The organism is Pontibacter sp. LHS2, assembly GCF_058932845.1.
In genome coordinates, this window is the sequence record NZ_JBZYWG010000001.1 from 749,728 (window position 1) to 980,413 (window position 230,686).

At 47.3% G+C, this 230,686-nt stretch carries 199 protein-coding genes, 3 tRNA genes and 1 pseudogene (2 of these 203 running past the window's edge); 88 read left to right on the plus strand and 115 right to left on the minus strand.

Going from position 1 to position 230,686, the window contains the following annotated elements:
- The 3 genes in view from AC5FX6_RS03235 to AC5FX6_RS03245 are tightly spaced (each overlapping or abutting the next) and all read right to left on the minus strand, a layout consistent with a single transcriptional unit that may run on beyond the window.
- On the minus strand, nt 1–666 hold the 5' portion of the coding sequence (locus AC5FX6_RS03235) for a vWA domain-containing protein (RefSeq protein ID WP_493595590.1). Its footprint begins 387 nt before the window's first position; only the first 666 of its 1,053 coding nucleotides appear in the window; the start codon lies at nt 664–666; the stop codon falls past the left edge of the window.
- Nucleotides 647–1,558 (minus strand): hypothetical protein, encoded by a 912-nt coding sequence (locus AC5FX6_RS03240; RefSeq protein ID WP_493595591.1) that lies wholly within the window; start codon nt 1,556–1,558, stop codon nt 647–649. The genes AC5FX6_RS03235 and AC5FX6_RS03240 overlap by 20 nt, the downstream gene beginning before the upstream one ends.
- On the minus strand, nt 1,551–2,432 hold the full coding sequence (locus tag AC5FX6_RS03245) for a DUF58 domain-containing protein (protein ID WP_493595592.1): 882 nt from the start codon (nt 2,430–2,432) through the stop codon (nt 1,551–1,553). Before AC5FX6_RS03245 ends, AC5FX6_RS03240 begins: the two co-directional genes overlap by 8 nt.
- Nucleotides 2,433–2,492: 60 nt before the next feature.
- Here AC5FX6_RS03245 and AC5FX6_RS03250 point away from each other — a divergent pair, with 60 nt between their 5' ends.
- The gene (locus AC5FX6_RS03250) at nt 2,493–2,897 is read left to right on the plus strand and encodes a DUF4296 domain-containing protein (RefSeq protein ID WP_493595593.1); all 405 of its coding nucleotides are present in this window, start codon (nt 2,493–2,495) and stop codon (nt 2,895–2,897) included.
- Nucleotide 2,898: 1 nt separating this feature from the next.
- On the opposite strand, the gene AC5FX6_RS03255 is transcribed toward AC5FX6_RS03250, so the two are convergent.
- Nucleotides 2,899–3,255, minus strand: coding sequence for a tRNA-binding protein (locus AC5FX6_RS03255; protein WP_493595594.1), 357 nt, complete (start codon nt 3,253–3,255; stop codon nt 2,899–2,901).
- A 181-nt stretch (nt 3,256–3,436) separates the two neighbouring features.
- Here AC5FX6_RS03255 and AC5FX6_RS03260 point away from each other — a divergent pair, with 181 nt between their 5' ends.
- Complete coding sequence (locus AC5FX6_RS03260; RefSeq protein WP_493595595.1) at nt 3,437–4,978, plus strand: FAD-dependent oxidoreductase; 1,542 nt, start codon at nt 3,437–3,439, stop codon at nt 4,976–4,978.
- Nucleotides 4,979–5,047: 69 nt separating this feature from the next.
- On the opposite strand, the gene AC5FX6_RS03265 is transcribed toward AC5FX6_RS03260, so the two are convergent.
- From AC5FX6_RS03265 to egtB, 4 genes are all read right to left on the minus strand, one after another.
- The gene (locus AC5FX6_RS03265; protein WP_493595596.1) at nt 5,048–5,605 is read right to left on the minus strand and encodes a DUF922 domain-containing protein; all 558 of its coding nucleotides are present in this window, start codon (nt 5,603–5,605) and stop codon (nt 5,048–5,050) included.
- Nucleotides 5,606–5,707: 102 nt separating this feature from the next.
- Entirely contained in the window at nt 5,708–7,048 is a 1,341-nt protein-coding gene (locus AC5FX6_RS03270; protein WP_493595597.1) for an MATE family efflux transporter, read from the minus strand.
- A 216-nt stretch (nt 7,049–7,264) separates the two neighbouring features.
- Complete coding sequence (gene egtD, locus AC5FX6_RS03275; protein WP_493595598.1) at nt 7,265–8,272, minus strand: L-histidine N(alpha)-methyltransferase; 1,008 nt, start codon at nt 8,270–8,272, stop codon at nt 7,265–7,267.
- A 4-nt stretch (nt 8,273–8,276) separates the two neighbouring features.
- A complete protein-coding gene (egtB, locus tag AC5FX6_RS03280) occupies nt 8,277–9,542 on the minus strand; it encodes an ergothioneine biosynthesis protein EgtB (RefSeq protein WP_493595599.1) in 1,266 nt (421 codons plus the stop codon).
- 146 nt (nt 9,543–9,688) lie between these two features.
- Here egtB and AC5FX6_RS03285 point away from each other — a divergent pair, with 146 nt between their 5' ends.
- The gene (locus tag AC5FX6_RS03285) at nt 9,689–10,768 is read left to right on the plus strand and encodes an o-succinylbenzoate synthase (protein ID WP_493595600.1); all 1,080 of its coding nucleotides are present in this window, start codon (nt 9,689–9,691) and stop codon (nt 10,766–10,768) included.
- 105 nt (nt 10,769–10,873) lie between these two features.
- Here AC5FX6_RS03285 and AC5FX6_RS03290 read toward each other — a convergent pair whose 3' ends face one another.
- The 3 genes from AC5FX6_RS03290 to topA all read right to left on the minus strand — a co-directional run bounded on the left by AC5FX6_RS03290 (nt 10,874) and on the right by topA (nt 17,252).
- On the minus strand, nt 10,874–13,654 hold the full coding sequence (locus tag AC5FX6_RS03290) for an outer membrane beta-barrel protein (RefSeq protein WP_493595601.1): 2,781 nt from the start codon (nt 13,652–13,654) through the stop codon (nt 10,874–10,876).
- A gap of 320 nt (nt 13,655–13,974) precedes the next feature.
- Nucleotides 13,975–14,673, minus strand: a complete 699-nt coding sequence (locus AC5FX6_RS03295; protein WP_493595602.1) for an SIR2 family NAD-dependent protein deacylase — start codon at nt 14,671–14,673, stop codon at nt 13,975–13,977.
- 146 nt (nt 14,674–14,819) lie between these two features.
- Nucleotides 14,820–17,252 carry a type I DNA topoisomerase gene (gene topA / locus AC5FX6_RS03300; protein ID WP_493595603.1) on the minus strand — a complete coding sequence of 811 codons (2,433 nt, stop codon included), beginning with the start codon at nt 17,250–17,252 and terminating at the stop codon, nt 14,820–14,822.
- 166 nt (nt 17,253–17,418) lie between these two features.
- Here topA and AC5FX6_RS03305 point away from each other — a divergent pair, with 166 nt between their 5' ends.
- The 11 genes from AC5FX6_RS03305 to AC5FX6_RS03355 all read left to right on the plus strand — a co-directional run bounded on the left by AC5FX6_RS03305 (nt 17,419) and on the right by AC5FX6_RS03355 (nt 30,943).
- Nucleotides 17,419–17,907 carry a SixA phosphatase family protein gene (locus tag AC5FX6_RS03305; RefSeq protein WP_493595604.1) on the plus strand — a complete coding sequence of 163 codons (489 nt, stop codon included), beginning with the start codon at nt 17,419–17,421 and terminating at the stop codon, nt 17,905–17,907.
- A 96-nt stretch (nt 17,908–18,003) separates the two neighbouring features.
- A complete protein-coding gene (locus tag AC5FX6_RS03310) occupies nt 18,004–18,750 on the plus strand; it encodes a ParA family protein (protein ID WP_493595605.1) in 747 nt (248 codons plus the stop codon).
- Between the two features lie 133 nt (nt 18,751–18,883).
- On the plus strand, nt 18,884–23,452 hold the full coding sequence (locus tag AC5FX6_RS03315; RefSeq protein ID WP_493595606.1) for a HAMP domain-containing protein: 4,569 nt from the start codon (nt 18,884–18,886) through the stop codon (nt 23,450–23,452).
- Nucleotides 23,453–23,466: 14 nt separating this feature from the next.
- A complete protein-coding gene (locus AC5FX6_RS03320) occupies nt 23,467–24,048 on the plus strand; it encodes a chemotaxis protein CheW (RefSeq protein ID WP_493595607.1) in 582 nt (193 codons plus the stop codon).
- Between the two features lie 35 nt (nt 24,049–24,083).
- Nucleotides 24,084–24,446, plus strand: a complete 363-nt coding sequence (locus AC5FX6_RS03325) for a response regulator (protein ID WP_493595608.1) — start codon at nt 24,084–24,086, stop codon at nt 24,444–24,446.
- Nucleotides 24,447–24,500: 54 nt separating this feature from the next.
- Complete coding sequence (locus AC5FX6_RS03330) at nt 24,501–25,625, plus strand: chemotaxis protein CheB (RefSeq protein WP_493595609.1); 1,125 nt, start codon at nt 24,501–24,503, stop codon at nt 25,623–25,625.
- Nucleotides 25,622–27,256 carry a chemotaxis protein CheA gene (locus AC5FX6_RS03335; protein ID WP_493595610.1) on the plus strand — a complete coding sequence of 545 codons (1,635 nt, stop codon included), beginning with the start codon at nt 25,622–25,624 and terminating at the stop codon, nt 27,254–27,256. Before AC5FX6_RS03330 ends, AC5FX6_RS03335 begins: the two co-directional genes overlap by 4 nt.
- A 12-nt stretch (nt 27,257–27,268) precedes the next feature.
- Nucleotides 27,269–27,916 (plus strand): chemotaxis protein CheC, encoded by a 648-nt coding sequence (locus AC5FX6_RS03340; protein WP_493595611.1) that lies wholly within the window; start codon nt 27,269–27,271, stop codon nt 27,914–27,916.
- 231 nt (nt 27,917–28,147) lie between these two features.
- Complete coding sequence (gene speE, locus AC5FX6_RS03345) at nt 28,148–29,476, plus strand: polyamine aminopropyltransferase (RefSeq protein ID WP_493595612.1); 1,329 nt, start codon at nt 28,148–28,150, stop codon at nt 29,474–29,476.
- Nucleotides 29,448–30,539 carry an agmatinase family protein gene (locus AC5FX6_RS03350; protein WP_493595613.1) on the plus strand — a complete coding sequence of 364 codons (1,092 nt, stop codon included), beginning with the start codon at nt 29,448–29,450 and terminating at the stop codon, nt 30,537–30,539. The genes speE and AC5FX6_RS03350 overlap by 29 nt, the downstream gene beginning before the upstream one ends.
- Before the next feature lie 71 nt (nt 30,540–30,610).
- Nucleotides 30,611–30,943, plus strand: coding sequence for a phage holin family protein (locus tag AC5FX6_RS03355; protein ID WP_493595614.1), 333 nt, complete (start codon nt 30,611–30,613; stop codon nt 30,941–30,943).
- Between the two features lie 72 nt (nt 30,944–31,015).
- Here AC5FX6_RS03355 and AC5FX6_RS03360 read toward each other — a convergent pair whose 3' ends face one another.
- On the minus strand, nt 31,016–31,348 hold the full coding sequence (locus tag AC5FX6_RS03360) for a four-helix bundle copper-binding protein (RefSeq protein ID WP_493595615.1): 333 nt from the start codon (nt 31,346–31,348) through the stop codon (nt 31,016–31,018).
- Between the two features lie 170 nt (nt 31,349–31,518).
- Between AC5FX6_RS03360 and recQ the strand changes: the two genes are divergently transcribed.
- A complete protein-coding gene (gene recQ, locus AC5FX6_RS03365; protein WP_493595616.1) occupies nt 31,519–33,654 on the plus strand; it encodes a DNA helicase RecQ in 2,136 nt (711 codons plus the stop codon).
- Between the two features lie 78 nt (nt 33,655–33,732).
- Here the strand turns inward: recQ and AC5FX6_RS03370 are convergent, their stop codons facing one another.
- Nucleotides 33,733–35,190 (minus strand): S8 family serine peptidase, encoded by a 1,458-nt coding sequence (locus tag AC5FX6_RS03370; protein WP_493595617.1) that lies wholly within the window; start codon nt 35,188–35,190, stop codon nt 33,733–33,735.
- 529 nt (nt 35,191–35,719) lie between these two features.
- On the opposite strand from AC5FX6_RS03370, the gene AC5FX6_RS03375 reads away from it, so the two are divergent.
- Complete coding sequence (locus AC5FX6_RS03375) at nt 35,720–36,496, plus strand: XRE family transcriptional regulator (RefSeq protein WP_493595618.1); 777 nt, start codon at nt 35,720–35,722, stop codon at nt 36,494–36,496.
- Nucleotides 36,497–36,639: 143 nt separating this feature from the next.
- Nucleotides 36,640–37,359 (plus strand): pirin family protein, encoded by a 720-nt coding sequence (locus tag AC5FX6_RS03380; RefSeq protein WP_493595619.1) that lies wholly within the window; start codon nt 36,640–36,642, stop codon nt 37,357–37,359.
- 80 nt (nt 37,360–37,439) lie between these two features.
- Here AC5FX6_RS03380 and AC5FX6_RS03385 read toward each other — a convergent pair whose 3' ends face one another.
- The 3 genes from AC5FX6_RS03385 to AC5FX6_RS03395 are packed head-to-tail and all read right to left on the minus strand — an operon-like array spanning nt 37,440 to nt 40,028.
- Entirely contained in the window at nt 37,440–38,771 is a 1,332-nt protein-coding gene (locus AC5FX6_RS03385) for a DNA recombination protein RmuC (protein WP_493595620.1), read from the minus strand.
- A gap of 48 nt (nt 38,772–38,819) precedes the next feature.
- Complete coding sequence (locus AC5FX6_RS03390; RefSeq protein WP_493595621.1) at nt 38,820–39,497, minus strand: HD domain-containing protein; 678 nt, start codon at nt 39,495–39,497, stop codon at nt 38,820–38,822.
- Nucleotides 39,498–39,554: 57 nt separating this feature from the next.
- Nucleotides 39,555–40,028, minus strand: coding sequence for a hypothetical protein (locus AC5FX6_RS03395; protein WP_493595622.1), 474 nt, complete (start codon nt 40,026–40,028; stop codon nt 39,555–39,557).
- Nucleotides 40,029–40,191: 163 nt separating this feature from the next.
- Between AC5FX6_RS03395 and AC5FX6_RS03400 the strand changes: the two genes are divergently transcribed.
- From AC5FX6_RS03400 to gmd, 3 genes are all read left to right on the plus strand, one after another.
- The gene (locus AC5FX6_RS03400) at nt 40,192–41,019 is read left to right on the plus strand and encodes a DUF481 domain-containing protein (RefSeq protein WP_493595623.1); all 828 of its coding nucleotides are present in this window, start codon (nt 40,192–40,194) and stop codon (nt 41,017–41,019) included.
- 254 nt (nt 41,020–41,273) lie between these two features.
- Nucleotides 41,274–42,227, plus strand: a complete 954-nt coding sequence (gene fcl, locus AC5FX6_RS03405) for a GDP-L-fucose synthase (RefSeq protein WP_493596637.1) — start codon at nt 41,274–41,276, stop codon at nt 42,225–42,227.
- A 53-nt stretch (nt 42,228–42,280) separates the two neighbouring features.
- A complete protein-coding gene (gene gmd, locus AC5FX6_RS03410) occupies nt 42,281–43,393 on the plus strand; it encodes a GDP-mannose 4,6-dehydratase (protein WP_196115001.1) in 1,113 nt (370 codons plus the stop codon).
- Between the two features lie 183 nt (nt 43,394–43,576).
- Here gmd and AC5FX6_RS03415 read toward each other — a convergent pair whose 3' ends face one another.
- The 4 genes from AC5FX6_RS03415 to AC5FX6_RS03430 all read right to left on the minus strand — a co-directional run bounded on the left by AC5FX6_RS03415 (nt 43,577) and on the right by AC5FX6_RS03430 (nt 44,074).
- On the minus strand, nt 43,577–43,702 hold the full coding sequence (locus tag AC5FX6_RS03415; RefSeq protein ID WP_493595624.1) for a hypothetical protein: 126 nt from the start codon (nt 43,700–43,702) through the stop codon (nt 43,577–43,579).
- 30 nt (nt 43,703–43,732) lie between these two features.
- A tRNA-Asp gene (locus AC5FX6_RS03420) sits at nt 43,733–43,806 on the minus strand.
- Nucleotides 43,807–43,863: 57 nt separating this feature from the next.
- A tRNA-Asp gene (locus AC5FX6_RS03425) sits at nt 43,864–43,937 on the minus strand.
- Between the two features lie 63 nt (nt 43,938–44,000).
- Nucleotides 44,001–44,074, minus strand: a tRNA-Asp gene (locus tag AC5FX6_RS03430).
- Nucleotides 44,075–44,297: 223 nt separating this feature from the next.
- Between AC5FX6_RS03430 and AC5FX6_RS03435 the strand changes: the two genes are divergently transcribed.
- From AC5FX6_RS03435 to AC5FX6_RS03460, 6 genes are all read left to right on the plus strand, one after another.
- Nucleotides 44,298–45,248, plus strand: coding sequence for an acetyl-CoA carboxylase carboxyltransferase subunit alpha (locus AC5FX6_RS03435; protein WP_493595625.1), 951 nt, complete (start codon nt 44,298–44,300; stop codon nt 45,246–45,248).
- 222 nt (nt 45,249–45,470) lie between these two features.
- The gene (locus AC5FX6_RS03440; RefSeq protein WP_493595626.1) at nt 45,471–46,313 is read left to right on the plus strand and encodes an MBL fold metallo-hydrolase; all 843 of its coding nucleotides are present in this window, start codon (nt 45,471–45,473) and stop codon (nt 46,311–46,313) included.
- Complete coding sequence (locus tag AC5FX6_RS03445) at nt 46,314–47,084, plus strand: patatin-like phospholipase family protein (protein ID WP_493595627.1); 771 nt, start codon at nt 46,314–46,316, stop codon at nt 47,082–47,084.
- 231 nt (nt 47,085–47,315) lie between these two features.
- On the plus strand, nt 47,316–47,849 hold the full coding sequence (locus AC5FX6_RS03450) for a hypothetical protein (RefSeq protein WP_493595628.1): 534 nt from the start codon (nt 47,316–47,318) through the stop codon (nt 47,847–47,849).
- Nucleotides 47,850–47,942: 93 nt separating this feature from the next.
- Nucleotides 47,943–48,494 (plus strand): 1-acyl-sn-glycerol-3-phosphate acyltransferase, encoded by a 552-nt coding sequence (locus tag AC5FX6_RS03455; protein ID WP_493595629.1) that lies wholly within the window; start codon nt 47,943–47,945, stop codon nt 48,492–48,494.
- A gap of 156 nt (nt 48,495–48,650) precedes the next feature.
- A complete protein-coding gene (locus tag AC5FX6_RS03460) occupies nt 48,651–48,995 on the plus strand; it encodes an MmcQ/YjbR family DNA-binding protein (RefSeq protein ID WP_493595630.1) in 345 nt (114 codons plus the stop codon).
- A gap of 83 nt (nt 48,996–49,078) precedes the next feature.
- On the opposite strand, the gene smc is transcribed toward AC5FX6_RS03460, so the two are convergent.
- Complete coding sequence (gene smc / locus AC5FX6_RS03465) at nt 49,079–52,621, minus strand: chromosome segregation protein SMC (protein WP_493595631.1); 3,543 nt, start codon at nt 52,619–52,621, stop codon at nt 49,079–49,081.
- A gap of 141 nt (nt 52,622–52,762) precedes the next feature.
- Between smc and AC5FX6_RS03470 the strand changes: the two genes are divergently transcribed.
- Nucleotides 52,763–53,311, plus strand: a complete 549-nt coding sequence (locus AC5FX6_RS03470) for a hypothetical protein (RefSeq protein ID WP_493595632.1) — start codon at nt 52,763–52,765, stop codon at nt 53,309–53,311.
- 148 nt (nt 53,312–53,459) lie between these two features.
- Here AC5FX6_RS03470 and AC5FX6_RS03475 read toward each other — a convergent pair whose 3' ends face one another.
- From AC5FX6_RS03475 to pckA, 3 genes are all read right to left on the minus strand, one after another.
- Nucleotides 53,460–54,125, minus strand: coding sequence for a DUF4159 domain-containing protein (locus AC5FX6_RS03475; protein WP_493595633.1), 666 nt, complete (start codon nt 54,123–54,125; stop codon nt 53,460–53,462).
- 20 nt (nt 54,126–54,145) lie between these two features.
- A complete protein-coding gene (locus AC5FX6_RS03480) occupies nt 54,146–54,862 on the minus strand; it encodes a 16S rRNA (uracil(1498)-N(3))-methyltransferase (protein ID WP_493595634.1) in 717 nt (238 codons plus the stop codon).
- A gap of 137 nt (nt 54,863–54,999) precedes the next feature.
- Nucleotides 55,000–56,616: a phosphoenolpyruvate carboxykinase (ATP) gene (gene pckA / locus AC5FX6_RS03485; RefSeq protein WP_493595635.1), complete on the minus strand. Its 1,617-nt coding sequence runs from the start codon at nt 56,614–56,616 to the stop codon at nt 55,000–55,002.
- 213 nt (nt 56,617–56,829) lie between these two features.
- Between pckA and AC5FX6_RS03490 the strand changes: the two genes are divergently transcribed.
- Nucleotides 56,830–58,416, plus strand: coding sequence for a peptide MFS transporter (locus AC5FX6_RS03490; protein WP_493595636.1), 1,587 nt, complete (start codon nt 56,830–56,832; stop codon nt 58,414–58,416).
- 171 nt (nt 58,417–58,587) lie between these two features.
- Nucleotides 58,588–59,184 (plus strand): hypothetical protein, encoded by a 597-nt coding sequence (locus tag AC5FX6_RS03495; RefSeq protein WP_493595637.1) that lies wholly within the window; start codon nt 58,588–58,590, stop codon nt 59,182–59,184.
- 134 nt (nt 59,185–59,318) lie between these two features.
- Here AC5FX6_RS03495 and groL read toward each other — a convergent pair whose 3' ends face one another.
- From groL to AC5FX6_RS03555, 12 genes are all read right to left on the minus strand, one after another.
- Complete coding sequence (gene groL, locus AC5FX6_RS03500; RefSeq protein WP_493595638.1) at nt 59,319–60,956, minus strand: chaperonin GroEL; 1,638 nt, start codon at nt 60,954–60,956, stop codon at nt 59,319–59,321.
- Nucleotides 60,957–60,991: 35 nt separating this feature from the next.
- Nucleotides 60,992–61,282: a co-chaperone GroES gene (gene groES / locus AC5FX6_RS03505; protein WP_493595639.1), complete on the minus strand. Its 291-nt coding sequence runs from the start codon at nt 61,280–61,282 to the stop codon at nt 60,992–60,994.
- Nucleotides 61,283–61,536: 254 nt separating this feature from the next.
- The gene (secG, locus tag AC5FX6_RS03510; RefSeq protein ID WP_493595640.1) at nt 61,537–61,923 is read right to left on the minus strand and encodes a preprotein translocase subunit SecG; all 387 of its coding nucleotides are present in this window, start codon (nt 61,921–61,923) and stop codon (nt 61,537–61,539) included.
- 1 nt (nt 61,924) lies between these two features.
- A complete protein-coding gene (locus AC5FX6_RS03515) occupies nt 61,925–63,298 on the minus strand; it encodes a DUF8458 domain-containing protein (protein ID WP_493595641.1) in 1,374 nt (457 codons plus the stop codon).
- Between the two features lie 26 nt (nt 63,299–63,324).
- Nucleotides 63,325–63,849 carry an LPS assembly lipoprotein LptE gene (lptE, locus tag AC5FX6_RS03520; RefSeq protein ID WP_493595642.1) on the minus strand — a complete coding sequence of 175 codons (525 nt, stop codon included), beginning with the start codon at nt 63,847–63,849 and terminating at the stop codon, nt 63,325–63,327.
- Nucleotides 63,833–65,110, minus strand: a complete 1,278-nt coding sequence (locus AC5FX6_RS03525) for a sigma-54 interaction domain-containing protein (protein ID WP_493595643.1) — start codon at nt 65,108–65,110, stop codon at nt 63,833–63,835. Before AC5FX6_RS03525 ends, lptE begins: the two co-directional genes overlap by 17 nt.
- 93 nt (nt 65,111–65,203) lie before the next feature.
- Entirely contained in the window at nt 65,204–66,643 is a 1,440-nt protein-coding gene (gene miaB, locus AC5FX6_RS03530) for a tRNA (N6-isopentenyl adenosine(37)-C2)-methylthiotransferase MiaB (protein WP_493595644.1), read from the minus strand.
- 91 nt (nt 66,644–66,734) lie between these two features.
- A complete protein-coding gene (locus tag AC5FX6_RS03535) occupies nt 66,735–68,030 on the minus strand; it encodes an anthranilate synthase component I family protein (protein WP_493595645.1) in 1,296 nt (431 codons plus the stop codon).
- Nucleotides 68,031–68,034: 4 nt separating this feature from the next.
- Nucleotides 68,035–69,510, minus strand: coding sequence for a tetratricopeptide repeat protein (locus AC5FX6_RS03540; RefSeq protein WP_493595646.1), 1,476 nt, complete (start codon nt 69,508–69,510; stop codon nt 68,035–68,037).
- Nucleotides 69,511–69,557: 47 nt separating this feature from the next.
- Entirely contained in the window at nt 69,558–70,289 is a 732-nt protein-coding gene (locus AC5FX6_RS03545; protein WP_493595647.1) for a zinc ribbon domain-containing protein, read from the minus strand.
- A 4-nt stretch (nt 70,290–70,293) separates the two neighbouring features.
- The gene (locus tag AC5FX6_RS03550) at nt 70,294–71,403 is read right to left on the minus strand and encodes a Nif3-like dinuclear metal center hexameric protein (RefSeq protein ID WP_493595648.1); all 1,110 of its coding nucleotides are present in this window, start codon (nt 71,401–71,403) and stop codon (nt 70,294–70,296) included.
- A 56-nt stretch (nt 71,404–71,459) separates the two neighbouring features.
- A complete protein-coding gene (locus AC5FX6_RS03555) occupies nt 71,460–71,918 on the minus strand; it encodes a hypothetical protein (protein WP_493595649.1) in 459 nt (152 codons plus the stop codon).
- Between the two features lie 121 nt (nt 71,919–72,039).
- Between AC5FX6_RS03555 and lpxK the strand changes: the two genes are divergently transcribed.
- From lpxK to AC5FX6_RS03575, 4 genes are all read left to right on the plus strand, one after another.
- Nucleotides 72,040–73,113 (plus strand): tetraacyldisaccharide 4'-kinase, encoded by a 1,074-nt coding sequence (gene lpxK / locus AC5FX6_RS03560; RefSeq protein ID WP_493595650.1) that lies wholly within the window; start codon nt 72,040–72,042, stop codon nt 73,111–73,113.
- 66 nt (nt 73,114–73,179) lie between these two features.
- Nucleotides 73,180–75,054: a putative porin gene (locus AC5FX6_RS03565; RefSeq protein WP_493595651.1), complete on the plus strand. Its 1,875-nt coding sequence runs from the start codon at nt 73,180–73,182 to the stop codon at nt 75,052–75,054.
- Between the two features lie 14 nt (nt 75,055–75,068).
- On the plus strand, nt 75,069–75,674 hold the full coding sequence (locus tag AC5FX6_RS03570) for a MiaE family protein (RefSeq protein WP_493595652.1): 606 nt from the start codon (nt 75,069–75,071) through the stop codon (nt 75,672–75,674).
- A 146-nt stretch (nt 75,675–75,820) separates the two neighbouring features.
- Entirely contained in the window at nt 75,821–78,049 is a 2,229-nt protein-coding gene (locus AC5FX6_RS03575) for an Ig-like domain-containing protein (protein ID WP_493595653.1), read from the plus strand.
- Nucleotides 78,050–78,140: 91 nt separating this feature from the next.
- Here the strand turns inward: AC5FX6_RS03575 and AC5FX6_RS03580 are convergent, their stop codons facing one another.
- Nucleotides 78,141–79,409, minus strand: coding sequence for an asparagine synthetase B (locus tag AC5FX6_RS03580; protein ID WP_493595654.1), 1,269 nt, complete (start codon nt 79,407–79,409; stop codon nt 78,141–78,143).
- Nucleotides 79,410–79,538: 129 nt separating this feature from the next.
- Between AC5FX6_RS03580 and AC5FX6_RS03585 the strand changes: the two genes are divergently transcribed.
- On the plus strand, nt 79,539–80,786 hold the full coding sequence (locus AC5FX6_RS03585; RefSeq protein WP_493595655.1) for an ABC transporter permease: 1,248 nt from the start codon (nt 79,539–79,541) through the stop codon (nt 80,784–80,786).
- A 3-nt stretch (nt 80,787–80,789) separates the two neighbouring features.
- Complete coding sequence (locus AC5FX6_RS03590) at nt 80,790–81,176, plus strand: DUF6678 family protein (RefSeq protein ID WP_493595656.1); 387 nt, start codon at nt 80,790–80,792, stop codon at nt 81,174–81,176.
- Between the two features lie 68 nt (nt 81,177–81,244).
- Here the strand turns inward: AC5FX6_RS03590 and AC5FX6_RS03595 are convergent, their stop codons facing one another.
- The 3 genes from AC5FX6_RS03595 to AC5FX6_RS03605 all read right to left on the minus strand — a co-directional run bounded on the left by AC5FX6_RS03595 (nt 81,245) and on the right by AC5FX6_RS03605 (nt 85,156).
- The gene (locus AC5FX6_RS03595; protein WP_493595657.1) at nt 81,245–81,883 is read right to left on the minus strand and encodes an OmpH/Skp family outer membrane protein; all 639 of its coding nucleotides are present in this window, start codon (nt 81,881–81,883) and stop codon (nt 81,245–81,247) included.
- Between the two features lie 73 nt (nt 81,884–81,956).
- A complete protein-coding gene (gene mtaB, locus AC5FX6_RS03600; RefSeq protein WP_493595658.1) occupies nt 81,957–83,276 on the minus strand; it encodes a tRNA (N(6)-L-threonylcarbamoyladenosine(37)-C(2))-methylthiotransferase MtaB in 1,320 nt (439 codons plus the stop codon).
- Nucleotides 83,277–83,362: 86 nt separating this feature from the next.
- Nucleotides 83,363–85,156 carry an LTA synthase family protein gene (locus tag AC5FX6_RS03605; protein ID WP_493595659.1) on the minus strand — a complete coding sequence of 598 codons (1,794 nt, stop codon included), beginning with the start codon at nt 85,154–85,156 and terminating at the stop codon, nt 83,363–83,365.
- Between the two features lie 452 nt (nt 85,157–85,608).
- Between AC5FX6_RS03605 and AC5FX6_RS03610 the strand changes: the two genes are divergently transcribed.
- Nucleotides 85,609–87,801: a glutamine synthetase III family protein gene (locus tag AC5FX6_RS03610; protein ID WP_493595660.1), complete on the plus strand. Its 2,193-nt coding sequence runs from the start codon at nt 85,609–85,611 to the stop codon at nt 87,799–87,801.
- Nucleotides 87,802–87,852: 51 nt separating this feature from the next.
- Here AC5FX6_RS03610 and AC5FX6_RS03615 read toward each other — a convergent pair whose 3' ends face one another.
- Both AC5FX6_RS03615 and AC5FX6_RS03620 read right to left on the minus strand, forming a co-directional pair.
- Nucleotides 87,853–88,215 carry a hypothetical protein gene (locus AC5FX6_RS03615; protein WP_493595661.1) on the minus strand — a complete coding sequence of 121 codons (363 nt, stop codon included), beginning with the start codon at nt 88,213–88,215 and terminating at the stop codon, nt 87,853–87,855.
- A gap of 12 nt (nt 88,216–88,227) precedes the next feature.
- On the minus strand, nt 88,228–88,746 hold the full coding sequence (locus tag AC5FX6_RS03620; protein ID WP_493595662.1) for a flavodoxin family protein: 519 nt from the start codon (nt 88,744–88,746) through the stop codon (nt 88,228–88,230).
- A gap of 192 nt (nt 88,747–88,938) precedes the next feature.
- On the opposite strand from AC5FX6_RS03620, the gene ispG reads away from it, so the two are divergent.
- The 4 genes from ispG to AC5FX6_RS03640 all read left to right on the plus strand — a co-directional run bounded on the left by ispG (nt 88,939) and on the right by AC5FX6_RS03640 (nt 92,301).
- The gene (gene ispG / locus AC5FX6_RS03625; RefSeq protein WP_493595663.1) at nt 88,939–90,912 is read left to right on the plus strand and encodes a (E)-4-hydroxy-3-methylbut-2-enyl-diphosphate synthase; all 1,974 of its coding nucleotides are present in this window, start codon (nt 88,939–88,941) and stop codon (nt 90,910–90,912) included.
- 94 nt (nt 90,913–91,006) lie between these two features.
- Complete coding sequence (locus AC5FX6_RS03630) at nt 91,007–91,171, plus strand: DUF6728 family protein (RefSeq protein WP_493595664.1); 165 nt, start codon at nt 91,007–91,009, stop codon at nt 91,169–91,171.
- 9 nt (nt 91,172–91,180) lie between these two features.
- Nucleotides 91,181–91,525, plus strand: a complete 345-nt coding sequence (locus AC5FX6_RS03635) for an MmcQ/YjbR family DNA-binding protein (protein ID WP_493595665.1) — start codon at nt 91,181–91,183, stop codon at nt 91,523–91,525.
- A 269-nt stretch (nt 91,526–91,794) separates the two neighbouring features.
- Nucleotides 91,795–92,301 (plus strand): MarR family winged helix-turn-helix transcriptional regulator, encoded by a 507-nt coding sequence (locus tag AC5FX6_RS03640; protein ID WP_493595666.1) that lies wholly within the window; start codon nt 91,795–91,797, stop codon nt 92,299–92,301.
- A gap of 199 nt (nt 92,302–92,500) precedes the next feature.
- Here AC5FX6_RS03640 and AC5FX6_RS03645 read toward each other — a convergent pair whose 3' ends face one another.
- Both AC5FX6_RS03645 and leuS read right to left on the minus strand, forming a co-directional pair.
- Nucleotides 92,501–93,349, minus strand: a complete 849-nt coding sequence (locus tag AC5FX6_RS03645; protein ID WP_493595667.1) for a universal stress protein — start codon at nt 93,347–93,349, stop codon at nt 92,501–92,503.
- 122 nt (nt 93,350–93,471) lie between these two features.
- The gene (gene leuS, locus AC5FX6_RS03650) at nt 93,472–96,243 is read right to left on the minus strand and encodes a leucine--tRNA ligase (protein WP_493595668.1); all 2,772 of its coding nucleotides are present in this window, start codon (nt 96,241–96,243) and stop codon (nt 93,472–93,474) included.
- Between the two features lie 155 nt (nt 96,244–96,398).
- On the opposite strand from leuS, the gene AC5FX6_RS03655 reads away from it, so the two are divergent.
- Both AC5FX6_RS03655 and AC5FX6_RS03660 read left to right on the plus strand, forming a co-directional pair.
- Nucleotides 96,399–97,049 carry a DsbA family protein gene (locus AC5FX6_RS03655; RefSeq protein WP_493595669.1) on the plus strand — a complete coding sequence of 217 codons (651 nt, stop codon included), beginning with the start codon at nt 96,399–96,401 and terminating at the stop codon, nt 97,047–97,049.
- A 117-nt stretch (nt 97,050–97,166) separates the two neighbouring features.
- Nucleotides 97,167–97,862: a DUF1003 domain-containing protein gene (locus tag AC5FX6_RS03660; protein WP_493595670.1), complete on the plus strand. Its 696-nt coding sequence runs from the start codon at nt 97,167–97,169 to the stop codon at nt 97,860–97,862.
- 284 nt (nt 97,863–98,146) lie between these two features.
- Here AC5FX6_RS03660 and AC5FX6_RS03665 read toward each other — a convergent pair whose 3' ends face one another.
- A complete protein-coding gene (locus AC5FX6_RS03665; protein WP_493595671.1) occupies nt 98,147–98,884 on the minus strand; it encodes a spheroidene monooxygenase in 738 nt (245 codons plus the stop codon).
- Nucleotides 98,885–99,029: 145 nt separating this feature from the next.
- Complete coding sequence (locus AC5FX6_RS03670) at nt 99,030–99,524, minus strand: pyridoxamine 5'-phosphate oxidase family protein (RefSeq protein ID WP_493595672.1); 495 nt, start codon at nt 99,522–99,524, stop codon at nt 99,030–99,032.
- 131 nt (nt 99,525–99,655) lie between these two features.
- On the opposite strand from AC5FX6_RS03670, the gene AC5FX6_RS03675 reads away from it, so the two are divergent.
- Nucleotides 99,656–100,243 (plus strand): acyl carrier protein phosphodiesterase, encoded by a 588-nt coding sequence (locus AC5FX6_RS03675; protein ID WP_493595673.1) that lies wholly within the window; start codon nt 99,656–99,658, stop codon nt 100,241–100,243.
- Between the two features lie 77 nt (nt 100,244–100,320).
- Here AC5FX6_RS03675 and AC5FX6_RS03680 read toward each other — a convergent pair whose 3' ends face one another.
- From AC5FX6_RS03680 to AC5FX6_RS03695, 4 genes are all read right to left on the minus strand, one after another.
- Complete coding sequence (locus AC5FX6_RS03680) at nt 100,321–100,836, minus strand: FKBP-type peptidyl-prolyl cis-trans isomerase (RefSeq protein ID WP_493595674.1); 516 nt, start codon at nt 100,834–100,836, stop codon at nt 100,321–100,323.
- Between the two features lie 122 nt (nt 100,837–100,958).
- Nucleotides 100,959–102,899 carry an AAA domain-containing protein gene (locus tag AC5FX6_RS03685; RefSeq protein ID WP_493595675.1) on the minus strand — a complete coding sequence of 647 codons (1,941 nt, stop codon included), beginning with the start codon at nt 102,897–102,899 and terminating at the stop codon, nt 100,959–100,961.
- A 329-nt stretch (nt 102,900–103,228) separates the two neighbouring features.
- Nucleotides 103,229–103,813, minus strand: a complete 585-nt coding sequence (locus tag AC5FX6_RS03690; RefSeq protein WP_493595676.1) for a hypothetical protein — start codon at nt 103,811–103,813, stop codon at nt 103,229–103,231.
- 59 nt (nt 103,814–103,872) lie between these two features.
- A complete protein-coding gene (locus AC5FX6_RS03695; RefSeq protein ID WP_493595677.1) occupies nt 103,873–106,128 on the minus strand; it encodes an efflux RND transporter permease subunit in 2,256 nt (751 codons plus the stop codon).
- Nucleotides 106,129–106,238: 110 nt separating this feature from the next.
- Between AC5FX6_RS03695 and AC5FX6_RS03700 the strand changes: the two genes are divergently transcribed.
- Entirely contained in the window at nt 106,239–106,523 is a 285-nt protein-coding gene (locus AC5FX6_RS03700; RefSeq protein ID WP_493595678.1) for a hypothetical protein, read from the plus strand.
- Between the two features lie 317 nt (nt 106,524–106,840).
- On the opposite strand, the gene AC5FX6_RS03705 is transcribed toward AC5FX6_RS03700, so the two are convergent.
- The gene (locus AC5FX6_RS03705; RefSeq protein WP_493595679.1) at nt 106,841–108,220 is read right to left on the minus strand and encodes a DEAD/DEAH box helicase; all 1,380 of its coding nucleotides are present in this window, start codon (nt 108,218–108,220) and stop codon (nt 106,841–106,843) included.
- Between the two features lie 73 nt (nt 108,221–108,293).
- Between AC5FX6_RS03705 and AC5FX6_RS03710 the strand changes: the two genes are divergently transcribed.
- A complete protein-coding gene (locus tag AC5FX6_RS03710) occupies nt 108,294–109,397 on the plus strand; it encodes an AI-2E family transporter (protein WP_493595680.1) in 1,104 nt (367 codons plus the stop codon).
- A 202-nt stretch (nt 109,398–109,599) separates the two neighbouring features.
- Nucleotides 109,600–110,151, plus strand: a complete 552-nt coding sequence (locus AC5FX6_RS03715) for a DUF2062 domain-containing protein (RefSeq protein WP_493595681.1) — start codon at nt 109,600–109,602, stop codon at nt 110,149–110,151.
- Nucleotides 110,152–110,261: 110 nt separating this feature from the next.
- Here AC5FX6_RS03715 and AC5FX6_RS03720 read toward each other — a convergent pair whose 3' ends face one another.
- From AC5FX6_RS03720 to AC5FX6_RS03730, 3 genes are all read right to left on the minus strand, one after another.
- Nucleotides 110,262–111,140: an OmpA/MotB family protein gene (locus AC5FX6_RS03720; RefSeq protein ID WP_493595682.1), complete on the minus strand. Its 879-nt coding sequence runs from the start codon at nt 111,138–111,140 to the stop codon at nt 110,262–110,264.
- 44 nt (nt 111,141–111,184) lie between these two features.
- Nucleotides 111,185–111,895, minus strand: a complete 711-nt coding sequence (locus AC5FX6_RS03725; protein ID WP_493595683.1) for a tetratricopeptide repeat protein — start codon at nt 111,893–111,895, stop codon at nt 111,185–111,187.
- Between the two features lie 85 nt (nt 111,896–111,980).
- A complete protein-coding gene (locus AC5FX6_RS03730) occupies nt 111,981–112,694 on the minus strand; it encodes a tetratricopeptide repeat protein (RefSeq protein WP_493595684.1) in 714 nt (237 codons plus the stop codon).
- A gap of 234 nt (nt 112,695–112,928) precedes the next feature.
- Between AC5FX6_RS03730 and AC5FX6_RS03735 the strand changes: the two genes are divergently transcribed.
- Both AC5FX6_RS03735 and AC5FX6_RS03740 read left to right on the plus strand, forming a co-directional pair.
- Nucleotides 112,929–113,357, plus strand: coding sequence for an Xre family toxin-antitoxin system antitoxin (locus AC5FX6_RS03735; protein ID WP_493595685.1), 429 nt, complete (start codon nt 112,929–112,931; stop codon nt 113,355–113,357).
- On the plus strand, nt 113,354–113,815 hold the full coding sequence (locus tag AC5FX6_RS03740) for an RES family NAD+ phosphorylase (RefSeq protein WP_493595686.1): 462 nt from the start codon (nt 113,354–113,356) through the stop codon (nt 113,813–113,815). Before AC5FX6_RS03735 ends, AC5FX6_RS03740 begins: the two co-directional genes overlap by 4 nt.
- Before the next feature lie 7 nt (nt 113,816–113,822).
- Here the strand turns inward: AC5FX6_RS03740 and AC5FX6_RS03745 are convergent, their stop codons facing one another.
- Nucleotides 113,823–115,202, minus strand: coding sequence for an MBL fold metallo-hydrolase RNA specificity domain-containing protein (locus AC5FX6_RS03745; RefSeq protein ID WP_493595687.1), 1,380 nt, complete (start codon nt 115,200–115,202; stop codon nt 113,823–113,825).
- 165 nt (nt 115,203–115,367) lie between these two features.
- On the opposite strand from AC5FX6_RS03745, the gene AC5FX6_RS03750 reads away from it, so the two are divergent.
- The gene (locus tag AC5FX6_RS03750) at nt 115,368–116,627 is read left to right on the plus strand and encodes an alkaline phosphatase family protein (protein WP_493595688.1); all 1,260 of its coding nucleotides are present in this window, start codon (nt 115,368–115,370) and stop codon (nt 116,625–116,627) included.
- A 78-nt stretch (nt 116,628–116,705) separates the two neighbouring features.
- Here the strand turns inward: AC5FX6_RS03750 and AC5FX6_RS03755 are convergent, their stop codons facing one another.
- A complete protein-coding gene (locus AC5FX6_RS03755; protein WP_493595689.1) occupies nt 116,706–117,302 on the minus strand; it encodes a hypothetical protein in 597 nt (198 codons plus the stop codon).
- Nucleotides 117,303–117,586: 284 nt separating this feature from the next.
- On the minus strand, nt 117,587–117,709 hold the full coding sequence (locus tag AC5FX6_RS03760; RefSeq protein WP_493595690.1) for a hypothetical protein: 123 nt from the start codon (nt 117,707–117,709) through the stop codon (nt 117,587–117,589).
- Nucleotides 117,710–117,788: 79 nt separating this feature from the next.
- Here AC5FX6_RS03760 and AC5FX6_RS03765 point away from each other — a divergent pair, with 79 nt between their 5' ends.
- Complete coding sequence (locus tag AC5FX6_RS03765) at nt 117,789–118,187, plus strand: hypothetical protein (RefSeq protein ID WP_493595691.1); 399 nt, start codon at nt 117,789–117,791, stop codon at nt 118,185–118,187.
- Between the two features lie 47 nt (nt 118,188–118,234).
- Here the strand turns inward: AC5FX6_RS03765 and AC5FX6_RS03770 are convergent, their stop codons facing one another.
- From AC5FX6_RS03770 to AC5FX6_RS03800, 7 genes are all read right to left on the minus strand, one after another.
- Nucleotides 118,235–119,332 carry an N-acetylmuramoyl-L-alanine amidase family protein gene (locus tag AC5FX6_RS03770; protein ID WP_493595692.1) on the minus strand — a complete coding sequence of 366 codons (1,098 nt, stop codon included), beginning with the start codon at nt 119,330–119,332 and terminating at the stop codon, nt 118,235–118,237.
- Between the two features lie 149 nt (nt 119,333–119,481).
- The gene (locus AC5FX6_RS03775) at nt 119,482–120,099 is read right to left on the minus strand and encodes a hypothetical protein (RefSeq protein ID WP_493595693.1); all 618 of its coding nucleotides are present in this window, start codon (nt 120,097–120,099) and stop codon (nt 119,482–119,484) included.
- A 97-nt stretch (nt 120,100–120,196) separates the two neighbouring features.
- Nucleotides 120,197–123,097, minus strand: a complete 2,901-nt coding sequence (locus tag AC5FX6_RS03780; protein WP_493595694.1) for a PD-(D/E)XK nuclease family protein — start codon at nt 123,095–123,097, stop codon at nt 120,197–120,199.
- A 111-nt stretch (nt 123,098–123,208) separates the two neighbouring features.
- A complete protein-coding gene (locus tag AC5FX6_RS03785; RefSeq protein ID WP_493595695.1) occupies nt 123,209–123,631 on the minus strand; it encodes a VOC family protein in 423 nt (140 codons plus the stop codon).
- Nucleotides 123,632–123,688: 57 nt separating this feature from the next.
- On the minus strand, nt 123,689–124,243 hold the full coding sequence (locus tag AC5FX6_RS03790) for a DUF4287 domain-containing protein (protein WP_493595696.1): 555 nt from the start codon (nt 124,241–124,243) through the stop codon (nt 123,689–123,691).
- Nucleotides 124,244–124,301: 58 nt separating this feature from the next.
- Nucleotides 124,302–127,700, minus strand: coding sequence for a UvrD-helicase domain-containing protein (locus tag AC5FX6_RS03795; protein ID WP_493595697.1), 3,399 nt, complete (start codon nt 127,698–127,700; stop codon nt 124,302–124,304).
- A gap of 176 nt (nt 127,701–127,876) precedes the next feature.
- Entirely contained in the window at nt 127,877–128,413 is a 537-nt protein-coding gene (locus tag AC5FX6_RS03800; protein ID WP_493595698.1) for a hypothetical protein, read from the minus strand.
- 661 nt (nt 128,414–129,074) lie between these two features.
- On the opposite strand from AC5FX6_RS03800, the gene AC5FX6_RS03805 reads away from it, so the two are divergent.
- Complete coding sequence (locus AC5FX6_RS03805) at nt 129,075–130,925, plus strand: DEAD/DEAH box helicase (protein ID WP_493595699.1); 1,851 nt, start codon at nt 129,075–129,077, stop codon at nt 130,923–130,925.
- 347 nt (nt 130,926–131,272) lie between these two features.
- Here AC5FX6_RS03805 and AC5FX6_RS03810 read toward each other — a convergent pair whose 3' ends face one another.
- From AC5FX6_RS03810 to AC5FX6_RS03820, 3 genes are all read right to left on the minus strand, one after another.
- On the minus strand, nt 131,273–131,716 hold the full coding sequence (locus tag AC5FX6_RS03810) for a ferritin-like domain-containing protein (RefSeq protein WP_493595700.1): 444 nt from the start codon (nt 131,714–131,716) through the stop codon (nt 131,273–131,275).
- Nucleotides 131,717–131,796: 80 nt separating this feature from the next.
- Entirely contained in the window at nt 131,797–133,029 is a 1,233-nt protein-coding gene (locus AC5FX6_RS03815) for a BaiN/RdsA family NAD(P)/FAD-dependent oxidoreductase (RefSeq protein ID WP_493595701.1), read from the minus strand.
- A 91-nt stretch (nt 133,030–133,120) separates the two neighbouring features.
- Complete coding sequence (locus AC5FX6_RS03820) at nt 133,121–133,948, minus strand: SDR family oxidoreductase (RefSeq protein WP_493595702.1); 828 nt, start codon at nt 133,946–133,948, stop codon at nt 133,121–133,123.
- A gap of 81 nt (nt 133,949–134,029) precedes the next feature.
- Between AC5FX6_RS03820 and AC5FX6_RS03825 the strand changes: the two genes are divergently transcribed.
- Together AC5FX6_RS03825 and AC5FX6_RS03830 are read left to right on the plus strand one after the other, a co-directional pair.
- The gene (locus AC5FX6_RS03825; RefSeq protein WP_493595703.1) at nt 134,030–135,484 is read left to right on the plus strand and encodes a phytoene desaturase family protein; all 1,455 of its coding nucleotides are present in this window, start codon (nt 134,030–134,032) and stop codon (nt 135,482–135,484) included.
- Nucleotides 135,485–135,692: 208 nt separating this feature from the next.
- On the plus strand, nt 135,693–136,580 hold the full coding sequence (locus tag AC5FX6_RS03830) for a DNA/RNA non-specific endonuclease (RefSeq protein WP_493595704.1): 888 nt from the start codon (nt 135,693–135,695) through the stop codon (nt 136,578–136,580).
- A 66-nt stretch (nt 136,581–136,646) separates the two neighbouring features.
- Here AC5FX6_RS03830 and AC5FX6_RS03835 read toward each other — a convergent pair whose 3' ends face one another.
- A complete protein-coding gene (locus tag AC5FX6_RS03835; RefSeq protein WP_493595705.1) occupies nt 136,647–137,051 on the minus strand; it encodes a nuclease A inhibitor family protein in 405 nt (134 codons plus the stop codon).
- Between the two features lie 121 nt (nt 137,052–137,172).
- Here AC5FX6_RS03835 and AC5FX6_RS03840 point away from each other — a divergent pair, with 121 nt between their 5' ends.
- A complete protein-coding gene (locus AC5FX6_RS03840) occupies nt 137,173–138,051 on the plus strand; it encodes an SDR family oxidoreductase (RefSeq protein ID WP_493595706.1) in 879 nt (292 codons plus the stop codon).
- An 86-nt stretch (nt 138,052–138,137) separates the two neighbouring features.
- Here AC5FX6_RS03840 and gnd read toward each other — a convergent pair whose 3' ends face one another.
- Complete coding sequence (gnd, locus tag AC5FX6_RS03845; RefSeq protein WP_493595707.1) at nt 138,138–140,033, minus strand: NADP-dependent phosphogluconate dehydrogenase; 1,896 nt, start codon at nt 140,031–140,033, stop codon at nt 138,138–138,140.
- A gap of 141 nt (nt 140,034–140,174) precedes the next feature.
- On the opposite strand from gnd, the gene AC5FX6_RS03850 reads away from it, so the two are divergent.
- Complete coding sequence (locus AC5FX6_RS03850) at nt 140,175–141,161, plus strand: SDR family oxidoreductase (protein ID WP_493595708.1); 987 nt, start codon at nt 140,175–140,177, stop codon at nt 141,159–141,161.
- The gene (locus AC5FX6_RS03855) at nt 141,158–142,012 is read left to right on the plus strand and encodes an SDR family NAD(P)-dependent oxidoreductase (RefSeq protein WP_493595709.1); all 855 of its coding nucleotides are present in this window, start codon (nt 141,158–141,160) and stop codon (nt 142,010–142,012) included. Before AC5FX6_RS03850 ends, AC5FX6_RS03855 begins: the two co-directional genes overlap by 4 nt.
- Before the next feature lie 4 nt (nt 142,013–142,016).
- On the opposite strand, the gene AC5FX6_RS03860 is transcribed toward AC5FX6_RS03855, so the two are convergent.
- The 19 genes and pseudogenes from AC5FX6_RS03860 to AC5FX6_RS03950 all read right to left on the minus strand — a co-directional run bounded on the left by AC5FX6_RS03860 (nt 142,017) and on the right by AC5FX6_RS03950 (nt 157,360).
- On the minus strand, nt 142,017–143,510 hold the full coding sequence (locus AC5FX6_RS03860) for a S41 family peptidase (RefSeq protein WP_493595710.1): 1,494 nt from the start codon (nt 143,508–143,510) through the stop codon (nt 142,017–142,019).
- A 109-nt stretch (nt 143,511–143,619) separates the two neighbouring features.
- Nucleotides 143,620–145,947 carry an ABC transporter permease gene (locus AC5FX6_RS03865; protein WP_493595711.1) on the minus strand — a complete coding sequence of 776 codons (2,328 nt, stop codon included), beginning with the start codon at nt 145,945–145,947 and terminating at the stop codon, nt 143,620–143,622.
- A gap of 425 nt (nt 145,948–146,372) precedes the next feature.
- Nucleotides 146,373–146,705 carry a hypothetical protein gene (locus AC5FX6_RS03870; protein WP_493595712.1) on the minus strand — a complete coding sequence of 111 codons (333 nt, stop codon included), beginning with the start codon at nt 146,703–146,705 and terminating at the stop codon, nt 146,373–146,375.
- 93 nt (nt 146,706–146,798) lie between these two features.
- Nucleotides 146,799–147,386 (minus strand): outer membrane beta-barrel protein, encoded by a 588-nt coding sequence (locus tag AC5FX6_RS03875; RefSeq protein WP_493595713.1) that lies wholly within the window; start codon nt 147,384–147,386, stop codon nt 146,799–146,801.
- Between the two features lie 102 nt (nt 147,387–147,488).
- Nucleotides 147,489–147,965, minus strand: coding sequence for a hypothetical protein (locus AC5FX6_RS03880; protein ID WP_493595714.1), 477 nt, complete (start codon nt 147,963–147,965; stop codon nt 147,489–147,491).
- A 60-nt stretch (nt 147,966–148,025) separates the two neighbouring features.
- Nucleotides 148,026–148,373, minus strand: coding sequence for a hypothetical protein (locus tag AC5FX6_RS03885; protein WP_493595715.1), 348 nt, complete (start codon nt 148,371–148,373; stop codon nt 148,026–148,028).
- A gap of 88 nt (nt 148,374–148,461) precedes the next feature.
- A pseudogene (locus AC5FX6_RS03890) lies at nt 148,462–148,737 on the minus strand (contact-dependent growth inhibition system immunity protein); the annotation flags it as partial.
- A 151-nt stretch (nt 148,738–148,888) separates the two neighbouring features.
- Nucleotides 148,889–149,446, minus strand: coding sequence for a hypothetical protein (locus tag AC5FX6_RS03895; RefSeq protein ID WP_493595716.1), 558 nt, complete (start codon nt 149,444–149,446; stop codon nt 148,889–148,891).
- A gap of 117 nt (nt 149,447–149,563) precedes the next feature.
- On the minus strand, nt 149,564–150,649 hold the full coding sequence (locus AC5FX6_RS03900; protein ID WP_493595717.1) for a WD40/YVTN/BNR-like repeat-containing protein: 1,086 nt from the start codon (nt 150,647–150,649) through the stop codon (nt 149,564–149,566).
- 118 nt (nt 150,650–150,767) lie between these two features.
- On the minus strand, nt 150,768–151,208 hold the full coding sequence (locus tag AC5FX6_RS03905) for a hypothetical protein (protein ID WP_493595718.1): 441 nt from the start codon (nt 151,206–151,208) through the stop codon (nt 150,768–150,770).
- Between the two features lie 68 nt (nt 151,209–151,276).
- Entirely contained in the window at nt 151,277–151,639 is a 363-nt protein-coding gene (locus AC5FX6_RS03910; protein ID WP_493595719.1) for a hypothetical protein, read from the minus strand.
- Between the two features lie 120 nt (nt 151,640–151,759).
- Nucleotides 151,760–152,131, minus strand: a complete 372-nt coding sequence (locus AC5FX6_RS03915; protein ID WP_493595720.1) for a hypothetical protein — start codon at nt 152,129–152,131, stop codon at nt 151,760–151,762.
- A 92-nt stretch (nt 152,132–152,223) separates the two neighbouring features.
- Nucleotides 152,224–152,667, minus strand: coding sequence for a hypothetical protein (locus AC5FX6_RS03920; RefSeq protein WP_493595721.1), 444 nt, complete (start codon nt 152,665–152,667; stop codon nt 152,224–152,226).
- Nucleotides 152,668–152,750: 83 nt separating this feature from the next.
- The gene (locus AC5FX6_RS03925) at nt 152,751–153,296 is read right to left on the minus strand and encodes a hypothetical protein (RefSeq protein ID WP_493595722.1); all 546 of its coding nucleotides are present in this window, start codon (nt 153,294–153,296) and stop codon (nt 152,751–152,753) included.
- A gap of 63 nt (nt 153,297–153,359) precedes the next feature.
- Entirely contained in the window at nt 153,360–154,166 is an 807-nt protein-coding gene (locus AC5FX6_RS03930) for a CPBP family intramembrane glutamic endopeptidase (protein WP_493595723.1), read from the minus strand.
- Between the two features lie 71 nt (nt 154,167–154,237).
- On the minus strand, nt 154,238–154,663 hold the full coding sequence (locus tag AC5FX6_RS03935; protein WP_493595724.1) for a hypothetical protein: 426 nt from the start codon (nt 154,661–154,663) through the stop codon (nt 154,238–154,240).
- 79 nt (nt 154,664–154,742) lie between these two features.
- Entirely contained in the window at nt 154,743–155,201 is a 459-nt protein-coding gene (locus AC5FX6_RS03940) for an RDD family protein (protein WP_493595725.1), read from the minus strand.
- Between the two features lie 103 nt (nt 155,202–155,304).
- On the minus strand, nt 155,305–155,748 hold the full coding sequence (locus AC5FX6_RS03945; protein WP_493595721.1) for a hypothetical protein: 444 nt from the start codon (nt 155,746–155,748) through the stop codon (nt 155,305–155,307).
- A 154-nt stretch (nt 155,749–155,902) separates the two neighbouring features.
- The gene (locus tag AC5FX6_RS03950) at nt 155,903–157,360 is read right to left on the minus strand and encodes a tyrosine-type recombinase/integrase (protein WP_493595726.1); all 1,458 of its coding nucleotides are present in this window, start codon (nt 157,358–157,360) and stop codon (nt 155,903–155,905) included.
- Between the two features lie 125 nt (nt 157,361–157,485).
- Here AC5FX6_RS03950 and AC5FX6_RS03955 point away from each other — a divergent pair, with 125 nt between their 5' ends.
- Nucleotides 157,486–157,866, plus strand: coding sequence for a hypothetical protein (locus AC5FX6_RS03955; protein WP_493595727.1), 381 nt, complete (start codon nt 157,486–157,488; stop codon nt 157,864–157,866).
- Nucleotides 157,867–157,953: 87 nt separating this feature from the next.
- Here the strand turns inward: AC5FX6_RS03955 and AC5FX6_RS03960 are convergent, their stop codons facing one another.
- Both AC5FX6_RS03960 and AC5FX6_RS03965 read right to left on the minus strand, forming a co-directional pair.
- Nucleotides 157,954–160,281 (minus strand): S46 family peptidase, encoded by a 2,328-nt coding sequence (locus AC5FX6_RS03960; RefSeq protein ID WP_493595728.1) that lies wholly within the window; start codon nt 160,279–160,281, stop codon nt 157,954–157,956.
- Between the two features lie 351 nt (nt 160,282–160,632).
- Complete coding sequence (locus AC5FX6_RS03965; RefSeq protein WP_493595729.1) at nt 160,633–161,082, minus strand: YkvA family protein; 450 nt, start codon at nt 161,080–161,082, stop codon at nt 160,633–160,635.
- Nucleotides 161,083–161,280: 198 nt separating this feature from the next.
- Between AC5FX6_RS03965 and AC5FX6_RS03970 the strand changes: the two genes are divergently transcribed.
- Nucleotides 161,281–161,862 carry an SRPBCC family protein gene (locus tag AC5FX6_RS03970; protein WP_493595730.1) on the plus strand — a complete coding sequence of 194 codons (582 nt, stop codon included), beginning with the start codon at nt 161,281–161,283 and terminating at the stop codon, nt 161,860–161,862.
- 36 nt (nt 161,863–161,898) lie between these two features.
- On the opposite strand, the gene AC5FX6_RS03975 is transcribed toward AC5FX6_RS03970, so the two are convergent.
- Nucleotides 161,899–163,314, minus strand: coding sequence for a PhoH family protein (locus AC5FX6_RS03975; RefSeq protein WP_493595731.1), 1,416 nt, complete (start codon nt 163,312–163,314; stop codon nt 161,899–161,901).
- 268 nt (nt 163,315–163,582) lie between these two features.
- Here AC5FX6_RS03975 and AC5FX6_RS03980 point away from each other — a divergent pair, with 268 nt between their 5' ends.
- Nucleotides 163,583–164,056 (plus strand): toxin-antitoxin system YwqK family antitoxin, encoded by a 474-nt coding sequence (locus AC5FX6_RS03980; protein ID WP_493595732.1) that lies wholly within the window; start codon nt 163,583–163,585, stop codon nt 164,054–164,056.
- A gap of 2 nt (nt 164,057–164,058) precedes the next feature.
- Here AC5FX6_RS03980 and AC5FX6_RS03985 read toward each other — a convergent pair whose 3' ends face one another.
- Together AC5FX6_RS03985 and AC5FX6_RS03990 are read right to left on the minus strand one after the other, a co-directional pair.
- On the minus strand, nt 164,059–164,679 hold the full coding sequence (locus AC5FX6_RS03985; protein ID WP_493595733.1) for an AlbA family DNA-binding domain-containing protein: 621 nt from the start codon (nt 164,677–164,679) through the stop codon (nt 164,059–164,061).
- Nucleotides 164,680–164,822: 143 nt separating this feature from the next.
- A complete protein-coding gene (locus tag AC5FX6_RS03990) occupies nt 164,823–165,200 on the minus strand; it encodes a DUF3127 domain-containing protein (protein ID WP_007660095.1) in 378 nt (125 codons plus the stop codon).
- Between the two features lie 168 nt (nt 165,201–165,368).
- Between AC5FX6_RS03990 and AC5FX6_RS03995 the strand changes: the two genes are divergently transcribed.
- Nucleotides 165,369–166,298 carry an isoaspartyl peptidase/L-asparaginase family protein gene (locus AC5FX6_RS03995; RefSeq protein WP_493595734.1) on the plus strand — a complete coding sequence of 310 codons (930 nt, stop codon included), beginning with the start codon at nt 165,369–165,371 and terminating at the stop codon, nt 166,296–166,298.
- Here AC5FX6_RS03995 and AC5FX6_RS04000 read toward each other — a convergent pair.
- Nucleotides 166,295–167,194: a cyanophycinase gene (locus AC5FX6_RS04000; protein ID WP_493595735.1), complete on the minus strand. Its 900-nt coding sequence runs from the start codon at nt 167,192–167,194 to the stop codon at nt 166,295–166,297. The genes AC5FX6_RS03995 and AC5FX6_RS04000 overlap by 4 nt on opposite strands.
- Nucleotides 167,195–167,545: 351 nt before the next feature.
- On the opposite strand from AC5FX6_RS04000, the gene AC5FX6_RS04005 reads away from it, so the two are divergent.
- Nucleotides 167,546–168,049 (plus strand): YciE/YciF ferroxidase family protein, encoded by a 504-nt coding sequence (locus AC5FX6_RS04005; RefSeq protein WP_007660101.1) that lies wholly within the window; start codon nt 167,546–167,548, stop codon nt 168,047–168,049.
- A gap of 148 nt (nt 168,050–168,197) precedes the next feature.
- On the opposite strand, the gene AC5FX6_RS04010 is transcribed toward AC5FX6_RS04005, so the two are convergent.
- Nucleotides 168,198–170,105, minus strand: a complete 1,908-nt coding sequence (locus tag AC5FX6_RS04010; RefSeq protein WP_493595736.1) for a M1 family metallopeptidase — start codon at nt 170,103–170,105, stop codon at nt 168,198–168,200.
- Nucleotides 170,106–170,417: 312 nt separating this feature from the next.
- Here AC5FX6_RS04010 and AC5FX6_RS04015 point away from each other — a divergent pair, with 312 nt between their 5' ends.
- The 16 genes from AC5FX6_RS04015 (at nt 170,418) to AC5FX6_RS04090 (ending at nt 188,454) form a co-directional block, all read left to right on the plus strand.
- Entirely contained in the window at nt 170,418–172,163 is a 1,746-nt protein-coding gene (locus tag AC5FX6_RS04015) for a L,D-transpeptidase family protein (protein ID WP_493595737.1), read from the plus strand.
- A gap of 37 nt (nt 172,164–172,200) precedes the next feature.
- Entirely contained in the window at nt 172,201–172,731 is a 531-nt protein-coding gene (locus AC5FX6_RS04020; RefSeq protein ID WP_493595738.1) for a plastocyanin/azurin family copper-binding protein, read from the plus strand.
- Nucleotides 172,732–172,906: 175 nt separating this feature from the next.
- Nucleotides 172,907–173,611, plus strand: a complete 705-nt coding sequence (locus AC5FX6_RS04025; protein ID WP_493595739.1) for a Crp/Fnr family transcriptional regulator — start codon at nt 172,907–172,909, stop codon at nt 173,609–173,611.
- Nucleotides 173,612–173,934: 323 nt separating this feature from the next.
- On the plus strand, nt 173,935–176,343 hold the full coding sequence (locus AC5FX6_RS04030) for a heavy metal translocating P-type ATPase (RefSeq protein ID WP_493595740.1): 2,409 nt from the start codon (nt 173,935–173,937) through the stop codon (nt 176,341–176,343).
- Nucleotides 176,344–176,456: 113 nt separating this feature from the next.
- The gene (gene ccoS, locus AC5FX6_RS04035; protein WP_493595741.1) at nt 176,457–176,642 is read left to right on the plus strand and encodes a cbb3-type cytochrome oxidase assembly protein CcoS; all 186 of its coding nucleotides are present in this window, start codon (nt 176,457–176,459) and stop codon (nt 176,640–176,642) included.
- A 144-nt stretch (nt 176,643–176,786) separates the two neighbouring features.
- The gene (gene ccoN / locus AC5FX6_RS04040) at nt 176,787–178,973 is read left to right on the plus strand and encodes a cytochrome-c oxidase, cbb3-type subunit I (protein WP_493595742.1); all 2,187 of its coding nucleotides are present in this window, start codon (nt 176,787–176,789) and stop codon (nt 178,971–178,973) included.
- 90 nt (nt 178,974–179,063) lie between these two features.
- Nucleotides 179,064–179,258 (plus strand): hypothetical protein, encoded by a 195-nt coding sequence (locus AC5FX6_RS04045; RefSeq protein ID WP_493595743.1) that lies wholly within the window; start codon nt 179,064–179,066, stop codon nt 179,256–179,258.
- Between the two features lie 8 nt (nt 179,259–179,266).
- Nucleotides 179,267–180,451 (plus strand): c-type cytochrome, encoded by a 1,185-nt coding sequence (locus AC5FX6_RS04050; RefSeq protein ID WP_493595744.1) that lies wholly within the window; start codon nt 179,267–179,269, stop codon nt 180,449–180,451.
- A 220-nt stretch (nt 180,452–180,671) separates the two neighbouring features.
- Nucleotides 180,672–182,078 carry a cytochrome c oxidase accessory protein CcoG gene (gene ccoG, locus AC5FX6_RS04055; protein ID WP_493595745.1) on the plus strand — a complete coding sequence of 469 codons (1,407 nt, stop codon included), beginning with the start codon at nt 180,672–180,674 and terminating at the stop codon, nt 182,076–182,078.
- 40 nt (nt 182,079–182,118) lie between these two features.
- Nucleotides 182,119–182,586, plus strand: coding sequence for a FixH family protein (locus AC5FX6_RS04060; RefSeq protein WP_493595746.1), 468 nt, complete (start codon nt 182,119–182,121; stop codon nt 182,584–182,586).
- 4 nt (nt 182,587–182,590) lie between these two features.
- Complete coding sequence (locus AC5FX6_RS04065) at nt 182,591–183,307, plus strand: sulfite exporter TauE/SafE family protein (protein ID WP_493595747.1); 717 nt, start codon at nt 182,591–182,593, stop codon at nt 183,305–183,307.
- 38 nt (nt 183,308–183,345) lie between these two features.
- Nucleotides 183,346–184,320, plus strand: coding sequence for a universal stress protein (locus AC5FX6_RS04070; protein WP_493596638.1), 975 nt, complete (start codon nt 183,346–183,348; stop codon nt 184,318–184,320).
- Between the two features lie 10 nt (nt 184,321–184,330).
- Nucleotides 184,331–184,705 carry a Crp/Fnr family transcriptional regulator gene (locus tag AC5FX6_RS04075; RefSeq protein WP_493595748.1) on the plus strand — a complete coding sequence of 125 codons (375 nt, stop codon included), beginning with the start codon at nt 184,331–184,333 and terminating at the stop codon, nt 184,703–184,705.
- 114 nt (nt 184,706–184,819) lie between these two features.
- On the plus strand, nt 184,820–186,154 hold the full coding sequence (locus tag AC5FX6_RS04080) for a DUF2254 domain-containing protein (RefSeq protein ID WP_493595749.1): 1,335 nt from the start codon (nt 184,820–184,822) through the stop codon (nt 186,152–186,154).
- A gap of 54 nt (nt 186,155–186,208) precedes the next feature.
- Complete coding sequence (locus AC5FX6_RS04085) at nt 186,209–187,597, plus strand: TIGR00341 family protein (protein WP_493595750.1); 1,389 nt, start codon at nt 186,209–186,211, stop codon at nt 187,595–187,597.
- Between the two features lie 8 nt (nt 187,598–187,605).
- Nucleotides 187,606–188,454, plus strand: coding sequence for an ion transporter (locus AC5FX6_RS04090; RefSeq protein WP_493595751.1), 849 nt, complete (start codon nt 187,606–187,608; stop codon nt 188,452–188,454).
- Here the strand turns inward: AC5FX6_RS04090 and alr are convergent.
- The 3 genes from alr to AC5FX6_RS04105 form a co-directional block, all read right to left on the minus strand.
- Nucleotides 188,451–189,602, minus strand: a complete 1,152-nt coding sequence (alr, locus tag AC5FX6_RS04095; RefSeq protein ID WP_493595752.1) for an alanine racemase — start codon at nt 189,600–189,602, stop codon at nt 188,451–188,453. The two genes, AC5FX6_RS04090 and alr, sit on opposite strands and share 4 nt — an antisense overlap.
- A 7-nt stretch (nt 189,603–189,609) precedes the next feature.
- Nucleotides 189,610–190,785, minus strand: a complete 1,176-nt coding sequence (locus AC5FX6_RS04100; RefSeq protein ID WP_493595753.1) for an amidohydrolase — start codon at nt 190,783–190,785, stop codon at nt 189,610–189,612.
- Between the two features lie 119 nt (nt 190,786–190,904).
- Nucleotides 190,905–194,864 carry a PAS domain S-box protein gene (locus AC5FX6_RS04105; protein ID WP_493595754.1) on the minus strand — a complete coding sequence of 1,320 codons (3,960 nt, stop codon included), beginning with the start codon at nt 194,862–194,864 and terminating at the stop codon, nt 190,905–190,907.
- Nucleotides 194,865–195,336: 472 nt separating this feature from the next.
- On the opposite strand from AC5FX6_RS04105, the gene AC5FX6_RS04110 reads away from it, so the two are divergent.
- From AC5FX6_RS04110 to AC5FX6_RS04120, 3 genes are read left to right on the plus strand one after another with little or no spacing between them, the layout of a single operon-like run.
- Nucleotides 195,337–197,526: a PAS domain-containing sensor histidine kinase gene (locus AC5FX6_RS04110; RefSeq protein ID WP_493595755.1), complete on the plus strand. Its 2,190-nt coding sequence runs from the start codon at nt 195,337–195,339 to the stop codon at nt 197,524–197,526.
- Nucleotides 197,519–197,935: a response regulator gene (locus tag AC5FX6_RS04115; protein WP_493595756.1), complete on the plus strand. Its 417-nt coding sequence runs from the start codon at nt 197,519–197,521 to the stop codon at nt 197,933–197,935. Before AC5FX6_RS04110 ends, AC5FX6_RS04115 begins: the two co-directional genes overlap by 8 nt.
- Before the next feature lie 41 nt (nt 197,936–197,976).
- The gene (locus AC5FX6_RS04120; protein ID WP_493595757.1) at nt 197,977–199,074 is read left to right on the plus strand and encodes a sensor histidine kinase; all 1,098 of its coding nucleotides are present in this window, start codon (nt 197,977–197,979) and stop codon (nt 199,072–199,074) included.
- Nucleotides 199,075–199,130: 56 nt separating this feature from the next.
- Here AC5FX6_RS04120 and AC5FX6_RS04125 read toward each other — a convergent pair whose 3' ends face one another.
- Entirely contained in the window at nt 199,131–200,489 is a 1,359-nt protein-coding gene (locus AC5FX6_RS04125; RefSeq protein WP_493596639.1) for a sigma-54-dependent transcriptional regulator, read from the minus strand.
- 232 nt (nt 200,490–200,721) lie between these two features.
- Here AC5FX6_RS04125 and AC5FX6_RS04130 point away from each other — a divergent pair, with 232 nt between their 5' ends.
- Nucleotides 200,722–201,567: a mechanosensitive ion channel family protein gene (locus AC5FX6_RS04130; RefSeq protein WP_493595758.1), complete on the plus strand. Its 846-nt coding sequence runs from the start codon at nt 200,722–200,724 to the stop codon at nt 201,565–201,567.
- Between the two features lie 6 nt (nt 201,568–201,573).
- On the opposite strand, the gene AC5FX6_RS04135 is transcribed toward AC5FX6_RS04130, so the two are convergent.
- Both AC5FX6_RS04135 and AC5FX6_RS04140 read right to left on the minus strand, forming a co-directional pair.
- Complete coding sequence (locus tag AC5FX6_RS04135; RefSeq protein ID WP_493595759.1) at nt 201,574–202,416, minus strand: DUF1206 domain-containing protein; 843 nt, start codon at nt 202,414–202,416, stop codon at nt 201,574–201,576.
- 60 nt (nt 202,417–202,476) lie between these two features.
- Nucleotides 202,477–203,766 carry an acetyl-CoA hydrolase/transferase family protein gene (locus AC5FX6_RS04140; RefSeq protein WP_493595760.1) on the minus strand — a complete coding sequence of 430 codons (1,290 nt, stop codon included), beginning with the start codon at nt 203,764–203,766 and terminating at the stop codon, nt 202,477–202,479.
- Nucleotides 203,767–204,002: 236 nt separating this feature from the next.
- Between AC5FX6_RS04140 and AC5FX6_RS04145 the strand changes: the two genes are divergently transcribed.
- Nucleotides 204,003–204,602, plus strand: coding sequence for a DUF4136 domain-containing protein (locus AC5FX6_RS04145; RefSeq protein ID WP_493595761.1), 600 nt, complete (start codon nt 204,003–204,005; stop codon nt 204,600–204,602).
- A gap of 43 nt (nt 204,603–204,645) precedes the next feature.
- On the opposite strand, the gene AC5FX6_RS04150 is transcribed toward AC5FX6_RS04145, so the two are convergent.
- On the minus strand, nt 204,646–206,640 hold the full coding sequence (locus tag AC5FX6_RS04150; RefSeq protein ID WP_493595762.1) for a monovalent cation:proton antiporter family protein: 1,995 nt from the start codon (nt 206,638–206,640) through the stop codon (nt 204,646–204,648).
- Nucleotides 206,641–206,856: 216 nt separating this feature from the next.
- On the opposite strand from AC5FX6_RS04150, the gene AC5FX6_RS04155 reads away from it, so the two are divergent.
- The gene (locus AC5FX6_RS04155) at nt 206,857–207,651 is read left to right on the plus strand and encodes a thymidylate synthase (protein WP_493595763.1); all 795 of its coding nucleotides are present in this window, start codon (nt 206,857–206,859) and stop codon (nt 207,649–207,651) included.
- Between the two features lie 60 nt (nt 207,652–207,711).
- Here AC5FX6_RS04155 and AC5FX6_RS04160 read toward each other — a convergent pair whose 3' ends face one another.
- The 5 genes from AC5FX6_RS04160 to AC5FX6_RS04180 form a co-directional block, all read right to left on the minus strand.
- Nucleotides 207,712–208,428: a 3-ketoacyl-ACP reductase gene (locus tag AC5FX6_RS04160; RefSeq protein WP_493595764.1), complete on the minus strand. Its 717-nt coding sequence runs from the start codon at nt 208,426–208,428 to the stop codon at nt 207,712–207,714.
- Between the two features lie 88 nt (nt 208,429–208,516).
- The gene (locus AC5FX6_RS04165; protein ID WP_493595765.1) at nt 208,517–209,584 is read right to left on the minus strand and encodes an oxidoreductase; all 1,068 of its coding nucleotides are present in this window, start codon (nt 209,582–209,584) and stop codon (nt 208,517–208,519) included.
- Between the two features lie 472 nt (nt 209,585–210,056).
- A complete protein-coding gene (locus tag AC5FX6_RS04170; protein WP_493595766.1) occupies nt 210,057–210,872 on the minus strand; it encodes an aminotransferase class IV in 816 nt (271 codons plus the stop codon).
- Nucleotides 210,873–210,995: 123 nt separating this feature from the next.
- Entirely contained in the window at nt 210,996–212,117 is a 1,122-nt protein-coding gene (gene dprA / locus AC5FX6_RS04175; protein ID WP_493595767.1) for a DNA-processing protein DprA, read from the minus strand.
- An 18-nt stretch (nt 212,118–212,135) separates the two neighbouring features.
- A complete protein-coding gene (locus AC5FX6_RS04180; protein ID WP_493595768.1) occupies nt 212,136–212,483 on the minus strand; it encodes a MerR family transcriptional regulator in 348 nt (115 codons plus the stop codon).
- Nucleotides 212,484–212,687: 204 nt separating this feature from the next.
- Between AC5FX6_RS04180 and alaS the strand changes: the two genes are divergently transcribed.
- The 3 genes from alaS (at nt 212,688) to AC5FX6_RS04195 (ending at nt 218,097) form a co-directional block, all read left to right on the plus strand.
- Nucleotides 212,688–215,324, plus strand: coding sequence for an alanine--tRNA ligase (alaS, locus tag AC5FX6_RS04185; RefSeq protein WP_493595769.1), 2,637 nt, complete (start codon nt 212,688–212,690; stop codon nt 215,322–215,324).
- Nucleotides 215,325–215,389: 65 nt separating this feature from the next.
- Entirely contained in the window at nt 215,390–216,847 is a 1,458-nt protein-coding gene (gene gatB / locus AC5FX6_RS04190) for an Asp-tRNA(Asn)/Glu-tRNA(Gln) amidotransferase subunit GatB (RefSeq protein ID WP_493595770.1), read from the plus strand.
- Nucleotides 216,848–216,987: 140 nt separating this feature from the next.
- Entirely contained in the window at nt 216,988–218,097 is a 1,110-nt protein-coding gene (locus tag AC5FX6_RS04195) for a redoxin domain-containing protein (RefSeq protein ID WP_493595771.1), read from the plus strand.
- 87 nt (nt 218,098–218,184) lie between these two features.
- Here the strand turns inward: AC5FX6_RS04195 and AC5FX6_RS04200 are convergent, their stop codons facing one another.
- From AC5FX6_RS04200 to AC5FX6_RS04210, 3 genes are all read right to left on the minus strand, one after another.
- Nucleotides 218,185–218,838 carry a hypothetical protein gene (locus tag AC5FX6_RS04200; protein WP_493595772.1) on the minus strand — a complete coding sequence of 218 codons (654 nt, stop codon included), beginning with the start codon at nt 218,836–218,838 and terminating at the stop codon, nt 218,185–218,187.
- Nucleotides 218,839–218,863: 25 nt separating this feature from the next.
- On the minus strand, nt 218,864–219,394 hold the full coding sequence (locus AC5FX6_RS04205; protein WP_493595773.1) for an acyl-CoA thioesterase: 531 nt from the start codon (nt 219,392–219,394) through the stop codon (nt 218,864–218,866).
- A gap of 84 nt (nt 219,395–219,478) precedes the next feature.
- The gene (locus AC5FX6_RS04210) at nt 219,479–220,141 is read right to left on the minus strand and encodes a protein-L-isoaspartate(D-aspartate) O-methyltransferase (protein WP_493596640.1); all 663 of its coding nucleotides are present in this window, start codon (nt 220,139–220,141) and stop codon (nt 219,479–219,481) included.
- Nucleotides 220,142–220,382: 241 nt separating this feature from the next.
- Here AC5FX6_RS04210 and AC5FX6_RS04215 point away from each other — a divergent pair, with 241 nt between their 5' ends.
- Nucleotides 220,383–220,970 (plus strand): riboflavin synthase, encoded by a 588-nt coding sequence (locus AC5FX6_RS04215; protein ID WP_493595774.1) that lies wholly within the window; start codon nt 220,383–220,385, stop codon nt 220,968–220,970.
- Nucleotides 220,971–220,973: 3 nt separating this feature from the next.
- Here AC5FX6_RS04215 and AC5FX6_RS04220 read toward each other — a convergent pair whose 3' ends face one another.
- From AC5FX6_RS04220 to hemF, 4 genes are all read right to left on the minus strand, one after another.
- On the minus strand, nt 220,974–221,906 hold the full coding sequence (locus AC5FX6_RS04220; protein ID WP_493595775.1) for a DUF4249 family protein: 933 nt from the start codon (nt 221,904–221,906) through the stop codon (nt 220,974–220,976).
- A 4-nt stretch (nt 221,907–221,910) separates the two neighbouring features.
- Nucleotides 221,911–224,232: a TonB-dependent receptor gene (locus AC5FX6_RS04225; protein ID WP_493595776.1), complete on the minus strand. Its 2,322-nt coding sequence runs from the start codon at nt 224,230–224,232 to the stop codon at nt 221,911–221,913.
- Nucleotides 224,233–224,319: 87 nt separating this feature from the next.
- Nucleotides 224,320–224,907 (minus strand): phosphatase PAP2 family protein, encoded by a 588-nt coding sequence (locus tag AC5FX6_RS04230; protein WP_493595777.1) that lies wholly within the window; start codon nt 224,905–224,907, stop codon nt 224,320–224,322.
- Between the two features lie 2 nt (nt 224,908–224,909).
- Nucleotides 224,910–225,809: an oxygen-dependent coproporphyrinogen oxidase gene (gene hemF / locus AC5FX6_RS04235; protein WP_493595778.1), complete on the minus strand. Its 900-nt coding sequence runs from the start codon at nt 225,807–225,809 to the stop codon at nt 224,910–224,912.
- Between the two features lie 192 nt (nt 225,810–226,001).
- On the opposite strand from hemF, the gene AC5FX6_RS04240 reads away from it, so the two are divergent.
- Nucleotides 226,002–228,080: an alpha-ketoacid dehydrogenase subunit alpha/beta gene (locus AC5FX6_RS04240; protein ID WP_493595779.1), complete on the plus strand. Its 2,079-nt coding sequence runs from the start codon at nt 226,002–226,004 to the stop codon at nt 228,078–228,080.
- Nucleotides 228,081–228,165: 85 nt separating this feature from the next.
- Here the strand turns inward: AC5FX6_RS04240 and AC5FX6_RS04245 are convergent, their stop codons facing one another.
- Nucleotides 228,166–230,686, minus strand: the 3' portion of a protein-coding gene (locus AC5FX6_RS04245) for a T9SS type A sorting domain-containing protein (protein WP_493595780.1). The gene runs 3,887 nt beyond the window's last position; only the last 2,521 of its 6,408 coding nucleotides appear in the window; its start codon lies beyond the right edge, outside the window — the gene reads right to left on this strand; its stop codon occupies nt 228,166–228,168.

Genomic DNA, 230,686 nt, shown 5'->3' on the forward strand with positions numbered 1-230,686 from the left:
CGTATTCTCTCCGTCGCTGATCAGGATGGCGACTTTACTTTTCGCATTGGAATCACGCATGCGATTAATGGCGACGGCAAGAGCGCTTCCGATGGCGGTACCATCATTTGCAATCATCCCGTTTTCGATGGTCATGATGCTTTCCCGGAGCAGTTCATAATCAGTGGTGAGCGGAGCCAGGGAGTAAGCGTCACCGGCAAATACTACCACACCAATACGGTCAGCCACACGACCGTTTATAAAGTTGATGGCAACGTCTTTGGCAGCTTCCAGGCGACTAGGCTTGATATCCTGCAGCTCCATAGAGCCTGACACATCCAGCACCAGCACGATGTCTATCCCTTCCGCTGTTTGCTCTACCTGCTCATTGATACGCTGCGGTCGGGCCAGTGCCAGCAGCACCAGCATCACGAAGAGCATGTAGATCACATCCGGTATAAAACGAAGCAAACTCGTCCATTGCCAGCGTACAGTGCCTTCGAACATAGCCATGTCCAGCTTGCTGCGTGACTTAAAACGAAGCAGACCTTTGATGATGAAAATGAGCGGCACCAAGGGCAAGGTATACAGCACCAGCGGGTATACCCAGTCAAAAGAGCGCATGGTGCTCAGGCTAAACCATTCCAGACTCAGCCAATCCAGCATGTCATTGCTTATTCCTAGCATTTCCGGTTATTTCGCGGTGTGTTTTATAACGGCTTCGGGCAAAGCGGCGCAGCATACCCAAAGCCTGGTTAGTTTCCTGATCAGGCTCAGCCGTCACGTTGCCGTAAATGGCTTTGTCACATAGGCGCAATGCCACGTTTACCTGTTCATCGTCATTGTAGTACTCTACAATCTCTTTTGTGGTGAATGAGTTGATCGCACTGCGTTCTAATTTAGTCAGGTAGTTCTTCCAAAGTGCCACTGCTTTCTCCATACTGGAAGGCACACCTGTTTTCACAAAGCGGTCCACGTGGGAGTTATACCTCGAGTTGAAATACAAATGGTCTTTACGTAAGCGGTACAGCTGATATTTGGTCTTGATCGTTTGTCCGAAAACCAGCCAAACGAGCGTAGTTAAGGCCACGATCGTCACAACCCAGAGCAAGAGAACAGGCCAGTCAAAGCGCTCCTCCACCTGCGCGAGTGTGGTTTGGGTACGAAGTTGCAGTGGTGTTGCAACTTCCTGTACCAATTGTCGCAATACCACTGATTGCTTCTTTGACAAAACCTGCAGCGTATCGGTGCCCTGCAACACAATGGCCGGAAGCTCAAGCGACTGCACCGGAGCTGTTTCAAAGGTGCGCAAGGTATACACGGTACTGTCCGTACTAATGCCTGCTCGTGTGGTAGTCGGGTAAAATTCCTGCCTCACCAGCTCGAAAGGAGCAAAATTGTAGCTTGAATCTGGCAGTATAATTTCCTGCGCGGCCGGGTGCCGGTGAACCAGGGTATAGCGCACAAGCTCACCGATGTACACAGAGTCTTTGCTGAAGCTACCTGCCGGAGGTAGCAATTGCTGCGCCTGAGTGCCAATAGTGATGAACCAGAAAAATAGAAGCAGAGTATTACGCACTTTTTTTGGTTGTTCGGTTACGGAGGCGGAAAAGGTTCACCAACTGCATCACATAGTCTTCGTTGGCCTGTATGGCCAGGTAGTTGGCCTGGTATTTCTGGCAGATTCTGATCACCCGGTCCTGGTTCTGTTTGTACTGCGCAAAATAATGTTCTTTAAATTCAGCCCCGGAGGTGTTGAGCCAAACCGTTTTGCCTGTCTCTTTGTCAACGACCGGCACGATGCCCAGACTCGGCATGTTACGTTCCCGCAGATCGAGCAATTGAATCACGATCAGGTCGTGCCGTTTTGCAAGCATAGCCAGTTCCTTTTCATAATTGACATCGATGAAATCTGAAATCAGCAGAATGATACTTCGTCGCTTAACAATATCGAGCGTTAGTTTGATACCGGCTGCAAGGTTTGTCTTAACTGATTTGGGTTTCAGTTCGTGCAGTGCCTTGATTAAGGTATAGGCCTGCTCGATGCCTTTGGCTGGTTTAATATACTTTTCTTTTTGATCACTGAAGCAGATAATGCCAATCTGGCTTTGCTGCCTGGCGGCTGCAAGGGCAAGCACCCCGCATATTTCTTTGCCCACATCCAGCTTGTGCTGGCGGCCCGTCCCCACTGTTTGGGAGGCGCTTACATCCAGCATCAGAAAAACAGATTGCTCTTTCTCCTCCCGGTAGGTTTTCACAAAGGTGCCATGCCCTTTGGCCGATACGTGCCAGTCGATCGAGCGCACGTCGTCGCCGTACTGATAGGCGCGCACGTCATCAAACTCCAGCCCCGTTCCTTTAAAAACGGAGTGGAAGTCGCCCTGCATCTGAGTGTTGATGGCTTTGCGAATGCGTATCTCGTACTTGCGCAACTTTTGAACAAGTTCCTTCATTGGGTAGGGGGCTTTGCCACAGATTTTAAAATTAGGACATATTCCCGTAATATTACATTCGTGAAACGAATTTTATACCTACTTTCCTTTGTCGTGCTGGCTGGTTGTGGCCAGAGCACCGAAAAACGACCTGCTGACTTATTGCCAGAACAGAAGATGGTGCAGATATTGGCGGATGTCCATATCGCAGAAGCCCGCATCGAAAACCATGTCCTATACCCGGATACTGCTCTGATGGTCTTTAACAAAGAGCAGATAGAGATACTCAATGAGCATGGGGTAGAAGAAGAAGAGTTCCGGAAAACCTACAGCTACTACCTGAACAACCTCGCACAGATGGACCGCCTCTACGAGATCATTCTGGACACCTTGAGCGTTCGTGAAGCTAAGCTGCGTGCTACTGACACCACTGGTGCTGAGCCCGGTCGTAGACCAAAGCTAGATGGTATGCAAGAGGCCTATTGATTTAAATCAGTTTACTTCCGTTGGGCACTGGTCCAGCGGGTTGCGCCAGTATAATATCACCGCTTTCGTCCGCAAAGCCTGTCACCAGCACCTCTGACATGTATTTGCCGATCTGTTTGTTCCCCAGATTGGCTACGCATAACACCTGCTTCCCAGGCAGGTCTTCTAAAGAATAGTGCTTCGTAATTTGAGCGCTGGATTTTTTCATGCCCAGTGGGCCCAGGTCTATCAATAACTTATAGGCGGGTTTGCGTGCTTCCGGAAAGTCCGAAGCCTCTACAATTGTGCCCACACGGATATCCGTCTGTTCGAAATGCTGCCATGAAATAGTCGGCATAGCCTGTTCGGGTGTATGCATCTTTTGGTCTGTTTTTCTCCCCAAGTTAATAAAACTACTTTAAAATATGGTGCTTACACGCTGCTGAGGGGCCGTTCAGTAACATTAGGCCTATACCCGCGTATCCTATGCAACTGGCTTTCTTACTGTTAAAAAAGCTAAAAGTATAAGTCAGACGAAGCTATTGCAAAACCATAAAACTATGAAAAGAGAATCCGGAGCTAGCTATCCTGTATGGGTGGAAAACATAACGATGCCTAAGACCAATCCCCTCCATGACAACATAAAATGTGATGTGTGTGTGGTCGGAGGAGGTATAGCAGGTATAACGACTGCTTACCTACTGGCCAAAGAGGGACGTGACGTTGTACTGCTGGAGGCCAAGGAAATCGGGGGTGGTGAAACCAGCCGCACGACAGCTCACCTGTCCAATGCACTGGACGAACGCTTTGACGAACTAATCCGACTGTTTGGCGAGGACGGGGCCCGTCTCGCCGCCCAAAGCCATGGACAGGCAATTGATAAGATCGAACAGATCATAAAAGATGAAAACATAGATTGTGACTTTGCCCGGGTAGACGGTTATCTTTTTGCCACTGACAATCAGCAGCAGGATGATCTGATGCGTGAGTTGGAGGCCGTTCAAAAAATTGGCTGGCTGGATGTGGTGCTCCGCAAACACAGTCCGGTCAGTACACTCACAGAGTATCCTTGTCTGCAATACCCAAACCAGGCGCACTTCCATGTTTTGAAATACCTGTCTGCCGTAGCAGGCGCTTTTATCAACGCTGGTGGGCGCATTTTTACGAAAACGAAGGTCGAGCGTTTTGATACCGGCCCTGTGGTATCTGTGGTGTCTGATATCGGTCATGCTGTTGCGGCAAACCACCTCGTAGTGGCGACCAATACGCCGATCAATGACATGGTGACGATGCATACAAAGCAGGCCCCATACCGGACCTACGCGATCGGAGTTACTGTACGGGAAGGCGATGTGCCTGATGCACTTTACTGGGATATGGAAGACCCTTATCATTATGTGCGTTTGCTCAAAGGGAAGACAGGTAGTGAAGAAGGAGAAGGCCTGGACCTGTTGATCGTAGGCGGCGAGGACCATAAAACGGGACAGGGAGATCACCTGAGCCAGCGCTTCGATGCACTTGAGCGCTGGACTCGCAAGCACTTCCCAATGGCAAAGGATGTAATGTATCGCTGGTCGGGCCAGGTATTTGAGCCAGTGGATGGATTAGGGTTCATCGGCCGCAATCCGGGAGATAGTGACAATGTCTACATTGCTACAGGCGATTCAGGCCATGGCATGACACACGGGACCATAGCCGGCATGCTGATCACTGATCTGATCCAGGGAAGGCCTAACCCATGGGAAAACCTCTATGATCCAGGCCGAAAAAATACAAAGTCGGTGGGAGAGTTTTTGAAAGAAAACCTCAATGTAGCCGCACAATTTAAGGATTACGTAACGCCCGGTGAAGTTGAGGATCCATCAGAAGTGTTACCGGGCACTGGCAAAATAATGCGCAAGGGGATGAGCAAAGTGGCTGTTTACTGCGACCAGGACGGTGTCAGACATCAATGCTCCGCTGTATGTACACACCTGGGTTGCGTAGTGCACTGGAATGAGGTTGAAAGCTCCTGGGACTGTCCATGCCACGGTTCCCGCTTCGACCCGTTCGGTAAAGTAATCACAGGTCCGGCCTCCAAAGACCTTGGTCCGGCGGAATAATAGCTAGCAACAGCAAAACAAGAAGCCCTGCTTTACTCTAGAATAAAGCAGGGCTTCTTGTTTTAAAATCTATTTCCAGGCGTCTAATTCCTGCAATCGTCTCGAAATATTGTCAGCCCATTCCTGCTGTAGCTGTGCATCCAGACCATGGCGTGACACTTTGTCGAACTGGTCCTGCTCCGCTTTCCAAGCCTTGAAGGCCGATCCAACGGTTGTGTTCAGATTCGTTTTGAGGTTGCCGCAAGATATACCCAGTTCTTTCAGTTCTTTGCGAAGCATACGGGCGTGTACTTCCGTCAGGTCAAAATGAAGCTGCTCATGTGCCAGCAATTTGTCAGACTGCTTGTTCTTGGACCACGACTCACCCGGAAGAAACACACACTTTACTTCATAGTAAAACTTGTTGTCTTTGCAGCGGGCGTCTACTGCCAGGTTGGCTGCAGTGAGCGCATGATGGGGGTTACTTGATTCCGGTGTACCCCTGAAGTCTTCCCAGTTCAACTTACGGGAAGCTGACCAGGCCAGGTGCTCGTTGTTAGAAACGCTGAGACCGGCAGGGTTCAGAACATAAATCACAGACGCCGGTGAACCGGCTGGGGTAGGATACGGCATAAGTAGGCCTACCATAAGGCTAAGGAGTAGAGTGATAATAAACATCGGCTAAAAGTTTAAAAAGTCTCTATCGGGGCAACAATGGGTTTTTTAAATAGGTGCCACTATTGCATTATTTTATTTGCTAAGCCTGCTGCTTAGCATTTTAAAGCGCCAGAATAGTAATATAGCAGCAACAGATAAGCCAACTAACAAACCGGTCCAGACACCATTGACGCCAAAGTCGAGTTTGAAGCAGAGTATATACCCAACCGGCAGACCGATTACCCAATAAGCGATAAGGGAAATTACCCCAGGTATACGCACGTCTTCCAGACCTCTAAGGGCCCCAAGCCCCACTACCTGCACACCGTCCGAAATCTGGAACAGTGCGGCTATAATCAATAGGGTAGAGGCTATCTCGATCACAACCGGATCGTCAATGTAAAGGGAAGGTATGAAATTTTTGCCAGCAATCATAAGAAGTCCACTGGTCATCATGAAAAGAACGCCCATGGCAAAGCTACTGATCCCTGCTACTTGCATGGCCCTGTAGTTGCGTAGTCCCTTCTGATTGCCCACCCTAATGGTCGCTGCAGCTGCGATGCCGCTTGCCATCATGTAGGTAACCGAAGCAATATTGATGGCGATCTGGTGTGCCGCCAGCTCGCGTGCACCGAGCCACCCGATCATGATAGCTGAAAAACTAAAGGCTCCCATTTCAAATACCATTTGACCGGAGATAGGCAGACCTAATCGGAATATATGGTACATGTGCACAAATGACAGATGCCGGAACGTGAGGAAGCGGTGAAATGCGACAAATCGCTTCGCGTAAAGCACATAGCCGCCCATCATCAGGGCCATGATAATGCGTGAGATCAGCGTAGCCCATCCTGCGCCAACTAAGCCCATTGGCTCAAAACCCAGCTTACCGAATATAAGAATGTAATTGAGCACTACGTTGAGACCATTGGCAATTATGGAAATATACATCGCCTGTTTGGTGAGCGAAAGCCCTTCCGCAAACTGCCGGAAAGCCTGAAACACCATCAACGGGACCATTGATAGGAACAGAATATTGATATAAGGGATTGCCATCCTGACCACTTCCTCCGGCTGGTCGAGCCAGGTGATATAGGGAGAAAGAAAATAGCCGGCAATGAAGAGGATGATGCCCAGCAGGAGGTTAGAAAACAGACCATTGAGCAGGAGCAGAGAGATACGGGTGTAATTGCGTCGCCCATCTGCTGCGGCAATCAGCGGTGTAATGCTGTAAGAAACCCCCAGACCGAAAACCAGCGTAATCGTGAATATACTGTTACCCAGGGAGGCGGCGGCCAAAGGTATAGTACCGATCTGCCCCACCATCAGGCTGTCAAACACACTTACCATAATGTGCCCCAACTGACTTAGCACAACAGGGTAAGCCAGCAGGAAATTTTTACGGAAGTGTTCTCTGTATTCTTCTGATCTCATAGGGGTACGGGGAAAAGGAGTGCAAAATTAGTTTTTTTTCCCGTGCCCAGCACCAGTACAATAGCATTAGTGCGCTTTAAGATTTGGTTAAGAGCCTTTGCGGAGGCTCCGAAGCTTTTCTAAAATTGCTTTCGCCGGTATCGGAAGCAATAAAAGCGCTGCAGTTAAAATTTTTTTTTTGGTAGTCATACTGTTTGATTCATGCAATTAAGACATTCAGACAGCTTTAAAAAGCATATCTGCAAAGCCGCCTTGTTCATCTAGATAGGAAGTCACTAACTCAAACCCGGCCTGACGCCCCATTTCAGTAGCCAGTTGCAGGGTATACTTATGTGAGTTTTCAGTGTGAATTGCTTCCCAGGCTTCGAAAGTGTAGTGCTCATCTGTCGCTTCCAGGTATACCTGCTGATCGCACTGGCTTACCAGATAGCTCTTCATGACCCCTAACTGTGGATCGAACAGGGCAAAATGTCGGAAGTTATTTAAATCGAAATTGCCTCCTAATTCCCGGTTGATACGCTCTAACAGGTTCATGTTAAAGGCGGCTGTAATCCCGCTGTCATCATTGTAAGCGGCCAGTATCGTATAAGGGTCTTTGAGCAAATCTACGCCCAAAAGAAACAGATCCCCTAATCTGACATGCTGCCTGATCTGGTTTAAAAAATCTAATCCTTCTTCACGTTCAAAATTGCCAATGTTAGAACCCAGAAACAACACAACCTTTCGTTCAGTCAGATGCTCCTCAAGCCATTTCAGGCCGGTTATATACTCTGCCACTACGGCTTGCACTTGCATCTGCGGGTGTGCTTGTTTCAGGTCCTTGCTCAGTTCCTGCATGGCCGAGCCAGAAATGTCCATGGGGACATAATCAAAGGCCTTCTCCTGTGCGACGAGTTCTTCTAACATTAGCTTGGTTTTCATAGCGTCTCCAGCACCCAGATCGACCAGGTGAAAGAAACCATCTTCCGCAAAAGCACTGGCCATAGCTGATCGGTGCTGTTCCAGTAAACTATATTCGGCACGTGTCAGATAATACTCCGGCAATGCCATGATCTGCTGGAAAAGCCTGCTTCCCTTGGCATCGTAGAAATAACGCGATGACATTTTCTTGGGATTTTGGCGCAGGCCATCGGCTACGTCTTTGGCAAACTCAGCTCGGTCCTGGCTGCCATCGGTTTTGCGCGAAAGGTCAATCAAAGTATTTGGTGTTGTTTGTAGTAGCATAGTGTTAGTGTGCCAGCCTTATTCCGGTGAACTGCCAGCGTTTGTCAGGGTGAAAGAAATTGCGGTAGGTTGTTCTGATGTGACGCTCTGGTGTGGCACAGGATCCACCTCGCAGCACCATCTGGTTGATCATAAACTTACCATTGTACTCGCCTAGTGCCCCGGCGGCAGTTGTAAACCCAGGGTAAGGATGATAGGCACTATAGGTCCATTCCCAGGCATCTCCATAAAGTTGCTGCATGCCTGAATCGTGTGCAGCAGCCTTGGGTTCATACAGGCCGGATTCCTGAAAGTTGCCAGTGGTGGGTGAGTACACCTGAGAGGCAGCTTCCCACTCAAACTCTGTCAGAAGTCGCTTGCCTGACCAGGAGGCGTAAGCCTGCGCTTCATAAAAACTGATATGACTCACTGGTTTGTTCAAGTCCAGTTTTTCGAGGCCGTGCATGGAATACTGATACCAGTCACCATCCTGTTCCACCCAGTAAAGCGGTGACTTCAGACCGGTGCTTCGCACAAGGGCCAGGCCTTCGTCCAGCCAGAAACGGAAATCGCTATAACCGCCATCCTGCATAAACTCCAGGTACTCCCTGTTTGTCACAAGGCGGTTCATGACGCTAAAGTCGGCTAGCAGCACCTCGTGTACACCCAGTTCATTATCGAAGCTAAAGCCATCTCCCTGAAAACCGATACGGTATATTCCACCCAGAACTTCCAGGAACTCAGGTTTTCCATGTTCTGAAGATGATGAGACTGTATTGGACTTGGCATAAGCCGGGAGGAGTGGATTAGTGCTAAGGATGTATTTAATATCAGTCAGAAGCAGTTCCTGGTGTTGCTGTTCATGTTGCAAGCCTAGCTCTAGTACGGGTAGTAGCTTTTCTAACTGGTCCTCTCTAACGTTTTGCAGCAGTTCACCCATGTGCTCATTTACATGGCGTCGGTACGCATACACATCCCGCAAAGGCGGCCTGGTGAGCGTACTTCGCTCGGCCCGCTGCACGCGATTGCCAACTGAGTTGTAGTATGAATTGAACAGAAAGGCATAATTTGGGTGAAATACCTTGTAGTTTTTGAGGGAAGTACCCAGCACAAATTGCTCAAAAAACCAGGTCGTATGAGCCATATGCCATTTAGGAGGACTTACGTCTACCATGGGCTGCACCACGGTATCTTCAGGTTCCAGTGGAGAACAGATTTTCTCAGTCTGCGCCCGAATCTGGTCAAATCGCTCACGAGTGATCTGGCTGAGGGAGGCAGTTGTAGTTGTCATAGGCATCTGGCTTTGCGAAGAGGTATAGAGGCAGCGTAATACAGCGCTTGAAATGTATTAAAGTGCTTCTAACTGTCGTGTTAACTCATTTTCTACGTACTTTGTTTTCGATAAGCCGATATTGGAAAGACTAATTTATTGCAACGATGTCCTTACAACTGACAATCAGACCGCACCAGCTTCAGTTCAAGTTCGATGCCCGCACCTCCCGCGGGGCTATGCGCACGCATCAGGTATACTATGTGGTGCTACGCGACTCAGACCAGCCAGAGCAGGCTGGTATAGGGGAGTGTGCACCGCTACCTGGTTTAAGCATCGATGCCCGACCGGAGTTAGAGGACAAGCTCAGTGAACTGGAGAAGGAGTTCGGGGAGCGTCGATATTCAGTAAATGATGTGAAAGAATTGGTCAGAAATGAAAAGCTGCAGGACTGGCCGGCCATCCGGTTTGCACTTGAAACAGCTTTGCTGGACCTGGAGCAGGGAGGAAGAAAACAGCTATACCTGAATGATTTTAGTAAGGGCAAGGCATGTATACCTATCAACGGCTTGATCTGGATGGGAGAGAAGGACTTTATGCAGCAGCAGATCAGAGCGAAACTTTCGGAGGGCTATACTTGTCTGAAGCTTAAAATTGGCAGTCTGGATTTTGCCACAGAGCTTGAGATACTGCACCAGATACGGGAAGTGGCCGGGCCCGAGGACCTGACCATACGGGTGGATGCCAACGGTGCTTTTGCGCCTGATGATGCCTTTCGAAAGCTGGAGCGACTGGCTAGGTATAGCCTGCATTCCATTGAACAACCCATCCGGCAGGGGCAGCTTGAGCAGATGCAACAGCTTTGCGCGTATACGCCTATACCTATTGCGCTCGACGAAGAGCTGATCGGCGTGCAGGTGACAGCTAAACAAGTCGAACTGCTGGAATTTGTAAAGCCACAGTACATCATTCTGAAACCAACTCTGGTAGGAGGGCTCAGAGCAAGCTCAGACTGGATAGAACTGGCAGAAAAACGAAATATAGGCTGGTGGATGACTTCTGCTCTGGAATCGAATATTGGGCTCAATGCGATCAGCCAGTTCACGGCCAATTACGGGATCAACTTACCCCAAGGGCTCGGCACCGGACAACTCTATCATAATAACATCTCTTCGCCGCTCCAGATAAACAAGGGTTGGCTCTGGTATAGTGACGAAGCTTGGGACGAATTACCTGAACAGGCTTAAGACTATACCTATATCTATGCCTATACCTATACCTGCGCAATCGTATAAAACAGAAGAGGCCTGCAAAATTTGCAGGCCTCTTCTGTTATCAGGAATGGGTATGACCTAGTTCGATCCTGGACGACCGCCACGCATACCCGGGCCACGCTGCATGTTCTCATCAGTAGCCGGAGCACCTTTATAGCTGCGGATGTTGTAAGAGAAAGTCAACATGAAGAAGCGCTGCAATACTGTAGACTGCACGTCTTCTACATAAGATTCAGTGATGTTGCGGCGAACGCTTACATTCTGGTTCATCAGGTCATTCACGCTCAGGCTGATCTCACCCTGCTTGTCTTTGAATATTTTCTTACCCAAACTCATGTTCCAAAGCAGTACGTTTTTGTCCACGCCGGCAGAAAGTCCTCCGTTGTACTGGTGGTTTAACTCGGTGCGGTACACCAGGTCTTTCCAAAGAATCCAGTTGTATCGCACATTGGTGTTCTGGTTGAAGAAGTTATTATTCTGTGTAGTGCGCAGCGTGTTCGATACGATATTGTAGCTAGAGAAAGTTGATACGGTGAAGTCAATCTTCTCACTGATGTTACTGCTGATGTTGAAGCCGGCACCCAGGTTGGTATTGTTAGCATAATTGATCTGCTCATCAATCATACCCGGTATTCTGGAATAACCTACCGAGCCATTCAGGTTAAAGTTAGAGCTGATGAAGTTAAGTGGCTGTCCATAATTGAAGAATGAACGCACGTTGTAATAACCATCCAGGTTAACAGGGCGGCTTAATCGAGCACCCGGGCGCAGTTCATAGCCCTCAGCTATACCTTCGGGCACATTGGTCGTGTACACGCTGTTAGCAACATAGTTGTTGGTCAAGGTACCAAACATGCCGATGAAGAACACGCGGTTGGTTTCAGCATTAAAGTTACGGTAGCGCATGTTAAAACGAGTCTGGTAATCCTGGTCCAGATTGGCATTACCAATACGGGCTTGCAAAGGGTTCGAAATATCAAGCACTTCCTGCAGCTGCTCCACCGAAGGGACGTTGGTATTGGTTCTCAGGTTGAGTGTCAGGTTCTGTGACTGTGAAAACTTGTACTCGTACTCTGCAGAAGGCAGGAAGTTGTTGAATCTGCGCTCCATTGGCTCCAGGTCAACAGGGAATTGGCTGTCGGTATTGAGTGTGGCGTACTGATAACGGGCATTCACCTGCAATCTGGCCTTGTCATCACGGTACTGATAGCTTGGTCCAATACTCTGCGAAAGGTAATCACTCTTGAAAGTGCTGCTCAACGGCATGTTGAACTCAGTATAGTCAGACTCGGCAAAATCAAATGTTCTGCGATCTGAGTCACGCATCTGGTTGCCAATGCTATACTCTAACTGCCAGCGTGATTTCTCACCCAGGCGCTGCGAGTAATTGGTGCTGCCTGACCAGCTTAGGTTTTTGCGATCGAGTCGGATATACTGGTCACGCAGTACGTCACGGTTGGGGTCTTCAAAGTTCTGGGTCTGCTCAAACTGGTAACCATCTCCTTCCACATTGTTGATGCTGGTGTTGAAGTTGGTCGTCAGGATGCGGCCTGAATCACCGAATCGCTTCGAATAAAGGATGTTGTTGCTGAAGTTAAATGAGGCATTGTCAGAGCTGGAGCGGTTAAGCGACTCTGACAAGGTACCTTCCAGATCGAAGGTGCGGGCAACTCTCGCCGTAAAGTTATTGTCGTTCTGGATACGCAGGCTCGGTGTTACAAGCAGGCGATTATTCTCGTTGATGTTATACTGCAGGCGCATGTTCAGACGATGTCCGTCCTCACGGTCTCTGTTGTTGGCGTCTTCCGTGTATTGCAATCCGGCTTCGTCAGACACAAAATCACGGAAACGGTACTGGTCGTTGACGATGTCACGGTTGGTATAGTTGTAATTGGCACTTACGTCCACTTTCTTACCCCATTTGTCCTGGTAGTTGATACCGAAATTGTTGGTATTGATGATACCGATAGGGGAGCCACCGCCCCAACCCCCTCTACGACCGCGCATGCCACCACCAGGTGTTTCGCCAATCGAGAAGTCGAACATATTAATGTTGTTCGTCAGTCCGGTTAAAGTGATGCGACGGTCATCTTTAAAGAAGTTGATGGCTGCACCGGCCATGTAGCGGTCATCAGTGCCGTAGCCTGCTGATATCTTGCCGGTATAGCCCTCACGACGGTCTTTGCGCGTAATAAAATTGATCGTTTTGAGTCGGTTGCCATCTTCAAAACCACTGAAGGAAGCCTGGTCACTCTGCGCGTCGAAAATCTGCACGTTCTCGATCATGTCAGATGAAATGTTACGCATGGCAGATGTTACATCCTCGCCGGTATAGCGTTTGCCATCGATCATCACCTGTCGAACTTCTTCGCCCTGCGCCTGAATACGGCCATCCTGTACCTGCACACCAGGCATTTTGGTTACCAGATCCTCAGCACTGGCGTCCGGAGCTGTTTTGAAGGCCTTGGCATTAAACTGAGACGTATCTCCCTTCATTTCGCCGAGAGGGGCACGTCCGATGATCTGTACTTCGCCGAGGCGCGTGTTTTGCTCCTGCATACTCAGCGCACCCAGGTTGACAGGCGCCTGTGCTACCTGTACCTGTTTTGAAAGCATATCGTATCCCAGGAAGCGCACCTCCAGGGTATAGTTTCCGGATGGAACCCGCTCAAAGCGGAATGCACCTTGGCCGTCTGTCATAGTGGTCAGAATCGCTTCGCTGGCGGCGCGTTTCATCACCACACTCGCGCCCGGCAGCCCACTTTTGTCTGTAGCGCTCTGGATTGTTCCGGATACAGTCTGTGCGTATACCTGTGTAAAGCCGATCAGCAAGATCAGCAGAGAGAATAACTTTCTCATTCTAGATGTAGTGTAGATTTTTAGGACTCTTGTGTAAAGCTTATTGGGAAATACTTGCGAAAGGAGTCTTCAGCAGATCGCCTTCAACCCCTCTTTTAAAACACTTAGAGCAAGTGGAGACTGTGAAGGTTTAACCATTAATTAAAAATATTTTCAGGGAATATTACGATGCGCGCAAGACAGGACTTTCTCTTAGAAAGTCATTCATAAAAGCAGGGCTCTAGCCATTGACTGCCAGCATATTTTAAGAAGAAGACAGGTTGAATGAGATCTGCCAGGTATACCTGTGATCTTTAGGATGGGGTTGTGGTCAGGTAGCGCTAGAGGTGTTTTTCAAGTAGCAGCTCTTTCACTTTTACCATACCTGTGCTGGCCTTTTCTTCAAAAAGTTGGAGGTTAGGGCGTGGTCGTACATAGGGCAGGTTGGGGTCCACCACCATAATAGGCGCTTCATCTGGTACTAAGTCTACCAGACCGGCTGCAGGGTATACGACCAGAGAGGTCCCTACCACCAGGAATATGTCCGCTTGCAGCGTTTCTGCCATCGCCTGCTCCATCATCGGGACGGGCTCACCAAACCACACGATATTAGGACGCAATTGTGAACCGCGTTCGCACTTATCACCCAGATTAATTTGCCATCCCTCCATTTTGTAGATCAGTTTTGGGTCGAGGGTGCTACGGCTTTCAAACAATTTGCCGTGCAGGTGAATCACGTTGGAGGAACCTGCCCGTTCATGCAGATCGTCTACATTTTGAGTGATGATGCGCACATCGAACGCCTTTTCCAGTTCAACTAAAGCTATATGGCCGGCATTAGGCTTCACGCTATGCGCGTTCTTGCGACGCTGGTTATAAAAGTCCAGTACCAGTTCAGGATTCTTTCGCCAGCCTTGTGGCGAAGCTACTTCCATCACATCATGCCCTTCCCAAAGACCGTTAGCGTCCCGGAAGGTTGCTATACCGCTCTCTGCACTTATACCTGCACCTGTAAGAACCACAAGTCTCTTTTTAGCCATAACATGTGTCATTTGAACTGATCTTAATACTTCATGAAAGCAAACCAGGTTTGGCGGTCATAGTGGCTCCACTAAAAAATATCAAGTGCTTATACCTGGATATGTAGCAAAAAGAAGCCGCTCGGATTGGAGCGGCTTCTTTTTGCTTATTTTTTCTTAGGGGCGGTAGCTTTCTTGGCCGCCGGCTTTTTAGCAGCGGGTTTCTTGGCTGCGGCCTTTTTCGCAGCTGGCTTCTTTTCTGCTGCTGGTGCCTCGGCTTTTTTCTTAAATCCTCCGCGCCCTTTCTTTTCAGGGGTTTGCTCTGCTAAGTCCAGGCACTCCTGAAGCGTGAGCTCTGTTGGTTCTTTGCCTTTCGGAATCTTCACATTCTTCTTGCCTACTACGATGTAAGGGCCATACCTGCCATTAAGCACCTGTACTTCCGGATTTTCATCGAACGTTTTGATCAGCTTTTCGGCATCGGCTTTGCGCTTGGCCTCAATCAGCGTAATGGCTTCCTCGGCTGTTACCGTCATGGGATCCATCGTTTTAGGTAGCGAGTAGAACTTGCTGGCATGGCTGATGTAAGGACCAAACCGGCCAATCGCCGCCTTCATTTCTTTGTCTTCATACACACCTACAATGCGTGGCAGTTTAAACAGATCCAGTGCATCGTCCAGTGTCAGGCTTTCAATGAACTGCCCTTTGCGTAGGCTGGCATACACAGGTTTATCACCCGTATCTGGATTTTCCTCACCGAGCTGCACATAAGGACCAAAGCGGCCCAGTTTGGCAATTATTTTCTGACCGGATACCGGGTCTATACCTACCTCACGGGCTCCTGAAACGTCAGCACGGTTGATGCTCTCGCTGTTTTCGATGCGTTTGTGGAACTTGGCATAGAAGTTCTCCAGCATCTGTTCCCATTCCTGCTGACCGTGCGCGATCTCGTCAAACTCAGCCTCAACACGGGCTGTGAAAGAGTAATCAATTACGTTCGGGAAATGCTCTACCAGAAAGTCATTTACCACCATAGCCGTATCGGTTGGAAACAGCTTGCTCTTCTCGGCGCCCGTGATTTCGGTTTTAGTCTGAGCGCTGAGTTGATCCCCTTTCAGGGTCAGCACATTGAATTTACGCTCTTTCCCCTCGCGGTTGTCTTTTTCTACATAGCCACGTTTCTGGATGGTCGAGATAGTAGGGGCATAAGTAGATGGTCGACCTATACCCATTTCCTCCAGCTTCTTCACCAGGCTGGCTTCCGTATACCTTGGGGCAGGGCGGGAGTAGCGCTGAGTAGCCTGCATCTGACGCAGCGCCAGGTCCTGACCGATGCTCAACGGAGGCAACATGCCTTTCACATCATCGTCTCCACCTTCTTCATCATCCTTGGATTCAATGTATACCTTCAGGAATCCCTCGAACTTGATCACCTCACCCGTGGCAACCAGCTTTTCAGGTTGCGTAGAGATGTCGATGGTGGCCGTTGTCTTTTCAATTTCGGCATCAGCCATCTGTGAGGCGATGGCGCGCTTCCAGATCAACTCATACAAGCGCTGCTCGTTGCGGTCGCTACTGGCAGTCAGCTGCGAAAAATCAGTTGGTCGGATGGCTTCGTGCGCTTCCTGTGCGCCAGACGACTTGGTCTTAAAGCGTCGGGTCTTTACAAATTTCTCTCCGAAAGAATTGCGAATGGCGTTGGAGGCTCCCTGTATCGCCTCATCTGACAGGTTGAGGGAGTCAGTACGCATGTATGAGATCTTACCGGCTTCGTACAGGCGTTGCGCCACTGTCATGGTTTGGGCTACAGAGAAATACAGCTTTCGGCTGGCTTCCTGCTGAAGGGTAGAAGTGGTAAACGGAGGAGCAGGGCTGCGCTTGAGCGGTTTGGTTTCGAGGTTGCCAATGGTATAGGTTGCCCCGATGCAACGCTGTAAAAAGTCCTGCGCTTCCTGTTCTGTTTTAAACTTAGCTGGCAGTTCGGCTTCCAGTGTTTTCCCCTGCACATCAAACTGAGCCGTAATCCGGAAGCTTGATTCTGCGTTGAATTTTTCGATTTCACGCTCCCGCTCCACCACAAGGCGTACCGCAACGGACTGCACACGTCCCGCCGAGAGCCCTGTTTTAATCTTCTTCCAAAGCACAGGAGAGAGTTCGAAGCCTACCAGGCGGTCCAGCACGCGGCGTGCCTGCTGTGCGTTTACCAGGTCCATATCAATGCCACGTGGTGAGCTGATGGCATTAAGGATGGCATTTTTGGTGATCTCCCGGAATACGATGCGGCGAGTTTTGGCTTCAGTCAGGTTGAGGGCTTCGGTCAGGTGCCATGATATAGCTTCTCCTTCCCGGTCGTCGTCCGACGCTAGCCATACCATTTCAGCTTCTTTGGCCAGCTTTTTCAGCTGGGCAACCACTTCCTTCTTATCGTTGGAAATGACATACGTCGGCTTGAAGTTATTTTTAACATCGATGGCATTATTGTCTTTAGGCAGGTCCCGCACATGGCCGAAGCTCGATTTCACTACAAAATCTTTTCCCAGGTATCCCTCAATCGTTTTGGCCTTGGCCGGTGACTCGACTATGACTAGATTTTTTATCATCCTATATATTTAGGGGCGATTCATTTTAATTTTGCCCAAAGTTCAAATTTTTTTTCAAACATATACAACCTGAAATTGATAACATAGGTTTAACATGCCATCATAGTTTGCTGAACAGGCTGTTTTTATTAGCTTAACTATCTATACGGACCTCTTTTATATTTATATGCAACGATTGTTAGTCATTTGCCGCCACGCAGAGTCAAATGATCCTTTTCCGCTTCAACCAGACTTTGAGCGGGAACTTACAAAAAATGGGCAACATCAGGCGCGCATCACAGGCCAATGGCTCCGGGATACGTTCCGGAAGTTCGATGTCATTCTGAGCAGTCCGGCACCCAGAGCTGGTTTGACAGCGAGACTTTTGGCTGAAAAGCTCTATTTTGATGAAGATCAGATCAAGTACGAGCCCGATTTTTACAATGCGCGTGATAGTGTGTTACTCCGTGTACTCGGCCAATTGCCTGACCATGTAACGCGTGTGCTGCTCGTGGGGCACAACCCTGGTATAACGAGTCTGGTCCGTACGCTGACGGAACAGCATGTGGGGTATCTTGATCCCGCAGGTGCCTTTGCCATAAAATTTGAACTGGACACGTGGCAGGAGATTCACCTGAAAAGCGGACAACTCGAAACCCAGTTTACACAGCCATAACGCCGGATACTCTAGCTGGTGGCATCGATTGTCATTTTTTTTTGATAGCTTTATAAAACTTTCATTGCACCCTATACCTGATCATCAAGAAGCTGGATGAAAACTAAAATAGTAGCTGTGATTAACCAAAAAGGTGGCACAGGCAAAACTACAACCACTATCAACCTGGGCAGCGCACTAAGCAAACAAGGGCATAAAGTCCTCCTGGTTGACCTGGATCCGCAAAGCAACCTGTCGTACAGCCTGGCTGTTTCATCTCCTGACCATACGTTAGCCGAGGCCTTTCTGGGTACAAAATCTATAAAAGATATTATAGTTGAGAAAGACGGGCTTTGGGTGGCTCCCGGGTCCAATGAACTGGTAGACGTGGAAATATCGCTGGTGACGCAGCCAGAACGTGAGAAATTCCTGAAAACGATGCTCTCGCAGCTCAAAGGTTTTGATTATGTGCTGATTGACTGTCCGCCGTCACTCTCGGTCTTAACACTAAACGCCCTGACTGCCGCCCATGAAGTGCTGATACCTTTGCAGATGGAGGTGCTTACGCTACAGGGTTTAGATCAGATCATGAACACCATTGCGAAAGTAAAAAAAGCGTTTAACCCGAAACTAAAAATTAAAGGGATCGTAGTGGTCATGTTTGATGTGCGGCGCAAGCTCAGTTTGGAGGTGCTGGCTTACTTGCGCGAAAATGTGCAGGAGAAAATATTTGATAGCCACATAAGACTTAACGTGAAACTGGCCGAAGCACCATCATTTGGCAGGAGTGTGCTGGATTACGACGGCTCTTCTAACGGGGCGAAAGATTATCAGGCATTGGCTGAAGAGTTTCACGCGAGCTAATCTTCAGCTTGCATACATTGGTTGAAATTGATTAAATTGCACTACATTTCCTTTTGTTCTGTTCGGTCGGGCATGTTTACCCAATGCCGATGTGAGCTGAACAGAAAACAAAAACCCATACAACCCTAAACATATGGCATTAGGTAAAAATTTGAAGCTGAGCAAAGAAAAGCTCATCAGTGACGCAGAAACCAGCCAACAAGAGAAGCCAGAGAAGAACACCTCGTCTCGGACAAAAGCAAAGGAGCAAGCACCTGCTACCGCTACGACTACCGTAGAGGAGAAGGAGCCAGCAACGACTATAGCTCCCAAAGCTACGGCTACAAACGGTGACACAAGCTCTAATCCAGCTGGTGCGAAGATGGGACCAACTACCACTATACCTGTGAAAAACGGACCGAATGGCAAGCAGAACCGCAAGCAGGTGTTGCCGTCCAGCCCTGAATACATTGGCGAACAACTCAACAAGGTGCTTTACGCTCTTGATGCCTTTAAGAAAGGGGATATCTCGGTACGTCTTACCAAGCAGAACGACGACATTTTCGCGGAAATAGCCGAAGCCTATAACTCGATGGTGGAAATGATTGGTGGTGTAGGTGGTGAGGTGTCTCGTATCTCCAAAGTAGCCGGTGTGGAGGGTAACCTAAAGGCCCGTGCCTCAGCTGAGAATGCCTCCGGTTTCTGGAAGGACATGATCAATAACATCAACGGTCTGGTGGATTCCATCGCGGTTCCGGTACTTGAAGTGGGTAAAGTACTGAAGAACATATCGCGTGGTAATCTGGATGAAACTTTCCAGATCCCGGTATCAGGTGACTTTAAGGTCATGGCCGAGACGATCAACCGTACGATTGACAACCTGAACCTGTTTGCAGGTGAGGTAACGCGTGTGGCCCTGGAGGTGGGTACCGAGGGTAAACTGGGTGGACAGGCATCGGTGCCAAATGTGGCCGGTGTGTGGAAGGACCTGACAGATAATGTAAATACGATGGCCAGCAACCTGACCTCTCAAGTACGTGACATCTCGAATGTAGCGACTGCGGTGGCGAAAGGTAATCTGGCCCAAAAAGTATCCGTGGATGTGCGCGGTGAGTTTGCCCAGCTGAAGGACAACATGAACCAGATGGTGGACTCGCTCAACATCTTCGCTGACGAGGTAACGCGTGTGGCACGTGAGGTAGGTACGGAAGGTCGCCTTGGCGGCCAGGCCAAAGTGCCAAATGTTGGTGGTGTTTGGAAGGACCTTACCGATAACGTGAACACGATGGCGAGCAACCTGACCTCGCAGATGCGTGACATAGCAAACGTGTCTACAGCAGTTGCGAAAGGTGACCTGACCCAGAAGATCACGGTAAACGTTCGCGGTGAGATGGCTGAGTTGAAGGACATCATCAACCAGATGGTGGATTCACTTAACATCTTTGCCGGTGAGGTAACCAGAGTGGCCCGTGAAGTGGGAACAGAAGGTAAACTAGGTGGTCAGGCAGCAGTACCGAATGTAGAAGGTACCTGGAAAGAACTGACCGACAATGTGAACCTGATGGCAGGCAACCTAACCCTGCAAGTGCGTGACATTGCTGAAGTTGCAACCGCGGTGGCGAAAGGTGACCTGACACAGAAAGTGTCTGTGGACGTGAAAGGTGAGTTGGGTGACCTGAAAGACATCTTGAATGAAATGGTGGACCGACTGAATGTGTTTGCCGCGGAAGTAACCCGTGTGGCACGTGAGGTAGGTACAGAAGGTATACTGGGTGGTCAGGCGAACGTTCCAAACGTAGCCGGTATCTGGAAAGAATTGACCGACAACGTAAACTACATGGCGTCTAACCTGACCTCTCAGGTACGCGACATTGCCAATGTAGCAACAGCGGTGGCGAAGGGTGACCTAAGCCAGAAAATCACGGTGAACGTGAAAGGCGAACTAGCCGACCTGAAGGAGAACTTAAACCAGATGGTGGACTCTCTTAACATCTTCGCCGACGAAGTTACAAGAGTGGCTCGCGAAGTGGGTACGGAAGGTCGCCTTGGCGGTCAGGCATCAGTTCCGAATGTAGGTGGTGTTTGGAAAGACCTTACGGACAACGTGAACACCATGGCCTCCAACCTGACCCTGCAGGTGCGTGACATCGCCAACGTAGCGACTGCGGTTGCGAAAGGTGATCTGGCGCAGAAAGTGTCTGTGGATGTGAAAGGTGAGCTGGGCGAGTTGAAGGAAAACATCAACCGCATGGTGGACTCCCTGAACATCTTCGCCGGTGAGGTAACCCGTGTAGCCCTTGAAGTGGGTACAGAAGGTAAACTGGGCGGACAGGCCAACGTGCCAAACGTGGCGGGTGTATGGAAAGACCTGACAGATAATGTAAATACGATGGCCTCCAACCTGACAACGCAGGTACGAGGTATAGCAAAAGTGGCCACCGCGGTAGCGAAAGGTGACTTGAGCCAGAAAATCACGGTTGAGGCAAGAGGAGAAATCCTGGATCTGAAAGAAAACCTTAACCAGATGGTGGACTCACTCAACATCTTCGGTGACGAGGTAACAAGAGTGGCCCGTGAAGTAGGTACGGAGGGTAAACTAGGCGGTCAGGCGAATGTTCCGAACGTAGCCGGAACCTGGAAAGACCTTACAGATAACGTAAACTACATGGCGTCTAACCTGACTTCTCAGGTACGTGACATTGCCAAGGTTGCAACAGCAGTAGCAAAAGGTGACCTGAGCCAGAAGATCACAGTGGAAGCCCGCGGTGAGATTTTGGACCTGAAGGAGAACCTGAACCAGATGGTGGACTCACTCAACATCTTCGCCGACGAAGTTACAAGAGTGGCCCGTGAAGTGGGTACGGAAGGACGTCTCGGTGGCCAGGCCAATGTACCGAAAGTACGTGGTACCTGGAAAGAGCTCACAGATAATGTGAACACCATGGCATCCAACCTGACGCTGCAGGTACGTGACATCGCTAAAGTAGCGACTGCGGTTGCGAAAGGTGACTTGACCCAGAAAGTGTCTGTGGATGTGAAAGGTGAGCTCGGTGAGTTGAAGGAAAACATCAACCGCATGGTGGACTCCCTGAACATCTTCGCCGGTGAGGTAACCCGTGTAGCCCTTGAAGTGGGTACGGAAGGTAAGCTGGGCGGACAGGCCAACGTTCCAAACGTGGGCGGAACCTGGAAAGACCTGACAGATAATGTAAATACGATGGCCTCTAACCTGACAACACAGGTACGAGGTATAGTACGCGTAGTAACCGCGGTATCGAAAGGTGACCTGACCCAAAAACTAACCCTGGAAGCAAGAGGCGAGGTGGCGGAGCTGGCCGATACGATCAACACCATGGTGGTCGACCTGAACCGTCTGGCGGGTGAGGTTAGCCGTGTGGCAAGAGTAGCAGGTGTAGAAGGAAAACTGACCGAGCGTGCGACACTGCAAGGTGTAGGCGGTAGCTGGAAAGAACTGGTAGATACACTCAATGACCTATTGGAGTCGATTGTAACACCAGTACTGGAAGTGTCTCGCGTTGTGCGTGCGATCTCTGAAGGTGACTTGACCCAGAAGGTAGAGGCCCATACCGCGGGTGATATCCTGGATATGGCCAATGCCTTGAATCTGGCGGTTGATAACCTGAATGCCCTGCTTGGAGAAATCAACGATTCTTCACTGGTAGTAGGAAGCTCTTCTGAAGAGATGGCAGACAAAGGTCTTGAAATGAACCGCGTAACGCTGGATGTGGCGCTTGCCATGCAGCAAATGGCAGAAGGTGCACAGAATCAGGCACTCAAGACAGACCAAGCCTTCAAACTAATAGAAGAAATCATGAAAACCACCAAAGACACGGCCAACCGTGCGGAAGTGGTAAACAAATCAGCTTTACTGGGTGAGGAAACCTCCCAGCTGGGTCTGAAGACAGTGGCAGAAGTGGTGAAGAACATGGAGGAAATCTCCAGCTCAGCATCACTCACCTCTAAAACGATTGAAGTACTGAGCGCCCGCTCGCAGGAAATATCCAAGTCACTTGGTGTGATCACTGATATTGCCGCGCAGACTAACTTGCTGGCCCTGAATGCTGCCATTGAGGCGGCTCGTGCAGGTGAAGCAGGACGAGGTTTCGCAGTTGTAGCCGAAGAGATCCGCAAACTGGCCGAAGGCTCACGCAAATCAGCCAGCGAAATTGCGACACTGGTAGATGACGTGAAAAAAGATACAGCCTCTGCTGCGATGGCGATCTCAACCATGGAAGGTCGTGTATTGAAAGGAAAGAATGCTACATTCGAAGCATCTGGCGCCTTCAAAAATATTGCCGCTTCCAGTGGTGAAACACTTCGCACGGCACAGGATATCCTGACTGCGACTGAAGTACAGAAGTCATCGATCGGAGATGTAGTGAAGTACGTGGAAGAAGTGGTAGCCATTGCCGAGCAGACAGCCTCTGGTACGCAGCAGGTAGCGAGTACGGCTAAGCAACTGTCCGCTTCGATGCAGGAACTTACATCGTCTTCTCAGAACCTGAACGATATTGCGGCTGATCTGCAAATCAGTATCTCTGCCTTTAAGCTGGTGGACGGCAACCTGGTGTTTAACCATACTCCGAATAATCGACGTTTGGCTTCTATGCCAGCGAAACCAAAGCAGAAGCAGTTGACGGGGAACTCACGCTTAAGTTCAGTAAGCTCCAGAAACAAGAACACTGACGAAAGCAGCAAATAAACCGTTCCGGACAAATGAAAGAAAAGACAACAAAGAAGGAGGGACAGTCTGGAGCTGCTGCTGAAACTGATAAAGTAGAGGTGGCTGAAAAGGCAGAAACTCCTGCTAAGCCAGAAGTGGTGAAGCAGGAGATGATTCACCTGATCGTCTTCAAGCTTGGAGCGGAAGAATACGGGATTAAGATTGACCAGGTAAAGGAGGTAACTGTTACACCAAATGTAACACGTATGCCGCGCACCCCGGATTTTATTAAAGGTGTGGCTAATATCCGTGGTGATATTATCGCCATCATGGATCTGGAAGAGCGTTTTGGTATTCGGCCTGTTCCTTTGGCTGGCGATCTTAATCCACATATTACCTATACCTTGGTGATAGAGGCAAAGGAGTACAGCATTGGTGTTATCGTGCGCGAAGTACCACAGTCGCTTAATCTCTCTATGGCCAAGATCGACAAAGCTCCTTCGTTCTTGCAGGACATTAACATCCATGAAAATTACATCGAAGGCATCGCCAAGGTGAATAATCGTCTGATCATTGTGCTGGACATGTACAAGATCCTGACACAGGACGAGATTAGAGAGCTAAAGAATAATTAAAGCAATTCATTCAAATTGAAGCTATACTTTAAAGTATGAAAAGAATACTGATTGTAGATGATTCCTTCTACATGCGCACAATGCTCAAGAACATGCTCACAGATGCAGGTTACGAGATAGTAGGTGAAGCTCCTAACGGACAAACTGCTTTAGAATTGGCCAAGGAAACGAACCCTGACCTGATCACGCTGGATGTTATCTTGCCAGATAACACTGGTCTTGACGTGCTGAAAGGTATAAAAGCTGATCAACCTGACATGAAAATCGTGATTGTGAGTGCTGTAGGGCAGGAAGTGATCGTGAATGAGGCACTGGAATATGGCGCACTCTCTTACATTGTCAAGCCTTTCTCTGAAGAGAAGGTGCTGGAGGTTGTCAAGAAAGCGCTGGAAGAGTAGCACTACGCTGACTTAAAAAGTACTCATCGTTGGTAGAAGGAAAGGAGTCGTACTTTGAAAGGACAGACAAGCAAGCTGAAAGTGCTGGTTGCTGATGGCTCAAGTCACGCTCGTCTGGTGTTGGAAAGCATTCTTAGCAGTTCACCTGAAGTAGAAGTGACAGGCCTTGCCTCGAATGGAACGCAGGTAATGGAATCGTTGCGACAGCAGAAGGCTGATGTAATTGTTGCTTCCATAGATTTGAGAAAAGGTGAGCAATTGCTCGTCTTCAAACAGGTTTTCAGCGAATGCCCTACACCGATTGTAATGCTGGTTGAAAAGGATCAGCTCAGTTTGGAGCTTCTCCGGGACGCCATAGATTTGGGTGTTTATAGTGTCGTCCTGAAGCCGTGTCCGAAAACAAGACCAGCTTATAGAACAATAGCGGACGAGATTTGCAGTAAGGTCAAAGCGGTAAGAAACTCAGAATACTGGGATCCTCAGAAACGCTTGAGCATGTTGGGTGCAGAGGCGCAGTTAGTTGCGCAGGACGAGCCGAAAGAGCCTCGGAATGCCACTGCTGATACTATTATTGTGATTGGAGCCTCTACAGGAGGTACTCAGGCAGTAGAACACATAATTCGTCAACTAGACCCGAAGCTGAAAGCCTCTGTTTTAGTTGCCATTCATCTGCCGCCGAAATTTACACATAGCTACTCCCGCAGACTGAAAGGGATGACAGATTTGACAGTGATCGAAGGTCGCACAGGTTTGATCCCCAAGTCAGGCAAAGTAATTATAGCCCCCGGAGGCCGGAATATGATCGTTCAGACAGTGATGGGAAGTTCCTCCAGTCTGAAGATTGGCTTCGAAGATGATGGTGAAGTTGGGCACGACCTGCCATCTGTGGACCAGTTGATGATAGCAGTAGCTCAGACTGGTGTGCGGCGAGTGGTCGGTGTGATCCTGACAGGTATGGGGAAAGACGGCACTGCAGGTGCCAGAGCCATATCACAACGAAAAGGAGGACACGTCATCGCACAGGACGAGGCATCTTCCGCCATTTTTGGAATGGCAAAATCCGCTATAGAAAGCGGCAATACCGACAAAGTGCTGCCTTTGTCAAAAATAGCCAACTACTTAAACCGGTATGTGGCAGCAGAACAGCAGCAAGTCAGTACAACTGACGTGAATCCATGAAATCGAGAGAGCAGGAGTATAAAGAGATATTTATAGCAGAAGCGCTGGAGTACTTCGACGCCCTTAACAGGCTCATCAGCGAACTGGAAAAAAGACCGCAGGACGACCGGGTGCTGGCGGAGATATTCCGTATGCTGCATAACCTGAAGGCCAACGCGAAAGCGATCGGCTATCTCCAAATCTCGGATGTATCCCACAAGCTTGAAACAGCCTTTGGGCTAATTCGCAACAAGGAACTAAGCTTCAGTGATGAAGTGGTAGGCGTTCTTTTCGACGGCATTGACTTGTTGGGCGAACTGATCAAAAGTATTGACAGTGAACGACAGGTAGAAATCGATCCGGTACTGATCCGCAATCTGGACATTATCGTCGACAGTCTTTCGGATAGTACTGTAGAGCTTGCCAAGGTGCAGAAATTTAGCACGTCACGAAACCTGACGCTTTCTGACCTCATTTATATCCAGGTAAAGAAACTCGACCACCTGATGAACCTGGTAGGCGAGCTGATTATTGATCGGGACCGTATTCTGTCTTTAAGCCGGGAGTTGGATAGCGATGAACTGAAGTCCGTGAGTTCGCATTTATACCGCATTACAGAAGACCTGCAGTATAGTGTGATGGATGCACGCTTGGTAAGCATTGGAACCCTCTTCAATAAATTCCCGCGTGTTGTGCGTGATATCTCGACAGCCGAGAAAAAAGAAATTGACCTGGAACTGAGTGGTCAGGATATTCAGATAGACAGGAATATTCTTCAGATCATGACGGACTCATTGCTGCATTTGATGCGCAATGCGATCACACACGGGATAGAAAAGCCGGAGCAGCGTGCCAAGGCAGGCAAGCCACGGGCGGGATTACTGAAGCTTTCCGCCCGCAGCGACCGCGAAAGCGTGATTATAACCCTGACGGATGACGGAAAAGGGATCGACATCGAGAAAGTGAAAAGGGCAGCCGTTGCGCAGCAACTGGTACCAGGTGATGTAGCCGAAGGCCTTCCTGATTCAGAGGTATACTCGTTCCTGTTTGAGCCTGGCTTTTCATTGGCAAAGGAAGTAACAGAGTTCTCTGGCCGGGGCGTTGGCCTGGATGTAGTAAAGAATGCAATCGACTCCATTGGAGGACGCATACGTATAGAGTCAAAGAAAGGCAAGGGGACAAGCTTTATATTACAACTGCCAACATCAATTGCAGTTAAAGGAGCCCTCTTGTTTGAAATAGACAGTATTTTCTATGCCATTCCACTGATTCACACTGATTCGGTAGTGGCCCTGGATAAAGATGAACTTCACGAAGTAGGTGACATGTTGGTTGCCGATATCAAGGGAGAGACAGTGACAGTCGTATACCTGGATGAACTCCTGAATGTGGAGGAAAGCCAAATGCGACTGGGCGATAAGGCCAGATTGAAAGGACAGGTACAGAACATCATTATCGTTTCGTACAACAACCGCAAGCTGGGCCTGGTCGTGGACAAACTCTATCGCCAGCAAGACATAGTGGTAAAACCGCTAAGCAAGCCGCTGGATAGCATAGATATATATGGTGGTGTCACACTGCTTGGTACAGGTAAAGTTTGCCTGGTGCTAGATGTGCCTGCCATAACCAGATATTTTGTGAATAGAAGATGAGGAAATGAGGCGATGGATAACAGAACTAATAACACGATGAACATGATGGACACGCATGTAACCGAGTTGGAAAAGGATATTATCAAGGAGATCCTGAATATAGGACTGGCTCGCGCTGCCGATTCTTTCGCTGTGATCGCCAAAGACAAAGTCATGCTTAAGGTGCCTGATGTGCAGCTGATTGAAGTCAAAGACCTTATTTCGCTCATCGCCCGATATGAAGACACGCATTTTATAATACAGTCTGACATAAAAGGTGATCTGAACGGAGCCACATTAATGCTCTTCTCAGAAGACCACATCAGCCTGCTCTCCAGCGTTTGCCTGAGTATGCTTAACGTACAGAAGGGTGAACTGAATGTAATGCAGGAGTCGCTTCTGTTGGAAATCAGCAACATCATAACCGGGGCGCTTGTGACTCAACTAGCCAATATTCTGAAGAGTAATATCTACGGATCGCCGCCCAAAGCGCCTAAAAACCACATAGCCAACTCGCTTAAGGATATTCTGGTACAGCACCCGCTCTTTCAACCGCTAGTGTTTACTGTTATCACTAAATTTCAGCACAACTCAAAAGACGTCGAACTGCCTCTTCTGTTGTTTTTCGATACAAGCACCCTGATCAAAATGCTTGAAATTATCAGGACCTTCAAAGTCTAAGTTGTTGTTTCTATACCTTCAATAAGTTTTTTTAGAGTGCTTACGTAACGAGCTATACCTGTTAGGATCAGTCCTGCAGGTATAGCTCGTTTACTTTTTGCATTACCTGTGCTTTAATTTGAGCCAGAAGCCGCCCTGTTTCGTACGTTCTAATTGACAGGTCTATTTTGGATATAGCGTCAGTTTTCGTTTTTTTGCATTTTAATTTACAAAAAACCACACAGTCAATTAATGAACGCCTTAGGAAGACACATTTTAGTTGAATTTTACGATTGCTCTCCTGAACTGATGAACGATGTGATGCACATCGAAAACAGCATGGTCGCTGCTGCTGAAACAGCAGGCGCTACTGTCATCAACAGCACTTTCCATCACTTTTCGCCTTACGGTGTATCGGGAGTGGTGGTAATTCAGGAAAGCCACCTGGCCATCCATACCTGGCCTGAGTATGGCTATGCAGCCGTAGACCTGTTCACCTGTGGCGACTCGGTTGACCCATGGGTATCTTATACTTATCTGAAAGAGGCATTCCAGTCCGGTCATGGCTCCTCTATGGAATTGCGCCGTGGGCAGCTGAGCCTGCTGAAGCGCAACGACTTCAACCTCGAGACACTCCGTGACGCAACAGCGAAGACAATTGAAGCCGATGGCTCAATTACAAGAGATGTCTGGTTCACAGAGCGAGACGAGAACATCGCCCTCTCTTTGAAGCACTCAGGCAATCAGCTTTATAAGAAAGACTCAGACTACCAACGCGTAGAGATTTACGAAACACTGGCTTACGGTAACATGCTGACGCTGGACGGAATGGTCATGTGTACCCAGAAAGACGAGTATGTATACCATGAGATGATCACGCACGTACCGATGTTCAGCAACCGCTCTGCAAAGCGTGCTCTGGTAATTGGCGGTGGTGATGGCGGTACCGTACGGGAGTTGTTGCGTCATGAGCAGCTTGAAGAAGTTACGCTTGTTGAGATCGACGAATTAGTGATCGAAGCCTGTAAACTTCATTTACCTGAAACAGCCGTTGCATTTGACAACCCACGCCTTAACCTGCTGGTAGAGGATGGCATCAAGTATATCAAAGAATGCGCTGACGAACACTATGACCTGATCATAGTAGATTCAGCTGATCCGGTTGGTCCAGGGGAAGGGCTGTTTACAGCGGAGTTCTACCAAGAGGTATACCGTTGTTTGACTAAAGACGGTGTGATGATCACGCAAAGCGAATCGCCTCGCTTTAACTCTGCTGTTTTCGTAGAGATCTACGATACTTATAAGAAGATATTCGGTCAGGAGAAAGTACATTGCTACCTGGCTGCTATACCTACCTACCCGACTGGCACCTGGAGCTTCTCCTACTCAGCAAAGGGCAATGCAAACCCATTGCAATTTGATCATGAAGCAGCCGAAGCCTTTTCAAAGAAAGAGGGTCTCAAATATTATAATGAAGCCATTCATACAGCTGCCTTTGCACTTCCTAACTTTGTGAAGGAGCTTTTAAACTCAAATCCAGATAACGTAACTGATGAGTACTCAGCAGAACCAACCAACTAATAGCAAGCAAGAGAAGATTGCATCATTCGACCCAAACGGTGTGGGTGACATAAATGGTGGCCTTTTCGGGTTGCCTTTTAGTGTAGATGAGTCTGAGGTTGTGCTTATACCTGTTCCTTGGGAAGTAACGGTATCATACAGTGCCGGTACGGCTGCTGGCCCACAGGCTATTATGGATGCTTCTCCACAGCTCGACTTATTTGACCCTGCCATCAAAGATGCCTGGAAACTAGGTATAGCAATGGAAGAGGTGTCTGAAGAATGGGCTGCTGTGAGTGACAACCTGCGCCAGCGTGCAGAAAACTACATTAACTGGCTCGAAGAGGGAAGTCCTGAAGCAGATAAATCAGAATTTGAGAAACTGCCGTCAGAAGTTACTGAAAAAGGAGAGGAATTGCTGCAGTGGTTGAAAGCCAAAGCCAATAACTACCTGGAGCAGGGTAAACTGGTTGGTGTAGTTGGTGGAGACCACAGCACGCCGCTAGGCCTGATGCATGCGCTGGCAGACCGTCACGAGGAGTACGGCATTTTGCAGGTCGATGCGCACGCAGACTTACGGGATGCTTACGAAGACTTTAAGTACTCGCATGCTTCTATCATGTTCAATGCGCTGCAACTGCCGCAGGTCAAAAAACTGGTACAGGTAGGTATACGCGATATATGCCAGGCTGAAGCTGAGTTGGCCAATCAGTCCAATGGGCGTGTGACTATTTTCTATGACAGTGTATTGAAAGAAAATATGTACGAGGGGGACAGCTGGAAGAAGGAGTGTAAGAAAATCATCGCCCAACTGCCTCAAAAGGTATACATCAGCTTTGATATTGACGGTCTCGATCCTAAACTGTGTCCTGCTACCGGTACGCCGGTTCCTGGCGGTTTGGAGTTTGAAGAAGCTGTATACCTCATCAAAGCCCTTGTGAAGTCAGGTCGTGAGATCATCGGTTTCGACTTATGCGAAGTATCTCCTGGTGACAGCGAGTGGAATGGCAATGTAGGAGCCCGACTACTATACAAATTGTGCAACTGGATGGCTGTTTCCCAGAAACGCCTGGAACTGCAATAGTTTTACCTTTATTCCCGCTTTAACGTATAGCGTGATAAGAATAATATACTTTCACTATATATCGAAATGAAATGGGAATAATTATTAAGATTCTACTCACTGGTGTAGCAGCGCTTCTGGCAGCCTATATACTTCCGGGAGTTCAGATAGCGGGATTTGGTTCAGCCTTGATTCTGGCAGTAGTACTTGCCTTACTCAATGCAGTTGTTCGACCGATCCTGGTCATTTTGACAATTCCGGTAACGGTATTAACGCTCGGACTGTTTTTACTGGTCATCAATGCACTGATCATTCTATTGGCTGACTCACTGGTAGGAGGTTTCGATGTGGATGGTTTTCTGTGGGCGTTGATCTTCAGTTTAGTGCTCTCCCTGATCGAAGCATTGCTGGACATGATTTTTTAGCAATACAAAATGTTTTAAATAAAAGGCCCCTGATTTTGATCAGGGGCCTTTTTGTTATCAAGCTGTTTTATCTTAACGAGTCATCCAAGCCTCACAGGCTTCCGCACACTCACGGCAGGCGTCAGCGCATTTCTGGCAGTGCTCGTGTTCATGCTTGCGACATTCCTCTTCGCATAGACGACATATTTCAATACATTCTTTCATGACATGCTTGGCATGCGCTGAGTCGCGGGCTACAAAACGAGCTGTGATCGTGCAAATATCCGCACAGTCCCGGTCCAACATAATGCAGCGTACCATCATTTTTACATCGTCTTCCTGCAGGCAGGCTGTGGCGCAAGCCTCACAGGCAGTGATGCATTTGATAAGCACATGCTCTAATTCATTTGTTCTTTCAGATTTCATAGTTTATACTTTAATAAGGTTCATACACTCTCTAAGGTACGGCCTCATTGAATCATTGTTTTTTTATCTGACCCGAGCCCCTAAAACAGGAACCTATTTCACGGCGATTATGGTTAACTTTGGGTTTAGTAAAGCAATTTCATTTCGTATCGTTACACTTTCTATCAGGCATGAGTTTAGGTATAAGAGAAGCACGTGAGGCACTAAAACTGTATTTTGGGTATGAGCAGTTCAGACCGATGCAGGAGCAGATCATCACGGATATTCTGCAGCAGAAAGACGTAGTGGTGCTTATGCCAACCGGTGGCGGAAAGTCTGTCTGTTTTCAGGTACCAGCTGTGGTAATGCCCGGGCTTTGTGTCGTCGTATCTCCATTGATTGCTCTTATGAAAGACCAGGTAGAGGCGCTTTTGGCCAACGGTATACCTGCAGCCTACCTGAACAGTTCTCAAACTGCTGATGAGCAGTACCAAATTGAAGAGAAGTGTCTGGCAGGAAAAATTAAGTTGCTTTACGCTTCTCCTGAAAAATTACTTTCGGCAGGTTTCTTCTCATTCCTAAAGCGGCTTCAAGTTTCCCTTTTCGCAGTAGACGAAGCACATTGTATTTCATCCTGGGGACATGATTTCCGACCAGAGTATACCCAGCTTCGGGCTCTCAAGCAGCAATTCCCAGCCGTACCAGTAGTGGCACTGACTGCTACTGCAGACAGACTTACTCAAAAAGACATACAAGAACAACTACAGTTGCGCCAGCCGCAAGTGTTTGTTGCCTCATTTGACCGCCCAAACATCAACCTGACAGTACTGCCGGGTCAGAATCGTTTCAATAAGATCACAGACTTCCTCTCTCGCCATCATGGTCAGCCGGGAATCATATACTGCCTTAGTCGCAAAGCAACGGAAAGCCTATGCGGTAAGCTGCGCGAAAACGGGTATAACGCAACATTTTACCATGCTGGTATGAGTGCCCAGCAGCGATCCAAAGCACAAGAGGCATTCCTGCGTGATGATGTGCAGATCGTTTGCGCGACGATCGCTTTTGGAATGGGTATAGACAAATCGAATGTGCGCTGGGTCATTCACTACAACCTGCCTAAAAATGTTGAAGGCTATTACCAGGAGATAGGCCGCGCCGGGCGTGATGGTGCAAAATCTGATGCATTGTTATTTTACAGCTTCGCAGATGTGATGAATTTGCGTACGATGCTGTCTGATAATGATAAGTCGCAAAATGAATTGCAACTGGTTAAGCTGGAGCGTATGCAGCAGTTTGCGGAGGCCACATTCTGCAGACGCCGCATACTATTGCAGTACTTTGGCGAGCAAATGACCAAAGACTGTGGCAACTGTGATATCTGCCGAAATCCTCCAAGTCGTTTTGACGGTACACTGATTGCCCAGAAAGCGCTGTCAGCTATTGCCCGATCACAGGAAAAGCTGAACATGAGCCTATTAGTGGATGTGCTACGCGGCTCTCGTAACAGCCAGGTTTTGGCAGGAGGATATGACCGTATCAAAACCTATGGCGCTGGCCGTGATATCGGCACCCTGGATTGGCACCGCTATCTGCACCAAATGCTAAACGCTGGATTAGTTGATTTGGCTTACGACCAGAATTATACCCTGAAGTTAACTGAGCAGAGCAAGCAGGTGCTCTTTGAAGGCAGAAAGATAGAGCTTGTGAAGTTCGAGGATGCCAAACAGCAAACCGAAACACTACAAAGAGAAAAGCCGAAGCGCGAGATTATTCGTGATGCCCTGTTTGAGCGGCTACGTGCTCTGCGAAAGCGACTGGCAGATAATCAAAACGTACCGCCCTATGTTGTCTTCACAGATAGCACCCTGCAGGAAATGGCGGCTGAAAAGCCAGCCAATCGCATCGCGATGCTCGCCATCAGTGGGGTAGGCGCTCAGAAGTTTGAGCGTTACGGCCATGATTTTATAAATGAGATAATTGCCTTTTTAACGGAGGAACAAGCAAAAGGTAGCGCTATTAAGGGTGCCACGCATTTGGTCACCTGGGAAGCTTATAAGCAGGGATTGAGTCCAGAAGCTATTGCGAAACAACGTAACCTTAACCCGGTGACCATCTACTCACATTTAGCCACGCTTCTGGAGCAGGGCTATGATGTGCCGGTGCATGATTTCGTAACCAAGCGTGAGTACGAAGCTATAGTAGATGCAATTGAAAGCCTGGGCAATGACGCTAAATTGAAGGATCTATTCGAACACTTGGAAGAGCGGTACGAGTATTTCAAGATCAGACTGTCTATGGCTATGTACAAGATGCAATACGCCTGGTAGTTTATTGTTTATAAACTTCATAACAAAAGAAGGCCGTCCTATACAGGGCGGCCTTCTTTTGTTTATTAGGCAAGTTTATTATTCCATTGAGGCAATTGGATCTGGCCAGCTGTCTTTGTCGCCATTCACGATGCCTTGTGAGAAGACTTCACCACGCAGCAGTAGGATACCTGCCACGTGTGGAGCTGCTAAGGAAGTGCCACTTCCAGCGCTGCCAATTCCACCGCCAATGCGGGTAGATGTTACGCTTACACCTGGCGCTGTATAATCAACGGGCGCACCGTAGTTGGAGCTTGACCAGAAGTTCTGATAGCGATCCATTGCAGACACAGTGTATACACCAGTTGCGTTAACGCGGGCCGGAGAGTTTACAGAGCAATCTGTCGCGCTGTTGCCGGCTGCAATGGCGAACAGAATGCCTTTGCTAGCTGCAGTCATCACGGCATTGTCCAGTGTGCTGGAGATACCGCTACCAAGGCTCATATTTACCACATCACCAGGCTTTGCCATGTTGGTAACATAGTTAACCGCGCTGATCGCACGAGATACCGTACCATAACCAGTGTTATCAAACACACGAAGTGCTACTACATTGGCATTTGCTGCTACACCTATCATACCGGTTCCATTGTTTTTCGCGGCAATAACACCTGCAACCATGGTACCGTGTCCGAATCCATCTTCAATAGACGCATCGCCATAGATAAGTGAAGTGCTGCGCTGGAAGTCAACATTCAGATCCGGGTGATCTGTATCGATACCAGAGTCGATAACCCATACAGTTTTACCAGTACCATCGCCATAACCGTTCATGGCAATGTGCCAAGGAATCGTTTCGCCAGCCATGGCAGTTAATTTATTATAAGGGCTGATGACAGGCTGCTCAGGTTCTGGTTCCGGACTTGGCTCGGTAGGAGTAGGCTCCGTTGGGCTTGGTTCTGTAGGAGTAGGCTCACTCGGAGTCGGTTCAGTCGGGGCAGGTTCAGTAGGAGCTGGCTCAGATGGAGTTGGCTCAGTCGTGGTTTTCTTTCCACCACCTTTTGTTGTGGAGTTTCCTCCACCGTCTTGGGTTTTGCCACCGTTTCCTTTAGTAGTAGTATTATCAGTGCCAGGCTTGGCAAGCATGATGATACGGTCTTGTTCTACATAAGCTACTTCCGGATTCTTACGGATTTGATCCAGCTGTTCCTTGGTCAGTCTTGCAGCAAATCCGTTAACGTTGCCTTCGAAAGTCTGCTGAATTGCTTCTCGCTCAATGCCAGAGGCCATTATCAGTCGCTCACGCAGGGCCACTGTAGCGGCACGACCCGCCATTGTCATGGCACTCACGCCTGTAGCGCTCAAGTTGTTTGTGCCGTTTTTAAGTACCACAATATACTGACCAGGTATAGCCTGGCCATGCTGGGTATCTATCTGGATAGTATCAGTTTGAAACTGCTCTTCCATGAAGTCCTCTTTCTGGCAGCTTGTGAGGGTGAATACAGATGCCAGTGCTAAACCTGACAACGCCTTGAATAGTGTAGAATTGTTCATCATATAAGTTAGGTTGGATAGTGGTGTTAATTATTGCATTGAAATTTTCACAAAGTCCCGTAACAAAACGAACTTTTGAAAAGTTTGCAGTCAAGCTAAAATTGTAAAAAAAGAATGACCGACTAAGATTTATTAGACTATAGGATTCCTGTCTACATTTTAAAATGTGGATTCTTTAAGATAGTTCTCTTTGTGAGAGAAGGGCAGGATGTAGTGGTTTAGTAGATTTTTATCATATAATGTGTGTTTTAGGTTACTTTTCACGAAAGATAATTGGATAAAAAGGAAGATTGCAACAATTTGGTAAAAAAAATTTTAATTGTATTATGAATGGAAGGCGTATAACTGGTTAAGATGAATATGTATCAGTATAATTGTACTTTTACAAGTAATATATATTTTTATAAATATAACTAAAAATCACTACAATTTTTTGCTAATAAAATTAGTATAATACGTATGATTTTAGTATGTTTACATGCCAGCACCAAGAGTGCTCTGTTAATTGTCAGGACACGAACAAAGAATAATAGTGGAAAAGGTAACATCGAATATAAGACACCTTCGCAAGCATGCCGGTTATACCCAGGCGCAGCTTGCTGAAAAATTAGAAATCAAGCGTTCGTTAGTTGGAGCGTATGAAGAGGGCAGAGCAGAGCCTAAGCTAAGCACTCTGGTTAATGTTGCACGCTTGTTCGAGGTTTCGCTTGATGAGCTAATCACAGCGGATCTCTCAGATCCTAATTTCAAGTCAGAAGCCAGCCAGACGGGGGGCGGTAAACTTCGTGTATTAGCTATTACAGTTGACCAGAATGATCGTGAGAATATTGAACTCGTTCCTCACAAAGCGAGTGCCGGTTATTTAAATGGATACGCAGACCCTGAGTTCATTGAGGATTTGCCTCGATTCCGGCTACCAACGCTTGGCAGCGGAGGCACTTACCGTGCTTTCGAGATCAGTGGAGACTCCATGTTGCCATTAGCTTCAGGTACTGTTATAGTAGGGCGATTTGTAGAAGACTGGGCAACTATTAAAGATGGTACTCCTTGTATTATTGTAAGTGGCAAAGAAGGTGTTGTTTTCAAGCGTGTTTACAATAAGATGAAAGAGGCATCCACGCTTCGCCTTCATTCTGACAACCCGCTTTACGTGCCTTACGAGTTGCCTGTAGAGGATGTAGTGGAAATATGGGAAGCAAAGTCTTATATCAGCTCTACTTTCCCTATTGCGGATATCTCGCTTGATAAGCTTTCATCTATTGTACTTGACCTTCAGAAAGAGATGCTTAAACTGAAAAAAGTTGACTAGTGCGACTTTAGTATAAGGTATAGTATAAACAGCGCATCCTGCCTCAAATGGGGCAGGATGCGCTGTTTAAGCCCTGTTTTATGAAGGTAGTTAACTACAAATGGCTTTATGCGTAAAGGCATAGCATAAAACAAAAGCGCGATATGATACGATTAATTACCGCTTCCCAAAGATATGAGGCCCAGGTGGATGAATGGCTCCGTTCCCACTATCTCTTCTCGTTTGCAGATTACTATGATCCTGAAAACATGGAATTCGGACCGCTCCGTGTCTTTAATGATGATTATGTGGGAGCCCATTCAGGCTTCCCGGCACATCCTCACTCTGATTTAGAGATAATCACGATTGTGCTTTCAGGAGAGCTGACCCACAAAGATAACATCGGAAACCAGTCAACTATCTCGCCAGGTCAGGTGCAGCGCATGACGGCAGGTACAGGTATAACTCATTCTGAATCGAATGACACTGACGAGGAAATTCACCTGCTGCAGCTTTGGTTTTTGCCGAATAAGCGTGGTCTGGCTCCATCTTATGAAGTGATGGACGTCGGCTTCCTTAAAGCAAAAGATGAGCTTATACCCCTTGTAACCGGTCAGAAGGTGCTCGAGGATGTCGCTTATATCAATTCCAATTCCACGGTTTACTACGGTAGTGTGTCGCAAGGCGAGGAAATCAATTTCAGAACATTTAAGATCCGTAGGACGCTGATCTATGTGCTGACGGGCAGTTTGCTAATAAACAATGCTGAAGCTGATATGCACGACCAAATCAGGCTGGATGAGCAGGAACTAGTAGCCATACGAGGGGTGGCAAATGCTACTTTTATACTGGTAGATGTTCCGGCTCTTGAAGCAAATTATTAAGTAAGGTATAGACTATAAACAGAACAGCGGGTAATCCCTGAGAGGAATTGCCCGCTGTTCTGTTTATTATAGCGTAATTTTTATTCGTCGTCTTCACCGGGAGCGGCTATCGCTTCCTGCAGCAGGTGTTCATCTAAGTGCTTGCTTGTTTTAGCTCCGAGTTCGCGCAGTATCTCCACTCTGCGTATCAGGTTTCCTTTTCCATCAGTGAGTTTATTCATGGCTCCGTTGTAAGCGCTCTGGCTCTGCTCAAGGTGTCGGCCTACAGTCTTGAGGTCTTCTACAAAACCCACAAACTTGTCGTAGAGCTTTCCGCTTTCCTCTGCAATCTTCAGTACATTTCGTTTTTGATCCTCCTGGCGCCACACCCCGGCGACGGTACGCAGGGTGGCCAGCAGGGTAGAGGTAGTCACCAACACAATGTTTTTGTCAAAGGCATCGGTAAAGATGTTTTGGTCGTGCTGCAAAGCCAGGTTGAAGGCAGGCTCGATCGGGATGTACATCAACACGAAGTCAGGAGAGTTAATGCCGCTCAGACGGTGATAGTTCTTTCGCCCCAAGTCAGTATAATGCGTTCGGATAGAACTAATGTGGCTGCGCAAATAAGCCTCGAGCTGTCCGTCATCCTCGCAGCTGCAATAGGCTTCATACGCAACCAGCGAGAGTTTGGAGTCGATCACCAGGTGCTTGGAGTCGGGAAGGCGAATGATTACGTCTGGCCGGTATACCTTTTGTTCGTCGTTCTGTCTGACTTCTTCACGCTCATAATGCACGCCTTTCCGTAGGCCTGATTTTTCAAGCAGACTTTCGAGGAGGTATTCACCCCAGTTACCCTGCGTCTTGTTCTCACCTTTCAGGGCTTTGGTCAGGTTAAGGGCATCCTGGCTCATCTGCTGGTTCAGGGCTGACAATTGATTGATCTGCTCCTTCAGTGAAATACTATCTTTCAGTGTTTTCTCGTAAGTTAGGTCTACCTTAGCCTCAAACTCGCGGATTCTTTCTTTCAAAGGTGTCAGAATCCGCTCCAGGTTTTCGGAAGAGGCCTTATTGAAGTGCTCAGCATTTGTCATGAGCACTTGATTGGAAATATGCTGAAATTGCTGAAGAAATTTCTCGCGGAGTTGTTCTAGTTCTTTAGCCTGCTCATGCATGCGCTGGCTGAGGTGTTCGTAATCTGTTTCTGTTTTAGTAAGCGCATTGGTTAGCTCCAGGGTTTCTGTTTGTGCTTCCCGCAGTTGCTTTTTAAGGGCTTCGGCCTCCTGTGCGCTATGTTTTGCCTGCCCTTCCAGCACACCCTGTGCCACTACTGCCTGATTGGCTTTGTCTTGCAGCGCACTTATTTTTCCTCTCATTGCCAAATACGCCACCACAAGCCCCGTTAAAAATGCCGCTATACCTACCATTATCTCCATTCAGTAAAGGTATGTTTTTTTAGCATTTCAAACCAGATGCTAAACTATTTAGTTTTTGGGCAAGTCTTCAAAGTCAGTTGCATTCCACTCTGCGTAAAACTGAGCCAGAAAATCTTCCATGTAATGATGTCTTTTCTCAGCCATGGCACGCGCTGTCGGAGTATGCATGCGTTCTTTCAGAAGAAGCAGCTTTTCATAGAAGTGGTTGATGGTAGGGGCAGTGCTGGACTTGTAGGCTTCAAAATTATCGTGTAGCACGGGAGCAGTGGACGGGTTATATAATTCACGTCCTTTGTGACCTCCGTAAGCAAACGTGCGGGCAATGCCAATCGCGCCGATCGCATCGAGCCGGTCAGCGTCCTGTACGATACGCCCCTCCAGGGTGGGCATGGCAGAAGAGGTGCCGGCTCCTTTGTAAGACAGGTCGCTGACAATGGCACATATAGCTGTGATGAGTTCTTCGTTCAGCCCCATCTTTTCCAGCCAATCCCGCACCATGCGTGGGCCAACCGTTTCATCACCATCATGGAATTTGTGGTCGCCAATATCATGCAGCAGAGCGGCAAGCTCTACCTGAAAAATGTCGGCGCCCTGTTCTAGTGATGCGATGTGCAGAGCATTCTTCCAGACTCTGTAGATATGCCACCAATCGTGACCGGAACCTTCGCCTTCGAGTTGTTCTCTCACATAGGTTGCCGTAGCGTCGATAATAGTCTGATGTTGCATGCTTAGGAATATTTTTGCCAAAACTGCAAAATATACCTGTAAGCTACAATCCATAAATTATACCGCTATACCTGTCACAGCTTTAGCTTTAACACCTTCTCTATTGAGTGGTGGCACTAATTCCAACTCCAGCAAATCGGCCCAGGTATGTAGGTATAGCACTACATCATCACGAAGATTATGTTTCAAATAGCGTCTGTTCTTCGGAAGCGCGGCTTTCACATTTGCATCTGAAAGCCGCTCTAAGTGTGCTAAATCATCTTTTGTTAATCCCCAGGAAATCATCTGGTCTATAATCTCGTCCATAGGTAAGCCACTCTGTGGACAGTAGTCGCGAAGCTGCTCTCCCCAGTCGCCGTGTCGCCACATGGCGGCTCCGTGTATGTAGCCTTTATCAAGTTGTGTGATGGTCTGGGCCAGGTGACCGCAATTGCAGCTGCCCATATGCCCCCATTGATAATTGGCGCCTTGTGCCAGTCGGTCGGCTGTTTGACGGATAGCCGCAACCAGTTGTGCTGAACTTCTTGCCATAAAATAGTTTGTTAGGTATAAGATATAGAAATGAGGTATTAACTTCTCTAATACTATAAAACGACAACTCCTTCAAATGTTATGAATTAGCACCCGATTTTCATTGCTCCCCCTGGCTTTATACCTTTGCAGGTATACCTGCTCATCTGAAAAGCCACATATTATGCGTGTATTAGCTGTTATCGTTTCCTTCCTTTTGATCTCCCTTGTCTATGCTGTCCCTCATGCGGAAGCCCAGATTCTGAACATTGAGAGGGCAAGGGTGCAACGCGACACGGCTGATTTCCTGACCGGTAAGGCGGGGCTTAATTTTTCGATGTTCAACCGCAATGCGGGGCGTAACAACCCCAATAATTTTCTGCAGTTGACTTTTAACGGTGATCTGGCCTATATATCCAAGCAGCATACCTACCTGTTTCTGAACTACTATAATTACCTGTTAGTGAATTATGACTCCCGGGAGTTGCGCAATACTGTGGCAAGTAATGGATACTCACACTTTCGGACGAATTTGTTCAGCCGACGCAAAGTTTCCTACGAACTCTTTACACAATACCAGGCAGACATGGCCCGCGGATTGGAGCGAAGAATTCTGACGGGTGGGGGAGTGCGCTGGCTGCTTTATCGCACTGATAACACCTCATGGTTTGCAGGCACCGGCTTAATGCATGAGCACGAGAGCTGGGATGATCCGGAGCAGGAGGATGTCACACGCAGGGCAGATTTGCTTAAGTCTACCAATTACATCAGTTTGCGCTCTAAACTATCCGAGCACGTCGAGACAAATAACATAGCCTACTACCAGACAGGATATGATCAGCAAATCAGCCGATTTCGCAACCGCATCAGCGGTGACCTGGGCCTGACAGTCAAGCTGATCGGACATGTGTCAATGCGCACTAATTTCAGCTTCACCTACGAAGACAGACCCATTGTACCCGTGACCCGATTCATCTATGCGATTACCAACGGATTGCAGGTAGATTTTTAGCGAAACACCCTTTTCATAACAGCCAACACATTAATTGTACTGAGCTTACGCACTTTTATATCAAACTTTTTTAATATTATTTGCATTGAGCCAAACAATGCAGTCAAGTTTGGCGTAAGCTGCGTCATAGGATTTATGTTACAAGGTGCTGTTTATACCGCATCACTGTAACTATCCTGTGACCGGAACACTCAATCCTGGTAATTGACGTTTAATTAAATAACTGGTAAGTCCAGCGTGCTATAACTGCGCACATTTGTACTTTTTATTCGATGGAAAAAACTTCTAAAATTTATATTGCCGGCCATAGGGGAATGGTGGGGTCCGCCATCCTGCGCAAACTTGAGGCAAATGGCCATAACCAGATCATCACCCGCACTTCTTCTGAACTGGATTTGAGAAACCAGCAGGCTGTACAGGAATTCTTTGAAACAGAGAAACCCGATTATGTATTTCTGGCAGCTGCCAAAGTAGGAGGTATACACGCCAACAACACTTTCCGCGCAGAATTTCTTTACGATAACCTTATGATTGAGGCCAACATCATTCAGGCCGCACATCAATATGGTGTGAAGAAACTGATGTTCCTGGGTTCTTCGTGCATCTATCCTAAAATGGCGCCTCAACCCTTGAAGGAGGAATACCTGCTGACTGGGCCGCTGGAGCAGACGAACGAGCCTTATGCCATTGCTAAAATTGCAGGTATAAAACTTTGTGAGTCCTACCGTGATCAGTATGGCAGCAACTTTATCAGCGTGATGCCAACGAACCTCTACGGCTATAACGATAACTATGATCTTCAGAACTCGCACGTGCTTCCTGCCTTGATTCGAAAAATACATGAGGCGAAAGACAACGGCGCACCTGCTGTTACCGTATGGGGCACAGGGAGTCCGAAGCGCGAGTTCCTTTTCGCAGATGACCTGGCTGCTGCCTGTGTATACCTGATGGAAAATTATGACGGCCGTGAACTGGTCAATATCGGAACAGGGGAGGATATATCGATCAAAGAGCTTGCCCTGTTGATCAAAGATGTGATTGGCTATGAAGGCGAACTGGAGTTTGATACTTCGAAGCCCGACGGCACACCACGCAAACTGATGGATGTAAGCAAACTGCACAGCCTTGGTTTCCGACACCAAATTGATTTACGCGAAGGTATAGCACTTGCTTATGCCGATTTCAAAGAAAAATACGTGACTGCTTAGTCATACATTCTATACAACCATAAAAAGAGAATTACATTAAAGAAGTATATCACATGAAAACAGCCCTTATCACTGGCGTTACCGGACAGGACGGCGCATACTTAGCGGAGCTATTATTAAGCAAAGGATATAAAGTACACGGTGTGAAGCGCCGTAGCTCGATGTTCAACACAGAGCGCATCGATCACCTCTACCAGGATCCGCACGAGAAGAACATCAACTTCAAGCTGCACTATGGTGACCTGACCGACTCTACCAACCTGATCCGTATTATTCAGGAAACGCAGCCAGATGAGATTTACAACCTGGCAGCGATGAGCCACGTGAAGGTGAGCTTTGACACGCCCGAATATACCGCCAACGCTGACGGTCTGGGCACGCTGCGTATCCTGGAAGCTATCCGCATCCTGGGGCTGACGAAGAAAACGAAGGTATACCAGGCTTCTACTTCTGAGTTGTACGGTCTGGTGCAGGCTGTACCGCAGACAGAGACTACGCCATTCTACCCGCGCTCCCCTTATGCAGTGGCTAAACTTTACGCTTACTGGATCACGGTGAACTACCGCGAAGCTTATGGCATGTTTGCTTGCAACGGTATCCTCTTCAACCACGAATCACCGCTGAGAGGTGAAACTTTTGTGACGCGTAAGATCACACGTGCTGCGGCCCGTATCGCAATGGGTCTACAGGACGGTCTGTACCTGGGTAACCTGGACGCCAAACGTGACTGGGGTCATGCCAAGGACTACGTAGAGGCTATGTGGCGTATCCTGCAGCAGGACGAACCGGAGGACTTTGTTATCGCTACTGGTGTAACCACTACGGTACGTGACTTTGTGAAGATGTCATTTGCCGAGGTGGGCATTGAGATTGAGTTCAAGGGAGAAGGTGTGGACGAAAAAGGCTACGTGGCTGCCTGCAACAATCCGGAGTACCAGATTGAAATTGGCAAAGAAGTGGTATGTGTAGATCCGAACTACTTCCGTCCGACAGAGGTGGAACTGTTGATCGGTGATGCAACCAAGTCAAAAGAAAAACTGGGCTGGACTCCTAAATACGATTTGCCAGCACTGGTAAAAGACATGATGCAAAATGACATCGAACTGTTCAAGCGTGACACTTACCTGATGGAAGGTGGTCACCGCATCCTGAACTACCACGAATAATCTGCTTTATCTTTAGTAAGGTATAGCTTTATAAAAATGGCAGCTTCACTTAGTGGAGCTGCCATTTTTGTTTCTAGTATACTTCGTACCTCACACTGACAGAATGTGGAGGGATAGAAGGTAGAGAAGTGAATAGGACAGGAGAGCTTTGTTGTCTTGCTGGTCGATTACACATATCTGTTGCTACCTTGTAGGGACAGGCCGCGACCCTTCCAATCGTGCACGGGTATAGGTATAGGTATAGGTATAGGTATAGGTATAGGTATAGGTATAGGTATAGAATGGAAGAGGGGAGGTCTTTAAACGCAAAAAGCCCTTACTTTCGCAAGAGCTTTTAAGCGGTCTGGACGGGACTCGAACCCGCGACCTCCGCCGTGACAGGGCGGCATTCTAACCAACTGAACTACCAGACCAATACTTTAAATAAATCAGAGTCATCTACTCTGAGCAAAAACCGCAGTTTAAATCTGCGGTCTGGACGGGACTCGAACCCGCGACCTCCGCCGTGACAGGGCGGCATTCTAACCAACTGAACTACCAGACCAAAATCTTGAAACGTGCAGAGCCTGTTGCTCTACTTGTAAATTAACCGCAGGGGTTTAAGCTGCGGTCTGGACGGGACTCGAACCCGCGACCTCCGCCGTGACAGGGCGGCATTCTAACCAACTGAACTACCAGACCAAATGTATTTCGATAACGCTATCCGTTAAAGTGTCACAAATGTAGAGGGTAAATTTTGATTCTGCAAGTGTCACGCTACATTTTGGCCCTATATTTTCGCCTTAAAAACGTAACTAGCTCAAAACCAAATATTCTTTTTTTGTAATAGACGATAATTTTTGAAGATTGGCAATTCCGTAACTGTAAACTGTTAAATTTGTGCTTCAATCAGCAATGAGGAATTATGCTTTTGGATTTTGAACAACCTATAGCGGCCCTGGAGGGCAAATTGCAGGAAATGAAAAAACTGGCCAGCGAAAGCCAGGTAGACGTTTCTGAAGCAGTCAAAGCGCTTGAAGAAAAAATAAAGACGCTAAAGAAAGAGACCTACGCCAACCTCACCCGTTGGCAGCGCGTTCAACTCTCCCGTCATCCTGATAGACCCTATACCCTGGACTACATCGCCGGACTCACTTCCAAGTTTGTGGAGTTGCATGGCGACCGCACTGTAAGCGACGACAAGGCGATGGTGGGTGGTTTTGGCGAAGTAGATGGCCGCAGCGTGATGTTCATTGGTCAGCAGAAGGGGCGAAACACCAAGCAGCGTCAGATGCGCAACTTTGGTATGGCTAACCCGGAAGGTTACCGCAAAGCGCTTCGCCTGATGAAAATGGCGGAGAAGTTTGGTCGTCCTATTGTGACGTTTATTGATACGCCAGGCGCTTTTCCTGGACTGGAGGCTGAGGAGCGTGGACAAGGTGAGGCAATTGCCCGCAACCTGAAAGAAATGTTCATGCTGAAAGTACCGGTGATCTGTATCATCATAGGAGAGGGTGCTTCCGGTGGTGCGCTAGGTATAGCAATCGGTGATCGTGTGATGATGCTTGAAAATACCTGGTATTCTGTTATCTCGCCTGAATCTTGCTCATCTATCTTATGGCGCAGCTGGAATTATAAAGAGCAGGCTGCTGAAGCGCTCAAGCTCACAGCTACCGACATGCTGCAGAACAAGTTGATTGACGGTATTATCAAGGAGCCGCTAGGCGGGGCCCATACGGAGCCAGATAAAATGATGCGCACGCTTAAGAAAGAGATCTGTAAAATGCTGGATGAGTTGGAAGGTATAGCTCCCGAAGACCGCATCATGCAGCGCATCGAGAAATTCTCTGCCATGGGCGTGGTAGTAGAAGGTTAACCTAGAGTAGAACATCGTGAAATTTTAAGTAGGCGTAAATCCGGCACTTTAAAGTTTTACTCCCTAAAATATATAAGAGGTGGCGGCCATACTGGTTTTGCCACCTCTTTTTGATTTGGTAACTTTAAGGGGAAAGCTATAAGTATAGTCTGGACATCGAGTAAAAGGAAATGATCAATACATTTCTCTTGAATTACCCTTAATTCCTAACACTATAAAATTATGAAACTACACGTAATCGATACAGGATTCTTTAAGTTGGATGGTGGCGCCATGTTCGGGGTCGTGCCCAAATCACTGTGGCAGCGCACAAACCCAGCCGATGAAAATAATTTGTGTACCTGGGCGATGCGCTGTATGTTGATTGAAGACGGCGATCGACTTATCCTCATCGATAATGGAATAGGTGATAAACAGGACGCAAAGTTTTACAGTCATTATTACCTTCATGGAGATGCTACGCTTGAGAAATCCTTACACGCTGCCGGATTCTCGCACCAGGATATCACGGATGTTTTTCTGACACACCTGCATTTTGATCACTGTGGCGGCGGTGTCAGGTATAAGAACAGTGATGGGGCTATAGAACTTGTTTTCCCGAATGCAACCTACTGGTCAAATGCTGACCACTGGAAATGGGCTACGGAGCCAAATGCGCGTGAAAAAGCGTCTTTCCTGAAAGAAAACATCCTGCCGATGCAGGAAAGTGGCCACCTGCAGTTTGTTGACCCTGCCAAGCCTTCTCCTTTCCCGCAGTTTGACATCTTTTACGCTGATGGACATACAGACAAGATGATGGTGCCCATCATCACCTATAAGAATCGCCAAGTAGCTTTCATGGCTGATTTGCTGCCTTCTACAGGGCATATACCATTGCCATACGTCATGGGTTATGATACACGTCCTTTGCTGACACTTGACGAGAAAGCCCGCTTTCTAAACATGGCGGCGGAAGAGAACTTAGTGCTATACCTGGAGCATGATGCTGTGAATGAATGCTGTACCGTGCAGCACACTGAAAAGGGTGTTCGCTTAGCCTCCACATTTTCACTCAGCGAACTTTAGATGAAGCAAATAGGGCTGGCACTATCAGGAGGCGCTGCCAGAGGTATCGCACACTTGGGCGTACTCAAAGCCTTTGACGAACTAGGGATCAAGCCAGCTATTCTTTCCGGGGTAAGTTCAGGCGCTATTGTAGCCGTGTTTTACGCAGCGGGTTTTAGTCCAGACGATATACTGCGCCTCATCAAGGAATTGCGTATCTACCGTATCATGCGATTGGCCATCGGTCAAGTAGGTATACTCCATCTAGACGAAGTAGAAAAACTCTACTGCCGCCATCTCGGGGAGAATGCCACTTTTGAAGACTTGCAGCTGCCTGTTATTATCGGTGCTACTGATATGCATGCCGGCGTGACTGTTAACTTTTCCAGTGGTAACCTGATCAAGCCATTGATTGCTTCCTCCGCAGTTCCCGTTTTATACAGGCCAGTGCAATATGAGGGCATGCTGTTAAATGACGGTGGTTTGCTGGACAATCTGCCAACAGCGGCTTTGGAGGGAAAATGTGATATAAAGATAGGGGTGCATAGTAATCCCTTGAACCATGATGTGCGTATCACCAGCTTGCGAAGTATGATCGAGCGAACTGCACATTTGGCAATAAACAACAATGTGCAATTGCGCCGCCACCTCTGTGATTTTTTTGTGGAACCACCCGAATTGAAGCACTACAGGCTCATGAGCTTTAGCAAAGCTGATGAACTTTTTCAAATTGGTTACAACTATACAATAAGTATTAAAAATGAATTAATCGGGGCAACTCAATCAGCTTAGCAGAGTAAGCTTTAAAAAAATATTTATCTTTTAAGATTATTAATATTAAAAGATAAAATTTAATCTTACTTTTCATATTAATCGTAAATACTGCATATACAATCTAACTCTGCCATGCTACATCGTATCTTTACCCTTATTGTAGCCCTAATTTTTATTAACATTTGTTCTCTTAGGGCCCAGGAAAATGAGAGTTCGCTGATTAGAGCCAAAATCAAACACGGTTCTCTGATGCTAGGTGGTAATCTTCAGGGGAGTTACCTGATTACCTCCAATGAACTGAACAGAGCCGGTCAGGAAGTAACTGGCCGACGGATCGACTTTAATTTACGCAGCAAAAACGGTTATTTTGTGCGTGAGGACTTTGCCGTGGGGCTTGACCTCAGTGTGCTGCACCGGAGTAGTAAGATAACCGATGCTTCAGACAATGTGCGGGAACCCAGCAGAGAAACTTTTGTAATGGCAGGACCTTTTCTTCGCTATTATATGCTCAATGGTGTTTTCGGTGAACTGACCTTATTGGCCGGACTCCAAAATTTCAATGATGTTGATCGGAAGTATAAAGCTTTGGAAGGTGGCGTTGGTTTAGGTTATGCGCTGTTCCTGAACAAGCAGTTTTCACTTGAGCCAGTTATCTCATTACGTTACTTCCGCAAAGTGGACCGCGACGGCAGGGCCTACACTGAACTTGGGCCAATGATTGGCTTCGGATTGCAGGCCTATCTTTTGCGTCAGAAGTCGCACGTGATCAAACGCGCCCTATAAGATTCTGTTTTTGCAGAGAATATACTATATTTGAAATGCTAATCCATTCTCCCTTGTAGAGTCGTGGATTAGCATTTTTTTATAGCCTATTATATGTTAGCAAAAGCGATCTCTAAACTTCTTTTCAAAATTGCAGGCTGGAAATTAAATGGCAATCTGGCACCAGATCAGCGCCGTTGCGTCATGGTGGCCGCACCACATACCAGTAACTGGGATTTCATATTCGCCCGGGCCGCCTTTTACATGATGGAGGCTCCAATTCGATTTACCATCAAGAAAGAATTCATGAAATTCCCTTTTGGTGGTCTTCTCAAATCAATGGGTGCCTTACCGATTGACCGTTCTAAAAACACAAGAATGGTTGATGCTATGATCAAGATCATCAAAGAAACGCCAGGCGATATGTGTGTGCTCGTAACACCAGAAGGTACCCGCAAATACCAGCCACGCTGGCGTATGGGTTTCTACCATGTAGCCATTGGTGCAGGCGTACCAATTGTGCTAGGCTATGTAGACTATGCTAAAAAGGAGGCAGGTATAGGACCATCTATTTACCCATCAGGGGACATAGAAGCCGATTTGGAAAAGATCATGGCTTTCTATCGTACGAAAACTGGCAAGTATCCTGAGCAAGGGGTTAGATAAGTTTTATTGGTGCTGATGCCATTCTTCTTGTACCTGTTAACATAAGGCAAAGCAATTCAAATTGCTTTGTAAGCGCTAAGCTCTTTACTATATTCTTTCATTAACCTCTGCTGCAGGTTTTTTTTGACTGCATCTATCCTTTAATCCCTATTTCAAATGAACATAGAAGTTTTAAGAGAGTATTGCCTTAACCTGAAAGGGGTAACAGAAGATGTGAAATGGGGAAATGATCTTTGTTTTCTTATCGGGGGTAAAATGTTTTGCGTGACCAGTCTTCAGGGAGATCCAAGTGTTTCATTTAAAGTAATCGACGCTGAGTTTGACGAACTCTCAAATACCGCGGCAATCATACCTGCTCCATACATGGCTCGTAACAAATGGGTGCAGGTGCAAGCATGGGACCGGCTAACTATACAAGAGTGGGAAAGTTATGTTAAACAGTCTTATGAGCTGGTAAAGTCTAAACTGACTAAAAAGCTACAAAAAGAGATCGATGCTTAAGCTGGGATTATGTATCATAGTTTCAAAACAGAAGAGCCGCTGATTTATTCAGCGGCTCTTCTGTTTTGAGGGTAAGTCGGATCCTAAGCGATCTGTCTTAAATCGACTGGTATAACTCTGGATATACCTGCTTCGATCATGGTAATGCCATACATCACGTCAGTTGAGGCCATTGTGCGCTTGTTATGCGTCACGACAATAAACTGCGACTCGTTTGAGAAGGTACGGATGATGTTGTTAAACTTGTCAATGTTCGCATCATCCAGTGGTGCGTCTACCTCGTCAAAAATACAGAACGGTGCTGGCTTAAGCAGGTAGATAGCAAACAGGAGAGAGATCGCCGTTAAGGTTTTCTCACCACCTGACAACTGATTGATAGTCAGCGGTCGCTTGCCTTTCGGTTGCGCCATAATTTCGATGCGGGAGTCCAACGGGTTCTTCGGGTCAGTGAGTACCAGGTCGCAGTTATCTTCTTCTGTGAATAGGCTACGGAACACACGGATAAAGTTCTGCTTGATCTCGTTGAACGAAGACAAGAACTTCTCTTTAGCTACAGTGTCGATCTCATTGATCGTGTCAATGAGGGCATTTTTAGCGTTCACCAGGTCATCACGCTGCTCTGTTATGAACTTGTTGCGTTCTTCAATCTCAACATAGGCCTCCGCTGCCATGGCATTCACAGGGCCCATTCGGTCCAGTGATGACTTAACCTCGGAAATATTCTTGTTCAGTTCTTCATTACTCAACTGGAAGAGTCCATCATGAGCAAGTTCAGGTATAGGTTGCTCCAGTTCTTCCGTAGCAATGTTGAACTCTGCTCCAAGACGCTCCTGCACTGACACCAGTTTGATACGCGTGTCATTTATGGTCTGCTGCATACGCATCAGGAGTTCATCTGCGTTCTGGCGCTTGCGTTGCAGCTCCCGGATTGTCTTGTCTTTCTCGTCCAGTTCACCTCGCAGGCTGAAGTATTTCTTTTCTACCGCATCCAGTTCATAACCAAACTCCCGGCGGGCCTCCACCATGGTCTGCACCAAAGCCTCGTTCTCTTCTATAAAGTCCGTCGCCTCTAAGGTTTCTTCTTCAGATTTTTGGAGTTCCTGACGCAATCCGGCAATGCGCTCCTGGTTTGTCTCTACTGTCTTCTGTTTATAGCTGATCTCCTGTTGTAGTGAGCCAAAGCGATTTTTGAGCTGGTGGAACTGTATGTTCTCCTGGTTATACATACCAGAGATTACACTGATCTGCTCTTGTTGCTGGTTGATTTGCGAAGTAAGCACGGCTAACTGCTCTTCCAGCTGCTTCAATTCCTGCATGTCTTCCTCTGCTTGAGGCGACACTTGCTGACTTTGAATGTAAAGGTCATCCAGGCGTTTCTGCAACTCCTGTTGCTTCTGATCGAAGTTTTTGCGATTCTGCTGGTGCTGCTCGTTTTTGATGCGTACCGTGAGCAGGTCCTGCTGCAGCTTGGCCACTTCTTTTTCAAGCTGTTTGATCGCTTCTTTCTGCGATTCGCTGCGGTAGTTGATCAGAATTTGCTGCTGCGCGTTGATACGGCTTTGCATCAATTCTACTTCCTGCTGAAGCTGCTCTAGCTCTTCGGCCAACTGCTCCAGATTTTGCTTACGGCCCAGACGGCTGCCGTCAAACAGACCTACCGAACCACCAGACAGGCTCAGCGGCTTCTTGATAGCAGAGCCATCTTTCAGGATGATCGTGCGGTAGTCCTCTGCGGAGAAGTCTTCCTCGGTCTCGTCGCTGATGTACACATTGCGCAGCATGTACTTAAGTAAACTACTGTATTTTTTATCAGCTTTTACCACCTCAAAGGCAGCTTTCAGAGCACCATCGCTAAAAGTAGCTGTCGGCTCCAATTCTTCAATCTCAGAAAGAATGATAAAGTTAGCGCGTCCCTTATTGTGTTGCTTGAGTAAGGCGATTGCTTCCACGGCATCTTGCAATTCTTCCACAACGAAGAAGTTCATGTAGGGCTCAAGGTAGCTTTCGATAAGTGACTTGTATTCAGGCTCGCATGCGATGATATCAGATAGGAGAGGAGCTGGATTGCTCCAATTGTCTGACTGCGCCAGGTACTTGATCGCCTCCGGAAAACCTTCCATATTTTCCACCAACGATTTGGTCAGGTTATACTGGTTCTGACGGGCGTCACGCTTTCTGTTCAGCGCTACCAACTGCTCTTTCAGTCCTTCAATGTCGGTTTCTGTTTTCTCGACGTTCTGCAACAGCGACTCTTCTTTGGCCTGCAGACTCACCAGTGCAGAGGTCTTTTCTTCCAGTTCTGCTTGTGCTTCCTGTAGTTGTTCCTGCAGTACAGCGGCGTCTTCATCGGCTGTTAGTTGTTGCTGGCGAAGTTGCTCCAGGTCCTGCGTCAGGTTTTGAATCTGCACCTGGCTTATCTCAAGTGATTTGTTCAGTTGGAAAACAGCATTTTGCTTGCTGCGTTGCTCCTGTGATAACTCCTGAAATTCCTCCTGCAGACCCAGCTTCTGCTCGTTGGCCTCTTGCAGTTGCTCTTTCAAAGCGTTTACCTGCTCTTCGGCACCAGCAAAGCTGTCCTGCACTTGAATTAGCTCATCGCGGAGTTCCACAATGCTCTCCTGTGTATGCTCGAGGTTGGCAGTATCCTGACTGATCTGTTGACGCAATTGTGTCATGCGCTCTTTCAGGAAGTTGCTGCGCTCAGACTTGAGCTTAATGTCGTTTTCCAGCTGACGCAATTTTGCAGTCTGTACCTGCATAGTTTTCTGCATCTCAGTTAGCTGCTCCTGCGTCAGGTTCAGTTCCGCTTTCTGGTCTGCTATAGCATCTTCAGCTTCTGTTACAGCCACTACATAACCTTCCTTCAGAGCGGTTTCCTGCTGCACATCCTGTTCAAGACGCTCCAATGTTTGCTGGTACTGGTTGATGTTACGACGGGCATACTCCAGGCTGAATTTCTTGTAGTCATCCTTTAACTGGAAGTACTTAATTGCCTGTTTTGCCTGACGTTCCAGCGTTTTCATATTCTTGCCAATCTCAAAGAGCACGTCTTCGACACGCTCCAGGTCGGCATCAGTCTCTTCCAGTTTTTTGAGCGTTTGCTTCTTGCGTACCCTGAACTTAGATATACCGGCAGCCTCCTCAAACAACAGTCGGCGGGAATTTTCCTTGTCATTCAGGATCTCGTCCACCATTTTGAGCTCAATGATGGCATAGCTGTCAGAGCCTATACCTGTGTCGAGGAAGAGTTCATTGATGTCTTTGAGGCGGCAGGTTACGCCGTTGAGCATGTATTCACTGTCGCCATTTCGGTAGTACTTGCGGGTGACAGTGACTTGGGAATACTCGGTTGGGAGAATACCTTTGTTGTTGTCGAAGGTAATGGATACCTCTGCCATCTGCACCGGCTTGCGGGTTTTGGAGCCGTTGAAAATCACGTTCTCCATTTTGTCGGATCGCAGGTTACGCGTCTTTTGCTCCCCTAATACCCAGCGTATGGCATCCACGATGTTGGATTTACCACATCCATTGGGGCCTACTATACCTGTGATACCCTCATCAAAATTAATGACAACGCGGTCGCCAAAACTCTTGAATCCTTTAATTTCTAATCTTGATACTTGCATTCGCGTCAGCGGAATCTATTCAAACCAAACTCAAAAATAAGACTAATTTGTTTACCATAGCGCAAGGGAGCAGTATAAATATACAGGAACTATGCAGCTGAAATACATTAATTCTGCTATATTTGATAAGAGACTGAGAGCATGGAAGATTTTAAACTGATCCTATACATTCTGGCCATTGTGGCATACTTCATCTACACGGCCTGGCGCAAAGCCTTTAAAACGCCTGAAGATGACGGACGTCCTTTGGCTCCGCAGGAGCGACCACCTCAGGAACGCCCGACACCACGACCCATACCTACCGCCCAGCCACAGGCCCGACAGCAAAGGCCATCGGCTCCAGCTACATCATTTGAGGATATTCTGCGTGAAATGCAGTCGAAAATGGAAAGGGCTAACGAGCAGAATAGAGCCCCAGTAGAGAAGCCAAAGCCAGTATTAAAGCCTATCACGCAACCTGTTGCTAAGGAACGGGAGCCTATGCGGGCACTCTCCCTGGAAAACCCAGAACAGGCCAGACTCTACAACCAGCAAAGAAAAGAGCGCATTGCTGCAGCAGATGCCCTGTATGAAATCAAAAAGCAGGAGAGAAAGGAAGTCCCGAACATCTATGCCCAGTTGCTGCAAAATCCTCAAACTGTTCGACAAGCCTTTATTCTAACTGAGATCTTCAACAGAAAGCAGTATTAAATCTGCTATACCTTGATCTTATAACAAAAACTAAGGTATCCAGCCTTTGAATTCTGTTAGTTGAATTTTTTATAGTTTGGGTTTGCTTTTGAGAATTGATATCCCAGGTATATAATGCCTTTCAGAAACGTAATCTTATTTTATCTGATTATAGATACTGCGTGAGCGCATAAGCAAGTATATTTGCACCCATTTGAAGTGCTTCCCGTCTTTTGTTTTCAGGATCATTGTGCACCTCGGCATCCTCCCAGCCATTGCCTAAATCTGTTTCATAGCTATAAAAGCAAACTAATCTGCCTTTGTGGATGATGCCAAAGCCTTGAGGCGGCTTGTTGTCATGCTCGTGAATCTTGGGTAAGCCGTTCTTGAAGGTATACTTCTGGCTATAAATCGGGTGGTCAAAAGGCAGTTCCACAAATTCGTATTCCGGAAAAACTTTCTTCATCTCTTTCCGAATGTACTGGTCCAATCCGTAGTTGTCGTCAATGTGCAGAAAACCGCCACTGATCAGGTAGTTCCGAAGGTTTTGCGCTTCGGCATCCGAAAATACCACATTGCCATGCCCTGTCATATGCACGAAAGGATAGCTGAAAAGCTCCGGACTCCCAACTTCGACCACACCTTCTTCAGGTGCGATGTTCATGTTCAGGTTTTGATTGCAGAATCTGATCAGGTTTGGCAATGAAGTTTTATTCGCATACCAGTCTCCGCCGCCGTTATACTTCAGCTTAGCAATTCTGAAGCTATACTTCTGTTGTGCAGCCAGTACGCCACAAAATAAGATCAGACATAAAAACAGGAGGGAGCGCTTCATAGATAAATCTTTAGAATAGATTATAACGGGGAATAGATATCATGTAGTACGTGCAAGGTATGGCAGGCGACTAAAGCGGCCGTTTCAGTACGCAATCTACTCTGTCCTAGTGTAACAGGTTTTATACCTAGTTCATAGGCTGCTGCTATTTCATTTGTAGAAAAATCACCTTCCGGACCGATCAGGATACAATGCTGCCGGTTTACCTTATAATAATCCCGGATCGATTTAGTGGCATCATCTTCCAGATGCGCAATAAAGGTATCTTCCGGGATACAGGTTTTCAGGAACCGCTCATAGGGCATCATCTCGTTTAACAAGGGCAGATAGCCTTTCTGAGACTGTTTCATGGCACTGACAGCAATCTTCTCGATGCGATCAATCCGAAGCTGTTTGCGTTCAGAGTGCTCGCATTCCAGAAAAGTGATCGCACTGACACCGATCTCAACCGCTTTCTCCACGAACCACTCTATCCGGTCAATGTTCTTGGTAGGAGCCACGGCAATGTGCACATAATAGGGGAGTTTGCCATACTCCAGCTGCTTGTCGATCACCTGCAACTGACAGCGTTTTTGATGAGCATCCTGTATAATGGCTGTATACCTGTTGCCGCGTCCGTCTACCAGGTATACCGTGTCTCCCTGATGTAGGCGCAGCACACGGGTGCAGTGCTTCGATTCGTCTTCGGCCAGCGTATATATCTCTGAATTGATGTCGGGGGTGTAGAATAAGTGCACGGTAATAGCGGTTGGTTCACAAAGCCTGATTCAGGTATACGAAAGTAGTCATTTTTGTAACATGGAAACAGACTGTCTTTCATAAAAAAAGCCCTCCCACTTTAGCAGGAAGGCTTTTTTTATTTATTCAGTAGAACTTAGTCTATAGACACTTCTACTTGTGGAGCACCAGCCATGATATCTTCGCTTGCGAAATCAGCATATTTGCTGAAGTTCTTCACAAACTTAGTTGCAAGGTCAGTGGCCTTTGCGTCGTACTCTTCCTTGTTAGACCATGTGTTACGTGGATTCAGGATCTCATCCGGCACATTCGGGCAAGAGTTTGGCATCTCAACACCGAATATTGGATGTTTCGTGAACGATACATTGTCAAGCTCACCGTTGAGGGCAGCCGTGATCATGGCACGGGTATAAGGAAGCTTCATGCGAGAGCCTACACCGTAAGGACCACCTGTCCAGCCGGTGTTTACCAGCCACACATTCACATTGTTTTCGTTCATTTTCTGGCCCAGCATCTCTGCATACTTGGTTGGGTGGAGCGGCAGGAATGCAGCACCAAAGCAGGCTGAGAACGTTGTTTGTGGCTCTGTCACACCAACTTCAGTACCGGCTACCTTCGCAGTATAACCAGAAATGAAGTGATACATCGCCTGGCTCGTGTTCAGCTTGGAGATTGGAGGAAGTACACCAAAAGCATCTGCTGTCAGGAAGAAGATGTTTTTTGGAATGTCAGCTCTGGATGGCTCTATCGCATTGTCGATGTGATGGATAGGATAAGCTGTACGCGTGTTTTCTGTTACAGACTTATTCTCGTAATCAACGGTGCGTGTACCTTCTACAAAGCGAGTGTTTTCCACGATAGCGCCAAATTTAATGGCATCCCAGATCTGTGGTTCTTTTTCGCGGGTCAGGTCAATTACCTTGGCGTAGCAACCACCTTCGAAGTTAAACACGCTGTCTGCTGTCCAGCCATGCTCGTCATCACCGATCAGGCCACGGTTAGGGTCAGCCGATAAAGTAGTTTTACCAGTACCTGACAGGCCGAAGAAGATTGCCGTATCACCGTCATTGCCCACGTTAGCAGAGCAATGCATGGATAACGTGTTTTTCTCTTCTGGCAGGATATAGTTCAGCACGCCGAATATACCTTTCTTCATCTCGCCTGCATAGCCGGTACCACCGATCAGGATGATGTTACGGGTGAAGTTGATGATGGCGAAGTTGGCTTGACGCGTGCCGTCTACTTCCGGATCAGCCTCAAACTCAGGCGCGCAAATGATCGTGAAGGCAGGATTGTGGTCTTTAAGCTCTTCTTTCTCCAGACGCAGGAACATGTTGTTGCAGAAAAGGTTATGCCATGCCTGCGTGTTAACGATGCGTAAGTCAAGACGGTAGTCAGGATGAGCACCGGCATAAGCGTCACGCACGTACAGTCGACGATCCTTCAGGAAGTCGATCATTTTGTCGTAGAGTTTGTCGAACTTTTCGGGATCGAACGCAATGTTAATGTCGCCCCACCATACGGTGTTTTCGGTTTTGGCGTCTTTCACTACAAAGCGGTCTTTCGGAGAACGACCCGTGAATTTGCCTGTGTCACACATCAGGGCGCCAGTGTCAGTGAGTACGCCTTCACCATTTTTAAGGGCCTCTTCCACTAGTTCGGCAGGGGTGAGGTTCCAAAGCACTTCTTTCGCTTCTTTAATGCCCAGGCTCTCAAGACCTACTGTACCTGATTTAATACCAGATTCTTTCATTTGAAAATAAAGGGTTTTAAGTGAACTGTTTGTTTCACAACGGTGATACAAAAATATAAAATATTAGATATTAAAATAAGATTAGTCGCTTTAATTAAAAATGGGGTTGGTCGGTGGCATTCCTCCAAAAAATATTTGTCTGTGTGCGTCCAAACCAATATATTTACCTTCTTTGTATGCTCAACTAAACTAAACAATCAATCTACAAAACCTATGTCTTATAAAGAACATACGCTTACTGACCAGGTAAGTGAGCAAAATGCACCAATTGGCGCAGACCCGACTAGCCCTGAGATGTTCGGGCATCCGAAGGGACTGTTCTATCTTTTCTTCGCCGAACTTTGGGAGCGCTTTAGCTTTTACGGTATGCGCGCCCTCCTGGTGCTATACATGGTAAACAACTTGTTTGAGTCCTTCGCTAATCGCGATGAGATTGCAATTGGTATCTACGCAGCATACGGCGCCTTAGTTTATGCGACTCCTGTAATTGGTGGTATGATTGCCGATAAACTGTTGGGATACCGCAAAGCCATTATGCTGGGTGCCGTATTGATGGCGCTGGGCCACTTTGCCCTAGCCATTGAGCATCCTGTTTTCTTCTACGGTTCTCTTGCCCTTTTGATTGTTGGTAACGGTTTTTTCAAACCAAATATTTCAACACTGGTAGGTACCCTTTACAGAGAGGGTGATACACGTCGCGATGCCGGTTTCACTATTTTCTACATGGGCATCAACATCGGTGCGATGGTGGCTCCGCTTGTATGCGGTTGGTTAGGTATGGAATATGGCTGGCATTACGGTTTCGGCGCTGCCGGTGTAGGTATGTTGCTTGGCCTGGTGATGTTCTGGCAGGGTGGCCGCAGTGGCGTATTCGGTAACAACGGTCTTCCGCCGGAGCCGGCTGTTATCAAGGAGCGTGTTGCTGGTGTCACGAAAGAGGCCTGGGTAACGATCCTGAGCTTCCTGTCGCTTCCTGTGTTTGGCCTGCTGCTGTTCAACGGTACGCTTGATCTGCCAGGTTTTGGTGAGACAGTGTTTGACGGTTCCATCATGCACATCGTGATGAACTACATTTTGCTGCCTGTCATCTCCCTCGTGTTGATCTACAACCTCGTAAAAGTGGATAGCGTAGAGCGTCAGCGTCTCTTTGTAGTGATTCTGCTTACATTCTTTATTACTGTATTCTGGTCATTCTTTGAGCAGGCAGGCTCTTCTCTTACGCTTTTTGCAGAGCGTAACGTGAACCTGACGTTCATGAACGCGGCACAGACTAACTCGATCAACCCATTCTTCATCATCCTGTTTGCTTTGCCATTCTCGGCGATGTGGGTTTTCCTGTCAAAGCGTCGTGTGAACCCATTCACCCCTGTTAAGTTTGCACTAGGTATAGCACAGCTTGGCCTGGGCTTTCTGATCTTTGCCTGGAGTGCTAACTATGCTGATGCAGACGGTCGGGTATCGATCTGGTTCCTAATCCTGGGTTATATGTTCATCACAACAGGTGAGTTGTTCATCTCGCCGGTAGGTCTCTCTAAGGTAACAGAGCTTTCTCCTAAGAAGATTGTAGCCTTCATCATGGGTATCTGGTTCCTGTCATCTTCTTTTGCACACTATATTGCTGGCCTAATAGCTCAACTTACTGCCGTTAGTGGTAGTGAAGGTGAAGCTGCAACGGGCATGGATTCCCTGTTGGTATACACGGGTGTATTTGAACAGATTGGTTATGTAGCCTTTGCTTTTGCTGCATTAGCCCTGTTGCTGACACCGATCATGCGTAAATGGATGCACGGTATCCATTAAGCTGCATATTTTAACATAGCAAAGAGCCCGCACTTTAACAGGTGCGGGCTCTTTGTTTTTATAGTACAATTTGAGATATTGCGGAAATTTTAAAAAACACATCAAATAACCTGATAGATAGCACTTTGATATATTTTTAAGATTTCAACTTTTAGCCATTTTACTATTTTTATGTATCATTCAATTAAGCGCTTCTTTATTGCTGCTGCGCTAGTGCTTTTTACTGCCTCTTGTGAGGTAGAAACTACTGCCACCACGGAAACTGATTCCCCTGTACCTGAGCCTGCCACCACTACCTATGTTATCCAAAAAGGAGCGCACTCAGTTCAGAGCCAGTTTAAATTTGTCGACACTTCATTTATCCGCTTTGAAGCGATATTTGACAGTTCAGCTATCTATACCACGGTGTTGCCAGGCAATCAGGCAGACATCAATAAGCTCTATGGCTTGTCTGATTGTGAGACAGACCACCATACCAACAGTGCGCGTTTCGGTTGGCGCTGGTACAAAGGGCGACTGGAAATACACGCGTATACCTACAATAACAAGAAGCGTAACACAGCCTATATTGCAGCTGTCCAACCAGGTCAGGTGAACCGCTACGAGCTGATGCTAGGAGAGAAGGAATATACCTTCAAAGTAAATGACGCACTGGTGACCTTGCCCCGTTATTGTGCTTCCGCAAGTAGCCACTATCAGCTGTACCCATATTTTGGAGGTGATGAAACGGCTCCACATGATATTACAATCAAGATTAGAGAGCTGTAAGTCAAACTTTTGGCAGGTATAAAATCCATTTATCTGGTCAAGCATAAGGAGGTCAGCCATTCCCCATACCTATAAAAGCACAAAGCCCCGGACCATCAGGCCCGGGGCTTTGTTATTCAGACTATGGGAGTCGATTACATCATGCCGCCCATACCGCCCATGCCACCTGGCATGCCAGCAGGAGCACCACCTTCTTCAGAAGGCTCTTCTGATACTACACACTCTGTAGTAAGCAGCAGACCTGCGATAGAAGCAGCGTTCTCAAGTGCAAGACGCGTTACTTTCGTTGGGTCGATAATACCGGCCGCAAACATGTTCTCGTACTTGTCGTCGCGAGCGTTGTAACCGTAGTCAGCTTTGCCTTCGCGAACAGCCTGTACTACTACAGAACCTTCACCACCAGCGTTTGAAACGATCGTACGAAGCGGAGACTCCAGTGCAGTTTTAATAATGCTTACACCAGTCTGCTCGTCAGCGTTGTATACATCCACGTTGTTCAAGGCATCCAGCGCACGGATCAGGGCAACGCCACCACCAGCTACTATACCTTCTTCAACGGCAGCTCTTGTAGCGTGCAAGGCATCGTCTACACGGTCTTTCTTCTCTTTCATCTCCACTTCAGTAGAAGCACCGATGTAAAGGATGGCAACACCACCAGAAAGCTTAGCCAAACGCTCCTGAAGTTTCTCTTTGTCATAGTCAGATGTAGTTGTCTCCATCTGCGCTTTGATCTGGTTAACACGAGCCACGATATCATCTTTCTGACCAGCACCATTTACAAGTGTTGTGTTGTCTTTATCGATGATAACTTTCTCAGCAGTACCAAGGTACTCCAGTGTTGCGTTCTCCAGCTTGTAACCTCTTTCTTCAGAAATCACAGTACCACCTGTCAGGATAGCAATATCCTCCAGCATCGCTTTTCTTCTGTCACCGAAGCCAGGAGCTTTCACAGCAGCGATCTTCAGAGAGCCACGCAGCTTGTTTACTACCAAAGTAGCAAGAGCTTCGCCGTCTACATCTTCAGAAATGATCACAAGACCTTTACCAGTCTGAACAACCTGCTCCAATACAGGAAGCAGCTCCTTCATCGTAGAAACTTTCTTGTCATAGATCAGGATGAAAGGGTTGTCAAACTCAGCTTCCATCTTCTCGGCGTTGGTTACGAAGTAAGGAGACAGGTAACCGCGGTCAAACTGCATACCTTCAACAGTTTTTACTTCAGTTTCTGTACCTTTTGCTTCCTCTACAGTGATTACACCATCTTTACCAACTTTGTCCATGGCATCTGCGATCATTTTGCCGATCTCAGAGTCATTGTTGGCAGAAATAGTACCTACCTGAGCGATCTCAGAAGAGTTTTCGATCTTTTTAGACTGCGTGCGCAGGTTTTCTACTACAGCGTGAACCGCCTTGTCGATACCGCGCTTCAAGTCCATTGGGTTAGCGCCTGCCGCTACGTTCTTGATACCAGCCGTGTAGATAGCCTGAGCCAATACAGTGGCAGTAGTCGTACCGTCACCAGCCTGGTCAGCAGTTTTAGAAGCTACTTCTTTTACCAGTTGAGCGCCCATGTTCTCGATAGGATCTTTCAGCTCGATTTCTTTCGCTACTGAAACACCATCCTTAGTGATGGTAGGGGCACCGAATTTCTTATCGATGATTACGTTGCGGCCTTTTGGACCCAAGGTAACTTTTACAGCATTAGCCAGTTTGTCTACGCCAGACTTAATCTTGTGGCGAGCGTCAGCATCAAATGTGATGTTCTTAGCCATAGTTATATTGCTTTGGTTTGGTTAATTGGAATAGATTAAAGAATAGCCAGAAGATCTGACTCACGCATGATCAGGTAGTCGTTACCGTCGATTGAGATTTCGGTACCTGCATACTTGCCATACAACACTTGGTCGCCAACGGCTACCTGCGGCTTCATCAGAGCGCCTTGCTCAGATACTTTGCCTTCGCCTACAGCTACGATTTCGCCGCGCTGTGGCTTTTCTTTAGCAGTGTCCGGAATGATGATACCAGACTTAGTTTTTTCTTCTGCTGCAGCAGGAGCTACAATTACTCTGTCTGCTAATGGTTTAATGCTGATTGACATAGTTTGTTATGTTTTTAGTTTTTGTGGTTAATGATTTAACGTTGAAACCATACAGTCCCTATCATTTCCTGTGCCAAGGCTGTTTTTCTGCCAATTTGAGCCATTTTTACTGTTTTGGTCAGGCTCGTGACTGACAGTTTTGGCAGACTGTGACAGGTAATCTTGTTTTGTCAGTATAAAGTGACAGACAGAGTAGGCTGTAAATGAAAAAAGCCAGCGGTAAAGCTGGCTTTTAACTATGTTGGTGTTGTTGATTAATCGTTGTTGGCAGTGTCTACCATCGCAGGAATGTCAGCCGCGTCAGGAATTGACATGTCTTCTTCTCCTTCAGCGCCTGGCAGAGCGGGAACAGCTGGAGTACCCATCTGGCGGGCACGCTCTTCATTTACGCTACGGATTGTTGTATCAGTACTGGTATCGATCATCATGTGTGTACCAAGTGTCAATACTACTAATGCGATAGCAAATCCCCAAGTCAGTTTTTCAAGTAAATCGCCTGTGCGCTTTACGCCCATCAACTGGCTGGCACCACCGCCACCAAACTGGCTTGAAAGTCCGCCTCCCTTAGGATTTTGAGCTAGTACGACTAATATAAGAAGTACGCAAATGAAAAGAATGATACTGATTAGGGCGATATACATATTATGTTATGTTTTGTAATTTCTCGATCTGTTCGGCAAAGTAAGACTTTTTTTCCGGATATTTCAAAATAAGCTGTTCATAAATTTTAACAGCCTTCTTGGGTTTTCCTTGATTAATAAAGATGTTAGCCAGGCTTTCAGAAGCCATACCTTTCTTTATTTTAGAGCTCTTGAGCGATAAATCCTCCTGTGGCTCAGGCTTTAGCTTGAGGTTGGCCATCGTCTTTAGTCTCGGATTGAGCTTGAGAAACTGGTCAATAATGTCAAGTTGCTTGCTCAGCACATGTGTGGCAGGTTGAATCGCTTTTTCGAGTTCGTGTGTTTTGCTATACTCTAAAATGAGCTCCGGGTGGAAACTTTGAGGCCGTACCCGGGTGTAGTCATCCTTCAGCTGTAATACTTCCCCCATACGACTGGAGCCCATCCAATAACCCAATGCATCCTCGGCATAAAGGCGATCTATCTCATCAAAGGAGTAATTGATCTCTGCATCTTCCGGGCTTGCTGGGGCTGACTCTTCTGCTTCTTCAGCAAATAATTTATTATCTGATTCCGGTGCTTCAACTAGCGTAGATACTTCAGCGAAATTTACCGACTGGTCCAATGCCGCCTGCTGATCAGGTATAGCCTCAGCCTCAGCCTCTGATATATTCAGCTGATCTTCTTCAAAAACATCCTGCTCGATTTGCGGTGCTTCTTCAAGGTCATGCAGCGCCTCAGCCGTTTCAGAAAGGTGCGTGTGTTCCGTCTGTTGCGCTGTTTCCTCGAAGCTCTCTTCCTCTTCACGCGGACTCAGCAAGTCGGTGGAAGAGGAGCTGATGCTGTTAAAGGTAAATAGCAAAGCCAGCTCTGAATCGATTTCAGTATCAGGGGTTTCTGTTGCTGGTTCAGTTAATTCATCAGCTGGATATGGGCTTTCCTCTATTGCCGCAGGACTGTACACTTCATCCAGTGACTCCTCAGTAAGTGTAGCCTCCGTTTCAGGTATAGCTTCTGTCACTTCGCTATCCTCTGTTATGGATGGCTCTGCCTCAATGACGGGTGCTGCTTCATCAAAAGGCTCTGTAATTACCTGTACCGTTTCAGTTTCCTCTACTGCAGCACTTTCTTCCGCTTCTTCTACATAGGCAGGTTCGAGCACCGGAGAGGTATAGATGATGCGCTTCAGCAACTGGCGGTCCGTGGCATAGGCTGATGCCCGACGCAAACGCTGCGTAGAAAGCATGCTACCTCGATCATAAGCTGACTTTGCCAGCAGCAAATGGGCCGTCTGGCAATAAGGGAAGGTAGCCGCCACCTGCTCCAGCTCATTTTGCTGCTGGTCAGAAATGTCGGATACCTGCTTGATCAGTTTAAGAAAGGCAGATTTGTTCATGTAACGGTAATGAGACTATGTAATGACTACCAGTTGGCAACCGTCTTGTTAAATACATCGGCTACAAGTCGGTCAGTCATGCGGTCAATGGCTGCCGGCGGAATATTGGTAATATCTACGGTCGGAGGGAATTCCTCTGTGATCGTGAACTGCTGATCAAAATCCTGTTCCGGGTCCTTAGTGTTTGTAAAGCGAATCTGGATGCCCAGGGTAAGTCGGTTCAACGTAGCCTGGTCAATGTTTCCTTCGCGCACCACAGCGTTTGGCGTAAGTGTAAAAGTAATGATCTGTCCTTCTAATTGCAAATCGCCGTCACGCTGCAAAACAGTTAAATTTGTGTTTCGCTGGTAATAGTTTCGGAAACCGTTGGTAACCACCTGGGTTAGGTTGGAGGGACCTTCACCGGCGCTGTTTTCCATGTTCTGTATAGAAATGGTCTTGATGTCAGGCGAGATGGAAGTACCCGTGAAAGAGTATACCCCGCAAGCGTTGCAGCACAAAGCTACCAGCACTGTCAGGCAAAGGACAAGGCTCTTAGTTCTCGATATCATATTGTTTCAGTTTGCGGTAAAGCGTTCTTTCAGAAATTCCCAGATCGTTGGCTGCGTATTTACGTTTGTTATTATGCTTTTTGAGCGCTTTCAGGATCATTTCCTTCTCCATCGACTCCAGCGAAAGGCCTTCTTCTTCAGTCTCGTGTGAGATGTCTTCCACTCTATCATCGTACTCTTCCTCATGACGAGACTGCTGCACTGGTAAGTAATAAGGCTCAGATTGCTCTGTGTTCTTATAAGGGCGCACATGATGACCAACCTGCTCTATGTTTTCAAAAAGGTGACTATGCTCTTTTAGCAGTTCGTTGTCGGCTGGCTGTTGCGTCATCAGCTCAAATACCAGTTTTTTGAGCTCTGAGACATCGCGTCGCATATCAAAAAGCACTTTGTAAAGCAGGTCACGCTCTGAGAAAGACTGATCTGCGCCTGGTTCCTTTGCCAAAAGCGCCGGTACCTGGCTACCACCTTTTTCGCGGGGCAGGTAGTGGCGAAGTTTGTTGGCGTCCAATTCCCGGTCGTACTCCAGCACCGATATCTGCTCCACAATATTCTTTAATTGACGGATGTTACCCGGGAAACGGAAGCTCAGTAATTCTTCTACCGCTTCAGGCGTTAGTGTGATGGGTTTTACACGGTAGCGCTCTGCATAATCAGAAGCAAACTTTCTGAATAGCAAGTAGATATCCTCGCCGCGTTCACGCAAAGATGGAACCGTGATCGGAACCGTGTTCAGGCGATAGTACAAGTCTTCACGGAAACGACCCTTCTCTACGGCATTGATCAGATTCACGTTGGTAGCTGCTACTACACGCACATCGGTCTTCTGTACTTTAGAAGAACCCACTTTGATGAACTCACCATTTTCCAGTACACGCAGCAAACGGGCCTGCGTACCCAATGGCATTTCCCCGATTTCATCCAGGAAGATCGTGCCGCCATCTGTTACCTCAAAATAACCTTTCCGTGTATCCGTGGCGCCAGTAAAAGAGCCTTTCTCGTGGCCGAACAGTTCTGAGTCAATAGTACCTTCAGGTATAGCACCGCAGTTGATGGCAATAAACTGTCCATGCTTGCGCGGACTTAACTGGTGGATGATCTTAGAGAATGACTCCTTGCCACTACCACTTTCACCTGTGATCAGCACGGTCATATCAGTAGGGGCCACCTGTGCCGCCACCTGTATGGCATGGTTTAGCAAAGGGGAATTGCCTATGATGCCAAAGCGCTGTTTAATACTCTGTATATCGATATTGCGCATGTTCTTAATGTGCTAATGGTTAATGTGCCGATGTGATAATTGCCAACTGTGCCAAGGGAATATGGCGCACTGTCAAACTAAAAGATCAGCAAATTAATCTACTGCTTCACCGAAGAGCGTACCAACGGAGCAGTCGTTCACGAATACGTTCACGTAGTCGCCTTTCTTGTAATGCTTCTTATCAAAGATCACCACCTTGTTCTGGTCATTGCGTCCGCTCAGTTGCTGGTCAGACTTCTTTGAAAAACCTTCCACTAGTACTTTGTGAACACGGCCTATATCGCGCTTATTACGGTTGAGGGAACATTCACGCTGCTTTTCGATGATTTCTGCCAAACGACGCTTCTTCACCTCCAGTGGAATGTCATCTTCCAGCTTGCGGGCTGCCAGCGTACCTGGGCGCTCAGAGTAGAAGAACATGTAAGAATAGTCGTACTGTACATAGTCCATCAACGAAAGCGTATCCTGGTGCTCTTCCTCGGTTTCAGTGCAGAAACCTGCGATCATGTCGGAAGAGATACCGCAATCTTCGCCCAGGATAGTGCGAATTGCATCCACTCGGTTCAGGTACCAGGAACGGTCGTACGTACGGTTCATCAGTTCCAGTACACGCGAATTACCGCTCTGAGCGGGCAGGTGTATGTATTTGCAGATGTTGTCGTACTTCTTCATGGTGTACAACACCTCATCTGTAATGTCCTTCGGGTGGGAGGTAGAGAAGCGAACACGCAGCGCAGGGCTGAGCTTAGCCACCATCTCTAGTAGTTGGGCAAAGTTGACACTCTCGGAACCATCCTCTGACGCCCATTTATAGGAGTCCACGTTCTGACCGAGCAGTGTTACTTCTTTGTAGCCCTGTGCTACCAGCGCCTCGGCTTCACGCACAATGGAATGTGCGTCACGGGAGCGTTCGCGACCGCGGGTGAATGGTACCACGCAGAAAGAGCACATGTTGTCACAACCGCGCATGATGGAGATAAAAGCGCTTACCCCGTTGCTGTTCAGGCGAATTGGATTAATGTCGGCATAGGTTTCTTCACGGGAAAGCAGCACGTTGACAGCTTTTTGGCCGCCATCCACTTCGTTGATCAGATTAGGCAGGTCACGGTAAGCGTCAGGTCCAACTACCAGATCCACGATCTTTTCTTCCTCCAGCAATGATTTCTTCAGACGCTCAGCCATACAGCCGAGTACGCCGATCACCATGGAAGGCTTTTTCTTTTTGAAATAATTGATCTGACCTAATCGATTGCGCACTGTTGTCTCCGCTTTCTCACGGATAGAGCAGGTATTCAGGAAGACAACGTCAGCATGTTCGATCTGTGCCGTAGTATCAAAGCCCTGCTCGAACATAATAGACGACACGATCTCGCTGTCTGAGAAGTTCATCTGACAGCCGTAGCTCTCGATGTACAGTTTGCGGGACTTGCCTGTATTAGTCTCAGCCGTCACTTTGGTATCGCAGGAAGCGGCAGCTGTTGCCTGTTCAGGAGTGCGGTTATCTATAAAATCTAAATCAATGATTGGATCCATGCTTCAAAAAATCTCTTAGGAGGTGCAAATATACTATAATCCGCTGTAAAACGTGACAGAATGGCAGAGGATTTCTTTAAATCTAATGTGCTTACTCGAGCCCCAGGGCTTTCCGTATACCTTGTGCTTTGAGCAGACACTCTTCATACTCCTGCTCAGGTATAGAGTCATAGGTGATGGCACTGCCTACCATAAACGATAAATATCCAGTCGCTGCATTGTATTGCAAGCTTCGGATCACCACATTGAAATCAAAGTCTTGGTTAGGCTTTACATAGCCGAAAGCACCCGAGTAAAGCCCACGCTTAGTCACTTCCAATTCTTCTATCAGCTCCATGGCCCGAATTTTAGGCGCGCCCGTCATGCTACCCATCGGGAAAGCACCTCTCAATGCATCGTCCATACCGCATTCCGGTCGCAATTCGCCAGTTATAGTCGATATCATTTGTGAAACCTGCCGAAAACCGTAAATGCCGAACAATTCTTCAACGTGAATGGTGCCCGTAGCACATGAGCGACGCAAGTCGTTTCGTACCAAGTCCACAATCATCATATTTTCGGCGAGTTCTTTCTCGTCGTGCCGCAATTGCTGCTGCAACTGACGGTCCTCTTCAGAAGACGCCCCCCGTCTGATAGTGCCTTTAATAGGCTGGGAGATCAATTTTCGGCCTTCTTTCTTAAGGAAGCGCTCCGGTGAGGCGCACAGCAGGTATAGGTCACCATATTTTACAAAACCTGAGAATGGAGTAGGAGATAGGGTGTTGAGCTGCAGGTATAACGGCAGTGGAGACAACTTTACTTGCTCAGCGAAAAACTCCATACAGTAATTCAGCTCGTATACTTCCCCATCCCGGATATAATCCCGCACCCGCTCCACATTCCGGATGTAGTCCTCTTTTTGTACACGCTGTTGCAGTTGTATCGGAGCTGTTTTAAATTCTTCAGGTATAGGTGTTAAGTGAATTTCTTGTAAGCTGTTCCCAATATTATCGTCTTTGCTATAAATACTTATGCTTGATTTATGAAAGTATAGGTATAGCTCAGGCTCAAAGAAAAAGATGTCTGGGAATCCAATCGCATCCTTATTCTGACTTACTAATTTCTCAATTTGGTTTTTAAGGTCATAGCCCAGATAGCCACACCACATTGGCCGCTCGACAGTCAGCTTCTGTTGCATTTCACCGAGGGCGTTTTCCTGCACCCACTTGACCGGCTGTCCGGCAGAAACCGCAATTAATTCATCAAAACCATGGTATGGGTACGGGATGCCATTGGAGGTATAACTGGCCACTAAATTGAATCGCTGTGCCCAGGCAAGGACCTTCTTCCTAAAGACGTCGAGTGTTTCAGGTATATCAGATATGAGTATGGTCTGGGTATAAGCCATGATATTATAGCTTTTTAAGTGATTGGAGCGCTAATTTGGCTTTTCCGTCAATACTATTTTTGTAATCATGCCCTTTATATGCCAAGGCACGGTTGTACCATGCTCTGGCCTGCTCGGGTTGCTGCTCTTCCTCGTAAATATAACCTAACTGAAGCGCAGCATAAGGAGCAAAGTAAAGCGTGGTGTTTCGGCTTGCTTCGATCGCCTGTTCATAATACTGCTTCGCTTGCGGCAATTTGTCCAGGCCGTGGTAGATACGGGCTTTGCGGTAGTGATACTCCGCTCGATCGGTGGGCGGTGTGTCTTTTCTTAAAGGCATTTGGTTGATTATGCCAAGGGCTTCCTGGTAGTAACCTCCGTCAGATTGAAGTCGTGCCAGCATGAGGTAGCGGTTTGGTTTAAGCTGTTCATTCGCAAATCTGGCGGCATAAGCATCTTCTTCCATCTCGCTGCGCCCTTGCGCTGAGATTTGGGTCAGATGTTTCTCTGCCTGTTGTGTCTGTCCGCTTAGCCAGTTTGCCAGGTATAGCTTGAAGTGAGCTGCTTTCAGATAATGCTCCCCTTTGTGCTGAGCCAAAAACAGCTTGTTTGATTTGATAGAGCTGTTAAAATTACCCTTATACAGGTAAAGGTCTGCCGCCATATGGTGCAGGTAGGGGAATGACAGGTATCCTGGCTGGTGTGGTCTTCGCAGGTATACCTGCAAAGCGGCATCGCTCTGCTTGGTCTTTTTAAGTATGTGCATGGCTACAAAACTGAACACCAGGTTGTCAGGTGCTTGCCTGATGAGATGTAGCACTGCTTCGGCAGCTTTTTCATCGGCCTCCGGATCAACAAGGTGCTGCAGCAGGACTTGCAGGAGTTGCGCCTCTTCCCTGAAAGGGTTTTCTTTCGATGCAGCCGCGTTCAGATTGGCCATACCTGTTTGGATGCTTCCCTGTATCCCGATGATATTAAGCAGTACACGGTAAGAATCGGGCACAGAGCCGATCAAAACCTGGAGGGCACCAAGTGTCTTGCGGTTTGGCAAAAAATTAGGGTATTGCCGGGCGTTGATAGTGTACTGCACATAAGCCTGACGCAAATCCCAGGCTGCACCAAGTTTGTTGCCCTGCAGTAATTTGCTCAGAGCGATCTGCAACCGGACCTCGGCCAGGGCATAACCTACCCAAACGGATCTCTCTTTCAAGCCACTGAGTTGCTGCAGTCTTTTTTCCTGGCGTGACAGTATACCTGGGTATACCTCCGGATTTTGTTGAATGGCCCAGGAGAGAAAATCCTGCTGGTTGGCAATCAGTATAGCGGCGGCATTATCAGGGTTGTGCAACAGCTCCTGCTGCACAAGTTGTCGGCCTTCCGGTATCCGCAAACTGATCGTAGCCTCATAAGCCTGGCGTACCGTGTGACTGTACACGGAAGCCGCCTGAGCGTTATAAGAAAAGAGCAGGGATAGCAAAAAAAAAGGATGGTCAAATGCCATCCTTTTTAAATATGTATGCAAGCGCATAACGCTCAACATGTTTTCATTTAGTATACGCGCTGCTCTACACCGGCCATTACTCGGCCACAGTGCTCGCACACGATCACTTTTTTCTGGGCTGCAATGTCAGCCTGGCGCTGAGGAGGCACCGTGTTAAAGCAACCGCCACAGGCATCACGCTTCACCAATACTACTGCCAGGCCGTTGCGCACATTCTTACGGATGCGGGTATAGGCGCTGAGCAGACGGTCTTCGATCTGCTGTGCAGCATTTTCACGATCCTTCTCCAGGTTCTTTTCCTCTTCTTCGCTTTCAGCTACGATTTGGTCAAGCTCGTGTTTTTTGTTGTCAAGGTCTTTGCGACGCTCTTCCAGACGGTTTTTCGTGCCTTCGATCTCGTTGATCTTCTGCTCGATCTGGTAGTGAGCTTCTTTGATTTTCTTCTCAGCGATCTGGATCTCCAGTTTCTGAAGTTCGATCTCCTTGGTGATGGCGTCGTACTCGCGGTTGTTGCGTACGTTTGTCTGCTGGTCTTCGTACTTGCGAATCAGTCCTTCGGCGTCTTTGATAGACTGCTTGCGCTGGGCAATGCTGTCGTTCAGGGCGGCCACTTCATCGTCAAACTTACGAACCCTTACTTCATAGCCCTCAATTTCGTCTTCCAGGTCCTGAACCTCTTCTGGGAGGTCGCCTCTTACACGTCTAATTTCATCAAGCTGTGAATCGATACTCTGAAGCTTTAGCAGTGCTTCTAATTTGCTGGCTACCGTACTTTCCATGTAGTTAATAGGTGTATCTGATAGGGTTTGTGTTTACTTCCGATAAATAGACTGCAAAATTAGCAAAGTTTTTGGAAATTGTATCATAAAAAATTTCCTTCGTAAATACCTCACTTTCATAGTGCCCGATGTCGGCGATAAGCAGACGGCCTTCCGCATCAAAGAATTCATGGTATTTCACGTCGGCCGTAACATAGGCATCTGCCCCCTGGCGCAGCGCATCTTTGATCAGGAAACTACCCGATCCGCCACAGACTGCTACCCGCTTGATCTTTCTGTCATTAACAGGGGTATAGCGCACCCCTGGCAATTGCATGTGCTTCTTGAGGTATTCCAGGAATTCCTGCTCTGACATGGACGTTTCCAGTTCTCCAATCATCCCTATGCCTACTTCCTGATTGCTGTTTTCCAACAGATTCAGAAAATGTGCCACCTCCTCGTAAGGATGCGCCTCCAGCAGAGCCTGCATAATGCGCTGCTGCTTAAAAGCCGGAAAGATCACTTCCACCCGGTTTTCCTGTACCTGCTCTGGCTTTCCGGACTCGCCTATGGTTGGGTCTGCCTGCTCAGAAGGGAGAAAACGTCCTGTGCCCTGTACCTGAAAGCTGCAATCGCTGTACTCCCCGATCTGGCCAGCACCGGCTTTATGGATGGCAGCCAATACCTCGTCTGTATTTTCAACAGGCACAAAAAAGGCCAGCTGCATTAAAGTATGCGGTTTTGAAGAGAGCATACGGGTGTTTTGCAGCTTCAGCTTCTCCGCTATTTTAGCATTCACACCATTGTGCACGCTGTCCAGGTTGGTGTGACAGGCATAGATGGCAATGTTGTTTTGAATAGCCTTGATGATAGTGCGCTCCACGTAACTGCGACCTGTCAGGCTTTTGAGTCCTTTAAAGATAACAGGATGATGCGCCACAATAAGATTGCATCCTCTGGCAACTGCCTCTTCCACTACTGCTTCGGTGCAGTCCAGTGTGAGCAGTACGCCTTTTACTTCATCACCTGCACTGCCTGTCTGCAAGCCGGAGTTGTCATAGCTTTCCTGATAGGGGATAGGAGCATATTGTTCAAGTACTTTTATAATATCGCCAATAGTGCATTTCTCTTTCATAGTTGGGGTCTGATTTGAAAACCCAAAATTACTAATATCAGAACAGCCCTGAAAGTTTACAGCACCTGTAATTGCAGATAACCGGTGTCAGGCTGGCGCTTCAGTTCTTTACCATTAAAGTAAAATGCGGAGTAGGTATAGTCGGTGTAGCACTTGCCCCGGTTTACAGTATAGGCTATATCCAACGTGTCGGTGTTGAGGCTGTTAAGGCGCAGCAGCATGCGCACTCTCGACTTAGTATACAAGACAGGGTATGTTTCGAATATGAGGTTGTTGACAGTTTCATCTGTGCCGGTAAACAAATAGTTAAAAGGCTCCCCATCAAGTATCAGTTGAATCGAGTCTGGGTGCAGGGCAGCATCCGGTTTTGTGAATGGGCTTGTGCCTGAGGCATCCACCAGGTAAAACGAAACGGGAGCTGGCGGATCGGAACGCATGGTGGCACAAGGGGTACAAGCCACTGAGCTAAGCAGCAGAAAAATTGAAATACAGTTGATTGTAAGCTTTGTTTTCATGTGAAGAGGATGAGGTCGGGTATAGTCAATACTAAATATAGTGTATTCAAGGTATACAAATCAAGTACAGGCGCAGCCTTTACTCATATTTCTCTACCTTTGTAAGGTATAGCTGCCTTCTATGACTGTATTGCGTTATTTGTTATGGCCTTTTTCTGTCCTTTACGGTGGCATTCTGCTGCTGCGGAATCTGCTGTATGACAAAGGCTGGCTGTCATCCAGGCGGTTTGATCTGCCGGTTATCTCAGTGGGCAACCTGACAGTAGGAGGTACCGGCAAAACGCCACATGTTGAATACCTGTTGCGACTAATATCGGACAAACAGACGGCTGTGCTCAGCAGAGGCTATCGGCGCAAGAGCAAAGGATTTGTGTTAGCTGACAATCAGGCTACTGCTGAGACACTCGGAGACGAACCCTACCAGTACCATCGTGATTTTCCTGACGTACAGGTGGCAGTATGTGAAAGCAGACCAGCAGGTATAGCGCAGCTCCTGCAACTTCCTCAACCTCCAGAGGTGCTTGTATTGGACGACGCGATGCAACACCGGCCAGTTAATCCGTCTCTTAACCTGATGCTGACCGATTATGGTCGTCCATTCTACAAAGACCATGTCTTACCAACCGGTTTGCTGCGTGAGCCCCGCCAAGGCGCCCGACGCGCAGATGTTATTATTGTCAGCAAGTGTCCCGCTGATCTCACTGTGAAAGACCAGGAAGATATAAGCAAACAAGTACGCAGGTATAGTCGGCTCGAAACACCTTTATTTTTTAGTTCTTTCCGTTATGGTAATCCCGTAGGTATAGGCAAAGCGAAGCAACGAACGAATCGTGTCGTGTTACTGACAGGTATAGCCAATGCTAAACCGCTGCTAGCCTATTTAGAGCAGCAAGCGATGGAGGTAGTTCTGCATCTGGAATATCCGGATCACTATAGCTATACCTTACAAGACCTTGAAAAATTGAAAGCCATTATAGAACATGAACATGGTAAAGGTCTGAGCATCATAACAACTCGAAAGGATGCCGTGAAATTAGCTGATGGCGAGTTGGCAACCCTGACTAGTCAGCTACCGATATTTTATATACCCATTGAAGTCTTTTTTCTGCAGCAGGGTGAAGTATTTGATGCACTGATAAGACGGCACATTCGTAATTTTAAGCCGGAAAGCTCGTTGGCAGGAGACAATATTTAAACTAAAACACCTGATACTTGATGCTAACACGTATACGGGTTGCACGAAAATCACTAATTTTGGCTTGTGAAAAGTAAGCTCTTCGTAGTAATATGGTTCCTGGTGGGTCTGGCAGGTGTCGCGCAGGCACAGTCTCAGATCATTGATGACACAACAAAAGTGCTCTTCAGCCCGCGTACAACGCTTCAGTTGTATGAAAATGATGTGCTGGAGGGGCGATACATCCTGCAGCGTATCGATACCAGCATCAATAATATGCATAATGAGCGCTACTGGTACCATGACACAGCGTATTTTCAGCATCTGGGTAATGTGGGCACAGCCTCCAAGCCAATTCTATTCCGAGTGCAGAATAAAATTGGGGCACGGCTGGGCAAGAACGTATTTGATCGTTACGCCTATGATCCGCATCGCATTAATTACTACGATACCCGATCTCCGTATTCGCATATCTTTTACATCCAGGGCCAAAGAGGAGAGCAGGTGTTTGAAGCGACGCATGCCCGGAACATCACACCGCGCTGGAATGCCGGTGTAGCTTATCAGATCATTTCTGGAAACAGGCAAATAGGTGTCTCTAATCTGCGTCGTGATGGTTACTTAAGTAGTCAGGCGGTAAAAGTCTTTACCCATTACCACTCAGAAAACGAAAAGTATAATCTCTTTGCCAACTATACACACCTCAATCACGAGCAGATTGAATTTGGGGGTATAGCACCTGGCGTAGCAAACCGTTTTCTTTTCCAACAGGCGCTCACCAACTTAAACCAGGCATCAACGCGCGAGTTGCGGAGCAACTATCACCTGATGCAGATCTATAAGTTGGCAGGAGAAGACCTGAAGCTCTTCCACAGTTTTGACTGGGGCCGACAGCGCGATATTTTCCAGGATGATGCTATACCTCCTCTCGTTAATGGTGAGCGATTTTATCCGGAAGTGCTATATCCATCTCTCAACCGAACGGATGATCGCACTGCCTACCGCGAAATGGAAAATGTGGCTGGTGTAACAGGCAATAACAGACTGTCCTTTTATAAAGCATACGCCAAACTGCGTAATTCCAAACTTGACTACAGAGTGCTAAGTACAGCAGAGCAAGATAGCACTGAGTTTTATACGGAAAGTACTGAGAGGCTGAACCAGTTGTTTGTTGGCGGTGAATTACGACTTATGTATGGCCAGGCGCTGCTTTCGTTTGACGGAGAGTTCCAGATGACAAACGATTACAAAGTGGGAGCTACAGCTAAATTAGGTCCACTACAGGGGCGTGTCAGCCGTGTGCTGCGTTCGCCATCGTTGATAGAGCAGCGCATCATTAGCAATCACTTCGATTGGAATAACAACTTCAATAATTCAGTAACTGATCGCCTGGAGGCAACTTTTGCTAGTAAACTCGGAGAGCGACAGTTTGTGCGACTGACGGGGCACTTCAACCACATCAAGCGTCATATTTACTTTGACCTGAATGCAAAACCAGCTCAGTATGCTGACAACCAGCAAGTTTTCGGGGCCGAGCTTCAGCATCACATACGTTTCGGTAAAATTCATTTCGAAAACTTCATAGCCTATACCAATACCAATGAAGCACCTGTAATTCGTATTCCCGAGTGGCTGTTTGACTCTAAACTATACTTTGAGGGTGCCATTTTCAGGAGAGCGCTGGTTGGTCAGTTCGGTGTTCAGGTATATTCTCCTACTGCGTACATGGCTGATGCCTACATGCCTGTCACACAGCAATTCCATCTGCAAAACATATTTACGATACAGCCTTATCCGATAACGGATGTGTTCATTACAGCGGATATCAAAAGCCTAAACGTGTTTTTGAAAATGTCTAACATCGCTTCCAGTCTCACAGCACCAGGATATTTTACCACGCCCTACTATCCAGGTATGCAGACGAGCTTTGTTTTCGGCATTAAATGGATGTTCTTCGACTAACTCATTTTCCTCGTATGTCTTCCCAGTTTACCAAAACCATACTGCGCCTTCAACTCCCATCAGATCCTCGTTGGGTTAACATTGCCGAGAAAAATATTGAGGAGATACTGGTAGACCATGCTTACTGCGAACAGAAAGCAGCTACCTCGGGTATATCGCTCATTGTGAAGTATCCGGACAAAACCCGCCTAGTCGAGGAAATGACAGATCTGGTGGCCGAAGAGTGGAGCCACTTTGAACGTGTGCTGGCAGAGCTTAAGAAGCGTGGTTGGGGACTTGGACGTAACCGGCCAGACGAATACGTGGTGGAATTGACCAAGCACATCCGCAAAGGAGGCTTGCGTGAAAGACAGCTGATGGACCACTTGTTGGTGAATGCTTTGATTGAAGCCCGCAGTTGTGAACGCTTTAAATTACTCTGGAAGAACATACAGGACGAGGACCTGCAGAAATTTTACTACGAATTGATGGTTTCTGAAGCGGGGCACTATGTCAGTTTTGTAAAGCTTGCTAAAGAGTACATGCCAGCAGATGTAGTTGACGCTCGTCTGAAAGAATTACTCGATATTGAAGCCGAGATAATTCGAAACCTGGAACCCCGCCCTGACAGGATGCACTAAGATGCGCTAACATCACTTTTAAGGATGTTTAACCTCCGATTAATACTTGTTTGCTTTATTAATTTAAATTAAATATAATTTAATTCATACTTATTTACTTGATAACAGTATAATTTCAATATGTACTATCACTCAAGTTAATATTTATGAAACAAACTTACTGTATTCTGTTGGCTCTGCTTATGTTATGCCTAAGTGGAGGACAAGCCATTGCGCAAGGTAAAAGCCGTATTGGGAAAGCTGCTGAGGTTGCTCAACTCTACAAGAGCAAAGCAAAACCGCAACAAGCAAAGAAAAACACTTCTCCGGAGATTCGCCATCAACTTCCCGGCAACAAATCCATTACCCTCTCAATTCGCAGCTATAAAAGTAAAAAGGACGGAGAGTTTTATTATGGTTCGGTCACAAATGCTCCCAAAAGCAAGTTTTTCCTTAAAGTATCGGACAATCGGGTAACTGGCGATGTGGTAGTACCTGAACAGAAACGCTATTATCGCTTTAAGACCGATTCGAAAGGGGATGTTTATTTACACGAAGAAGATATTGATGAAGTGCTCTGTATTGGTTTGATGAAACAATATGAAGCTGGAGCGGATGGGGGTGATAACATAACTGGGGCAGCATCCCTGACAGTACCTGCTCTGGAAAGTTTGCCTGGTGCTACGGCAGTAATATTGCTCGATTATGACGGGCATTATGTGGATGGCACACTTTGGAATCAAGTCTTCAATGGCGGTAATCCTATTGATGCGCAGCCGACGAATTACAGCGAGTCGGAGATAAAAGAGATGTGGGCGTTGATTAGTGCTGACTTTAGCGCGTTCGATATAAATATTACCACTAGCGAAGAGGTATTTAACCGAGCCCCGGTTAACAGACGAGGCAGAGTCATTTTCACGCCGACAAATTATTTTTCTCCTGGTGATGGTGGGCGTGCTTACATCGGTTCTTTTACTTTTGGCGGTGATATATGGGGAGAGACACCCAGTTTCGTCTGGAACACGGGTGTGGTGAATGGAGGCAATACGGCCTCCCACGAGATCGGTCACATGTTACACTTGGTGCATGATGGCAGAATATATCCGGCAGAAGAATACTACTACGGCAATGGTTATTGGGCGCCAATTATGGGAGCCGCATTTATTCCATTTGCACAGTGGAGCAAAGGCGATTATCCTTTTGCAAACAATCAGGAAGATGACTTGGCTATTATGGCTTCTAGAAATGGGTTTGGCTACAGAGCTGATGATCACGGCAATACTCATCAAGCCGCCTCAACTCTGGTTATTGACGGGGGAGGAGTTGTCTCTTCAAGTGCCAATAGCGGTAATATCAGCATTTCGAATGATGTGGATGTATTTTCATTTGCAACTTCGGGCGGTTTAGTCAGCTTGCGTGTACAGCCTAATGCTGAGTTTTCGAACTTAAACCCGCTACTCACTCTCCGTAACGAGAGTGGTCAAACGATCCGCTCAACTGATGTAGGGAAACCATATGTAGCCATAGAGGAAGAATTAAAGGCTGGTAAATACTATCTGTCCGTGGAAGGGGGGGCATCAGTCTATGGAGCATACTCTAATTACGGATCGCTTGGTGAATACACAATTAGTGGATACATCCCGGTTGTCGCCCCTGTGATAGCGATTGATTTGATTTCTCCCGCATCCGGCACCTACTTCAAGGCTGATGCATCTGTTGATTTAGTCGTATCTCTGGACTTGCCAGAAAATGGGACAATTGAAAAGGTGGTCTTTTATAATGGAGATAAGCAAATAGGTTCCTCCAAAAAAGCTCCCTATACCTTTAACTGGAATGGTGTAAAGAAGGGTAACTACGAGATATACGCTGTAGCGGTAAATGATCAGGGTGATACGTTTGCCACTGATCCTATTAGCATAACAGTTGTAAATGGGTACGGTGGAGGAAACAGAAATACCTGCGAGCTACCGGATTGGCGACCAGACGTGGCTTGTGTAGCAGGAGCTCTTGTCTCCTTGAATGGTAATGCATATGAATCGCAGCGTACAAATACAGGCAGCAATCCTACGCTTAGCAGTAGTGCAAAGGGTGACTGGAAGTACAGGGGGCCGTGCCGTGGCACAGTGTCTAGTGCTTCATTTGCTGCCGATGATATTCGCATATATCCAAACCCAGCCAGAAATAAAGGGGTCTTGCAGGTAGAGTTGCCGGTCATGCTGAGCTCTGCCCAGGTTACACTGCAGGAAGTCGGCACGGGAGCCAAACTGATGGAGCAAAATTATAGCAATGTGTCAAAGCTGCCGATTCAGTTGAATAAACTTCCGCATGGATACTACGTCCTCAAAATTGTGTCGGATGAACAGGTATGGACCAGAAAAATAATCATTAATCCATAGCACATAATGGGCTAAACCATAAAAACAGGAGACCCTGTGCTTGTCGGATTGTTATAAGGTCCGTAAGTGCAGGGTCTCTACGTTTTGTAAATCATGTCTTCTGCTTCTTCTTTTTGGCGGCAGGGAATAGAATGTTGTTTAGGATAAGTCTATACCCTGGTGAATTAGGGTGAAGGGCCAGGTCAGTTGGGTCTTCGCCTACCAGGTGCTGGTAGTCTTCCGGGTCATGGCCGCCATAAAAGGTCCAGGTGCCGCGAGCGAAGGTACCATGCATGTACCGTATTTCGCCTACTTCTTTGTTTTCACCCATCACAATTACCTCAGGTTTCACCAGACTCTTGCGGAAAGCTGTCGTCTGGCCCATAAACCCTTTGATCGTTTTGGCGTGGTTTTGTGTCAGCATAGTAGGTATAGGATCCCACTTAGCTGAGAATGTGAAGAGCTGAAAAAAGTCATTTGGCTCAGTAAGTCCGCGTTCCTGTGGCTGCATATCGATGTTGGAGTATTCGTACTCGAGCGGATTACGAACTAAGGTGAAATCTTTAAAAGCAAAGGTTTTGCTAAAATCAAGTTTACTCTGCGCATTAGGATCAGCACCGTCTCCGTCGTACATCGCTTCTATAAAGTCTAGCCCTTCGGCAGCCAGGGCAATGTCATAAGTGTCAGTGGCGGAGCACATGGCAAACAGAAAGCCTCCTCCTGCACAAAAATCACGGATGGTGCGAACGACAGCGCCTTTGAGTTCAGACACTTTCTTAAAACCGAGCGACTTGGCAGATGCTTCGGCTTCACGTTGCTGCTCCTGGTACCAAGGGTAGTGACGATAGCTAGAGTAAAACTTTCCGTATTGACCCGTAAAGTCTTCATGATGAAGATGTAACCAATCATATTTTGGTAAGTCGCCCCGCATAATTTCCTCATCATAAATCTTATCGTAGGGGATCTCGGCATAAGTTAGAACCAATGTCACGGCGTCATCCCACGGCATTTTAGACTTAGGGGTATAGACTGCGATCTTTGGCACCTTCTCCAGTTTCATCACATCCATGTTGGCTTCCGGGTCACTGATCTGCGTGAGGATCGTGTTGTATTGCGCATCCGAAATAACCTGGTAGCTGATGCCCCGCACGATCAGTTCATTTTCAAGCTGGGGCGCGTGCTGAAAGGCGAAGCTCCCGCCTCTGAAATTAAGTAGCCAATCGACCGAAACACTTTTGGAAAGCACCCAGTAAGCTGCCCCATAAGACTTGAGATGGTCCTTTTGTGTTTCATCCATGGGTATCAGCACTGTAGAACTGAACACTTGAAATGGAAGTGCCAGGTATACCAGGAGTATTAAAATAACGCGGATTGGCTTCATGGGCTTAACATATGGTAACAAATGTATTGAAATTGGTTCTTTTTTCAGATATTGGAGGTAAATTAGACACCAGGGATTCCTTCTTATACTTAACGCAAGGGGGAACGTTTCGCATATAAGACCTAAGCTATGGACCTGTTCGAAAATATACGGGAAAGTATTCGAGCCATCAAAAGTAACTTACTCCGTACCATCCTCACCGGTTTGATCATCTCGATCGGCATCATGTCACTGGTAGGTATACTAACGGCTGTGGATGGCATGAAAAACTCCCTGAATCAAACCTTCTCGAGTCTGGGTGCCAATTCTTTTGACATCCGAAAGAAGTTTAACAGCGGCAGGGGGAACAATGGGCAAGGCAGTTCTGACAAGGTATATCCGGCCATAACTTACGATCAGGCGCTTAAATATAAAGAGTTGATGGGATCAAAGTCTCAGGTCAGCCTCTCTGCAAATATTTCAGGTGCGACAGTGGTCAAGAGCACCACAGATAAGACCAATCCAAACATTAATGTTATAGCCGGTGACGAATTTTATCTGCAAGGCCAAAACCTGAGTTTGGAAAGAGGCCGTTCTTTCTCCAACTATGAGCTGGAGCTTGGGTCCAATGTCGCCATTATTGGCAAAGAGATTTCAGATAAGCTTTTCCCAAAAACGGATCCGATCAATCAATACATCACCTTTTTGGGACGTCGCTTCAAAATTGTAGGGGAACTGGAGAAGCGCGGCAGCAGCATGGGTGGGAGCGGTGGTGACCGTATGATCCTGATCCCGCTTGAAACCGGTCGTCAGATTCCACAGTCAGGCAATGGTACGCTGACTTACAACATCAAAACTTCGATCAGCAAACCTGAAGAGCTCACTTATGTCATGGGGGAAGCAACGGGTGTGATGCGCAATGTGCGTCAGGATAGACTGGGACAGGAAGAATCTTTTGAGATCAGAAGAAGCGACTCCCTCATTCAGAGCTTGAACGAAATATCAGGCTACCTTAAAGTGGGTGGTTTTATTATCGGCTTTATTACCCTCTTGGGTGCCTCTGTTGGATTGATGAACATCATGATGGTATCTGTGAACGAGCGTACCCGCGAAATAGGTGTTCGGAAAGCGCTGGGAGCAACGGCCAAGCAGATTCAACAGCAGTTTTTGATCGAGGCAATTGTTATCTGTATCCTGGGAGGTATGGTTGGTATATTCTTAGGTATACTGATGGGGAATGGCATTGCGTCGCTGATCGGAGAGGGGGGCTTTATTGTCCCTTGGATCTGGGTGTTCGTGGGCCTGACGATATGTGTAGTGGTGGGTGTTATGTCAGGTTTCTATCCGGCTCTACGTGCCTCTAAACTTGATCCAATAGATGCTCTGCGATACGAATAGTCTATGGTGAAGTCACCTGAAGGGCTTGACAGGCTTTTGGAAGAAAAGCGACTGGTCCCGATCCTGAATCAAACGAAATGGAACGAGCTTGCATACGCTATGTCGAGCCTTCCCCATCTGGAGCCTCCTGTTCGCATTAAGTACATTCACGACGAAAATCTGCCAGCTGATTTTGCCCCAATATGGTGGGAACAACTGGAGCAAACAGACTATAAGCGGATTGAATGGCTTGAAATAAAAGCAGTAAGAGAAACAAGCGCCGGTCTGCTTGTCCCGACCATGCAGTCTGACTATACCGATCTGATTCAAGCTGTCCTGGACAGGTATAGCATCCCACATGTAATCGACGGCAATGTCTTTCGGATAGATGGATACCAGCAACTAAGCTAAATCAGAATAAGTAATAGAAAAAAAGGCGGGTGATATGCCCGCCTTTTGCTTTTTATACCTGTGTAAGGTTATTTCTTTTTGGTAGCCGTTTCTTTAGTCGTGGCTGCTGTTTTCTCCTGATCGTACTCACTGTTCAGGCCGGCCAACACCTCTTGTGTTATATCAAGCGAGTTGTCACCATAAAGTATAGCACTTTGGCCTCTTGAGTAGGTTAGTACCATTTTATAGCCTTTTTCCTGGCTAAGTTTCTGCAGGTATGCTTCTACGCGGTCATAGATCTTTTTCATTTCTTCCGCTTCTTCAGTTGCCAGCTGGTTGCCAGTAGACTGACTCTGCTGCTGCAATTGCTGCTGGCGCTGCGCCAGTTTCTGCTCAGTAGAGGCACGCTGCTCCACCGTCATGTTGCCACCTGTACGCTGGTAGTTTTGTACTTCCTTTTCGAAAGCAGAGGCTTTCGCCTGAAGATCCTTCTCAGCTTTCTGCGTTTTGGACTGGAAGCGTGTACGAGCATCTTTAAAATACTCATAATTGCTCAGAAGTGAGTCAGAGTTGATGTACACAATGTCAGCAACGCTAGCGGTAGCCAGGGTGTCAGAGCTGTTTGCTGATGTAGTAGAAGTAACAGTAGCCTGAGGCTTCTGATCTGTGTTACAAGCAGTTACTAGAGCGCCCAAAGCAACTCCCAAAACGATTCTAGATAGGTTCACAATTAGATAATTAAGCTGTTATTGATTGTTTCAGACTGAAAATATAGGGCTAATTTTTAAAAATTCAGAATTTTTAATGTTTCAATACCTCTATATATGTTTCTTCGGCCTCCATTAGCCCTTGTTCATTGATGCCAGTCAGTCGCACATGCTTGGTTTCGTTCACCAGCACAGGGTCGTATTTGGCAGCTACGCGCACATAATTTTCCGTCCAGCCTTCCATCACGCCTTCTTTCACGTCATCCTCAAACAGCACTGTAAATTCCTGCCCTACATTCTGCTCGTAGAAATAGCGTTTCTTCTTTTCAGAAAGAATGCGCAGCATATCTGCTCTGCGATTGCGGTCTTTGATGCTTACCTTGCCTGGCATGTCAGGAGCCATGGTGTTTTCGCGCTCCGAGTACGGGAACACATGTAGGTAACTCACATCAAGGCCATTGATGAAGTTATAAGTTTCCAGAAAGTCCTCTTCCGTCTCACCCGGGAAGCCCACAATTACATCCACACCAATACAGCAATGCGGCATTAAGGATTTGATTGTAGCAACGCGGTCAGCGTACAGCTCTCGCAGGTAGCGGCGGCGCATCAGCTTCAGAATCTTGTTTGAGCCTGACTGCAATGGGATGTGAAAGTGCGGCATAAAGCGTTTGCTTTGGCTCACAAATTCGATAATCTCATCTTTGAGTAGATTCGGCTCAATGGAAGAGATGCGGAACCGGTCTATACCTGCAACTTTGTCAAGTTCCTGTACCAGTTCGTAAAATGACTCCACACGTTCGCCGTTCTGCAACCCGAAATCCCCTGTATTCACACCTGTCAGTACGATCTCCTTTACACCAGACTCTGCAATTTCATTGGCGGAGCGAACCACATTAACGATACTATCAGAACGGCTGCTGCCGCGAGCTAGTGGTATGGTGCAGAAAGTACAGGAATAGTCACAGCCGTCCTGCACCTTCAGAAAGGTACGCGTTCGGTCACCAAACGAGTAAGAATTATGGAATGTATTGGCTTCGATGATGGCACTGGCATGCACCTGCGGCTGCTCTTTCTTCTCAAAGGTCTCCAGGATGTCCACCAACTGAAACTTTTCTGCGGCACCCAGCACGGCATCAACGCCAGGTATTTCGCTGATCTCTTTTGGCTTGAGCTGCGCATAGCAGCCTACAATCGTTATAAATGCGTTAGGAGAGTGCTTGAGCGCTTCCTTAACGATCTTACGACATTTCTTATCTGCATTGTCTGTGACAGAGCAGGTATTGATCACGTATATGTCAGGCGTATCCGTAAACTCCACCTTTTCAAACCCGCGCTCCTGAAAGATTCTTCCGATCGTGCTGGTTTCAGAGTAATTTAGCTTACAGCCCAGTGTATAAAATGCTACCTTTTTCATAATCAGGGTGCAAAGATACGAATTTAAATTTTGAATATGAGTTGGCTTGCAGTAAGTAGAAACGTTTACAGTATACCTGCTTCTACCTATTTTCTCACAAAGTCTTCAAAAGAATACTGCATGTAGGCTTTCCCAAGCTCGAGCTGCTCTGGTGTTACTCCACTGCCTCTGATGATTGGTTTCTTTGCTACATTGTCATAGGAGAGTACACTGCCCGGTGTGATAAAGCCAAAGCCATCTCGGAATACATAAAAGGCAAAAGGATAATTAGTTGGCGCCAATAGGTTACGGCCCCACTTAAAGTCCTGATGGGGTAGACCTAACTGGTAAAGCAAGGTAGTAGCGATGTCGGTCTGGCTACCAATGGTAGACACCATACTACCTTTTTTTGCCACGGCACCACCAGTTAGTACAAAGGGAATTCGGAATTTTGTGCTGCGGTAATTAGGATCGTCGTAGGGCAACGGATGTCCATGATCTGCCACTAGTACGATCAAAGTAGAGTCCCACCAGGTTTGCTGGCGTGCCTTTTCTACGAATTTCCCCAAAGCCCAATCTGTATAATAGACGGAGTTCTTAAATTTAACACTTGTCTTGTTTCCTTTAAATTTGGCAGGTATCGGTATTTCAAATGGCTCGTGGCTGCTCAAGGTATAGACAGTGCTAAAAAAGGGCTGTTGCTGCTCTGAAAGGTCTTCCAATACACGCTCAAACAGCACATGGTCATGGGCACCCCATTTGGAATTATAGCTCTCCTCCGGAAAATCATGCTTGTCGATTAACTTATCGTACTTTCCGTTCTGCAGGTACGAGCGAATATTGGCAAATTCAAGCTCTCCTCCATAATAAAAGGAAGTACTATAGCCCGCTTCTTCAAACACATGACTCAAATAGGGTAGTTTTTCAGTCTTCTTGGGGTTCTTGATGATCGAAGTTGTAGTCTGTACCGGGTAACCGCTCAGGAGGGCCACCATACCTTTTTCGCTTCGATCGCCGCTGGCGTATAGTTTCGTAAAGCTTATGCCATCCGCTGCCAGTTTATCCAGGTTGGGGGTAACGCCCGGCTCACCTCCCAAATGTTCTACATATTTGGCAGTGTAGCTTTCCAGGATGATGAAAAGTACATTAGGTCGATCCACCCGAAGTACCTTTTGGGATGAATCAGCCGTAGCACTGTAAAGGGCTGCAACCTTGGCCGCGGCGTCTTCCCGGCTCATATACTTATAAGGGTTGCGGGATTCCTGATTATACTTCAGCATCGTATCCATCAGGTTCCAGGGCATATTGAGACCGGCGTGGTTGGCGTACGGGTTTTCGGAAAAATAGACAATGCTCTGATTAATCGGAATTTGCTGCCAGCCACCTCGCATCGGTAGTATTAATAGTGCTGCAAACAGCAAGGCCATACCTGCATATTTAAGCTTCGAGAAATTGAGGTGATAGTTTCTGAAATCGAAGGTATAGCGGAATAACAATGCAAACACCAGACTGGAAGCAAGTGCAATGATACTCAACAACAGAATGGGGGCCATGCCTGCTGAAGCGGCCATCTCACCTGGTGTGTTCAGGTATAGGAGGGGTGTGGAGTCAAGTCGGAAGCCCCAATAGGTATAGAGTTCCAGGTCCACAGCCATCAGGACCGATAGCAGCACCAATATAGTATAGGTATAGTAGCGGATAAACTTGCGAACCTGCAATCCTGGGAATAAGGCAGTGGCCAAGATCGCCAGGAAAGGGATGGCACTTATATAGGAACTGAAAGACAGATCAAGACGCAGACCCTTAGAGAAGATGGTCATCAGGTCCGTCTTCGATAATTCCTGGGTCCGGTTATCGTGGTAAAGTAGAAAAATACCTCTGGCTGTAATAAAATACAGCACCCAAAACAAAAAGTAGAGAGGCTGATATAAAAGGCTTCGTTTCACGGATGCAAATATACAACTTATGTGTCCTCTCCTTAACGCCTTAAGATTGATTAAAATTCAGGGCAGGCAATAAGCCTTGATGTTATCCGTGGTAAACTTAGTTATCGTCTTAGTTTAAAGCCGTCTAACGTCATCATAAGCATATCTCTGAATAATGTTTCCTTGTACCGACTTTCTTATATTATATACCCTTCTCTTAACTGGAGGGCGTCATTGATGAACGTACTCCTGAAATTTTTCTTCAAATTTCAGTGTTTGTAAAAACACCCCTGTTTAAAATAGGGGGTGTTTTGAGATTTGAATTAAAATTTAATTAGTACCCCCTAAAATTTTATACCCTTATTGATACAAGGTATACATTTAGTCCATACCTTTGGTTTGAATTTATACCCTAACCTCTTTAACCCATGGCAATTCTTCGATTTAAGGCGCTTGAACTGGTAAGTCAGCGCAAACCGGCAGAGGTATCGCTGCCATCCAGCAAAATTTCAGAGTACTTTGGCGAAAATGTGTTCGGCTTTTCAGCACTCCGTGCCACGATGTCCGCTGAAAACTTTAAAAGACTTGGCGCAACAATTGAAGCAGGTGAAAAAGTAGACCGTAATCTGGCGGATGCCGTGGCTGCTGCCATGAAAACCTGGGCCATGAGCAAAGGGGCTACACACTACACGCACTGGTTTCAGCCACTGACGGGTGCCACAGCTGAGAAACACGACTCATTCTTTGACCTGACCGGTGATGGAGATCCTATTGAAAGCTTTAAGGGCAGCGCCCTTGTACAGCAGGAGCCGGATGCGTCTTCTTTCCCTAGCGGCGGCATACGCAATACTTTCGAAGCCCGTGGTTACAGTGCCTGGGATCCATCTTCGCCTGCCTTCCTGATCGAAAATGCCGGTACCCGTACGCTCTGTATACCTACCATTTTCGTTTCCTACACCGGTGAGGCACTTGACTACAAGACTCCTTTGCTGAAATCGCTACACCTGCTTAACCAGGCAGCAGTACCGGTTTGCCAGTATTTTGATAAGGATGTGGTAAAAGTGAGCACCACTCTAGGTATAGAGCAGGAGTACTTCCTGGTGGATCGCGCCCTCTATGAAGCTCGTCCTGACCTGGTAATGACAGGCCGTACCTTGTTTGGCCATGCGCCAGCTAAAGGGCAGCAGCTTGAAGACCATTACTTTGGTTCGATCCCTAGTCGCGTACACTCTTTCATGGTTGACTTCGAGAAGTCAGCTCTGAAACTGGGTATTCCTTTGCGTACACGCCACAACGAAGTGGCTCCCAACCAGTTTGAGTGTGCCCCAACTTTTGAGGACGCAAACCTGGCCGTGGACCATAATCAGCTACTGATGGACATCATGGACCGTGTGGCAGAGCGTCATGGTTTTAAAGTATTGCTTCATGAAAAGCCATATAAAGGTGTAAACGGCAGCGGAAAGCATAATAACTGGGCCATGAGCACCAATACTGGTGTGAACTTGCTCGCACCGGGCAAAAGACCAAAAGAGAATCTTCAGTTCCTGACTTTCTTTGTGAACACGATCATGGCCGTGCATAAGCACGCTGACCTGCTGCGTGCCAGCATCGCCTCTGCCAGCAACGATCATCGACTGGGTGCTAACGAAGCCCCTCCGGCTATCATGTCGGTTTTCGTGGGCCAGCAACTGACCGCTGTGCTGGAAGAGCTGGAGCGTACCGCTAAGGTACCAATGGAAAAAGGCGACAACATGTACCTGAAACTAGGTATAGACAAGATCCCGGAAATCCTGCGCGACAACACGGACCGTAACCGTACTTCACCGTTTGCCTTCACAGGCAATAAGTTTGAGTTCCGTGCCGTGGGTTCTTCTGCCAACAGTTCTTCCTCCATGACGGTGCTGAACACCATTGTGGCTGACCAACTGATCGACTTCCGTGTAGCGGTAGACGACCTGATCGACAACAAGGGCATGAAGAAAGAGCTGGCCATCATTCAGGTACTGCGCGAGTATGTGGCTGCTTCCAAAGCAATTCGTTTTGAGGGCAATGGCTATTCAAAGGAGTGGGAAGAAGAGGCAGCCAAACGCGGTTTGTCGAACATCAAATCAACTCCACGTGCCCTGGATGTGTATCACCGCGAAGAAGTGCAGAATCTGTACACCCGTCACGGTATCTTTACGAGAGTAGAACTAGCCGCCAGACATGAAATCCTGCTGGAAGACTATATCAAGAAGATCCAGATTGAGTCGCGTGTGATGGGCGACCTTGCTTTCAACCACGTAATTCCGACGGCAGTTGCTTACCAGAACAAGCTGATCCAAAATATCCGCGGTTTGAAAGATCTTGGCCTGGAAGACGAATACACTGAATCAACCTTAGAGTCGATCAAACGTATTTCACGCCACATCAAGACGATTCAGACGAATGCGATTGAAATGATTCAGCAACGTAAGGTTGCGAACAGAATCGAAGATGTTCGCGAGAAGGCTATTTTCTATAATGAAAAGGTGATCACGTACTTCGAGGCCATCCGTACCAGCGTTGACAAGCTGGAATTAATGGTGGACGATGAGGATTGGCCACTGGTGAAATACCGCGAGCTGATGTTCAGACGATAATTCTAATAGCTTATAAATAAAAAGAGCACCCTGAGTGGGTGCTCTTTTTATTTAGCGTCTGCTTCTGATCCAGCCAATCACTTCGCCGGTTACTTTGGCAAGTATGATTGGCAGCAGCACGATCACCAACGCGGTAGCGATAACAGGGCGCAACCCCATCCGCATGATCAGCTTCCTAACAGCCTTGCTTCGGAGTTCGCTCAGCATATACCTGCCAGCCTGTGTCATCGGTTTCCCCTTGAGCACTTCCAGCACCCCGCGCCAATTGCCATGTTCAATCTGCCGTTTCAGGAAACTCAGCACGGTATCTTTGGTGATCAGGATGGCCTCACTTAGCTGTTCCTGTCTGATTTTACCCCAATGCAACAGAGAGCGGAGTTTCTGATCAGCATTTTTAGGAAAATAGGCGCTCATGTGTATCATAGTTCAAACGTTAGGTTGGTGTTCCTTTATCAATTGCAAAAAAACTTCATGGTCATTACAGTAGTTTCTGACATTGGCAGACTGGCAGTAAAGGGACGCTCTAAAGCACATGCCAAAATAAACTGCCGTTCTTTTAAATGGTTCCTCAAATCCTGTCGGCAGTTCATCTTCTGTTCCAATAGCTAGTAAACACATCCGCTTCCCTTCAAGTTTCCGCCCAATTTGCTTATGATACGTGACCAGATCTGTTAGGCGGTCAAAGAAAACCTTCAGCAGTCCGCTCATCGCGTACCAGTAAACAGGTGTTGCCAAAATAACTGTATCATGTGCTAGTAGTAAATCTACTAGTTCATTGAATCGGTCGTCTTTCGAATAGTTGCCATCATACCTGTAGTGATCCAGCCTATAGTCCAGTAAATGAATCTTACGCACAGCACTATCTCTAAACAGCGTGTCAACAAAAGCTGCTGTATCACTAGCATGTCGGGCACTGGCTAAAATGATCAAAGGAACATCGGGCATAACCAAAAAGAGAAGCTTTAAAATAAGCAGCACTGTTAAACTAGCTGGTCAAAGCTTATACGAATATACAAAACACTACTGAATGAAGGCGCTTTAAAATAATGATGTTAAATTTACAGAATCTGCCTGTTGAACAAAGCGGGCTGGATTTAAGTTAAGATAACGAAGCTTTAGCAAAGGCCTATCTACTATATGAACAAGAACTATTGCCCCAGCTTAACAGAGTACAAACGCCGAGAAACCATTGAAGTGTTCATTGGCGAAGTGCCGATGGGTGCTCATCATCCGATCAGAGTGCAATCCATGACGACAGTCGATACAATGGACACACTCGGATCAGTGGAGCAATGTATCCGCATGATCGAAGCGGGCTGTGAATATATTCGCATTACGGCTCCCAGCATAAAGGAGGCCGAAAACCTGCGCCACATCAAAACGGAGCTCCGGCGTCGTGGGTATAGCACGCCTTTGGTAGCTGATATTCACTTTACGCCCAATGCCGCAGAGGTGGCAGCGCGCATCGTGGAGAAAGTGCGTATTAATCCGGGTAACTATGCCGACAAGAAGAAGTTTGAGGTAATAGAATACAATGACGAAACGTATCAGGCAGAACTGGACCGGATACGTGATCGTTTTGTGCCTTTGGTGCGCATCTGCAAAGAGCATGGTACAGCCATGCGCATCGGAACGAATCACGGTTCACTTTCTGACCGTATCTTGAGCCGCTACGGCGACACACCGCTGGGTATGGTGGAGAGTGCATTAGAGTTCCTGCGCATCTGCGAAGACGAGCAATACTACAATATTGTCATCTCTATGAAAGCATCTAACACGCAGGTGATGGTACAGGCCTACCGTCTGCTGGTTCAGAAGCTGGAAGAGGAAGGACTGAAACCATATCCACTGCACTTAGGCGTGACAGAAGCCGGTGAGGCCGAAGACGGACGCATAAAGTCTGCCGTAGGTATAGGCACCCTGCTGGAAGACGGGCTGGGTGACACGGTTCGTGTATCCCTCACAGAAGCGCCGGAAGCCGAGGCTCCTGTGGCAAAAGCGCTCATCGACCGTTACACGCACCGGGCAGAGCTAGCCAAGCCGATCAAACCTATTTGTAATATTCCCATTGATCCATTTCAGTATCATCGCCGTGAAACAGCTGAGGTAGAGAATATGGGCGGACAAAACGTACCGCGCGTTATTGCTGACCTGAGCCGTTTGCGTGATATTCAATATGCCGACCTGAAAAGCGTGGGGCATTTGTACTCCATGCTGCTGGATAAGTTCAACATGAATGACCTGGGGGCAGATTATATTTATACAGGGGACCATCCGATCAATTTCATGTTACCGAATGGGCTCAAGGAGATTATCAATTATGTGCCCTGGCAGTTAGTGGAAGATCAGGAACACCGACATCCACTATTAACGGTGAAGCAATATCTTGGCGCTACGCAGCTTCATCCTAAATTAAATTTCATCGAATCTGATATCAGCGGCATCTCTGATGAATTCTTGGATAGACTGAAGGATGATCAAACCGCAGTGTTGATTCTTTATACTGCCAATGAGCATGCAATGCCAGAGCTGCGCAAGTGTATATTCCGACTGATGAACAATGGTGTAAACACGCCAGCTGTTATCAGGCGCTCTTATGGTAATTTATCCCCAGACCAGATACAGTTATATGCCTCCACTGACGTAGGCGGATTGCTGATAGATGGGCTAGGGGATGGGATCATGCTGGGTACCGAACTATTGCCTGAGCAGGATAAAAGCAGCTGGCTGGTGACCATTGACAAACTGAATAACCTGAGCTTTGGAATTTTGCAGGCCGCCCGCACCCGCATGAGCAAGACAGAGTATATCAGCTGTCCAAGCTGTGGCCGTACTCTGTTCGACCTCCAGGAAACTACTGCTATGATTCGCAAGCGCACCGATCACCTGAAGGGCGTTAAAATCGGTATCATGGGGTGTATAGTGAATGGTCCAGGCGAGATGGCAGATGCTGATTATGGCTATGTAGGCGTGGGTAAAGACAAGATCGCTCTTTACCGTGGGCAGACTGTAGTTAAGAAATCAGTTCCTGCTGACAGAGCCGTAGATGAATTGATAGAGTTGATTCGGGAAGATGAAAAATGGATTGAACCTGTTAGGTTAGAAGCCTAGTATTTTCCTGATTCAATCATCCCATGATGCAGCTCGCAATATGTGTGGCTAAGGGCATGGCTGATTTGATTTTTAAATTATTTATTACCGCACCATGAAAGGATTATTTGACTTTACAGAAGTAGCAACTTACTTCTTCCGTAAAAAAGACCCTAAACGCAAGTCTAACTTTAACCTGCGGGCCATGCACACCATCAATAAGATTTCGATCTTGATGTTTCTGGCAGCGATGATATACTTTGTGATCAAGCACTGGTAAGACTGTCCCGTGAATATAGAGGATTTCAGAAATTACTGTCTGTCCAAAGCCGGTACTTCAGAGGAGCTACCTTTTGATGATGACACACTCGTTTTTAAAGTGTGTGGCAAGATGTTTGCCCTCTGCAGTATTTCTGAATACGAAAAAGGCATCATATTGAAATGTGATCCGGATCGTGCTATACTCTTGCGTGAATTGCACCCACAGGTGTTACCAGGTTATCACATGAATAAAAAGCATTGGATAACGGTACTACCTGAAGCAGGCTTAGCTTTAACGCTAGTGCAAGAATTGATCGATCACTCTTATACCTTAGTAGTAGCCAAGCTTCCTAAGGCAAAAAAGCCTGTCTAAACATTAAGCTAAAAAAAAATATTTCGATTAAGACAATATTTTTGTCATCGAGGCAATGCATATAAATCTACAATTCCGGCATAAACCTGCATTGCATTGTAACATAAGATAAACTCTTTTGCCTGTTTGTAAGTGTTTTTATCGAAAACGTACTCAAAACATCTTAAATGCATATTTTAGATAGAAAAGGTTGAGGCGAAGTTTGCAACATATATAAAAGATTATATGTATATTAAAAACTATTTCGCAACTAACCACCCTAACTCACTATGCAATCTCAACGCAGTGTAGGCATATTCGCTTACAGAAACGAATGGCAAAAAGCCAGCCTGAACATTATCCTAACAAACAGTTCTTTGCTGAACAGTTACGAAGAGTTTTTCAAAAAACACGAATTAACTGGTCAGCAGTACAACATCCTACGCATACTGCGCGAACACTACCCAAAACCTGTGTCTACCTCTGTGTTGCGTAATCACATGCTTGACAAGATGTCGGATACTTCACGTTTGGTCGGTCGCCTTAAAACGAAAGGCCTGGTAGACGTAGAGCGTAATGCAACCGACAAGCGGTTGGTCAACATCGTTATCTCTGATAAAGGATTTAACCTCCTGGACCAGATCGGATGTGACCTTTATAAACTAGATAACCTAATACAAGGATTGACAGAAGAAGAGGCCACTACGCTTGCTAGCTTACTGGAAAAAGCACGTGAGTCGATCGCGACAGCTGAAGAACGGCTTGCGAATGCAATGACACTCAACGAAGCTGTTTAAAAAGCACTTAACAACATGAAAAGGATAGTCCAACGGGCTATCCTTTTATTTTTCAGCTATGCGTGGACATACCAATATTGTTTCTGCTCATCAGCAAAAGCGGAGCTCATAACATCAGCTGCAGAACTATCTACACTCACTTATCTATTGGCTGCTACAGCAAACTTCTCTTTGTATATGCTCAACTTTAGCATTAGCGCTAAGTGTTTGGTGGAATAACTAGTAAAGGCATGTGGGCCCTGGCTGCAAGTTCTTCACATAAGTTTTTAGAAAACAGGAACTCCCACATATTTTGCCGTTCGGGCATTACTGCAACTAAAGTAGAGTTTGTGGCATCTACCTGTGTCCTTATACCTACTAAAGCCTCTGAATCTGAAAGTAAAGAGGTGGTGTGTGGACGTTGTACTAAATGCTGCCAGGAGGTGAGTTCGGGATTGAGTTCAGCAATATCCTGTACATATTGCCCATCTTTTGTAAGAATCAGAAAATGCAATAGGGAGTTATACAACTTCGCAATTCTATATAGCATGTCTATACCTGTACGCTCCGGGAGTTGCAATTGCTCCAGTAAGATTGTAATGTCACCAAATCCATTAAAAACGACATCACTGGGTATAATTAAGAGTGGTTTGGGACTCAGACGCATTAACTCAAGGGTATTGCTGCCGATCAGGATTTGCTTAAGCTGACTGCTGCCCCGGCTTCCCATAATGATAAGATCAATGTTTTCTCGCGCGATCACCTCCAACATGGCGTCTGCGAAGGGCGTGGGAACGATTAGCGTCTTATACCTTACGTCGGCATGGCGTATGTCCAATATATCGAACAAGTGCTGTGCCTCTTCTAGAAGCCGATCGTTTAATTTACGCTCTTCTTCCTGGTAGATACTTTTGAATAATGATTCGGGGGAAGCAGCCGGAACAGGCGGCCTGGACATAGCATGTACAAATATAACTTCAGCTGCCATGGCTTTGGCCAGCTGCATGGCAACCAGCGTGGCATTGTAGCCATCGGTCGAAAAATCGGTGGGAGCAAGTATACGCAGCATAGTCCAGGGGTTTACTAGTCTATACGGTATATAAATGGCTTTTAGTTAAGTATTTAAAACCAAAAGCCGCCAGATTTGGGGTCTGAGCGGCTTTTGGAAAGTTAGTGGTAAGATGGAAGTCTTTATACCACCACGTTGATGATTTTGTTAGGGACGATAATAATTTTCTTTGGTGTTTTTCCTTCAAGAAACTTTACGATCTGCTCATCAGCAAGAACAGCCTTTTCCATTTCTTCCCGTGGTGCATCCGTAGCAAAGGCCATCTTTCCGCGGGTTTTGCCATTTACCGAAACAGGGTACTCAAAGGTGTTTTCGACCAAGTACTTTTCATCCCATGCCGGGAATGGAGCAAAAGTGATGCTCTCGCTGTGGCCCAACTTTTCCCAAAGCTCCTCGGCGATGTGTGGCGCATAAGGGGCCAGCGCAATGGTCAATGGCTCCAGAATGGCACGCTTGTTCGTTTTAAGGGGTGTCAACTCGTTCACGCAGATCATGAAGGTAGCAACAGAAGTGTTGAACGAAAAACGCTCAATATCTTCTTCCACCTTCTTCACCGTCTTGTGCAGTGTCTTCAGTTCCGCCGCTGTTGGCTCTTCGTCAGAAACAGCGAAATTGCCATCGTTGCTATGGAAGAGGTTCCAGAAGCGCTTCAGGAATTTCGTTACGCCGTCCATGCCATTGGTATTCCAAGGCTTGAACTGCTCCAGCGGGCCAAGGAACATCTCGTACATGCGCAGGGTGTCGGCGCCGTTGCGCTCTACCAGTAAATCCGGATTCACCACATTGTACTTCGACTTCGACATCTTCTCGATCTCCACGCCGCAGATGTACTTGCCATCTTCCAGCACAAACTCTGCGTTGGCGTTCTCCGGTCTCCAGGCTTTGAAAGCCTCCAAATCCAACTCGTCGTTCTCTACAATGTTCACGTCTACGTGAAGAGTCGTGGTGTCGTACTGCTTGCGCAGGCCGTAGGACACGTAAGTGTTACTGTCCTTCACGCGGTACACAAAGTTGGATCGGCCTTGGATCATACCTTGGTTGATCAGCTTTTTGAACGGCTCTTGCTCTACCACCAGACCCAAGTCGTACATGAACTTGTTCCAGAAGCGGGAGTAGAGGAGGTGACCCGTGGCGTGCTCAGCTCCGCCCATGTAGAGGTCTACATTGCGCCAGTAATCCACTTTTGCTTTGTCGGCAAAGGCTTGGTCGTTTTGCGGGTCCATGTAGCGGTACCAGTACCAGCTGGAACCTGCCCAGCCCGGCATGGTGCTCAGTTCATATTCGTACTGGTCCTGATATTTCCAGTCCACGGCGCGGCCCAGCGGCGGCTCACCTGTCTCAGTAGGCAGGTAGGCGTCGATCTTAGGCAGCTCCAGTGGCAAATCGCTTTCGTTTAATAACTGCGGTATACCATCTTTGAAGTATACCGGCACAGGTTCACCCCAGTAGCGCTGACGGCTGAACACCGCATCACGCATGCGGTACTGTGTGCGACCTTTGCCCACTCCCAGTTCTTCTGCTTTGGCTATACCTGCTTTTATAGCTTCCTTTACTTCCAGCCCGTTCAGGAAACCGGAGTTGATAATTTTTCCTTCTTTACCAGCGTAGGCTTCTTCTTCAATGTTTCCGCCGGCTACTACTTCCTTGATAGGCAAGTTGAAATGCTTGGCGAAAGCGTAGTCGCGGGAGTCATGTCCCGGAACGGCCATCACAGCGCCGGTTCCATACCCAGCCAGCACGTAGTCCGCAATCCAGATTGGCACACGTTCTTCAGAAATCGGGTTGATGGCATAAGCACCGGTAAAGACACCGCTCACGGTTTTTACGTCGGTCATACGCTCGCGCTCTGAGCGGTTTTTGGCTACGTTCACATAGCTCTCCACTTCTACACGCTGGGCATCCGTCGTGATTTCATTCACGAGTTCATGCTCTGGCGCCAGCACCACAAAGGTGGCACCATAAATGGTGTCGATACGGGTCGTGAACACCTTAATCTTCTCGGAAGCACCGCCTTCTATGGCAAAGTCCAACTCGGCACCCACGGACTTTCCGATCCAGTTGCGTTGCATTTCTTTCACCGGCTCCGGCCAGTCAATGGTGTCGAGGCCTTGTAGCAAACGTTCTGCGTATGCGGTGATACGCATCATCCACTGGCGCATCAGTTTGCGCTCTACCGGATAACCACCGCGCTCTGAAAGACCGTCTTTCACTTCATCGTTAGCGAGTACCGTACCCAGCGCTGGGCACCAGTTTACAACGGCATCAGCCACATAGGTTAGTCTATACTTGAGGAGCATCTGTGCCTTTTCCTGCTCGTTCATACCTTTCCATTCCTCGGCTGTAAAGGCAGGCGTATCCTCGTCGCAGTCGGCATTGATGTTGGCGTTTCCGTTTGCTTCAAAGGCAGCAATCAGCTTATCGATAGACTCGGCTTTGTCAGCGGTATAGTCATAGTAGCTGTTGAACAACTGCATGAAGATCCACTGCGTCCACTTGTAGTAGCTTGGGTCGGAGGTACGCACTTCGCGCTCCCACTCGTAAGAGAAACCGATGTTCTTGAGCTGCTCGATGTATCGTGTAATGTTCTGCTCGGTCGTGATGGCCGGGTGCTGACCAGTCTGGATGGCGTACTGCTCTGCTGGAAGACCAAAGGAGTCAAAGCCCATGGGGTGCAGCACGTTAAAACCTTTAGAGCGCTTGTAGCGGCTCACGATATCAGAAGCGATGTAACCGAGTGGGTGACCTACGTGCAGACCCGCGCCCGATGGGTAAGGGAACATATCCAGCACATAGTACTTCGGCTTATCGGTGTTTTCGGTGGCCTTAAAAGTCTGGTTTTCTTCCCAGTAATGCTGCCACTTCTTCTCAATCTGATTGAAATTATACTCTGACATAGTTTATCGTGAATTCGCTTGATCTTAACAAGCTGCTAAGATACTTGATATTTGTGAATTGGTTAAATGGCTGCCTGGTTAAATTGTTGGGATAAACCATATAGGCATTTAACAATCAATAAGTACCTTTGCACTTTGAAGCAAAACGGAATAAGATGGAAAAATACGACCTGCTGGATGTGCCACACCTGATCTACGTGATGGATCCGATGTGCTCCTGGTGCTATGGGTTTGCGCCGGTGTTGCACCAGCTCAAAAAAGAACAGGAAGGCAAGCTAAATTTCAAGCTGGTGCTGGGTGGCTTGCGCCCGGGTACGACGGAGGCGATGGGTGACGATATGAAAGCCGCGGTGAAACAGCATTGGCAGGAAGTGGAGAAAGCGACTGAACAGGCTTTTGACTTCGGATTTTTTGAGCGAGATAGCTTTGTGTACGATACAGAGCCGGCTTGCCGCGCTGTAGTGACCATGCGCTACCTGCAGCCAGAAAAGGAGCTGGAAATGGCCGAAGAAGTGCAACGCGCCTTTTATGCCCGCAACAATGATGTGACCAAGTCGGAGGTACTCGCTGAGATCGCATTAGGACTAGGTATAGCGGAAGATACTTTTCTGGAGAAATTTCACTCCGATGAAATGAAAGAGAAAACGCTACAAGATTTCCAGATCGCCCGACACCTGCAAGCCAATGCCTTCCCAAGCTTATACCTGCTTGTTGGGCACAACTTGAGTCTGCTCAGCCGTGGCTACCGCCTGTACGATGCCTTGAATGCTAAATTAGAAGAAGCGCTGAAAGGGTCACGCCCTTAATCAGAGTTTACCATATTATCTGAACGGACCGGCACAAAATGTCGGTCCGTTATTTTTATACCTGTCTGGCGATTTACGTACAAGTCATAGTCTGTCTCAAACACCAAATCGCAGGACTTGAAAACCGCCGTCTGCCATCTCACCAAAAGGCAACTCCCTCTAAACCAACTGGTGCTGGGAGCTTCTATTCGGCGGCCTATTTTCAAGCTGATCCAAGTCGACTATCCCGATTTTACTGATGAATCCTATGTGGCGGTTGGGAATCTGAATAAGTACCGCAAATTGTATCTGGAGCAATTACTGGAAAAAGAATTAGGCGAGATCTCGGAGCTTGAAAAAGAAGTACTGGAGAGTATACAGGAAAACGAGCTGCTTTCTACCAACATCGAAGAGGAAATACTGGAGAACCTGCCACTTGGGGACCGCATGGCAGACAAGATCGCTACTTTCGGCGGCAGTTGGACTTTCATCATGGCTTTCTTCGGATTCATTTTGCTCTGGATGATGGTGAACGTTTACCTGCTAGCTACGCGTCCTTTCGATCCATATCCTTTCATTTTACTTAACCTGATCCTGTCCTGTCTGGCGGCGATACAGGCGCCCATCATCATGATGTCGCAGAATCGCAAAGAGTCAAAAGACCGGCAGCGCTCCGAGTATGATTACAAAGTGAACCTCAAGGCTGAGTTGGAGATTCGATTGCTGCATGAAAAGATCGACCACCTGATCGTGCACCAGAACCAGCGCTTGCTGGAAATTCAACAGATCCAAGTCGACCTGATGGAGGACATCCTTAACCGAACCCGAAAATAATTGTGAATCCTGCGTCTTTTTAAAGCCGCGAGCGTCTCCATTCTGAAATCAACTAATAGACAGTATTGGATTCTATAAAAGCATTTGTATTTGGGGTGACTTTGGCTGTTGCCGTGGGGCCCATTGCTCTGTTTTAGGTAGCATCGTCATTCAAATAATGCTGGCGACTATTGGAGCATCACTCGGTAGGTATATACAAAACCCCAAGACTATTCAAGTGCTCAATGTCATCAAAAGCCTCTGTATTATCGGATTCGGGCTAATGGGTATATTCAGCGCATAGCTTACTCAGTTGCACTCAGTACAGATGCCAGCGGGTTCACGCCGTTCCATAGACCATGACTCTCGACAGGTATAAACCGGGCGAAGAGCTCCTCACTGTACCACTTTTCTGCACGTGTGCGTTTGATCACTTCCTGGTGCATCGGACCTCGATAGGCATAGGTCTTCATGGCGTCCAACGACTCCCAGACACTAAAAGTAGCCTGCCGGATAAGGGGCAACTCGCCAAGGCCGATTGAACAGATCAATCCCTTTGCATCTTCGAGCGCCTTGCTTACTTTGGGGGTAAAGCGCCAGAACTGCGGCAGGGCCCGCCAATTAATAGAGGCACGTGTAAGCACAGCCACTGGTCCGTCGTGTTGCTTTTCGGACAGCTGTGGTGTAAAGGGCTGCACGCCGTCCCACAGGCCATGCGCCTGTGTGGGCAGGAGTTTTACCGTCCAGATCTCAGATGCATGCAAGCGATACTCCAGCATCAATTCAGAACGCTCCAGAAATTCATCGGCGGCTTCTTCGCTCTCCCATGTACACATCAGGCCATACCTTCTGAAATTAGGTTTGATGCTAAAACCCTTTCCCTGGCCGCTGCCCAATAATTTATAAAATAACAAGCCGGGTATTTGGTCTAATTCAGCGCCTTTGGTGCCCATTTGGGCCAGGCCCCAACGGATATGGCCTTTCCGAAAACCAAAAAGCGTCAGGGTAGTAAGTCGATCGGACTGTGGGATAATTTGTCGCACGGGATTCGGGTATTTAAAAAGGAGGACTACTTTAAGAGCTTGTTTAAACTCTAAATGCAATTTACAAAACGAATAAATCAAAAACACCTGCCGAACCGAAATGTTTGGCAGGTGTCTCCAGTAATTTTTTCAGCTGGTGCTATACCTACAAATTCATCTTGTCATGGTCGCCAGTTTTGTAGCTTTCGCCGGTCAAAGCGGCCTTTGCCATACCGATCAAGTGCACTACGGCGCTGTTAAGTGAATCCCAGTATTCAGCTTTGTCGATGGTCACTTTGATCAGACCAATATTCGGATCGTCTTTGCCCTCCGGAAACCATGCCTTCATGGCAGGTGTCCAGAGTTCGTCGATCTTTGCTTTGTCTTTGGTAAGCATGGCCTTGCCCGAAACGGATACATACAAGTTGTCCGATGGCTTAGCATAGCTCAAGTTCACGTGCGAGTCATTCTTAATCTCGTGTGACTTACCAGATTCGTAGCCCGTGAAGAACCAGATTGATCCGTCCTCCTTGATTTGCTGGTTGCGCATCGGGCGACTACGAATGCTGCCGTCCTCGTCCAGCGTGGACATCATGGCGGTATCTACATCTTTTATCTTATCTATCAGTGTCTGCAGTTTTTCTGTTCTATCGTTATTCATAGTTTTTAGGTTGTATGTGTTTAAGTGGTACGGGCTATAGCGCAAAAGTGTTTATACCCGTTTTCATGATACCTTTACAACCGAAGCAAGTATAAGATGTTTATATTGCAACCGAACAAAACCCCGTACCCTTGAACTATCTGGCCCATATTTTTCTGTCAGGCGACAACGAAGAACTCCTACTGGGCAATTTTATAGCCGATGCCGTGAAAGGAAAACAACTGGAGCTATACCCGGCCGGCATTGCCCGTGGCATCAGGCTGCACCGCCTGATCGACACTTATACCGATACCCATCCGGTGGTAAGCGAAACCAAAGCCCGACTGCGGCCCCACTTTCGCAAGTATGCTCCGGTCGTGGCCGATCTTTATTTCGACCATTTTCTGGCCAGCCGGTTTGAGGAGTTTTCTTCTGAATCACTGGCAGCCTATACCGCACGCATCTATACCTTGATTAACCAACAGCTGCCTAATCTGCCGGAGCGGGTCCAGTATTTCTTCCCTTACATGATGCGGCAGAACTGGCTCCTGTCTTACGCCGAGGTGTCAGGTATAGCACAGGCACTCGGCGGACTCAGCCGAAGGACTTCTTTTGAGTCAGGTATGGACAGGGCGGGAGAGGAGTTGCTCGAGAACTATGCACTCTATAGCGAAGATTTTTCCCTGTTTTTCCCGGAGCTGATCGCTTATGTGGAGGAGATATTACCAGAACTGAAATAAGGTATAGCATAAGAATAGGCACAAAAAAAGGAGCCGCTATACCTGCGACTCCTTCCTCTTGCATTAGTCAATGGTTCTTAGTGGTGGTGTACACCGCCTTCACCGTGTACGTGACCGTGGTCCAACTCTTCAGCTGTCGCCTCACGCACTTTTTCTACTTTGCCTTTAAAAAACAGCTCTTTGCCAGCCAGCGGGTGGTTGAAGTCCATTACCACTACGTTCTCTTTCAATTCAGCTACACGGCCCTGCAATTGATTGCCTTCGCTGTCAGCCATCGGAATGAAGTTGCCTACTTCCAGCATGTTCTCCGGAATGCCGCCTTCTACTTCAAATACGCTCATCGGCAGTTCTACCACCGCGTTCTGGTCGAAGTCACCGTAACCGGCTTCTGAGGCGAGTTTGAAATCGAATTCGTCACCAGCGCTCTTGCCGTCAAGGTTCTCTTCGAACTGATCTGGCAGGCCGCTCATGCCGTATATGAACACCATTGGATTTTCGTTATTAGCAGTTTCAACGAGGGTTTGCTCACCGTTTTCGTTCTGAATACGGAGCTCGTAAGAGAGCGTCACCACTCTGTTTTTCTCAATTTTCATAATTGTGTGTTTTGGTTTGGTATCAGAAAGGTAGAAAGATTAACCGGAGAAGCATAACCGACCCGGTATTATTTGAACAACTCTCTGATGATGAATAAATAAAATATAAACTTATACCTACGCTAAGGAAGGCTCTCAGTTAGCTCCCAAGCGCTTTTGTAGGCACCGATGCTCTCTACGTAAGCGAGCAATTCCGCAAAAAACGGATTAGTCGAAAGGGTAGCGCTGTCGCCCACGATGATCAGCTTGCGACGGGCACGGGTCATGGCCACGTTCATGCGTCTTTCATCCGCCAGAAAGCCGATCTCGCCCCGCTCATTGCTGCGCACCAGACTCATGCAAATTATGTCGCGCTCCTGCCCCTGGAAACTGTCCACGGTGCCGATACTCAACTGTCGCTTTTGATGCAAGTCATGCAGGCGCGGTGTATGCTCCACCTTGTCCTGCAGGTAGTTGATCTGGGCTCGATAAGGTGCAATCACCCCGATTTTCAAAGGCGCCACTTCATCCCCTTCGTCGTAGTCTTTCAGAAGGTTAGAAAGGTGGTTGATCAGGAGGTCGGCCTCTTCCGGGTTAGCCGAACTCATGGTATCTGGCATTTCTGCCTCGTTATACCCGCAACCAGCCGTATCAATAAACTCCACCGGCAGGTCAGGGGCAAAGATCGTATTATACCCGTGTAGCTCTGCGCTGTGCACGCTTTCGTGTGCTATCAGTTCACCGCCATAGAATTGCTGGTTTGAGAATTGCATGATGTGGTGATGCATGCGGTACTGCGTCTTTAGCATTACCGAAACTTCGGGCTGCCGGTTGATGCACTTCTCAAATAAAGTCACGCTCAAGCCGCCCCTGTCCGCCTGAATAGACTTAATGGTAGGAGGCAACTGGCAATGGTCACCGGCCAGCACGACACGGTTGGTACGGCTAATCGGGATCCAGCAAGCTGGCTCAAGGGCCTGCGCCGCTTCATCAATAAATACCGTGTCGTAAGTCAGGTGGCGGATAGCTTTGTTGGCTGCGCCCACCAAGGTACAGGTAATAACCTGCACGTTATCGAGCAAGTCATCGGTAATGTAGTGCTCCACATTATCGGCCTCGTCGAGTAAGCGGTGGCTCTCTGATTTGTAGAGTTGGCGCTGCGCCCGCTCTTGGTGTCCGAACTTGCGCTTGAACTGATAGGCCATGCGCTTGTACTCTTCGGCTGTCTTGCGCAGATTTTTGAGGTCTTTGTAAGCCCGGTGTGCCATCACCTGTGCGTCCAGGGTATGCTCCAGCAGCACATCAGACACACGCGACGGATTACCGATGCGGATTACGTTTACGCCTTCGTTGGCAAGTTTCTCAGTTAAAAGGTCAACCGCCGTGTTGGAAGGAGCCGTTACCAGCAAGCGCTTCTGTGATTTCAAGGTATGGAGAATAGCCTGTACGAGCGTTGTGGTTTTGCCCGTGCCCGGAGGTCCGTGAATGATGGCCACATCCTTGGCCTGTGCGATTTTCTGCACGGCTTCATTCTGCGACTCGTTCAGCACTTGTATCTCCTCCAGCTTCTCTTCTGAGAAAGTGGCGGGTTTTATACCCAGCAGGATGTCACGGAGCTCAGCCAGACGTGTCCCTTTGGCTTCCTGCACCTTTTTCAGGGCAATCTCCATCTCGCGATAGCTGATCTCGTCAAATGTCAGCTCGACGCCCATACGCCCGGTCCCCACCCAATCAGGGAGGTCCTCTTTGTTGGTCGCCAGGATTACCTTGTTGCGCTTGACGCCCAGTACTACGCCACTCAGGCTGGATTTTTCGCCGTTGTTGATGAAAAGTGAGGCTGTTTTGCCTGGCTGGAAAAGGTGCAGTTGGTCACGGTCGGAGGTACGCTCCAGCTCGATCACCACCTTGTTGCCAAAACCGATTTCTTCTTTTGAGATGACGATCGGATACCAGCAAAGACCCATTTCCTTGCGCTCCGTGATCGTGCTCTTTAATGCCTTCAGCTTGTATTGCTGCCGGTCTTCTTCCTGTTCTATTTTCAGCAAGTCCTGTACCTGCCGTAGTTCTTCAAAAATGTCGATCATTCTTATCTAAAAAAGAAAGGCTGGGTACAAAGAACCAGCCTTTTCCGTAGCTTTTGTTCTATTTGTCCATACCTGAAAAGGTATCGTTTTATAACAAAAAGCGTGTGCTAAATAATTCCGCTGAAACAAGCTGTTGCTTAAACCTGACAAGGTCATCTCATTATACTTTATTTGTCATCCTGTAAGGATCTTGTTAGCTCTTAGTTTAGTCTTAACCTCCCGGGGGGAGGGGCCCTCTATTTCAACCAAGTTTCTTAACAGAATGACAGAAAGTTTTAACGTTTCACTTTGTAGGAATCAGCGCTTGTACCAATGGCAGCTATACGGCCCTAGGCCTTCTTACGTTTTTTAGGCGTCTTTTTGGTGCTCAATCTGATCTGCAAAAACACAGCGTAGAGGAACATGATGAACGCGGCACCACCCAGAATGGCGATCACGCGGTCTTTGCCATAGCGCACTTCGTCCGTGGCTTTCAGTTGCTCTTTGAGGTCCAGAATGACACGTTCGCGCTTCTTGGCCTGACTCTCAAGCGTACTGATCTGCCCTTTGAGGTCGGTGATCTGGTTGTTGATCAGGCGCTCGTCCTGTTGGATCATCTTACCGGCCCGCTGGCTCTCTACGGTACTTTCGGCAATCTTGCGCACACTGGCCTCTTTCACTGCCGCGATCAGTTCAGAGTCTTTTCGGATGATCTCTTTGAGCGTGTCAATGATGTTGAGAAGGTCTTTTTTGGATTGCTTGCCCCAGAAGTTGCTGTTTTGCCCGCTGTAATACTGGTACTCCAAAATCAGCTGTTCACGCTCGCCCATCAGACGGCTGAGCTTGTCTTCTTGCGGTGGTGCTTGTTCCTGTGCCTGCGCGCCCACAAACCAAAGGCAGCAAATACAAATAGCCAGTAGTTTCTTCATCATCATAAAAGGAATGCTTTACTCTATCACGCAAATATGGCCATCCTTATTGGATTAGGCACAAATTATTTTTGATTTGGCCTGTAAAAATAGAGGATCAGCACGGGCAAAAGCAAGAGGTCCGCTACCACGGCAAACACCAGTGTGAGACTCACAAACACCCCCACATAAAAAGTGCCGTCAAAAGTAGAAAGCACCAAGGTCATAAATCCCGCCACCAGAATGCAGGAGGTGATGATAATGGCTTTACCAGCCGAGATGATGGTCGTCTTGATGGCATAGGGCAGCGACTTACCTTTGCGCAGCTCCACTTTGAGTTTGCCGAGAAAGTGAATCGTGTCGTCCACCGCGATGCCGAAAGCTATGGTAAAAATGATGGAGACCGACACGGTCATGTTAATACCCAGAAAACCCATGATGCCCCCGATCATCAGCAAAGGAATGATATTGGGCACCAGTGAGATTAATACCATCCGCAGCGATCGGAAAATCAGTCCCACCAAGATCGCCACCACCAAAAAAGCGATCAGCAAGCCCTGCAGCATGTTGCTGACCACATAATCGTTGTTTTTATCGAGCATGACGGCACTGCCGGTGATGCGTGTCTGCAATAACTCGGGATTGATGTGTTGGTCAATAAAAGCCTCCAGCGAGTCATTTAGTTCTTTCGCCCGCACACTACCTACGTCGGTCATTTTACCAGCCAGTCTGCCTTCCTGTTGATCAGCCGTTACGACAGCCCGCAGCTCGCTCCGTTTGCTGAATGCAGCCAGTCGCCGCTGTACCTGCTGCATTTCACGTTCGTTGGCGGGCAAGGTATAATAATCCGGCAGACCACCGTTCTGTGCACGATGGATGGCGCGTACCACCGTGGCAGGGGATGTGATGAAGTTGAGTCCGTAGGTCTGGTAGAGGTAGGTTTCCAGTTGATCGACCTCCTGCAGCACTTTCAGATCGTACATGCTTCTGTCTGGACCGGCGATCAGGTGCAGTTCAAAAGGGCGAACCCCTGAGAACTTCTCCTCAAAATACTGGAAGTCCTTGATGATCGGGTCGTCATCGCCGAGGTCTTCGAGCAAAGTCGTGTCGACCTTGATCATGCTGATGCCGATCAGTGAAACCAGCACAATGCCCATGCTGGTGTAGAGAATAGGATAGGGCCTGCGCAACACAAAGGTATAGACCCGTCGCAAGAGCATCGGCCATGACAAGTCCGTGCGCCGGGCACGCCTTGGGTTTGGCCGTTTGATCAACAGCAATATGGCAGGTAATACCGTGAAAGCCAGCACAAATGCCAGAAAAATGCCAATGGCCGTGTATAGACCGAACTCACGAATCGGCACAATCGAGGTGGTAAGCAATGTCAAAAAGCCGACAGAAGTGGTAAGCGAAGTCAGCAAGGTGGCCATGCCTACTTCCCGGATCGTGATCCGGAGCGCTTGAAGTTTAGTGGCTCCCAGACCAATCTCGGTGATGTAGCGCGACATGATGTGAATCACATCGGACATACCTACCACAAACATGATGGTCGGCAAGAGTACCGTCATCACATCGATGGGCTTGTTAAATAATCCCATTACGCCAAGGCTCCAGATAACGGATAGCAATACCACCACCAAGGGCACCAACACACCCCAAGCCGTTCTGAAAGCGATCCACAGGAATAAAATGACCAAGAGGATAGAAGCCGACATAAAGATCGCCAGTTCGATCTTCATCTTCTCGATGAAGACCGACTGTGCCAGTACCTTTCCGGCTACATGGTGTTCCTGTAAGCCCAATCGCTCGATCTCGCCATACATGGCGGCAATAAGGGAGTCACCCGGTTCTTTGCCCAGATCGTCGCTGGTCTGCACGAATAGTGAAACGGCTGTGGCATCCTCCGAGAATAGCGTGCCCACCAGTTCACGACTTTGGTAAATTAGGGTAGAGTCTTGCGCATAGCGCTCGGGCTCGTCGGGGTGGAGGTAGGGTATCTCAAAATAGCCGAATTGCTCAATGATCGGACTTTTGACGGTAGTAGGAGAGAGCACCGATTCCACATGGGGCCGCTGCTGCATATAGCGGGTCAGCGTATCGACCTTCTGCAAGAATTGCTGGTCAAACAGACTGCCGCCATTGTCGAGGCCGATGAGCAAATAGTCGTTGTCATTACCGAATTTGTCACGATAATTCAGATAGTAGGCCAGATCCGGATCACCCTTCGGGAAGAAGTTGTCGAAGTTGTAATCGAAACGCAAACGGGAAGCATAGAAAATGCTGAGTGCCGTCAGGATAGCGATGACGGTAAGTACAAGTAAGCTGCTGGTTTTGTGGCTCAAGGGACTAAAAAATGATGGTTATCATTTTGGACATTGGGTGGAACGTGTATATTTACTCACTCAACAACAAAGGGTTGATTTCTGTTTAAACAATCTATAGACCAATGGATATGAAGAAAATCGTTTTAGCGCTGGCACTGGCAGGATTTGTAAGTGCCGGAGTAGCTACCCCAGCCCTCGCCTGCGAAGGCGGCAAGTGCAAAATGGAGCACACGGACAAAAACGGCAAAACGAAGAAAGGCAAAAAAGGTGAAAAAGCTGCCTCCTGCCACATGACTGCGGCCGCCACGATAGATAAAGATGGCAAAGCTACAGCTGCTGCACCGATGTCGTGCTGCGCGAAAAAAGATGCGCCTAAGGTTGAAGCTGCAAAGGAAACAAAGGAACAGCGGTAGGCTTAGCAGAGATTAGTTAAAAGGGGGATTTGCTGAGAATTAAGTAAATCCCCCTTTTTTTATGGGTGTAGCTTGTGCACGATTCTGACAGGTTGAGTTTTATTGTCATTTCGACCTTTGGGAGAAATCTGAATTGTGGTTGAGACCAGACTATTCTTCCCCTCGCTCGCGTCCCGCGAGTAAGAGTTATCCAGTGGCGTCCCGCCACTTGGCACGAATAAAAGCGGCCAGAGTCCGCATGATAGCCCACACTCGCCAAAGGCTAGCGAGAGGGGCAGATACTTTTAAATTATTAGCTCACTAACTCCAAAACTCCACTACTTCACTAACCCAACCCTGAACTTCCGTCCCTTTATCTTGCCAGTAGTCAATGCCGCCACAATCTCCTGTGCCCGATCGGCAGGTATAGCCACATAGCTTGCTTTGTCCTGCACTTCAATGCGGCCGATCTGATCGGCTTTCAGGCCGACGGCGGCGATCAGTGCACCCACAATATCACGGGGGCTCAGCTTGTCTTTTCTGCCTGCGTTGATGTGGAGTGTGGCAAAGGCTTCTGTACTTTCCGGTTCAGCTTTCTCGACGCGTGCAGCCAGTTCATTTGTATTCAGCCATTCATCCATCCGCACCAATCCCCAATCGCGCAACTTTTGCTCATCGCGGGTGGTGGCGAAGGTATAGACCTCTCCGCTTCGTCCGGCTCGACCGGTGCGTCCGCTGCGATGCAGGTAGGCTGCATCGTCGTCAGGCAGTTCGTAATGGATGATATTTTTGAGCGCGGCAATATCGAGTCCGCGAGCTGCGAGGTCGGTAGCGACCAGTACCTGCGTGGTTCCGTTGCGGAAAAGCGTCATGGCCTTGTCGCGGTCCTGCTGCTCCATTCCGCCATGAAGGGAGCGAGCCCCAAAACCGTGCTTGGCCAGCATGGCCGCCACATCGTCGGAGGCGCCGCGGGTATTGCAGAACACCACCGTGCCAGCGGGGTTAATGCTTTGCAGGAGATGGAGCAAGGCTTGCTGCTTATCCGGCTGCATAACTTTTATTCCTGTGAGCCGCACCTGATCAGGTATAGCGTTAGGCGACACCTGCACAAATTGCGGATTTTTAAGTGACTCCGATATCAGTTGCTTTACTTCGTCTGGCATGGTAGCTGAGAAAAGGACAGCCTGTCGCTTTTTAGGTATAGCCTCTAAGATTTGGTCTATTTCATCAGCAAAGCCCATTTCAAGGAGTTTATCAGCTTCATCGAGTACCAGCATGCGTACCTGATTAAAGTCGACGGTCTGCCGGTAGAGGTGGTCGGTCAGGCGGCCGGGCGTACCTACGAGCACCTGCGGCGGGAAAGCCAGCGATGCCCTTTCCTGAGAGAAAGAATGCCCGCCGTAAAAAGCACTGATCTTAAGGTTGTCGATCTTTTGGGCTAGTTGTTTCAGTTCATGACGTACCTGCACAGCCAGTTCACGGGTAGGAACCAGCACCAGCGCTTGTACAACTTGTTTATCAGTATCGATCTGCTGCAAAAGCGGCAAACCGAAGGCAGCTGTTTTTCCACTACCTGTCTCAGCCTGTCCTGCAACATCCTGTCCTTTCAGGAGCGGAGGTATAGCGGCAAGTTGAATAGGAGTAGGGGTATGAAAATCTAGCTCAGCGAGGCGCTCTAATAGCGCAGGGGAGAGTCCCAATTTATTAAAAGAAGCCATAGGCATGGGTACGTGATCTGCAAAGGTACGGATTCCAATATATCCCATTGGCTATTTTTTCAGTAAGAAGAGTATGGCAAACGATTACAGTCGAATAAAGAAGCTGACGTATTGGTTATTGTTTTTAGTGTTACTGGTCTATGTACTGATAGAGGCACGTGAGTTTCTATACCCTTTGGTAATGGCCTTGCTGTTTGCTTACCTGCTGTACCCGATCGTCAAGCAGTTGGAGAAGTGGGGCATCCCCCGGCTGCTGGCCAACTTTGCTACCATTATCACAGCTATGGCCCTTTTTGCAGGTTTGATGGTACTACTTTACAAGCAACTTTCGGTATTTCTGACAGATTTTCCTGAGTTAAAAGAAAAAGCCCTCCTCAACATCGATCAGTTGCAAGCACATATAGATAGCAAATTTGGGGATGACAGCCAGTCTAACGAGCGCTGGCTTCGGCTACAGGTAAATAATGCGCTTGACCTTAGCGGTTCAGCCATCGCTGAGATCTTGCTGGCTACGACTAGTACCCTTACCAAATTTGCATTGATGCCAGTCTACATTTTCCTGATGCTCTATTATCGCAATAAGTTTGAAGATTTTCTATTTAAAGCCTTGCCCTCACATCGCCACGGTAAGGTAAAAGTGATGATAGATGAAATCTCCGTTGTGACAAAGCACTACATGGGGGGCGTGGTGATTGTTATCCTGATTCTTTGTGTTATCAATTCGACCGGCTTGCTGATCATTGGGGTAGAGTATGCCATCTTGTTAGGCATTGTGTCAGCCTTCATCAATTTTATACCTTACTTTGGTACACTGATCGGTGGTGCCATCCCACTGCTCTATACCTTGATCGTGCAGGGCGATCCACAAAAAACCCTTGCCGTATTGTTGTTTTTTCTGGCAGTTCAGTTTACCGAGAACAACATCCTGACGCCCAATATAACAGGCAGTCGCGTCAACATTAACCCACTTTTTACAATCCTCAGCATTATAGTTGGAGGTATGCTGTGGGGTTTGCCGGGCATGTTCGTGGCAGTACCCATCATAGGCATGTTCAAAATATATTTTGACAACACCCCTGAACTGCAAGCCTATGCTTTTATGCTGGGCACGGATGGCACCGAGGAACATGCGCTTACCATTGATAAAATTCTTCGTTTCCTACAAATCAGAAAGTAAATAGCCCTTTAGGATGGCAATGTCAGACTTATGTTAGAATAAGTAAAACAAACCGAAAGTTGAGAGGTTACTTTTGCATATAAGGTGGCATTAAACTTAATAAGATTTAAGGCATCATTTATGCTGCAGCACATGCAACTCTTTTAAGCATTAGGGCGTCTTCTTTATAATTCTTTTACCCATTATTAATTTAGCCAAGGGTTTGTCTACCTCTATCATCACCGGATTTTTTAAACGCCGCATCACACAGCCTGTGCTCAACCTGCTCCGGCAGGGGATGACGCCGCATAAGCTGGCCGTGACGGTTGCGCTCGGTTCGGTGGTGGGAATCTTGCCAGCACTGGGCATCACCACGGTAATGGGTACTGCACTTGCAGCCCGTTTCAGACTGAATATCGCAGCAACGGTACTGGTGAGCTATCTGGTTCATCCCTTACAGCTTCTGCTGATCCTCCCGTTTATTAAAGCTGGTATTTTTATTTTCGGACTGGATGATCTGAAGCTGACTTTAGACGAGATGATCACCATGTTTAAAACAGACTGGCTGGCTGCTTTGAATAAACTCTGGGTTGCCAACCTGGCAGCCGTTTCGGCCTGGGCCATACTGGCTATACCTGTTGGCGTGCTGTTATACTTTGCCCTGCTTCCTATTTTGAAACGGGTGTTACCGCAGCCGGCACCTCTTGTTACCGAAGCTATACCTGAGTTAGCTGTACCAGCCATGCCTCTACCTGAAACCGAAGTAAGAGCTTAGTGCTACCTTTCAAGGCATAGTGTCTTGCTTCTGAGATAAACTTATTATGTCTTTAAAATAAAAGCCAGCTCCTTACGAAGCTGGCTTTCATAATTTATGATCTATGCAGATCAGGCAGACTCCAGGATCTGGAACAGTTCGTCCAGCTTAGGGGTCAGGATGATCTCCGTACGGCGATTTTTCTGACGGGCCTCTTTCGTTTTAGCATTGTCGAGGGGTACGTACAAGCTGCGGCCAGATGGTGTTACACGTTCAGATTGAACACCGGCTTGCGTCAGAATGCGGGTGATCTCAGTAGCGCGAAGCACACTCAAATCCCAGTTGTCTTGCATTCCTACGGTGCCACGGGCGATCGGCACATCATCCGTGTGACCTTCCACCACTACGTTTACATCCTGTTGCTCTTTCAGTACAGCGGCCAGTTTCTTAAGTGCCTCAACACCTTTAGGGTCTACTTTGGTAGAACCGGAGTTGAACAGCAATTGCTCTGCCAGCGACACGTATACCTTGCCGTTACGGATGTTCACGGTCAGGTCTTTGTCATTGAAGCCAAGCAGAGCGTTGCTCACTTTAGAGCGAAGAGCATTTACGGCTTTATCTTTTTCGTCAAGAATGCGCTGCAGTTCGGCCAATCGTTGCTCACGTGCTTTCAGGTCAGCGTTCAGTTTGTCGATCTGCGACTTGTTCATGTTCAGGGTTTCACCCAGCGCTTTACCTTCTTTCAAGGCCTGCTGCAGGCTTTGCTGGTATTCTGCTTTCTGGCGTTCCAGTTCGGCACGTTCCTGCTCCAGCTGAGCTTTTTCACTTTCCAGCGCAGATTTCTGCTGCTCCAGGGTGCTCTTCTGTTGCTCCAGTTCTGACTTGTCCAGTTCCAGCGCATTCTTGCGGGCCATCAGGTCTTCGTATTTCTTTTTGGAAACGACGCAAGATGATAGCGAAAGACTTCCGACCAATAGGAGGGCGGAGACTTTGTAAAGATTCTTTTTCATGTCAATCAATTAAGGTTGGATGGTGCTTCAGTGTTGTTCCTTGATTATTTAGCTGCTTCTGTTTCGATGCGGAACATGCCTTTCGGATCCGGCATGCGGGCCATTAAATCTGACAGATAGGTATAGTCGAGCGACATAATGTTCAGGTCACGGCCACGGTGCAAGTAGTCCCAGGCTTCGGCGTATTTCTTGTTATGGAAATAGACCTGCGACAGGCTTGACATGGCGAACGCATTGTTCTGATCAGATTTTAACGAGCGGTCAAGATAGGCAGCCGCTTGCTTGAGGTTCTTTTTCTTTTTGTCTGTGACATACAGCTGCAGATAAGCCGAGCCCATATCTGAAAGCAGCAGGGAGTTGTTAGGCTGGTACTTCAGGGCGCGGTCAAACATACCCAAGGCATCTTTTATATTGCCTCTGTTATACTCCACCAATCCGAAAGCCCAGTAGGTGTTAAAGTTATCCGGATTCAGGAGCCACGCCAGGTTGAAGCGATACACAGCAGTATCAATCTGGCCTTCGTTAAGGAACTCCCAACCACGATCCATGAAGAAGTTGCTGGCCTCTGTACGGCTTTCGAAACTCTTGTCGCAGCTGGTCAGGAATTTCTCATCGGCTTTTTGCTGCGCATCTGTCTTGGCCACGTTGCCAAACATAGGGAGCACTTTAGGCGGTAGCGGAGTCTGCTGCTCTTGCGCAAAGCCCATGGAGGCACTCAGTAATAGGGTGGCCGCAGCCAGGAATACTCTTTTCATGTGATCGTATAAGCTATAGGGGATTATCCTTCTAAGTTTTAAAAATACGCCACCTGTCTGGAATTACCAAATGCATCCCTGTCAATTACTGGTATTTGCCAGCCGGGTCTTCCTGCTTCTCGAGCAAGGCGGCAATAAATGCGGCGTCTGCCATCTCCTTGTCCTTACTGATACTCTTGTGCAGGTAGTTCCAAGCCTTACCGTACTCCTGCAGATAATAGTGGCTGATGGCTAATTTGTAATAAGCGTCAGCTGCGTTGGGGGAGTAATGCACGGCGCTTTCCAGCAGTTTGCGGCTCTGGAGTAAATCTGCCGGGTTGCTTTCAGCATAGAAGCGCCCAAGATGACTGGTCGCCAGGTCGGTGAGCAATCGTGGATTGTGCTGGTCTTTCTCCAGTGCATGATACAGGACGAATAGCGCTTTGTCAAATGATTTTTGCTGACCGTATACAAGCCCGTAACCCCAGTATACCTCGTTGTTCGTGCTATCCATCAACCAGGCTTTACCAAATAGCAGACTGGCTGAGTCGGGTTTGTTTTCGTTGAAGTTTCGTTTCGCTTCCAGCGCATAATAAGCAGAGGCTGCTTTGCGATTTTTGAATCGTTTGGCCTGCGATTCGAGAAATTTCTTCTGCTGCAGCTGCTCCTCCTGTGTGGCAGGTTTTCTGACAGGGATCACGTCGGTCAGGCTGAGTTCAGGCTTGGGGGCAACTTTATTTTCAGTGATGGCATTTTGGGAGGTGCAGGCAGCTAAAGTGCCAACTAACATAAATCCAATTGCGATTAAGTGGCGTCGCATGATTAAAGCTTATTGATTCTCGCTTCCAACGCTGCCTGGCCTTTAATAGTGCCTTTCCACTAACACTTCTCCTTATTTTTGTCATATTATCCAGTTTGGCACTGGTATAGCTCAAATTCGGGAGATCATTAGCAGCAAAAACAAGGTATTGGCCCCGCTTAGAATAAAATTAATATATGTAAAGTGTCGTCAAAATAACGACACATTTCGTATATTTGAGAAAAGGATTTAATTATGGGCAAGGCACTTAAAATAAACAGCGGGATCAGCTACAGTCTCATCGATGACCGGGATGTTTTCATGCTGATCACAACCGTGCGGGAAGGTATAAAGTACGCTACCTTTCAAAACATTGCCAACAAAATTCCATTCAGCATAGGGGAGTGGTCGGAGTTTTTGCACCTATCAGAGCGCACCTTCCAGCGCTATAAGAAAGAGCAGCGTAAGTTTGACCCGTTGCACTCCGAAAAGATTCTGGAAATTACATTAGTCTATAACAAAGGGGTAGAGGTGTTTGGTGAGAAAGAGGATTTTGATGCCTGGCTGGAAGCAAAAAATGTAGCCCTCGGAGGTATACGCCCTAAAGAATTACTGGACAGCACATTTGGCATCGGTCTGCTACGCGACGAGCTGACCCGCATTGAACATGGTGTGCTGGCATGATCGTATACCGGCTCAGCAGAAAGCAGTATAGCAATGACCTGTCCGGCAAAGGTGCTGAGCTGGCAGGGGGACGCTGGAACAGTAAAGGCACAGCTGTACTTTACACTAGCGAATCCATTGCCTTGTGTACTGTTGAAATAGCCGTGCACATGCCACTTGGCATTGTTCCCAAAGATTACCACCTCGTCACCATTGAGCTCCCCGACGATGCTGCCATGGGGGAAATAAAAGAAAAAGATATTCCAGCCTCATGGAAGTCATTTCCGCACAGCAACGACACTCAGAAAGTAGGTGATCGCTACGTAATGGATGGAGCCAATCTTATACTCAAGGTGCCCTCTGCTACCGTACAGGGCTCTTTCAATTACCTCGTCAATCCGCGTCATCCAGACTTTCACAAAGTCCGGATTGATAAAGTGGAGCCTTTCGCTTTCGATAAGCGTCTGTTCGTCAAGTAGCTTGCTTTTAATGCAATTCATAGGTTGTTCCCATTTCAGCTATGGTGCAGCCCCATCCTAGCGTGTCCGTTATTTTGAGCCGAAGCGCTTCCAGCGCCTGTGCTTCCCCGTGGTTGAGGTATACATGTAGAGGGGCCTCTTTCAGATGGCCGAGCCACCACAGTAGGTCAGCCTGATCGCCGTGCGCAGAGAGTGATGAAATTTGCTGAATCTCAGCTCTCACCTGATAGTAATTACCCTGCATTTTGATTTCTGTGGCTCCGCTCAGGAGTAGACTTCCGCGTGTGCCAGGTGCCTGATAGCCAACCAGCAGCACCGTGTTTTTCGCATCATCCAGCAGTCGCTCTAGGTAGTAAAGCACGCGCCCTCCTGTTACCATGCCACTACCAGCAATCACGATCTTAGGTCCTGGTTTGTCGAGCACACGCAAGGTCTGTTCAAAGTCACGTATGACATGCACATCGCGCATCATCGTGTGGCACTCGGCATCACTTAAGCTATGCCAGTCGCGGTGGTGCAGGTATAACTCAGTCACGTCAATGCCCATCGGGGTATCCAGGTAGATCGGTATGGGAGGTATGCTGCGGTCTTCACGTAGTGTGTTCAGGACAAGCAATAGTTCCTGCGCACGCTCCACCGCAAAACTTGGAATAACCAGCACACCCCCTTTTTCAACTGTATGGTTCACGTAGGCCTGCAAAGACTCGTAGGCCGACGCTTGCCCGTGCAGTCTGTCACCATAAGTAGATTCCAGCACAATATAGTCTGCTTCCCGAATACTAGCAGGCGGCTCCAACAACAAGGGCTGTCGACGGCCAATATCTCCTGAGAAGATAATCGTTCGCCCCTTACACTTGAGTTCAATAAAAGCGGAACCCAGAATATGACCGCTCTTACGAAAGCAGAATTTAATATCCTCATTGACGATTACCCATTGATCAGCGTCATGCGTCTCAAACAATGGCATTGTCATGTCAACGTCACCTGAGGTATAGAGTGGTTTGGCAGGGGTGTGTTTAGAATAGCCTCTGCGGTTAGCTTCGGCAGCGTCCTCTTCCTGTATCCGGGCACTATCCCGCAGTATGATTTCGGTGACGTCCCGTGTTGGTGTGGTGGCGTAGATGGGGCCACTGTACCCATTCTTTGCCAGTACTGGCAAATAGCCGCAATGATCCAAGTGTCCATGCGTAAGAATAACAGCGTCTAATTCTTCGACATTCAACTGCAGTTTCTGCCAGTTGAGCAGGCGCAATTGCTTTAATCCCTGAAACAGACCACAATCGATCAGTACCTGGTGTTTATCTGTTTTGAGCAGGATTTTAGAGCCGGTCACAGTACCGGCACCACCCAGAAAGGTCAGTGTAAAAGGAGGGGCTTTGTGCAGCATCTGTTTTTTATTATGTGTTGAGACAAGGTAGACAATACTTCACTATAGAATAATGACCAATGTTTCTTTTTTAAATTTAAATTTCTAAAAGTCTTGGATACGACTTAACAGTTTTTTAAAACTGGCGTGTTGGCGGCCCTCCTGCATTTGGCTTATCTTTGCTACATGAAACAGATTTTCATTTTGCTAGTCTGCTTGCTCTGGCAGGGAGTGGCAATGGCACAAGTAGACACAGTGCAGCGTGTTATCTCTGACAGATATAACAGCCCGGCACAGCAAGATAAACCTTATGTTATTCTAATATCAGCAGATGGTTTCAGGTATGATTATGCCGATAAATTCGACACCCGATTCCTTAAATCTGCACGAGCGCAAGGTGTGGAGGCGGAGTCTATGTTACCAGCCTTTCCTTCTAAAACCTTCCCCAACCATTATTCAATTGTGACGGGGCTATACCCTGCCAGCCATGGCTTGATCAATAATTACTTTTACGATCCGCAACGCAAAGAGCACTATACCATGCGCGACCGTAGCAAAGTAGAAGATGGCAGCTGGTATGGCGGTACGCCACTTTGGGTACTGGCGGAACAGCAAAAAATGGTAGCGGCCAGTTTTTTCTGGGTTGGCTCTGAAGCACCCATTCAAGGTATACTGCCCACCTATCACTACCAGTACAGCGAAGTAATGCCAATCGAGCGCCGTATTCAAACGGTTGTAGACTGGTTGAGTCTGCCCGAAGAGAAGCGCCCTCACCTGATAACTTTTTACTTGCCCGAAGTAGATCATGCCGGACATCGTTACGGTCCCGATGCACCTGAAACCAAACAGGCTGTATTTGAACTGGACAAAAACATGCAGCTCTTAACTGAGGCTGTTGCTAAAACGGGCTTGCCGGTGAATTATGTTTTTGTTTCGGACCACGGCATGCTACAGATAGATACCAAAAACACCTTGCCTTTGCCAGCAGCTATTGATACAGCTAAGTTTATGGTGTCGGGTGGGGGTATGGTGGTGGAGTTGCACGCCAAAGATAAAAAGGCTGTTAAACCAACCTACCGCAAGTTGAAGAAAGAGGCAAAAGAGTATCAGGTATACAGAAAGAAGAACATGCCGAAACACCTGCGCTACGGTGCCAAAGACGATAAGTATGGGCGGGTAGGAGATATACTTTTACTGTCAGATGCTCCGAAGGTTTTCCACTTTTCATCCCGTCCGCCTCACCCTGGCCAACACGGTTACGACGCGACCAAAGTGAAAGAGATGCATGCTACCTTTTATGCCTGGGGACCCGCATTTAAACAAGGCGTGAAAGTCGACACTTTCGAAAACGTGGATGTATACCCATTGATTGCTGAAATATTGGGTTTGCCATACAAGCATAAAATTGATGGCAGCAGACATTTGCTTGATAAAGTATTACGATGAGCATAAGTCATGTCAGAATTAAAAAAAGTAAAGCCCGCTCCAATTCTCTGGAGCGGGCTTTACTTTGAATATAGCGGCTTAATTACCTGCAGGCAGATAAATCTGTAAGCCTAGACTAATGGAAAGACCAGTAGAAGATCCACCAAAGTCTACGTTAGCATTGCTACGGATCAGGTTAAGCATACCTTCTAGCGCTACGTTTCTCGCTACAAAGTACGCATAGCCACCGCTAACACCATATACGCGTGAAAAAACTGAATCGCCATCACTGTCTTCTTCAGAACTACCAGCTATACCTACAACGGCTTCACCAAAAAATCTGCCGGTAGGAGAGGCTCCCTCAGGGAAATAGTAGCGGACAAATGGCGTCACACCATATCGGAACGATTCGCCACCACTGTAGATAGACAAACCTAACTGCGCCTGAGCACCGATCACTGCATTATCACTGATAAAATAGCCTGCTCTGGGAGTTAAATCCAAGCTGAAGGTTCTGGACTTGAAGTTATGACCAACATTGGCAACACTAGCGCCAACAAGCCAATTTCCCTGTTGTATAGCATCACTAGCTACCGGGGCTGACGTTTGAGGCCGGGGAAGGTCTTCCACATCCTGCGCAAAGACATTGGTTGATAAAAAAATAATTAAAGCTGAAAGTAAATAAATTCTTTTCATAGTAGTAGTCTTTAATAGTTCGCAAATAATTGTACTTATTGTATTGTAATGTTCCTATAATTATTAACGAAGGGCATTCTCTTTTGTTTAAAATAGCACATAAGTTGCTTTCAATCAATCGGCTATACCATGAGGCCTATGTTAATTAAATTGCATTTAGCATCCGCATAAGTTAGTGAATGGGATATACAATTGAGTTAATGCTTTCTGTGTTCAAGTAGAGATAACATACAGCCTATTTAACTGAAACAACAGTCAGGATATTCGCATTGTCAGCAGTCCTGTCAGGCAAACTTTATGTCGCGGATTACGATACCGCTCTTTGGGTAGGTCGGCATACGCTCCAGGGTATAACTGAAATCCTGTGGTGGAACCTGATATGTGATCTTATTCACTAAAATCCCCATGAGATGAGTTTAAACCAATGCAGTATGCGCACTTAGCTAAATAAAGTATTATTTGTTAAAATTTAATTCATATAAATAGATGCATAATAATGTCATCCTACACCGCTTTCAGGAAGGGGAAATGAATCAGAATTTTAAGACGAAAGTGCTGAAAGCTTTTCCAAGACACCGGGAGGTAACTGATGCGGGTTTCGAATACATTGGAGTAGCAGGTGGAGAAGAGCCCGGAGTAGTGGACACGCTCAATGGTATCCTTAACGAAATGGGCATTGGCAGGGAAGGGTTCTTTGGGCAGAACGATTATGTGGCGCTGTACTTCAGTCGGGATAAGGACGATGACGATGTGAAGCGGCAATTACTGATCGGGACGCAGGATATGGTAGACAAAGACGCTGAAACGATGTCAGCTGATGCACACCGCCATGCGATCCTAAACCTACTGAAAGTTGATTACGCAAAAGCACAGCCAAACAAATAAGGTCTGTAAATAAGAGAGGCAGCCGTAAAATTCGGCTGCCTCTCTTATTATTGGGCCGTGTAGTCGCTTAGCAGGCCTTCGTAGATCCAGTTGGCGAGGGCCTGCCTGTTATCGGGAATCACAAAGCGACGTTGATCTTTCACATTGCGGATATTTCCGAGCTCAATGAATACGGTAGGCGGGTGGCTGTACTTAATCACGTACAGACTGCTCCGCTGCGTTACATTACCGGAGTAGTCGCGGTTGGGTTGGTAACGTCTGTATTTGTTTGTGAAAGTCTGGTGAATGTTCTTAGCTAGCTGCTCCCCATCCTTGCTGTTTTCGTGGTGGTAGAAGAACACATCGATGTTTTGGCTTTCGCTGCGGCTGTCAACGTGTATAGCCAGCATGCGCTGATAGGAACCCTTGTGCTTCAAGTATAAGTTGTTAACTGCATTCGTTCGCTGTCGTAGTCGCGCACTATGGTTGAGCGGGATCGGTTGGTTAGGGTAAACCACTTCATTCCGGTCCATTTTCAAAATTCCCTCGTCACGTATTCCGTTCTCCGGGTCCTGCACGATCATATACACGGTTGCACCATGCTCCATTAGCACGCGGGCAAGACGAATGGTTACATCATAGGCATATTCATCTTCTGCGAGATCATGGCTGCCATACTTGCCCACCGCACCCGGGTCAGGACCACCATGCCCGGAACTTAAATAATACACTGCTCCCTGTAGCTTGTTTGACTTTACTTCCACACGCGCATACCTGTCCCCAAACAAAGGCATTTCAATCATCCGGGCGGCCACCTTGGCTGGGCCGGCACTTGATTCGCTTCGTGTTTTACTGGCCTCTGTGGCGACACGTGTATTGTCGCTGACAACAGTCGTATTCTCGGCTGAGGTAGCGCCCTCAGGCAAGGTGTACTCTTTTCCGGCAATCAGGCCATTGTCTTTGCCAAAACGCTCTTTATTCATCTCCACAAACTTTTGAAGATGCTCGGAAGGGTTGAGGCCGTGGCGGCGTAACAAGGTATAAATTCCGTCACCGGGCATTGCTACAACCTGCAGGTTAGCGCTTTGACCGAAGGCGGTTAAAGTGAATACAAATAAGAGAAGGGTGATAATGGAGGTACGCAATGCAATCAAATTTATCGGCATGTGTTAAGAATCCGATATTACTAAAAATGTATGAAGTATAAAAGACCCGTTGTGGGATCAACGCATAATATCGGAAGCTCTATATACGGGCCTTGGGATTTTTTACTTCATTATTTTTGATTCATTGCAAAACACGCCCTTACAGACTTTTACTGCACACGATAATTTTTGAGTTCATAGCGGCGCATCAACTTGTCAGAATCGGCATAATACCAGTCAGTTCGGATCATACCGATCTCTGGAACTACATATTCATTAACCCAGGTTGTGCTGAGAGAGGAAGAAGATTTTTGAGAAGTTTGTCTTTCAAAACTGAATTCTATTGCTTGATTTGCATGTGGCGAATCCGGTACAGTTACAAGGCCTGCTGTCCTTCTGTGGAAGATCCACAAGGTATAATTGGGATACTCATACCCGTATCCGATGCCAGACATATCCGGACTAGGGTAGGTGATGTACTGCTCTCTAGCGTCCTTTCTGTAGTGCACGTAGCCATCCTTGTCATTGCGGACAATCATCCCATTATTCATAATGTACCAGGTTGTTTTGTTGATCAGGGTGTCTTTTACCACTTGTCTTCTGAACATGCTGGTTGACAATACAGCCCCATCAGAATTGTAGTCTATGAGTTCATATACCCATTCATTGCCAACCTTCAGCGGCACGATGACTTCCACCGGTTCTATTTCTTCTTCTTTATCACAGGAAAAGAAGCATAGCCCCAAGCACAGAAGGGCGACGGCTTTGAATAATGGCTGCTGTTTCATAGGAATATAGGCTATCTTATAGTTGTAAGATGCTAAAAATCAATGAGTAGTTGCATGCTTTGCTTAAATAATATTATAAAAGTCAGATATAATCAACTTAACGCGCACAAATTCCCCTATACGGACAATATTGGCAGATCTCCAGCTCTTTTGTTTTCCGGATTACTTCATTCGGATCAAGCAATTCCTGAACGAAACTGGTGAGCAGCTTCTCAGAAGAAGTGATAAAGTCTTCCCCGGTAGCCTGCTCAAAAGGGAAGTCTGCTGTCAGGACCCCGGCATCAAGATTGCGGAACGACAGTATTCCTGATTTTGCAACGATACGAGTCGGATCCAAATGACCTGCATTACGGAGCAGTAGCTCAGGTTTTTGCTCCAGGTTACGCTGCAGGATGTACTCATAGAGCCACAGCTGCCGTGCCTTGTCGTACTTGGGCGATGTGATAAAGTGCAGTTCTACATCATCCGGCTTCACGTTCACCTGGTTGCGTTCCACTTTGCCGGTCTTGTAATCGATCACACGAAGCTCCGTGCCTTTCAAGTCGATGCGATCAGCCTTACCGGCTACTTTTACAGGTATAAGTTCATCGCCAACCTGCACCAGCAAGGTAGTTTCCAGTTGCTCTTCCAATCGCAGCACATAAAGTGGTAATTCATCATCTGAGCTTAACAGACTTTCCAGGTACTTCTCGAGCACTTGCACAGCTACTTTGAAAAGCAGGAAGTTCATGCCGCGCTCCGGTGTCGCGCCACGTGTCACTTTCTTGAATTCATCCTCCACCTTGGCCGGCAAATCCTGCAGCATCTGCGATACATGGGGCTTTTCAATTGGCTGGCCATTTTGCTCAAAAGGCCTGAAAAAGTCCTCTAGCACCTGGTGCACAATGGTACCGAACTGGTCTGCCCCGAGCTGTTCTTCCACTTCGTCGATCTCCCTGATCTTGGCGATGCGGCTGAAATAGTACTGCAGTGAACAGTTGATGTACATGTTCAGATGAGATGGGTAGAGGCCGCGCTTCAGTTCCTGCCGCAACTGCTCCAATGTCTGAGCATCTTTGTGGATAACAATATCTTCGTCGTATGTTTTCTGATCACGCAGCTCCACCGTAGCGGTCAGATCCCGAAATCTGATCTTGGGGTTACGGAGGGCCAGATCGTTTTGCAGCTGTAGAATAAAACGGCTTTTCTCACCTGAGCCATAGGTGTCGGATGGCAATACATAGAGCAGGTTCACGTTTTTGGCCCGCTGCAGGAGGCGGTAAAAGTTATAAGCCATGGCGCCTTCCGACTCGGCATAAGTCGGTAGCCCAAACTGCTTGAGCACATCAAATGGCATCAGCGATTCGTGCCTTTTAGGAGCAGGCAGCGTGTTCTCATTCACCGACAGGATGATCAGGTTCTCGAAGTCGAGGGCACGGGTCTCCAGCATACCCATGATCTGCAGATCCGAGATGGGCTCACCACTGAATGGCAGACGCTGCCGGCCAATCAGTTCGTTCAGGAACTTACGGAAACTGCGTACCGAGATCTTCTGCTCCCGACAATCGAAGATGGTGTCGAGTCGCTTGACGATGGTATAGAAAATGTAGAGGTACTCGGTTTCAATGGTGCTGGGCTGATGACTGTACATTTTATGCAGCAAGTCGATCAGCTGGTAAAGCGAAGCAATGATGTCGTCGCAATCGCGCCAGGATTTGAACAGCACTTCAAAGAGCGGTTCGTGCTTGCCCATTTTCAACAGGTCATTAGCCGTGATCAGCACGCGGTTGTCCTGCACGATCCGGTCCAGCACACGCTGCACAAAACCGTGCAGTTCCTGCTTGTCAGGCTGCTCGTTCAGGTATAGCTCATACCTGCGGATGAAAGGGTGGGAGAGCAGCTTGGTTACCGTCAGGTGATGATACTGGTATACCTTGTAACCAGACTCCTGCAGTTGTGTCACACCCGTGAGGTGCACATCAAAGAGCAGATCGATGAGGTTATAAAGCGGCGTGCCCTTGAAGCTGAGGCCCATCGTCACGTTATAATTTGCCACCTCATTAGGTATAGAATGCAACACGGGAAGCAGAAGTGTCTCGTCAGGCAATACAACGGCTACCTGAGCGTGCTTATCCCGCTGCCGGATTTCCTGTATCAGCTGCCCAGCCAGCTTGCCCTGCATGCTCGCATTGGCCACTCCGATCACGTTGATCTCTTTCTCGTCCGTGAGCAAAAGGTTTTGCTGCCATCGCCATTCCGGTAAATTCCAGGTGCTCTTATACCTGCGCAGGAAGCTGCCAGCCCGGTTGGGTGTACCTTCCTCCATATAAAAGTCATCAGAGTCGAACAGCACTTCCGCTTTGTTGTGTTTGAGCAGTGTACGGATGATCTTCTCCTCAGAACTTGTAAGAGCATTGAGACCAATAAATAGATACTGTGCACATTCAGGTGACTTAGCCAGTTGCTCTATGTTATCGGACACGATCTTGAACGCCATACCTGTATAAGCCTGCTTTCGCTCATCCAGGTGGTTCTTTAGGTTGTGATAGGTCTTCTCAATGTTTTCCCAGAGGCTAAAGTACTTTTTGACAGCTGGCGTCAACTCCTTGCCTAAGTTAGCCGGATCCCATCGTTCCAGGGCCTTGGCCTCGCTTACATAGTCAAACAACTTACCGGTGTCCACCAGGTTCTGGTCAATGCGGCTGAAGTCGTCCAGCAGGGTACTACCCCAGGTGATGAACTGGTCGAAATCAAGATTGGGGTCCTGTTCCCGCATCAGATCATAGAGCTCAAGTTGCAGGTTGATTGGCTCTAACACATCTACTCCCGCCAGCCTGGTGATGAAATCCTCCATACCTGACACTTCCGGAGACCAGATCGGCTCGGGAGCAGCCTGCGCCAGTGCATTCTTGAAAAAGAAACTCGCACGACGGGACGGCAGCACAATGCACAGCTCGCTGATGTTCTCTTTATACTTTTCGTAAACGTACTTTGCCGCTAGCTCTAGGAAGGTCTGCACTTTTTAAGGAGAGATTAAGTAATTGAGTGATGGAATGAATCGTTGATACACGATATCGATAGGTAGCGATTTGTAACTACAAATTATCGAACGTTCTAACTTCTTAACTTTTTAACTCAAAACCTTTCCGTCTTCATCCATTGGAAGAAAAGGATTGAAAGCGATCTCCCAGAGGTTATCATCCGGGTCGGCGATGTAGCTGCTATAGCCACCCCAGAATACTTTTTCGGGTTGCTTGAGCACACGGGCGCCTTTGCCGGCAAGTTCCGCCACCAGTTCGTCTACCTCTTTTTCAGAGAGCACATTATAGGCCAGTGAAAAGCTTTTAAACCCTTTGCCATCAGCTTCCAGACCAGCATCGTCTGCCAATGATTCCTGAGGGAACAGTGCTAATTGCAGGTCATTTAACTGAAAGAAAATGATGCTTTCAGTGCTGCTCTCAAGTGGCTGCCATCCGAACACTTGCTGGTAAAATTCTCTTGAGCGCTGTAGGTTCTTAACACCTAGCGTAATTAATGTAATTCTCTGTTCCATATGCTACCTCTGCTGTTTTACTTATCTCTTTTCAGCTAATGCAATACCTGTATTCTCTTATTTTGCTTCTTCGTAAGCCGCCTTCAGCCAACCGATCAGTTCTGCGTCAACATCCACTGCCTGCTCCAGTCGCACGCGATGCGAGCACATAGCATTGAAACTACCAGAGTTTTCGAGTCTGCCTACTGCTTCTTTGCCTTTCAGGTTGATACCTACATCCAGCCTGGTTTTAGTGGATGGCTGTATCAGAGCAAACTGCTTTTTGCTGCGCACGCTGACGTAGGCGTTTTTAGGAGCCAGTTCTACATCATCCCCAAACTGCTTGATCTGGGCAACAAGGGCTTCATATATGGGCAGGAGTTGCTCTTTTCCTTTGTACTGTTTTTCAACCAGATCCTCAGGTTTCTCAGTTGAACCAGCATCGCTACCCTTTGCCTTGAGCGCTACCATATTAGCAAAGCCATGGGTAAAGTCATGATCGGTTTTCAAGAATTTCACAATCTCACCGTGTTTCTGGAGACCTGTACCGTGCACGATCTGTATCCATTCTTCGAGTGATTTTCCTGTATTCTTTTGCAGGTTATCGATCATCGTTTGTGCTGCTTTGTCCATGCGAATGTTTGTTGGTTAGATGTAATGCGTACTTATAGCTTAAATATTGCCTGCTTATTTAGAGCGCCAGCCCCATCTGCAGGCTCTTGCCACCGTAGGACCATTCGTATAGTTCTTCTGTATCGAAGTAGTAAAGCAGGCATTTTACTTTCTCGTAACCGAGCTGCTTAAAGCGCACAGCGTAGTGGTCAAGTTTGTTACGGTGCTCTTCCAGTGGCGGTGGCAGTTTGAATTCCAGCAGCACGACCTGATCACCATCAAATACCACTCTGTCGGGCTTGTAAAGATAGGCGCGGGCATCGAGCAGTTCCTTCTCGTGTTCTACAATGACCTTTTCCGAAAAATAATGGCTGATCTTCGGGTGATTTACCACCTCCAGCAAGCGGTCTTTTAAAGTACCTTTCTCGCGGTCGCTGATAATGCCCTGGTACACCATCTGACGCAGCACATCGTCCAGTTGCGCAGCAGTCAGGATGCGGGAAAGGGCATAGTGCAGCTTCTTGTTCTGAATGCGCTGCTCAGTCTGTGTTTCAAAGTCGAAAACATTATTGGCATGTTGCTTTAACTGGAGTCGCTGCGCCCAGTCGTTGGTTTGCAGGTAATCCAGGGTATACACCGGTCCGATCTCTCGGCTACCGCTGTCCTGCGCCTTGGGCTCTCCGGCGTATACCTGGTAGCAAAGTTTTCCGGGCTCCCACAAGCCCTCGGTCACCAGGTAGCGGTACAGCAGGTGACTCACATTCTTGGCTGTCCCTTCCAGTGCTTTCTGCGCCTTTCTTTCTTCAAGCAGATCCTTCGCATTGCCGATCAGGTATAGCCTGTCCTTTGGGCGGGTGAGCGCCACATACAGCATGTTCAGGTTTTCAATAAAGGTCTTTTCGATCTCAGTGTTGTATTGATGGGCCAGTTCAGTATGCTCCAGGCGTGAACTGATATTGACAGCCACACTGCGCAATTTGCCCATCACTTTGTTATCATCAGACAAACGGCTCCACATCAAGGCCCTCGTCTGCGGCTCCGTGCTCCAATCGGCAAACGGAATGATCACGATCGGGTAAGCTAGCCCTTTGGCCTTGTGAATACTGGTAATGGTGATGGCATTTCGGTCTTTTGGGGTGTTGATGCTCAGTTTTTCCTTCTGCACATCCCAATAAGCCAGGAAGTTATTCAGGTTGTTGCTGTTCTTAAGGCTATACTCCAGCACTAGGTCCAGGAAGCGGAATAGGTACTCGCATTCGTTGTTATGGCCCAGCAAATTGAAAATACGAATCAGCTGCTCGGTGAGTTCATAGATCGACAAGTTGCCTGTCTCACGCTCTTTCACATCAAAGCCCTCTTCACGCAAATAGTCAAAGAACAGCTTCGGGTCGGCTTGATTAGAGATGCGGGCGATTGTTTGGGCCAGCTCCGTGGTAGGCACCTTGCCAGTGGTCACGGTATGGATCAGGTATAGCGCCTCTGACTTGGCGAGCGTGTCGTTCGGACGGTTGAAGACCCGGAACATGGCAATGATTACATTGATCACTTCCGCAAACTGCAGTGAAAGCGAGTCCTGCGAAATAATATCGTACTGCTTCTCTTTCAGGAAATTGGCGATCAGCTTACTTTTTGCATTAGTACGGCACAGGATAGCCATGTCCTTTAAGGTATAGCCATCTGCCAAGCCCTGACGCACAAGTTCGATCACCATGTTCAGGGTACTCGCATCGTAGCTCAGTACCTGCTCATGGGTATAGTCATCGTAAAATTCTTCTGTCCGGACACAGCTGTTCAGGTCGTATTTGAAGTTCAGGTCGTCCGGGTAGGTAAACATGATCTGCACCTTGCCACCCGCTTTTCCTGTTGTGGGAGCCTCCTGCACAAATTTATCGTCGTAGATAGAGGTGAAGGTACCATATACCTTGTGTTGCTCACTGAAGAAGGTAAACAGCTTGTTGTTGAACTCGATGATCTCGCGTCGACTTCTGAAGTTTTGCTGTAACTCATCGGGAGCCAGGTTTTCACGCACTGATTCATAACGCTCCCTGATCATGTGTCCATGGCGCCGGTTTTCATAAAGCAGGTGCGTGTTATTCTTATAGAGATGCAGGATCTGTTCCATCTCACCGCCACGCCAGCGGTAAATCGCCTGCTTGGCATCGCCCACCACCATACTAAAATGTCCGGAAGCCAGGGCGTTATCGACGAGCGGCAACAGGTTGTTCCACTGCAGTACCGAGGTGTCCTGAAACTCATCGATCAGGATGTGGTTATACTTCTCCCCAAGCCGCTCATATATAAATGGCACCGGCTCCTGCAGCACAATGTCGATGATGCGCTTGTTGAACTCTGAAATGTGCACGGTATTACGATCAAGCTTGATCTCCTGCAGACATTTTTCCAGTTCATTCAGCACCGATACTTTGTACAGGTGTGGCACTACTGCTGAGATCAGGGTAAAGGTACCCGCAAACTGTTCTTTGATCGACTCAATGTTATAGTAAAGATCGGTGAGCAGCTGTCTTATTCCGTCAATTTGGTTTTTAATAGCGGTAGAGGCCTTGCCGGCATACCACTTGTCTTCTTCCACTGTCTGGCGGGCGTAGTTGTTGCCGTAAGTCAGGTCTGCTTCACGGTTAAACTTTGTAAAGTAGCCAACAAGTCCGCGATTGCCCTGGTAGAAGTCAGCAGGGGAGAGGCCTGCCTGAGTAATGGCTTGCAGCGCTTTGCCGGCATCTTCCTGTAAAGCGCCCAGTATACCTTCCTGTAAGTCCTTGAGTTGTTTTCTTATCTCTCTGAAGTCCTCCAAAGTAAGTCCTTTCAGGTCCGTTACCGCTTCGTATACCTGTTCATTGAGCAGGTTCTTGGCAAAGTCGGCCAGGTCGTCGGCCAGCGTGTTCCAGCTTCGTCCTTCACGGGCTTTTTCCAGTGCATACTGTTCCAGGGTCTCAGACAGCAAATCGTCCTTCCGGTTACTGACCTTATCCAGTAGCAATTGTACGGCTGTGCTAACCAGGGTCTGGGAGTCCAGGTCTACCTCAAAGTTGTAAGGGATATTAAGCTCTTTCGTAAAGGCCTGAACGATCTTGTTAACAAAGCTATCGATCGTGCTGACAGAGAAGTCACTGTAGTTATACAGGATCTGTGTAAATAATTGTCTGGCACGCTGGCGAATCTGCTCTATGTCAAACCTTTCGTCCGGAAAGCGTTGCTGCAGTTCAGCCACGATCTTTCCGAGCAAGTCTTCGCTCTTCTGCTGTTCTGCTGTACTCAGGTTAGGATTATTGAAGTTGCGCAAGGCCCCCAGTATGCGCTCCTTCATTTCAGCGGCGGCATCGTTGGTGAAAGTAATGGCCAGGATAGAACGGTAATAATCCGGGTCAGAAGTATGCAGCGCCAGCTTCAAGTATTCTTTGGTCAGGGTATAGGTCTTTCCGGAACCTGCTGAGGAAGAGAGTATCTTGAAATTTTGCGACATAGCTTGCGGAGGTTTAACGGGATTCTAAAGATACAGCTACTGTGTGGCTTATGCCAGTACCTGGCTCCAAAATAATATATACCCCATAGCAAGTGATTGTCGGTCAAGGTATAAAAAACAAAAAGCTCCACCGCTTGCGCGAAGGAGCTTTTGCCTTTCTAAATTTGAGTAAAAGGCTAGGCGTATACGATCTGCCCTTTCTTTTCCTCTTTATCTTTTGCGGACACATGGTCATGCACACAAACATTGCGCATGATACGAGCCATTGAAATAGAGTAGTCCGTGATAATACAGTGCTGCTGCTCGGTGCTCATCAGCGCTTTGCCACCTCCCAGCGTCAATTTATTAAGCTCAATCACTTCGTCAAAATTATGTCGCAGCATCTTGAGCGCCTTGAAAGACGGCTCGTTATAGTACATCGGGATAACCTGACAGACGGCATAGCTTCCTTTTGCACGCTCCTTCGCAATCATGCTACACAAGTTAGACGCGTTCATTTTATCAAGGTCGGAGATGATCACAAAGAACACCTTTGCTTCACTTCTGTCTGACTTAATGATGGCATTGCTTTGAAGTAGGTTGCGTGATACTTTGGCACCCTTCATGAAATCCTCATCTTTCAAGATCTTATTATGGATCTTAAAGGCAAGCGCACCAGAAGCGATTAAATGAAAGTCTTTGCTTTTAGCTGTGATTTTGGAGAAGTGTAACATAATTAGAAAGGATTAAAGGGTTAAAAATCTAGGGTATTTTTATAGGTGAAATTTCTTTCACACATCTTTTCATATATTTTTTTTGCTTTCAAATGGATGAGCAGGGTGGCGTAGGTATAGCCTAGGTCAAAGGATACGCTAAAGGCTATCCTAAATAGTAAGCTAAATTTATGCTGTTAAAATTAAACTGGTTTTCATCCAGTAGTACACTAAACTACGTGCAATATATTGGATATACCAATGAAAAATTTTAATAATAGTTAACAGCCTGATTTAAAGTGCAAATGTCCTCTTTTTACGGGTAAATGAAATTGGTGTTTCTTATTTCAATAATAATTTGGAATATTTTGACGCAAAATAAAAAAGAATTTGAAATAAATATAATCGTTCACTAATTTCTCAGAACAATTTTATAATTGAATAATACCCAAATACTTGTAACCGGTGGATTTATAATATATTACAACGCATGACGATGATGTCATTTATTATGCGTACCTTTGCAGCCGATTTGGAATCAGTCTGATTTAAGTAAAACTGGCTACACCGCTGTTAAAGCAAAACCTGGTTGATTTTTATTCTTGTCGGACTTCTTTCTCGTAAAGAAGGGTTTATGGACAGGCTGTCTCCAGACGTAGTGTAAAAAGTTATTATAATCAGAATGAACAAAATCAGATTTGACGAGCTTCCGCTTTCGCCGGAAGTACAGCGTGCTATCGCTGACATGGGCTTCGAAGAAGCATCTCCCATCCAAACAGAAGCAATCCCGGTAGTACTAGAAGGACGCGACATTATCGGACAGGCCCAGACGGGTACCGGTAAGACGGCCGCTTTTGGTATACCTACCATTGAAAGCATCGACGAGAACGATCGCAGTGTACAGGCACTTATCCTGTGCCCGACACGTGAATTGGCTATTCAGGTAGCCGGAGAAATCCAGAAACTTATTAAGTATAAGCCAGGCATCAGCATTGTGCCTATTTACGGTGGTCAGGCGTATGACCGTCAGCTGCGTGCCCTTAAGCAGGGTGTGCAGATCGTGATCGGTACGCCGGGCCGTGTGATGGACCACATCGAACGCGGTACCCTGAAACTGGACAAGATCAAAAAGATCATCCTGGACGAGGCTGACGAAATGCTCGACATGGGCTTCCGTGACGACATCGAGTTTGTACTGAGCAAAATGCCGGAAGAGCGCCAGACGATCTTCTTCTCAGCTACGATGTCTAAGCCGATCATGGACCTTACTAAGCGTTACCAGAAAGATCCGGTGATCGTGAAGGTGGTGCACAAGGAGCTGACAGTAACTAACATCGATCAGGTATACTTTGAGGTGCGTAACTCTATGAAGCAGGAAGTTCTTTCCCGCATCCTGGACATGCACAACATGAAGTCGGTTATTATTTTCTGTAATACCAAGCGTATGGTAGACGAATTGGTAACCAACCTGCAGGCACGTGGCTATTTCGCTGACGCGCTTCACGGTGACCTGAACCAGAACCAGCGTTCTAACGTGATGGGCAAGTTCCGCAACGGTACACTGGAAATACTGGTAGCAACTGACGTGGCTGCCCGTGGTCTGGACGTGGACAACGTAGAGGCCGTATTCAACTACGACCTGCCGCAGGACGAAGAGTCTTATGTACACCGTATCGGTCGTACGGGCCGTGCCGGTAAGTCTGGCCGTGCTTTCTCTTTCGTATCTGGCCGTTCGGACATGTACAAGCTGAAGGATATCATGCGCTATACCAAAGCGAATATCCAGCTCCAGCAGGTACCTACTTACGAAGACGTAAACGAACTGCGTACCAGCGCATACCTCGAGAAAGTGCGTGAAGTACTTGAGAAGGGCAACCTGAGCAAGCACATCACCAAGATCGAGAGCCTGGTGAACGAAGAGTATACTTCACTTGAAATTGCTGCTGCTCTTTTGAAGATGACTTTGAAAGAAGCTAAAACAAAAGAAGCGGGCAAAGAAGCTGAAAAAGGTCTTGGTGGACCAAAAGCTGGTTTCGACCGTCTTTTCATCACCATTGGTAAGAAAGACCGTGTGCATCCAAAGGATCTGATCGATCTGCTGAGCCAAAACGCCGATATCCCTGCTTCTAAAGTAGGTGACATCGACCTATACGACAAGTTCAGCTTTGTAGAGGTTCCTAGCGAATATACAGCTGACATCCTGCAGAAAGTAGGTCGCATCGAAGTAGATGGCCGTATGGTGATCGTAGAGAAATCACAGAAGAAAGAAGGCGGTGCTGCCGGTGGTGGCAGAGAAGACTTCGGCTTCAGTGATCGCGGTGCTGATCGTGGCGGCGACCGTGGTGGCAAGCGCTTCGGCGGTGTCGACCGTGGTGGTTACGGAGATCGTGACCGTGGCCCTCGCAAGGAAGGTGGCGGATACGGAGGCGGTGGAAGTCGTTTCGGTGGCCGTGGCGACCGTGACTCTTTCAGAGGCGGTGACCGTCGCAGCAGCGGTGGCGATCGTGGAGGTTTCCGCAAAAAAAGATTCTAATTGACCGAACCTGCCCCAGGGCAGTTCGTATAAAAGGATATACAAAGCTTGAAGTGTAAAAAGCTTCGAATTGTTTAGAAAAGGCTGACTTGAAACGTCAGCCTTTTTGTTTTATAATTTTTTTCACGGACGGCGTAACTTTGGTTAAAGCCTCCCGTTAAAGAAGGTATCATAAAAAGGTTGGAAGATTATTCTACTGTTTTACGCAGTTAGAACTGATAAGCCTGACATCAGACGGATGTCAGGCTTATTATTTTTATACCTGTTTATACCTGCAGGGATAGGAAAGGCCACACAAAAAAGGAGCTGTAGCAGCTCCTTTCTGTTTTATACATCATTTTCTAAGATCAGGCACTGTCACGCAGTGAGCGGATGTGGTCGTGTGCGTTTTTAACGTCTTGGTACTGCTGTTCAATGATCGGCTTCAGATCACCTGGCAGGTTTTTCTCTTTGGCCTCTTCATAAGCTTTCACGGCATAGTCTTCACCACGCTCGCACTCCTCCAGTATACGCTTTCTGTCTTTTGATGAAAGAGCAGCTTTGATATCGATCCAGGCGCGATGCAGAGTTCCTTCAATGGAGCTTGACTCGTCGTCAGTCTTACCCATTTTGTGCAGCTGATCCTGCAACTCAGTAATCATACTATCGCGCTGCACAGCGTATTTACGGAACAGGTCTTTCAGGTCTTTGTCTTCTACGTCTTCGGCAGCAGTTTTATAGCCCTTTACACCGTCTTTGCATCTTTCGATGAGGTGGTGTACGGTTGAGTAAACTTCTTTATTAATTTCCATAGTGATATTTTTATTAGGTTTTGTATGCTGATGTACTGCTTTCCCTAAATTTTTGTTTCCAAAATGGATATATCGCTATGCTAGGATATGGGAGCGGCCATGGCCCGGCCTGCCAGGTAGCCCGTCGTCCAGGCAGCCTGAAAGTTAAATCCACCCGTAATGCCATCAACATCAAGCACTTCGCCCGCAAAGTATAAGCCCGGATGCAGGCGGCTCTCCATTGTTTTCATGTTGATCTGACTGAGGTCCAGGCCACCGCATGTTACAAATTCTTCTTTGAAGGTGGTTTTACCATCTACCTCAACGGGCATTCTCAGCAGCGCCTCTACGAGCTTATTTGTATGCTTGGCAGGGAGTTCAGACCACCTTACCTCGTCACTTATACCTGCTATACCTGTGAGTGCCTTCCACAGTCGTTGTGGCAGACCAAATAGTGGGTTGGTTGTCACTACTTTTTTAGGGTGTGCTTGTCTGAACTGCTGTAGCTGCTCCCGCAGGCTTTCTTCTGTTTGATCGTGCATCCAACTTACCAGGGCGGTGAAGCGGTAGTTCATGCCATGAAACAGGCGGGCGCCCCAGGCAGAAAGTTTCAGCACTGCCGGACCGCTATAGCCCCAATGTGTGATCAGCAAGGGACCTTCGTACTCGAGTTTCTGGCTGGCTATACGTACCCTGGCCTGAGGCACAGACACCCCTTGCAGCTCTTTGAGCGGCGAACCCGGTACATTGAAGGTAAACAGGGAAGGGACAGGTTCCTGTATGTCATGGCCCAATGCCCGCAACCAATCATAGCCCTGGCTTTTGGGACTACCGCCCGAACAAACCAACACCCGATCGGCATGCAGTTCGCGGTTGTTGTTCAGGTATAAGGTATAGCCTCCTTTGTCATGTAGTGGTACAATGCGCTCCACGGCCATACCTGTTTTTACTTCTACACCAGCCTTGGCGGCTTCGCGCTGCAGACAGTCGATGATCGTCTCAGAATTATCGGTGATCGGAAACATACGGCCGTCGACCTCTGCTTTCAACTTCACGCCACGACTCTCAAACCATGCGACTGTTTCCGTTGCCCCAAAGGTCTTAAATGCTTCTTTCAGCTGTTTGGCGCCGCGAGGATAATGCTGCGCAAAGACAGAAGGTGTAAAACAGTGATGAGTCACATTGCAGCGGCCGCCACCCGACACCCTCACTTTAGACAACAGCTTGTTGCTTTTCTCCAGGATGGTAACCTGAGCCTCCGGATTAGCCTGCGCGCACGCAATTGCACCAAAGTATCCGGCCGCACCGCCACCTATGACTATAACTTTTATCAAAATAACTTAATGTTGACTGTTTGTTGCTGATTGTTTGCGGTGTTAAGAAATGAAGCAGCAATGAACAATCAGCACTTCTGTTGCAAAGATACTAAAAGAAAGCCATGGGATCGGGATGGGAGAAGACATAGGCCAGGTCATCTTTCAGTTTCTGGCTGCTGATCAGTTTAAAACTCGTTTCTTCCATATCCTGAAAGGTAGGAGCTTGCAGACCGATGGCTTTGGTAGCGGCTACATAAAAGTCACGACGGCTCGGGTGCTCGTCAGCACAGGCGTTGTATACCTGGCCCCATTTCTTCTGAGCAATGATGCGCTCTAAAATGTTAAGGCAGTCTTCCAGATGAATCATATTAACGGGGGCATCGCCGTTTGGCAGATCATGCTTACCGGCCATAAAACGCCCCGGCTGCCTGCTATCTCCAACAAGCCCTCCAAAGCGCACCACGGTACATACCCAGTGCTCACTGTCCCGGAACATTCTCTCCACACGTAAGAGTGTATTGTCAGGATCCAGTTCATCGGTAAAGCTGGTGTCTTCTTCGGTCACGATGCGGTTAAGCTCAGGGTATACGGAGGTGGAAGACACAAAAAGAACCCGGCTGACAGGCGACTGCAAGAGTGCTTTCTTTAGCACATGCATCTGATGTAGGTAGCTCTCACCACCATCTGCGCGGAGTTTGGGTGGAATGTTCAGCACCAGCACATCTGTCTGCAAAAAATCACCCAGTACTTCTTCGTTTGAAGTAGAATCGGAGAGGTTGATCAGATAAGGGTTTATATCGGATTGGCGCAGGATTTCCAGCTTTTCCTCAGAGGTGGTTGAGCCATTTACACGCAGTCCGGACCGTACCAATCGTTGAGCTAGTGGGAGACCGAGCCAGCCGCAGCCCATGACGCTTATGTCAACTTTCTTTTGCATCGCTTTGGTGTTTTGGAGGTAACATTCCGTAAGCTCACTTGTTATCGTTTGCTACAAAGGTAATCCTAAAATTATACATTCATGCAGTACGACGTCATCCTGATCGGTTCTGGTTTTGGTTCACTCACAGCGGCAGCTCTGCTCGCCCACAGAGGACTGAAAGTAGCCGTACTGGAACAAGCCAAATACCCTGGTGGATGCGCTTCCTCTTATAAACGGAAAGGCTACTGGTTTGAGACAGGCGCCACGACACTGGTGGGCCTGGACGAGCACATGCCCCTGCGCTATCTTCTTAATGTGACAGGGATCGAATTGCCACTCGTAAAGCTTGACACGCCCATGCAGGTGCATCTCTCAGACGGACAGCTCCTGACACGCTACGCGAAGCTCGACGACTGGATAGAAGAAGCCGAGCGTGTATTTTGTCCTACGGGACAGCGGCCCTTCTGGGAGCACTGTTATGAGATCAGCCAGAAGGTATGGCGTACTTCGCTGGAGCAAAAATCCTTCCCTTTCTCCAATATCAAAGATCTGTGGCAGGCAATGGGAAGCGTACGACCGCATCAGTTGTCTTTGCTGCCCGGTGCCTTCAGAACCATGGAAGACTTGCTCGCCAGGTATGGCCTGCTAGACCATAAGCTTTTCAGGGACTTTGTAAACGAGCAATTGCTGATCACGGCGCAGAACCACCTGGGGGAAGTGAACGAGTTATTCGGTGCGACCGCTTTATGCTATACCTTATTCGGCAACTATTATGTAAAGGGCGGCATGATCGGCATGGCCCGGGCGCTCGAGCGCTACCTGCACAGCAAAGGGAGTACGATCCTGTACCGGCACAACGTCCATTCCATTACCCGTTTGCCAAATGGCTATGAAGTAAGTTGCATGGCAGGTACTTACCAGTCTCGCTTTGTGATCAGTGGCATACCGCTAAACAATACCTATCAGCTATTTCAGGATGATCGGGTGAAGCAAAAGTTGCAACCCTACCTGCTGCCATCGGCGAAGCTAAACGGTGCCTTTACCATGGCGCTGGTACTTCGTCAGGCACCTGCTATACCCGTGCTGCACCATCAGGTACATGTGCCCGGTGGCTTACCCCATATTGGCAGCAGCAGCTTCTTTGTGAGTTACAGCCACCCAGCTGACAGTGAGAGAGCACAGCAGGGAGAAAGGGTAGTGGCGATCAGTACACACGTCCCTGACCCGGCAGTGCTTCGCATCGAAGACAAAAAACAATTGGAAGAGGCGATCATTGAGAGGATGGAGGCATTGTGTCTACTAAGGCGTGCAGATATTATGCACCAGGATTCGGCAACGCCCGGCGCCTGGATCTTCTGGACACAAAGGGCCTATGGCATGGTGGGCGGCTACCCACAGTACCGTGACATAAAACCATGGCAAATGAAAGACGCCCGACTCGACCACAAAGGCGCCTATACCTGCGGCGACTCGGTGTATCCGGGGCAGGGAATAGTGGGTGTATGTCTGAGCGGTATCATGGCGGCAAACAAATTGTTGTCGGATCACTTTTAAATTTGACTGGCCTCAAACAGTGCAAGATGACAATTGCACTCAAATTCTTGATAAATAAATGTCTTAACATTGATTTTATATTTTTAATATGCTGTGATATAATGGTTTAAAGATTGTATATACACATATGAAAATATAACAATCCGATAATGTTTGATTGATTTTAGTGTGGCATCTTTGTTAAATCAATCAAATCAAACCTTATTGTATGTTAAAACAATTACAACGCATGATGTATCTGTCCCTGGTTGGATGGATGCTTGTATCCTGTTCGCAGGAGTCGGTGGTTGCTCCCGCTGATGAGCAAAATTTAGGGACCATCACCAGTATCGCCAATGCTACGGCGACAAAGGATGGCAACCGGGCCATGGGTAACCCGAGTGGTGCCAATACGAGCTACTCGAACTACCTGATTGACAAAGCGCAGTATTCAATGTCTTACAACACCTATCGAGGTACGCCCAACTGGGTGAGCTGGCACCTGAGCAGTGCCTGGCTAGGTAGCACGCCCCGTCAGGATGACTTCAGAGCTGATAATTCCCTGCCAAGCAGCTTTTACCGTGTACAGCCTTCAGACTATACCGGAAGTGGGTTTGACCGTGGCCACAATGCACCGTCAGCGGACCGCACACTTACCATCACGGATAACTCTGCGACCTTCCTGATGTCCAACATGATTCCACAGGCGCCTACCAACAACCAGCAGACCTGGGCTAACCTGGAGAACTACTGCCGTAAACTAGTAAGCCAGGGGAATGAACTGTATATCATCATGGGGCAGTATGGCAAAGGAGGAACAGGCAGCAATGGCTACAAAGAGACGCTGGCAGGAGGGAAGGTAACTGTACCTAACCGAATCTGGAAAGTAATTGTGGTATTGCCTGTGGGGACCAATGATGTAAGCCGGGTGACCACCAGCACACGGGTAATTGCAATTGACACGCCTAACTCCAACAGCATCAGCACCAGCTGGGGAAGCTACCGCACCACTGTTGATGCGATCGAAGCAAAAACCGGCTATAACATTCTCTCTAATGTGCCCTCTTCAGTACAAAGTGTGATCGAAGCCCGTGTTGACAATGGACCAACTTCATAAGGTATAGCCTTAGTGTTATGATACAAAAAAATCCCCGGCTGCTATAGTCGGGGATTTTTCTTTTCATCAGGTTTCGACCACCATTGTTTTAAGGCCTGCAATCTCACCGTTTGGAGTGCGGCCTAGTATGAGCACCAGTTTCTGCGTCTCGCCGACACGGTATACCTTGACATCCTGCAGGAGCTCGTGCAGCTTTTTCTCCAGGTGCTGGAAGCGCTTGGCCTGCTGCATGCCTTCTTCTCCAGCATCGGGTCTGGCATGTGTCATGTTCCTGAGAAAGTAGGCCAGCTCCATTTCCTCAAACGGATAGTCAGCCGGCATAGCCGCCAGTTTGAGCACTGTTTCTTCGTTCAGCTGTTCGCCCTGGAAATCTTCGGCCTGGTAAAATTCGAAAGGGGCATCCGTTTCACTCATCATGAGTAGTCCGTCGGTGGCCTCTTTCAGTTCGGTTTCAATTTGTTTTAGATCCATAGTTTTAAATGCTTCAGCAAAAGAATGCTTCTTTTACTCTTTTTGTCGTTGGAGGTTCTTATCTTTAGATAGTCAGCACTGAAAATTATACGTTAGCTCTTTTTAAAACAAACAAAATAAAATGATGAAGGCAGAACCTATGCTGAAAGAAGGCGCCCTGAAAGGGAAAACCATTGTAATAACCGGCGGCGGCACTGGCCTCGGCCGCTCCATGACAAAGTACTTTCTGGAGCTCGGCGCCAACGCCGTGATCTGTAGCCGCAAGCAGGATGTGCTTGATAAAGCCGCCGAAGAGCTGATGCAGGAAACCGGCGGACAAGTACTGCCTATTGCCTGCGATGTGCGCAAGTACAACGAGATCGAAGCCATGTTACAGGCTACCCTTGACAAATTCGGCAGGGTAGACGTACTCGTGAATAATGCAGCGGGCAATTTTGTGAGCCCAACGGAGCGCCTCAGCCACAAAGCCTTTGATGTGATCACCGACATTGTCCTCAAGGGCAGCTATAACTGCACGCTGACCCTCGGCAAGCACTGGATCGAGCAGAAGCAGGAGGGAACCATCCTCAACATCGTGACTACCTACGCCTGGACCGGTTCCGGCTATGTTGTGCCATCTGCCTGCGCCAAAGCCGGTGTACTGGCCATGACACGCTCGCTGGCCTCTGAGTGGGCCAAATACGGCATCCGATCCAATGCCATTGCCCCGGGACCATTCCCAACCGAAGGCGCCTGGACCAGACTTTTCCCAAAACAACTGGCTGACAAGCTCGACCCTGTGAAGCGTATACCTGTCGGCCGCTTCGGAGAGCACCAGGAACTGGCGAATCTAGCAGCCTATCTGGTGTCAGACTACGCTGCCTTTGTGAACGGTGAGGTCGTGACCATTGACGGGGGCGAGTGGCTTTACGGTGCCGGTGAATTCAATTCTTTCGACCAGATCCCGCAGGAAATGTGGGACGCCATGGAAAAACAGATGCGTGGCAAAGGCCAGCAATAGTTCATAGCATAAAATCTAAAATAGATCACTACCCAGGTATAATCCGGCTTTGTCAAATAATAGCCGGACTATACCTGGGTAGTGATTTATGCTTTCCATTGGGTATGAAAATACGTTCCGGCGGGCTTGTCTTTGCGCTGGTAGGTATGCGCCCCGAAATAATCCCGCTGCGCCTGGATGAGGTTTGCTGAAGAGTTTGCTGTGCTATACCCCAACAAGTAGTTCAAACCTGAAGAGAGCACTGGTAGCGCAACACCATACTGCAGCCCTAAGGCGACTACCGCGGCAAAGCTTTGTTGTGCGTTGCGTATTTTATCGACCAGCGTAGGGGCCATCAGCAAGCGCGGTTCCTGTTGGTAGATGCCTACCAGTTCTTCCATCAGCTCCGAGCGAATGATGCAGCCGTTGGTCCAGATGCGGGCAATCTCGCTGAAGTTGAGCTCCCAGTTTAATTGCTCCGACACTTCACGCATTAAGTTAAAGCCGATCTCGTGATTGATGATGCGGGTCACCTGATAGGCTTGCCTCAGACTGGCCACAAAACTGCTGTTGTCTATGGTGACTTTGGGGATTTGCTTTTGGTAGCGTTCTGCCGCCTTTACTCTTTCAGCTTTCATAGCGGAGAGGGCGCGGGCCATCACGGCGGCCGAGAGGGTGTCATAAGGTACACCGTACTCTAAAGCAACCGTGGCAGACCAGCCACCGGTGCCTTTCTGTTCTGCCTGGTCGAGTATCTTGTCAAGCAGCAGCTCGTCACCCTCTTTCTTTTGCAGAATATCGATCGTGATCTCCAGCAGATAGCTTCCTAATCCGTTCTGTTGCCATTCCTGAAAGATAGTGGCAATTTCATCAGGAGCTATACCCAGCATATCGCGCAGCAATGAATAAGCCTCCGCCAGTGCCTGCATCTCTGCGTACTCTATGCCATTGTGCACCATCTTTACAAAGTGGCCTGCCCCGTCAGGCCCGACATAGGTGGTGCAGGGCTGGCCTTGTCTGTCTTTTGCAGCGATCATTTCCAGGTATCTGGCCACATGTTCATAACCCGCTCTGGGACCGCCCGGCATGATGGACGGCCCTTTGCGGGCGCCTTCCTCACCACCTGATATGCCGGTCCCCACAAAGTGCAGCCCCTTATTGGCAAGCAGTGCGGTTCGTCTGGCTGTGTCTTTATAGAAAGAGTTGCCACCGTCAATCACCACATCACCAGGCTCCAGCAGCGGCATTAGCGCCTCCAGTTGTGCGTCCAGGGCACCGGCATAGATCATCAGCAGTACTTTGCGAGGTTTCTCCAGGGACTGTATAAACTCTTCGAGCTGATCATAGCCTTTTATATTGGTGAAAGAGGGGTTCTCGGCAATCACCTGCTCGGCTATACCTTCCTCTTTACCGGGCACGTGCCGGTTGTACATCGCGACACGCACGCCACGGCTGGCCAGGTTCAGGGCAAGGCTTTTGCCCATCACACCGAGTCCGATCACACCAAATTCTGAATGTGGATTCATATGCTCTAGTTTTGTGATGACTTCCCGAACGATCTGCTCAGGACTTAAAGAAACATCGACGTGTATACCATAGGCAGGCTTTTCCAACGCCTCCAGCTGCGACTCCAGCATGGTAGGAGGCATGAAATGCGCATGACGGGCCTGTAATCGCTGCAGGATAGTATCGCGGGAGCCATCTAGGTATACCCAGCTGATATCCGGGACAGTCTGCAGCACCTTGCGGTACTCTTCCTTCAGAGCAGAGCAGGCCAGCACGGCTCCTCCCTCTGCTTCCCAGGTGGGTATCATATCTGCCAGTTGAGCCAGCCAGGGTGCACGGTCGCTGTCGTTCAGCGGAATGCCCTGCTGCATCTTATCGATGCTTTGTCGGGGGTGATAATCGTCTGCATCATAAAAAGGGAGCCGGAGCCTGTCAGCCAGTTTATGCCCGACGGTGGTTTTGCCACTTCCCGATACTCCCATCACGATGTAAATCATAGTTGCTGACTTTATAAATGCGCTTCCCGTTGCTGCCGGAGGTTTTACACGCTGTTCAGTTTTGTACGGAATTGAGAGGAGTAGTTTGCAAATAACCGATTGCTTATAACATTAAAGTGTTTGCATGTGTAAACACCCTCTATGAATGTTTTCGTCACGGGTGCGACAGGCTACATTGGTCATAGCCTGGTAAAAGAATTAGTCGAGCGAAACGATCAGGTGTCAGCGCTGGTCCGGTCAAAAGAAAAAGCAGCTGATCTGGCGGCGATGGGCGTGCAGCTTTATGTTGGTGACTTACAGGATGTACAGCTATTGGAGGAGGCTATGGAAGAAGCAAATGTCGTCTTTCACCTGGCGGCCTATGCCAAACCCTGGGCAAAAGACGAGCGTACCTACCGAGAAGTAAATGTGACGGGAACCGATCATGTATTGGCTGCGGCACTGAAAAAAAACGTACATAAGGTAATACTCACCTCAACCGCCAGTGTTTACGGACCTGCTGCATCACCACAGCAACCTGTAGACGAAAACACCCGGCGCACTACACCTTTTACGAACAGTTATGAAAGCTCCAAGGCAGAAGCGGAGGCGCTCGCACGTGCTTATATAAAACAGGGACTGGCAGTTGTGATCCTGAACCCAACCCGGGTATATGGTCCGGGCAATGAGACCGATAGCAACGGCGTAGCCAAACTGCTGCGGCTATACCTGGCAGGCAAGTGGCACTTTATGCCCGGTGACGGCCACAGTACAGGCAATTACTGCTTTATAGATGATGTGGTGCAAGGGCACCTGTCAGCCATGGAGCAGGGCAGGAGCGGGGAGAGTTACCTGCTGGGTGGTGAGGACGCCACGTATCAGCAACTCTTTGCCCTCATCGGCAAACTCACCGGAAAGCAGCGAAAGCTTATACCTGTACCTGGCCGCTTGTTGCGTGGGGCAAGTTGGGTCATGGTCGCGCTGGCAAAACTGACCGGCACCAGGCCTCTGATCACCCCGGACTGGACCCGTAAGCTGTTGCTTCACTGGAGTGTGTCGAGTCACAAAGCTGAAAGAGAATTGGGCTATACCATTACACCACTAAAAGAAGGACTATCGAGAACGCTACAATCACTCCAACAGAAATGAAACCTGAAAAGACTTATACCTTGATAACTGGTGCCAGCGCTGGCATTGGCCAGGCTATGGCTACGGAATGTGCAAAGCGTGGTCAGCACCTGATACTGGTCGCGCTGCAGGACTCGGGACTTGTGCAAACTGCCATCAGTTTGCAGGAACAGTATGGGGTAGACGTCAAAACGATCGAGCTGAATCTGATCGCGCCCAATGCCATTCAGTACTTGTATGATTGGTGCCACGAGCAGGGGCTTGGCATCAATGTGCTGATCAACAATGCTGGTATAGGCAACTACAGTTATTTCCAGGAGTCGTTACTGGAGGATTACCTTCAGATGATACAATTGAATGTTAGTGCGGTGGTAGCGCTAACACACCTGTTTATACCTAAACTCAGGGAGCACGAATCGGCGTACATCCTGAACGTGGGCAGTTTTGCTTCGCTTATGCCGCTTCCCTATAAGAGTGTGTATGCGGCCACCAAAAGCTTTGTCCTGACCTTTTCGCGCTCACTGCAAATGGAACTTGAGCCTTATAACATTCACGTAAGCTGCCTGTGCCCGGGGCCCACCAGCACCAAAACCATGCGGAAGCGCAACCAGCATATCAAGAAAGGGAAAGGCATTCTGACCAAAACCCCAGAGGAAGTGGCGCGACAGGCAATTGATGGTTTGTACAAGGACAAAGGACTAATTATACCGGGCTGGAAGAACAGATTCATGATCCGGCTGGGGCGCATCCTGCCGTTTTCAGTAAAGAGCTACATTCTCAAAAAGATCTTTAAACAGGGCGTAGAGGAAGACATCGTGGATGCCACGCCGCCAGCCACTACGCCCCGCAAAAAGGGGAAGGTCACACTATAGCGATCTACTGTCCCACAGGAACGCTGCGCTGTATTTTATTTTGAGATGTACCTGCATTTTCATTCTTCATAAGCTGGCGCATGTGCTCAATAGCATAGTATAGTGCATCCACCTTTATATTCACAAAAACATCCGGTGCGATGCCATAAGGGTCTATCGGATTTTCTTTGATGTCTTTTGCACGGTAAGAGGAGGGGAAGACAACTTCAAAACAACCGACATCTTTAGAAAGACCGTTGAAGCCGTCTACTACACCTGCCGTATTCTGTCCGTACACTACCACCTTATCGCTTTGGTTGGCACGAAACACAAAAGTCTCTCCGGAGCTTGCTGTTTTTTTGTCTGTTAAAATGATCACCTTTTTCGGACCATTATAAAGCGTATCTGTTTTAAAAGTCCAGGAATTATCATCATATTGAAAATAAGCGGTTCCTTGATTGGCTATAAAACCATCATACTCTTCCTTTCGCTGCTTCGCATATTCTTCCACCGTTAAACCTCTTTGGGCGGCAAGAGCTCCTATGATCATTTTCATATTGTATTCGCTAAGCCAGAAACCGTTGATAGGCAATTCAATGGGGCCGCTTAAAACATAAGGCAACACAGGAAAATAAGTCCCGTCATTACCACCGCTGTTTCCCCTCACATCGATAATCATAAAATCCGATTTCATGATCTTCTCGTGATGCGATTTCATCAGGCTGTCCACATAAGAACGTTCAACTGAGTAGAAGTCCGGAAGTCTCAGATAGGGGATGTCGTCGATATAAGCCAGATGAAACTGATTGTACTTGGCCTGAACTTCGTTCTTGGGCTGTTGATCCTTTTCTTCCGGCCATACCTTGTGCCAGTCACCCAAACCATCCATTTCGAGCAGCGATCTGCCAATTTGCTGACCCGTTGTTTTTTTAATAGAATGATCTCCCATCATGAAGTTCACCTGATAGGAACCGCCTGATTTTGTAGTCAATTCAAATTTGACATCTGTTTGTTTCCAATTCGGGTTGCTGCTGTTCAGAACAACGCCCACATAGTCTCTTTCCAGCTTGTTTTCTCCTGGATTCGGTACAATAGCAACGGTATAGCTGCCATTTTCCCAAATACCGAAGATTGGATGGAGGCTATAGTTCTTTTTTCTGTAAGCTTTCTTAAACTCTTTTTCAGAAAGCTTTATTTTTTCATTATGATAAACTTTTTTACCCGAATCCAGGATGTACGTGTGTCCATCTCTAAAGAAATGCAGGTACTGATCCAGGATGGCTTTACAGTCACTTAAATCAGTCACCTGTTCGGTTTTGCGCCGAATGACCTGCTTGTGTGCATTGTACAGGTCTCTGTTCTCATCTGTGACTTTATAGATAAACAGGGAATAGTCTTTCTCATAAGCATCTGTAGTTGCGTCAAACGCATCAGTACAATTACAATCCTGCGCTTGCAAAGAGCTGATGGACGCCATAGACAAGAAGACTGTCAGGAAGGCTGGTAAGCATGTTTTCATAAAGGGTGGCGTGTGATTAATTAAAGACTATCTTATTTAAATATTAAAGATAATGAATTTAATTAATTCGACGCTATTGTCATAATCAGCCACTAAATGTCTTAACCTTTTACTCTACTTTTAAAACATTTACAGGTTCAATATGCGCCGCTCGAATGGTTTGGGATAGGACAGTCAGAAGCCCGACTATGGCAACCAAGCCAAAGCCTATGCTTACATTTATAAAACTCAATTCAACAAGACTGCTGCCTAAATCTTGTCTAATTAATTCCCCGCCAAACAAGCCAGCCGGAACACCAATAAGTCCGGCAATCAGGATAAGAATGCCAAAATTTCTGGTAACTGCCCACACCAGTTCTTTGTTGCTTGCTCCCAATACTTTTCTTATACCCAATTCTTTAGTGCGTGTTTCTACAGAGTAACTGGCTATGCCCAAAATGCCCAAGCCAGCGATTATCATGACAATAAGAGCTAAGCCTCCAATAGAACCTAATCTATCTCCAATTCTTAGATAACCATCTTTTAAGTTCTGAAGATTTGCTGTTTTTTCAGGAAAATGGTTTTCCCAAATGGATTGAATAGCTTTGGTTGCTTCCAATTCTGTGTTTGGATTTATTTTTATAGTCAAGGTGGCTATTTCATCTGGCAAATACCTATATACTAAAGGAGCTGTTTCGCCAATAATTTCATTGGGCATAATGCCAATGACCTGTACATAGGCTGAATCCAGTAACAGCGTTTGCCCCACTAAAGTCTCTGGTTCAGGTTCCAGTAATTTTGCGGCAGCTTCATTCACCAACACATATTGCTCCCTATTTTGGGGCATATTATCAGGGAAATTCTGTCCAGATTTTAAGCTGATGCCTTCTGTTTCAATTGTTTTTGGGTCAATACTTACGTAATACATTTCCAAAATTTTATCCTTCAATGTTACAGAAGATTTGCCCTTTTTCATCGGTTTAAAGTACCAGTTAGTTGCCAAAGTTGTCTCTACCTGGCTTAACTGGCTTATTTCGTTTTGCAGGTTTTCATATTCTTCACCTCTTAAATCAAGTGTCAAAACATTAGGCGACACGGTTGATTTAATGACTGCATGATTTTTTATTTCATAATCGGCTACTATGACAACCACTATCATCAGCATAATGGTCACTGAAAATTGTACAACAATCAACGCTTTGTAAACAGCAATACTCCGGAACAGCTTAATATTCTTCATTTTACGCAAAACCTGTATAGGCTGAAACGCTGACAACAGCCATGACGGAAGTGCCCCAGCGACTAAGCCTGTGATAACTGCATATGTCAACAAGCCTAAAATTAAGATTGTGTCATAGGAAAATGCCGTATCCATTTCGGGTATATAGTGCGTTAAAATTTCAACACATGGCATTGTAAACATTAAAGCAAACAAAGCAATAAGGGTAGATTCCATTAAGAACTGACCGATAATTTGCCCTCTTGTGGCGCCTAGCGTTTTGCGAATACCTACTTCCCGCGCTCGAGAGAAGGCACGCGCCAATGTCAAACTGATGTAGTTGAAAGCAGATAAAAGAGTTAAGGCTAGAATTAAAAACAGCTGTATTTTTATGCCCATCCAATCGGTGCCCGCATGGTGGTCATTTTTAATGTCTTTGTTTCGAGGAGTAATAGCCTCAATGGGTTGTGCCAAAAATTGAAGGTTACTCTTCTCCAGTTTCCGAGTATAGTTTTGGAGCGTTGTATTGAGCTGGGATAAATCACCTTCAGATTTTAAACGCGCGTAAATTGCTGCACTCTTGAAGTCTCCCCATTTTTGTGCACTAGTACTCAGTGCTCCTTTTTTTTCAAGTACTTCGGCAGCATTCATAGAAAGCATGGCCTCAATGGGTAGGTGTGTTTCTAAAGGCGGGTCCTGGATAATTCCCCCAACGGTATAAGCTCCTAGCTTTTCAAATTGAACCGTTTTCCCTAAAGCATTGGCGTTGCCAAATATTTTCTCTGCTGTTTTTTCAGTTAGAAAAAGGGTGGTGGGATTATTGGTAAGGCTTTGTGCATTACCTGACAGTAATTTGAAGCCAAAAACATCAAAAAAAGAAGGCTCTGAAAATTTTATGTCAATAGGCACATCACCTCCGTCGGTTTGCAAGTTATGTTTTCCAGCCAGACGCACTTTCACCATTTTTTCAACAAAGGAGATATTTTCTATTTGAGGCGCCAACGCCAATGGAGCTGTGGCCCATTGGGTTTTCGCCACCTCATCTGTTTCCTGTGTGAGTATCCGTACTATTTGATTCAATTTTGGATGAAAATGGTCTGTATCGTAAGTGGCTTTTAGACCTGTAAAAAGAATAACCCCAACCGCCATACTCAGTGACAAACTCAGTATGTTGACTAATGAAAAAAGTTTGTTTTTCCAGAGTATCCGCAAAGCGATTTTCAGATTGTTCTTTATCACGACTTAAAGTGTTGATTTTAGATGAAGCGTAGACCAGGTACTAAAGGGGAATCCACTTAAATCCTATTGGCAAAGTTGGTACCAAAACACAACTAATTAATTGTCAATAGATTATTAAACAGTTTGTTGTGTTTTTAGGCTACCAATTATAAACTACTGTTCGATTCCGGACACTTGACTGTATCGATTTCATACAGTCAGGAACAAATTAAATTATACCAAAATGAGACTGCGGCAGTTAATTTATCTCAGTGGGTGTTTGCTGTTGAGAAGAAGAAGGGTAGGATGGTCAACGTTTCTATCTTGGCTGGGAACATTTATTGGGTTAAATAAGAGTGTCATGTTGCTAATGTACTTGTGAAGCTGATGGGTGAGGCGTAGCAGAGCATAAAGGCTGCACCTTGTTGTACAAGGTATTTCTTTTATTATTTATAGAAGTTTAGCGTTTTCATAATTTGTTCGTCCGACCCTGCTACTTTAACTACAATGACTCTTCCTGTTGTGCAGTTGCATGCATAACAAAACTGTTGTTTGGCCTGATCAAATTCAAACTCAATTTTCTTAACATTCACGTTCTGATTCTCTAAATATCTTTTTATTTCTGCTTTTCTCTCCTCCTCAGTATCATCGCTGTTCTGTCTCCATGGATCAGCACATCCAGTTTCATCCCAATAGAAAATCGTTGATTCATCGTCCTTTTTACAAGAAGAAAGCGCAACAAATAGAGTCAGACTAATAATGATTAGTTGATTTTTCATGTCTATATATTTAGTACAACGTGCTTTGCTATAAGATGGCGGAGCTAACTTATATTTTGTTGGGCAGAGTAGTTCTGCAAGCTCTTATAGTTTCTACAATTTAAAGCCAACTCCAAACCGTATCCCAGCGTCAAGTATCCTTTGCTGATAATTCTCTGGGCGGAATTGGATTATAGCATGCTGCTGTAAAAAAGGATTGACAAATACAGAGACCTGTGGAGTAAAGCTATATTTAAAACCTATACCTGCCATTGCACCGATTCCTGATTGGTTATCTAGCATACTGTGTTTTGTTTCAAAATCTGCCACAGTACCGAGGTTCACGAAAAGGTATTTCAGAAAATTGGCCCTGAAAGTAACTGGAACAGATACAGTTTGTAAGTTGCTTCTATGGAAAGTTTTGCCCCCGTCTGGACGAGCATGAGAAGTGAACATTATATTATGTTTGGAGTAGTTCATACCTGCTTCTACATCAAGCCAGCTATTAAGTGGCTTTAGGTAAGAAATGCCTAGACCATAAAACCCATCTCCGTCAAAACTTCCTGCGCCTTCTAAATTGGTTCGAAGTATTTCACTTGTTCCTTTAGAGACAATAAGATTTAACTCTCCCTTCGGTATGTCTTGACATAAACCTTGGTAGCCTACGCCCATTAAGCATAGCATTAGTAGTCCTTTTTTCATACTTTTCTTAATTAAGTTTGTTCGTTAATACTTTGCCCAACGTTATGGTGTAGACGATGTGCGAAAGCATATAGTATACATGTGGTTGTACGAAGTACTTTTTCATGCGTGAGGAAACGTTCCTGTAGGATAAGTTCGCTTCTTTCTTGTCAATAAAAATTCCTTCTTTTCATTTTCGCCTGTTGTTAAATCCTTCAAATGAAGTGTAATCCTTATTTTTCTATTCTTGTCAATTATATCGTTTAGGTTTTGAGAATAAAAAAGGAAGGATTTATCAGCCCTAACTTCGATTAATTCCAAGGAGTCTCCTGTTTCTAAAAATTGCAACTCTGCGTTAGTAACTTCTATTTCTTTACTTGAATTCTTACCATTAAAGTAATTATAGTACAGCTTTGATGTAGATGGAGTATAAGCACTAACAATCAAAAGCTCTTTGTCATATAGCCTTTCTTTTTTGCAACTTAATATATATCCATCTTCACGAATGTATTCTTCCTTTTTTTCCTGCTGGTAAGTCACAGCTGTATGAAAATTGCAAGAGCTGCAAAAGATTATTGATACTATTGCTATTTTGTTCATTCAGATTTATTACTACGGACTTAGCTATGGTGCATTTTAATGCAATATAGGTGTGGTTAGCTAATGATTTTCTTTTCTAAATTCTTTAAGACGTCTAAAGAATTCGTTAAATGCATTTTCTTCATTTCCTTTACATTCTGCTAATAAGATGGAGCTAAAAGAATTGCCAACAGTTAAACTTTCTTCTGAACTTCGTCTTAACCAATACTCAAACTCCTTGAATTCTGGTTGTCCTACTTCATAGATGTCGTCTGCAAATCCAAGAGTCAGGTAACCATTTAAAAAATCTTGAAGTGAAGAGATAGTTTTTGAAGTCAACCACACATTAGGTTTCTTCTCAATTAACTTTAACATTTCATAAAGCTTTCTTGCTGAAGTCACAGTTACATCATTCTCTTCTTTATTCATGATTACAAATATTTGCTAACGTCTTGTATAAAAGGCGAACAAGGCATAGCCGAAGTGTGACTTATTTACCTTGTTGGCATGTGCTCTTCTAATCGTTAATTGGTTTATTACTTAAACCTTCGGCTTTCAATAATTGAGCGTTTCGAGCTATTAAACTGTTAACCTGTTCTTCATACTCTGGATGTTCAACCCAGAATACAGTTTTTATCTTTCTAACTCCTTCTAATAAGTCTCCTTCGAACAAGTCACCTTCAGCCAATATGTCCTTTTTCAACTCTTCAATGGCTAAGGGCAAGAGATATTTCAATCCAATTCCCTGGCTAATCATGATTCTTAAATCTTCAATACTGAATTGGTCTAATGGGACTTTTCTTAATTAATGGCAGCGAGTAACTGTATGGCTTTCTTCTTTTAGCTTTCCCCAGTAGTCCTTCTCAAGATTTTCCAAAGTTTTAGATTTCCAATTACTCTCAAATTCCATTTCTTTATGTATTGAGTTAATGCCAACGTCTTGGCTAAAATGAGCCTTGGTTCTTTTTAGCTCTTGTTGAGCTAAGTAGTTTTTCATTTAGAATATTGACTAAGTTCTCTGCTTCCTTTTTACTTAGAGTTTGACCAAAAACTTTGTTGTTTCCATAATACCCAAACTGTATTTGTCCGCCAGTAATCCCATACATTCTGAATATTAAAGGGGACGTTTGTTTTGTCACCACTCTGAAATTGTCTATTTGGCTTAATTCATACTTTCTTTTAGAAGTCAGGATTGTGCCAAGCTTTTGAACTGTTAGCTCCTGAGCATCTAATTCAATTCTTTCTTTTCCATTTAGGTGCCATAAGAAGTATTTGAGTACAAACACTCCTGCCAGTATAATTAGAGTTGTGAAAATGATTAGCTCACCGTCTATTTTTTCTGGATTGGTAGCTAAGCCATAAAGTATCGTCAATGTAATGCCAGCCCAAACAAGCGACCAAGCCCCAGTAAGAAATAGAATCAAGTAGTTCGCTTCTCTTTTAAGCGTTACTACAAGACTTCTATGATCTTCAGATTCTATTCTCACTTTCTCTTTTATCATTTCCTATTAACGGTTGGGCTATGCGGTGGCAGAGCTGCCGTATAGGTGTTGTTACCACACGTTTTTAATGTAAACCAAAGCTTACTAATTTGATTTTTGGAATCATTTTACAAAAAATTAATTGGGAGACTTAGTAATATACCTCCAATTTATTCCACCATTACTTGTATAACCAATTAAAGTATCAGAATAAATTACTCCTACGGACTTATCTTTGAAATTTATTTTAGATACTTTATATTTGAGAGTAGATTTTAATTTCCAGGAAAGGCCACTGTTACTAGTTTCATAAAAGAGGTTATCCATTACTCCAAATCCATTTGATTTACTAATAAAAGTCACATCCTTTAACTTTATAGGAAAAGTAATTTTTTGCCAAGTCTGGCCATTATCATGGCTTATAATACTGTAATTTAAATTAGGCTTATGTAAAGCAATTGCATTATCCTCTATTTCAGTAAACTGTATTCCTTTATGTCCTAAGGATCCAAGATAATATTTATTATTCCAAGTCTGCCCCATGTCTGATGAGTTAAAATAATATATTTTATCATCATCTGAAGGTTGAGTGTTATTTACTTCGTTTGCAATTACATGGAGTTTTCCATTGTTAAAAAAGCCACTCAAAATACTGTAGCCATTTAGTACTTTATTAAAACCTGAAATCGCAGTCCCATTTTCAGTCCTAACAATTTTTGATTCATCCCAGTTTGAACCTGCATGTAAGAAATATGATTTTTCATTAATAGGTATATATCCAATCCACCAATCTCCAAATACCGGGTCTAATGTGTAATCTTGCTGAAATGATTTACCATTGTCAAAACTAAAATATGTTCCAACGGGCGACGAAGTATAATCCCCAGGATGCATAATCACTTCAATGTTTGGAAAAGGATGGTATATTTTATCCCAAACTGAAAAGTTAGTAACATTATGATGAATAACATTCATTTTATCATCAAGTAATGTGAAGTTAAGATTCCATCCTTGATCTCCGTCTACTAATATGAAATTATTATCTTTAATAGTTACTGAATTAATATTGGTAATTTTATCAGAAAAGAATATTTCTTCTTTTTCAACTTTTTTAATATCAGTTTCTTTTTCACAGGAAAAAAGGCTAATCAAACTTAATATAAGTATATTATATTTTAGGATACTATTCATAAGTTTGGAGAAAAAGCTAAAAGGTACTTCCATTTAATAATTTTATATTTTAATTCTCGGTTTATTGTAAATATGTGGTAACGTTACTCGTGCATAATGTGGGGAGGCGTAGCCGAACCTAAATTATGAACTTTGTTGGCAGAAGGAATTTTTAATTTTCTTTAGTAATTTGATATATGTAATCAACCAGTTTATCAACTTCGCTATTTTCATATTCCAAAGGTTCGATCAACCCGACAGCATAGTCTCTTACTTTATCTCTGCTCCAGCCTGCTAATGTGCTAAGTGTTGAGTCAGAGAGATGCTTTAGTCGATTTGCTATTGCTTTTCCTGTAATGCTATCAAACTTATAAACTGACCTTTTTAACCAGTCTTCAACTACATCAGCACGCCCTTCTTCCTTGAAGTTTTTAATTACTTCTTCTCTCGCCTTTATCAGAAGACTTGTTATAAGTGGGCTGCCAGCAAATTCATTTAAGTCATAGCTGTCTATTTGGTCAGAGAACTTGACCTTCGCCAGTAACTTTTGAAGTGCGTAGATTTCGTCTTTATCAGCTATAACCATTTCTTCTATGATTTTTATTACTGCCAACGTTACTCGTGTATACCTTGTGCGAGGCCATCAGCCGAAGCATAGGGTATAAACTGTGTTGGCTGGAGTTATTCTATCTCTTCTAAAGTAAATGTTTTAGCAATGATGACCAAGTTATCATCTTCATGAGGCTCACCAGTGTTTCCATAAGGGTCTAGAGACAAATAGTAAGAACCATTTTCTTGTTTTACAAGAACTATGTCAGAGTAATAGTCACCATCCATATCTTCATTTATACCTACTTCTAACACCTGCTCAAACCGCAGTTTAACTCTACATTTTTCAAGCTTCTTCTTTTCTGCTGACTTTCTTATAATCAATTCTACTGTTGCGGTTGACTTGCTTCTTTCTTGATAATTAAGATTTGCTTCGATGGAAATGATTTGCCCATCACCCAGCACATAATTTGAAAGCGAGTCTTCTAATTCCATTTTCTTTGATTACAATTGCTGCCAACGTGCTTGTATAGACGACTTGCTAGGCTTATGCCGAAGCATGAGGTATATACTTTGTTGGCAAATGATTTTTCTTCTGCTCAACCTCAATCAATTTCAGCTATTGCATGACTTATAATATATTGATTTGGCAGCGATATAAATTTTATTGTTGTAATCTTCTGGATGTACTATGAATAATTGATAACCTTGCTCTATCTCCAACTTTTTATTCAACTCCATTTCAATCTCTCTGCTTGGAACTTCAATTACAACATCTTTAGTGTTTGTATGCCAACCCTCAAAGTATACAGAAGCATAAAACACATCCTCAAAAACTATTTCCAAACTATGATTAACTGTTAGGTCTGTTCCACCAGCTATACTTAGGCTCCGTCCATTGTATTCAAGAACTTGAAAGTCAAACCAGTTATTTTGCCGTATTATCTGGTCGATATCATTTACAGTTATTCTGTTTTGTTCTTTCATACTTTAATTATTTGCCAACGTTACTCGTGCAGCCGATGGGCGAGGCGTAGCCAAGCATAAGAGCTGCACCTTGTTACAAGCTGTTTTTCTTTTTATTTGTAACCGTATACTATCAATTTCTCTGGTGTCGATTCGATTTCAAGCTCACCGATTCCAGCTATTTTATTGCTTATTTCTGATAAATCCTGATAGTAAGTTAACGGTTCCAACATCTGCTGCCCCATCGGCCTGTTTACCGTCCAATTGCTTGGAAACTCAACCCATTCAATTTCCTTAAAAGATGAAGGCCCACCAGTCATTATATCGTTTATGCCCTTTTCATTGAATACTACTGGATATTCGTCAACGGGAGGTATTCTTAGTTCACGCAATACATTATCCCATACGTCTTTTATGAGGCACTTTTTTACTACTTCATCATGTTGAGATAAAATTCTAAACAGTTTCGTCCATTTAGAATTATTCATATACCTTCCTGAAAAGCTATCAAGCTTCTTTTCTAATCTTGCTTCGTATTTTAGATTTCCATCTATCATTCAAATTGCTTGTAACGTTTTGTACAGGCTGCGGGTGAGGCGTAGCCGAGGATGGAGCCTGTGCCGTGTTACATGCTGTATTTTTATTGTTCAACCACAGCAAAATTCTCTGCTATAACATAATTATTGCCTATAAGTAAGGCTTTACTCTTTTTCCCTACATATGGCTTAGAGTCTAGTGTGTTGGTATTAATTGAGTGTTTGTTCAATACTTCCACAACTTTCTTTGTTATTTTTGGCGGTGCTTCCAAGATTTTGCCGCTTCCAGTCGTTAGGTTATTCATAAATATTTGGTAGCCATATTGAGCATTTCTGTTCACCAAGTAAGAAGTCCATGGGTGCCAGCCTAAGGTGACATCATCAATTGCTTTCCTCACCTCGTTAGCAACCAATTCAACATTCTCAGCTTTTGAACTTACATAGGTGGATTCCAGACTTTCATTGAAGTCTATAAGTAAAGGATGTTCTTCATAATATTGAAGTTCCCCAGTTGTTCCTTTCCTTAAGTTGAATTCTTTTTTATTGAAGAAGTTCACCTTAAAAGATTGTCCGTCCGCTTTTAACTGAACAAAAGTAGTCTGAGTAACTTCAATCTCTACAATCTTATTTCTTAGCTCCTCTATGGTCACTTTTAATATTTATTATTGTATGTAACGGTCTAGTACAGGCTATGGACAAGGCGTAGCCGAGACTTAAGCCTGTGCATTGTTAGCCCTTGTTATTTTTATTATTCTGTTACCGAAGATTACCAATGAGAATGCAACTAAGTACCAAATAAACTCGCCTAAAATCACGCCCTGCTGTACCAATGGCAAAAATAGGACAATCAGATTCAGAAATAGATGCAACAGAATAACCAGAACTATATTATTAAATAAAATATAGATCCATGAAAGAAGAATTCCAATTGAAAATGCCCAGATATAGAATTCTATATAAACTTGCCCCTGCCTTATATGATCAAAGATATGTCCACAAGAGAAAATTAAAGATGAAATGATAACAGAGAGCCAAACAGAACCTGATCCGAATGACTTTTTAAACAGTTGAATGAAAGCAGCCAAGAGAAAAAACCTAAAAACAAGTTCTTCAAAGACAGCTCCGAAAAGAAGCTCAAGGAAGTGCCCAAAAAGGATTAACACATCTCCCTGAGTGGTATATACATACTGAGGGAGCAATAATAAAAATAAACATACTGTTGCGGTTAGAATCACGATAACAGCATTTGAATTGTTTCTGTATATGTTGCTATTTAAAACTGATACTCCGTAAAGCTTGAACAAAGCCGAATAAAATAATATTGAGTACAGAAAAGCAACCTGACCAGGAGTAATAATTCCACCTGTCCATATTCTAATTTCTTCACTAAACAGAGAAGGAATGAAAAAATTCACAAGAACAAAACTGTTAATCTGTATTATAATCAACAGTAACAAAACTTTCTTCCATGAGATATTGGAAGGAATGTTTTCAAGATAATCACGTAATAGTAATTTCATTTAATAAAGGCTAACGGTACTTGTATATGCTACTTGCGAGGCTTTAGCCGAAGCATGAAGTATATATTTTGTTAGGCTGTTGTATTGATATCAAAGTTTGCCCACACAATTTCACGGTCAACCATTGTAAACCGCAGAAAGTGGTTATAGCTAGATTTAACATTAAAATTAGGCTCTAACACCAACCACCAAGTTTTGTTATCGCTTTTTATTTCTACTCCTGTCAAGAAGTACATTTTCTTTATTTCATTCAGGGGTTTCTCCCATTTTGTATCTTTATACTTGAGGTGAGCTAATTGATACAACTTCTCCATAATCACATCATAGTCACGAGCAAGCTGTTCGATAAGAATAATTTTATCAGAGATGTCTTGTTGGTCATCGTCAACCATTATGCCTAATTCGACTTTATTTTCTGGTGAAATATTGTCAACATTTCCGAACCATTCTTTCTCCCTGCGACGGTAACTAAGATTTCCAAATGGTTCTACATTCATATTAAATTTATTTAGTATGTAGCCTAACGGTTGGTACAGGCTCTGGTGAGGCATAGCCGAAACTAAAGCCTGTGCAGGGTTACCATACGATGTTCTTTTTAGGACGTGTGTCAACGACTACTGTTTGCGCCCAAAGGTCACCTAATCGTTGATTCCGTTCTGTATTTCTAATAGTTATAATCCCTATTAACCCGAAGAAAAACATGTCGATTGGGTCAAGAAGATGCCTTTTAAAAGACTGTCCTAAAGTCGGTTTTTGTATATACCCACGAATTGACACAGGTTTCAGGTCAACCAGTATATTGCCTAAGGTTGCCCCAAGTAATTGTTCCATACCTACAGTCATTATACACCAAAACAAAATAGGAACTAATGCGGGCAAGCCACTTACACTGTGCCCACCTTCTTCATTGGGCGTTCCTATCGCAAAAACATATGCAATATCAAAGGCGAAAATCATTAAGTAATCTACAAAACCTGCGAAAAACCGCTTGCCTAAGTTTCCTTTAGTTTGTAATCTTTCTTCTGTAATCTGCAAAGGAATTTATAAATTAATATGAATGGTAACGTTACTCGTGCAGCCGATGGGCGAGGCGTAGCCAAGCATAAGAGCTGCACCTTGTTACAAGCTGTTTTTCTTTTTATTTGTAACCGTATACTATCAATTTCTCTGGTGTCGATTCGATTTCAAGCTCACCGATTCCAGCTATTTTATTGCTTATTTCTGATAAATCCTGATAGTAAGTTAACGGTTCCAACATCTGCTGCCCCATCGGCCTGTTTACCGTCCAATTGCTTGGAAACTCAACCCATTCAATTTCCTTAAAAGATGAAGGCCCACCAGTCATTATATCGTTTATGCCCTTTTCATTGAATACTACTGGATATTCGTCAACGGGAGGTATTCTTAGTTCACGCAATACATTATCCCATACGTCTTTTATGAGGCACTTTTTTACTACTTCATCATGTTGAGATAAAATTCTAAACAGTTTCGTCCATTTAGAATTATTCATATACCTTCCTGAAAAGCTATCAAGCTTCTTTTCTAATCTTGCTTCGTATTTTAGATTTCCATCTATCATTCAAATTGCTTGTAACTACCTGCTAGCAGGAGTACCTACTCCCACTATCTGCACTATGACTGGAGTACTATTTGCCCATTTTATAGCTGGTTTCGCAAAGTGGGGGCCTTTCGTTTTCATCTCTTTCATAGCGTAACACTAATATAGCTTATTTCTACAGATTGTCAAGCGGACTCACAATTTTATCCAAGGCGTAGGTGGTTACATGGGTGTACACTTCGGTGGTCTTGCTGTTCCTGTGCCCAAGCAGGGTCTGGATGTAGCGCAGATCTGTGCCCTGCTCCAGCAAGTGTGTGGCAAAGGAGTGGCGTAGGGTGTGCGGGGTGGCATTAGTCTTCACGCCAGCCTTTTTGCGGCAGGCCTGAAACACGTTGCGCAAGCTGTCTGCCGTGTACTGGCCGCCGAACTGTCCCTCAAAAAGCCATTCTTTTGGTTTGTATTCCTTGTAATACTGCCTCAAGCTTTCCAGCAGCTTTTGTGAGAGCACGGTGGTTCGGTCTTTTTTGCCCTTGCCACCCCGAATCAGCACCAGGTTGCGGTCCGACTTCACATCAGTGAGCTTCAGGTTGATCACCTCGCCAATGCGAAGCCCGCCCGCGTAGAGCAGCTGCAGCATGCAGCGGTGCTTGAGGTTGTCGGTGGCCGAGAGTATCTTGCGAACCTCCTCCTTGCTGAGCACCGTGGGCAGCCGCTCGGGCTTCTCGGGACGCTCCACATTGTTTAACTGCACCTCGTGGCGGCCCAGCACCCGCTGGTAGTAGAACTTGACGGCATTAATGCTCTGGTTGATGAAAGAGCAGGAGTAGGCCCCGACCTGAACCATCTGCCGGTGGTACTGATTGATGTCCTCTTCTGTAAAAGTACTGACCTGCTCCAAACCTTTGTCTTTGTGGCTGTTGAGGAAGCGCAACAAAAGCGAGTGGTAGGTGCGGATCGTGTTTAGGGAGTAGTTCAGCAGGAAGAGCTTCTCTAGGTAGTCAATCGGGCAGGTGATGTAGCCTGCCCCCTTTGCATAGGTCTGCTCCCAGAGCCTGCGCAGCAGTACCACGTCCCGCACCACCAGCTCCTGGCTCAGCCAAAGCCAGCCCAGGCCCTCCAGCTCCTCGGCTAGCTGCTGAATATGCTGCCCACCCTCGGGTATGGCAAAGCACTTGGGCTCGCGCTGCCAGGTGGCCAGCCTGCTGTGCCGCAGGGTCTCGTATACCTGCTGGCTGTGGCGGAAGGTAACGCTGATCACCGTTTTGTTATCCTCCACCAGCATCGGTTGCAGCTTCACCACCGGCATGTCAGGCAGCTTTTGGAGCGGCTCGCCCTGCTGCCCGCCAGCCAGTACCGGCACCAGCTTGCCAGGCTTGAGCCTTTTGGGTCGGTACAGGTACTGTGTGCTCACCTTAGCCAGTCCCTGAAAATGGGCGAAAGTCATCTCCAGGCTCTGCGGCCGGTGGTGCATCACAAAGCACTTGTAGGTCTTGCTATACTTGATCCAGCCAGCCTCCTTTAGCCGCTTGATAATAAAAGGATTGGGCTTGTGCCACAGGCGGATGTATTTGACGCCTTCATGCTCCAGGGCATTGAGATAAATAACAGGCTGATTAGAGGGGTGTTGCATCATGCATAAATTTTACAGCTGCAAGTAAGTACCTAAACCAAAGACAATCGTAAAATACTCGGGTAAGTCCGGGTATACCCGGCTAAACCGGTCTTACCCAGGTATAGCCCAATAAAAACGAACAATGTATGCAGGAGAGAACATGTGAAAACTGTAAAGCAAAGCTCACAGGCAGAATCGACAAACGTTACTGCAGCGATCAATGCAGGTCTATAGCCAAAAACAGCCGCAAGAGCCAGAACGCGGGAGAGCGCCTGATAAAAGAAATCAACACAAAGCTGCGCCATAACCGCTTTGTGCTGCAGCGCCACAGCCCTGAGGGCAAAACCACGCTGCGCCGCGAAGTACTCCAATTGGCAGGCTTCGACTTCCGCCACTTCACCCACCTCTACCGCACCAAAAGTGGCAACACCTACTACTTCTGCTACGACTACGGGTACTTCCTGCTTGAGGACGAAAAGGTACTCATCGTGAACTGGCAACCCTATATGGAGCAAAACAAGGCGTAAAGAAACCCGCTTTCAGGTATAGCCAAATAAAAAATCCCCGTCTGATCATTCAGACGGGGATCTATGAAATAGGGGGTACGCCGTTGTTTAGTTTACAACTTCAGCAGCCTCTTTTTCTTTCTTCTTGGCTGCTTTTTTAGCGGCTTTCTCGGCTTTGCGCTGCTCTCTTTTAGACAGCGGTGAAGCTTTAGCAGGTGCTTCCGCTCTGCGGCGTGCATCTACCTGCGACAGTCCGGACGTGTTATCGTTTACCAACGTCATCTCTTTTACCAGGTGACCTGCACCGGCAAACTTGTCCACGATAAACAGCATGTAGCGCACATCCACCGAAATGTTACGTACCTGGTCCGGGTTATAAGTCAGGTCACTCATGGTACCTTCCCAGTTGCGGTCGAAGTTCGTTCCGATCAGCTGTCCGTTGGCATTGATCACCGGGGAGCCGGAGTTACCGCCTGTGGTATGGTTCGAAGCGATAAAGGCAACCGGAAGCTGACCATTCACGCCGTAAGGACCGTAGTCTTTCTTGTCATACAGTTCCTGCAGACGGGCAGGTATAGCGTAGTCTTCAGCTGCACCAGAAGCAGCCTTTTCGATGATGCCTTCCAGAGTCGTAAAGTACTTGTATTTCACGCCATCCACTGGCTCGTAAGGCTCCACTTTGCCATAAGCTACACGCAGGGTAGAATTGGCATCCGGGTAGAACTTACGATCCTGCTGCATGGCACGCAAACCAGTCATATACGTTCTGTACAGCAGGTTCAAGTTGTCATTCACCTTGGTGTAAGTCGGCAACACGTTCGTGCGGTAGTAGTCGTTGATGCTGCTGGCCAGCTGAAAGCCCGGGTCATTTTTCAATGGATTGGCTTTGCCCGCTTTAATGTCAGCAATCGCCTGACGCACACCGGCTTCGGAAGTGAAGAGCGACTTGCTGTATACCTCGTCGGCATACTTGCTGAAATCGCCTTTGTATTTCGAGCGCACCATCGCGAAGGCTGACGGATGAAGCTTCTGATCCAGGTTCTCGTAATACATGCTCATTAGAGCAGCGAATACCTTTTTATCGGTCGGGGCATTGTAGTTCTTAAAGTAACCAGCTACACCTTTTTCAAGACGGTCGAGCTGGGCGTTGATCTCCTGCTGCGGTGCTTTTGCTTCGATCAGCTCGTTTAATTTGATAAACTCATTGGCATAGCGCACCAGCTCCACACCCCAGGCAGCTTCCATGATGTAGTCGCGGGCGATCGTGATGCCCTCCAGCTGCTTGTAGTTCTTTTCAAAGTCGGCGATCAGGTTGCCATACGTCTGCTTGCGGGTGGCATCAGCATTAGCCCAAGCGGTGAACTGCTTCTCAAGCTCCTGCTTGCGGGCAATGGTGTTGGCCTTACGAAGACCACGGTTCTCACCGATCCACTTCTTCCAGGCATTGGCCACACTGGCATATTTAGCGGCATACTGTATACGCACGGCATCAGAGGCTTTCATGTCCTTATCCAGCACAGCCAGTTTCGTATCACGGATCTTGATCTTGTGCGGATTAGAGGTCTCGTAGATTTCCTCAATAGCATGCGAAGTCAGGTACTCGTTCGTACGGCCCGGGAAGCCGAACACCATGGTGAAGTCATTCTCCTGCACACCGCTCAGAGAAATTGGCAGGTGGTGCTTTGGCTTGTAAGGCTTATTGTTCGGAGAATATTCTGCCGGGTTGTTGTTCTCATCGGCATAAATGCGGAAGATGGCAAAGTCACCGGTATGGCGCGGCCACATCCAGTTGTCGGTGTCGCCACCAAACTTGCCGATAGAGGAGGGGGGAGCACCCACCAGACGGATGTCGCGGAAAGTCTCGGTCACATACATGTAGTATTCATTGCCATAGAAGAACGGACGAATAACGGCATCGTAATGCGTACCTGCGGTAGCCTGCTTGCGTACACTGGCAATGTTTTGTTGCACCATTTTCTCGCGTTCAGCCTCTGTTACGTTAGCTGGTATACCTGCCAGAATCTGCTGCGTCACGTCTTCCATGCGCACGATAAAGGTGGCAAACAGACCCGGATTCTGAAGCTCCTGCTCGCGGTTCATGGCCCAGAAGCCTTCGGTCAGGTAGTCTTTCTCCACTGAGCTGTGGCTCTGGATCTGGCCGTAGCCGCAATGGTGGTTGGTAAGCAGAAGACCCTCCGAAGAGATCATTTCGCCGGTACAGAAACCGCCAAACGAAACGATGGCGTCCTTGAGGCTCGACTGATTGATACTGTAAATGTCTTCGGCAGAGAGCTTCATGCCCTTTTTCTGCATTTCTGCTTCGTTGAGCTGCTTGAGGAGCATAGGCAGCCACATACCTTCATCAGGCTTGGCCTTGCTTATACCCAGACTCAGACAGGCTGCAGCAAAAAATGCTATAATGCGCTTACTGATCATGGTTTTTATAAAAGTTGGTTTTGAACCCCCAAGATACGGAAGAAATATGAGTTTGGGGGTTTGGGAATTTAGGAGTTTGAGAGTTTAACACTTAGGGAAGTAATCTTGTAGGAATAGGTTGCGACCAGTCCGCTCTGCTTAAGATTTTTAGTGTCATTTCGAACTGGGGGTAGGGGCCCTCTTTTAGTGAGAGATCTGGATTAGTGCCCATACACTGAAATAATCCAGATCTCTCCATTCTATCGAGTTGACAGTTCAGGATATTCAAATACCTGTGCACTATTCGGACAGGTCTCGACCCGTCCCTACAGAATTACTTCCCTAAATCCTAAACTTTCAAACTCCTAAACTTTAAAGCGTTCCCATCGTCGGCTCAAAGTTCTTGTTCCCTTCCCAGTTTTTAAAGTTGGAGATCTCTTTCTGGAAAGAATCGATGAACCAGGCCATCAGACTGATGTCGTCCAGGAAGCCGATCACAGGTATAAAGTCGGGGATCACGTCAAGGGGTGTCACCAGGTATAGCAGTACCGCCACACCAGCAAGCAGCGACTTGTTGGATACTTCCCGGTAGGAGCCATTGATGTAAGCCTTTACCAGGCGGATGAAGGTCTGCATGACTTCCTTTACCTGAGCAAAGCCGCTTTTGTCGCTCTCCACGTCCACCAATTTGCCATAAGCTGTGGTCAGCAGCATGCCCAGTTTCACGGGTTTTGAGACCAGGGCGCCGGCCTTGCCCAGAAAGCCTTTGAAAATAGTGTGTTGTGATAATTTGAATCCTTTATTTATGAGTTCCTGAATCATGTTTATGTCTTTTGTTTGGACCTTATACGGCAACATCCCGGTAATTGGTATGAACCGTGGCTTCAGGCAGACTGAGGCTGTTTTCAGGAGAAAAAATATTCTTGCTAACTTGCTTGACTGTGTTGTTTTTTCTCCTTTAAATTGGTGTACCTTTAGCATCAAATTATCCCATACACCTCTAGGCATGTCGCATCGTATATGAAAGCGCCACTCATCGTACTGGTGTCGTTGCTGGTAGCTTCGGCCACAGTATACTTCGGTTCATTTCTGCTTCCTGACTCCTACGAGGTCAGGCGCTCCATTGTGGTCAATGCCAGACCGGAACAGGTGTTCGCCTACCTGAACAACCCGACCGAATGGGAAAAGTGGAATGCCTGGAACAAAGCCTACGATCCAACCATGATCCGCCTTTATGGTGGTCCGCTTACTGGCAAAGGCGCCTACCAGGAGTGGAACGGTGACAAGGTGGGAATGGTTAAAGTACACTTCACGGATAGCACACCGCCAACAGAGCTTTATTACAAGCAACTCACCAAAGGAGAGGATTTTGAGACCATCGGCATCTTCAGCCTCGAACCGTTGGAAGAAGGAACACGGGTGGTATGGCAACAACGGGCAAAAGTGGCAGACGACCCCTACAACAAATACAGAGGCTTCTTTAAGAAATTAAAAACCGAGCAGGAAACAGAACAAAGCCTGCTATCGCTCAAAGCTTTGTTTGACCCTGTGGCAAAAGCAGAAAGCAAAGCACAGTTAGCTAATAGAAAAGGCCGCAGCTAGGTATAGCAGCGGCCTTTTGCTTTAATTCAGGTATAGCTAGAGCAGTTCGTTCGCCAGGTTGGCAAGCTCGGAGCGCTCTCCTTTCAGTAGGGTGATGTGGGCATACAAGGGATGGTTGCGAGCCCGGTCAATCAGATAAGAGAGGCCATTGCTCTGCGAGTCCAGGTAAGGCGTGTCAATCTGGTAAATATCACCCGTAAACACGATCTTGGTATTTTCTCCTGCTCTGGATATAATTGTCTTGACTTCGTGCGGTGTCAGGTTCTGCGCTTCGTCCACAATAAAGTAGATGTTCGAAAGGCTGCGCCCCCTGATGTAGGCCAGTGGCGTGATCACCAGTTTCTCCAGTTCTACCAATTCTCTTAGCTTTTGGTACTCTTTGCTGTTCTCGGCATACTGATTCTGAATATACTTCAGGTTGTCCCAAAGCGGCTCCATATAAGGATTGAGCTTCGATTTGATGTCGCCGGGCAGGTAGCCGATGTCTTTGTTGCTGAGCGGCACAATAGGGCGTGCCAGGTAGATCTGCTTGTAGTCACGGCGCTGCTCCAGGGCACTTGCCAGGGCAAGTAGCGTCTTGCCTGTACCAGCTACACCCTGTATACTCACCAGTTTGATGCGCGGATTTAACAAGGCATGCATGGCAAAAGTCTGCTCGGCATTGCGGGGTTTCACCCCATAGGCCGTTTGTTTGTCAACCCGCTCAAACTGGTCCTCCACCGGGTTATAATAGGAGAGGATCGAGTTCTTGAAGCTCTTGAGGACATAGAAATGATTGTCAGGAGGAGTCTCTTTGATCACTTTGCCACTGACAGCGTTGCCTTTCTCGTACAAGTCATTGATCACATTCGAATCAATCTCCTCGAGGGTATCGCTGCCGGTATACAAGCCGGCTACATCCTGAATCTTGCCTGTTTCATAGTCTTCGGCGATCAGGTTGAGGGCACGGGCTTTGAGGCGCAGGTTAATGTCCTTGGTCACCAGCACCACTTTGCTTTTAGGAAAGTCCTGCTGCATATGTAGGGCGGAGTTCAGGATATGGTGATCGTTCTTGTCTCCAAAGATCTTAGTCGCATCCAGTTTGGCGCTTCCGTTCATCATCACCTTAAACTTGCCTTTTGTCTTGCCATTGAGCGGAATCCACTCCTGTAGCATGTGCTCCGAGGATAGCTTATCGATAAAGCGGATAAACTCACGGGCCTCAAAGTTCTTGATGTCGTTGCCTTTCTTAAAGTTGTCGAGCTCTTCCAGCACCGTGATCGGGATAGCTACATCATGCTCCTGGAAGTTTTGCACCGCACTATGGTCGTATAGTATGACGGAGGTATCGAGTACGAATATTTTCTTCTCTTTTGTGTCAGAGGGTTTCTTGTTAGCCGGGTCTTTTACCTTGCTGGCCGTACGGGAAATTTTTTCGGTGTTGTCCTGGGTTGTCTTCGTCTGTTTGGGCATAAGGGAAGGGCTAAAGGGCTGAACATACTCTTTTTACGCAATTACATAGCGCTTAGTCTATCTTTGAAACAGGCTATTTCTCAACCCGCACAGGCTCTGTTACAAAACGCAATATTTATTAAAAATTAGTTATCTGATTCATAACTATTTACAGTTTATTTAAGTACAACTAAATATTTAGTTGATATAGAAATATTTTTTATATTTGCCAAAGTACACAGCTTTTACTGAAGCTGGTGCCATGCGAAACTACCTAAGATACTGTCGTATGAAAATCTGCTATACCTTCTTCTTAATCATGCTCCTCGCTATGCCGCAGGGACTGCAGGCGCAAGAGAAGCCCAAGCAGGGCATCTGGCCCTTCAAGATCAACCGTTTCGACAAAGAGGGCCGTCACCACGGACGCTGGAAGCTATACCTGTCCGATAACACCACGCTGCTGCGCAACGGCCGTTTCAGGCACGGGCAGGAGCGGGGCAAGTGGCGCTACTACTACCCGGATGGCAGCATCCGTAAGATCGAATACCACAAACCCAACTCCAAGGAGTTCCTGGTCAAGCTATTCCACGACAACGGCGAACTGGAAAAGCAGGGGATGGCCCGTGTTGTAGAAACTGAGCTCGTGATCCACTACTATTGGTTCGGCACCTGGCAAGTCTACAATCGCGCCGGCCAACTCACCCATACCGAGTATTATGAAAAGGGGAATGAGATGAAGTTGAACATTAGCAGTAGGGACTGAGGCTAACTCAAAGTATAATACTCTTCCTTTTCCTTATCATGCAGCCGCAAATACCCATGAATCACCAGCTTCACTAACATTCGATAAGCCCTTCTTTCAGAAAGATTCGCAATCTTCATATACTGCCGGAGCGTAACCCGTCGGTTGAGCGCCAGATAATCAAGCACGGCACGCTCATGCCGGTCGAGCGGGATGCGCTCGAAAGAAGGCTCCTCGGTTTGCATGGACTTTTCCACCATTTTACTGGTCTGCACGCTCGTATCATTCACACGCACATAGCCGCGCCAGTCATCCTCTTTCACTTTGGCAAAATGCGGCTTCTGATCACTTTCCGGGACCGTTACTTTCAAAATGGTATGCCCGTCCAGTTCTACTTCTTCATAAGCCAATTGAAGCGGAGGATCGCAGTAAAATGCAGCTGCCAATTCCAGGGTATGTTTTTCTTCATCCGGGTCAATGCCCACGATATAACCATTGTCTTTCACACCGATCAGAATGGTGCCACCGCGTGTATTGGCAAAGGAGACCATTGTGCGGGCAATTTTGTCGGGCTGGGTTACCCGTTGTTTGAAGTCTACCTGATCATTTTCGCCCTGCCAGATCAGGCGCTGTAAATCGTCCATAGTCAGATGGCTGTAGGTATAGCGGCTATACCTTATGATATAATGAAATGCGCTGTTTTTAAATAAACCCGCTGTGCGCAGTATATAGAAAGCATAAAAAAAGCGAGCCTGTCGGGGCTCGCTCTCTTTATACGCAATATTTATTAGAATGGCAGATCGTTGTCTGCATCGCTACTGTAGAAAGAAGGAGCAGCTGACTCCTGAGCCGGAGCACCAGCCGGAGCACCAAAACCACCGTTTGCCGCAGCACCCTCTACACGCCAAGCCTGCAGGTTGGTGAAGTACATGGTCTGGCCATTTTTAGTGAATGGCTTGCCTGTCAGGTTAAAGGTAACTTTCACTTCGTCGCCCTGCTTGTAGTTGTCGATCAGGTTACACTTGTCTTGTGTCAGCTGGAACTTGCAGTACTGCGTGAATGAGCCATCCGGAATCTCCAACACGAACTCACGCTTTCTGAATTTTTCACTTACCTGCTGTTCTTCAAACACTTCGTACAGCTTTCCTTGAATATCAAACGACATAAAATAAACTTTAGAATGAATAGATTGATCTAATGACAAATATACAAAATCTTTGGTTTCGGCGGGGCTAAAAAAAGGTAGCTTCTTTAAAATATTGCCTTAATAGGGCCCACACAAAACAGCGAAGCGCTTGCCGGCGTAGGAACCACTGTAACGCACCAAATACCTATGCAGAACCTAGCTATTGCCATTCATGGAGGAGCCGGCACCATTACACCTGCCTCCATGACACCTGATTTAGAAAAAGCTTACAAGAGCGCACTGTCACATGCCCTGAATCAAAGTTACCAGGTACTGGAGAAGGGTGGAAGCGCCCTGGATGCAGTGGAACTGGCTGTTGCCCTGCTGGAAGACTCTCCGTTGTTTAACGCCGGCAGGGGCTCTGTATTTACTAAAGAAGGCAAACATGAAATGGATGCGGCCATCATGTGCGGCAAGACCCTGGAGGCAGGGGCTGTGGCAGGAGTGCGCAGTATCCGAAACCCGGTGCGGCTTACCAGGGCCATACTGGAGCACTCTGATCATGTGTTCCTATGCGGCTACGGGGCAGAGGAGTTCGCCCGGAAGTATGACATCGCTTTTGAGCCGGAAGAGTACTTTTATGACAAGCACCGCTACAAGCAGTGGCGCGATGTGCGGGACACTGACATCTTCATGCTCGATCACACCGAGGACCGTAAATTTGGAACTGTAGGTGCCGTAGCCCGTGATGTAAACGGTGACCTGGCCGCCGCTACCTCCACAGGCGGTATGACCAACAAGAACTACAACCGCATTGGAGACAGTCCGGTGATCGGCTCCGGAACTTATGCCAATAATGATACCTGTGCGATCTCCTGCACAGGCCATGGAGAGTTTTTCATTCGGGCGGTGGTCGCCTACGACGTTTCCTGCCTGATAGAATACAAAGGCTATACCTTGCAGGAAGCCTGCGAGGAAGTTGTCATGAACAAATTGGTCCGTTTTGGGGGCGAGGGTGGCTTGATCGCAGTCGATAGTAAAGGCAATCTTGCCCTGCCTTTTAACTCAGAAGGAATGTACCGCGGCTATAGAACCAGTAAAGATCAGGAGGGCAGAGTCTCTATCTATAAAAGTTAGTTGCTGCTAGACTCTGAAGCCAGTGCGTTTTTCTCAACATCTTCCATGTCCCTGTAAAAGGCACGTGAGTTTATGTTGAAAACATTCCCCTTGGCCAGCACGTGCATCATCATACCGGCAATGGCCACTGGGCGCCCGTTCTCTATGTCGTTGATGTTGGTATACTCTACGCCGTGCCCATCTACCACCACCACCAGGTTGGAGCCTATGGTTTCGATCATGTGACCGTCTGTGATCAGGACACCCGTATCTTCTCCAAGCCCTATACCTACTGTTTTGGGGTGTGTCACGACGGCTTCCATCAGTCGCCCGAAGCGGCCCCGGATCACAAAGTGCGAGTCGATGATCACACCGCTGATCAAACCAAAACCATGTCCCATCTTAACGGAGCCACGTAAAAGAGCCTCAGTAGAGCTGCCGCCCTTAATCATGATCTCTGACATGGCCATGGCGCCCGCACTGGTGCCCGCGACAATAAAGTCCTCGTGCCAATACCTGTCTTTGATAATCTGTAGAAACTCTGTTTCGCCGAAAATGCGGGTGAGCCGGGATTGATCACCGCCGCTGAACATGACACCGTCCGCTTTTCGGATACGCTTCAGGTATTCAGGTTTCAGGGCGTCTTCCTCTTCCCGGATGTGCATCATGTTGACTCTCTCACAGCCCAGGATGGCAAATGCACTTTCATAGCGCTCGCCTACCTCTTCAGGTATAAGCGATGCCGTTGTGATCACTTCAATAGTAGGATTGCGGGCAGGTATCTCACTTAGGAAACGCTTTAATATTCCCAGCTCAAAGAAATCAAGGTAATATTTCTTTTTATGCTTTGGGTTGGGGTATGAGCCTTTGTCTTCATTTCCGCCAATGGCTATCAGCTTTCCTTTTGGTCTATCCACGGGTGCTTCTTTTTTATGCTTATTGTATAATAATTCGGAAGGTATGATCGCAGCAGCCATCACTACCCTTCACTAAGATTACCTATATTTTTCAAAATCGTTACGACTGCAATGCCTTTATTCTGTTTTGAGGGCATATTTCTTCAATTAGTTGAATTGCACTCAAAAAAATAAGCATAGGTAAAACAATACAAATATCATATTTGTTATATATCTACTTGATATGCGAACTTACTATATATATTTTATCTAATTAAAGTTATATTTCCTAAACCTCTGTAATATCCTGCCGTATAGTAATCACACAAGCCCAGGCTTATATTTATTTACGACGCTAAACCTTTCCAAGCTATGAAACTAAACAACCTGAACGACTTATTTGTCCACGAACTCAAGGATATCTACAACGCTGAAAAGCAGATTACAAAAGCGCTTCCGAAAATGATGAAAGAGGCATCGTCCTCTCAGCTCAAGAAGGCCTTTGAAATGCACTTAAGTGAAACAGAAAAACAAATAGAGCGACTGGAGCAAGTCTTCGATATTTTGGGCATGAAGGCCTCTGGTGAAAAATGCAAGGCGATGGAAGGAATCATCAAGGAAGCGCAGGACATGATGTCTGAAAACGCAGACTCTGATGTGATGGACGCCGCCCTGATCGCTTCGGCCCAGCGTGTGGAGCACTACGAAATTGCCGGTTACGGCACCCTTTGTACTTATGCTAAACAGCTAGGTCACAAAGAGATTTTGAACCTGTTGCACACAACGTTGGAAGAAGAAAAAGCCACAGACCTCAAGCTGACTGATCTGGCTGAAAGCAAGATCAATGTGAAAGCCGAACACAAAGGAGCAAAGTAAAGCTCTAACGAAATAAGGAAAAAAATCTGTCCTTTCCCCATGCTAACCAAGCTGGCCAGAAGGAGACAGATTTTTTTCGTTTATACCTGTACCATCAAAAAAGCCCCGCATTGCTGCAGGGCTTTTTTTAATAATGGTATGTCTATACCTATTTCAGCATCGCATCCAGCGTGTTGGTGGACACGGCATGGTAATTTGGCTTGGCACGTACATAGATTTCCTGTGCTCTCTTCTTGCCTGCAGGTGTAGCTGACAGTGCTTTGTAGATCGGCACCAGGAATTTGCGACGGCCTACGTTAGTCAGGAAGTTGTCCAGTGCCTGATCAGCTGCAGTATAGTTGTTGCGGATGGTATGGATAAACCAGGCAGCCAGCACTTCACTATTGCCGGAGTTCGTAAAGCCAAAGGCTTTGTCCAGTTCGGCCATCTGCTGCTGGTTCATCTGCTCAGGTAGCATCCGAATGAAATGCAGCCATTCGTGGCTAGACCAGTCTTTGGTCTGCAGCTGATTGGCTGGCTTGCCGCTTTGCCAAGCTTTGAATGACTCCTCTACCTGAGCGAAGCGCTTGGAAGTCGGTTTTGCATGATCTTCAGGAAGCCCTGGCGTATACACCCAGCCTTCGATGTTAATCTGCTCAGCAATTTTCTCGTCACCCTGAATCAGCTCTTTGCGCAGAAAATCCAGGAAGAGGTCTGTGTTCGTGCTCTGGAAAGCAAAAGTCTGGAAGTACTTGTTCAGGAACTGGTCAAAACGTTCGCGACCAACCACCCGTTCGATGTTCTGCAGAAAGAAGTTACCTTTTTCGTAAGCAATATCGGTCAGCCCTTCGTCTGGATCACGTCCTTCTAGGTCCAGCTTCAGGCGGGTGTCATCGCTGTTGCGGCCAAGCTCGTCCAGCGTGTGCTGCAAATCCTGGTAACCCAGCACGTTGAGCATGTCGGCATAGTCTTTTCCATAGATCTCCTCCATGATGCGGCGCTCAAAGTATACTGTGAAGCCTTCATTCAGCCAGAAGTCATCCCAGGTACCATTGGTCACCAGGTTGCCGCTCCAGCTGTGTGCCAGTTCGTGTGCGATCAGACTGGTCAGGGAGCGGTCTTTGGCCAGCACGGTAGGCGTCACAAAGGTCAGGCGCGGGTTTTCCATACCGCCAAAGGGGAAGGAAGGAGGCAACACCAACAAAACGTAGCGATCCCAGCGGTACTTGCCATACAGCTTTTCAGCTGCCACGAGCATCTTGTCCATCTCAGCAAATTCATACACGGCTGCATCAATGGTAGCAGGTTCGGCATAAATACCGGTCTGCTGCCCGATTGGCTTGAATACCATATCACCCACGGAAAGCGCCATCAGGTAAGATGGGATAGCCTGGCGCATTTCAAAGGTATAGCTACCGGTATTGTTTTTCTGCTGCGGGTTTTCAGCGCTCATCACTGCCATCAGTTCTTTCGGCACCTGCACTTTGGCGTTGTAGGTAATGCGTATACCTGGGCTGTCCTGTATCGGAATCCAGGTGCGGGCCAGTATTGCCTGTGACTGTGTAAAAAGGAACGGATGCTTCTTGCCGGCTGTCTGTTGCGGATTAAGCCATTGCAGCGCATCGGCATTGGCAGTCGTGCGGTACTGAATGGTGATATAATCTGTCTCAGGCTGAATGGCAATGATCAACGGGCGGCCCAGAAACTCCTTTTCATCACCCAGCTTAAAGGTGGTAGGAGTTTGCTCTTTGCCCAGGTATACCTGTTCTATTTCAAGACCACGGGTATCGAAAATGATCTCGTTTCCTTTTGCCTTATTATCAATCTGGTAAGAGGCTTTGCCCGAGATCACTTTTTGGTCAAAGTTCACGGCGATGTCGAGGTCCAGGTGGCGGGCCACGGCCTCTGCTGGCTTGGCAAAGCTGTGGACATCGTTTGGCGCCTGGGCCATTCCTTGCTGTTCTGCTGTCATAGTTTCATCAGTCGTAGTGGTTTGGGTTGAACAGGCGCCTAGTTGCAGACTTCCGGCCAAACCCAGGCCAAGTAAGAATTTACGGTATGGAGTCATTGTATACATTAGTTATGGTGTGGTAAGATACATTATTTGTCAGGAACTGTAAAGTACCCCCGGCTAAACGTATCGACAACACCTGAAAGTACGTAATATGTTATAGAGGAATATCTATACCCCATAAATCGTAGCCTTAAGAGCGTGTGGACGTGCAAGGCCAGCTGTGTGAGCGTATACAGAACATTTTATGTCCTTTTGAAGTACATAAGCAAAATCAAAACTCAGAGGCTTCGACAGCTTAGAAATAGCACAGTTTTAAGTAAGACTTTATAAAATGGTTTTATGATCCCTCTGCAGTAAGCCATTAAACAAACAAACATGAACCCTTTCATCATAAAAAAAATTAAGCCGATCGGCCTGGTCATTCTCTGCCTGTTCAGCCTTGCTTCTTGCAATCAGAATGCAGATGGCAATGGGGAAAGCAAAGGAGGTGTAAAAGAAATGCTAGGCATTAACACCTTGGCAGCCACTGAAACTGATAGTCTTTACATCAAAGATTACATCAGGGATCAAAAACAGTTTAAAGAATATGAAGATCTGATCTACCAGTTCTATGGTGATCGTGAATACCGCCTGGCCTGGTTTAAAGGTTCTGACCTGGTGCCAGAGTCCGAAAAGTTGCTGACAACCATCAACAATGCTAAACAGGAGGGACTGGATCCGAAAGAGTATAAAGTGGTAGCCATTGACGAAATGATTAGCCGCTACAATGAGATGGGACGTAAAGATTCGGCCAGACTCGAATTGCAACAGCAGATAGACATTGCACTTACGGGTACTTACTTCAATTACGCCTCTGACTTTTACAGAGGGCGCATCAACCCGAGCAATGTCAAGCAGGTACAATGGGGGGTTAGAAACAACAAGATCAAACTACATAAGGCATTACAAACCATCCTGAAGGAGCGGGAAAGTACCTATCCGTATTATGAGTTTGAAGCCTTGCACAAAGGGTACATGGACCTGCGTAACGCCCTGCAGCAATACCGAGAACTTGAGGAAAAGGGAGGCTGGGCTAAAGTTGAACTCGGCAACCGGAAGATACTGGAAAAAGGGGATACTGCAGCTGCCGTGATCTCGCTGCGCCAGCGCCTGAGTCCGGGAACCCAGATTAATGCCAATGACCCGGCGATGCGTAAGTTTGACGATAAACTGGAAGCGCAGGTAAAAGCATTCCAGGACCTGCACGGTCTAGCACAAGACGGTAAAGTCGGTGGCAACACCCTGCGCATGATGAACGTGTCGGTAGAAGACCGCATCCAACAGATCATGATGAACATGGAGCGTTGGCGCTGGATCCCAAAACGTCTGGTACCAAAAAGCCTGGACCAGAAATACATCTGGGTAAACATACCGGAGTATAAACTCTATGTGTACGAGGACCCAAGCAATAGCCCGGAAGCAGAACGTGGTTATAAGAAGACGATGGAGATGAATGTAATCGTGGGTAAGACCCTGAACTCGACCCCGATCTTCAGTGACAAGTTGGAATACGTGGTGCTCGCCCCATACTGGAACGTACCAAACAGCATTGTAGAAAAGGAAATTGCGCCGGCCATGGCCCGTAACCCAGGTTACCTGGACGGCCAGAACATGGAAGTGGTGACAAAGGAGCGTAACCCGAAACAGATCTCCCCATCGTCCATCGACTGGTCATCGGTTACTGAGAAGACGTTCCCTTACATGGTGCGCCAACGTCCGGGGCCGAAGAATGCTTTGGGTACGATGAAGTTCCTGTTTCCGAACGAGCATGCCATCTACCTGCACGACACCCCAAGCGGCTCCCTTTTCAGCCAGACACAGCGTGGGTTTAGTCATGGTTGCGTGCGTCTGCAGCGTCCCATGGATCTGGCTAACTATGTGCTGAAGGACATGCCGGAATGGAATGAAAACCGTATTCGGGAAACCATCAACGGAGGTGAAGAAGAATGGATCACGTTGCCGAAGAAGATTCAGGTATACCTGGTATACTTTACCAGTTGGGTAGATGAAGACGGAAACGTTCACTTCCGCGATGACATCTATGGTCATGACAAAAGACTGGAACAGGAACTGTTTAGCTAATCCAAAGCTATAAATCCTGAACATTAAAATGATAACTATGAAACAGATATGGATAATAGGGATGTTGTTCGGACTGCTGATCGTCACTGCCTGTGGCGCACAGCAGGAGGCGGATGACAGACCAGAAACAATAACAGACGAGCCGCTGATGCAGCAGGAAGAGGAGCAGGACACTACCCTGCAGGATGTTGAGGAAGTGACTATCCGGGCAACCGGGGGTGAGGAATTGCAAAGCATGACCTTTGACCGTGACACGCTGGAAGTAAAAGCTGGTTCGCATGTTAAACTAGCATTTACAAACGAAGGGAAAGATCCTAAAATGATCTATAACATCGTGTTCACCAAAGAAGGGTACTCGGCACAGGTTGCCCAAAAAGGAAGCAAAGCCGGTGCTTCAGGCAATTACTTGCCAGACAGTTCCCTGATGCTGGCTGCCTCACCGTTGGCCTTGCCCGGACAGACCGTTACAATGGAGTTTACTGCCCCGGATAAGATCGGCGTGTATGAATTTGTAAATACATACCCAAGTGACACCCCTTTAATGAAGGGAAAGCTGATTATAAAGTAGATAGCTGCGCAATACAGATACATTTTCAGGAAAGCCTCTGCTGAATAGCAGGGGCTTTCTTTTTGATCATTAACCACTTACAGGTAAAGCACTCGAACGAATCTGAAAAAAAAGCATGTTTGAAATCATACGATGTTTCAGCCGATTGCATACTTTTGCATCATCCTGATCGCTTATGAAATTCACCGCCCCTGACTGTCTTAATTGTTCTAGCCGAGCAAACTCACTGCTGAGCTGCTGCAGAGCATCTGAGCTGTCGCACCTAGCAGAAACTAAATCCTGCTTCGCTTACAAGAAAGGGCAGTTGATCTTTCATGAAGGCGGCAAACCCACAGGGCTATATTGCATCAGCTCCGGTAAGATAAAAATTGCCAAACTGGGAAGCGACGGCAAAGAACAAATTGTGAGATTGGCTAAACCAGGGGACCTGATCGGATACCGTGCTCTAATGGCTGATACAAATTACTCTGCTTCGGCTGTCGCACTGGAAGATGCCGTGATCTGCTTCATACCGCGATCTCAGTTTCTGGAGCTGATCAGCCAAAACGTGGCGTTTGCAGGAGGATTGATGAAACTGATCTCTAACGCATTAGGAGAAGCTGAGGAGCGTATGGTGCAGATGGCTTATAAGCCGGTGCGCGAGCGTCTGGGAGAAGCACTGTTACTTCTTCAGAAAACATATCAGGAGCGGGAGGAAGGCAACACGTTCACGATCTCTATCTCACGCGAAGACCTGGCATCCATAGTCGGTACCGCCAAAGAAACCACGATCCGCCTGCTGTCTGAGTTAAAAGACGAAGGCTTGATCACGACCAAAGGCAGCTCCATTACCATACTTGATCACGATAAGCTCTACAAGATCAGCCACATGTACGACTAAGTCGGTAGGTTTGAGGGATAAACAGGTATAGGGATAAGAAATAAAAAACGGCAGCCGTATCACGTCTGCCGTTATTGTAGCTCAGTCTCTCCTCTAAGCTATAATCACCTTATACTAAACACTAAACTTTAATCACAAAACATTATTTTCAGGGGCCTGACAGGTTCTTTGCTTTGGCCATTTATCCTTTCTGATGTTACAAAATTCGACTATCTGAGCGTGGTATGCACTGAGCATTATCAGTTCAGAAAGTGATATGCGTCATCTTTTAGGCTTTGCCTCCCAATTACCTTTGTACCAGACATAAATAAAGGAAAATTGTGATGGAAGCCGCACTCCAAACCAATATTCAGAACTGCTATCACTGCGGGGATTCCTGTGGTGACGAGCCCATTGTAGCGCACGAAAAAGCTTTCTGCTGCGATGGGTGCAAAGCCGTTTATGAACTTCTCGAAGAGAACAATCTCTGTACTTACTATAATCTGGAGGAAAACCCGGGCCTGACAGGCAGAAAGTCTATTTCAGAAGCTCGTTTTGCCTATCTGGATGATCCGGGTGTAGAAGCTCAACTGATCAACTTCCGAAGTGACAAGATCTGCAAGCTCACCTTCTACATTCCTCAGATGCACTGTAGCTCTTGCATCTGGCTGCTTGAGAACCTGTTTAAGCTAAACCCAGGTATAGCCGAGACGACGGTTAACTTTATGCGAAAAGAAGTCGCCCTGACTTACTTCCACGAGAAGACTTCTTTGCGTGAAGTAGTAGAGTTGCTGACCCGTATTGGGTATGAGCCTGCTATTACTTTGGCTGACACGAACGGTAAAAAGACCACCAGAAAGAGCCGTGCCATCATCTATAAACTAGGTATAGCCGGTTTTGCTTTCGGCAACGTGATGTTGCTGGCCTTCCCGGATTACCTGGACTTCACACAGGGGCTGCAAAACAATTTAGGTTCCTTCTTTGGCTACCTGAGCATCCTGCTGTCCATACCTGTGTTCTTCTACAGTGCACGTGGCTTTTTCACGTCAGCCTGGGAGGGCATTAAGCAGCGCATGGTCAATATCGATCTGCCAATCTCTACCGGTCTGTTGGCGCTCTTCTTCGTTTCCCTGTTCGACATCCTCACCAGCCGAGGACCAGGCTACCTGGACTCCTTCACTGGTCTGGTGTTTTTCATGCTGATCGGTAAGTATTTCCAGCAGCGCACTTATGACACCCTTTCATTTGACCGCGACTATACCTCTTATTTCCCGGTATCTATCACGGTGCTTAAAGAGAACGGCGAGGAAAGCTCTACAGCTGTACGAAACCTTCAGGTGGGAGATCGTATCCGTATTCGCAACCAGGAACTTATACCTGCCGATGCCATCCTGCTGCACGGTCGTGCCATGATCGACTATAGTTTCGTGTCTGGTGAATCTGAACCGGTAGAAAAGGTGGTAGGCGAGGTGATCTATGCAGGTGGACGGCAGGTAGGGGAGAGCATCGAACTGGAGGTGGTGAAAGAGGTGTCACAAGGTTACCTGACGCAACTCTGGAACGATACCGTCTTCTCTAAAAACGAAGAGCAGTACCTGCATACCTACTCCAATATCGCAGGCAAGTACTTCATCATCGTGACATTAATGGTAGCTGCCGGTGCACTCGTTTACTGGGTGCCACGTGACATGGATATCGCGATGAAAGCCTTCACTTCTGTGCTGATCATCGCCTGTCCGTGTGCTTTGTCGCTGGCTACGCCCTTCGTGCACGGCCATACCATGCGTGTGTTTGGTCGCAACAAGTTCTACCTCAAGAACACGGGCGTAGTAGAGCGACTGGCTAAGATCGACACTGTAGTGTTCGACAAAACAGGTACGCTGACGGAGCCAAGTGAGGCAGAGGTAACTTACACAGGTAAAACAGTTTCCGATCCACAGCAGCAAGCGATACTTTCAGTGTTGCGTCACTCGACGCACCCGCTCAGTCAACGCATCAGCGAGTCTATTCAAGGCACCACAGCTCCGGTAACAGATTTCCAGGAATATACAGGTAAAGGACTGGTCGGTGAAGTGAACGGCATGCTGGTGCGCGTAGGTTCTGCTGCTTACATAGGTGTGCCTGCGGACAAGCAAAAAGACACGCTCAAGACAACAGTTTATGTGTCTGTTGATGGCGTGGTGCTGGGCTACTATACCTTCTTTAATGTGTACCGCGATGGCTTGAGCAGTGTGCTGGGTGAACTGAAAGACAAGAAAATCGCTGTGCTATCAGGCGACAACGACCATGAGGAAGCAAGACTGCGGGAGCTACTCGGCAACGAAGCTGAACTGAACTTCAACCAGTCCCCGGTTCAGAAGCTGGAGTACATTCAAAAACTAAAAGAGCAAGATCATCGGCAGGTACTGATGGTAGGGGACGGCCTGAACGATGCCGGTGCCCTGAAGCAAAGTGATGCAGGTATAGCCCTGAGCAACAGCGTCACCAACTTCTCACCTTCCTGCGATGCTATCCTGGATGCGGAGTCATTTGATAAACTGAGCCTGTTTCTAAAATTCTCTAAAAAGACCATGTCGCTGATCCTCCTGACCTTCGCTGTGTCGCTGGTTTACAACGTGGTAGGTCTCACTATGGCCGTCATGGGACTCTTTACCCCAATCGTGTCTGCTATCCTGATGCCGATCAGTACGCTCAGCGTAATGACTTTTGCCACACTCTCCGTTAAGTACGCCGCTAAAAAAGCGGGACTTTGATAATGACTGCTTGAGTGAATGAGCGAAATAGTGAATCAAAATTAATGGTTCGCTTTTAAGCATCCTCTACTCAAACAATCACTCCTACACTCAATCACTAAACCCAAAATCCCATGTATATCATATTTGTTCTTATCGCTGTCAGTGTGCTGGTAGCCGCTGGTTTCCTGGCTGCCTTCCTATGGGCTGTTCGCTCCGGACAGTACGACGACGACTATACCCCAGCTGTGCGCATGCTTTTCGAAAACGAGTTCAACGGAGCTCCTAAAACCGATAATCCAGGTCAAAAGCAGCCATAAGTCAATCTGATTACTGATGACAATCACCTGGAAGAATGACTTTGGTCATCTTTTCAGAGAGGCCGAATTCTCAATTTTGCACATGATTAATACACAGTCAAACAATAATACTCAACAAACCTTAACCAATGGAGGACACCGCACATGTCAACTAATGTAGCAACTGTCTTAGAACCGAACCCGAAACGGGTAGGGCAGGATTCAGGGGTCTCGGAATCCTTTTTCTACGACAACAAGATCGTTCGCGACTTTGGTATCGCCACCGTATTCTGGGGTGTAGCCGGTATGATCATCGGCACCCTAATCGCGTTCCAGCTCGCAAACCCCGATATGAACCTGGGTAACCAGTACACGACCTTCGGCCGTATCAGACCGTTGCACACCAATGCGGTGATCTTCGCTTTTGTGGGCAACGCCATCTTTATGGGTGTGTATTATTCATTGCAGCGCCTTTGCAAGTCGCGCATGTACAGCGACAAACTCAGTAAGCTAAATTTCTGGGGCTGGCAGCTGATTATTGTAGCTGCGCTTATCACATTACCGCTGGGCATCACGACGTCCAAAGAATATGCAGAGCTGGAGTGGCCAATTGATATCGCCATTACATTGGTATGGGTGGTGTTCGGATGGAACATGTTCGGTACCATTGCCAAGCGTCGTGAGAAGCACATGTACGTAGCCATCTGGTTCTACATTGCCACTTTCCTGACCGTTGCGGTACTGCACATTGTAAACTCTTACGAATTGCCGGTTACCTTCTGGAAAAGCTACTCTGGCTACGCCGGGGTGCAGGATGCGCTGGTGCAGTGGTGGTATGGCCACAACGCGGTGGCGTTCTTCCTGACAACGCCGTTCCTGGGCCTGATGTACTATTTCCTGCCTAAGGCTGCAAATCGTCCGGTATACTCTTACAGACTTTCCATTATTCACTTCTGGTCGCTGATCTTCATTTACATCTGGGCTGGTCCGCACCACTTGCTGTATACCTCATTGCCTGACTGGGCACAGTCATTGGGCGTTGTATTCTCTATCATGCTGATCGCTCCAAGCTGGGGTGGTATGATCAACGGTCTTCTGACACTCCGCGGAGCCTGGGACAAGGTACGTGAAGAACCAGTTTTGAAATTCATGGTAGTAGCGATCACCGCTTACGGTATGGCTACTTTCGAAGGCCCGATGCTGTCGCTGAAGAACGTAAACGCTATTGCGCACTTTACGGACTGGATCGTAGCACACGTGCACGTTGGCGCCCTGGGCTGGAACGGCTTCCTGACATTCGCGATGCTATACTGGTTGTTCCCACGCCTATATAAGACACAACTACACTCTAAGAAGCTGGCTAATGCGCACTTCTGGTTAGGTACACTAGGTATCCTGTTCTACGCCATCCCAATGTACTGGGCAGGTTTCACCCAAGGTTTGATGTGGAAAGAGTTCACAGCAGAAGGTACTTTGCAGTATTCTAACTTCCTGGAAACAGTGCAACAGATCGTTCCGATGTACTACCTGCGCGGTATCGGTGGCGTGCTATACCTGAGCGGTGTGTTCCTGATGATCTACAACCTGTACAAGACAGCGAAATCTGGTGCATTAGAGGCTAACGAAGCGGCTATCGCTCCTCCGATAGTGAAAGAAGTGAGCCACAATGCCGGTCACTGGCACAGCTGGATTGAGAAGCGCCCAATGCAAATGGCGGTTTGGGCAACGGTAGCGATCCTGATCGGTGGTCTGGTAGAGTTTATACCTGCTTTCGTGATCAAGTCAAACGTGCCAACCATCGCCAGCGTGAAGCCTTATACCTCCCTGGAATTGCAAGGTCGTGACCTGTACATCAAAGAGGGCTGTGTGAACTGCCATACGCAAATGGTTCGTCCATTCAGATCAGAGACAGAGCGCTACGGTGAATACTCCAAAGCAGGTGAGTTCGTGTATGACCACAACTTCCTGTGGGGCTCTAAGCGTACCGGTCCGGATCTTCACAGAGTAGGTGGCAAATACCCGCACAGCTGGCACTACCACCACATGCTCGACCCGACTTCCATGTCTCCGGGCTCTATTATGCCGGCTTACCCATGGCTGTTCGAGCAGGACATAGACCTGACCACAACAGAAGCCAAGCTGAAAGTGCTCAAGCAACTGGGTGTACCTTACGAGGACGAATACATCGCCAATGCGAACCAGGAGCTCATGACCCAGGCACGTGCCATCACAGCCGACCTGGCCAAAGAAGGATTGGAAGTGCGTCCTGAAAGTGAGATCGTGGCCATGATTGCGTACCTGCAGCGTCTGGGTACCGACATTAAGGTGAAAGCTGAAGAAGTAGAAGAATAGCAAACCTGACATCAGTCTACATGACAAAGGACAGAAGGTCAACTCGGAAGTCCTTTGTCACTAGGTCTGAACGTCAAAAACTCAAAGACAATGTATAAGAACGTGTTACAAGCCATAGATGGCATTGAAATATACCCGCTCATTTCATTTACAATCTTCTTTTTGTTCTTCCTGGGTCTGCTGGTATATGTGGCCCTGATGGATAAGAAGTATGTGAGCAACATGAGCAGCTTCGCCTGCGCAGATGAGGATCAAGACCAAACAATAGGAGGGAACAGACAATGAAATCTCCCATGAATAAACTGAGACAACTGGTCCTGGCGGCCGGCTTTGTCCTGATGACGGGTGCTTCGGCATTTGCACAGGATGCAGTGCAGGGCAAGAAAATATTTGAAGGCAACTGCGCTGCCTGCCACAGCATAGATGCGGATGTAGTAGGCCCAGCCCTGAAGGATGTGCACGAGCGCCGCGGAGATGAATGGCTGCACAAGTTCATCAGCAATTCGCAGGAATTGATTCAATCAGGTGATGCCGATGCGGTAGCCGTGTACGAGAAGTTTAAAAAGATGCCGATGCCGGCATTTGGTAGCTCTCTCTCTGATGAAGACATCAATCATGTGATCGCCTACATCAAAGAGGCCAGCGACGCTGCACCTGCCCAGGCTGAAGAGAAGACAGCAACAACAACAGTTAAAGCTGACACACCGGCTGCCGTACAGGATGTAGCCTTCATGGACCTCCCACCGATCGTGCACTTTATCTACGGTTTGGTTGGTCTGATCATCCTTCTGATCATTGTGGTGCTGTTCATGCTCTTCCGCCTGATCGTACCGATGATGGGCGACTCACTGAAAGACGAGGAGTTCCAGGCGTCATTCTCAGGTCGTGTATACGCCCTTATGAGTGGTGATGCCACGGTGATGACAGGCAAGGCCAAAGACGAAATCCACTCCAACCATGATTTCGACGGTATACAGGAGTACGACAACGACCTGCCACCATGGTGGAAATACATGTTCTATGTGACGATCGTGTTCGCAGTAGGCTATATGCTGCACTACCACGTGTTCCGCACAGGTGCCTTGCAGGCCGAGGAGTACGAAATGGAAATGCAGCAGGCATCCCTGATCGCAGCTCAGAATGTAGAAGACCCGAATGCCGTTACCAATTTCGAAGTGCTGACAGACGCCGGTGCGCTTGAGTCTGGCAAGGCGATCTACCTACAGAACTGCGCGGCTTGTCACGGCCAGGCGGGTGAGGGTACAGTAGGTCCTAACCTGACCGACGAGTACTGGCTGCACGGTGGGGATGTGAATGACATCTTCCGTACGGTGAAGTTCGGTGTGCCTAGCAAAGGTATGGTGCCTTGGCAAGGTAAACTGACCAAAGACCAGATGCTGGAAGTAAGTAGCTACATCCTGTCACTGCAGGGCAGCAACCCGCCAAACGCCAAAGAGGCACAGGGCGAGAAAGAATAAGTTAACAACCAACCTTCATGAAGGCAGGCATTCGAAAGAGTGTCTGCCTTTCGAGTTTTGGCTATTACTGATGACAATCACCTCGAAGAATGACTTTGGTCATCTTTTAGCAGGACGCGAATTCGGACTTTTGTATCAGCAGAGCGTGGTACTAAGCGACCTCTGGCTACAATTACTTTTTTAATCAGGCAGGATTAATATCCGCACAAATTAAACTGCCATGGCAACTAAATTACAAACAGCTCCGGACGAGTTCCGTGACCATATCTCGACAGTAGACGAGCATGGTAAAAGGGTATGGGTATACCCCAAAAAACCCAAGGGTAAACTCTACGACTACAGAAAGTGGGTAAGCTATGGCTTGCTGGCCTTCCTGTTTGCCGGGCCTTTCATTAAGATCAACGGGCTACCGCTATTGATGCTGAACATCATCGAGCGCAAATTCGTGATCTTTGGCATTCTCTTCTGGCCTCAGGATTTCTTCATCCTGGTGGTGGCCTTTCTGGCCATGGTGGTGTTCATCATTCTTTTCACGGTAGTGTATGGCAGGTTATTTTGTGGCTGGGTGTGTCCGCAGACCATCTTCCTCGAAATGGTCTTCCGTCGCATTGAGTACTTGATTGAAGGAGACTATACCAAGCAGCGAGCACTAAACAAAATGCCCTGGAATACGGAGAAAATCCTCAAGAAAAGCGCCAAGACGGCCATCTTCCTTTTGATTTCCTTTGTCATTGCCAATACTTTTCTGGCTTATATCATCGGGATAGACGCCCTGAAACAGATCATCACAGACAATCCGGCTAATCACCTGGGTGGCTTTGGCTCTATAATCGCCTTTACAGGAGTGTTCTACTGGGTATTTGCCTATTTCAGAGAGCAGGTATGTACCATCGTATGTCCCTATGGCCGTCTGCAGGGCGTAATGCTCGACACAAAGAGTCTGACAGTAGCTTATGACTACGGTCGTGGCGAGCCGCGCGGCAAACTACGCAAAGGCCAGGAACGCACAGAGGGTGACTGCATCGACTGTAAACAATGCGTGCAGGTATGTCCCACAGGTATAGACATCCGAAACGGCGCACAGCAGCTGGAGTGCATTAACTGTACAGCTTGCATCGATGTCTGCAACGACATCATGCGCATGATCGACAAACCTGAGGGCCTGATCCGCTATGATTCTGAGGAGGCTATCGCAGAAGGACGTCAGTGGAAGCTGTTTACGCCACGTGTCATGGGCTATAGTGCCGTGTTGCTGCTCCTATTAGTTGCTTTGACAACGTTGCTATTAACCCGCGATGATGCTCAAGCAACCGTCCTGCGAACACCTGGCCAGCTATACCAGAAAACAGAGCAAGGCACGGTAAAGAACCTGTACAACATCTCGGTGATCAATAAAACGAATATCGATATGCCCCTGACCCTGAAATTGCTAAACAAAGACGGTACAGTTCAGATGGTAGGCAGTGAACTGGTGCTGCCGGCACAGGGCAAAGCAGACGGGGTGTTCTTTGCGGAGATCCCACAGAGCCAACTGACAGGTAGGAACGCCAAGATCGAGATCGGCGTGTATCACAAAGGTAAGTTAATCACCACGCAGGATACCAAGTTTCTGGCCCCTGCTAAATAAAGACAGCTTAACTAAAAGCCATTATTCAAGAGCAATCATCATGAAAACTGATAAAAATAAAAAATTCACTTTCTGGCCTTATGCCATCGTTATCGGGCTGGTTTCCTTTATGGGCTATATCGTCTACTTCGTGGTACTGGCCATGAAGCAGGATGTAGACCTGGTCAGCAAAGATTATTATGCGCAGGAGATCGCCTACCAGGATCAGATTGACCGCGTGCGCCGCACACAGGCGCTGGGCGATGTAATGCTAACTTATAAGGAGGAGGGCCAGACCATTCTATTGCAGGTACCCGCCACTTACAGCGACAAAAAGTTAACTGGTATGGTGACCCTTTTCCGCCCATCAGACGATAAGCTGGACCAGCAAATGCCGCTGCAATTGGGTCGCGACTTAAGCCAACTCATAGAAGTAGTAAATCTTGAAAAAGGTTTGTGGAAAGTTCGTGTGCACTTTAGTGACGGAGCAGAAGCATATTATTCAGAAAAAACAATTCAAATAAAGTAAGGCCATGATCTGGGCAGGTTTTCTATTTGGAATATTAGGCAGTTTCCATTGTGTCGGGATGTGCGGCCCTATAGCAATGGCGCTACCATTTGTCGGGAGCTCCGGCTGGCGTTACTACGCCGGTCGGCTCCTGTACAATGGTGGTCGCATCGTTACCTACGCTTCGTTGGGCGCGCTCGCAGGCGCCTTTGGCCAGTCACTTGAGATGGCAGGCTTACAACAAACAGTCTCTATCGTATCAGGCGTACTGATACTCTTATTGCTCGTGCTGCCAGCCGCTCTCAAAGGCAGGGCTTCCAACGTACTTGGAACAGACAAATTGATAGGCTGGGTACGCAAAAAGCTCGGCTATTACTTTCAGAAAAACTCACTGGGTTCGCTTTTTATGGTGGGCATGCTCAACGGACTGCTTCCCTGCGGTTTCGTTTACATTGCCCTGGCCGGCGCGATCAGCGCCCCAGGTATAGGAGGAGCCATGTTGTACATGACACTTTTCGGATTGGGCACTTTCCCACTCATGTACATCGTCTCGCTCTCAGGTAAGCTGATCAGCTTAAAGGTGCGGGGCATGTTCAACCGCGCAGTACCTTATGTGGGGATGACACTGGCAGTACTGTTTATCGTGCGCGGACTAGGTCTGGGCATTCCATACCTGAGCCCCAAAGTAGTACAGACTGCACAGCATACAACCGAAATGAGCTGCTGCTCAAAGCCAAAATAGCTTTATACAAGTTATGTTAAACGTCACTTTTCCAGGTGATGCAGCTCAAGCAGCCGGACCAAACGACCTATACCTTCACTATACAAAACATGATCACAATGACAACGCTATCGCAGACAAAACGCATTCTGGTACCCATGGAAATGAATGAGACAGGGGAGGATCTGCTCTATTACGCCGGGCAACTTGCTCATGCGCTGGGTGCTGAGCTATACCTGTTCCATGCCTGCAAAACCGCTGATATGACCTTCACGCAGCAGAGCAGTTGTATTCAAAAGTTACGCTCCTTTGCTGAACGTGTCTTTAGTCGCGAGTTCATGGCCGCTAAAGTTACTGTACCATTCGATTGCATTGTGCGCCCCGGTCAGATCCTCGACAGCATTGCGTCTGTGGTGCAGGATTACCAAGTCGACCTGGTGCTAGTGGACGCCGGTGCCCGGGCGAATAAAGGGCTGACAGGTGAATCTGCTGAAATGACATCCGCAATGATGGATCTTATTCCATGCCCTGTCATGGTACTCCCAACCTCCATCAGATACCGAAAGTTAAAGCACCTGGTGTTCGCAACCGACTTTACGGATCAGGACCAGCGCGTACTTTTCCGGATAGCGGACCTGGCCCAGCAGCTGCAGGCAAAGCTTACCCTGGTGCAGGTATACAGCGAAGATGAGCGTACACAGCTATGCACCTACAAAGCCGCCTTGCTGGAATTGGAAAAGCAGTTGAAGGGACGTAACGTAGAACTTAAGCTACTGGAAGAAGAAGATGTGCTGGAAGGGGTGAGTGAGTTCTCAGAACAAGCCTCGGCTGACATGCTGATTCTGGCCACGCAGGACAATTACCTGATGGAGCGTCTTTTTAGCAGCAATTACATGAAGACCATGGCCTTTCATACCCGTATACCCTTATTAACTTATCGCCAGAATAAGAAAAAGCCCTGTTCCGGTTGTTGTGTGAATTGTGCCAGCAAGCAGAAAGAAAAGGAGCTGCAGCTTAGTTTGAAAAATTTGTAAGTCAGCCAACATGTTGGTTCGTGATTTCATTGAAAGAGGCATCTTAGCGGGAGAGCTGGAAAGCTTTGCCACGGGTAGTTGCCTTTTTAGAAAGGGGGAGGAGACAGACTTCTTATACCTGTTGACGGAGGGAAGTGTGGCAGTAACCGATATCACAACCGATATGGATGAGCAAGTAGTGGCTCCTCCTGATTTTTTAATAGGCATCACAGACTTGCTTCATCCCGTTTATAGTTTTACAGCTTTCACACTGGAACCCTCTAAATTGATAAAAGTTAAAAAGGAGGATTTGACCTATGCTCTCCAGTATAATCCGATGCTGCGTTTATACCTGCTCAAAATGATGAGTTGGGAAGCAGATTTGATCAAAACACCTTTCGAATAATTCAACCTGCTTATGATCAGGAGCCGGTAGCTTGTCGCTATCGGCTCTTTTGTTTTTATAACTTATAACCAAAGCATGTAGTAAAATAAAACATTGTAACCCCGCCACCGCACTATGAAGAAAATCATAAACCGGCTGAAGCTTGTCATTCAGTTCATCTATACCAGCATAGGTTTTTACCCGACCATCATTTCACTGATCTTTTTTGGGATTGCAGTACTGATGATCTATTTTGAAACAAGGGGAATTAGTAAGTCGCTGAAAGATGAATTGCCATTTTTTATCATCACACACGGCGAAACAGCCACCATGATCCTCAGCTCGATCGCCACCGGAATCTTCTCTCTGATCGTGTTCAGTTTTACAATGGTGATGCTGGTCCTCAATCAGGCCAGCGCCAACTTCTCGCCCCGTGTTATACCAGGTCTGATCTCCTCTAAGTCAAATCAAAAAGTACTGGGATTATACCTGGGAACACTGATTTATACCTTGGTTGTCATGGTAAATATCCGCTCTGAAAGTTATGATGCCGACCTGCCTGGTCTGGCGGTATTCATGGCGATGTGCTTTACGATCCTTTGTCTGGCATTCTTTGTATACTTTATACATTCCATCTCAGCTGCCATTCAGATCGGCAATATCCTGGAGAGTATCTACAAGCTGACTCTGGATAAATTGCGAGAGGAAATCGCTAAAGACGAGGGCAAGGTGCTTCCCGCCATTTTCGAAACGGGACTTTGGCAAGAACTCAACAGCGACTTCAGTGGATACCTGCAAAAGGTCGATAAGAAATCTATGATAGAACTTTGTAGAAAGCATGATGTGGTGCTGGAATTCATGCAGCCACTAGGCGATTTTGTGATAAAAGGTTTGCCATTTGCAAAAGTAGCCGGCACTCTGAAAGATAAAGCGGCTTTTTGTAATGAGCTTTACGAGAATGTCAGTTATTACCAGGAAGAACTCGCCGACCTGAACTATCTCTATGGTTTCAAACAGATTACTGAAAGTGCTGTCAAAGCTTTGAGCCCCAGTGTGAATGACCCAGGCACTGCGATTAAAGCGATCGACTACTTAACCGACCTCTTTATCATCCGGATGCAACTGACTGACGAGAAAATCTTTCATGATAAAGATAATATACTCCGTCTACGCCTGGATGAGGTGACATTTGAGGACCTGTTGAGTCATTGTCTGGGGCCAATCCGGGTATATGGCAGAGAAGATCCTGTCATAGTGCTACGCATGCTGAACCTGCTCAAAAACGTCGCACTCGCCGCAAAAAGCAACCCAAAGCGACTAGCTCCGATCGCGATTGAAGCGCAACAGGTCTTATCAGATGCGGATGAAATAACGAAGAATACAGGTGATCGCGTAAAAATAAATCAGTTGGTAAAAGCCCTCAACGACACCTCTGTACTGCCACATACCCTCCCAACGCTGAGCTTATAATTGGGGACTTAAGCGAAAAAAAGCTATTTTTACAGGAATTGCTAATTCCTGTTTATGATTTTCGATTCGATTAAGAGGGCGCTGGACAGTGTGCTCAACATCATCCACGAGACCGATGAGCCGGGCACTATTCGCGAAATTTACGATAAAATTCCTGTCCGCGGCAATAACACCTGGATGCTGATCTGCTCTGCCATGCTGGCTTCTATTGGCCTTGACACTGGATCCGGCGCTGTAATTATCGGGGCCATGCTTATTTCCCCTCTCATGTCTCCGATTCTGGGAGTGGGTCTGTCGGTTGGCATCAATGACCGCGAAATGTTATGGGCCTCTGTTAAGAACCTATCACTCGCAGCGGCAGCCGGCCTGATCGTGAGCACGTTTTATTTCATGATCACTCCACTGGGAGAGCCTACCAACGAACTGCTTGCCCGTACTAAACCGACGCTACTGGATGTGATGGTGGCCTTCTTTGGAGGTGTGGCAGGTATAGTTTCCATTTCGAGGTCAGACAAATCGAACGCTATACCTGGCGTGGCCATCGCCACCGCCCTGATGCCGCCGCTGTGTACAGCGGGTTACGGACTGGCCCTGGGCCGTTTTGATTTCTTTTTCGGGGGCTTTTACCTGTTCTTTATCAACGCCGTCTTCATCAGCCTCGCGACTTTCCTGATCGTGAAGTACCTGAAGTTTGACATCAAGCACTACGTAGACAAGGCCACAGAGCGCCGTGTAGCCCGTATCATGGCCGTCATGCTATTTATAGTGGTATCGCCTAGCGCATACTTCCTTTATAACATTTACCAAAGTGTACAGACCAAAAAGAAGATCGAAAACCTTGTTGTGCGTGACTTCGCCAGCCGGAATAATGAGATCATCAAATGGGAGGTAACTGATACTGATTCGCTCAATACCATTAAAATCTACAGTGTGGGCAATCCGGTGCCGGATACACTGATCACACACTATAACACACTGCTGGCTAAGAACTCATTGCCCAAGCACCAGGTTAAACTCGTGCAGCTCGATGTGTCAGCTGAAGATGTGCGACGCATGGCCTCCGACATCACCAACAACCTGACCAAAGACTTTCTCAAAACGATTGAGATTCAGAATATGCAGAGCCAACGTGCCGATAGTGTGATGCGACTGGCTAATTCTTTCACGCCTGTCAGCGCAAGTCGGGAGCTCAAGCTGATCTTCCCGGAGATAGATAAAGTAGAGGTGGGGGAAATTGTGTCTGTAGCAGAAAACAAAGAAAAGCTCGACACAGTTATGTTGGTTATGATCGGATGGAAAAAACCGCAAAAGGCTGACATGGCGAAAAATAAAAGTGCTGTATTCGTAGACCCAGCCAAAGTGACGGAATACGAACGACGGATCGAGCAGTATATGGCCAATCGTTTCCGTCGCGATTCTGTGAGAGTTTCATCTACTTTATAAGCTAGCGTATGGCAAGTCAGCAAAATGGTTCTTTAAAACGAAAGCTCTACAGCATTATATTTGAAGCTGAGACGCCATCAGGGAGAATGTTTGACATTATCCTGCTGATTATCATAGTGGCCAGTGTTGTGGTGGTCTCACTAGAGAGTGTAGTGGATTTGCGAAGGGACTACCTGCTCATCTTTCAGACGCTGGAGTGGGCTTTCACTATTCTTTTCACAATAGAATACATCCTTCGCATTTACAGTTCGCAAAGGCCTTTAAACTATGTTTTCTCTTTTTTTGGGATCATCGACTTTCTGGCTATCATACCTACTTACCTGAGTCTGTTTGTAGTAGGTTCGCAATACCTGTTGGTGATCCGGGTGTTTCGCCTGCTGCGTATTGCCAGGGTTTTTCGACTCACCAGTTTTGTTAATGAAGGACAGGTGCTCTCCAAAGCTTTGCGTGGCAGCTTAACCAAAATCACGGTTTTTTTGGGTGTTGTGCTGATGTTGGTCATTGTGATGGGTGCTTTGATGTATGTGATTGAAGGCAGAGAAAGCGGCTACACCAGTATTCCCAAAAGCATCTATTGGGCCATTGTTACACTCACAACGGTAGGCTTTGGCGATATCACGCCTGTCACACCGCTGGGACAATTCCTGGCCAGTTGCCTTATGATCTTGGGTTATGGCATCATTGCTGTGCCTACGGGTATCGTATCAGTGGAACTGGCCAATGCAGAGCGACTGAACACGACTACCCGTGTCTGCCCAAATTGCCACAAGGAAGGGCATGCTTTGTCTGCCAACTTCTGTGATAATTGCGGTTATGAACTGCACCAGGCAGATGAAATAATCGGGAGCAACATCTAATCGATGATAATTCGGGGGATGTTTAAGGGAAGTCGCGTCAGCAGCTCATAATTGAGTTGTGTACTCAGTTCTGCGAAGGATGCAACTGTGATGTGTTCATTCCCCTGCTTGCCAAGCAATACAGCCTCATCTTTGAGTGATACATCCGGTATACCTGTCACGTCTACCATCAGTACATTCATGTTAACAATACCGACAACAGGTGCCCGGTGCGACCTGATCAATACTTCTCCCTGGTTACTTAAGCTTCGACTAAAGCCCCAGGAATAACCGACAGGTATAGCGGCGATGAGCATTTCACTAACAGTCTGATAACTCGTGCCATAACCAATATACTCACCAGCAGGTACCAGTTTCAGGCTCATCACGTGACTTTTCCAATTGATCAGTCTCCTGAGCGGGTCCATCCGGTCGGTACTAATCCCCATGTAGCGCTGGTATATTTCCGGGCTCGACCAAAAGCCATACTGCATGATTCCTACCCGAACCATGTCTAAATGCGTTTCAGGATATGCCATCACGGCTGCTGAACAGGCCGTGTGAAGTGTCTCTATCCGGAGCCCCTTTTGCTTTAAGGAGCGCACTGCCATATGGTATTTATACAACTGGTTTGTCACACGATCATGGTTTTCGCTACTCTCGGCACCAGCATAATGCGTTGAGACACCTACTACTTCAAATGCACCGGGCTGTTGAAGTATCATATCTGCAGCTCTTTCGATTTCGTGGGTATCTAAACCAATGCGGTTCATCCCTGTCTCCAGGTCGAGGTGGATGCGGGCTGGCTTTTGTAAAGAGAGTGCCGCCTTTCCTGCTTTTTCCAATCTGTCCAGCGAGAAAACATAGAACTCAATATCATGGGTGATAGCCCAGGTCAGCTCATCATCATCAATATACCCCATGATCATGATGGTGGCGGTATGGGGGAGTACCTGCTGCAGGCGATAGGCCTCGTCAGCACTGAAAACTGAAAAATGATCTACTCCACAGGTATAGGCCAACTTGCCATACTCTTCAATACCGTGGCCATAGGCATTCCCTTTGATGACGGAAGAAAAACGCACACCAGGCTTGAGCTGGGCTTTAATGAAATTCAGGTTATGCACTAAAGCCGAACGGCTTATTTCAATATAAGAGCTATAAAACATGAAGCGGCTAAGGGGTTAGAATGGATTGTGCAATTCGATAAAAGAGAGAGGCTCCTGCAGGTATAAGCTCATCCGGGAAGTCATAGTCAGCATGGTGTAACTGGGGCTGCTCCGGACCTGAACCCAACCCAAAAAGAGCCCCGCTATACCTGTTAGTAAAGTGACCAAAGTCCTCTGACCAGCGCACCGGTTGAGTTGCCTGCTTCACCTCCATGCTCAAATACCGGGCAGCCTGCTCGATCATATCTACTGCTTCACTACTGTTGCGTGTCGCAGGGAATTCTTCTACCCATTCTAATTCATACTTTAACCCATACTTACATGACACCAGCTTAACAGCTTCTATAGCAAAAGCTTTCAGCTGGTTCAGATCTTCTTGCTCAAAAGCTCGCAGCGTTGCCATCACGGTTGCAAATCCAGGGTTCGTTCCGAAAGCCACCTCGCCCAATCGGGCATGCACCACGGTAAGCAGGGTCAGGTCCCGGTAACTTTGCTGGTCACGTATCAGGGCGTTCAGTGCCTGTATCAGTTCGCTCATACCTTCTCCAGGGTTCAATCCATTCTCCGGTTCGGCAGCGTGTGACTCTTTGCCCTGTAACTTCACTTGCAGGCCTACTGAAGCGGCTGCAAATATTTGTTCCCGCACTACGACCTGTCCCATAGGAAGACCGGGCATATTATGCAGGGCGAACACATGATCGGGCGCGATCTCCTGAAAGGCTGGTGCATGCAGTACCGCCCAGGCCCCGGCGCCTGTTTCTTCTGCGGGCTGGAAAAGCAAAACGATTCGGCCTGTCTCAGGCGGACCATGGTGTAACAAACTAGCCAGCCCGACCAATATGGCCATATGCCCATCGTGCCCACATTTATGGCTTACGCCCTTTCGAATAGAAGTATAGGCCATCTCGTTCTGCTCCAGTATGGGAAGCGCATCTAACTCGGCACGAAACAGCACAGTGGGACCAGCCTTCACATCCTGTCCATTAAAAACTGCTGCAAACCCGTTACCTCCCAGGTCTGTGATAATTTCATCTGGTTGATAGCGCTTCAAAAAACACTGTAAGGTATGGCTTGTTTCGTACTCCAGGCCAGAGAGTTCTGGATGCTGGTGCAGGTGATGGCGCAGTCCAGTTATTTCATCTAGATCAGGTATGGACTTGGAGGATAGGGTAGAAGGTATCATAAAATTTGTATAGAACTTAATTAGGGCTTACGATGGTTTGCGATAAACCTTTACAAAAAAGCCTGCCCTGCTAACTTTATTAAGCTAACAGGGCAGGCTCCGATTTTATTATACGCTTTCTAGGAGGTTATCTCAGCACAGATGTCAGCCACTACCAGCAGCAGCACCTGTCCGATCTTTATAACGCCCTCACGAACTTCGTTTAAGCGGGACTCTTCTTTTGCATTCGACTCTACAAAGCGCACAATCTCCTTCAAAGACTCAATCTTCATGGTATCGATGGTAGATTTTACCTTATGGGCCAGTGCACCTACTGTTTTCCAGTCTCCCTGTTCCATGGCTTGCTGCATGTCACGTACGGTGATTGGAATAGTATCTGCGAAAAGCTGACGCGCTCGGTTCATGAAGGCTTCATTATTATGGGACATCTTCCGGATGATCTCCATACTATAAAGCGGTTCTGCGTGCAGGATTACCTCTTGTTCCTGTACGACATGCTTTTCCCGCAACTCGCCGCTGTCACGCTTCTCTGGCAGCAGATTGGCGATTTTGGCATACAACACTTCTTCATCAAAAGGTTTAGAGAGATAGTCATTCATACCAGCGCTCAGGTACTTTTCAGCATCACCTTTCAAGGCGTTGGCTGTCAGAGCAATGATAGGAATGTTTGCTTTCTTCTCGTCGCCTATAGCCCTGATCTGCAAGGTGGCATCTATACCACTTAGTTCCGGCATCTGAATATCCATCAAGACGATGTCATAGTCTGATTGCTTCACCATTTGCACAGCCTCAAGCCCGTTGACGGCAACGTCAAGTTCAAAACCCCAGTCTTCCATAATAGACTGCGCCAGAAAAATATTCACTTCATTATCTTCCGCCAGCAGCACCTTCACAGCACCCAGGCTGCCATAGTCAATATCGGAGGCTTCATCTTCCGGCAACTGATCCATTTCGCTCTTCGGGTAAGTGATCATAAAGTGGAAGACACTTCCTCCCTCCGGGTTGTCTTCTACCCAGATATCACCTCCCTGGCGTTCTACCAGGTTTTTACAGATGCTAAGCCCCAACCCAGTACCGCCATACTTACGGGTAATACTGGAGTAAGCCTGCGTAAAGCCTTCAAAAATAAGGTCCTTCTTGTCAGCCGGTACGCCTATACCTGTGTCAACTACAGAAAATTCAATGGTAAGGGTAGTGGGTGTTTCCTCCAGTGTTTTGGCATGCAGGGTCACACTTCCTTCCTCCGTAAACTTGATGGCATTGTTTAGCAGGTTCAGCAAGATCTGATTCAGGCGGTATGGGTCACCCTGCAGCAGTGTTTGTGGCAGGTCCAGTGTTCCAAGCTGTAGTGCGATGTCCTTTTCTTCAGCCTTGTATTTGAGGGTCTGGCAGGCGGCGTGCACGGTATCCTCAATTTTGAAAGGAATAGACTCCAGTTCCAGTTTACCGGCTTCAATCTTGGCCACATCCAGAATATCATTGATAACTACCAGCAGATTGTCCGCCGACTGATTAATGATTTTCAGGTAATTAACCTGTGTTTCATCCAACTGGGTCTTGTGCAGAAGCCCGCTCATACCTAGTATACCGTTGAGCGGCGTTCTGATCTCGTGGCTCATGTTAGCCAGGAAGTTCTCCTTCACACGGGCAGATTCCTCTGCCGCTTCTTTGGCTTTTTTGAGTTCACGCTCGGTTTGGATACGGTCTGTCACATCCTGTGCAATACCGATAACATAAGGCTCCTGACCGTCCTCACTTACTTTATAATTTTGGTAATTGAGGAAACGCTCCTCTTTGTCTTTGCGCAGCACACACAGTATACCTTGTACCACGGTATTGTCTTCAAACTGCTTCAGGTAGTCCGGGAAGCGTTGGCGGTCCATTAGCGGGAAGAACTGTTTCAACTCTCTGCCAATGAGCTCGTGCTCTTTGTAACCGAGCATCTGGACCAGGTATGGATTAACTGACAGGATTACGCCCTGCATATCATGCGTACACATGTAAGCCTGGCTATATACAATCAGGTCACGGTACTTTTTCTCACTTTTCTTAAGGGCTTCTTCAGCTAAACGGCGTTCTGTGATATCGCGTGAAGAGGACTGTATCTTCACAACGTTTCCATCACTATCTGTAATAGGCTTGATGCTGGTTTCCACCCAGATGTAATAACCATTGCGGTGCTTCTTACGATGCTGAACTGTCGTGTCGTGTTTCTCCTCCAAGGCTACTTTATGCCCCATGGTCCTCACTTTATCAGCATCCTCCGGATGAATGACGTCATAGGCAGAGATGCCTATCAAATCGGATGGCTGGAAGCCAAGCATTTCCTCAACGGCATTTGACACATAAAGGTAAGTGCCTTCAGGGTCATGCAGGCAGACAAGATCCCGGGAGTTCTCTGAAAGCAGCCTATGCAGTTCTTCACTTTCCTCAAGACGTTTGTTCGCGTTGTACTGCTCTGTAATATTCGTTGAGATGCCCAGCACATGGATTTCACCGTCTTTGGTTTTGAGTGGTTTTTTAATGGTATTAAACCATTCCATGTGTCCATCAGGCAGGGTAAGACTTTCCTGCACACGCAGTTCCTGCCCGGTTTTGATCACAATTTGGTCAGTATCGTTGTAATGCTGCAATTCATGCTGCACGTTGTGCAAATCGTTGGTATTATGATTTATAAGATCTTCCGGAGTTAAGCCAAATAAGGCGGCGCACTCCTGGTTGGCGAGTTTAAAATTACCTTGCCCATCTTTAACAAAGATGAGGGAAGGACTAGTATCAAGCACTAACCTGATAAAGTCATTTTTCTCTTTTACTTCTATGGCCGCTTTACGCTCTTCTGTAACATCGCGCACAATGGTAAGTACCTGCTCCTCATTGTACTTCACAATGCGGCTTTCGTAGTAGCGGGAGTCCAGTTCATAATTAATAGAGTGAAGCTGACCGGTGGAAAGCACTTTTTGAATGAGATCAAAAAATTTCAGGTTAAGCGGCGGCGGAAGTATGTCATTAAGAGTTTTACCAACTACATCAGATACTTCTACCACCTCATGTAAAGTGTGTTCATTGTGCATCTCCAGGTATAAACCCTTTTTATTGATGATGAACATGAGGTCAGGCATGGCATCCAGAATAGCACGGATCTTTGCTTCGCTGGCTTTGATCTCCTGCTGGGCATTGTGCAGGTCGGTGATATTGAGGCCGTGCCCTATAATAAGCTTAATTTCGCCTTGATCATCCAGCACAGGGTTCAGCTTCCGGATATGGTAGCTCACATTCCCCTGCTTGTCGACCAGCTTCTCCTCAAAGGCAACCTGACGGCGCTCCTCTATTGTCTTGATTAAATGTTTCCCTCGAGACTCGATCCGATGCAGGGGCACGTTACGATAAGCGCAGTATTCTTCGTTTGTTTTATTGATAATCCACTCACGTAGATGCGGGTCTGAAACAGCAGCCGGGTTAACGAATATATAGCGCAGCTGATTGTCGTATACTGCAACATCCGAAGGCAGATTGTTGAGAATGGCTTCATAAAACTCTTTCTGCTGGGCAAGCTCCTGATTTTTCTGGCGCAGTTTTGTTGTGTCTTCAGCAGAACCGATGATCTGGCAAACTTTGCCCTCGGCATCGCGCTTGAAAACTGCCTCTCGGCAGTAAAGAATTCTGCTGGAGCCATCACTGGCACGTACACTATAGGTAATCTCACGCACTTCCCCGTCCTGGGCATCGAGCATACCTGAGGTATGCTGGAGTAGAAGAGGCTTATCGGCATCCTGAACAACAGACATAAAGAAATGCCCGTTCATGGCATCCAGCTCCTGCTGGGAATAGCCTAGGATTGTTTTAATGCAATTGTTGAGGTAGATGCTCCTGTTTTGTTCTAGATCATAGATATAGACAATGCTCGGAACCATGTGCATGACATTTTGCACGAACTCTGTCGTCGTATCCGTCTGATGAGAGCGAAGTACTTGTAATTCGGTGGTTAGTGCGTTGGCTTTCGATTCGGCCTCTTGCCGTGCCTTTTTTTCTTTTTCGAGCTCTTGTCGCAATACTTGCAGCTCGTATGAAGTTTCCATCATGCAATCAATTAAACCCGAGTGAAAAGAGAAGCGGATTCATCTGCAAATTATCGCTTTTCGTTGGAGTAACAATCGTTATGCAGATATAATTTAATGCAATACTGAATAATTTCCCGCTTTCACATAAGTGAAAAATTGTAAACCTAAAATGCTGAACCAAATTTCAATTTAGGTAAATGCTAACAAGAGACAGATGAATATATCTATAAATATACCCCATGTAATTCTCGGCATAGTTCTATATTCTAATCAATATAAAATTGCATTAAATAACAAACAATGGGGATAATAGGGCAGGGATATCATCTATAACAAATAGGTATTAACTGCATCAAACGCTTAAAACAATCAAATATTCTCATTTTATAGAATAAATCATATTTAATTAAAATTTAGTTTATTTCAAATGTCAAAAAATAGGGCAACCTTTAAAACAAACAATTTATGATCTAACAGTAGAATATTTACCCTTATGAAATTTGCTCGCCTGAAGGAGAATTTTATTAGCTCGATCATGGATAGCAGTGCAGAGCTGTTCTCTGTCATAGATGCTTCAGGCAACTACCAGTTTGTAGGTGGTTCAGTCAGTAACCTGCTTGGGTACCAACCTGAGCAATTGGTTTCACGTTCGGCATTCGAGTTTATACATCCAGAGGACCAGCCACTGGTTGGAGCAGCCTTAGGAAGTGCCCTCTTCAATAGAACTACCGAGTTGCCTAACTTTCGTTTCAGGCATCATAACGGGAGTTGGCGCTGGATGCAGTGTCGTATTACTAACATGTCGGACAACCCCGAGATACGAGGATATATTACGAATTCAATTGATGTAACAGAGCGGGTGGAAGTGGAGCGGCATCAACTCCGTTCCCAGGCACATTACGAGTCTCTCTTCCATAATCACCCGGATGCTGTTTTTGAACTGGACCGAGGGGGCTTTTTTACACTCGTCAACAAAAATTTCCCAACCCTCACGGGCTTTGAGCCCGAAGAGATCCAAGGTGCACATTTCCGTGAGCTAGTCCTCGAAAAAGACCTTCCGATAGCTATGAATGCTTTTGTGAGGGCCTTGGAGGGAAATGCTCACCAGGTTGAACTGACAATAGCTAAACCTGATCGAGAGGAGGTATACCTGACCATCGCGGTTGTGCCAGTAGTGATAGGTCATGACATTGTGAAGATACAAGGTATAGCCCGTGACATCACGTTGCAGAAGAAATACGAAACCTACATAGAGGCGCAGTCCAAGCAGTTGCATAACATAATGGAACGGGTACCAGAGTCATTTTTCTCACTTGATCGGGAATGGCGCTATACCTACGTAAACAGCTTTTACTGTGACTATCTGGGTATGGAGAAGAGTGATTTGCTAGGAAAAAATATCTGGGATCTGTTTCCCGGATCGAAGAACACCAGTTTTTACAAAACCTGCCTTGAGGTGGCAGCAACAGGTATAGCTGCTGTTGCCGAGGAGATATCTCCCTATAATGAGGCCACCACTATCAATGTTCAGGTATACCCGACGGGGGAAGATATATCTATCCATTTAGTAGATATCACAGAAAAGAAGAAAGAACAGGATCGCCTGGAGAAGCTATCCCTTGTAGCCAGTAAAACGAACACCTGCATCCTGATTAAAAACAAATTGGGACAGGTTGAATGGGCCAACGAAGCTTTTGAGCAAGTAACCGGCTATACTTTGAACGAAGTGCTAATGCGCGATACGATGGGGCTGCTGGCTGGTGATGAAACCGATCCTAAAATGCTAGCCAAGATCCGTAAGCGCATTGCCAGTGGCAAACCTTTTAGAGGAGAAATCCTGAACTATACAAAAGCTGGCAAAAAGATATGGTTTTACCAGGAGATCACGCCTGTGTTTAGTGACAACGGCGAGCTGCTAAAATTTATATCGATCAGGACCGATATTTCGCAGCGTAAAGCCAAAGAAGAAGATCTTGTTAAAGCTACCCATGAACTGTTTCGGCAGAATCATGATTTGCAGCACTTCAGCTACATGGTATCACACAACTTGCGGGCACCGGCTGCCAATATCATGGGCCTTTCCAATCTGATGGGCCGTGTCGATAAAAATGATGCGATCTATGATCAGCTCGTACAGAAGATCAGGTTATCGGCACACAATCTTGACATGGTCATCCGGGATATGAACCACGTGCTCTCCATACGTGATCAGCAAGAGGACCTCCACTGCGAAACGGTATACCTGGCAGAGGTGGTGAACGAAGCACTGGCGGTTATGGAATACAAACTTAACCGGGAGCCCTGCCATGTACACCTTGAAGTTGATCCGGACATCACGCTGTTCTCCAACAAAACCTACTTACTGGAAACACTGAAAAACCTGCTTTCGAATGCTGCCAAGTTCAGGAACAAAGACAAAACGCTTGTGCTTCATATAACCGCTTGCAAAAAGAAAGAAACTGTCACTCTTAAAATCACTGACAATGGTATTGGGATGGACATGGAAAGTGTGCAACAAGACCTGTTTAATATTTACAAGAAATTTCATGTAGGTTACCAGGGAAGGGGCATCGGGCTCTTCCTGGTCAAGACATACCTGGAGATACTCAAAGGCAGTATCAAAGTATCATCAGAATTAAATAAAGGTACCAGCTTCAAGATTAAACTTAAAAACTATGCTTAGTAAAGTATATTTGATTGATGATGATGAAGTTACCCTCTACCTGACTGGCCTGGTAATTACATTTTATGCGCCGGAAACTCATTGCGTCAGCTTTGAACACGCACCTGATGCCTTAGCTCAATTGAGACTCGACTTGGTGAACGACAGTTTGCCCACCATGATCCTGATGGACTTGAACATGCCGGTGATGAATGGCTTGCAAATGTTGGAGGCATTAGAAGCCATCCTTTGTCATGCGCCGACCATACCACAGGTATACGTACTCACATCATCGATCAGCAACACAGATAAACACAACTGCAAGAAAAGCTCGCTGGTGCTGGATGTGATTGAGAAGCCGCTGACAGATAAAAAACTTGAGGAGATAAGAAGCCAATATCCACCGATTCCCTCTTGCAGCCGTACATAAAATAGCGTACCCATATGACTACCACAGATATCCCAATACAGATGGATATAAATAAAGAACTAGAACTGAATCAGTTCGAAAAACTTAACCAGGCGCTGTTTCACAACCATCCGGATGCCATTTATTTGTTGGATCTGGAGGGGAATTTTATAATGGTAAATGAAGAGGTTTGTCGGATTACAGGACAACCACGGGAGGCCCTGATCGGTCACAGCTTCGAACCGCTGATTGAAGAGAGCATGAAAGCCTTTACCAATGAACGTTTCCTGGAATCCATGCAGGATAATCCGCAGCGCTACGAAACTTCCATCAATACCGACGCTGGGATCAAATACCTGGACGTCACCAATTTCCCGCTCAAAAGCGACACTCGCATCCTGGCTATATTTGGTATAGCCAAAGACATTACCGACAAGAAAGAAAAAGAGATCGAGCTCGAAAAATACACAGAGCTGTTGAAAGTACATAACGACGAACTGGAGATATTTCGTAAAATTCTTGCCCATGACATGCGCAAGCCTGTTGCTAATGCACTTGGCTTTGCAAGGTTGATGCAGGGCAATCTGCCCGAGCCTAAAGAAAATGAGGTGAAGCGCTACCTGTTGCACACAGTAGAGTCCATTGATGTGATGCTGCGGGATCTGAATGAATTGATTGCCTTACAGTCGACCGGAAAGGAGATTAAAGAAGAAGTAGATGTGAACAAGACGCTAAAGCGGATTGTGAACTTCTTTCAGGATGAAATCAAACAGACAGGTGCAACCGTGGAGCTTGAAGTAGCCGATGATATTAAGATAAATACGATCAAGGCTTATTTCAATAGTATTCTCCGCAACCTTATCTCCAACGCACTGAAGTACCGCAGTCAAAATCGGCCTACACTTATAAAGGTAAGTGCCCATTTGCATGACGAACTCATAACGATACATGTAGAGGACAATGGCATCGGTATGGACCTTACCAGTATTGGCAAGGAACTGTTTCAGATGCACCGTCGCTTTGCACCAAAGGCGGCGGAAGGAAACGGCCTGGGACTGTATATTGTGAAGCAGCAGGTAAGACTGATGGGAGGTCAGATCAGGGTAGAAAGCAAACTTGACAAAGGCTCTGTTTTCACGATAACACTGCCTACCACCTAAGGCATGCTAACCTATCGGAACACGTTATTTGTTATTTGTTCCGATAGGGCTACACCTTATTTCACTGTCAGTTCATGACTTTGGATCATACGGTAGATCGTCGACTTTCCAATATCCAGCTTATCGGCCACTAGCAGTACATTATAGTCATACCTGTCCAGGAAACGCTGAATAATAGCGGTAGTGTACTCTTTCAGGCTACGCTCTTCTGCCAGGAAATCCTTTTCGGTGTGGCTTGCTGAGAAGTTTATATCCTGTTCCTGAATAGTGTCTTCGTCAGCTAATACTACCGCCAGTTCTACAAGCGCCTTCAACTCACGCACGTTACCCGGGAAAGCATAGGAGAGTAGTTTCTGCTGCGCTTCAAGCGACAAATTCTTACGCCCCAATCCATTTTCTTTGACGAACGCATCGATGAAAAATTTAGCCAGGATCAAAATGTCACTCCCTCTCTCACGTAAGGGCGGCAATTGAATGGGTAGCCCCAGCAGGCGGTAATACAAGTCTTCTCTGAAGCGACCCTTCTTCACTTCTTCAGCCAGATTTTTGTGAGTGGCCACTATGATGCGCACATCCACCGGCACCACTGCATTGCCTCCTACACGGGAGATTTCTTTCTCCTGAAGTACCCGCAATAACTTCGCCTGCAGACTGATGTCCAGCTCACCAATCTCGTCCAAAAAGATCGTACCCTTGTTAGCTTCCTCAAACTTGCCCAGTCGACGTGATACGGCTCCGGTAAAGGCGCCTTTTTCATGGCCAAATAGCTCACTTTCGATAAGCTCACGGGGGATAGCGGCCACATTCACGGCTACATAGGGTGTCTTTTTGCGAGTACTATTATAGTGAATTGCCTTAGCAACAAGCTCCTTACCAGTACCCGTTTCGCCATGCACCGACACCGTGATATTGGTTTTGGAAGCTTTGTCCATCAGGTTGAACACCTTTTTGATCGCATCGCTGTTGCCGATGATCACTTTACTGAAATCGTATTTCTGTCCGATCTCTTCTTTCAGATGATCGATCTCTTCCCGGAGCGAAACGTTTTCGCGTATCTTATTGATTGTGTTCCAGAGGCGCTCCGGTGTGTCTTCGTCTTTTACAATATAATCATAGGCCCCTAACTTCAGCAGGTCTACGGCAGTCGCCACATCTTCCTGGCCAGAGATAACAACAACCTGCACATCAGGATTCTGTTCTTTTATCCGCTTCAGTACTTCAGACCCATTTTTGTCAGGCAGCGAGTAGTCAAGCGTCACCACATTGGGACGCAAATGCATGCTGGAAAGGCAGTCATTAGCTGAGTGAAATTTCCGAATTTCATAGTCCGGATTCAACGACAGGTGATATTCCAGCAGCTCGCTGTACCATACGTCATCGTCCAGTATGAATATTTTAAAAGAACCGTTTGTCATCAGGTAGTAGAAAAAATAGCAATTGTTGGTCAAATATAACTGAAAAGTTATATCCTGTTAACAGTTTCCATATCAAATTTGGTTTAACTGCAGCGGTTAATTAACATTTCAATATAATGTTATAATTCGCCTCGGTTCAGTACTTTACCGATTCTGGTAATGCGGACTCAGGCCTGTCAGCTTAACTTTTGATGCTTGTTAGCAGTATGGTTCATTTAAAGCGAACAAACCTATGCAGGAATCAACCTTTACGGAAGACACCAGACAGCTTACTCTAAGCCTCCAGGATTCATTATCTAACCTATATAATAGCTTCGTGATGATATTGCCGGAGCTCCTGATTTCACTTGTTCTCCTGCTTATCTTCATATTTGTGGCAGGCAAGCTGAGCATCCTGGTTCAGAATAGGCTGGGTAGGAGGGTAGACGATCCTTTACTCGTTAATTTTGTGTCAAACATAGTGCGGTATGGCTTAATCCTGATTGGACTGATGATCATGCTGCAATTGATTGGCCTGACAGGTATAGCCAGTGGCCTGTTGGCAGGTGCCGGATTGTCGGCTTTTGTAGTGGGCTTTGCGCTGAAAGACATAGCCGAAAATTTCCTGGCCGGTATCATACTCGCATTTAACCGCCCATTCCGAATCGATGACACCGTAAAAGTGCGGGACTTTCATGGCAAGATCATGGTACTGAACCTGCGTAGCACCCTCATGAAAACTTTTGATGGAAAGGATATTTACATACCGAACTCCATCTTACTGAAGGAAGTAGTTACCAATTTCACCAGGGACGGCTTGCTCCGCATAGAGTTCATAGTCAATGTAGGTTTACACCACGACTTTGAGACTGTCAGGAACATTATCATCCAAAACGTTGAGAACCTGGAGGGGGTGCTGCATGAAGAGAAACCGGCTGTAGTGATAGAAGACTTCACCGCTACAGCCATGAATCTACGTGTTCTGATATGGGTGCATACCTATGACTATAAGATGACAACGCTGGTGCTCAAAACACAGGCGATGGACTGCGTGAAAAAAGCGCTTCAGGAGCATGGTATTATGCAGGCTGCCAAATAAACCTGTTTATGCGTTCGTGCTTATCACTTCACACTTGGCCCGCACAAACATGAACACGCCATAGCAGATCAGACCTAAAGCTAAGATGCCCAACAGGTACGAGCCATAGGAAGCCTCTTCCAGATATTGAAAGGCCTGCGAACTACTGCCAGCTTCCTGCGAGTTGGAGTTAATGGCAGCGCGCATCAATAAATAACCGATGATCAGCCACACAAAACCACGGGCGATGTAACCAAGCTTACCTGCCCGAACAAGTGAGGTTCTGACTTCGGGCTTCAGCTGCTCCGCCTGAACTTTGTTCATGTATTTGCCGGAGTACGCTCTGTAAAACTGATAGATGCCCATGATCATGGTACCGATAGCTACAGCACCTAGTAGCCATTGGCCGAAAGGCTGTGAGAGGAGCTCACGGGCCAGCGTTTGCCGGGAGTCGGCGCCATTGCCACCCCCGTTGCCCAACACTAGCTGCGCGGCCGTAAAAGCAAGGGCGCCATACACAGCCCCACTAAATGCGTAGCCGATGCGCTTTCCTATACCTTTGGCATCTGTGCCTTTGTCTTCGGTATCGCGAATAGCCTGGATAAAACGCCACAAGGTATAGCACAGCATACCTGCAACGACCAACGCGAGCAATATTTTCCCGAAGGACTGCTCCAATATAAACTGGAATACGCCGGTCTTTCCGGCCCCCTGTTCGGTCTGACCTCCAAGTTCAAAAGCAGCCATAAAGGCAAGTGCACCGACCAGGCAGTACACAACTCCTTTAGCGATCAGACCAATTCGGGCAAATCGTACGACCCATTCCGGACGGGGAGCAGGTATACGGGAAGGTGAGATTGAGATATCCATAGATCATGTATAGTAACCTTCCCATACACGCAAACTTATAACTAAAGTTTAGCACCCTGCCTACATGTTTTTGAATCGCTTATGTGCTTCTTCCTCCAGCCGTCCGCGATGGTCTGGATGTGCGATCTCTATCAAAGCTTTGGCACGCTGGCGCAGGTTCTTGCCATACAGATAGGCAACGCCATACTCTGTTACAACATAGTGCACGTGCGCACGAGTCGTTACAACGCCTGCACCTTGATTAATGTAAGGCGTGATCCGCGAGATGCCTTTGTTGGTGACAGACGGAAGTGCGATGATCGGTTTGCCCCCTTTGGATAAAGCAGCCCCTCTGATAAAGTCCATCTGCCCGCCTATACCTGAAAACTGATAAGTACCGATGGAGTCAGAAACAACCTGACCTGTCAGATCAATCTCAATCGCACTGTTGATGGCCGTTACTTTAGGATTGGTGCGGATAATGCTCACATCGTTCACATAGTCAGAACTCAGCATGGTGATCAGCGGATTGTCATCCACAAAGTCATAAAGCTTCCGGTTGCCGACGATAAAGCCTGTGGCGATTCTTCCAGGGTGCTTCTTCTTGAATTCATTCGTGATCACGCCTTGCTCTACCAGCGGCAGTATGCCGTTAGAAAACATCTCGGTATGGATGCCTAGCCCTTTGTGGTTAGTCAAGCTCTTGAGTGTGGCATCCGGTATACCGCCAATCCCCATTTGCAGGGTAGCACCGTCCTCTACCATTTCAGCAATATAGCGGCCAATGGTTTCCTCCGTTTTAGTAATGCGCTGGCCATAATCCACTTCTGGCAAGGCTTCATCTACTTCCACCAACGCGTCGAAGCGACGGGTATGGATCAGGGCATCGCCATGCGTGCGGGGCATCTGTGGGTTTACCTGTGCAATAACGTGCTTCGCACTGATTACCGCCTGGCGGGCAATGTCAACGGAAACACCAAGCGAACAGAAACCATGGCTATCGGGTGGTGAAACATGCACAATGGCTACATCCAGCGGCATGATACCAGAATGGAAAAGGTAAGGTATCTCACTCAGAAAAATCGGCACATAATCACCGCGACCGCTATTGACAGCCTCCCGCACATTGGCAGACACAAAAAGTGAGTTTATGTAGAAAGCATCACTGCAACGCTCCTCCGCGCAGGGCATATCTCCAAAAGTTGAAATGCTTACCAGTTCCACGTTTCGGAGTTCATCAGCACGTTCTGCCAGTTTGCCAAGGAGGTATTGTGGCGTGGCGGCGCTGCCATGCACAAACACGCGATCACCGGATTTTATGACAGAAAGTGCATCTTCAGCTGTTGTGTACTTCAATTGAGGTTGATTCATGAGTTCAATTTTTAATTGTTCTGCATCGAGCGTCTCGCTTAACTTACGGTATGTCAGATGCTCGGTTTGAAACACCCGCTAATTCGGGCCTTCCTATTTATTTATTCGCAAAAGAATATATAAATTTGAGAGCAAGCTATGATAAATGTCACCCTTAAAAATAAGCATGCGTAAGGAGGGAAGGAGAGAAGCTCTGATCCTTTGCCCACTACGCACCCACATCATCTATGAAAAGCATGAAAATTAAACTGCCAGCAGCGCTATACCTCTTTCTGTGCGCCATTACATTCAGTTCTTGCGTGGCCACATCCGGCATTGACAACACTAGCAGTATAAGTTCATCTGAAGGCGTGTTAAGCAAGAAGGGCACCTATTCCTGGTACCAGCCCACCCCTTCCGCAGAACCGGCATACGGTCAAGGCTTTAACAATAACCTGCATGAGCACATGCTGCAAGCCATAGAGGAAGAGCTGCAACGCAAGGGCTACAGCAAGACAACGGTGAATCCTGATATGCTGGTAGCCTATGATGTCAGCGTATCGGTGCCCGATGCCATGGACAAACCAGAGCTGTATGGACCCGGATTTGGTTATAGCTATGCTTATATGGCTGGCTACAGGTATAACTATGGCAATGCCGAACTACCCGGCTATCGGGCTGTTGATCTATTTAAGCAGGGAACCCTGATTGTAGATGTAATTGATCCTAAATCAAAACAGCTGCTTTGGCGTGGATGGACGGAAGGGGCAGTTAAAAACTTTGATGCTGGTTATGGCAAAATAAAAGGTCTGGTCCTGGAAATCATAAAACGAATGCCTGCCGCTGCACAACCATAAAAACAAAACCCCGCTGCTGAAGCGGGGTTTTGTTTTTAGAGCTCTAGTCAGCCCGAACAAAATTATTGAAGCGCATGACGTCTACCGGCTTACCGACCACATAGACTACATCACCGCGTTTAAGCTTGGTGTGGGCATTGATTTCAAACAGTGTTTCGCCATCACGCTTTATACCTACCACCGTGATCCCAAAACGATTACGCACGTCGGCATCCAGCAACGTTTTACCTATCAGTGAATCGTCTTTGGTATAAACTCTCAGACTAGCGACCTCGATATCAGGCAGGTCAGATGAGATATTGCCGCTATTGGATTTGCTGCCCGTCATGCTACGCAGCATATCGTAGTTATCGGCCCGGATACTAGAAGTAAAATTGGCAATTTCATCACGAGGCATCAGGTATTTGGAAAGCACACGTGTAAAAATCTCGATCGAAGTCTCAAACTCCTCTGGTATAACTTCATCGGCACCCAAACGGAAATTTTCTTCCATCTCCTGCACGAAGCGCGTTCTGACAATAATATGCACCTTATCACTCACTTCCCTGATACTGGAGATAATACGCTTGGTCGCCTCGGGGTCCGAAATAGCAATAACCACTACACGTGCCTTGTGTATGTTTAAGTGGGACAGGATAACGCCATGCACTGCATCACCATACAGGATGGGTTCTCCACGGAGTCTTTCCTCTTTCACTGTCACTGCATTCAGCTCCACGATCACATAGGGGATGCTGGCATGGCGGGCTGCTTTGGCCACGTTGCGCCCGTTTATGCCAAAGCCAATAATGACAATATGATCTTCTAAGAGGTGCATATTGTCCGGGGAATCCACGTTGGCAGGGGCGTTGGGTATCTGGTTATTGACAGGCACCCAACGCGCACTCAGTTTATTGGCAATCGTATGAAAAGAACCGATCACGAACGGAGTGATCGCCATCGTCAGGAGTGAGACAGAGAGAAAGTACTGGTATACCTCTTCTGAAAGCAAACCACTGTTAATACCCGTTTTAGAGAGGATAAAGGCAAACTCACCTACCTGAAACAGGGAAAGGCCAACCAGTATAGAAGTTCGTAAGGGATACTGCAAAATACGGGCAGCCATGGCAGCTATTATCCCTTTTAAGATAAAAGTGCAGACAGTCAAAAGCAGTATAAGTGGAAGGTGCTGTAGCATGAAACTAAAATCCAGCAGCATACCGATCGACACAAAGAAGAAGCTGGTAAAGATCTCCCTGAATGGCAGAATGTTGCTGGTAGCCTGGTGACTGTATTCTGACTCAGATATGATCAAACCGGCCATAAAAGCCCCTAGAGCCAAGGAAAGGCCAAGGCTCTGCGTTAACCAGGCTACTGCAAAACAGATAACAACAATGCTTAGAATAAAAAGCTCCTTGCTTTTAGTCTGAGCTACCAGGAAAAGCAGTTTAGGAACCAGGTAGCGGGCACTGATCAAAACAAAGACAATGACAAAAGCCCCCTTCAGCACCATCAGCAGCAACTCCACCACGATATTGTCCGCGCCACCAGCCATAAGCGGGGCTACCAGCATCATGGGCACCACCACGATATCCTGAAAGATCAGAATACCCAGTACCACTTTACCGTGCGGGCTGTTGATCTCTCCTTTGTCTTGCAGCAGTTTCAGCACGATGGCTGTACTACTCAGGGCGAACAGGAAACCGACAAAGAAACTTTCGGCCGTAGAAAAATTGAACATCATCAGCACCAGGCCGACCAGTAATATGGTGACGAGCACCTGCGTGGCGCCACCCAGCAGCACAGTGCGTTTGATCAGTGCCAGGTTACGCAGCGAAAACTCCATGCCGATGATAAAGAGCAGCAGAATAACGCCAATCTCAGCAAGTATCTCAATATCGTGGATATCTGTGATCAGGTTAAGCCCATGCGGCCCGGCAATAACCCCCGTCATCAGAAAACCTAGAATGGTAGGCAGCCTGAAACGCTGAAAGAGCAAAATCACCACAACGGACAATCCTAGAATAATAACGACGTCAGATAGTAAAGGAATTTCCATTCAGTTATAGTATGTCCGTGGGTCTTTGTTATTCGAGTTTCAACCCACTAGGGTTGAATGATCAAGCAATATAGTGAAGTATCTAAATCATTTTTACATAAAATACACCCCAAGCAGTTTGAAGCAAATGTTTCCAAAAAGCGAAAGCATGTTTTTTGAAGGTTAATTTTTACCCTATATTTAGGGTTCGGAACCTTGCTAAAAACACTATACCTCATGAAACAGTACCTGAACCTGATGCAGCATATCCTCGATAACGGGGTAAAAAAAGAAGACCGCACCGGCACTGGTACGTTGAGTGTATTTGGCTATCAGATGCGTTTTGACCTGTCAGAGGGCTTTCCTTTGGTTACGACAAAAAAGGTGCATCTAAAGTCTATCATCCATGAGCTGCTGTGGTTTCTGAAAGGGGATACCAATATAGCCTACCTCAAAGAGAACGGGGTTTCGATATGGGATGAATGGGCAGATGCGAACGGAAATTTAGGTCCGGTATACGGCTCACAGTGGCGAAGCTGGCCAACGCCGGATGGCCGCCATATTGATCAGATCACGCAAGTGGTAAATCAACTCAAAAATAGCCCTGACTCGCGCCGCATCATTGTGAGTGCCTGGAACGTGGCCGAAATTGAGAACATGAAGCTGCCGCCATGCCACGCCTTTTACCAGTTTTATGTGGCAAATGGAAAACTCAGCTGCCAGCTATACCAACGTTCTGCTGATGTCTTCTTGGGTGTGCCGTTTAATATTGCCTCCTATGCCTTGCTAGTGTTGATGATGGCACAGGTGACAGGCCTGGAGCCGGGAGAGTTCATTTGGACTGGTGGTGACACGCACTTATACCTAAACCATCTGGAGCAGGCACAGTTGCAGCTTACCCGTGAGCCACATGCATTGCCAACCATGCGCCTGAACCCGGATGTGAAAGATATTTTTGACTTTAAGTTCGAAGACTTTAAACTGGAGAATTACGTATCACACCCAGGTATAAAAGCACCTGTGGCGGTATAAAAAGCTATCGCACAAGTCTGTAAAGCAAAATGCCCGAAGGAAAGCTTCGGGCATTTTTTGTTAGGGATTGGTCGACCAGATGCCGGCTTCTTTGATGAACACGCGGCGATTTAGTTTTAGCTGCGCCACGATCAGTTCGGCAAAGTCCTCAGGCTGCATCACACGTTCAGGGTTACCATCGGTCAACTTTAATTCAATTGCTAGTTCTGTCGCCACCGTGCTAGGCGTGAGCGTACTCACACGGATATTGTGCTTGCGCACCTCCTGCATCAATGACTCTGACAGGCCGATAACGGCGAACTTAGAGGCGCTGTATGCGCTTGTTACCGGTGCGCCACGCTGACCGGCCGTCGAAGAAATATTGATGATGTCACCTGTCTGGCGTTCAATCATTTCGGGCAATACGGCACGCGTAACATAGTAAACACCCATTAGGTTGACCTTGATAATATTTTCCCAGTCAGCAGGCTCTAATTCCAGAAACTTGCCAAACTTGGCTGTACCTGCATTGTTGATCAGGATATCGATAGGACCTAAGGCTGCGCCTATTTGCTTAACCGCCTCGTTTACTGAATCCATATCGGTGACGTCAGCAGTAGCGACGGCAGCTTTAACACCCAGTTCCTTTACTTCAGCTGCTACTTCTTCGAGCTGAGAGGTTGTACGTGCAAGCAATCCCACATTTACACCTTCTTTGGCCAGTGCAATAGCAATAGCACGGCCTATACCTTTACCAGCGCCTGTAATAAGGGCGCTTTTGCCTGTTAATTTTTCCATGTTGTAGTATGCAATGTTTGTAGCTACAAATATACTATAGAATGTGGTAAAGGTTCCAATTTATGACATAGTTGTTCGGGGTAGATTTTTAAAGACTGAAGGGGAGCGTACGTTTTTCCCTGCTGCTTTGCATGGCCAACTCGATTAACCGGATCGTATTCCGTGCCTGTTCCGGTTTTACCTCAAGTGCAGCGTTCCCTGATACAGCGTCCCGCACATTCTCGTAAAATCCACGATAGTCACCAGTCTCACTCTGAATTTTACCCACGAGTCGTTGTCCCTGCACTTCTGTGTCCAGCTTGCCCCATATATTTTCGGGTTCGATGCCCCAATCAGTTGCAGACGCTGGTGTAGCTCCTTGCTTGAGCGCAGCTTCCTGCACGTCCAAGCCATATTTTACAAAAGATCCTCTTTCGCCAGAAAGTATGAAGCGCGGACTAGGCTGTTTCACCAGCATACCTGCTTTCAATATCACCTTCATTCCATTGGCATAAGAGAGTGTCAGGTCAAAGCTATCGATGATCTGGCCACCGCTTCGTTGGGTGCGCAGGTCTGCATAGACTTCCTTAGGTGTTCCGAATAGCACCAACGCCTGATCGATCAGATGGGAGCCCAGGTCGTACAGTATACCTGTACCGGGCTGATCTTCTTCTTTCCAGGTCTCTGATGCAGGTATTGGCCGGAAGCGATCGAAATGAGCTTCGTATTCCACCAGCCGCCCCAGCAACTCACTATCTATTAATTTTTTTACTGTTTTAAAATCACTGTCCCAACGACGGTTCTGATAGACGGTGAGCAGTTTCCCTTTTTGGTTAGCCAGGTTGATCAGTTCAGTAGCTTGCTCTGAGGAAACAGTGAATGGTTTCTCTACTACCACATGCTTACCGGCCTGTAAAGCAGACTTAGCCAGCTCGTAGTGCGTGTCGTTGGTGGTTGCCACGATGACCAGGTCTATTTGCTCGTCCTGCAGAATGGCGGAATCATCATGGACCACTTCGGCAGTAGGGTATAACTGCTTCACCAATGCAATGCTTTCCGGGCGATTCGCTCTGACTTTGTATAGTTGGAATCCAGATACTGCTGATATAAAGGGAGCATGAAAGACCCTGCCGGCCATTCCAAAACCGAGTAAACCTACTGCTATTCTATTTTTCATTATGCTTAATGGTAATGTAAGTATTGTGAAAAATCGTGATACTGCCATCATACAAATAGCAGCACATGTAAACTTACTATAAATTACTGCAGATGTTCCGATGTGCATTCATGCACAGAAGTATTGTTATGGATAATCTCATTTCTGTGGTTCTCATGCAAAATCTAGCCATTTCCTGGAAGACGCTTCTTTCATACGCCTAGAATATCTGCAACTGGTTTACATTTTCGGAAAAATCATTGGCAATAGAGTCGACTTGAAAGTGAACTCCACGGCACAAAATGCTTTCGTGCTAACGAGGTATAGTGGCCAGGATCATGCAGTGGCCAATGGCATCGACAGAAGCCTGTACCCACAGCTCCGCACGTTCTCTTTAGGCTTGAATCTCAATATATAAGCTCTAAAAGTGAATTGATAACATAAAAGACTGCCCTCTGATTCGGGCAGTCTTTTCTAGCTGTTCGCTTTCAGCTTATACCTGTAAGTTCGTCTTTAAATTTTGCACCCATTCAGAATTGGTATGCAACTGATTTTCTTTCAGCCATACTATACTTCTAACACCTGTCACATTGGTCGCAAACACACAATCTGCTGCAACCAACTCTTCCGGCTTTGCCAGGGTTTCCTGTATGGCTATACCCTGCTGCTGGCACCAGCGCATGATAGAGCGGCGTAATATTCCATTCACACAGCCTGTCTCTAAAGCAGGGGTGTGAAGCACTCCGGCTTTCAGCCAGAACAGATTAGAAGAAATTAATTCTGCCACATATCCTTCCGTATCCAGTACTATCATATCATCAAACCCTTTGGACTGCTTTTCTATACCTGCCAGCACATAAACCGGCGCTTGAGGTCCTTTGAAATGGGAGAGAGGTGAGAAAATAGTTCGCACAGTCTGGCATATCCCGACTTTTAAACCTGCTTCAGGTGTAATATCAGCCGGCACAACAGTCGCCACCCATTCTACTTCATTCAACTGAGGAGTATACAGTCCTTCGCCAGCTCGCCAAACCTTTATTTTAAGCCGGCCGAACTCCATTGCATTGCGTTGTTTAGCTAGAAGTAAAAGATTTTCCTCTAATTCTCCATCCCAGAAGTAAGCAGGTATAGTCAGTTGCAAAGCTTCAGCAGCTTCTCTCATTCGGGACTGATGATCTGGCCAGAAGCACAGTTTACCACTTACCACCATGACCGTTTCGAAAAAACCGTCATTGTATTGAAAGGCCCGGTTCGTGATAGGCAACTTCAGATCTTGCTGAGGGAGGAAGTGGTTGTTGTAGAGAAGCAATTTAATAAGTTAAGTTGAAAGTTAAGCCTTCTTGTCATCTTGTAAAGATCTTGTTAGCGAATTGCAAAGGCTCACAAAACTGGCAATGACATATAAATATATGCTAGATTAATTTTTAACCCCTCACCGTATCAGCGCAAATCGCTTCCCCGGCATCGCTTTAACCATCCCTTTAAATTCAAGTGATAAAAGCACAGAAGCCAGTTGACTAACGGGGACATGTGACTTCCAGCCTAGGTTGTCCATTTGTTCTTCACCCGACTGGATCAGCACTTGCAGTACCTGCATCTCCTCGGGCGTGAAATCAGCCGGGTCGAGGGCAGGTATAGCAGCGGCTCTTTTGGAGGCCAGTTTGTCTTCTACGTCCCAATTGAGCAACTCAATCAAATCTTGCGTAGATGTCAATACGGCAGCTTTATGGGACTTGATCAGCCAGTTCGTGCCTTCGGACATCGGAGAGTTAATATTCCCCGGAACGGCCATTACTTCCTTATCGTAACTGTGGGCAATATCGGCGGTAATCAAGGTGCCGCTTTTAAAGGCTGCTTCTATCACAATGGTGCAATCCGACATGCCAGCGATAATGCGATTGCGGGCAGGGAAACGGGGCGCGTCGGGTTTGGTGCCAAAGGTGTTCTCTGTGATCACACCGCCTTGCTCAAGCATTTTCTCGGCGTACTTTTTGTGCACACCCGGGTAGATGGTATCGGGTCCGGAGGCCATCACGCCTACAGTTGGTAAACCAGCCTGCAGAGCGGCTCTATGTGCGGCAATGTCGATACCATAGGCCAGCCCACTCACGACCATCACATTGTAAGGCTTGAGTTCTTCGACAATCCGCTCGGTGACAGCCTGACCATAACTGGTTGGTTTTCGGGTGCCTACTATGCTGATAATGCGGCGATGATTTAAGTCTGAGTTGCCTCTGAAATAGAGAAGGGGCGGCGCATCTGCAAACTGTTTAAGCCGGTTCGGGTACTTTGGCGAGGTATAGAACAGGAGCTCCACGTTCTTATCAGCCGCCTTTTTGAGCACGTCTTCTGCCTCTACCAAAGCCTGTCGTCCATTGTCACGTACGCTTTTAGCAACACGTTCCCCTATACCTGGCACCTTCATCAATTTAGCGACAGGTGCATCAAATACGGCTTTAGCGGAGCCACAATAGCTCACCAGCACCTTCGTCAACTGATCACCGACGTAAGGCAAAAAAGAAAGGGCTACTTCAAATTGGGCTTCCTGTGACATGCACCAAGGTACGCAGGCTTAGCTTTTGGTGTTCAGCTGTTCCTTGATTCCTACTAAGAAAGAACGCACCTTTTCAAGTGAATTGATGATCTCGATCTTGTCCTTCGTCTGCACCGATTTGTTCTTCAACACTTCCTTGGCGCCTTGTATGGTAAAGCCACGCTCTTTTACCAAATGGTAAACCGAACGCAGGTCTTCGATGTCCTTTGGGGTATACTGACGGTTGCCTTTCTTGCTTTTCTTAGGCTTGAGCTGGTCAAACTCGGTCTCCCAGAAGCGAATAAGCGAAGGGGCAACGTCAAAAATAGCAGCTACTTCACCGATGGTGTAATACTGTTTTTCGATTTCTCTTTCTTTATAAGGCATAGTGTCAGTTTCAAGGTATAGCAGTCACAGCACTAATTTTCAGGTATAGCCTGCTGAAATACGGCTAAAATATGCTACTTTTGCCCATATTGCGACAAGTATAGCATGGCCTGAAAAGGCTGTTTCTGTAAGGCAAAAATTCTATATTTTTTGTTATTAAACAACAAGTATAGCACATTGTATCTAAAGGCTTAATAATCATAGATGAACTCAGCTGAGATTAGACAAAAGTTTCTTGACTTCTTTGCTCAACGGCAGCACCAGATTGTGCCGTCAGCCCCCCTTGTGGTAAAAGATGACCCCACCCTGATGTTTATTAACTCAGGCATGGCGCCCTTCAAGGATTACTTCCTGGGCAACAAACCAGCCCCGTCCAAGCGCATCGCCGACACCCAGAAATGTCTGCGCGTATCGGGCAAGCACAACGACCTGGAGGAAGTAGGCTATGACACCTACCACCACACCATGTTCGAGATGCTGGGTAACTGGTCATTTGGCGACTACTTCAAGAAAGAAGCGCTTGCCTGGTCATGGGAGTTGTTGACAGAGGTATACCAGTTGCCAAAAGACAGGCTGTATGTGTCCGTGTTCCAGGGTGATGATTCGGAGAACCTGCCAATGGACCAGGAGGCCTATGACATCTGGAAATCTATGATTGCAGAAGACCGCATTCTGATGGGCAACAAGAAGGACAACTTTTGGGAGATGGGTGATACCGGTCCCTGCGGTCCGTGCTCGGAGATACACGTGGACTTGCGTACCGATGAAGAACGTGCGCAGGTAGACGGCAAAAGCCTGGTGAACAATGATCACCCTCAGGTTGTCGAAATCTGGAACAACGTATTCATGGAGTTCAACCGACTAGCAGACGGCTCGCTGGTAAAACTACCTGCACAGCACGTGGATACAGGTATGGGCTTTGAGCGTTTGTGCATGGCCATCCAGGGCAAACGCTCCAACTACGACACTGATGTGTTCCAGCCGCTGATTCAGTTTATCGCTAAAGAAGCCGGCGTGACGTATGGCGAAAACGAGAAAGTAGACATTGCCATTCGCGTGATGGCTGATCACATCCGTGCCATTGCCTTTACCATTGCCGACGGTCAGTTGCCGTCGAACAACAAGGCGGGTTATGTGATTCGTCGTATCCTGCGTCGTGCGGTAAGGTATAGCTTCACCTTCCTTGATTTCAAAAAGCCATTCCTATACAAACTGGCAGCCGTACTGGCCGACCAGATGGAAACGGTATTCCCAGAGTTGAAAGCACAGCTGAGCTTTGTGCAGCGTGTGATTGAGGAGGAAGAGAATGCTTTCCTGCGCACGCTGGAGAATGGACTGAAGCGTCTGGATGCGCTGGAAGCCAAATTTAAAGAGAACAACAACACCATCGATGGCAAAACAGCCTTCGAACTATACGACACCTTCGGTTTCCCTCTGGACCTGACCGCCCTGATTGCCCGTGAAAAAGGCCTGAAAGTAGACGAGGCTGGTTTTGGTGTGGAGATGGAGCAACAGAAAAACCGTTCCCGCAATGCATCGGCTTCAGAGCAGAGCGACTGGGTGATCATTCAGCCAGACGTGGAGACGGAATTCCTTGGTTACGAGCATGACGTAGCGGATTCGCATATTGTGCGCTACCGTCAGGTGAAGACCAAGAACAAGAGCGAGTACCACATCGTGCTGGACCGAACGCCTTTCTATGCCGAGAGCGGTGGACAGGTAGGTGATACGGGTTACCTGATTTCGGATTCGGAGCAAATCGAGGTGCTGGACACTAAGAAAGAGAACGACCTGATTCTGCATATCACGTCCAAGTTGCCTAACAAAGTAGAGGCGAAGTTTAGAAGTGAAGTGGATTTTGAGCGCCGCAACCTGATTCGTAAGAACCACTCAGCTACGCACTTACTGCATGCTGCTTTACGTAAAGTTTTAGGGGACCACGTGCAGCAAAAAGGCTCTTTGGTAAACGATAAAGTATTGCGTTTCGACTTTTCACACTTCTCTAAAGTAACGGACGAAGAGTTGCGTGAAGTAGAGACCATCGTGAACCAACGTGTGCGCCAGGCTATACCTTTGGAAGAGCAACGCAACATCCCGATCGCCGAGGCAAAAGAAATGGGTGCTATGGCACTGTTCGGTGAAAAGTACGGCGAGTTTGTTCGTGTGATTGCCTTCGACCGTGATCACTCGGTGGAGCTTTGCGGTGGTATTCACGTGCATAATACAGGCGAGATTGGTTATTTCAAAATCCTATCTGAAAGTTCCGTAGCCGCTGGTGTGCGTCGTATTGAAGCAACGACAGCCGGCTCTGCAGAAGAATACATGCAACAGCAACTGAACGAACTGAATGCCGTGCGCGAAGTACTTGGCTCACAAAGCAACGTATCAGGTGCCGTGCAGAAGTTGCAGGAAGACAATAAAGCGCTACAGAAGCAATTGGAGCAGTTCGAATTGAAGCAACTCACCAGCCTGAAAGAAAGTCTGGTGCAAAAAGCCCAATCCATCGACGGTGTGAACTTTGTGGCCGAGAAAGTAGATGTTAGCACAGCTGATTACCTAAAGAAACTGGCTTTCGACATGCGACAGGCACTCGACAATCTGGTGCTGGTACTTGCCGCTGAAATCGACGGTAAACCACAGATTGCCGTAATGTTGTCGGATAACCTGGTGTCGGACCGCAAACTGAACGCCAGCCAGATGGTGCGCGAACTTGCGAAAGAGATCAAAGGCGGCGGCGGCGGACAGCCATTTTATGCCACGGCTGGTGGTAAGGACGCATCTGGTTTGCAAGCTATACCTGGCAAGGCTGCAGAGTTGGTAAAAACATTGATTAATGCTTAATATAGAATGTCGGAAGCCTTCTTTGATACAAAATCAAGAGGACTTCCGGTATTTATACTTGTAAAATGGATAAAGCAATAAGAGACAAATACCAGGCGATCATCGGTCTGGAAGTACACGCCCAGCTACTGACGGAGAGTAAGGCCTACTCGTCTGACTCCACCGAGTATGGCGTGCTGCCAAACACGAACCTAAGCGTCATTACTCTGGGTCACCCGGGTACGCTGCCACGTATCAATAAGTCCGTGGTAGAGATGGCCGTGAAGATGGGACTGGCGACGAACTGCGAGATCAGACGCTACAACATTTACGCCCGCAAAAACTATTTCTATCCCGATCTTCCAAAAGGCTATCAGATCACCCAGGACAAGACACCTATTTGTACGGCTGGCTACCTGGACGTGAAAGACGCTGAAGGCAATGACAAGCGCATTGGCATCACGCGGATTCACATGGAGGAGGATGCTGGTAAATCGATGCACTTAGCCGGTGAGACGGAGACCCTGATTGACCTGAACCGTGCCGGTGTGCCCCTGATCGAGATTGTATCAGAGCCCGATATCCGTGATTCAGAGGAGGCTTATAACTACCTGACGGAGATTCGCCGCCTGGTGCGTTACCTGGAGATTTGTGACGGTAACATGGAAGAGGGCTCGCTGCGCTGCGATGCCAATATTTCGGTGATGCTGAAAGATTCTCCGCTATGGGGTACCAAAGTAGAGGTGAAGAACATGAACTCGTTCCGCAACGTGCAGCGGGCCATCGAGCACGAAATTGAGCGCCAGATCATGGTAATTGAAAACGGCGGAAAGATCGATTCGGAAACCCGCAACTTTGACGCAAACACTGGTACTACCACGGCCATGCGCTCAAAGGAAACGCTGAACGATTACCGTTACTTCCCAGAGCCAGACCTGCCAGCATTGGTGATAGAGCAGGAGTGGCTGGAGCGCATCAAAGAAACAATGCCGAGTCTGCCGCAGGAGCTCTACAAGCGCTTCACAGAGGAATTTGGCTTGTCTGATTACGATGCCGGTGTATTGACCGATTCGAAAGAAATCGCCCTGTACTATGACGAACTTTGCAAGTATACCCAAAATTACAAAGGCGCCGCCAACTGGGTTACTGGTCCGGTGAAGTCATACCTGAACGAGCTGCAGCTCCATATTAAAGACTTCCCATTGCAGCCGCACGCCATCGCGGAGATCATTGCGCTGGTGGACGAGAACAAAGTAAGCCACTCAGTAGCTGCTAAGAAAATTTTCCCTTACATGCTGGAGAACCCAGGTATACCTGCACACCAGGTAGCTGAAGAGCAAAACCTGCTGCAGGAATCAGACTCTGACTCACTCAAAGCGATAGTTGCTGAAGTTCTGGCTGCTAATCCGCAGAAAGTGGAAGAGTACAAAGCGGGTAAAAAATCACTGGTAGGTATGTTCATGGGTGAGATCATGAAGAAAACAAAAGGCAAAGCCGATCCGAAAGTAGCCAATCAGTTACTGCAGGAAGGTTTGAATGCTTAACCTTGCTTACTTTGTAATATGGACAGGAGACTAAAGACGACGATGAATTCGTTTGATTAGTCTGCTTCCTCAAAACTTATTACAGTTATTTTGGATTGTATAAGTTATAAGAGAAACGTTCTCCATAAATCCCAAGAGATATGAACCTTAAGAACTATGTAGTATTAGCTTCAGCGGCTGCACTGTTGGCCAGTTGCCAGGGCAATAAAACGGCTACAAACGGCAGTGCCTATACTATAGAAGGTAAACTGCAAAACGCCTCACCTGGTCAGATCTTCTTATTTGAGTTAGGCGAGCAGCAATTCATTGCGCGTGATACGGCAAACATCAGTCAGGATGGCACCTTCACCTTCCAGGGTGAGGTGAGTGAGCCTACGCTTTATCGCCTCGGACTCGATCAGCAAAATGCCTTGATGATGGTGCTTGAAAACAAGACCATCAAAGTAGAAGCTGATGCCAGCAATCTGAACAATACGGCCCGCTTTGAAAACTCCAAAGACTCAGAGCTGTTCCAGCAGCTGAATAAAATGGTGGAAGAGTCGCGTCAAAAAGAGATGGTCCTGAGTGAGCAGTTCAACAAGGCTATGTCGGAAGGTAAGACAGAAGAAGCCGAGGGCTATCGCCAGCAGTACCTGGCTTTGCAAAAGGGAATCAAAAACTTCATTGCAAAACATCCAGAGTCCATCGTATCAGCTTTTGGTACGCTTAGCCTGGTGAACCCGCAACTGGATTTTGCCTTTGCAGACAGTATGCTGACGCTCTATACGCAACACATACCTGAGTCAAAATATACCAAGTCACTGAATGACCGTCTTTCAGCTATGCGTACAACAGCTGTTGGCTCAGTTGCTCCTGATTTTAAACTCCCGACGCCAGATGGTGGAGAAATCGCCTTGTCTTCACTCAGAGGCAAATATGTGCTGATCGACTTTTGGGCTAGCTGGTGCGCTCCGTGTCGCAAAGAAAACCCGAATGTGGTACGCATGTACAACCAGTATAAGGACAAAGGTTTTGAGATATTTGGCGTATCCCTTGACCAGTCCCGCGAGAAATGGCTGAAGGCTATTGCAGACGACAAGCTAACCTGGCCACAAGTATCAGACCTGAAAGGATGGGAAAGTTCTGCTGCTCAACTTTACCAGATAGATGCGATTCCGCAAACTATACTGCTGGATAAAGAAGGCAAGATCATCGCCAAAGGTTTAAGAGGAGAGGAGCTGGAAGCGAAAATTGCCTCTTTGGTAAACTAGCACACATTATATACCTAATAAAAAGCGAAAGCCCTTCTAAGTTGGAAGGGCTTTCGCTTTTTTATGTCCTAGCAGAGAGCTATAGGCTTACTTGAAAACCCGTTGCAGGGCTCCCCACAGCAACTTCTTCTGTTCCTGATCACCATCCAGCACGGCCAGAGACTGCGAGAAAACTACAGGCACGCCATCCACCGGCACCGGATTGTAAAGTGTGAACTTATCGTGTGGCAGGTCTGTATCAAGTCGGCTGGCAAAGCTGATGATATAATTTGTTTTTGCGGTGGCACGCAGCGCTTCAAACTTAGTAATGGTACCTGAAACATTGTTGACAAAAGCAACATCAGCAGGACCGAACCCAATGGCTGCCAGAATCTTTGTCAGGAATTGAGATTGCGGCAGGGCTCTGAATTCTGAGTCAGGCAATGTAACGAGTACGATCAGACCTTTACGATTTTCACCGATCAGGTCAAAAGACTTAGGCTGCGGAACAGACTCCACTTTGGGAAGTTTAGGTATAGCCGCAGCCGGAGCAGCTGGTGGCGCTGGAGCAGCCTCTTCCGCAGGTTTAGGAGCCACTACTTCTGTATTCACAGGTATAGCTTTTTCTTCAACAGCCGCTGCTGGGACAGTTTCTGGCGCACTGACAGCAGGCACCATATCCTGATCAATCAGGTAAAGCGTTTCAGGCATAAACTGCCTGAGAAATTCCGCATTCAGTTGCTCTGGTGTCAGTGCTGCCATTGTCCTCTGTTTATATTTGCTCCGCTTACTCCTGGTCTTCTTTCAAATCGAAGATAGAGCGCAACTCATTGGCCTCGCTTGGCTTCATACGGCCAGCCAAAACCAGACGTAACTGACGACGACGCAGGGCACCGTCATACAAGCGGATCTCTTCTTCTGTTTCAGGTACAGCCTCAGGCACGTCAATAGGTTTACCAGACTGATCTATTGCCACAAAGGTAAAAAAAGCTTGATTTGACATCACCTTACGACCCGTCGGTATGTCCTCCGCATATACCACAATGTGCACTTCCATGGAAGAAGAGAAAGCACGGGTCACTTTGGCTTCAAGAGTAACGACATTTCCCAGCTTTATACTTTCAGCGAACGATACATTGTCAACCGAAGCAGTCACCACAATGCGGTTGGAGTGCTTTTGGGCGGCAATGGCTGATACAATATCCATCCAGTGCATCATCTTACCGCCCATCAGGTTATGCAGGGTATTGGTATCGTTTGGCAATACCAACTCGGTCATGATCACATATGATTCGCTTACTTTTTTCTGTTTACGCATGTCAGTTCTATAAAATCTGACGCAAAGATAGGGCACGAAAGGCCAAACTAAAAACCGCCCTATAATTAAGATAGTGTTACTATATTAAAGAGAAGGAGCATCCCAGCCCGATTTGCCCAGTAGCGGCACAAACTTAAAATCGGCAAACTCCTCCTGCGTAAATTCGTTTTCGCCCGTGCGGGTGATGCGTAGCATTTTCTGGCTTGACTCACCACCAACAGGTATAACCAAAATACCGCCCAGGTTTAGCTGACTAACAAGTGTCTTGGGTATACCCGGTGCACCAGCCGTTACGATAATCTTATCATATGGAGCATGGGCCGGTAAGCCCTGCGAACCGTCGCCGTGGAAGGTATGCGGGAAAAGTCCGTACGTCTTAAAAAACTTCACCGCCTTATCATAAAGAGGCTTATTATACTCGATCGTATAAACGGAAGGAGTGATCTGAAGCAGGACACAGCATTGGTAACCCGAACCTGTGCCAATTTCAAGCACTTTATCGGTAGGCTTTAACCTGAGCAGTTCCGTCTGGAAAGCGACGGTATACGGTTGTGAGATGGTTTGTCCTTCACCAATCGGGAAAGCTTTGTCCTGGTAGGCCTGCTCCAGAAAGGCTTTTTCGAAGAAAAAATGACGGGGAACAGTTTCGATTGCCGCTAACACTCTTTCATCGCGTATACCTTTGTCTCTCAACTGTTTTACCAAGGCGCGGCGCATGCCTTTGTGCTTGTACAAATCTGTCTGCATTTCCCTTTGTTTGTAACGGTTAATAAAGTAGCGCTGTAGCGGTATTTTCATGTATAGGAGAACCCTTATGCATTAAATCAGCATTCGCCACAACTGCCATATGCGAAAATAAGCATACCAAGGCACAGTTACCTAACCAAGCAGTAATTTAATCTCGCCACACGTCGATAAACTTAGCCTAACCGTGTTTTTAAATAAAATCATAGCTAATTTTGAGTCCAGATCATAACCGAACAAACCTATGTTTACAGGTATAATAGAAGGTATGGGCCAGGTATTGGCCATTCAGGAGGAAGGCAGCAACAAGCACTTTACGCTCTCAGCCCCATTCACGAACGAGTTGCAGATCGACCAGAGTGTAGCCCACAACGGGATTTGCCTGACTGTCGTGAATATCACTGAAACCGGCTATACCGTAACAGCTATTGACGAAACGCTTCAGAAAACCAACCTGAACAGCCTGAAAGTAGGCGATAAGGTAAACCTGGAGCGCTGCATGAGTGCCAATGGCCGCTTCGACGGGCACATCGTGCAGGGACATGTAGACCAGGTGGCTGTATGCGAATCTGTAGAAGACCAGAATGGCAGTTGGGTGTTCACCTTCCGCTATGACCCTACTTTGGGAAATGTTACGGTTGAGAAGGGCTCCGTGACTGTCAATGGGATCAGCCTGACGGTCGTGAATTCACAGGAGGACCGTTTTTCTGTCGCGATTATACCTTATACCTACGAGCACACTAATTTGCACCAGGTGAAGCCCGGCTCCACTGTCAATCTGGAGTTTGACATCATCGGGAAGTACGTAGCGCGCCTGTTAGGGAAGTCGTGATCACTATTTTACAATGATCTGATGCTGGGTAACCCCATAACCTCCCCATATACCCAAGCCACCATTGATATTTGAACGGGTGGTATTAGGAGACCCTATGGGACTGCCATTGTTATTACGTTCGTTTTCCAAGGTATACCAGAAGCGGTAGTGCGCCAGATCGATGGCTGCCCAACGAACTACGATCGTATCTCCTTTGCCAAAAAAACCATAGGTATCTAAGTCAGGAGTACTGCCCCGAGGTTCACCACGGTCTAAGGGGTAGCTTAGATTCTGCACGCCATTGATCAGCTCGTCATTAAAAACGGAGGCAAATAAACCGGGGTAAAAAGGCTCACTGTTTCGCTTGGTGAAGTAGCGCACACTATTGCCTAAAGTATCCGGGTCGCGGTAGCGGTAATAAAGCGTGAAAAGGCTATCCTGTTGCGGGTCAGGGTGCGGTTGTAGAAAAAGCTCTTCTAAAGGATTTAAATTAGGAATAGTAGTTGAAGAGGTTAGCACACGCCCTTCGTGGCTAATGCGCAATTGGTAGCTTTTGCCCACTTCACCTATCAGCTCATCCGAGGTATAGACATAAAAGATAAAGCCACTGCCGCTGCTCAGTTGACTTTCAGGTATAGCATACTGCGCTGACACCAACCGACGCAGTTCAGGCGTGAAAGCAGCTGCAGGTACTTCCTGCAAGGTATAGCTTTGACCGGCTGAAATGACCGCTACCTGTGCGCCGTGTACAAAACTGGCTTCCAGGTCAGCGGGAGAAAAACCCGCAAACACAGGCATACTTCGCGTCAGCACCACGACCGGCGGAGCGCCCTGTTCAATATGTCCCTCTACAACCAGCTGTTCCTGTCCTTCGGGTAGATCAATAATCAAGGTCTCTTCGCAGGCAAACAAGAGAGGAAATAAGCTAAGGAGTAGGTATTTTCTTAAATTCATGGCATTACCATTTAAAATTCCAGGTGGCGGAAGGCAGTGGGAAAGGTATAAGGGACACCTTTTTGGCCTGCACCTGTGTCTCGGAGCTATAAGGTGCGCCTTCGCTATCGATGTAGTATAAGAACGGATTGCGGCGACCGTACACATTGTAGATGGCAAAGGTCCAACTCGACTGTAATCGTCGCTGTGCCTTGCCCTCCAGGGTGGCAGAGAGGTCTAGTCGATGAAAAGGCTCCATTCGAAAACTGTTGCGATCACCGTATTGATAGTTGACAGTCCCTTCGATTATATAGCGTCGCTCGGGCATGGTGGTGGCCTGACCAGTACCATACACAAAACTGCCCCCAAATGTCCAGCGTGGGTTGAGTTTGTATGTGGCCACTACTGATACATCTTGCCGCCGATCGAAACGGGCAGGAAAAGTTCTTCCCTGATTGAGGTCAGGGAAGGTGCGGTCGGTACGTGACAAAGTATAGCCGAGCCAGCCCTGCAGGTCTCCGTAGTTCTTGCGCAGGAAAAATTCTGCCCCATAGGACTCACCGCTTCCCCGTACAAATTCATACTCCAGATCACGATTGGAAGGGCCCGCCACAAATCCCTCCCGGTACTCCAGTTGATTCTCCATGGTCTTGTAGTATACCTCGACAGAACCTTCGTACATGTTTTGGCCGAAACTCTGGAAATAGCCCACCGCATATTGCGAGGCCCGTTGAGGTTCTACAATGGCAGAGCTTGGCACCCAGACATCCAAAGGTAAGGTGGTATAGGCGTTTGAAACCAAATGAAGGTACTGCGCAGAACGGGTATAACTGGCCTTGATAGATGATGCAGCCGTTAAGGTATAGCGCACAGACACCCGCGGCTCCAAGGCATGATACGTTTGAACACGTTCATTGGCAGCATAGGCCACTGAATCAACGGGGCGCTCGTTTTGGTCGAAGGTATAAAAAGTAAAAGGCCCTATTTGAGAAAACAGGCTTGCCCGCAGACCAAGACTGAGTAGAAGACGATCCGTCACATTCCAGTCATCGGACAGGTATAGCGCTCCTTCATGCGCTGTTTTCGACAGAATACGATCAGTTGAAAAGACATCACCTTCCGAAGTTTCGGCGCTCCCAGAGCGAGGCCGTAGGATATGATGGGTATAATGCAAACCATACTGGAAATGATGGTATGCAGAAGGAGAGTAGACAAAATCAGTCCGTAAGGAATAGTCACGCACCCCAGTTTCCACGGCTGTCCTGATTCCCCCGAAATCCCAGTCAAAGCTGAAGTCATAATCACTCAATATACCGGACACATCGACTTGATGCTTATCTGAGAACTGATGATTCCAGCGTGCCGTGGCGGCGGCATTGCCCCATTGGAAATCGGCCACAAAGCGGCCGGAAGAGAGTGTGAGCGCCCCTACATCTTTACCATAATAGCCACTCAGGTATAGCCGGTCTTTGGGAGACAAGGTATAGGAAAGCTTCCCGTTAAAGTCATAAAAGTAATAAGGCACGCCACCTTGCTCCGTGTTGCGCAGAAAAGGCCCGAAGAGCGCATCCACATAAGTACGGCGGGCGGAAAAGATGAATGTTGCCTTCTCCTTCACCAATGGCCCCTGCAAAGTGAGGCGAGACGCAATCAGGCCTATGCCACCCTCAGCCTGCAAGCTGTCCGAGCTGCCTTCTCGCAGTTCGACATCCAACACTGATGAAAGGCGTCCGCCATACCTGGCTGGCATATTCCCTTTGATTAAAGTAGCTTTGCTGATCGCATCGCTATTGAAGACAGAGAAGAAGTTGAGCAAGTGTCCGGGATTGTAAACTACTGCCTGATCTAGCTGCACGAGGTTCTGATCAGCTCCTCCGCCACGCACATAAAAGCCGGTGTTGCCCTCACCCCCTGACTGAACGCCAGGCAAAAGCTGAACAGTTTTCATGATATCCGTCTCACCGAACAGCACAGGCAAGGTTTTCACAGATTCCATAGGGATATCGAGTTCGCCCATCACAGCAGTTTGCGTAATCGGCTTGAGTCGCGTCCCGATCACTTCGACTTCGCGGGTGCTGTAAGTAGCCTGTGTCAGTTGCAGATCAAGCGTTTCATTCCGAAAAAGCTGCAGGTTGATTTCCCGGTTTTCATAACCGATATAGCGAATAAGCAAGGTATAGCTACCGGCAGGCGCACTTAGGCTATACCTTCCATCAGGTTCAGACACTGTACCAACGGAAGGCCGCTCTTGTAAACTGATAGAGGCACCGGCCAGAGGCTCGGCCGTAGTAGCATCCAGTACCCGACCACGCAGCACAAAGCCTTCCTGTGCCCACGCGGGTAGCATCGGCAGGATAAGAAGCAGCAGGAGTAATATATGTCGTAGTTGCAAGTCAGGAATCGGCTGTTCTAACAATACGTCAGAAACAGCGGATCATGCCAAAGGTTTGTGCTGAAAGCGGGTATATTTTCGCAGCCAGAAGCGGTACCCTACAACTGCCAGCATCGCTGTACCAGTACCTACCAAAGCGCCGCCCAGCGTATCTCCCGGATAATGTACACCCAGGTAAATGCGTGAGTAAGAAACCACCACTGCCCAGACCACCAGAAATACCTTGAAGAACAGGTAGCGATCCGAGAGGATTAGGTTAAAGAAAACCGCCAGCGCAAATCCTGTAGAAGCATGGGAAGAAAGAAAGCCAAACTGACCGCCACAGCCACGCACTAGGTTGACCATAGCAGAAATCTCCGGATCGTGGCAGGGGCGCAAACGGGCAAAATAAGGCTTGAAGATGCCTGAGGCCACATAATCGGCCAGGCCTATACCTGCCACAGCCATCAGCAACATGGGGATGCTCTGCAGTTTGTAGCGCCAGATGATGTAGCCAATCAGCAAAATATAGAATGGCACCCAGAAGTACTTGTTTGAAACGGTGACCATGACCGTGTCCCAGAACGGGCTTTGTTGATCGTTCAGAAACAGGAACAACTCCTGGTCCAGCTTCTCCAGTTGATCCAGCATGCTTACTTGATATTGATCCAGTCAATGTCTTTTTTGAGATAGCGCAGGGTTTCCTCTTCTGACCCGCCTAGCTCAGGCTTGTGGTTGTAAACCCAGGAAGCATGCAGCGGCAGACTCATCAGAATAGACTCTATACGGCCATTGGTGGCCAACCCGAATTTGGTGCCACGATCGTACACGAGGTTGAACTCCACATAGCGGCCACGGCGGATCAATTGCCATTGTTTCTCATGTTCACCATATGCCAGCTCACGATTCTGGTTGATGATCCTGGTATAGAAAGGGGCGAAAGCATAGGCCACGTCACGCACAAAGGCAAAGCGCTGTTCCATGCTGATCTCGTCGGTCGCCATCAGTCGGTCAAAGAATATACCGCCCACGCCGCGAGTCTCCTGTCGGTGCTCATTGTAAAAATAGTCATCGGCCCATTTCTTGAACTCCGGATAATAGGAGGGATGGTGCTTGTCGCAAACGGCCTTCATGGCCTCGTGGAATTCACGGGCCTGTTCCAGATCCACATAGATCGGCGTGAGGTCAATGCCGCCGCCGAACCAGGCTGTTCCGTCACCTGCTTCAAAATAGCGCACGTTCATGTGCGTGATCGGCACCATGGGGCTGTGTGGGTGCATGACCACTGAAACGCCAGTCGCGAAGAACTTCGGATCGGGCATTTGCAGCATTTTCAGAAACTGGGGAGAGAGCTCACCCTGTACTGCCGAGAAGTTGACGCCACCTTTTTCGAGCACGTTTCCGTCTTCGATGATGCGGGAAATGCCGCCGCCGCCCTGCTCGTGCTGCCATTCGTCCTTCTGGAACGTAGCACCGCCATCGCAGTTTTCAAGGTCGCGGACCAGATCCAGCTGGAACTGGCGCATAAAAGCTTCAACTTCTTCTCTGAACATTTTATAGACGTTAGATGTAGACACAAGAGACCAGATTTTTGGGAAAGTCATACCTGAAAACCAGCATACAGCGTTACAGACCAAAAATCAGAACACAAAATTACCAAATAATGCCCGCTCTACCCAGCTTAAGATAGTATTTTAGAAAAAGGGCATTTTTTCTTAATTTCGGGCAACAACTACGCGCAATCTATGTCAAAAGAATTGATGGAGGCTTTTAAGATTGATACAACCATTCTTAAGAAAGCTTACCGACTGATGATAACTGCCAAAACCTTGGCAGACACCTACGAAGAAAACAAGACCATTTGCAGCAAATACGTGCACAGCACCTCGCGCGGGCACGAAGCAATTCAGTTGGCCACGGCTTTCCAGCTCAAACCCTACGACTTCGCCTCGCTCTACTACCGCGATGATTCTGTGTTGCTGGGTATAGGCATGCAGCCCTACGAGCTGATGCTGCAGCTGATGGCCAAAGCCGATGATCCTTTTTCGGGAGGGCGTACTTATTACGGTCACCCGTCACTTCGCCGTGAAGGATTTCCGACCATACCACACCAAAGTTCTGCTACTGGCATGCAGGCTATACCTGCCACAGGTATGGCGCACGCCATTTCCTACTTTGAGTCGCAGGGACTTTCAAACAGTGAGGAAAAGCCAGTTGTGCTCTGCTCACTCGGTGACGGCTCTGTAACAGAAGGCGAAGTGGCTGAGGCGTTCCAGATGGCAGTGCTCAAAAACTTGCCGATCGTATACCTGGTGCAGGACAACGATTGGGGTATTTCGGCCACCGGCAAGGAAATGCGCGCCATGGATGCCTATGAATATGCGGGAGGTTTCAAAGGAATGGAGCGCCTGCGTGTAAACGGTTCTGACTTTGCTGAGTCATATGAAGGTATGCGGGTGGCGTTTGAGTATGTACGGGAAGTGCGCAAGCCTATACTGGTACATGCTAAAGTACCTTTGCTGGGTCACCATACCTCGGGAGTTCGCCGTGAATGGTACCGCGGGAACAACCTGCAGGAGCACAGCGTGAATGATCCGATCCCGAAACTGCGCCAGGCCTTACTGGAAGCAGATGTCACTTCTGAAGAGATACAGTGGCTGGAGCAGGAGGCTCAAAAAAATGTGGCCGAAGATTACCAACGTGCCTTGGATGCGCCAGTGCCCGATCCGGTTACTTTCGATCAACATGAATTCGCCCCAACACCTGTTACTGAGGAGAAAGGTGAGCGCAGCCCATCCGGTACTGACAAAGCCATCATGGTAGACGCTGCGCTCCACGCTGTCGATGATATTCTGCGAACCTATCCTGAGGCTCTTTTTTATGGTCAGGATGTAGGAGGGGAGCTTGGTGGCGTATTCCGGGAAGCAGCGCTGTTGGCTAAGAAATATGGTGACAGCCGTGTATTCAATACCCCCATCCAGGAAGCCTACATTGTGGGCTCTACGGCAGGTATGTCAGCAGTAGGCGCTAAGGCAATTGTAGAAATCCAGTTTGCCGACTACATCTGGCCAGGTATGAACCAGTTGGTAGAAGAGTTATCAAAGAGCTGCTATTTGTCCATGGGCAAGTTCCCGGTGCAGTCGCTGATCCGTGTGCCGATCGGGGCTTACGGTGGCGGTGGCCCGTACCACTCTGGCAGTATAGAGTCTACCTTGCTGACCATACGCGGTATCAAAGTAGTATATCCAAGCAATGCCGCCGATATGAAAGGCCTGATGAAAGCTGCCTTCCTGGACCCGAACCCCGTGGTCATGCTCGAACACAAAGGCCTATACTGGTCTAAAGTGGCCGGCACTGAAGACGCCAAAACAGTGGAGCCGGATGAAAACTACATCCTGCCACTTGGCAAAGCCAATATCGTGCAACATGCCAGCGACGAGGAGATCCGTATGGGTAATTCCCTAACCGTGATCACTTATGGTATGGGTGTATACTGGGCTAAAACTGCTTCAAAGCAATTCCCGGGTAGCGTTGAGATCCTCGACTTGCGTACCCTCAATCCGCTGGATTTTGAGGCCGTTGTTGCCTCTGTTCGCCGCCACGGCAAAGCCCTGGTGCTGACAGAAGAGCCGTTGATGAACTCGTTTGCAGAGTCACTGGCGGGCCGCATCTCCAAAGAATGCTTTCAGCAGCTGGACGCACCGGTCTATACCTTGGGCGCTGCCAACTTGCCGGCTATACCTTTGAATGTGGAGCTGGAGAAAATGATGCTGCCAAATCCGGAAAAAGTAGCTGCGTGTATTGAAGAGTTGTTGAATTACTAGCCTCTGTTCATTAGCATCAATCACGAGAACCTTAAGACATAAAAAAGCCTCTGCAAATGCAGAGGCTTTTTAGTTTAAGTTTGGATCAATGCTTGAGAAGGCTTATGGATTGATTTAATGTATCAGATTGTATTCGGATGATGTATTTTTCTGTAGAGAGGTCAGAAACCTGGATAGTATGCAAATCACCTCCTGTAGCCGCAAACTGTCGAACCACACGGCCATCCACCGCAATGATAGAAACCTGGTAAGTACCACCTGGTAATCTGGACAGGTCGAGTGTAGTGTAGTGCTGGGCTGGGTTCGGATAAATTCTTGCTTTTGCATCCTCTTGCAATACGCTTTGACTTTGAACCGCTACAACTTTGCTATACTCGTAAGTGCCATCTTCATCGACTTGCTTTAGTCTGTAGTAGATTGTTCCGGTGGGTACTTTACTATCCGTAAACTTGTAATTCCTGACAAGGCTACTCGTTCCTGCACCATCTACCTTACCAACAGCTTCAAAATGTTTCCCGTCTGTGCTGCGCTCAATCACGAAATGGTCATTATTCAGTTCTGATGCTGTAGCCCAAGCCAGCAGCACGTTTGGATGCTGCATAATTGCATGGAATCGGATCAGAGTAACCGGCAGTGGAATGATTGATCTGGCATCTCTGAAGTTATACTCGTTGTTAGCGTTCAACTGCATAATAGCTGCAGCACCACTGGAATCTTCGTCAAACAGGTCAACCAGTCCATCCTTATCCGAATCCTTGTAATAGCTGGTTTCAGCATTGAGGTAGGCAGGAATACCACCTACAATTTCCATCCAATCCGGTATGCCGTTCCTGTTGGCATCTGCCGTAGTATAGAATCCTTTGCCAGTAGCTGCCTCAAATCGAGCAGCTCTGGCCTTCAGGTCGTCGAGTGCGGCACCATCGTTATTGTCGTCAAAGGCTTCGATGTAATCGGCAACCCCATCTTCGTCAGTGTCACGGTCCAGGTAATCGAAGAACATGTCTTCATCCGTGTTCACCGGCTCGAGATGCTTTCCTGTGACTGTACATTGGCAAAGGGAATCCCAGCCGTCGTAGGCGTCATCCAATCCATCACGATCGGAATCCACCAAACTCCTAGGTATAAAGCCATGGGTAGGTTGCGCTTCGATATAATCAAGCAAACTATCATTGTCTGCATCAATATCCATGTAGTCAGGTATTCCATCTGCATCTGAATCAACAACTCCAAACACGCTATTTCCTGAGTTTGCGCCTATTTGAATGGCCACCGGCATACCGTTTTCGCTTACGGCACCTTTGATGGTACCTTTTTGGGTATCATAGATTTCCTCAGCTGGTGTTTTGCCCAGATTAGCTTCCAGTACATTTGTAAGGCCATCGCCGTCAATGTCAAGGTCGTAGTCGTTGAGTACACCATCCATATCCAGATCAAACCAGTCGTTGATGCCATCGCCATTCAGGTCACGGAATGTGCCATAAAACGGGTGCATATAGGCAGGGTCGTAGAAATTGAACTGACCATTACCGTTGTGGTCACCAAATGGATTTGCACCTTTGTTTGAATCACTATCCGAGATACCATCATTGTTGTCGTCGATGTCAACAGCGTCAGCTATGCCATCCTGATCCCAGTCGTCGTGCAGGCTGAAAGTGATCGAATTGACAGATTCATTGTTAAACTCGTCGACAGTTCTGATAGTTACCGTGTAGGAGCCAGCCCTAAGCGCTAAGCGGTCAGTCACCACCAGCCTGCCATCAGCTCGCAATGAAACGCCGGCAGGTAAGCTACCACTCACAACATTCGCTCCCAGAATGTCACCATCCAAATCACTCGCGCTTGCCACCACATCGTTGTTGCGCAGGAAATGGAAGTGTACGTTGCTATAATGCTGGACGTAAGTCGCTTCCCTATCCACTACTGCGAATACTATGGCAGCTGTGTTATTGCCACTCGCTGTTTTGCCGCCATTGGGGTCGTACTCATTTGCCGCCGATACAAACACCTGGTTGGAATATGTGGCTGCTACGGTGGTGGTTACTGTAAGTACCAATTCCTTTGTTTCGTTTACAGCCAGGTCTCCAATCGTCCAGGTACCCGTGTTGCTGTCGTAGGATGTTCCCTGGGGTGCCAGCACATTGCCAAGACTCAGATACTCCGATACTATACCGGTCAGTGCCACACCTGTAGCTTCATTAGGGCCATTGTTCGATGCCTTGAATGTAATGGTATAGGTCTGGTTTACAAAGTAAGGCCCTTCACTCACTAGTACTTGCACGGCAACATCAGCAGTGCCGGAAGTTACAAAGCTCGTGGTGGCAGTGTTATTGGTTGCAATCGGGTCATATTCTGTAGCAGTGTCTATGGAAGCTGTCGTTGCATACGATCCAGCCACGGTAGGAACAACACGCAGTTGCAGCGTCTGCATTTCGCCGGCCAGTAAGTCAGATCCGAAACTCCAGATGCCGGTAGTAGCGTCATATACACCTATTGATTCAACAGCCTCCAGCACTTGCAAACCCTCAACCAGCAGATCTTTAATAGAAACATTGCTCGCCGCATCCGGACCATTATTGATTACCTGAATGGTGCGCATCGTAGGAACG

Bases quoted from the DNA above. Each gene is read 5' to 3' on its own strand.
- AC5FX6_RS03245 (WP_493595592.1), bottom strand. From the start codon at position 2,432: ATGAAGGAACTTGTTCAAAAGTTGCGCAAGTACGAGATACGCATTCGC.
- AC5FX6_RS03255 (WP_493595594.1), bottom strand. From the start codon at position 3,255: ATGCATACACCCGAACAGGCTATGCCGACTATTTCATGGCAGCATTTC.
- AC5FX6_RS03260 (WP_493595595.1), top strand. From the start codon at position 3,437: ATGAAAAGAGAATCCGGAGCTAGCTATCCTGTATGGGTGGAAAACATA.
- AC5FX6_RS03265 (WP_493595596.1), bottom strand. From the start codon at position 5,605: ATGGTAGGCCTACTTATGCCGTATCCTACCCCAGCCGGTTCACCGGCG.
- AC5FX6_RS03270 (WP_493595597.1), bottom strand. From the start codon at position 7,048: ATGAGATCAGAAGAATACAGAGAACACTTCCGTAAAAATTTCCTGCTG.
- egtD (WP_493595598.1), bottom strand. From the start codon at position 8,272: ATGCTACTACAAACAACACCAAATACTTTGATTGACCTTTCGCGCAAA.
- egtB (WP_493595599.1), bottom strand. From the start codon at position 9,542: ATGACAACTACAACTGCCTCCCTCAGCCAGATCACTCGTGAGCGATTT.
- AC5FX6_RS03285 (WP_493595600.1), top strand. From the start codon at position 9,689: ATGTCCTTACAACTGACAATCAGACCGCACCAGCTTCAGTTCAAGTTC.
- AC5FX6_RS03290 (WP_493595601.1), bottom strand. From the start codon at position 13,654: ATGAGAAAGTTATTCTCTCTGCTGATCTTGCTGATCGGCTTTACACAG.
- AC5FX6_RS03295 (WP_493595602.1), bottom strand. From the start codon at position 14,673: ATGGCTAAAAAGAGACTTGTGGTTCTTACAGGTGCAGGTATAAGTGCA.
- topA (WP_493595603.1), bottom strand. From the start codon at position 17,252: ATGATAAAAAATCTAGTCATAGTCGAGTCACCGGCCAAGGCCAAAACG.
- AC5FX6_RS03305 (WP_493595604.1), top strand. From the start codon at position 17,419: ATGCAACGATTGTTAGTCATTTGCCGCCACGCAGAGTCAAATGATCCT.
- AC5FX6_RS03310 (WP_493595605.1), top strand. From the start codon at position 18,004: ATGAAAACTAAAATAGTAGCTGTGATTAACCAAAAAGGTGGCACAGGC.
- AC5FX6_RS03315 (WP_493595606.1), top strand. From the start codon at position 18,884: ATGGCATTAGGTAAAAATTTGAAGCTGAGCAAAGAAAAGCTCATCAGT.
- AC5FX6_RS03320 (WP_493595607.1), top strand. From the start codon at position 23,467: ATGAAAGAAAAGACAACAAAGAAGGAGGGACAGTCTGGAGCTGCTGCT.
- AC5FX6_RS03325 (WP_493595608.1), top strand. From the start codon at position 24,084: ATGAAAAGAATACTGATTGTAGATGATTCCTTCTACATGCGCACAATG.
- AC5FX6_RS03335 (WP_493595610.1), top strand. From the start codon at position 25,622: ATGAAATCGAGAGAGCAGGAGTATAAAGAGATATTTATAGCAGAAGCG.
- AC5FX6_RS03340 (WP_493595611.1), top strand. From the start codon at position 27,269: ATGGATAACAGAACTAATAACACGATGAACATGATGGACACGCATGTA.
- speE (WP_493595612.1), top strand. From the start codon at position 28,148: ATGAACGCCTTAGGAAGACACATTTTAGTTGAATTTTACGATTGCTCT.
- AC5FX6_RS03350 (WP_493595613.1), top strand. From the start codon at position 29,448: ATGAGTACTCAGCAGAACCAACCAACTAATAGCAAGCAAGAGAAGATT.
- AC5FX6_RS03355 (WP_493595614.1), top strand. From the start codon at position 30,611: ATGGGAATAATTATTAAGATTCTACTCACTGGTGTAGCAGCGCTTCTG.
- AC5FX6_RS03360 (WP_493595615.1), bottom strand. From the start codon at position 31,348: ATGAAATCTGAAAGAACAAATGAATTAGAGCATGTGCTTATCAAATGC.
- recQ (WP_493595616.1), top strand. From the start codon at position 31,519: ATGAGTTTAGGTATAAGAGAAGCACGTGAGGCACTAAAACTGTATTTT.
- AC5FX6_RS03370 (WP_493595617.1), bottom strand. From the start codon at position 35,190: ATGATGAACAATTCTACACTATTCAAGGCGTTGTCAGGTTTAGCACTG.
- AC5FX6_RS03380 (WP_493595619.1), top strand. From the start codon at position 36,640: ATGATACGATTAATTACCGCTTCCCAAAGATATGAGGCCCAGGTGGAT.
- AC5FX6_RS03385 (WP_493595620.1), bottom strand. From the start codon at position 38,771: ATGGAGATAATGGTAGGTATAGCGGCATTTTTAACGGGGCTTGTGGTG.
- AC5FX6_RS03390 (WP_493595621.1), bottom strand. From the start codon at position 39,497: ATGCAACATCAGACTATTATCGACGCTACGGCAACCTATGTGAGAGAA.
- AC5FX6_RS03395 (WP_493595622.1), bottom strand. From the start codon at position 40,028: ATGGCAAGAAGTTCAGCACAACTGGTTGCGGCTATCCGTCAAACAGCC.
- AC5FX6_RS03400 (WP_493595623.1), top strand. From the start codon at position 40,192: ATGCGTGTATTAGCTGTTATCGTTTCCTTCCTTTTGATCTCCCTTGTC.
- gmd (WP_196115001.1), top strand. From the start codon at position 42,281: ATGAAAACAGCCCTTATCACTGGCGTTACCGGACAGGACGGCGCATAC.
- AC5FX6_RS03435 (WP_493595625.1), top strand. From the start codon at position 44,298: ATGCTTTTGGATTTTGAACAACCTATAGCGGCCCTGGAGGGCAAATTG.
- AC5FX6_RS03440 (WP_493595626.1), top strand. From the start codon at position 45,471: ATGAAACTACACGTAATCGATACAGGATTCTTTAAGTTGGATGGTGGC.
- AC5FX6_RS03445 (WP_493595627.1), top strand. From the start codon at position 46,314: ATGAAGCAAATAGGGCTGGCACTATCAGGAGGCGCTGCCAGAGGTATC.
- AC5FX6_RS03450 (WP_493595628.1), top strand. From the start codon at position 47,316: ATGCTAGGTGGTAATCTTCAGGGGAGTTACCTGATTACCTCCAATGAA.
- AC5FX6_RS03455 (WP_493595629.1), top strand. From the start codon at position 47,943: ATGTTAGCAAAAGCGATCTCTAAACTTCTTTTCAAAATTGCAGGCTGG.
- AC5FX6_RS03460 (WP_493595630.1), top strand. From the start codon at position 48,651: ATGAACATAGAAGTTTTAAGAGAGTATTGCCTTAACCTGAAAGGGGTA.
- smc (WP_493595631.1), bottom strand. From the start codon at position 52,621: ATGCAAGTATCAAGATTAGAAATTAAAGGATTCAAGAGTTTTGGCGAC.
- AC5FX6_RS03470 (WP_493595632.1), top strand. From the start codon at position 52,763: ATGGAAGATTTTAAACTGATCCTATACATTCTGGCCATTGTGGCATAC.
- AC5FX6_RS03475 (WP_493595633.1), bottom strand. From the start codon at position 54,125: ATGAAGCGCTCCCTCCTGTTTTTATGTCTGATCTTATTTTGTGGCGTA.
- pckA (WP_493595635.1), bottom strand. From the start codon at position 56,616: ATGAAAGAATCTGGTATTAAATCAGGTACAGTAGGTCTTGAGAGCCTG.
- AC5FX6_RS03490 (WP_493595636.1), top strand. From the start codon at position 56,830: ATGTCTTATAAAGAACATACGCTTACTGACCAGGTAAGTGAGCAAAAT.
- AC5FX6_RS03495 (WP_493595637.1), top strand. From the start codon at position 58,588: ATGTATCATTCAATTAAGCGCTTCTTTATTGCTGCTGCGCTAGTGCTT.
- groL (WP_493595638.1), bottom strand. From the start codon at position 60,956: ATGGCTAAGAACATCACATTTGATGCTGACGCTCGCCACAAGATTAAG.
- groES (WP_493595639.1), bottom strand. From the start codon at position 61,282: ATGTCAATCAGCATTAAACCATTAGCAGACAGAGTAATTGTAGCTCCT.
- secG (WP_493595640.1), bottom strand. From the start codon at position 61,923: ATGTATATCGCCCTAATCAGTATCATTCTTTTCATTTGCGTACTTCTT.
- AC5FX6_RS03515 (WP_493595641.1), bottom strand. From the start codon at position 63,298: ATGAACAAATCTGCCTTTCTTAAACTGATCAAGCAGGTATCCGACATT.
- lptE (WP_493595642.1), bottom strand. From the start codon at position 63,849: ATGATATCGAGAACTAAGAGCCTTGTCCTTTGCCTGACAGTGCTGGTA.
- AC5FX6_RS03525 (WP_493595643.1), bottom strand. From the start codon at position 65,110: ATGCGCAATATCGATATACAGAGTATTAAACAGCGCTTTGGCATCATA.
- miaB (WP_493595644.1), bottom strand. From the start codon at position 66,643: ATGGATCCAATCATTGATTTAGATTTTATAGATAACCGCACTCCTGAA.
- AC5FX6_RS03535 (WP_493595645.1), bottom strand. From the start codon at position 68,030: ATGGCTTATACCCAGACCATACTCATATCTGATATACCTGAAACACTC.
- AC5FX6_RS03540 (WP_493595646.1), bottom strand. From the start codon at position 69,510: ATGGCATTTGACCATCCTTTTTTTTTGCTATCCCTGCTCTTTTCTTAT.
- AC5FX6_RS03545 (WP_493595647.1), bottom strand. From the start codon at position 70,289: ATGGAAAGTACGGTAGCCAGCAAATTAGAAGCACTGCTAAAGCTTCAG.
- AC5FX6_RS03550 (WP_493595648.1), bottom strand. From the start codon at position 71,403: ATGAAAGAGAAATGCACTATTGGCGATATTATAAAAGTACTTGAACAA.
- AC5FX6_RS03555 (WP_493595649.1), bottom strand. From the start codon at position 71,918: ATGAAAACAAAGCTTACAATCAACTGTATTTCAATTTTTCTGCTGCTT.
- lpxK (WP_493595650.1), top strand. From the start codon at position 72,040: ATGACTGTATTGCGTTATTTGTTATGGCCTTTTTCTGTCCTTTACGGT.
- AC5FX6_RS03570 (WP_493595652.1), top strand. From the start codon at position 75,069: ATGTCTTCCCAGTTTACCAAAACCATACTGCGCCTTCAACTCCCATCA.
- AC5FX6_RS03575 (WP_493595653.1), top strand. From the start codon at position 75,821: ATGAAACAAACTTACTGTATTCTGTTGGCTCTGCTTATGTTATGCCTA.
- AC5FX6_RS03580 (WP_493595654.1), bottom strand. From the start codon at position 79,409: ATGAAGCCAATCCGCGTTATTTTAATACTCCTGGTATACCTGGCACTT.
- AC5FX6_RS03585 (WP_493595655.1), top strand. From the start codon at position 79,539: ATGGACCTGTTCGAAAATATACGGGAAAGTATTCGAGCCATCAAAAGT.
- AC5FX6_RS03590 (WP_493595656.1), top strand. From the start codon at position 80,790: ATGGTGAAGTCACCTGAAGGGCTTGACAGGCTTTTGGAAGAAAAGCGA.
- mtaB (WP_493595658.1), bottom strand. From the start codon at position 83,276: ATGAAAAAGGTAGCATTTTATACACTGGGCTGTAAGCTAAATTACTCT.
- AC5FX6_RS03610 (WP_493595660.1), top strand. From the start codon at position 85,609: ATGGCAATTCTTCGATTTAAGGCGCTTGAACTGGTAAGTCAGCGCAAA.
- AC5FX6_RS03615 (WP_493595661.1), bottom strand. From the start codon at position 88,215: ATGAGCGCCTATTTTCCTAAAAATGCTGATCAGAAACTCCGCTCTCTG.
- AC5FX6_RS03620 (WP_493595662.1), bottom strand. From the start codon at position 88,746: ATGCCCGATGTTCCTTTGATCATTTTAGCCAGTGCCCGACATGCTAGT.
- ispG (WP_493595663.1), top strand. From the start codon at position 88,939: ATGAACAAGAACTATTGCCCCAGCTTAACAGAGTACAAACGCCGAGAA.
- AC5FX6_RS03630 (WP_493595664.1), top strand. From the start codon at position 91,007: ATGAAAGGATTATTTGACTTTACAGAAGTAGCAACTTACTTCTTCCGT.
- AC5FX6_RS03640 (WP_493595666.1), top strand. From the start codon at position 91,795: ATGCAATCTCAACGCAGTGTAGGCATATTCGCTTACAGAAACGAATGG.
- AC5FX6_RS03645 (WP_493595667.1), bottom strand. From the start codon at position 93,349: ATGCTGCGTATACTTGCTCCCACCGATTTTTCGACCGATGGCTACAAT.
- leuS (WP_493595668.1), bottom strand. From the start codon at position 96,243: ATGTCAGAGTATAATTTCAATCAGATTGAGAAGAAGTGGCAGCATTAC.
- AC5FX6_RS03655 (WP_493595669.1), top strand. From the start codon at position 96,399: ATGGAAAAATACGACCTGCTGGATGTGCCACACCTGATCTACGTGATG.
- AC5FX6_RS03670 (WP_493595672.1), bottom strand. From the start codon at position 99,524: ATGAATAACGATAGAACAGAAAAACTGCAGACACTGATAGATAAGATA.
- AC5FX6_RS03680 (WP_493595674.1), bottom strand. From the start codon at position 100,836: ATGAAAATTGAGAAAAACAGAGTGGTGACGCTCTCTTACGAGCTCCGT.
- AC5FX6_RS03685 (WP_493595675.1), bottom strand. From the start codon at position 102,899: ATGATCGACATTTTTGAAGAACTACGGCAGGTACAGGACTTGCTGAAA.
- AC5FX6_RS03690 (WP_493595676.1), bottom strand. From the start codon at position 103,813: ATGATGATGAAGAAACTACTGGCTATTTGTATTTGCTGCCTTTGGTTT.
- AC5FX6_RS03700 (WP_493595678.1), top strand. From the start codon at position 106,239: ATGAAGAAAATCGTTTTAGCGCTGGCACTGGCAGGATTTGTAAGTGCC.
- AC5FX6_RS03705 (WP_493595679.1), bottom strand. From the start codon at position 108,220: ATGGCTTCTTTTAATAAATTGGGACTCTCCCCTGCGCTATTAGAGCGC.
- AC5FX6_RS03710 (WP_493595680.1), top strand. From the start codon at position 108,294: ATGGCAAACGATTACAGTCGAATAAAGAAGCTGACGTATTGGTTATTG.
- AC5FX6_RS03720 (WP_493595682.1), bottom strand. From the start codon at position 111,140: ATGAAAAAGAATCTTTACAAAGTCTCCGCCCTCCTATTGGTCGGAAGT.
- AC5FX6_RS03725 (WP_493595683.1), bottom strand. From the start codon at position 111,895: ATGAAAAGAGTATTCCTGGCTGCGGCCACCCTATTACTGAGTGCCTCC.
- AC5FX6_RS03730 (WP_493595684.1), bottom strand. From the start codon at position 112,694: ATGCGACGCCACTTAATCGCAATTGGATTTATGTTAGTTGGCACTTTA.
- AC5FX6_RS03735 (WP_493595685.1), top strand. From the start codon at position 112,929: ATGGGCAAGGCACTTAAAATAAACAGCGGGATCAGCTACAGTCTCATC.
- AC5FX6_RS03740 (WP_493595686.1), top strand. From the start codon at position 113,354: ATGATCGTATACCGGCTCAGCAGAAAGCAGTATAGCAATGACCTGTCC.
- AC5FX6_RS03745 (WP_493595687.1), bottom strand. From the start codon at position 115,202: ATGCTGCACAAAGCCCCTCCTTTTACACTGACCTTTCTGGGTGGTGCC.
- AC5FX6_RS03750 (WP_493595688.1), top strand. From the start codon at position 115,368: ATGAAACAGATTTTCATTTTGCTAGTCTGCTTGCTCTGGCAGGGAGTG.
- AC5FX6_RS03755 (WP_493595689.1), bottom strand. From the start codon at position 117,302: ATGAAAAGAATTTATTTACTTTCAGCTTTAATTATTTTTTTATCAACC.
- AC5FX6_RS03760 (WP_493595690.1), bottom strand. From the start codon at position 117,709: ATGGGGATTTTAGTGAATAAGATCACATATCAGGTTCCACCACAGGAT.
- AC5FX6_RS03765 (WP_493595691.1), top strand. From the start codon at position 117,789: ATGCATAATAATGTCATCCTACACCGCTTTCAGGAAGGGGAAATGAAT.
- AC5FX6_RS03770 (WP_493595692.1), bottom strand. From the start codon at position 119,332: ATGCCGATAAATTTGATTGCATTGCGTACCTCCATTATCACCCTTCTC.
- AC5FX6_RS03775 (WP_493595693.1), bottom strand. From the start codon at position 120,099: ATGAAACAGCAGCCATTATTCAAAGCCGTCGCCCTTCTGTGCTTGGGG.
- AC5FX6_RS03785 (WP_493595695.1), bottom strand. From the start codon at position 123,631: ATGGAACAGAGAATTACATTAATTACGCTAGGTGTTAAGAACCTACAG.
- AC5FX6_RS03790 (WP_493595696.1), bottom strand. From the start codon at position 124,243: ATGGACAAAGCAGCACAAACGATGATCGATAACCTGCAAAAGAATACA.
- AC5FX6_RS03795 (WP_493595697.1), bottom strand. From the start codon at position 127,700: ATGTCGCAAAATTTCAAGATACTCTCTTCCTCAGCAGGTTCCGGAAAG.
- AC5FX6_RS03800 (WP_493595698.1), bottom strand. From the start codon at position 128,413: ATGTTACACTTCTCCAAAATCACAGCTAAAAGCAAAGACTTTCATTTA.
- AC5FX6_RS03805 (WP_493595699.1), top strand. From the start codon at position 129,075: ATGAACAAAATCAGATTTGACGAGCTTCCGCTTTCGCCGGAAGTACAG.
- AC5FX6_RS03810 (WP_493595700.1), bottom strand. From the start codon at position 131,716: ATGGAAATTAATAAAGAAGTTTACTCAACCGTACACCACCTCATCGAA.
- AC5FX6_RS03820 (WP_493595702.1), bottom strand. From the start codon at position 133,948: ATGCAAAAGAAAGTTGACATAAGCGTCATGGGCTGCGGCTGGCTCGGT.
- AC5FX6_RS03825 (WP_493595703.1), top strand. From the start codon at position 134,030: ATGCAGTACGACGTCATCCTGATCGGTTCTGGTTTTGGTTCACTCACA.
- AC5FX6_RS03830 (WP_493595704.1), top strand. From the start codon at position 135,693: ATGTTAAAACAATTACAACGCATGATGTATCTGTCCCTGGTTGGATGG.
- AC5FX6_RS03835 (WP_493595705.1), bottom strand. From the start codon at position 137,051: ATGGATCTAAAACAAATTGAAACCGAACTGAAAGAGGCCACCGACGGA.
- AC5FX6_RS03840 (WP_493595706.1), top strand. From the start codon at position 137,173: ATGATGAAGGCAGAACCTATGCTGAAAGAAGGCGCCCTGAAAGGGAAA.
- gnd (WP_493595707.1), bottom strand. From the start codon at position 140,033: ATGATTTACATCGTGATGGGAGTATCGGGAAGTGGCAAAACCACCGTC.
- AC5FX6_RS03850 (WP_493595708.1), top strand. From the start codon at position 140,175: ATGAATGTTTTCGTCACGGGTGCGACAGGCTACATTGGTCATAGCCTG.
- AC5FX6_RS03855 (WP_493595709.1), top strand. From the start codon at position 141,158: ATGAAACCTGAAAAGACTTATACCTTGATAACTGGTGCCAGCGCTGGC.
- AC5FX6_RS03860 (WP_493595710.1), bottom strand. From the start codon at position 143,510: ATGAAAACATGCTTACCAGCCTTCCTGACAGTCTTCTTGTCTATGGCG.
- AC5FX6_RS03870 (WP_493595712.1), bottom strand. From the start codon at position 146,705: ATGAAAAATCAACTAATCATTATTAGTCTGACTCTATTTGTTGCGCTT.
- AC5FX6_RS03875 (WP_493595713.1), bottom strand. From the start codon at position 147,386: ATGAAAAAAGGACTACTAATGCTATGCTTAATGGGCGTAGGCTACCAA.
- AC5FX6_RS03880 (WP_493595714.1), bottom strand. From the start codon at position 147,965: ATGAACAAAATAGCAATAGTATCAATAATCTTTTGCAGCTCTTGCAAT.
- AC5FX6_RS03885 (WP_493595715.1), bottom strand. From the start codon at position 148,373: ATGAATAAAGAAGAGAATGATGTAACTGTGACTTCAGCAAGAAAGCTT.
- AC5FX6_RS03895 (WP_493595716.1), bottom strand. From the start codon at position 149,446: ATGATAAAAGAGAAAGTGAGAATAGAATCTGAAGATCATAGAAGTCTT.
- AC5FX6_RS03900 (WP_493595717.1), bottom strand. From the start codon at position 150,649: ATGGAAGTACCTTTTAGCTTTTTCTCCAAACTTATGAATAGTATCCTA.
- AC5FX6_RS03910 (WP_493595719.1), bottom strand. From the start codon at position 151,639: ATGGAATTAGAAGACTCGCTTTCAAATTATGTGCTGGGTGATGGGCAA.
- AC5FX6_RS03915 (WP_493595720.1), bottom strand. From the start codon at position 152,131: ATGAAAGAACAAAACAGAATAACTGTAAATGATATCGACCAGATAATA.
- AC5FX6_RS03920 (WP_493595721.1), bottom strand. From the start codon at position 152,667: ATGATAGATGGAAATCTAAAATACGAAGCAAGATTAGAAAAGAAGCTT.
- AC5FX6_RS03930 (WP_493595723.1), bottom strand. From the start codon at position 154,166: ATGAAATTACTATTACGTGATTATCTTGAAAACATTCCTTCCAATATC.
- AC5FX6_RS03935 (WP_493595724.1), bottom strand. From the start codon at position 154,663: ATGAATGTAGAACCATTTGGAAATCTTAGTTACCGTCGCAGGGAGAAA.
- AC5FX6_RS03945 (WP_493595721.1), bottom strand. From the start codon at position 155,748: ATGATAGATGGAAATCTAAAATACGAAGCAAGATTAGAAAAGAAGCTT.
- AC5FX6_RS03950 (WP_493595726.1), bottom strand. From the start codon at position 157,360: ATGATGCAACACCCCTCTAATCAGCCTGTTATTTATCTCAATGCCCTG.
- AC5FX6_RS03955 (WP_493595727.1), top strand. From the start codon at position 157,486: ATGCAGGAGAGAACATGTGAAAACTGTAAAGCAAAGCTCACAGGCAGA.
- AC5FX6_RS03960 (WP_493595728.1), bottom strand. From the start codon at position 160,281: ATGATCAGTAAGCGCATTATAGCATTTTTTGCTGCAGCCTGTCTGAGT.
- AC5FX6_RS03965 (WP_493595729.1), bottom strand. From the start codon at position 161,082: ATGATTCAGGAACTCATAAATAAAGGATTCAAATTATCACAACACACT.
- AC5FX6_RS03970 (WP_493595730.1), top strand. From the start codon at position 161,281: ATGAAAGCGCCACTCATCGTACTGGTGTCGTTGCTGGTAGCTTCGGCC.
- AC5FX6_RS03975 (WP_493595731.1), bottom strand. From the start codon at position 163,314: ATGCCCAAACAGACGAAGACAACCCAGGACAACACCGAAAAAATTTCC.
- AC5FX6_RS03980 (WP_493595732.1), top strand. From the start codon at position 163,583: ATGAAAATCTGCTATACCTTCTTCTTAATCATGCTCCTCGCTATGCCG.
- AC5FX6_RS03985 (WP_493595733.1), bottom strand. From the start codon at position 164,679: ATGGACGATTTACAGCGCCTGATCTGGCAGGGCGAAAATGATCAGGTA.
- AC5FX6_RS03990 (WP_007660095.1), bottom strand. From the start codon at position 165,200: ATGTCGTTTGATATTCAAGGAAAGCTGTACGAAGTGTTTGAAGAACAG.
- AC5FX6_RS03995 (WP_493595734.1), top strand. From the start codon at position 165,369: ATGCAGAACCTAGCTATTGCCATTCATGGAGGAGCCGGCACCATTACA.
- AC5FX6_RS04005 (WP_007660101.1), top strand. From the start codon at position 167,546: ATGAAACTAAACAACCTGAACGACTTATTTGTCCACGAACTCAAGGAT.
- AC5FX6_RS04010 (WP_493595736.1), bottom strand. From the start codon at position 170,105: ATGTATACAATGACTCCATACCGTAAATTCTTACTTGGCCTGGGTTTG.
- AC5FX6_RS04015 (WP_493595737.1), top strand. From the start codon at position 170,418: ATGAACCCTTTCATCATAAAAAAAATTAAGCCGATCGGCCTGGTCATT.
- AC5FX6_RS04020 (WP_493595738.1), top strand. From the start codon at position 172,201: ATGAAACAGATATGGATAATAGGGATGTTGTTCGGACTGCTGATCGTC.
- AC5FX6_RS04025 (WP_493595739.1), top strand. From the start codon at position 172,907: ATGAAATTCACCGCCCCTGACTGTCTTAATTGTTCTAGCCGAGCAAAC.
- AC5FX6_RS04030 (WP_493595740.1), top strand. From the start codon at position 173,935: ATGGAAGCCGCACTCCAAACCAATATTCAGAACTGCTATCACTGCGGG.
- ccoS (WP_493595741.1), top strand. From the start codon at position 176,457: ATGTATATCATATTTGTTCTTATCGCTGTCAGTGTGCTGGTAGCCGCT.
- ccoN (WP_493595742.1), top strand. From the start codon at position 176,787: ATGTCAACTAATGTAGCAACTGTCTTAGAACCGAACCCGAAACGGGTA.
- AC5FX6_RS04045 (WP_493595743.1), top strand. From the start codon at position 179,064: ATGTATAAGAACGTGTTACAAGCCATAGATGGCATTGAAATATACCCG.
- AC5FX6_RS04050 (WP_493595744.1), top strand. From the start codon at position 179,267: ATGAATAAACTGAGACAACTGGTCCTGGCGGCCGGCTTTGTCCTGATG.
- ccoG (WP_493595745.1), top strand. From the start codon at position 180,672: ATGGCAACTAAATTACAAACAGCTCCGGACGAGTTCCGTGACCATATC.
- AC5FX6_RS04060 (WP_493595746.1), top strand. From the start codon at position 182,119: ATGAAAACTGATAAAAATAAAAAATTCACTTTCTGGCCTTATGCCATC.
- AC5FX6_RS04065 (WP_493595747.1), top strand. From the start codon at position 182,591: ATGATCTGGGCAGGTTTTCTATTTGGAATATTAGGCAGTTTCCATTGT.
- AC5FX6_RS04070 (WP_493596638.1), top strand. From the start codon at position 183,346: ATGCAGCTCAAGCAGCCGGACCAAACGACCTATACCTTCACTATACAA.
- AC5FX6_RS04075 (WP_493595748.1), top strand. From the start codon at position 184,331: ATGTTGGTTCGTGATTTCATTGAAAGAGGCATCTTAGCGGGAGAGCTG.
- AC5FX6_RS04080 (WP_493595749.1), top strand. From the start codon at position 184,820: ATGAAGAAAATCATAAACCGGCTGAAGCTTGTCATTCAGTTCATCTAT.
- AC5FX6_RS04085 (WP_493595750.1), top strand. From the start codon at position 186,209: ATGATTTTCGATTCGATTAAGAGGGCGCTGGACAGTGTGCTCAACATC.
- AC5FX6_RS04090 (WP_493595751.1), top strand. From the start codon at position 187,606: ATGGCAAGTCAGCAAAATGGTTCTTTAAAACGAAAGCTCTACAGCATT.
- alr (WP_493595752.1), bottom strand. From the start codon at position 189,602: ATGTTTTATAGCTCTTATATTGAAATAAGCCGTTCGGCTTTAGTGCAT.
- AC5FX6_RS04100 (WP_493595753.1), bottom strand. From the start codon at position 190,785: ATGATACCTTCTACCCTATCCTCCAAGTCCATACCTGATCTAGATGAA.
- AC5FX6_RS04105 (WP_493595754.1), bottom strand. From the start codon at position 194,864: ATGATGGAAACTTCATACGAGCTGCAAGTATTGCGACAAGAGCTCGAA.
- AC5FX6_RS04110 (WP_493595755.1), top strand. From the start codon at position 195,337: ATGAAATTTGCTCGCCTGAAGGAGAATTTTATTAGCTCGATCATGGAT.
- AC5FX6_RS04115 (WP_493595756.1), top strand. From the start codon at position 197,519: ATGCTTAGTAAAGTATATTTGATTGATGATGATGAAGTTACCCTCTAC.
- AC5FX6_RS04120 (WP_493595757.1), top strand. From the start codon at position 197,977: ATGGATATAAATAAAGAACTAGAACTGAATCAGTTCGAAAAACTTAAC.
- AC5FX6_RS04125 (WP_493596639.1), bottom strand. From the start codon at position 200,489: ATGACAAACGGTTCTTTTAAAATATTCATACTGGACGATGACGTATGG.
- AC5FX6_RS04130 (WP_493595758.1), top strand. From the start codon at position 200,722: ATGCAGGAATCAACCTTTACGGAAGACACCAGACAGCTTACTCTAAGC.
- AC5FX6_RS04135 (WP_493595759.1), bottom strand. From the start codon at position 202,416: ATGGATATCTCAATCTCACCTTCCCGTATACCTGCTCCCCGTCCGGAA.
- AC5FX6_RS04140 (WP_493595760.1), bottom strand. From the start codon at position 203,766: ATGAATCAACCTCAATTGAAGTACACAACAGCTGAAGATGCACTTTCT.
- AC5FX6_RS04145 (WP_493595761.1), top strand. From the start codon at position 204,003: ATGAAAATTAAACTGCCAGCAGCGCTATACCTCTTTCTGTGCGCCATT.
- AC5FX6_RS04150 (WP_493595762.1), bottom strand. From the start codon at position 206,640: ATGGAAATTCCTTTACTATCTGACGTCGTTATTATTCTAGGATTGTCC.
- AC5FX6_RS04155 (WP_493595763.1), top strand. From the start codon at position 206,857: ATGAAACAGTACCTGAACCTGATGCAGCATATCCTCGATAACGGGGTA.
- AC5FX6_RS04160 (WP_493595764.1), bottom strand. From the start codon at position 208,428: ATGGAAAAATTAACAGGCAAAAGCGCCCTTATTACAGGCGCTGGTAAA.
- AC5FX6_RS04165 (WP_493595765.1), bottom strand. From the start codon at position 209,584: ATGAAAAATAGAATAGCAGTAGGTTTACTCGGTTTTGGAATGGCCGGC.
- dprA (WP_493595767.1), bottom strand. From the start codon at position 212,117: ATGTCACAGGAAGCCCAATTTGAAGTAGCCCTTTCTTTTTTGCCTTAC.
- AC5FX6_RS04180 (WP_493595768.1), bottom strand. From the start codon at position 212,483: ATGCCTTATAAAGAAAGAGAAATCGAAAAACAGTATTACACCATCGGT.
- alaS (WP_493595769.1), top strand. From the start codon at position 212,688: ATGAACTCAGCTGAGATTAGACAAAAGTTTCTTGACTTCTTTGCTCAA.
- gatB (WP_493595770.1), top strand. From the start codon at position 215,390: ATGGATAAAGCAATAAGAGACAAATACCAGGCGATCATCGGTCTGGAA.
- AC5FX6_RS04195 (WP_493595771.1), top strand. From the start codon at position 216,988: ATGAACCTTAAGAACTATGTAGTATTAGCTTCAGCGGCTGCACTGTTG.
- AC5FX6_RS04200 (WP_493595772.1), bottom strand. From the start codon at position 218,838: ATGGCAGCACTGACACCAGAGCAACTGAATGCGGAATTTCTCAGGCAG.
- AC5FX6_RS04205 (WP_493595773.1), bottom strand. From the start codon at position 219,394: ATGCGTAAACAGAAAAAAGTAAGCGAATCATATGTGATCATGACCGAG.
- AC5FX6_RS04210 (WP_493596640.1), bottom strand. From the start codon at position 220,141: ATGCAGACAGATTTGTACAAGCACAAAGGCATGCGCCGCGCCTTGGTA.
- AC5FX6_RS04215 (WP_493595774.1), top strand. From the start codon at position 220,383: ATGTTTACAGGTATAATAGAAGGTATGGGCCAGGTATTGGCCATTCAG.
- AC5FX6_RS04220 (WP_493595775.1), bottom strand. From the start codon at position 221,906: ATGAATTTAAGAAAATACCTACTCCTTAGCTTATTTCCTCTCTTGTTT.
- AC5FX6_RS04225 (WP_493595776.1), bottom strand. From the start codon at position 224,232: ATGCTACCCGCGTGGGCACAGGAAGGCTTTGTGCTGCGTGGTCGGGTA.
- AC5FX6_RS04230 (WP_493595777.1), bottom strand. From the start codon at position 224,907: ATGCTGGATCAACTGGAGAAGCTGGACCAGGAGTTGTTCCTGTTTCTG.
- hemF (WP_493595778.1), bottom strand. From the start codon at position 225,809: ATGTTCAGAGAAGAAGTTGAAGCTTTTATGCGCCAGTTCCAGCTGGAT.
- AC5FX6_RS04240 (WP_493595779.1), top strand. From the start codon at position 226,002: ATGTCAAAAGAATTGATGGAGGCTTTTAAGATTGATACAACCATTCTT.